Raw genomic sequence first — 230,686 nt, forward strand, 5'->3', positions numbered from 1 at the left:
CTCAATTGTATTCTCACTGATTTTTTAAACTACGTCGCTGACACTTTTTGCGGCGAGGTGTATTTTGACCAACCGATAAGGAGTGGAAGTGGTCCCTTATTTACTCACTATTTTATGCGTGCTGGTGGCTGGCGCTATTCATTGGGCATTTCCAAAAACCTTTTGGAAATCTACGTTAATGTCCACCGCTGTCATTTTGCTATTTTCTATTGCCGCTTTATTTATCTTCAAAGCATCCGGCATGCTAATGACTGAGACGGGTGAAGATCCTGACTTTTCCGGTAAATTACTGATGATTACTGCGTTGATGTCTTTCTTCGGGCTGCTTATTTCTATTTTTGTCGGCTGGTTTCTGCGCGTAGTAAGAGCCTAGTAAGCGCGTAATAACAAATATTAAGCGAGGTGCAAGGCTAAGATTATCTTAACTTGCACCGTTATCGAGCATAAAACGTATCACACGTAGTACTGGTTACAGGTGTTGGCTCAAAAACCCATCTCCCTTAAATTCCACTTTAACAAATATTCTATTAAAAACAGACACTTAAGAAAACCTATTCAAGAAAGGTACGTTAAGGCATAGGCATTGCTTTTATAAACTATTCAATTAGTCCGCTAAATCCATAACGTATCATGCAAACAGACCATGAAATAACGTCCCCTACGCATTATAGCGATGCCACTAAGCGCTTCTTGCTCGCCGCCAAACGCGCCGAGATTACGGTGCTTGAGCAGCTATCCAGCAACTGCCGTATTGTTATTTCGGTTCGTAATATGGTGCATGCTCTGCAGCGCGAACGTGGTGCCACCAACATTTATTTAGCGTCTAAAGGTGATAGGTTTGCAGGGCAGCGCGCCACTCATATTGAAGCAAGCTGTGAAGCAGAATCGATGTTACGCAGTCAACTCAAGTCACTGTATTTAACCGATAGCCATGACACCGCTAACCCTCGTTTGTTAAGCAGTATTACCTTAGCGCTGCAAGGCATTGATTACCTGCCAGTACTTCGTGAACAAGCGAAAAATTTAACCTTGTCCCCGCTAGATTCCACTCGCGCCTATTGCCGCTTAGTCGCTGGGCTACTGACTGTTATTTTTGAAGCCGCTGACATTGCGAGCGACCCAGTGATAACCCGCCTTTTAGTTGCACTTTTCAACTTTATGCAGGGTAAAGAATATGCGGGGCAAGAACGCGCATGGGGCGCTATTGGCTTTGCAGAGACGCACTTTGATAAGCGATTATGCGATAAACTCAGTGCCCTTCAACACGCCCAGCAGCATCACTTTACCGTGTTTAATGAATTCGCCCGTTCTTGTCATAAAGACGCTTACGAGCTTTTAGATGGCAGCCCTGCTGCACACGATATTAATCAATTACGTAAAATGATTGCACAACTTGCTGATGGTAGCCCCATTGCAGCTGAAATTAGTGAAGTGTGGTTCGATGTGGCCACGCGGCGTATTGATGCCATGCAAGAAATTGAAAATAAACTCACCGACAGCTTAACTAAAGAAGCGCAAACTAAAGTCAGTAATGCGCATCATGAAATGAAAAACCATCAACGGTTGATTGAAAGCTTTACCGATGAACATGCGCAAGATGGTTCACCCCTTACTATGCTGTTTGACCCTAGCATGCCTGGTTTGGTGGAAGACAGTGATCTGGGGCTGCTACAGCATGATACAACTGGCTCGGGTAACAACGCAGATATTAGTGAGCAGACACAAACCCTGTCTGCGCATCGCTCATTTTACGATTTGTTGCGAGGGCAAGCCCAGTATATTGAAGATATGAGTCGTGAGTTAGAAGAAGCGAAACGCGCGATTACCGAACACAAGTTAGTAGATAGAGCTAAACTCATTCTTATGCAGCAATTTCAATTAAATGAAAATGATGCATATCGAAAGCTTCAAAAACAAGCCATGAATGAACATAAAAAGCTTACCGACATTGCTGCTACTGTTGTTGAAATATCAAATAGAGCGAACCAACGCTGAACCTAAAGTAAGTTGCGGCCACGTTACCAGCCAATTTTTCGTTTTCACTCGTTGGGTAAACACGTCATCTCTAGGGTGGCGAGGGTTTATTGAAATCCTACCGGCAAAATTACTTGAAAGCCCATAGGGCGCAAGCATATCAAACTTATCACTCCCCTCTTTTGGGCAAAGCCTGATGGCGACACAGGTTTCTTTTTCCACCCAATAACTAATGGCTTCTTCGCAATCTCTATAAGCGTTATGACCATGGTTCAGATGCATACGCGCCTGATTCTTCACTTGCCAGTGGGCTGATGGCACTTGCGAAGTTAACGCTTTTTCTATATTGAGCTCGGTGTCTTTTGAGGTATCTGATGGGTTGAAGTAAATAACATCGATATCGTTTAACGGCGTAGCTTTCTTATAGCCATGGAGCTCATCCCATATGGCATTACGTAGAAATCCCGCCGCTAAATACCCTTGGGGCAGGTTTAGCGCTTTGAGCGCAGTCAAACACTGCATGCGGTAGAGATCAGCGGTTAGCACACGGCTAACCGCTGATCGGGCTTTGCTTTCTATACTGGCCATGTTGGCTGTGCTAGCTGCGCTTTCGTTACTGCCTTTACTTTTGGGGTTCGTCATCATTGAAGCCGTTTACTTGAGCAGACTAATTTCATAAGGCTAATTTCATAAGACTAATTTCATAAGACTAATTTCATAAGATTAATGAAAAGGCCAACATTGAAAAGCTAGCAAGAGAAAGCTAGGCGTTATTTCGAATGCTCAGAACGAATGCGCAGATTCCTTTGCCATTTGATCACATAGAAACTAAATGCGGCTATCGCCCCCCCTCCCAACCATCCTGCTATTACGTCGGTCGGCCAATGCACGCCTAATTGCACTCGACTCAGGCCAATCATAAATACCAATAGTGTAGTCAGAGAATATACCCAAACTTTTAACTTAACTTTTGTGATAGAAAAACAAAACAGCCTAGCAATACAGAAGTAAACAAGGGTAGACATCATGGCATGAGCAGAAGGGAAGCTTTGCGTCAATACGGTAACTTGATGGCCAGACAGCGGCGGTCTAGGGCGGTCTATACCGGCTTTAAGGACAAAGGTAATGACCAAACCTGCTGCTACCGCTATTAGTAGCGTAAATGCTTTTTTAGGATGCCCGGTCAATTTCAACCAACCGGCAACGGCAAGTGAAAAAAAGATAAGTACTTCATTACTGCCAAGTGCGGTGAAGTTTTCAAAGAAGCGTTGAACCACCCCCGGCATATTGTCCCACACCAACATTTCAATGACGGCTTGGTCGAAAGGCGCTAATACTTCCATGGTGGCAAATAGCATTAGCAGCAAAAAGCCACCACCTAATAACACCACTTGCACCGTGGGTGTTTTTACTATTTGCAAATACGCATTGACCGAACTTTTTACTTCCATGTTACGTAGCGCTCCTATTGGGGCTATAGAAAATTAAAATGAATACTTAATTAAGGAATGAAACGAATAAATACGCGTTAAGACTTGCTGCCACCTAAACACGCTGGAGATGTTAGTGCTTCGCCACCTCGTGCTACCCACTCTGTTGGGGTATAAGTGTGTAATGCTAGCGCATGTACAGGCCCTTTCAAGGCTTCATCGACCAACGTATTAATTTCACGATGACGAGCAATTAAACGTTTGCCTTCAAAGGCCTCAGTCACCACGGTTACTTTGAAATGACTTTGTGCACCGTCAGGTACATTGTGCATAAAGCTCTCGTCTTCTACCTTTAATAAAACAGGTGAAAGTGCGCTGGTAATGGTCGATTCAATAAATTCTTTAACATTCATATGAAAACTACTTGGTTGAAATTAAATGCCGGAAAGTAAGGTTAATTCTACCACCGATATCTTTAGTCGTCTTAGCAATACCGTGCAGATAATGCGATTGAGTGGTTTCACCCATAACCAACAGACTACCGTGCTCTAATAGTTGGGTATAACGCGCGCCGGTTTCTTTGTGTTTGAACACAAAAGGCCGAGATTCGCCAAAAGTTACCGACGCCACCACCGGGTTTGGCCCAAGTTCTGGCTCATCATCAGCATGCATACTCATACTGTCTTGACCATGTCGATACCAGTTTGCCAGCACACTGTTAAAAGGAATATGACAAACCTCGATACATTTATCCCGAATAGCTGCCAGCTCTTGAGTCCAAGGTTGCGGTGCAAGCTTAATACCTGAATATTTATAAAAACACTCAGGATCACCATGCCAAGCCTGTAATCTAGGCACGTCTAGGCGCTTTCCATACATGCGGATAGTATCTTGTCGCCATGGCAATGTGCTTTCAAACACACCTTGATAGTCATTCGCTTGCTCTGAGCTAAGCCATTGCGGATAATAGCGCACCTCAGCTTCTGGCAACGGTAGCGTAATGGGTGAGTTTTTCGCTGCTTTTGCGTCAGTAAAAAGTGGTAATTGCATAACCCCCCGATAACTTTAGACAAGAAAATAATGAATACAGAATTTTCAATGGCAGAGCGCCAGTTTACCTTAATACGCTACCCTGAAAAACATCAGCACAAAAGCCTACAAGCGTGGGACAGTGCCGATGAGCTGCTTATTGAGCATGTTGAAGCACACCTTGATGCGTCATCTACCTTGGGCCCCATCCTCATTTTTAATGACGACTTTGGTACCCTTGGCTGTTGGTTTACGCAGTATAATCCTATTTGGATTTCAGATTCGTATATTAGCGTGCGATCATTACAAGAAAACCTCAGGCGTAACCATTTAAAACCGGTTATGAATGAGGAAGGCGCGCTAACGTCACCCGTGACAAGTTTAACCAGTGTTGAAAGCCTTACTTTCATGCCAGAGCGTGCCCCAAGCGTAATTATGCTGAAAGTGCCGCGCACGCTGGCTTTACTTGAACAACAGCTTATCGATATTAAGCGATATGCAGCGCCTGGTACGCATATTGTGGCGGCGGGTAAAATAAAAGCTGTGACCAAGTCGGTATCTGCCTTATTCGAGAAAATCATTGGCCCAGCTAAAACCTCCTTAGCAAAGAAGAAGTCGCGATTGGTTTTTAGTACTCTTGATGAAAGTATTGCTCCTATTCCCTCGCCTTACCCTGAAACATGGGAATGCAAGGGCGCCACAGGCCAAACCTTCGTATTAAAAAACCACGCAAATGTATTTTCTCGCCAGTCGTTAGATATTGGTGCCCGTCTTATGCTTGAGCACATGACGGTAAGCGCTAATGAAACCGTGGTCGATTTAGGCTGCGGCAATGGCGTGTTAGGCGTTAACGCCTTAGCTTTGGCCGGCGACTGCAAAGTTATATTCATTGATGAGTCTTTTATGGCTGTGGAAAGTGCACGATTAAATGTTCTTGAGAATTTCCCAGACAAAATTGATCAATGTGAGTTTATTGCCAGTAACTGCCTTGAAAGCTTGCTAGAAAAGCAACAATCACCTTGGGTAACCAAGATATTGTGTAACCCGCCTTTCCATCAACAAAATGCCATTACCGACCATATTGCCTGGCAAATGTTTAACGACTCAAAACACGCCTTGGTAAAAGGTGGGCAATTGGTGGTGGTTGGAAACAGACACCTTGAACATCACGTTAAACTTAAACGCATGTTTGGTGGTTCAGACGTGCTGGCAAGCGACAAAAAATTTGTTATTTTGGGTACCGCTAAACGATAAGGAATGCACATGTTAAAACCGCTTATAACGGCCTTACTTTTCTCAGCTCTCGTTTTTACGTCTGCAGCAATTAGCCCTAATGCATTGGCGGCTAAAAAAGACGATGGCTCACAAATTCAGCCTGATAACTATTACCCTAGAGTAAAAATTGAAACCTCTATGGGCGATATTGTGGTTGAATTAGACCGCCGACGTGCGCCGATTACTGTGAATAACTTTTTGCGTTATGTAGACAAGCGCAGTTATGAAAACACTATTTTCCATCGCATTGTGCCAGGGTTTGTGGTGCAAGGCGGAGGCTATACCACCGATTTTGAGGGTAAGTCTAATTATCCAGAAATATTTAACGAGTCGGGCAACGGGCTTACCAACGATTTGCACACCATCGCTATGGCTCGGCAAGATGATCCACATACCGCAAATCGTCAGTTTTTCTTCAACGTGAATGACAACGAAACATTAAACCCAGGTCGAGACTGGGGCTATGCGGTTTTTGGCATGATTGTAGAAGGTGAAGATATTGTTGATGCGATGTCTGAAGTAGAAACTGAATACTCGTTAGTGCTTAACACCAATAATGTCCCCATTGAGCCTATTATCATTAAAAAGGTTACCGTACTTCCGCCGTTCTAACGGCTAGCGTAATCACTGTTTCGCCAGAACAGGGTTTGAACCGGTGTGGACTTATCAATAAAGTAAGGGCCACGTTTTTCAAACCCTAGCTGGTGTAACAGATGTTGAGAGCGCGTGTTATTGGGGTGGGTAGAAGCGGTAATGAAATGCATATCTTCTTCCATCTCTACCCAATCAATAACCGCTTTAGCGGCTTCTAACGCTATCCCCTGTCTACGGGCATTCGGTAGCAGCGCAAAACCTAAATCAGGGCACTTGAAAACATAGCGATTAATCAGCCCACACACACCATAAGGCGCGTTGGTTTTCTTATTTCTTATTGCCAGTAAGCCGTATTCCCACTCGTTAATTTGCGCATTAACCCGGTCAATATAATCAGCAGCATCTTCAACACTTGCCACACCACGATTACCAATGAACTGCTTCCATAGCGGGTCTTGGTGCATTTCCACAATCCACAGTTTATCGGCTTGTGTTAGCGGGCTTAATGCCAACCTTTCAGTTAGTAACAACATGAATGAGTATGCCTTTGAGTGGATTGCTTTGCCTTATTTAACAGCGTATCTATTTGCGCTAAATGTTGCTTTGAAATAGCGGCAGCTCTTGGGTAAATCGGGTTTGCTCTGTCGTTAATTCTAGGGTGTTCCCAGCCATGAGTATGCTCAATAAAAGCGTTAGCTTCACTTACCCCACCATGCTCTAAACAGCCCACAAGACAGGTATCGATATAAGATTGTGAAACTGGGAAGTCGGTACTGGCATGATGACAAAGTAAGGTTTCGCACAACCAAAGTTGGTGTTGGCTTAACGCCTCGCGAAGCGCAGGGGTGAAAGAGGATTGATAACACAAGGAGGAACTTACATGTTCAATTGCACTAACTGGTACTTCCACAAATCGATAATTCTTTTCTCGCGCACGCAATGAAGGGTTTATCTCAGCGGGAATAAGCTGTGCATTTAATTGAGATGTTTTGTCGGCAACGGCGCCTACATAGGTTTGTTTTTCTTGCAGACTACGAGTAACCCATGCGCGTTTAAAACCTGAAACACGCACGGGTAAACCTTGAGTATAAATACCTGAGTGACGCTCCCTGGAATCTCGACTTAGTAAACTGCCGTAACCTAGCACAATATGCTTACTTTGTTGGTTAGCTAAGGTAGCTAACCAACTGTCTTTTACTGTGCTTTCTACTGAGCTTTTTGCCGTATTTTTTACCGAGCTTTTTGCCGTATTTTCTAATAAGCAATTTGCTGCTTTTAAGTCTACCAAGCGCACCCCGTTTTCGCTGCGATATTAGAACAGCGCACGTACTCCTAGTGTAAGGTTACGGCCAGGTAGTGGCGCTTGATCTTTCAAAAATGATGTATGAACGCGAGCTTCTTCATCTGTTAGATTGTTTCCTTTTGCATAAACAATCCACTCAACGCCTTGGCCGCCAAATTCGTACTGAACACTGGCATCTAACAAGGTGTAACCATCGGTTTGTGTTTCATAAGACGCTACGTCGTCTTGGTCATCATACCAAGTTACGCCTACATCAGCACTTATGCCATTGCTCACATAACTGATGTTACCACCAAATCGCATAGGTGGTGTACGAGGAAGGTTATCATCATCAATTTCTGCGTTAATGTAATCGCTAAATACCGTCACGCGTACTTGCGCATTTACATCGTAATAGGCTTCAGCTTCTAAGCCCCAAATATCCGCATCGGCTTGTTGGAAGTAATAGATAGGTGTGCCTTCTTCTTCATGGCCTTCCTCTTCTTCTTCCTCATGATCTTCGTGCTCTTCGGTTATTGCCAATAACCCAGTATTTGTTTGATAAATATAATCATCCGCTTGGTTATAGAACAATGAAACTGTATAGCCCCAATCGCCAGTGAATTTACGGAAAGTAACATCGATATTGGTGCTAACTTCTTTTTCTACGTCTTTTAAGTCTTCTTCAATATGACCGTCTTCATCTAAATCGAAAAGCAAACCTAGCTCGTAGCTTTGTGTGGCTAAATGCTGGCCTGCAGAGAACAACTCTTGTTGGCTAGGCGCACGCTCACTACGTGAAAGTGTAGTGGCGATTGAGCGCCCTTCTGCATATTCCCAGTTTAAGCCTGCAGATAAAGACGTGCTAGTGAAGTCATACTTGTTGAAGCTATAAGAAGTCGCTTGCTCTTCGTGTTCTTCGTGATCCTCTTCTTCTTCGTGCTCATCTTCATCAGCATGCGTCACCTCAAGAGATAATTCGCTGTCGTCGGCATCGTATTCAGTGTATTCAACACGACCACCTAGTTCGAAGGTCACGTCTCCCACTACTTTTTGTTCTACAAGGTAGACCGCATAGTTTGAAGAGGTATTTGCAGGGGTAAAGGCTTCTTCCCCTTCAGCTTCATAGTCGCTGTGTTGGAACTGGACACCTAGCACACCATGCCAGCCATCCACTTCTTCATGTGAAATTGAAGCGCGAATATCACTAGATTTATTAGTGAAAATAGTGCCTTGCTCGCCATCTTCAATTTCAACGTGTTCGTAATCGGTATAAGCCGCTGCAAACTTCGCATTGGTTAACCCTCTGATAGGTGAATGCCATTCGCCTGCCGCTTGATAACGAGTCATGTCTACGTCAATCAATACGCCTTCTTCTTCGTGCAGCTCTTCATCATGATCTTCGTCGTCATGATCTTCATCATCGTGGTCTTCTTCATGCTCATGACTGTGACCAGGCACGCCATAACGGTTATCAAGTTGCTCTACCGCAAAGCCAAAGTAACCTTCTTCACCAATGTAAGACAAGCCAGCCGTAATATCGCTGATTTCCATCGCGGTGCTTTCTAACACGCCGTATGCTTCATCTTCATCAGGTTCTACTGAAGCATAACCAGGAATATCCGTGTCATCTGTGTTACGAGAATAGCCATCGATGTGCCATGCAAAGTTACCGCTGCCACCAGTTACATCGCCGCGAGCAAATTTACCGTTATCTACTGTGCTGTAGCTTACTTCGGCTTCACCTTCAACGCCGTCCATTTGGTGTTGCACAATACGCTTATCAACGATGTTAACCACACCGCCAATGGCGCCGCTACCATATTGCAAAGTGGCAGGGCCGCGAAGTACTTCTACTTGTGTGGCACTTGCCAAGTTACTGGTTACATTGTGGTCAGGACCAACACGAGATACATCAGAAACATCTAATCCATTTTGAACAATTTTAACCCGTGGGCCATCGTTACCACGAATAATTGGGCTACTTGAGACTGGACCAAAATACGTGCTTTGTACCCCAGGAGTATTCTTTAACGTTTCACCTAATGTCGGCGCTTCAATACGTCTAAGGCGCTCTGCGCCAATAACAGTAACGGGCGTAACAGACTCAAGTACTGAAGATTGTAATGCGGTAGCCGTAACAACAATATTTTCAACAGACGAAGGGGTAAGTGAAAAATCAACGGTTTTATCACCGACGATTTCACCAAGGTCATTGTCACCATGAATATATTGGCTTGAAAATACGTGAAGATGCACATGAGTTTGCTTAACATCGCTAAAACGGTACACACCGTTTTCATCGGTGGTAACGACTCGGCGAGTACCTTCAATGCTAACCTCGGCACCTTCAACGGGTTGACCTGACACATCGGTAACTTTACCGCTGATAACAGTCGCAAAGGATGGAGACGACAGTAGACCTGCTATCGTAAGACTTAGCAGTGAACGCATTTTCATAACGGTTTCCCTAACAATTTCTTTATTTGTTTAACCATTTACATGGCTATTTTTGTGATGTTATAACATTTTGTGGGTTGAGCCGTTTATTGTCAATGGCAACTTATCTACGATTTAACTTCATTCACCGAGGACACAGGTTAAAGTAGTACTTTGATTAGAGACAGTCGCCGTCATGCTTAACGGTGAGAATAGACTGAAGTGTGGGGCAAGGCACTGGGTAGAAAATAGCGTAAAGAGTGAAACTTACGCCCTACTCACTGGAAAGTTAAGCACCTCTTGAATATGCGACGCCCCTATTTTAAGCATTAATAACCGATCTATACCTAGCGCTACACCTGCGCAGTGTGGCAAGCCGCTTTTCAGTGCTGACAGAAATCGTGTATCTATAGGCTTTACAGATTGGCCATTATTGCGACGCTTCTCATTGTCTTGCTCGAAACGTTGCTCTTGTTCTGAAGCATCGCTGAGTTCATGAAAGCCGTTCGCGAGCTCCGCCCCTTTAAAATACACTTCAAATCTGTCGGCAGTGCGTGAGTCTTCTGTATTGATACGGGCAAGCGATGCTTGTGAAGCAGGAAACCCAAATACAAAACACGGGCGTTCTTGGCCTATAGCTGGCTCAATCGCCATTGCAAAAAGCAGTTGTAGCTTACTGTCTTTATCAAGTTGTTCCGGGCTTGAAATATTTATATTGCAGTCAGCCATTTTAGCCAAAAGCATTTCATCCGTAGCGGTTAGTGGGTCAATCTCTAAACGAGATTTAAACACATTTTGATAACTAACCAACTCTCCAGAATCCGTCCCTAAAGTTTCCATTAACAATGCATCAACCTCTTGCATTAAGGCGTGATGGTCGAATCCAGGACGATACCATTCAAGCATAGTGAACTCAGGATTATGCCAGCGCCCTTCCCCTTCATGCCTAAATGCTTTGCAGATTTGATAAATAGCACCACTTTGGTCGCACAAAAGGCGTTTCATAGCGAACTCTGGGGATGTCTGCAGGTATAAGTCTACGGGCTTGCCATCATGTGAATGATTGAACCTAGTATAAAATGCATCAAGATGTTCATCGGTTACCGTACCGCTGGACAACAAAGGGGTTTCTACTTCTAGCACATCACGTGTATAGAAAAAATGCCTTATGCTGCGAAGTAAGTGGGCTCGCGCAATTCGAGAATCATGTGATGAGGTAGGTTGCCAGTCGTTCATGAAAAGGTGTGTGTTTACTTATTGAAAAGGGTGGTGATAAATACGATAAAAAGCGTTGGGATTATCAACTCTTAACCTTACGAGATTCGCGCTTGCGATGCTTATGCTTACAAAGCCTAAGCTCAAGATTCTTGGGCTTAATCTGGCAAATAACGCTTGAAAATGCGTAACGATAAGCGAGTTACCGATGCCAAATACAGCATCGGCTAACTTCAGCTTTTCTACCTACTTTTTACTTACTTTTACCTATTTTTACTTCTGCGCACGAGACGCATACTCACCAGAGCGAGTATCTACTTTAATCACTTCGCCTGTTTGCACAAACAAAGGAACACGTACTACTGCGCCCGTTGTTAGCGTAGCTGGCTTACCACCTGTACCCGCAGTATCGCCTTTAAGGCCTGGGTCAGTTTCAGTAATTTCAAGTTCAACGAAGTTTGGTGGCGTTACTGTAATTGGCGTACCGTTCCACAAGGTAATAACGCATACATCGTTTTCGACTAACCACTTAACGCTATCACCCACCGCTTTTTCGTCGGCAGCGATTTGTTCGAATGTTTCGTTGTTCATAAAGTGGTAGAATTCGCCATCGGTGTACAAGTATGCAAGCTCAGTGTCCAAAACATCTGCGCCTTCTACTGACTCACCAGAGCGGAAAGTTTTTTCTAAAACTTTGCCTGAAATAAGTTTACGAATTTTAACGCGGTTGAATGCCTGACCCTTGCCCGGCTTCACGTATTCGTTTTCTAAAATGTTACAAGGTTCACCGTCCAGCATGATTTTCAGGCCGGCTTTGAACTCGTTAGTGCTGTAATTAGCCATAATTCCTCTGTCTAAACATAAGGTACAAAAAATTTCGTGGAACAAATAATACCTAAAAAAGCGATTTCTGTAGAGCATAACTGGCAAAAAGAATTAGCTAATAGCTTTACCAGCCCTGAAAAGCTGTTGTCTTTTTTAGATTTACCTACCAAAGACTACGAACAAGACAGTAAAGCACGACGCCTTTTTCCTATGCGTGTTCCACGACACTTTGCTTCGCTAATGGAAAAAGGAAACCCAATGGATCCACTTTTTCTGCAAGTGATGCCCCTTAAAGAAGAGTTTAGTATTGAACCGGGTTACACGAAAGACCCATTAGATGAACACGATACTGCGAGCAAAGGCTTGTTACACAAGTACGACTCACGAGTGTTACTCATGGTTCGCACTGGGTGCGCCGTTAACTGCCGCTATTGTTTTCGCAGGCACTTCCCTTATGCCGATAACGCAGTGAATAAAGCCCAGTGGCAAGAGGCAATAGATTACATTACTGGCAACCCTGCCATTAACGAAGTGATTTTTTCAGGCGGCGACCCGCTAATGGCAAAAGATGATCACCTAGCCGCATTGGCAAAAGAAATCGCCGCAATCCCTCATATTAAAAGACTTCGCATACACACCCGTTTACCGGTTGTATTGCCCGAGCGCCTCGATAACGCTTTTTTTGACTGGTTTACTCAGCTGTCTATTCAAAAAATACTCGTGTTACACGTCAATCATGCTAATGAAGTATCAACAGCGTTGAAAACTAGGCTGGAGAAATTGCGTAGTCAGGGCGTTACCCTGTTAAACCAATCGGTGTTGCTAAAAGATGTGAATGACTCGGCCGATGCGTTGTGTGAATTAAGTGAGCGGTTATTTGATGCGGGGGTTCTGCCCTACTATTTACATGTACTCGATAAAGTACAAGGGGCAAGTCACTTCTATGTAAGCGATGATAAGGCAAGACAGATTATGCAAGAAGCGATAAAGCGCCTACCAGGTTTCCTTGTGCCTAAACTCGTTAGAGAGATAGGCGCTCAGCCTGGCAAAACGCCTATCGACTTACATTTACATCCCTAAACCTTAAGCGAAAGTGTTTATATTTCCGCCTACAGCAGGATTAGAAGATGTTGATTTTGGTACGTCAGCTGAATTTTCTAAAAGCTGAAGCGCCGCTTTTCCTTCTTGCTCTTGTTGACCCTTGGCCAACTTAAGCGAAGCGAGTTCAAGTGACGCACCGGACGTTCCAGAGGCACTAGCACCTTGTAGATCCATACCGTTTTCCTTTGTTGCTTGAAGCAAAGTAAAAAAATAGGCAAAATTGCCCACCTTCGAAGTTATCGGCTAAAGATGCTGAAACTTTAATCTAATTTTACACTGCTTTTTTCAGGCGCTTTTTATGAGACGTCTTTTATAGGCTTCTTTGTATAGGAAAAGATATGCAAGCTATTCACCAACAACTTCAAGATACTATCCAGACCCTTTATCGTAAGGCGGTGGATGCAGATCAAGCATTGGATCGTTTGCAAAAAGACAGTCAAGGCAAGTTCGCCGCCATATTTGCTGAAGATAGCCCGTTCACCACACAAGCAAAACGCTTCGGCCCTTATGTGGAAGAGATTGCAGTAGATTGGCAAGCATTGAAAGACATGACAGAAGAAGAAGCGAAGGCAGCTTTGCCGTCTTTGATTAAAAAGATTGAATTGGCACTTACCACGGTGTCTCAATTTCAGCAGTCTTTGGCAAGTAAATAGACGCGCTTTTTAACCTACAAATACCATTAAACTATAAAAATCCATGCTACCTTTATTCGCAATTTAGGTAGCATGGCTACGTTTAGATTTTGGCTCAGGGAGCTAGCGCAAGCTATTAGTGTTCCCCTACCTCGCCCGCTTCAATTTGATTGATTAAGTTCCCTTCAGCATGGGCCTTTTGATACATAGGCACTTGTTTGATTAGGCGCTTAATCTCAGCCACTTCGTTTAAATAGGCGTCGCTGTCTACTTGCCCATACTTTTCCGTAAATGCTTGCTTACTCAACCCTTCAGGGAAGGTTTTTATCGCAGGGACAATGTCGTTATCAGATTGAATTCGTGCCACCGCGTTTTGCGTACTTTCGGCATGCTCAGGCATGGTCGCCACTCGGGCAAATTGTGAGCCCGACATATCGGCACCTAAATCAACAAAACTGTAGCCTGAACCACCTGCACCTCTGTCCATTAACTCTTTGAACTCACCAATCGCCCAGGACATATCTTGCTCGGCAAGTAATTCAAGGGCAGCGGAAATAATGAAATGCCGGGCCAAATCGTTACGCTCCAATAAAATAGCGGGGGCGCGAGGCTTCAGTGCTTTTGTTGGGTTGGGCTGTAAGTCACCCACTAAGCTACCAATACGATAGTGCCCCACATACGCTGCAAGCGCCAAAATAACCGCTTTATTATGTAGTGCTGCCTCTTGTGGAGAATTGCTTTGCTCTCTTGCGCGAGCCATGCCTTCCCGTAAATACTCAATAAGAGGCACTGGCTGCTTTGATAAGGCTAAATCTCGCCCTGAAATATAACGCAAGTAATAAGCGGCAAGGGTTTGAAGCTCGGTTTCTTCTTCAACGCCCATATTATTAGACACAACGGTAAGCTCTTCTAATAACGAGGCCAGTGGGGCAGTATGTAAAGACACCTCACCACGGCGCATGGTCACTTTTTCAACTCGGGTCAGGGCAATAGTGGCAATTTCAGACTTAGTCCAATAATTTATACCCTTTTCAGCAAACGAGAGCATGAGAGGCCCAGACAACGACAAATCCCCCACACTAATATAATCAATTTGCAGGCTATCGCCGGGTAAAATCAGTGCTGATACATTGAAATATAAATCAACGCTACTGGGTGAAAAGGTAAAGGTAATTGTACTGCCTACTTCGGTTACGTTGACTACGCCACTAAAATTAGGCACGGCCCGCTGCAACACCCCGACTAAGCTTTCAATCTGGGTTTCGGTTAGATGAATAACATGATTAGCACTACGCTCGGTGAACGCATTTTGTAACTGAGACAATAAGTCGTTAACGCTGTCTGCGCCATCCAATTGGTTTGGTGCACTGGCTACCACTAACGGCGAGCGCTGAACTACAGCTACGCTTACCCCTATCAATACGACAAAGGTAACCACGAATAAAGTCACCACGACACCAAGAATCCAACGACCCACACTTCTCATGATTTAATCACTTCCCAAACACCATGAATACATACCACCACGACCTTACCTAAACGCTACGTTGTGAAGAATAGAAATAGTAGCTAAATCTAGTGGTTATGACTAGCGACCTGTGATCTCTTGTTCCACCCATAATTGTAAGCTTTCGTAACGAGAGGTGGCCTCGGTGAAATCATGGGTAGCTGATTGAGTAGCAGGAACAACCACACACGCTAATTCAGCAGACAACGCTGACTGCATGCCAGTATACGTATCTTCTATGGCAATACACTTGCCAGGCGATACTCCCAACTTCTTCATCGCTAGCTGGTAGCAATCGGGCGCAGGCTTACTGTGGGTAACATCTTCTACCGCCACCACACAGGAAATGTATTGTGCTAGGCCATAACTAGTCAGTGTTTTTTCAACTGATAATGTACTTCCCCCGGTCACTATCCCTAGGGTGTACCCTGCTTCTGCACACGCTTTGATAGTTTCAGCAGCATAGGGCATAAGGGGGAAAGCTTGCTGTAAGAGATATTCTTCAATTTTGTCGTGTTTCTTTTTGGCCAGCAATTCGGGCTTTGCATCTAAAGAAAAATGCTTAACTACATCTTCGGCATTTTGTTTAACGGGTATGCCCGCCATTACCTTGCAGTAAAACTCGTCGGTTAATTCAGCCCCGTAGCTGGCGACTATTTCTTGCCAAAGAGTGAAGTGGACGTGCTCTGAATTAATTAAGGTACCATCGTGATCAAACAATAGCGTGGTAGTGTTTTTGGAAACGGAAGAGTTTGCCATCGATTCACCTCGAATATGAGCAAGTATTAAAACGAATTTTTTATTACTTGCATGAATGCTTATTGGAAAATGTACAGGTTATTGTACTGGAAAAAAAGAACCTCCAATCAGGAGGCCCTAGATAGATGGTCGGGCACAATGCCTAACGTGTTAGCGTTCGAATTAACGATGCACGCAGCTTTTTGGAAAACAAAATATCTCGTTTAGTCCACGGTAAGCTTTGCTCACCATCAACTTCGCTCCACCGCTCAAATGACGCACGTGGCGATAGCATGCCTTGTTCGTTAATATCTTTTTCCGGCTTACCAGCCCAGTGCGTTATTTGCGCTTCAGGCTGTCTGAAAATATATAATCGCGCTTTGGCCAATTCATAGTTCATACGAATTAGCATCACGCCTCTCACGTTTTCTGAGTCTAATGCCTCTAACCCTGAGTACTGGCGAATATCTTGGGTGTGCAGAATGACATCAGAAGTGTCTGACTGAAAGGCTTTATCGATACGTTTTAGTAGGCTAATGTCGTAGCCATTGTCATTACTAATAAACCATTTTCCATTAATGAAAATGGCAGACCCACATGCGGTGAAATCTCGCTTTACGTCTTCTAGAAAATCTTGCGTTGCTTCGGCATCTTTCAGGCGAAGCTTATGCGTAATAGCCCCAACCTTCTCATCCAATGAGGTGAGTAATTGCAGGCGCTTTTTCGATTTGTGCGTGGAATACACCATAGAGAAATACTTCACCAGCATTTCCGCTTGATGGCGCAGCTGCGCATCAATGTGCGATTCAGTGCTGTTGTGACAGGACACTATGCCCCACAACTTACCAGTTTGAATGATAGGAATAGAAAACGATGTAGCCACGCCCATGTTTTGCATATATTCGCCATGAATAGGCGACACACTGCGTAAATCCGAATACGTTAAGTTTAGCGGTTGTTCTGCTTGATTCAAAAAGTCAGCTGGCGGTGTAGCACTGCTAGCAATATATCGCGACGGATTTTCATAATACATCTGGCGGGCAATAGCTGGTATGTCCGATGCAGGAAATTTTAACCCAATATACTTTGGCGCGCCTTCAATCACTTTTTCTGCTACCACTTCACCGCTCCAAAGTTCATTAAAGCGATAAAGCAATATACGTTCACAGGGCAAGAACTCATCAAGGGTTGAGATAAGCTGATCCCAAAAATCCTCATCTTCCCAATGCTGTTCAATGGTAGGAAGAATGGCCGATCTTAATTGCAAATACTGACGCTGGGAGACATTAGCAATGCTTGATTCTATCTCAATTAAAATCCCTTCTTCACTACGATGGCTTCTGAAGTTCAGTACATCATCATTGAAGGGTTCGTTAAAGGCATAAGCTCTGTCGCCAGCCGTTGAACCTAAGTTATAAAGTATACTTAACGGTAGCCAGTCGAGTGATTTTACCGGCCTGCCTACCAGCTCTGAGGGCGAGAGGTGAATAAGACTGGCCAAATTACTGCTAGCCGCGGTGACCTGTAGAGATTCACTATCGATAAAAAAGGCGCCCCCAAATTGCTGAACCTTGCCACTTAAGTGCAAGGCTTCTTTTTCGCAATTTTCAACTAAGGTGTCAATCTCAGTATCGTGTTTATTACGGGTAATCGTATCAGGGTTCATAATCTTATTAGCTAATTTGTTTATTAAGCTCTGAGCAAGTAAGCATAGGCGAAAGAACAAGACCCTGTACTACATCGCACCCGATATCCCGTAAGTATTCGAGCTGCTGTTGAGTTTCAACTTTATCCGCGATGATTTTAAGACCTAGTGCTTTACCTGCATTAACCAAAGCTTGGATGAGTTTATTAGTGTCATTGCTATCGCTAGCGTCGGCCATTAATCGGCTGGGAAGCTTAATTTCACTTGCACCGCTTCGTTGAAGCTGAGAGATAGCACTACTGTAAAGGCCATAGTCATCGATACAGATCACACTGCCCATTGACGCCAATGTCTTCAACCGATGGTAAATTCGCTCTTCACCACTTTCAATATCTTTTTCTGAAACTTCAAATTTAAATAGACCAGCGGTGAGTTCATAACGCTCAAGTACTGCCACAAAGTTTTTAATAAAATCGGATGTGAGCAACTGTGCCCCAGATAAATTAATTGCTATGGCGGGCAGTTTGTTACCAAGCTGTATATATTGAGCAATTTCTCGCGCAACCAACTCAACCGCATGAAAGCCGATGGTTTCTATGAGCTTTCCACGCTCGGCAATATTAATGAATGACTCAGCACTGAGTACTTCACCATCACTATTTTTATAGCGCAGTAATGCCTCGGCGCCAATTATGGCATTCGAAGTAGACTCGAACTGCGGTTGGTATACCATTGAAAACTGTTTACCATCTAGCGCCACTTTAAGCTGTTTTTCAACTTCTAAACGAGCCAATGCCTGCTCTTTCATCTTCGCGGTAAAGTATTGATATTGATTGCGACCAGAAGATTTCGCTAAATACATGGCTTCATCTGCGTGCTGCAAGAGTATTTCTGAGCTGATCCCATCTGCAGGGTAAACGGCGATACCAATGCTCGCAGATACGGAAATAGAATGGGTAGACACATCAAATTCGTTTTGAACCTGACTGATAATACGCTTTGCAATATCATCAATTTCGTCGATATGAGAAGCCGATACTAAGGCTACAAACTCATCACCGCCAATTCGCGCCAACATATCTGTGTCTCGAATACATTGTTGCAGTCGCTTAGTAACCTGCTTAAGTAGCAAGTCGCCCACTTTATGACCTAAGTTATCATTAACTGGCTTGAAGTTATCTAGGTCAACAAAGAGTACACCGCACAGTTGCTTGCTGCGCTTCGCCCCATTTACCATTAATTCAAGGCGTTCAAGCAATACCGTCCTATTGGGTAAACCCGTTAATTCATCATGAGTAGCAAGGTACTCAATACGGCGCTGCATATTTTTTATTTCGTCAATATTACTGTAAGACGCTACGTAATTAACAATATCGCCATTAGCGCCTTTTACTGCATTAACTGTTAGCCACATTTTTACATGGCTACCATCTTTCACTTTGTTTATGACCTCACCTTGCCAAAACCCTCGTTCAATCAACGAGGCCTTCATTGCAGCAAAGAAATCTTTAGAGTGCTCTCCTGATTCCAGCAACTTAGGTGTTTTTCCGGTTAACTCCTGCTGAGAAAAACCCGTTAGCTCTGCAAATGTTTCATTGGTGGTAAGAATGCGCTGATTGGCATCGGTAACCAGGATAGCTTCACTGGTCCGCTCAAATATCTTGCCAGCTAAACGCAACTGTTCATTGGCATGTAGCTCTTTTGAAATATCTGTTGCTTGGGTACAAATTGACTTAATAGTGCCTTCTGCATCAAAAATAGGGAATCGCACACTTTTGATAATAACTTTACCAGCCCGCAAGGAGAACTCATCAAGGGTTTCTACCGGGGATAAAGCACGCATGGTGTCTAAGTCTTTTTCACGGAACTGGCGGGCAGTATCTCGCTCAAAAATTTGAAGGTCGGTTTTACCAATCACATCTTGCGCGGTTACGCCAAAGACTTCTTCAAACCGAGAGTTCACAAACTCATATCTACCCGCATTATCTTTTAATGCAATTAACGCCAACGAGTTGTTCATTATCGATAATAGTTGCTCTTGGCTTTTTTCGATTCGCTCGTGGGCAATGACCAATTCTGAATTATCAATAATCACTAATATGGCCCCAGTGATGCGGTCTCGATTATCTAAAATTGGCGTGATAAAAATGTTGTAAGTTTCTTGGCTCGATGGCTTGATCACCATGCTCGTTTTTACACCATTACGCAGGGTTTTACTTAAGCGCTTTTCAATGTCTTCAAAATAGTCAGGAAAATTAAGCGAGTACATTGGCTTTTTAAACGAGCCATTATTCAAGTGAAAACGGCGATTGGCAGCGTCATTCGTTCGGTTTAAGCAGGTATCGGTATCAAACACCAAGATAGGGAAATCTAACGTGTTATAAACGCTCATTAACTCACTGTTTATGGCACCTAAATCAGCAGACTTACGCATGCTTTCTTCATTTACGCTAATGAGTTCTTCGTTAGTGGCTTGCAACTCTTCGTTGGTGGCTTCAAGTTCTTCGTTATTCGCTTGTAGCTCTTCGTTAGCGGCTTGCACTTCTTCATTAAGTGCCTGCATTTCTTCTGCAGAGGCAGCCATTTCCTCGGTAAGCGTTTGTAGTTGCTCACGCGCTGCAATCAGTTCGGCAACATCAGCTTCATTGGTTGCCGTCGGTTCTTTGGGCTCGGCATCAATAATAGCGTCGTCTTCGTAAAAATTAACTAAGTAGTGCTGAGGACTTTGGTTTTCTAGCGGCAACACCCTTAACTTCCACAGTAGGCTGTCATCATCAGCGAGGCGCTTAGCTCGGCTTGTGACTATTTCACCAGTACGACTGGCCTTATTCACACAAGAAATTAAGTCTGCGGCGAAAGGCGCAGCAATGAGTTTCGATAAATTAAGATCGGGCACCCCGGATGGAAACGTAATAAAGCGTCGTAAATTGCCATGTGAGTGCAAAATGGCAAACCTTTCACTGATGAGTAAACTTGGCCCAAAGCTATCTAGCACAGAGCGAGTGAAAATATTTTCGTAGCTGTTAGTGATAGCCGTTTTCGTTTTAGTTATATCTACATGGCTTTTTAGCATTTTCGGCAGTGCGGGAGGCTTAGACGCCTCGCTTACTTTAAAAATTCTACTGCGCCTATCAAGGGCAACAAACATATCTTCTGTAGAGCCAATCGATTCAGACTTACCTAAAAAGAGAATACCTTCTTTGGTTAGCGAATAACGAAACAGTGATAATACCCGCTGCTGTAAATCGCTATTAAAGTAGATAAGTACATTTCTAAACGACACCATATCAAGGTGTAAAAATGGCGGATCTCGCGTGATATCCTGACGAGAAAAGGTGATTACATCACGCAGTAATTTTTGCGGATAATACGCATTGTCAGCATACCGAAAGTATTTGTCGGTTAAATCGGATGAAAGGCTTGCAATGGCCTGAACAGAATAAGCCCCTTTGCGGGCAACTGAGAGTGCATGTTCGTCGATATCAGTCGCAAAAATCTGTAAGTTGGCATCAATGCCCTGCTTCTCAATAGCTTCAAGAAATAAGATGGCTAATGAGTATGCCTCTTCCCCAGTGGCACATCCTGCTACCCATAACCGAATAGCATCGCCGCTGTTTTTATTCTCTACAATGCTCTGTATGTGCGTTTTGATAGCGTTAAAGGCAGTGTGATCTCTAAAAAAATCGGTAACTGAAATTAAAAGCTCTTTCGACAATGCTATAACTTCATCGGCGTTATTGTCTAAATAGGTCAAGTAAGAGGGCAAATCTTCAGTTTGTGTGGCAATTAAACGGCGATTCACCCTGCGCAACAAGGTAGATTGTTTATAAAAACTGAAGTCTATTTTTGTAGCGGTTCTTATTTTTCCGTAGAGCTCACTCATTAATTCACTTCGAGTGTCTTCCTGCACCGCTAAGAAATTTCGCGCGATGTTTTGCGAAATATGTGCAATTTCTTGCCCCATTTCTTGGGGTTCAAGAATTGAATCCACAGCCACATTTTCAAGCGCCGCTTTGGGCATGCCATCATATTTTGCTGAGGCAGGGTCTTGTACAAAGGCAAATCCACCGACACCTTTGATGGCCTTAAGCCCTCTGGCACCATCGCCACCAGTACCAGATAAGATAACGCCAATGGCGTGATCGCCAATTTCGTCAGCTAGTGATTCAAACAAGAGGTTTACCGAAGGCTTAGGCGAAAGCTCATCCGGGGATTTATCGAGGTGTAAATACCCCTCTTTGTATTTGAGGTGGAAGCCCGGTGGGCCTACATAAATGGTGTTCGCTTTAATTTTACAATGCGGTGTAGCCTCGACCACAGGGTATTCAGTTTCTCGCGCCAATATTTCTGTCATTTGGCTTTTATGGGTAGGCGATAAATGCTGAGCAATAATAAAAGACGCATTAATAGCTTTTGGTAATTCGCTTACCAAGTTAATCAATGCTTCTATTCCGCCCGCTGAAGAGCCTACGCCAACAATAAAAGGAGCTATCTCAGGTTTAGTCACCCGCGATGACGGTAAGGATTCCATACTACATTTAGCTCCATTTGAGTTAACTGAGTGCCAATGCGAACATTCAGTATTTGCGGCATCTTCACCGCATCTAATACGCTTACTATACCAGTAATTAGCACTGTAAAAATATACTAAAGTCTAATCTTATTACGTTAAATAAAACGCGTTACGTGCCTAAAAGGTTCAAAACGCCCGTACTTGACGTTGAAAACTAACGCAAAGATCACGGCATTTTGCTGGTTTTATATAACGACTTCATCGGCGTTACTTGATAACTATTTCATCAAACTAAGTCTAGTTGCAAAATTGAGTCGACAATTAGGCAAGTAATAGGTTTATAGGTGGCTAAAAAGTAGGCGAGTAATAGTTAGTAACAGTAAAGAGTCCGAGGATAAAGCTCATAAATGGTAACTAAACACATATTTATGGACTGTCATCATGAAGTGATAAGTAAACGGATAGGTAAATCGCGAAAGGTATTGCATAGGGTCAAAGCCATATCGATATCGATATGGCTAACAACGATGATGGTTACAGGTCAACTTCTGCCATATTGCCTTTGCTTTCAAGCCAGACTTTTCTGTCCCCAGAACGCTTTTTAGCTAACAGCATGTCCATTAACTCAAGCATTTCTGCAGAGTCTTCTATGGTAAGTTGCACTAACCTACGGGTGTTCGGGTCCATGGTCGTTTCACGAAGTTGTAAAGGGTTCATTTCACCTAGCCCTTTAAAGCGCTGAACGTTTACTTTGCCGCGCTTTTTCTCTGCCTCTATGCGATCCAATATGCCTTTTTTCTCGCCTTCATCTAGCGCATAGAAAACTTCCTTGCCCACATCGATACGAAATAGCGGCGGCATGGCTACATAAACATGACCTTGGTCGACTAACGTTCTAAAGTGCTTCACAAACAATGCACACAACAAAGTAGCGATGTGCAGTCCGTCGGAATCGGCATCCGCCAATATACAAATTTTACCGTAACGAAGGCCAGACAAATCCGTAGAGTCTGGGTCTATCCCTAACGCTACTGATATATCGTGAATTTCTTGTGACGCTAATACCTGTGAAGAGTCTACTTCCCAGCTATTTAGAATTTTACCGCGAAGCGGCATGATAGCTTGGAATTCTCGGTCTCTAGCTTGCTTGGCAGAACCACCTGCTGAATCCCCTTCCACTAAGAAAAGCTCAGAGTAGGAAATATCCTGAGACGAACAATCGGTTAACTTACCTGGCAGTGCTGGCCCTTGGGTTACCTTTTTACGCGCCACTTTTTTGTTTTGACGTAAACGGCGCTGTGCATTGTTAATGCACATATCTGCCAGAGCTTCAGCCACTTCAGTATGTTGGTTTAACCATAAGCTAAACGCGTCTTTAACTACCCCTGACACAAACGCAGACGCTTGGCGTGACGATAAGCGCTCTTTAGTTTGCCCTGCAAATTGTGGGTCTTGCATTTTGGTAGACAAAATATAAGCACATCGGTCCCAGATATCATCAGGAGACAGCTTTACGCCACGAGGCATTAAGTTTCTAAATTCACAAAACTCACGCATAGACTCTAACAAGCCTTGGCGCATACCATTCACATGAGTACCGCCTTGGGCAGTAGGAATAAGGTTAACATAACTTTCGGTAGTTAATTCACCGCCTTCTGGTAGCCACATTACCGCCCAATCAGCCCCTTCAGTGTTGCCTTTGAAGCTACCTACAAAAGGCACATCAGTAGGAAGTGTTTCGTACTCTTGTACCGCTTGATATAAGTAATCTTGCAAACCGTCTTCGTAGTACCACTCTTGCGAGTCTTTAGCGATTTTATTGTCAAAACGAATACGTAAGCCTGGGCTTAGTACTGCTTTTGCACGAAGGTTATGAATAAGACGGCTGGCTGAAAATTTAGCTGAATCGAAATATTGCGGGTCGGGCCAAAAATGTACTCGCGTACCCGTATTGCGTTTGCCGCAGGTGTCTATCACCGCGAGCTCTTCAATTTTATCGCCATTGGCAAAGGCAATTTGATACACGTTACTGTCGCGGCGAATAGTCACTTCTACCCGAGTAGAGAGGGCATTAACTACTGAAATACCCACCCCGTGTAATCCCCCTGAAAACGCATAGTTTTTGTTAGAGAATTTTCCCCCTGCATGCAGCTTACTTAAAATAAGTTCTACACCAGAGATTTTCTCTTCAGGGTGAATATCCACCGGCATACCACGGCCATCATCAATGACTTCAAGAGATTGGTCTTCATGCAAGATAACTTTAATGTTGGAAGCATGACCTGCTAGGGCTTCATCCACACTGTTATCAATAACTTCTTGGCCCAAATGGTTGGGTCGAGTGGTATCGGTATACATGCCTGGGCGGCGCTTAACCGGGTCGAGACCGTTTAAGACTTCAATTGCATCAGAGTTATATTGATTTGACATAGTTATGGTTATTATTTAAGCCAGCAACAAGGGTTAACGTACGCAGAAGACAACTGCAACGCAAGATAAATTGATGTTACCAAGGCTTGCCTACCCTCGCAATGAAAAGGCGAAAGTCAGCAAGCTTGGTTAAAACGATGTGCCGTTAATACTAATGAATAATTACGAATAGTCGCGCAACAATGAGAAGCGAGTAGCCCCCAAAAAAATTAGCGGCCTGAACTAGCGGTGTAAATTAGCAGCCTAAATTAGCAGCACAACTTAGCTAACGGCTTTTAGTCTTTAAGCAGAAAATCTGCAATGGCGGGCAAGTGATCTTCAAAGCCAATAAAGCTGTGATCGCCGCCTTCCTCTACCACTAGCGTACTCATTGCGTATTTGGTTTCTGCTAAACGGTAATCTAAAGTTTCATCCTCAGTTTGCAATAACACCTTGTACGCTGGTGCATACTGCAATTCTTTAGCGTCTAGCTTTTCTATCACTTCAATATCGCTTTCAACGATATTAAACACTTCGCCCGTATACGGGTTGGTATGTTCTCCAATAAAACCTTGCAGTAATTCATAAGGTTTTACCGCAGGGTTAATCAATACCGCTTTTCCCGAGAACTTTTCAATTAAAAAAGTAGATAAATAACCGCCCATTGAACTACCAATAACGCGCAGGCCATCTTCAATTAGCGCAGGTGTGCTTTCTATCAGTGCCAGCAACTGGCTTTCTACTTGGCTCGGGTAATTCGAAAGCGCGGGAATATGCAATGTTACATCGGGGTGATGCTGCTCAAAATACGCTTTGGTAGCCTGCGCTTTTACAGACTGTGGTGAACTTAAAAAGCCATGAAGGTATAACACGTGTTTCATGTTGTTTTTATTCTCTTTATGTCGCAGGTTAACGTTCCATCACCGCGTAACCTAATTAATTGATAACCTGGCTGCTCGTCACTTAACGCAAATTCAGGTGCCATTTCCCACTGCCAACAACTTGCGGGGCAACCCATCACTGGTACTTTATTCTTGGTACCTAGCGTGTAACGAAGGGGCGAATGTACATGGCCATGAATAATGGCCGCTAATGGAATGCCTTCCTCTACCCAGTTTAAAAACTCACCGGCGTTTGCCAAGTCGTGTTTATCCATCCAGCTTTCTGATGGCGAGGCATGGTGGTGCATGGCAAGTAAATGATGGCGATGTGAATGTTCAGATACTTGTTTGGCTATAGCCTTAAGCTCAAGAATATCTACTTGCCCTCTCGCGCCTTCAAAACGTGTATCTACGCCGTGAATTTGCCAGTCGCCTAATTCAACTGGCGCGCCAGCAACAAGATGGTGAGCAGATAATGTATTAAAATGAGGGTTATTATCATGATTGCCGGCAATCACATAAACTGGTGCCTTGGCGTAGTTTTCTATTAACGCGGTAAAGTGCTGATAGCTTGTTAGAGAGTCATCGCCACTTATATCACCGGTAACGATAATCGTGCTGATATTGGCGCTGTGCTGGAAAGCCTCAACCAATATCTGTTTTAGGCTGTGATAGGGATTAATCGCTCCATAACCTTGGCGAGTGGTATCACCAAATAAATGGCAGTCGCTAATATGCAGCAGGGTACTCACGCTAGCGACGTTACCTTAGGACGCAGTTTGCGGCAAAAATCTAACCATTCAGCAAGAAAGATATTCACCATTTGCTTTTCATTGCGTTGGCGCATTTTTAAATTAGGGTATTCGTACGAAGGTTGAAGCGCGCCCGTATTTTGGCTACTTATTACTTCGGCCATTCTGGCATCATGGTACAAACGCACCGTCATTGATGGTGTTAAATAGCTGGGCATATCGTTGGACGTTTGTTTAAGGCTTAATGTACTGGTGTATCGAGCAGACTCAATAATCTTAATTTCGTAGGTAAGCGTGTCGCCCACAGTAAATACGTAGTTAAGTTCCTCTGTATCACAATCGGGCAGAATACGAAGAATGTGCGCGTAGTTTAACTCGCACAATGCCTGCATTGTGGGTAGATGAGGGACGTATTTTCTGTGGGTACGTTGTGTCACGATATCTTCCATTGCTCCATTAGCGTGGATTTGTTCATAAAGAACCATTGTAGCGCAATTACTGCGGCAGCGTTGTCTATATGGCCGTTTTCCAGCCATTCAAGGGCAGTTTGCTCAGCCACTCTATGTACTTTGATATCTTCCGACTCTGTCTCTAATCCGTGAATGCCGTGAGCTTTTTCTGCATTGGTTTTGGCAATAAAAATATGAATACGCTCGGTGGTGCCCCCAGGGCTAGATAAATAACTCATTGCTTTGGTGAGATTTTCAAGCTCAATACCGGCCTCTTCCATCGACTCTCTATGGCATACATCTACTTCTGTTTCACCTTCATCAATCATGCCTGCAATTATTTCTATCAGCCAAGGGGTTGAAGATGTCGCTAATGCCCCTATTCTAAACTGCTCAATAAGAACAAATTCCTTCAAAATAGGATCGTAGGGCAATACGCCTACAGCATGACCGCGTTCAAATAGCTCTCGTTTCACTGTACCGCTTTGGGTGCCGTCGAAGCATTTGTGCGTAAACAGATATTCTTGCATGGTGAAAAAACCACGATAAACCGGTTTTACACTCGTAATTTCAACGTCGTTTGAGGTAAATGAAAGGATTTTCTTGCTCATTTGCAGACACTTTTGGTTCGAAACGATTTATCATGCATAGTACATAGACATACCACTTTTGTATACGCGCCCTAACCGCGGACGAAAGCATAAAAAGTTAATACCGAATTTTCTGAGATAAATGTGATTACTTGCCAATGAACTAGGTTGGATCACATATTCTGTTACAGTTAAAGCAACACTGTTACGACTGTACTGTTTCGGTTTACGAATAAAATTTATACACTTCACATATTATTTATAATTATTAGCAGTCACTTAGACTCATCTAGACATAACAGGAAGACGTAAGCATGAATCGAAAACTTCTGTCGCTCGCAATCGGTTTCTCAGTAACAACCGGTGCGCTTGCCGATGATCTGACGCAAGTGTATCAACAAGCACTTGCCAATGACCCTTTGGTAAATCAAGCGAAAGCGCAGCGTGATGCTGCATTTGAAGGGATCAGCATTAGTCGTGCAAACCTTCTTCCTCAAATCTCTGGATCTATGTCTTATACCACCTCTACCACAGAGAATGCACAAACATTAGGTACAAACGCAGAAGACCTACAAGTTGTCACTTTTGAGACAGACAATGACAGTATCGATTACGGTATTTCGTTATCTATGTCGTTGTACGATCATGCAAACTGGATTGGCTTAGATCGCGCCGAAAAGGTTGCAGAACAAAGCGATGCGCAATTAGCTGCTAGCATGCAAGATTTAATCGTGCGTACGGTTACCGCTTACTTTGATGTATTACGAGCCCGAGATAGTGTTGAATTTGTTAACGCAGAAAAACGTGCCATTGAACGTCAGTTAGAGCAAACCCGTCAGCGCTTTGAAGTAGGGCTTACTGCTATTACTGATGTGCACGAAGCACAAGCTAACTACGACAGCACTGTCGCTCAAGAGATTCAGGCTGAAAACCAACTAGAATTCGCTCTTGAAGCATTACGTGTGATCACCGGCAAGTACCACGACCGCTTGTTTGGCTTAGATAAAGAAACGTTTTCTGCCACTATGCCAGTGCCTGCAAAAGTCGATAACTGGCTAGAAACGGCGCAAGATAAAAACTTAGCATTGTTGGTTGACCGTTTAGCGATGGATATTGCTAAAGAAGATATCGCTGCTGCCCGTTCAGGCCACTTACCTACCCTTGATTTGTCGGCAAGCCTGGGGCGCTCGAAAAATGACGTAGATTCTCAGTTTATTCAGTACGAGACGCCTTACCTTGATAGCGAGTCAATTGGCCTTTCAGTGTCAATCCCAATTTACTCTGGCCATCGTGTAAGTTCGCAAACTGACCAAGCGAAATACCTTTACGTATCAGCCAGTCAAGCTGCTGAACAAACGTACCGTGAAACGGTTCAGTCTATTCGTAGCTCGTTTAATAACGTAAAAGCATCAATATCAACCATTCGCGCCCTTGAGCAGTCTGTGGTTTCTGCAAACAGTGCATTGAAAGCAACTGAAGCGGGTTTTGATGTAGGTACACGTACTATTGTTGATGTACTCGATAGCACCCGTAATTTGTTCGATGCACGTAACAACTTATCGGGCGCGCGCTACGACTTTATCCAATCGGTTGTTACCTTGAAGCAAGCTGCAGGTACCTTAACCGGTGAAGATGTGGCTATTATCAACCGTGGCTTAAAGCCAATGGAAGACGCTGAATAGTCATCGACAACACAAACTGAGAAAATAATCTGGCGATACAACCAGTGTTATTAAAGAAGGCGGCATTAGCCGCCTTCTTTGTAAATGATGTAAAGTCAGAACATGATGTCAGGCACTTTGAGCCAGTAATATGCCGGTGATACAATTTTACTTGCAACAAGCACAATGCATCGTCCATGATGTTGCCCCTTTTTTATTATCCCTAAATAAGCCTATTCATCGTAAATGATTGGTAGCGCTTATTTGTTTGTAATGTGAGCAAAGAAAAACATGCAAGCTTCTGAGTTACAAAGTCGATTTGAACGCATTCGCGCTAATAAATGGTTTGAAGCCTTTGTGGTTAGCGTTATCGTCATTTCAGCGTTATTAGTAGGCGCTAAAACCTATGAACTGCCCGCTGGATTTGGCAGTGTTACCCTGCTACTTGATTGGTTTATCAGCGCTTTTTTCTTAACTGAAATCACTATTCGTTTTTTAGGCGAACGCCGAAAGCGAAATTTTTTCAAAAGCTTCTGGAATGTATTCGATACCGTCATTGTTATTATCAGCCTTATACCTGCCGATGATACTGAACTTGCCTTGATAGCACGACTAGTAAGGGTGTTTAGGGTGCTGCGGATGATCTCCATCATTCCTGAACTGCGCATACTCTTAGTGTCGCTGGTAAAAGCGTTACCTCAACTGGGCTACGTAATGTTGCTCATGTTTATCATTTTCTATATTTACGCTGCCGTGGGCAGTACATTGTTTGGCGATATTAACCCTGTCCTTTGGGGCGACATTACCATCTCATTGCTTACCTTATTCAGGGTGATGACCTTTGAAGATTGGACCGATGTTATGTACGAAACCATGGAGGTTTATCCGCTAAGCTGGGTGTATTACTTAACCTTTATCTTCTTTACTGCATTCGCCTTTTTAAACATGGTGATTGGTATTGTGGTGAACGTGATGGAGCGTGAAAATGAAAAAGCTAGGGAAGAGAAGGAAGCCTTGTTAAGAGCTGAATTAGAAGCCGAAGGCCATAGTGAACCTACATTACAAGACGTAATGGCAGAGCTTACCGCGATTAAGGCCAAACTCGAAAAACAATAATTCGCAACAGTAAATAACAGACAATAAAAAAGCGCCTAGGGAAGATTGAAGTGGCAACCTAGGCGCTTTTTTTTGTATTCACTTAGCTGTTAATGTCGCTATTATTTTAATTAAATCAATAGCTAATAGCTTCTAAGTAACGAATAACTTTTTATAACTTGTAGCTAGTTTTAAGCGTTTCTATACGCTGAAGTGATACTTCTTTTTCAAACTCTCTACTGGCTAAGCGACGCTTAGCTAACGCTTGTTTATCCATCTGCAATAATAGCTCTACGTGATTAAGATATACCTCATCATTTAAGATAGGCCGAGTTGCAATATCTGAATACAGTTTAAGGGCGGCTTCTTTATCGCCTTTAGCAATCAGTATTTGCGCCAGCGTATCTACTGAGTCAGCATTTTCAGGTTGCAAAGACACGGCCTTTTTCGCCATGGTTTCAGCTTTATTTAGGTTTCCATTTTGAAAACTCAAAAACGCTAAGTTATTCAACACTACAAAGTTATCTGGGGTTTTAGTCAAAATAGTTTCATAGGTCGCTATGGCAGTTTCTTTATCGCTACCAATTTGGCGTTCAGCTAACAGCATGGCACTGCGTACATCGTTTGGCGTGTTATCCACATGCTTTTCAAGAAATGATAAAGCTTCGGCTTGTTTACCTGTCATTTCAAGAATAGCCACCATTAGCAAAGCCATGTCTGAGTTTGGCGTAGCTTCATAAGCCACCTCTGCATGTTCTAATGCTTGTTCTGGTTGCTTATCGATAACATACAGTCGTGCAAGAATACCGCGTACAAATGGCAGAGCTTGTACCTCATCAGAGGTGCCATTAATAACCTCCCATGCCGGTTTGCTTTGCCCCATCATGGCGTGGAAATACGCTTTTAAAAGGCTAATCTGTGCATCAGGACGTTTCGCTAATACTTTTTCAGTAAGCGCCAAACCGTCGCGGTAGTTATTCTCTGAATCAAGGATAAGCAACATGCCCAGTACCGCATTTTTATCTTGCGGGTAAAACGCGACCCAACGCTCAAACAACGCTTTGGCTTTTCCAACTTCGTTGGCACGAATTAGCCCTTGGCCTTTTAAATTCCAAAACGCCATTGGGGTGCTTTCATCACCTTCCACAGAGGCTAGCAAGTTATTGTTCTTGGCGACTTCACCCATTCGCGAATAAATACGGGCTAATAATAAACGCAAATCGATATCAGTTGATCGCGTTGCAAGTTGCTTCTCTAAGTAATCAACCACTACCCCATCATTATTTTCTCGCGCTTCTAGGGCATACCACATGGTCAACGCCTGCACGTCAGAAGGGTTGTCTTTTATATGAGACTTAACAAGCGTAACAGCGTCAGCAAACTGCTTCTGCGCAATCAGCAATTTCACCTTGGCATAAGCCACTTCTTTATTGGCACCCTCTAGCTTCTGAGCGCTATTTAGTAAGTCGGTTGCTGTAGTAAAGTCTTCCTCTACAATCGCAATGCTGGCTAGGTACACCAACGGCAAAGCCTCGTTTGGCGCTTGATCACGCCATTCGCTGGCAGCCACTTTTGCCTTTTCAAGTTCACCAGTAGCGATGTATGCGCGCAGCAAGGTATTTTGAGACACTGTCGATTCTGGCGCTCGTTGTACTGCTTCTTCAATGTTAACCAAACCGGATACATCGTTTAATGAAAGTTGCAGTACGCCTAAACGAGCAAGATCTTCTGGCGAGGTATCAACAACCGCTTCGGTTTTTTCTACCATTTGCTTGGCACCAAGCACGTTACCTTCACGAAGTAATTGATACCCCGCTTTTGAAAATAACGCTGCGTCTGTGGTCGCGCCGCCTTCCACTCGGTTTAACACGGCAAGAGCTTCGTCGTTTTCACCCAGTTGCAACATGCTGTCTGCCAGCATTCTTAAGCCTGGGTGATTTTCAGGTAATCTTGATGCCACCATAGTTAGGTGTCGTTGGGCAGCTTCAAAATCTTGAATTTGATACGCGCTGAAACCGGCAACCAATCGCACCACTTGATCATTACGACCGTTTTGTACTGCTGTCTCTAAATGCGCTAACGCTTTTGCATGATTACCATTGGCCGATTCAATTATGCCTTTAAACGTATTTAACAGTGGGTGTGCTTCATTCAGCGTTAACAGCTCATCCACCACCGGCTCAGCACGTTCTAAATCACGCTGCTCTATTAGCAAAGCAGCGTAAGCGAACTTACTGGTCACGTCTTTTGGATAGGCTTTGGTGTAATCTTCATAAACACCAATGGCTTCTGGTTGTTTTTGTTCTAGTAGGTAAAGACGGGCAAGCTGCAATAAAACATCTTTGTTACTTGGCGCTTGCTTTCGCAGTATTTCAGTAGCCGTAAGTGCCTGCGCGTAGTCTTCACTAAGCACATGTTGGTAGCTTTCAATTAAGCCCTTATACACAGATTGCGTATCAAGGGTTAGTAAATCGTCTAGCAGTGCTTCAGCCTCTGCCAGTTTTTCTAACTGCACTAAAGCTTGAAGCTTATAAAAGCCGACTTCGGCAGATTCTACGGCAGTCATGCCCTCTGCACGATAATCCACTTCTCCTAAAGCATTTTCTGCACCCGACTGTTGATAAGCAACAGAGAGCAAGGGAATGACTTCGCTGGCGGGGTGGCCTAGCTCTAACGCTTTATTTAATTCTTTTTCGGCTGATACGTAATTATCATTTTGAAGGTATAATTTACCTAACTCAAAGCGAGGTACCGCTGCATTGGGGTCCATCTGAATGGCATTTTTATATTCAACAATTGCAGCAGCATTATTTTGATTTAGAGCATAAGCTCGTGCGTCTTCGAGGTGAGCGTCTATCGATTTGTCGCCGCATCCTACTAAAAGGCTGCTCAAAATAAGAACTGCGATGGAAGATCGCTTAAAAATCTGCTGTGGGTATTTCTTATTCATTGTCGTTCCTTTGCCCTACATCATTTGAATTTCGAGGTATACCCGAAGTTTACACGACCAATTGTGCATTTTTTCGTCATTATTGTGCAATTTCGTGGCAACCTGACCATTATTCGAATATAATAACGTTTTTTGCAATACCGCGAGCACACTCCGACGTTTGAAGGCGTCCTACAGTATGCCGCACCCTCCTTACTTAAAGCATCAGGACCCTTAATGACAACAACTGTCGACATGACATTTAAAGATCTAAAACTACCAGAACCTATCTTACAAGCCCTTGAAAAAGTTGGCTACGAGAAACCGTCACCTATTCAAGCCGAGAGTATTCCATTACTGCTTGAAGGTCACGACTTACTCGGTCAGGCCCAGACAGGGACAGGAAAAACCGCAGCGTTTGCCCTTCCAATGTTGGCAAATATCGATCCTGAGCAACGTAAGCCGCAATTACTGGTACTAGCACCTACTCGCGAATTAGCGATTCAGGTAGCAGAAGCGTTCCAAGTGTACGCTAGTTTCAGCCATAAAATTAAAGTACTGCCTGTTTACGGCGGTCAATCTTACGACAACCAAATTCGCCAGCTTAAGCGCGGCGTTCAAGTTGTGGTAGGTACACCAGGTCGTGTAATCGATCATATCAAACGTAAAACGTTGGATTTAAGCGAACTTAAATTCCTCGTACTTGATGAAGCCGACGAAATGCTACGCATGGGCTTCATTGATGACGTTGAGCTTATTTTGAGCCACGCGCCAGCTGAACGCCAAACGGCGTTGTTCTCGGCTACTATGCCTGGTCCAATTAAGAAGATTACTCAGCGTTATCTTAAAGATCCTAAGCACGTAAAAATTGCGTCTAAGGTAAGTACTGCAAGTACTATCCGTCAACGTTACTGCCAAGTCGCGCCTCATCATAAGCTTGAGGCACTTACGCGTATCATGGAAGTAGAGCGTTTTGACGGCATGATTATTTTCGTGCGTACTAAAACAGCGACTGTTGAACTTGCTGATAAACTTTCTGCACGTGGATACGATGTTGAACCGCTAAATGGTGATATTCCTCAGAACGCTCGTGAGCGTACTGTTGATAAGCTTAAGCAAGGTAACATTGATATCTTAGTAGCAACTGATGTTGTTGCACGTGGTCTTGATGTTGAACGTGTTAGTCACGTAGTTAACTACGACGTACCTTACGATAGTGAATCTTATGTTCACCGTATTGGTCGTACTGGCCGTGCTGGACGTCAAGGTGATGCAATCCTTTTCATCTCTCATCGTGAAAAGCGTATGCTTTTCTCTATTGAGAAGACGACTAAGCAGCCAATTGAAGCAATGCCAATTCCTTCAATTAGCGAAATCAACGAGACCCGTTTAAGCCGTTTCAAGCAATCTGTTATTGAAGCTACGCAAGATGACAGCATTGAAACGCTTATTCCATTGGTTGAGATGATTAAAGAAGAAGCTGAAGCTTCTCCTGAAGTGCTTATGGCAGCATTACTTAAGATTGCCCAAGGTGATGAGCCGCTTATTCTTAAAGAAAGCGACCGCCCTGATCTTCACAGCAAACCACCTCGTGATAGCCGTGAACCTCGTGGCGACCGCAGAGATGGCCGCGGCGACGGTCGTGAGCGTAAGCCTAGAGCGCCTCGCACTGGTCGTAAGCCAGAAGCAGGTATGCAGCGCTTCCGTATCGATGTAGGTCATACACACGGTGCTAAGCCGGGTAATATCGTTGGCGCAATCGCAAACGAAGGTAACATGGATTCTAAGCACATTGGTGCTATCGAAATTTATGATAACTTCAGTACTGTTGATTTGCCTGAAGGTATGCCAAAAGAGACTAAAGATAAACTTCAAGGTACTCGCGTAGCGGGTCAACGTTTATCTATTCGCGAATGGTCTGATACACCACCAGCGAAGCGTGAGCGTGGCGACAACCGTGGTGAAAACCGCAGCCGTGATAACCGCGCACGTCGCAAGTCGTAAGATCGAAATAAAAGCAACTTCCGCCTTTATATAACGTTGTGGAATATAAAGGCTGATTTCGTTGTTTCTAATTAAAAAGAATTAGCGCAAAATAGCGTTAGTTCTTTTTTTTATGTGCCCTTTGATGGATTACTTTCCCCTATTTTTAGATGCTCGCTCTCTTCGCTGCTTAATTGTTGGCGCTGGAGAAGTAGCCGCCCGCAAACTTGAGCTCATCATGAAGACCCCAGCTCACATCACTGTGGTGGCGCCTTGGGCATGCGATACGGTAAAACGTTTGGCACAAAACGAAAAAGTAACCCTGATTGAGCGAGAATTTATCGATAGCGATTTAGCCGACAAAGACATGGTTTTTATTGCCACTGATAAATCAGAAACCAATCAAGCTATTCACGATTTAGCTCGCGAACAAAAAGTGCTAGTAAACGTGGTAGATAACACACCACTTTGCCAATTCATTACCCCTTCTATCGTAGACCGTTCACCTATTATTATTGCCATGAGTAGCGGCGGCGTAGCGCCCGTACTATTGCGCTATTTGCGGCAAAAGCTGGAAACCGTGCTACCTGCTAATTTAAGTAAACTGGGCGCGTTCTCTGAGAAATTCAGAGAAAAAGTAAAGCAAGCCTTAAATGGTGTTACTGCAAGGCGTTACTTTTGGGAAGACGTATTAGACGGTGATATTGCTGAGATGGTCGAAAAAGGCCAAGACAGTAAAGCCGATGCAGCTTTTGAGACCGCGCTAACGGCAGCGGCTGAAAACAATCAAGTGCAAGGCCAAGTTTATTTGGTAGGCGCAGGTCCTGGCGATCCAGACTTACTCACCTTTCGCGCATTGCGCTTAATGCAAAAAGCCGATGTGGTAGTTTACGATAGATTAGTGTCACCACAAATTTTAGAACTCGTTCGCCGCGATGCCGAAAAAATTTATGTGGGTAAAGCAAAGAGCAACCATAGCTTGCCGCAAGATGACATAAACCAATTGATGGTTGATGAAGCGAAAAAAGGTAACCGTGTAGTGCGCTTAAAAGGCGGAGACCCGTTTATTTTTGGCCGTGGCGGGGAAGAGATTCAAACTCTTATTCAGCACGGTATTGAGTTTCAAGTTGTGCCCGGTATTACCGCGGCCAATGGCGCATCTAGTTATGCAGGCATTCCATTAACCCATAGAGATCACGCCCAATCAGTGGTGTTTGCTACAGGTCACTTAAAAGACGGTACCATCGATTTAAATTGGCAATCACTCGCACACGCTAATCAAACGATTGTGTTTTATATGGGGTTAACGGGTTTACCCATTATTTGCGAAAAGCTAATTGAAAATGGTCTTACCGCAGATACCCCTATTGCACTTATCCAATCGGCCACTACTGAAAATCAGGTAGTGGTAACAGGCACGCTTAGCGATATTACACAAAACCCAGCTACATCTGCGTTAAAGCCCCCTACACTCATTATCGTAGGTACAGTAGTAAATTTGCATAACCAGCTCAATTGGTTTGGTGACTAACTTCCCCATGTGAGCAGGCGTTGGTTTTAACTAATTTGTTGCAATTTACCCCTGTGTACGCATACTGAATTAATCAGCTAAGCGGCATGTCGGCATTTATACATTGGTAATCACACCAAAGCGAAGGTTTCAATTTGTAGGGCATGTAAGCCGTCTTTGCAGGCAAACGGCGATGTTTGTCATAGGCTTATCTACTCGGCTATTTAAGCCGTTAGCGCTCTGGTTAGCCTTTCCGCTTGCCTTTTCACTGGCACCGCCACTAGCCCTGCCGCTTAGGATCGCACTTTTTCTTCTTTGTTTTGCCCCTATCGCTACTTACGCATCGCAACTCTCTTTCGACAAAACCGTGACGCCTGATGATATTCAGTTCAAATATCGATGGCTAGATAGCGAAGGTATGGAACAAACCATTGCATTCTCTTTGCCCAATAGCGCGTTAAAGGTAGCGCCTACCACACAAGCCAACTATAAATCTGAAATAGCCCAGCGTTACGTTACTGTGTCGTTATTGAAAGAGGCAAAGAAAGTCGACCCGCGCGAAGCCGTTGTGTCAGTTACCCATGAAAATGACGCCGTTAATATTAAGGTAAAATCAACCAAGCCAAATAAAGCTGACCAAATATTATCTCAACTAAAAGACGTGCAACGAACCGCTTATTCTGACTACCTTGATAAGCATTATTACACCCGATTCACCACGCTTTTTAATCAACAAGCGGTAAAGCCGGACCACCTTCGCTACGTTGCACAAACGTTTGAATCGCTTAGGCCTATATCGGAAGCATTTTATGACAAAATAGGTCGTATCGAAAACAACCGCGCTTATTTACAGCTTTTACTCAGCTGGGTTCAAAGCATTCCTTACGACACGCTGGAAGATAGAGTTGCTAGTAACGGCTCAGGGTTTGCGCCGCCTCTAGGGTTACTGATGCAAAACAGAGGCGACTGCGACAGTAAGGCGGTGCTGACGGGCGCTTTGGTACGTGCCTTTCTTCCTTCTACCAACATCATTATGGTTTTTCTTCCCCATCATGCGTTACTAGGGGTGGCGATAAACGCCACTTCCGAAGACGAGAAGTTAGACGTTGAGGGTAAGACTTACGTGCTTTTTGACCCAACCGGCCCAGCCCTTATCCCCTTTGGCGACATTTCAGAAGATACGAAACGCTACATCTCTACGGGCCGCTATCAAGTGGAGCATATTGACTGATAGTGCTCTAACAATATTAACCCTTTCTGTGCCTTATCGTAAACATTACCGCTATAAACACAGGCTTTGATGTTGATAGCTATAAAGTGGGCTTATTAAAATAATCTAACGCTTTAGCATCATCCATTTTCTGAGCGAAGTTAATTCCCAACTGCCGCAACTGCGGATCATACCGATAACGGCTTAACGCCTCTTTTAACTCTCGTAAGGCTTTGTCAGTTTGCCCTAAGCTATCTAAAGCTAGAAAGTAGACGTAAATGTATTGCACATTGTCGGGAGCTAATTTAACAGCTTTCCTAAATGCTTCTATTGAATCTAATTTTCTTTGCGAACGAATTAAGTACATGCCACGAGCATAATATAATACAGCTGAGCTAGGGTTAGCTTTCAGCCCTGCATTAAGTGTTAGTTCTTCGTCTTTAGCTAGCGCCGCTTGACGATAAACATCAGCTAAGTTGACATAATTAGGTACATAGTAAGGGTCTACTTCGATACCATGTTGCAAGCTATTCAACGCCTCTTGTATACGTCCAATTCGTAAATAAACCATACTCTGATTAAGCGCTGACTCCCCGCGCCACATAGACACTTCGTTAGACATCAATAATAGCGCCAATGCTTTTTTAAAAGAAGCTTGGTAGTTCAATCTAGCATCCAGTAAATGATTAGCAGCCCCAAGACGTACCGCCTTAAAGCGATCATCTAATAACGTTTGATAAGATTTCAACCGCTCAGGAATAGGCAACAAGTTTCCAATTCCAGCTACCGCCAAACGAATAAGTTCATGTTCTGAATGCACCCAGCCTTTAATATCGTCATCAGAGAGTTGCTCAACACTGTAAGGCAGCATCGCGATTGCGCTAGCGCGTACAATAATACTAAGTTTATTATTGTCAATTAGCGCGAAGTGTTGGGCAATCGGTAAAGTACCATTATGCATTAAAGCGACAAAATCATCTGGTGTCGACTTAGGGGGGGCAATGCCTTCGCGACGCTTATTTATAATATCTGCAGACCAGCTGGAAGATTGTGATGTATGACAACTATTACACACATTTGGTGTTTCGAACTTAGTGCTTAACTCAGGCTGCGGCACTTTAAAACTATGATCCCTACGAGCATCGACTCCCATAAAAGTTGTTTGTGGCATATGACAGCTTACGCATTGCCCTGCGAATGAATTTAGGTCGTGGCGAATGTGAGATTGTTTCTGATATACCTCGCTGTTGTGGCATTGTAAACATAACCCGTTACCCTGAACTTTTATTTTCATAGTATGTTTGTCGTGGCAATCCAAGCAATTCACTCCCGCGGTATACATTTTACTTTGTAGGAATGAGCCATAAACATAGACCTCTTCTTTGACTTGCCCATCTGCGTGATACATCGTCGGCGTCAACAGCGAGGGCACAAACTGGTCTAAAAAGGCAGCATTCGGATCTATGCCATCAGTGATGGGGGTGCGTAATGAATGGCAGGCGAAGCAGGTCTCCATGAAACGATTGTCTCTAGGCTCTCCATGCCATGAAGCAATTTTATCCCCGTCGTCCAGTAACCACTCACCCAAAGCTTTTTGATCATCTGATGATAGAGGAAATTGACCAGTTGAGAGCTTATGTGAAGAGCTATTTTTGGATAAAGACGAAGATGATGCGGCGGTTTCGGTGTGATTATTCATTTTACCGTGACAAGACTGACACCCCACATTTATGTTGTGCCACCTAGTATCGAACTGATTCGTTTCAACAGAATAGTTGCGGGTTAAACCATCTGAATGACAATCTGCGCACATACCGTTCCAATTTTGCAACGGTTGACGCCAATGTAAGCGGTCTGCGGGTTGAATATCTTCCTGAGAATTCAGGGGGTACCACTGTTGGCCTCCTTCTGATTCAGGCCGAGAGTCCCACGCAAAAGGGAATACTTGAAGCTTTCCGTCACCAACTTCGATTAAATATTGTTGTAAGGGATAGTGCCCAAAAGTATATTTTACTGGGTAATCCGTTGTGTTTTCGGCTTCTGTAAAATTTATCCAGAACTCTTCGCCTTTTTGGTAGAAGCGCGCCACCTGCGTATGGTGTTCTGCTTCTACACCCGAAAAATCACCCAATACTGTCTTTGATACTGCCACATCCATGGCTTTCGCATGATCAGATTCTTGCCAGTTGGAAACTGCTTTATGATGACAACTGACACAGTTTGTATTTCCCATTACCTTAAAAGGTAAAATTAAAAATAGACTCGCCATTAGTAGGCTAGTAAACGTTAAATACTTCATTAAAATTTCACTAAAATACCATATCCGACATCTTACTTACTCAAGGCCAATATTTAGATTAATTTTAAAAAAACTTACGACCCAACCTTGTCCTAGTCGCTTTAGCAATCAGCTTATCGACTATGAAACATATGGCCCCCGCTACAATGTAGGTGTGAGAGGTAAGTTTTAAGCATAATATAAGCGGTGTCGCGCTGTTTAATACCACGCAAAAATGACGGTTGTTCTACGCTTATCAATAATTTTGCCTTGGGGAAATATCCCCCCCAAGGCAAACTATTATTAGCAAGCTACCACACTAAAGATTCTCTTCTGCAAAGCTGGCTAAACGGCTTCGCACTACCCCATCTAAGTTTAGTGTCGCACTACCGGAAAAGTCTTTGAACTTCTCTACCAAGTAAGTAAGACCTGAAGTTACGGCACTTAAGTAATTACTGTCGATTTGGGCCAAGTTTCCGCCCACAATAATTTTAGTCCCCTCGCCGCATCGGGTGATAATGGTTTTAAGCTGTGACGCAGTTAAGTTCTGAGACTCATCCAAAATAACAATAGAATTTTGAATGCTTCGCCCGCGCATAAAGTTAACCGACTTATACTGGATATTGGCTTTTTCCATGATGTAATTCATAGAGCCTTTCACATTCTCATCGTGCTTATGTAGCACCTCTAAAGAGTCTGTAATGGCCGCCAACCACGGCAGCATTTTCTCTTCTTCCGTACCCGGCAAGAAGCCTATCGATTCGGCTATTTCTGGCGTGCTACGTGTCACGATTATCTTATCGTACATGTTACGCTCTACCACCATTTCAAGGGCGGCGGCTAGGGCCAATAGGGTTTTACCACTCCCAGCAGGACCAGTAAGGATCACCAAGTCGATGTGTGGGTCAAGTAACGCATGAAGCGCCATAGCTTGGCCGATATTCTTAGGCGTTATTCCCCACGCATGGCGGCCCATTAAGCGCTCATAGCCTAAATCGAGCACTTCAAGAGAGTCACCGTTAATCGCTTCAACGAGTCCAGCAAAGTCGTTGCTTTCATCAAGTAAAAACTCATTGATGTAAGCTTCTGGCAGCATGGCTTTGGGAATGGTGTGAATGGTATCGCGGCCTTCAGTGCGACTATCTACACTTTTAACCTTGTCCCAGAAATTGCCCTCAAACCGATGAAAACCCCGAGAGAGGTATTTAATATCACTGATAAGTTGGTCGGTGCGGTAATCCTCTACATGAGCAAGACCTGCCCCTTTGGCTTTGAGGCGCATGTTGAGGTCTTTGGTGACCAACACCACTTGTTGCGGTGCATTTGCCTTTTGTAAATGCAGAGCCACGTTAATGATGCGGTTGTCATTCTCATTACTGGTGAACACTTGCTGCGATTGCGCCATGCCCAAATCAGTATAAATAGACAACGAACCTGTGGGCGCTGTTTCACCTGCACCCATTCCCACCATAGACACACCCGCCACCATATTGTCAGGTGACGCATCGTGCAATAAGTCTTCCATTGCACGAATAGATACTCGCGCATCTCGGGCAACGTCTTTCTTACTGTCTTTGATGTAATCTAGTTCTTCAAGCACTGTCATTGGTACAACGACATCGTGTTCTTTAAAGGAGAGAAATGCGTGAGGTTCGTGCAGCAGAATATTGGTATCGAGGACGTATATTTTTGTATCAGTGGAATTTTTTCTTGGCATCCTTTACTCCGGTAAATAAGGCCAGGCACACACAACAAATTAGCGTGCTAGGAACAGTTCCGCTGAAGGAGAAGAAGTTGTCGCTCGAACAGGACTTCCACTCCTTGTCGCGTCGACCGAAAAGTGGCAGTTACCTAAACACCGCCACTTCACACGCTTGCCCAACAAACAATCACAAGCGCTAAATCCACCATAATCCAGATTTTCATTATTAGCACTGTTTTTCTGCTAAATTTTTTTTCTTCTGTTTTTTCCTTCCTCCTCCAACCACATTTTCCAACCCAAGATTAAAACGCACAAATGGGCTAGTATTAATGACTTATTAATACACAATGCGTACAATACCGCCCCCGCAAAAAAGGTTGGTGATTTATGAGTTCAGGAAATCCGTTTTCCATTGGTCAGCGTTGGTTAAGTAATACTGAAACCGAATTAGGTTTAGGCGCTGTTATTAGTGTTGATTTTCGCTCAGTTGAGGTGTTTTTCCCTGCTACGGGAGAGGCGCGAATGTATACAAAGCAAGAAGCCCCCCTTACCCGTTTAGTGTTCGATATTGGCGAAACCATAAAAAGCCAAGACGGCTGGCAAATGACAATTTCTGAAATTGAAGAAAGCCAAGGCGTTTGCATTTACTTCGGTATCCGCGAAGACACCAAAGCACAGGTACGCCTATCTGAAACCTTGCTTGATCACCATATTCGATTAAACCAACCTGAAAAGCGTTTGTTCAGCGAGCAACTTGACCACCCTAAGTGGTTCGACTTACGCCTTAATGCGCTGAACCACCAATACGATTATTTACGCTCAAGCACTTTGGGCTTAGCGGGAGCTCGTATCTCGCTCATTCCCCACCAGCTGCATATTGCCTCTGAAGTGGGTGGACGCCACGCACCACGTGTTTTACTTGCCGATGAAGTTGGCTTAGGTAAAACCATTGAAGCCGCGCTTATTATTCACCAGCAACTGCGCACGGGGCGCGCTCAGCGAGTACTCATTTTAGTACCAGATTCATTGGTACATCAGTGGTTGGTTGAAATGCTGCGCAGAATTAATCTGCCTTTCGCTATTTTTGATGAAAGCCGCTGCGAAGCTTTAGATGATGATGGGGAAACCAACCCCTTTGATAACGACCAGTTAGTGCTATGTAGCATCGACTTTTTGAGTCAAAGTGAAAAACGTCAGCAACAAATTCAAGCGGCATCGTGGGATTTAATGGTGGTTGATGAAGCCCATCACCTTGCGTGGTCTGCCGATGCCCCTTCTGCTGAATATACTTGCGTGGAAGCGTTAGCCAATGAAACCCCAGGGGTATTGTTATTAACCGCAACACCAGATCAACTTGGCCATGAAAGCCACTTTGCCCGCTTGCGATTACTCGACCCTGCTCGCTTCCATAGTTACGAAGCATTTTTAACCGAAGAGTCGCGTTACAGTCAGCTTGCCGACGCGGTAGCCCCGTTACTTTCAGACACCACACCGGACGAAAAGCAGCGCACTAAGCTAACCGACTTCGCCCCGGATGTGATGGAAAATGCAGGTGATTTAGCACAACCTGAAGCACGCCGCGAATTAGTACATCAGCTTATTGATTGCCACGGCACTGGCAGAATGCTGTTTAGAAACCGCAGAGCCAATATCGAAGGCTTCCCTGACCGCGTATTGCTTGGCTACCAACTCGAACTGCCAGAGGCATATCAAAGTGCGGTAACCGGTGGTGATTTAACCCATGCGTTATATCCTGAGCGTATGCCAAGCGTTGTGAATAGCTGGATGGATGAAGATCCTCGGGTTGGTTGGTTACTTGATTTTATGCAGTCGGTAAAACCAGAAAAGATATTACTGATTTGTGCCAGTGCGCGCACCGCGCAAGAACTTGGTGAAGTCATTCGCACTCAAACCGGTGTACGTCATAGTGTGTTCCACGAAGGCATGACCATTGTTGAGCGAGACAAAGCCGCTCATTATTTCTCTGATGAAGAAGACGGCGCACAAATATTACTGTGTAGCGAAATTGGTAGTGAAGGTCGAAACTTCCAGTTTGCCCATCACTTGGTGTTATTCGATTTACCAGTAACACCCGACTTACTTGAACAACGTATTGGACGCTTAGATCGTATCGGTCAAACGCAAACCGTTGAAATTCACGTGCCTTATCTGAAAAACACCGCTCAGCATGTGTTGGTGGATTGGTATCATGAAGGACTGAATGCATTCGAGAAAACCTGCCCGACTGGCTCAGGTGTGTTTGACGACGTAAAAGCCTTATTGATTGGCGCGTGCTTGCACCCTCACGATCTTCATACTCGTGATGAACTTATTAACTTAAGTACCACGTTAAATAGTCAGTTAGTGGCGCAGTTAGAAGCGGGTCGTGACCGTTTATTAGAGCTTAATGCGTCTGGTGAAGGCCGCGTTGAACAGTTACTTGAAGACATCATATTGCTTGATAACTCGCAAGATTTATCGCGTTTTATGGGTCGTTTGTTTGATGCTATTGGCGTTCAGCAGGAAGAAAAAGGCAGCGATTGCTTTATTCTCATGCCAACCGAATCTATGGTTAGCCAATTACCGGGTCTTGATCCTGAAGGCATGACGGTAACCTATAAACGTCGCGTTGCTACCACCTTAGAAAATGTGCAATTTTTAAGTTGGGATCACCCCCTTGTACATACCGCTATCGATTTAGTACTTAGTGATGTGCACGGTAAGAGCAGCATTGGCTTTATTGCCGATCCTGACCTTCCCAAGGGCGCTTACTGGTTAGAGGCCTTGTTTGTGTTAGATGCCAACGCCCCTAAAGCACTTCAGCTTGGTCGTTTCTTACCACAAACGCCACTGCGTATTTGTTTAGATGCACAAGGTAATCAGGTTGACTTAACGTTTGAAGTTAAACGCAAAGTGAATCGAAAGATTTCGCATCAATTGATTAAAGCACTGCATCAACCGCTTACCTTAGCAATTGAGAACAGCCGGAAACTGGCGCATCAACAAGCGAATCAAAAGCTACACGATGCACTGCAAGACATGCATAAAACCCTAAACAGTGAAATTCAGCGCTTAGTCGACTTACAAAAGCGTAACCCGTCAGTGCGTGACAGTGAAATTGAGTTTATTGAAAATCAAATGAACGCGTTAGACAAAGTAATACAAGGTGCTGACGTGCAGTTTGATGCCCTTCGTTTAGTGGTGAATAACCCTTAATGGCTAATCCAGCGTTTGTTTATAACCCGCCCGTACAGCCCTATTTAACCATTCTCTACCAAGATGATGACATCTTGGTAGCGAATAAGCCCAGCGGCCTGTTAAGTGTGCCAGGTAAGGCACAAGAACATAAAGACTCGCTTATTAGCAGAGTAAATACCGTGTTCCCCACTGCCACTGTGGTGCACAGGCTAGATATGGCGACATCGGGCATTATGGTGATGGCGCTCAATAAAGAAAGCCATCGGCATATTTCAAAGCAATTTGAACTACGCAAAACCAAGAAGCGCTATTTTGCTCGTGTTTTCGGCCACGTGAAAAGTAACAAGGGGGAAGTGAACTTACCCCTTATTTGTGATTGGCCTAATCGCCCAAAGCAAATGGTTGATTATGAGCGAGGCAAAAAAGCCCTAACCCACTATGAAGTGGTAGACGTAACGCCAAGAGCATCGCGTATCACCATTAATTCAGCCACTAGCGCTAATACTCCCCCTGATATAAGCCCCGGCTTTAGCACTACGAGTGAGCAAAGCGAAACGTTAGTGGCCTTGTACCCGGTTACAGGGCGCTCCCACCAACTCCGTGTGCACATGCTTGAGTTAGGTTACCCTATCTTAGGTGATAGGCTTTATGCGCATCCACAAGCCCTAGGTATGGCCGAACGTTTACAGCTGCATGCAGAAAGCTTGAGCTTTGCGCATCCTTCGTCTGAAGATTGGCTAACGTTCCAAACGCCTATTCCGTTTACTGGTTATACACACTACTCCCCCGCCCCACTATCTATCGATTGAAATTCTGGGCTATAGATTGAGACTTTGTGGCACTTCTTACCTATCTGTTTCACCTGCTTTCATTAAAGCGGTTAATTAACCCAGCGCTAAAAAATACTCTTGGTTCGAACTGAAGTTTTCAAAGGTTTAGCCGATAATTAAAGTGTTGAATGCTTTATTGGTACGCCATGTTACATTTATTTCGTTTTCTCGTGGTGGGTTGCAGCTTTATGTTTTCGATGGGATATTTTGTGCCTGGTGCGCAAGCCCAAAGCTTGTATGAGGATATCACCCACGCTTTTTTACCCGACGACATTACCTATGTAATGGCTGGGGAAATCCGCGTGCCTATTTTTGAGAGCTCTTCAGCATTGCCTATCTCTCGCGGTGCGGCCATTATTTTAGCTGATGCCTCGCCCACCGGACTCTCCATTGGGGATGCACGTCAATTAGCCAGCTTACTCAATGAAAAAGGTTGGCATGTGGTGGTTAGCCCAGTTTCATTGACGCTAGAGGAAGACCCTGACCTACCCGTCGATGAGGCTATTCACCCGAAAGCTGACAGTCGGCTTCAACGACAAAATTACGTATCGTCCAGCCAGCATCTAACCATCTTAATCAATGCGCTTAATACTCACCTTGAAAGTCATCAAGGGTTTAGAATGAACATTGCCTATGGAATGCAGGCTGCACAATTGCTGGATTTAGGTTCTAAAGGCATTATTCCCTCACCAGACACTTTAGTCGCCATCACCCCCTTTTGGCCGAATGACGACATAAACCGCGCTGTACCAGAATTTATTGCAGGCACTGAATTTCCGGTGTTAGACTTATCGATTAACGGCACCAATCCATGGGCGTTGCAAACGCAAGCAAAACGAAAGCAACTTGCCACCACTTCCCTTAAGCTTCACTACAGACAACAGTCTCTATTCACGCAAAATTCAACCTTTGGTCTAATGGACAATGAGAATAGCGCTAAAATTCAGCTAATTGCTGGCAGCGTTCTTGGATGGGCTCAACATTTAGGCTGGTAATTAGAATCTAAACCAATTAGTCTAATTTACAGTTTAAAACAGTAACCTATCTCATTTGCCTTGGGTTTTACAAGGTATCACTGGGTGTTCTGAACTATAATTCTTTTTAATCTTTAATAACGGCGGCTGTGTGTCTATGACTGTTCAAACATTCGTAAACAAAAAGGCCAAGCAGCTGTGTTTTTATCTGAGGTCATTTTGGCAAGGAGAGCTTCCAGTCGAGGAGATTGAGCTATTCTTTTGGGATAGTATGGAAGAGTGGGGCCAGATAGAGTACACATTTACCCAACCTTACACCTATAAGGAACGGGTCTTTTGGCATTTGCTCCATCAAGTCCATTTTTGGCAAGAAGATAAGTTACGTTCAGATAAATATCTTGTCGATGAGTTAATGAACTGTGTATTGTTTTTAGAAGGCAAAGGGCACTGCCCCATCGATTGTGTTGGTATACGCCCCTAGCAACTTTCTTTATTTATCAATTTATTAGTGATTCAACCCTTTATCGTTCGTTTTCATTGAAACTGAAGCGTGATCATGGCTCAATACGAATGGATCACGCTTTGGCCATGGAACGCATTTGTTAGACTCTCTCAAAACTTATCAAGACAGACGTTACCTTAGTATTTTTCTATTTGGCATTACCAGTGGTTTTCCATGGATTATGATTGGTTCGGTGCTTTCAGCGTGGTTAAAAGATGAAGGCCTATCTCGGTCTGCCATTGGCTTGTTTGGTGCTATCTTTGCGGTCTATTCCTTCAATTTTCTTTGGTCTCCTTTAATTGACCGCGTAAAACCTCGCTTTCTTGGCCAGCGTCGAGGCTGGATTTTCATCATGCAAGGCGGCATTGCCCTGTGTTGTGCGTTGATGACACAACTCTCTGCTAATAGTCATTTGTTTTACTTAGCATTGGTGGGCTTACTCATTGCTATCTTTTCATCAACTCAAGATATTGCGATAGATGGCTATCGAATTGATGTCATTGAAGAAAATGACAACGACGGTTTGTCGGCAGCATCATCTGTAGCCACCGCTGGTTGGTGGACGGGTTATGGTGGACTTGGAGCCATCCCATTTTTTATTGCAGACAACAGCAGCTGGTATTGGCCTGATATTTACGGCTTACTCGCCCTTTTTATGCTTGTACTTATGGTCACCACGGTGTTTGCCAAAGAGCCTGACATAGATCGTGACTTACTGCGTAGCCAAGTGGTGGGGAGCCCAACACAGGGCAGTGCCGGAGAAGGCTCTTCTAAAATAGCGTTTTGGTTTAAACAAACCTTAGTGGCCCCTTTTTCAGAATTTTTCTCCCGTAATGGCGTCAAGCTCGCCCTCTCTTTTTTGCTGTTTATATTCTTGTTTAAAATTGGAGAAGCCTTCTTAGGAAGAATGAGTATCGTTTTTTACAAAGAAATTGGTTTTTCAAATAGTGATATAGGCACTTACTCAAAGCTGCTCAATTGGTGGGTGACCATTATCTTTTCTCTGATAGGTGGGCTAGTCAACATTCGCTACGGCATTTACAAGGGGTTAATGACCGCCGGTATTGCTATGGCGGCTTCTAACCTTATGTTTTCCCTTATTGCTACCACTGGGCCTGATGTTACACTTCTGGCCGCTGCGGTTATTATCGACGGCTTTACGGCTGCTTGGAGCACCGTGGCCATGGTCGCTTTTATTTCTCTGTTGTGTAATCGCGCTTTCAGTGCCACCCAATACGCCCTTATGGCATCGCTAAGTGTAGCGGGGAGAACCTTAGTGGCATCCAGTAGTGGTTTCGTGGTTGATTTCCTTGACGGTAATTGGAGCCAGTTCTTTGTTATTACAGCACTTATGGTTATTCCCAGCTTGCTGTTCTTACACAATATTCGACACAAAATCACTCATTTGGAAAAATCTAAAACTTCTGAGCAATAACGTTGCAATAACTCATTTCCCATCTAAAGTTAAACTACAGTGCATATAAGCAATGATGAGGAAATGAGTTCGTAAAAGGATAGCCTAAATTAGCCATACAATAAGCGTTCACTTGGCTTCAAGATAGCTGATTAAAATACAGTAGTAGGCTTGGCGACAGCCCAATGGCTAAGTGAAAAATCAGTAACGGCTAAGAAAAAACCAAGAATAGGCCAATAGTAGGCGTAGTAGCATGGAGTCGCTATGAGCAAGAATGAAGTACCATTAAACGAAGCAACGCATCGGAATTTATACATCGCGACAGGGTTTGCCGTAGTAATATTGTGTTTTTTCGCCTACCTATACCACTTTTTACACACCCACTATACGTTGTCGCAATCGCTAAATGCGAGCAACTCACTGCATCATGCACTCATTGAAATAGAAAACCGTATTGAGACACTTGCTAAGCCACAACCTTCAGATGAAATAGCCACTATCCAGAGGGAGTTAATGCCCCTTGCCGTTGAAGCAAAGTATCACTTTCAACATGCTTTTTTAACTGACGATGCGCATTTCGATGACTTTAATACCCAGGCACTCAGTTTAGATGCCTATATCAGCGAACAACAAAGAAGCACTTCACTTTCACTTCCCGAGCAGGTTAAAGTTACTTTGTATTTGCTCCGTACGATTGTTGATTTACCCCCTAGTGAAGTAGCGGGTTATCTATCCCCCCCGCTTCAGCTTTCGCCACTTATTAGAGATATTCGGCTTCAAGAACAAATTACCTTAAATCGGTTAAGCCACAGTGCTCAAAACCTCAAAGTAAGCTTGTTTGTGATTACCGCCTTGTTAGCACTTTCTCTTATGGCGCTGTGGCTATATGTTTTCTCAAAAATTAACCAAAATAGAACTCGTCTGCTTAAGAAAGAAGCGCATACCTCTTCGAAACATCAAGAATCTGAAGGCTTACTTGAGAATGAAAAGCGCGACTTCCTGAACTTAATGAGCCACGAGTTTAGAGGGCCAATTAGTGCCATTATTACTGCACTAGAACTTATTCCTAACATGAAGCAGCAGCAAGGAAAGCTTATTCAACAAGCGGAACAATCATGCTACCGGCTATTGAACTTAACCAATAACTTGCTCGATATTTTATCGATTGGTAGCGAACAAGATAAACACATTGGCCGGGTTGACCTTATCAGTTTGCTCGACGAATGTATTGCCCCTTACTCCGTTCAGGTTAGAGGGAAAAAAGTCGAATTTACGATGCATTGCAACCATAGCGTTCCCCACTTTATTGAAGGGGATGCCACAAACTTATCTAAAGTCATCCGCAACACGTTAGACAATGCCGTTAAGTTCACACCCAATGGCATTATTGATGTAAATGTCACCACCTTGGTGAAAAACAAAAAGGTTTGCTTGGTCATAAAAGTGAGAGACTCAGGACTCGGCATTGCAGATGACATAAAGCCTAAAATTTTTGAACGCTTTTTTCGTGGCGAACAGCCGCTAGATCATCGGTTTCCAGGTGCTGGTATCGGGCTTACCGTAGTGCAAAAAAGCATTGATCAACTAGGTGGAAGCCTCTCGTTTACCAGCCAAGAGGGCATTGGTACTGAATTTGTTGCCAATATTCCTATTACGCCTTTATCCGATATCGAAACACCCAAAATTAATACTAGCACTGCGCGCTTCGCTATTGTTGATGATTTAGAAATTTCTCGACTGCATATACAAAACATTATTACTAGCGAAGGGTTTTCCGCCCGTTGTTTTGCTTCAGGTTCAGACCTACTAAGCTTGCATGATGAGTTACTACAATACACCGCCATTTTCGCCGACCTCTACATGCCTGGCATCGATGGTTTAGAGCTTACACGAACACTGCATGCTATTTACGGAAAACGTACACCACCTATTGTGGTGTTATCGGCTACACCAGATATTGCCAATGTTATTGCAAACAGTCAGCTTGAAGTATGGCAATCGTTTGTTAAGCCGGTTGATAAAAACCGTATTGTGGATACACTCCATCATTTGGCGCAACCGAACAAATCAGCTTACCAAACAGTGAATCATGCCAAAGTGTTGGTGGTAGAAGATGAGCCTATCAATGCCCAAATGCTGGAAAACATGCTGATATGCATGGGTCACTCACCTAAAACTGTCACCACTGGCAACGATGCCATCATTCAAGCCAGTGAAGAGTCTTACGACGCTATTTTGTTAGATATTAATTTACCTGATATTAGCGGATTAGAGGTGGCAAAAATTATTAAAGAGAAAAAGCCAAACATTCCCATCGTTGCCATTACGGCTAACGCACATAAAGACGACAGAAAAGCCTCTGAACTTGCTGGTATTCGCTACCACTTAGTTAAACCTGTTACCTTTCAAGAGTTGAAAAATACCTTAGGATTAACTCTGTTGAAGTTATAGAGAGTAAACGCAGAGTTGGTGTAATAAGCGCACTACCAACTCTGTTTGAAGCTACCGAAAAAGACTATGCATGTAGTTGCATTGCAAATAGTTGCTTACACTCCGGCTAGCGCGCTAATACAGTATTTGTTCCGCCCACTTTCTTTAGCTTCGTAAAGCGCTTGGTCGGCTTTTTCAAGCCAAGCCATAGAGCTTTTACTATGAGGGTCGAATTCAGCTAAACCCAAACTCACCGTAAAAGTAATTTCTTCACCATCGTGCTCTACCACCAAACGTTCCGCTAAACGACGAATACGCTCAGCCACTATAACGGCCTTTTCAACGGGTGAGTCGGTAAGAATAACGGCAAATTCTTCGCCGCCATATCGACCTGCTAAATCAGTTTCCCGGACGCAGCGCGTGATAAGAGCGGACAGCATCTGAATCACTTTATCGCCTGCTTGGTGACCATAAGTATCGTTCACTTTTTTAAAGTGATCGATGTCTAACATCATTGCGGTACTCGCCTTTTCTTGGCGCTTGGCTAACTTATAAGATTGCTCAAAACGCTCCTGCCAGTATCGACGATTAAACAGCCCCGTTAAGCCATCAATTCGGCTGGCTGTTTTTAGCTCTTCATTCAGCCTTTCCATACCAATTTTGCTAAGTGCTTGGTCTGTTACGTCATAAACGACGATACAGAACTTCTCAACATCACCGGTTTCAGAAATTAGTGGAAACATGGTCACGTTCTGATACATGAAACTGGCTTGGCAGGTAATAGGTCTATTGCCGCCAAATTTAAATAAGTATTGGCGCTGTTCCCAAATAATAAATACTGGGCTTTTTAAGTTAAAGACCGGTCCTGATTTAAGCCTCAGCCAATTTTCATCAATCTCTGAAAAATGGGTAAATAAGGAGGTACCTTTAATATCGTGGGGTAGAATTGAAGAGTGGTTCTCCATGAATTTATTCCACGCTTCCACTACGAAATCTCGGTTTAGTACAACAATACCCACTTCGATGGAGTCGAGCAGTTCAGCGGGTAAATTTCCACCTGCAGCCAGTGAAATCATTATGAAGCCTCCTTTTCTACATCCACTAAACGCCCATAAATATGGTTCATCGCTTCATCGGGAAACAGGAGTAATAAATCGAATGCAATATCTCTGGCTTTAATGGCGTAACCAATTTCGATTGCCATTACCTTGCCCCACTTCTTAACATTGTCGTTAAGTAACGCAGCTAGCCCTTGATGTCGACCGAGTAATACAGGAAGCGTATGACTAAATGACACGTTTAGTTGTTCAGACAGTCCATTTAGGCATGCACCGATTAAAATATTCGACACATCCATTAATGCTTCAAGCTCTAAGCTGCCCGTAGACTGATGGGCATTATATTTTAGTAACTCAACAATGTTTTGCGAATTAGTATCGTTGAAGATAACCAGCGCTTCACCGCGAATTCCAGCACTGACAAAACCTTTCGACACTGCTGAAACACAGTCGTTGCGATTTATCTCGGCGATGGCCATCGACAGTTCATTACTTTCTAGCAAATTAACATTGGGAATAGGCAGGTCGACAAACTCGCCCATAAGTTGTGCTAGGCTTTCACCAGCTCGGCCCATAGCGATATTCACCATTTCTCGATAAGCATCTAGCTTATCGTCCAACGATGATGCATCGGTGTCTCTTGCAACCGCTTCTCGCTGTATTGCTGTAGAAACGCCACTATAGATACCGTAAGAAGATAGAATGTTAGTGAGCTTTTCGTTATCAATAGGTTTACGAATAAAATCGATAGCACCTAAAGCCAACATTCGATCTCGCGCTTGTGCTTGTACATCCCCTGACACCACGATAACTAAGCAAGGTAAGTCTTCTTTGCGAATGGCTTCCATGGTTTCATAGCCGTCCATGACGGGCATATTCAGGTCAAGAAAGACCACATCGCCTTTACCAGCACGGATAACCTCAAGGGCTTCTTGTCCATTACCGGCAAATGAAATCTCTACGTCCCAACTATCTGGGATACTGCGCGCCATCTGACGTCGCGCAAAGCCTGAATCATCACATATAAGAATAGGTGTAGACACAAAACCTCCTTATATTGCGACGGGTGCTTTTATGTGAGGGTGAGACTGGTAGCCTTTAAGCGTAAAGTCCTCAAATGAAAAATCAAAAATGTCTTTCACGCTTTCGTTTAATTCCATAACGGGCGGCGCAAAAGGCTCTCGGCTTAATTGCAGGTCAACTTGCTCTAGATGATTACTGTATAAATGCGCATCACCCAATGTCAGAATGAAATCACCCGGCGCTAGGTCACATACTTGGGCGATCATCATAGTGAGTAAGGCATAGCTAGCAATATTAAAAGGAATACCTAAGAAAATATCACCGCTGCGCTGATATAGCTGACAACTCAATTTGCCATCAAGCACATAGAATTGAAACATGGTATGACACGGTGGCAATGCTTGCTTACCCATACTCGCATTTTCACTTGGCGAATATTGTGTATCTGGCAATACAGACGGATTCCATGCACTGACAATAAGACGGCGAGAATCTGGATTGGTCTTGATTTGGTCAATCACATCGGCTATCTGATCGATAGTTGTACCATCGCCATTGTCCCAACTGCGCCACTGCTTACCGTAGACAGGGCCTAATTCGCCCTCTTCTGTTGCCCAACCATCCCAAATGCTCACGCCATTTTCTTTCAAATAAGCGATGTTACTTTCGCCTTTCAAGAACCATAGCAGCTCGTGAATAATAGATTTAAGGTGGCATTTTTTAGTGGTAACTAACGGAAAGCCTTGTTGTAAATCAAACCGCATTTGATAGCCAAATACACTTAACGTACCGGTTCCAGTGCGGTCTTCCTTTTTTACACCTGTATCACGTACATGGCGCATCAATGCGAGATATTCTTTCATCTTTCTTCTTATTTATTGTTTAATTTGTTGCTGTTGGCGGGTGTAGGCGCGCACTAATAGCCCTATGCCTAATGCAATCATAGGTAAACATAATAGCTGCCCTTGGCTTAGCCCCATTTGGTATAAACCAATGTGAGCATCTGGCTCTCTAAAGTACTCCACGATAAAACGGAAACTCCCATAGCCAAGTAAAAAGACACCACTTACCGCGCCAACCGGTCGAGGTTTAGCAGAATAAAGCCATAAAATAACAAACAATAATACGCCTTCCAAGGCAAATTCATATAACTGGGAAGGATGGCGAGGCACATTACCGGCACTTGGGAAAATGATTGCCCAAGGCACATCAGTGGTACGGCCCCATAATTCAGCGTTAAGGAAGTTTCCAATGCGTCCTGCGCCCAAGCCAATGGGCACTAAGGGAGCCACGAAATCACCTAAACGTAAAAACGTGGTTTTCATTCGCTTAGCCTGCCACATTAAGGCCACTAATACGCCAACAAGTCCGCCATGGAACGACATACCTCCGGCCCATATTTTAAACAGGTAGAGGGGATTTTCTAGAAACATGCCAAACTGATAGAAGAACACATAGCCAATGCGACCACCTAAAATCACACCAACAAAGCTCCAGAACAATAAATCACTTAGTTGATCTCGCGTCCATTCAGTACGAGACAAACGCTTCTGCGCTAGCAAATATGCGGCAATAAAACCAACGAGGTACATCATGCCGTACCAACGGACACTTAATGGCCCGAGGCTAAAAATAATAGGGTCTATACTGGGAAAAACCAAATAACTGCTTTCAGCCATACGCTTAATTAATTCCTACAAACATTTTGATACTTACCAACACTAACAAACACGCTAGCATTGCTTTTAAAACTCGAGTATTAACCCGCTGGCCCAGCTTTGCGCCAATACCTGCGGTAAATATTGATGTGGTGACAATACCTGCTGTGGCGGGCAAATATACGTAACCTAAACTCCACTGTGGCATACCTGCTTGCTGCCACCCTGCAGCAACAAAACTGGCGGTGCCAAATATTGCGATTAACAAGCCACTAAATGCCGCGCAACCAATCGCCAATCTTATATTAATTCTGAACCAGACTAAGGCTGGCACTAACAAAGCGCCACCACCAATACCCATCAGAGCGCTAATTAAACCTGTGCCACAACCTACGCAACTTAGCACCCATGGTGACGCTTCGCTGTCTGATGTTTTCTGCTTACCGAATATCATTTGTGCGGCAATAATAATAACCAGAACCGCAAAGATATCTTTTAATAGCGCACCGGAAATATGACTGGCAATTTGCGCCCCTAAGATAGCACCTATTGCTATACCAAACCCAGTATAAAGCACTGTTGGTTTATGGATATTACCTAAGCGATAGTGTGCGAACGCAGACGACATGCCCGTAAAAATAATGGTAGAAAGTGAGGTAGCTATGGCCACCGGCATCACAGTCTCAACGGTCATACCAGCAAAGTGAATCAGTAAGTAGGAGAGTACAGGAACGATGATAAGACCACCACCTATACCTAACATTCCTGCTAATAACCCGACGATCACGCCAAGGACTAAGCAGCTCACAAAAATGATGGTTAACGGTTCCATTCAAAATCCTTTATCACACAGCAGAATCTAGCATTTACACTGCTAGCGCCATGCCTATTTTACGCACCCGCCCGTATTAACCCACCTAAGCCTTTTGTCTCTAAATATTCGTTTAAATGACCGAATACTTGTTCATGGCTTTGCGACGTTAACGCGAGAGAAAGAAGCTGTTTGCTTTCCGCCAGCGAAACCTTACGAATAAGCCAATTAATTTTTCGAATATTGAACGCATTCATACTTAAACGACGATACCCCATGCCCATTAATAAAATAGCACCTGCCGGTTCACCGGCAATCTCGCCGCAGATGGTCACAGGGATTTGGTTCTCGTTTGATTGCTGCACAATGTCGTAGAGTGCAGCTAATACCGCTGGATGGTAGCTGTTGTACAGCCCTGCCACACGGGTGTTGTTTCTGTCTACCGCCAACAAGTATTGGGTTAAATCGTTACTGCCCACCGAGAAGAAATCTACGTGTTTCGCAAGCTGCGGCAGTTGATACAATACCGAGGGTACTTCTAACATGATACCTAACTTAGGTCGCTGAAGTACTTCACCCGACTCACAAACCTCGTCACATATCTCAAAGTAGGCTTGGTTAACTAAGCGCTTGGCTTCTTGCACTTCTGCCACCGTAGATATCATGGGTAGCATAATGCGTAGGTTTTTAAGCCCAATACTGGCTCTTAGCATGGCCCGTACTTGTACCAAGAATATCTCAGGGTGATCGAGTGTTAATCGTATGCCCCGCCACCCTAAGAACGGGTTCTCTTCATTGATGGGAAAATAGGGTAGTGGCTTATCGCCCCCCACATCAAGGGTACGCATGGTAATCGGCAAATCGGGTGCCGACTCTAAGATTTGGCGATAAAGCTCGACTTGCTCTTGCTCAGAAGGAAAACGCTCCCGTAGCATAAAGGGAATTTCAGTACGGTACAGACCAATACCCGAGCCAATATGGCCAGCATTAAGCTCGGCTTCAGCAGACAAACCCGCATTGATATATAGCGACATGCGACAGCCATCTACGCTTTCACAAGGCTGCCCGGCTTCGGCGTCTATGCGCTCGGTTATTGCCGACTCTTCTTCAATAAGCTGAATAAATTCAGTTTTAATGTTCCGCTCGGGGGAAACAATTACCTCACCTGCATAACCATCGAGTAAAAGCTCTTTACCCTCAAGCAGTGCAGGAGACACATTCTGACACCCCATCACCGCAGGCACCCCCATTGCCCTTGCTAGAATAGCGGCATGAGAGTTGTTCGACCCACGGATAGAGATGATGCCTTTGAGCTTTTCTCTTGGAAACTCTGCCAGCATGGTTGCCGATACTTCATCGGCCACCAAAATACTGTCTTCGGTGGCGAGTTTTTCGACCAGCTTTTGTCCTTGGCCTTCGGTAAGAATATTAGCCAGAATACGGTCTGAAAGGTCGACGATATCGATGGCACGCTCTTGCATGTAAGGGTCGTCCATCGCGCGAAAACGTGCGGCGTAATTTTCGACTACCATCTTAAGTGACGACGCAGCATCCCACCCTTGCCTAATTTTCTCTTCTACCTCGCGGCCTAAACTATTGGCATCAAGCAAATGGTGATAAAGCTGAAAGATGGATTTAACGTCATCAGGAATATCGTCATCTAAACTTTTCGATAATCCATCTACGTGTTGGCGCGTGACTTCCACGCCTTTGCGGTAGGTTTGGATTTCGTCGTTTGGATTTTTACTGCGTTTAACAACCCAGTTTTTTAAATTAAGTGACTTATCAGGGGAAAAGCCTTTACCGATAGCTAAGCCGGGCGAACCCGCAATACCAGAGACATTTTTTTGCAGTGCAATACTGTTCACATTGGCGGTATTGTTTAGTGCCCCGCGCATGTCAGCATTGGTAATTTCAAGCGCAAGCTGTGCTGCTAAGGTAACTAAGAAAGCTTCTTCGTCTTCACTGAAGCGGCGCATTTCGCTTTGCTGCAGGGTAATTACCCCCAACACTTTACGCTGGTGAATAATGGGCGTACCCAAAAAAGCGTTGTAGTTTTCTTCTTTAACTTCAGGATAGTGTTTGAATCGAGGATGATGCTGGGCGTTAACAATGTTGAGCGGTTCTTCACGCTGACCGACTAAGCCAATTAAGCCTTCAGAAAAGCCAATATGAACTTGCTCTACTGCATCAGGGTGCAGACCGTCGGTAGCCTTTAAAATAAAGGTTTGTTTCTCGTAATCGGCTAGATATATGGAGCATGAGTCGACATCTAGCGTTTGTTTAACGCGAGATGCCAGGCGAAACAAGGCAGTATCTAGCGCAGGAATTTGATTCATTTCCTGCACGATACGTTTAAGCGTGGTTAACATTGCGCCTTTGTGACCCTGAGTGTCCAATCGCTACTCCCTATACTTTGCTCGTTCGCCTAGCCTCGCCTGCGCTTTTTACCGCGCTTTTGCGACGACGTATTATGGCGCTGTTGTGGACGCTGTTGAGCAGCCATTACAACAGGGGAAAATTCCTTCATAACCCGACGGTAGACGTCTCGCTTGAACGACACGACATTTCTAATTGGATACCAATAGCTCACCCAACGCCAATCATCAAATTCTGGGTGCCCTGTTTTCAATACATTCACGTCCCGCTCATTACAGTCAAGCTGCAGCAGGAACCACTTTTGTTTTTGGCCTATACAGACCGGATTACTTCCCTGACGAATTAATCGCTTAGGAAGCTTATATCTAAGCCAGTTACGTGTAACACTTAAAATGGTGACATCTTTCGGTGTCAGTCCCACTTCTTCGTGCAGCTCGCGGTACATAGCTTGTTCGGCAGATTCCCCTTCATCAATTCCGCCTTGAGGGAACTGCCATGAATGTTGACCATAACGCCTTGCCCAAAATATTTGACCCATTTTGTTGCAAATCACTATGCCCACATTCGCACGGAATCCATCGGCATCTATCACATAGACTCCCGGGCACACTATACTTTTATATCTCTGCATTCTTCCATAATATATACACCATTCAAAGCATTAATCGAAATTCATGCTTTCCTTATAGAAAATTACTGAGCTGAACTATGCGTCCACCCGAGTCTCCACCTGAAAATTCAACTGCGTTATTAGCACGCTGTGACGCCATTGCGGGCTTAACCTTGGGAGAATTAGCCCACATGGCTGACGTTGCCATACCAGAAAATTTACAGCGTCATAAAGGCTGGCCAGGTATGTTGATTGAACGTTGGTTAGGGGCCAGTGCCGGATCTAAACCTCAGCAAGACTTCCCAGAGCTGGGTATTGAACTTAAAACTATTCCCATCGATGCCAATTTTATGCCCCTTGAAACCACCTATGTTTGCTATGCCCCCTTGTTGATGCAGCCAGGGTTAACGTGGGAAACAAGCAATGTACGCAACAAAATTCAACAAGTGCTGTGGTTACCTATTGAGGGAGACAGGCGCATTCCATTGGCGCAGCGCAGAGTCGCCAGTGCGTTTTATTGGCAGCCGAGTGCACTAGAAGATGCGATATTAAAACAAGACTGGGAAGAGCTTACAGAGCAAATACTGACAGGGCATGTAGAATCAATCACTTCTCGACAAGGCGAGGCGTTGCACCTTCGCCCTAAGGCTGCCAGCGGCAAAGTATTAACTGATGCCTTAGGTCCGCAAGGCGAGCGAATCAAAACGCGCCCTCGTGGGTTCTACTTGCGTAAAACCTTTACCCAGCAGGTGCTTTATAACGCGTTTAGCTAACTTTACGTTTAGCATGGTGATGTCGGTTGGATAAATAGAGGCTGTTAAACTAGCGTGTCTCTTGAGAGCTGCGGAAATGCTTTACCAACACATCGCCTAAAAACTTTTCAGAATTAAGACCTAAGCGTTTTGCCACTTTCGCTATTTTGGCATCACTTCGCAGCAGTACATTTTTGGCGTAGTCCAGCCGGTACTGATACACAAAGCCGCGAAAGTTTTTCTTAAGTTCTAAGTGCAAGGCAATCGCTAACGTGGTGGGTTCGACTCCTGCCTCATCGCTAAAGTCTTTCAATGTTAGCCCAAGCTTCTTGTAGTTTTTACCATCAATCATGGTGCGCTTAGCTTGACCAATGACCGCTCGCAATTCAGCTGGCTTTACCGCGCCTTCATCCAGCCGCTCGTAATCTAAAGGCGACGGTGACGTTACCCTAGGAAAAGTAAGGCTAAATAGCACCACAAGCAGAGAAACGCCGAGGGCCGTATGATGTAGGCTTTCCCAAAAAGGCACGGTAAAAAAGCCAAAGGTGGCAGCAGTCACCAGCAAAATACTGGCAAACGCCACAACAACCGTATTTGCCATGACGCTGGCAAGTCTTGGTACGCGAAACTCTTGAACATCAACCGCCTGTTCGGGTAAATGCCTATGATACATTTGAATGTGTTCAGTGATGAGAATACCAATGAGCAACACGCAGAACCCCGTTGTTAACGAGGCTAAATAAGCTGGCCATAGCATTAATGGCTCGCCACTCGGAGAGGCTTCTAGCCACAATAGCTTGTCTTCGGTGGGGATAAGCAAAATAGTTAATTGCAGCACGGCCATTACCCAAAAAGGCACCCACAATCGAGAACGTTTAGACGGGTAAGCTAATAACATGGGTTTAACCATTCTATAGCTACACGTCATTAGCAGTACCGCAAATACGTCTGACAACCCATACAGAGGCGCCAGTTGGGTTAACTGCCATAACCGCATCCACTCATCTAACATGAAAACAGGCCAGCACAGAATGGCAGCCGCTAGCCAACGCCCTTGAGGTATGCGCTGACGATAATAAACAAACCTGGCTACCACAATAAAATAGAAAAACAGCGCCGCATAAAGGGCGTAGTCATACACTATATCTGCTTTCACCTTACTACATCCTTGTTCGCGATTTACTTGGCAACATTACCAGTAAATATCTCGTTCTAATGCCACAGCGCGGGTTCGCTCCATCACTTTTACGAGCACGGTCAGCTTGCTGCTTGTCCACTTGCTAAGTTCGTCTTGCGTTTCTAATTCGGAATCTTGTACGGCTTGGCGAAGCATTAACAGCGCATTGAGTTCCTCAATACCGGTTAACAAATCTAACCAAGGCGCTCTAAAGTTACCCCGCTCTTCTAAAAACAAATCCCCAAGTAGAAAACCGCTCCACAAAGTTTGTCGAAGTACTACCTCTACTAAGGTGTAGTTGGCGGGGCCCATGGCTTTATTGGCTGGCATACTTTGCTGCACCGTTTGCCATCCCTGAGATAACCACCCTTTGGCATGATCTAAAACCAGCAAATCATACCCTGTGGCTTCTCTACGCCATGGTTTTGCGTTAATTAAGTCGATAGCTTGCAGTTTAATATCGGTCGCCATGCTGTCGAAAAATAAACTGGCGGGGTCATGGGCGTGCAACAGCCCTGCTTTACGCCCCTGCAAATAACTGACAATAGCAGGGTGTTTGCTTAAGGTTTTGTGAAACAGGCTCTTTTTAGATAATAAATACCGTAAGCTTTGTAGATCGTCTTGCCAGGCCCATTGCTGCGCATAAGCTATGAGCTTTTTATGTAACGCAAGCATTTCTGGGCATTGTAGTACGGGTAAATACAAAGACACGCTTTGTAACAGCAAGCGCACACTCTTGGCCACTTCTGCTAGGGTTTTAATAGAGGCACTTTCAATAAACACATGCTCATGGTGCTGCCAATGAGCTAAAGCCAATTGAAGTGCACTTGAAAAGGCTTCTTCGGTAGACGATTTTGGATTTAGCGGCAAAAAGTCTGGCAAGGGTTTTACTTTGGCGTTAAAACCGTGCAGAAGCTGATACCCTTGCGCCGCTTTAGACACATCACTTAGCCTCACATCCATGCAACTGTTAATGTGAGTGGCCAATATAAATAGGCTATCTAGATCGCCGCTTTGAAGCTCAAGTTCAATCTCATTAATCGGTGAACTCGCTTTATCAGTGGCGGCTTCACCACAATCAAGTACTACCTCTACGCGACTCTTCTCTACCTCTACAATATAAGCATGGCGAGTAAAGTGGGTACTAAATTGCTTTTCCAATTTGCTGTTCATGCTGGAAATATTCCAGCTAGAAGGCCACACTGAGGTATCAAACAGGGTTAAGTCGGGTTCAGGTGCATTGAGATCAATGTTGTATTCTGCACGCTGATGTAACCCACCACTGACTTTCCCATTAGTTTTTAAGGTTTGCTCGTAGCTGCCATTATTGCCGCGTACACGAAAACCCATCTTACTTTCTTGAAAATCGTGATTTACCGTATCGTAATAATCGTTTTCAAGCCGAAGTTCGGTGTGGGAAATGAGGATGATATTATTTTTTTCGAAAAGAGGGAGTACGCGGTCTTTAAATGCTTGATGCGCACCATCTTGAGTAACAAATTTTAGTTCAATTTCAGACATATTTGCGCAGTGGCACACGTGATAATGATGCAACCTTACCTGTGTCCAAACTAATTCGCAATGACACTGTTAACTGGTTGCGATGAAATTAACCAGTAGACAAAAGTGGAACAAACTTGCCTTTATCGCGGTCAACCAATACCATCTCCATGTTTTAGACGAGTATTTGGACTACCTATGATTCGAAAGTGGTTAGCAGTTGCCCTTTTTGCATGCTCTTGCCAAGCGCTGGCTCTTCAAGAGAGCGATACGCTAGAAGCGTCGTCGTCGCACTATATTCGCGATGATTTATTTATCTTTTTACACACGGGCCCAGGCCGAAACTACCGTATTCTAGGGTCTGTAGAGGCAGGCACACCGATTACTGTGCTAGACCGTGATGCTGATGCAGAGTTCACGCAAGTGACCGATGATGAAGGTCGTAAGGGGTGGGTTGAATCAAAGTATGTGACTACAGAGATGTCACAAGCTGAAAAACTACCTATGTTAAGTGAGCAGTTAGCACAAAGCCAAACCAGCTTACAAACTACCCAACGCGAGAATGCGAACCTGCGCCAGCAGCTTAATGATGCGCGCCAGCAAATTACGCAACTCACAACGGATACTGAACAACAAAGCAACGATATTAAACGCTTAAGTGCGCAAGTAGAAAGTGCAGATAAAGATGAACTGGTCACCTGGTTCACCCGTGGCGGCATTGTTGCCGGCGCAGGTATTTTATTGGGCGTACTTCTGACTTATATGCCGAAAAAGCGTAATCGCAGTAAAGAGTGGATGTAATTACCGATACTGTTGTATCGATAAGGTAAAATTGTCGATGTTAAAAAAAGCGGCTTGTTAGCCGCTTTTTTTATATCTAGGTATATAAAATGGCTCTCACGACTGCACTTCGGTATCTTCAGGTTCATTAAGAGTAAGTGTAACGTGATAACCATTTACGACCGCACCGGCCTGGAACTGCCATCCCAACCGTTCTGTTAATTTAGTAATTAGCTTAAGTCCCAACCCGTAACCATTATCCTCAACGTTAGATAGTGACGAAGCCTCTGCGTCATTCTCGTTTAGGTTCTGGCTGTATTTTAACTCATGGTTCTCGATGGTTAAGGTAGTGTCATTTAGTGAAATAGACACTACACCACTGTCGGTATGTTGAAAGGCATTTCGGATAACATTTCCAATAATTATTCTACTCGCCGTGTCGGGCAGATACAGTGTCGTACTTAGCACATTCACATCGACGGTGACGGTTTTTCCTTTTAATAAGTATCTCAAGTCATCACAAAGTTGATCAACCATGGTAGCAATGTCCACGGGATGATGAGGCAAAGGTTGACTGTCTTCGCGTGCTAACCACAATAAAGTTTCGGTTAAATCGGTCATTGTTTTAGAGGCGTTATCAATCCGCATTAAGGCATTTGTTCCTTTACTGCCAATTGTATGTGATTGATGTTGTAGTTGCTCTTTTTCTAAAACACGCTGTAGCAATTCCGTGCTGCTTCGAATAACCGCAATGGGAGTACGCAACTCATGACTGGCGTGATTAACAAAAGTACGCTCTCGCTCTAGGGTTTGTTTCACGCTTTGCAGGCTGTTGTGTATCAGTGACGCAAGCGCGTTGAGCTCTTTGTAGCGAAACCTTGGGATAGGTGCATCAAGTTGCTTTTCATCTAGCGCCGCCGCCCAATCCTGAAGCATTTCTACGGGCTTGGTCACGCTTCGCATGATAAGCAACAATACGATTGCGAACACGCCCAGTGCACCTACTCCAATAATGATACTTACCAGTTCATGGCTTAACCACACCGGCCGACGACCACGTCCTTTGGGCTCGCCAAACACTTGAGAAATATACCTTACCTCGCCGCTTTCAAGTGGCACCATCACCAAAAATCGTGCGGCGTATGGGCGCGTAAAAAACCAATCACGCTTTAAATCTTTAACTAAAACAAAAGGTATAAGCTCATCTTGCTTGAATGACGCAAGAATTTCTTCTGGTTGTTGGTCAAATTCGGTACTGATGTAGAAATTCAAAACACGCTGTGGCGACTTACCAACTAATTCGGTGTTGCTTGCCATCCTTACCATGGTACCGCGTAACATACCGTCCATACCTTGAAAAAAGCGTTCAGAGGAAAACATTGAAAACAAGGTAATCAGCACACTCCCCACGGCAAGCAAGGTCCACAACACATAGCGACGTAAACTCAGGTGTAAGCCTTTAACCATATCAGCCGTCCTCAGTGAGGTAAAAACCACTGTTTGGCTTACTTAGCACCGAAATAGAGGCATTCACCTGTTCTAAACTTTTTCGTAAATGATGCATGTGCACTTTAAGCACATTACTTTCCGGCGCGCTATCTTTCCAAGCTGCTTCAATAAGCCGTTCTCGGCTAACCACTTCCCCTTTGGCTAACAACAGTTTTTTAAGCAGTGCATAGGTGATAGGGCTAAGTTTAATAAGGTTGCCATTTGCATGAGCCTCTTGCGTATTCATGTTAAGTGTCACATTACCCATAGCGGTTTGATTTACCTGCGCAGATCGCCGACCTGCTAGAGCAGTTACCCTTGCGACGAGTTCAGCCATGGCAAAAGGCTTAATTAAATAATCGTCAGCGCCTTTTTTAAAACCAGTGAGCTTATCTTCAAGCTGGTCACGCGCTGTCAGCATAATAACCGGCGTGTCGTTACCATCGTTGCGCATACGCTCGCAAACGCTAAAACCATCTAAACGCGGCAAGTTGATATCAAGCACGAGTACGTCGTATTGATACTGATTAATGAATTGCAACGCAGCCACCCCATTGCTGGCGTGATCGCACTGCATATCCTCTAACTCCAAGTAGTCTAGGACGTTGCCAGCCAATCCAATATCATCTTCAACTAACAACACCCGATTCATTGTTTTCACCTAAGTTTAACCCGTCACTTGCATGGCAGCGTCTTTGGTTTTCTTGCCTAGCTTCGCTACATCTTCATAAATTAACAGCAATGCCGGAATTAATACTAGTGTAATGGCGGTAGCAAACAAAATTCCATAGCCTAACGATGCTGCTGCAGGTATTAAAAACTGTGCTTGAATAGAGGTTTCGCCCAATATGGGATACAGACCTAAAAAGGTCGTTATTGAGGTCAGCAAAACGGCGCGAAGGCGGCTAGAACATGCCTCTACTACCGCTTCTTGCACACGCATACCCGCTTCTTTTAACGCATTGTATCGCGATACCAGCAATAAGCTATCATTCACCACTACACCGCTTAATGCCAAAATTCCGTTTAGTGACAGTATGCTCAGCATCAAGCCATTACTCCAATGTCCTAACACCGCGCCAACAATACCAAACGGAATAGCCGTCATAATAATAAGCGGCTGAATGTAAGACTTAAGCGGAATAGCAAGCAAGGCATAAATAGAGATGAGCGCCAATATAAACACACTTTCCATTGAGCTTTGTGTTTCTTCTTGCTGCTCTGCTTCACCGGCAAAATGTAACGACAAATCTTGATATTGACGAGACAAAGTAGGGACAAAACTTTCGTTTAAGAGGTTGACTAATTCGGTAGCGGTTATCACATCGCTATCTACTGATGCACTAACGGTTAACGCCCTAAGCCCGTCTATACGTACCACCTGCTTTTGTTGCACATCAGGGGTCATGGTCGCAATTACACTTAATGGGACAACCGTGCCATCGTCTAAACGAACCCGCGTATTCATAACATCAGAGGGGTCCATGCGGTCTTCTTCAGGATAACGCACACGCACTTTCACTTCATTTTTGTTGCGTAAATAGCGCTGTACTATTTCACCGCCAAAGGCTTTTAATAACTGTTGCGATAAACTTTGTGTGTCCATGCCCATGGCACGGCCTTCTGGGGTCAGTTCGAAGCGCATCATGGCTTCACCAGGGGTGAGAGAGCTTTCAACACCAAATACCCCATCAATGTCAGCCAGCGCTTCTTGGAAGGCCATATTGGCAGCGGTAAGTGTTGCATCATCAATGCTTTTCAACTCTACTTTAAACGCATCCACCATTTCGCGACGGGCTTGAATTTTTAGTTTTTTCACGGCTTCTAAATTGCCACTTAGTGCAGTCCAGCGTGCTGCCAATTCGTCAAGGGTGTATGGCTGAGCCTCGGCCAATGAAATAATAATAGTGCCACTTTGATCGCCATTAGCCGTCACTTGCAGGCTTTTTAAACCGCTCTCATCAGCGCCCTTTTCTTCCACTAGCTGCTTATCTGCCTCTAGCGCGGCATTTTCTAAACGCAATAAATTACGTTCGGTTTGACCAAAACTTGCATCGCTAAAAAGCGCCATATTGGCCGATACGGTATCCCCTTGCATGCTAGGGAAAAATCCGACTCGCACTACACCGGTAAGCGGCAAACTCATGACCACAATAAACAGTGTTATAAATAACAATACCGCGGCATAGCGATACGCAATTGTCGCACTCAACGCAGGCTGATAGAGCTTCTCATTAAACCAATTTAGTCCTCTATCGGCACCGTTTTGTACTTTGCCCCACCACCCAGCAATGCCTTTTTTAGGTGTTTTCTTCGTCGGTAAATGGGCTAAGTGCGACGGTAAAATTAATTTAGATTCCACGACCGACAATAAAAGGCAAAGGGTGACGATAGTACCAAACTGCGAATAAAGCGTGCCTAAGCCGCCTGATACGTTCGACAAGGCGAAAAAGGTTGCTACCGTGGTCAGTACCCCAAAGATGGTAGGCACAGCCACTTTACGTGTGCCTTCAATAGTATTGGCTAAGGTGTCGCCGTACCGTTGCCGAGTGGAATACACACTCTCACCCACCACGACTGCATCATCCACCACAATACCTAACGCCATAATAAAGCCGAAGGTTGTCATTTCGTTTAACGTCATGCCGGTGTAAGAGTCGGTCATGAAATACAGCGTGCCAAAGAAAATAAACGGCAAACCTGCCGCTACCCAAAACGCGACCCGCAGATTAAGAAATATCGCTAGGGTAATAAACACCAGCACAATACCCATTAGGGCGTTACTGGTAAGTAAGTCTAAGCGTTCAGTAATAAGCGTGCTTCTGTCATACCAGGTTTCAAGCTCTACACCTTCGGGAAGCACACCTCTTTCATGCCAGTCATCTACCACGGCATGCGCTTGTACCACCATGTCGGTGACATCACCGTATTTGTCCATTAATATTTGTAAGCCATACCCATTTTGGCCATTGTATCTAGCCAATGAGTAGCTATCGTCGGCGAACGTGTCGGTTACTTCAGCAACATCACCCACCGTTAACACTGCACCACCTGCACTAGTAACAAGGGGAATTTTGGCAAAGTCTGCAGCATAATAAGCTTGCTCAGACGCTTTTAAGCGAATGACTTTTTCTTCGTTACGTAAACTGGTGGTTAATGCTGTAGATGATTCTTCGTTAATACGAGAAGCAACATCAGATAAGGTTAAACCGTAAGCTTGCAGCTTCGCCTCATCAATTTCTATCGACATCATGGGGTCGACAAAACTTCCCGCTTTTACATCACGAATGTCGTCTTTGGCTAACAAGTCACGCTCTAATTGCTCGCCTAAATACTGTAGCTGTGCATGCGTTGCATCACCGTAAAGCTGTACCCAAATCACATGCTCTTCACGGGTGGCCTTATCGATAATGGCGTTTTCGGCGTCAGAAGGTAAATTTGATATGCTATCGACTTCTGTTTTTACATCATTAAACAGTACATCTAAGTCGTAATTGGTTTCTTTTTCTACCTGAACACTGGCGCCGTTCGAGTTAGACGTTGAAGTAATACGCTTGATACCTGGGACCGCTTCCAAGGCGTTTTCAATTTTAATCGCAATGCCTTCTTCGGCTTGCTCTGCATCACCACTATCATAAACCATAGAGATAGTGACAAACCTTGGCTCCATACTGGGAAAGGCTTCTTTTCTAATATCGCCGTATGACACCATACCAAGCACGATAAGACCGACCATCAACAAGTTTGCTGCCACTGAATTTTGCGCAAACCATGCAATTATGCCTTTGTGACTATTCATCGGCGCTTTCCTCAACAACAGGCGTTACTGGGGTGTTCACAAGGTAATTGCTAAGTGGACGTGCCACAATTTGTGCCTGCGTGCTGCCAACTAGCGGTTCAATGTAAGCGTATCCTTCATACTCAAACAATACGGTCGGGGTAAATTTATTCAGTACATTTCTTTCTGGCTCAACAAACCATACTTCTTGCTTTTGCGATATGGCTGACGACGGGACTTTCCATACGTTATCTAGCGCTCTACCCTCAATATCAGCGACTAAGAATGTACCGAAATACAGTGGACTCGCTAGGGTTAACGGATTCTCAACTACCGCAATAGCTCTACGTTGACGCGTATCTTCATCTTGATGAAGCTCAATTCGTTCGATACTGGCTTGCCATTGATGGGCACCTGTTGTGTCGATTAGCGTGACCTTCCAACCGGGCTTTTCACCCACTGTCGCATCTGGCAGTTGCGCCCATTGGCTGGGTGAAAGTGGAATAGATATTTCGGCTAAATTAGCAGAATACAAGCTGGCAACTTCTGTCCCCACCTGTACATAACTTCCTGGCTGAATGCTGCGGCTGACTACTAGCGCATCAAAAGGTGCAGTTATGTTAGTAAACGCTAAATCACGCTTTGCTGCTTTTACATTTTGCTGTGCTTCGCGCAGCGCTGCTTGAGCTGATTTTAGCTGTGGTGCACGTAGCACTAATTCAGATTCAGGTTCACCGGATAAGCCTGAACGTATCCATTCATCTTGCGCTTGTACCCCCTGAAGGCGCTCTTCTTCAAGTGCCACATAGGCCGCTTCATACGTCGCTTCGGCTGACGCTAATGCTTGTTGATAATCGGTATCGTCTACATAGGCCAACACCTCCCCTTGCGACAACAACGCTCCGGTCTCAAATTGTGATGACAACCGTGTAATTTGACCACTCACTTGCGCTGATAAGGTCAATACATGAGTGGCGCTGGCTTGCCCATAGCCTTTTACCTTTGCGTGATAGCTAGCTGGCGTGACATTAACCACACCCACTTCTGCAATATCTACTGCACTGCTGCGACTCGATACAGTTTGCTGAGCTTGAAGAGTATTCTGCGAACCTTTCGCTGGCCTTTCACTTTCGCCTTGATTTTCAAGACGCGCAGTTGTGCGATCACCCGTAGGTGCGCCGCCCTCTCGGTTAGCAGTCTTAGTGCGCTCGCCACCACGCTCTTCACTTTGAACAACTTGGCCACCACCACCATATCTTGGGCCCTTACCGCGTTTTCCACCTATGCTAGGGCCCTCATCGCCCATTTGACTCATGGTAAAAACGACAGCAATAACAATGGTCATTGCTGCTGCGAAGGTAACGATAACTTTTTTCTTATTCATTGTGATACTCCAAGGCCTAGGGCAAGGCCTAAATCAATACGATTACTTAGCTGAGAATATTGAAGCTCGACGCGCTGCGCCTGCAAATTGAAAGTGGTGTCGTAAACTGACAACAAATCTAAAATATCTACCAATCCTTGGCGGTATTGGCCGGAAAAAGTATCCGCACTACTTAGCGCTTTCTGATAGGCAATATCGATGTAGTGCTGACGTTGTGTAAACGCTTTCTCGTTATCCAAAGCATCTTGTACTTCTTGAACACTGTTTAAGAGTGTTTCACGGTATTGCCACCAGCTATTTAACGCGGTTAACTCGGCATCATCAATTTGTGCTCTTAGTGCGCCGCCTTGGAACAAAGGAGCGGTAATTTGACCCAATAAGCTCCACAACGGATTTGTTAATAACGACTGAGACGGTGTAGTGCCATTGTCGGTGAGAGCAGCAGATAGGCTAATGCTGGGCAACAACGCTTTATAAGCCACTTTCACGTTCGCTTCACTGGCCTTTATATTGTAATACGCGGCTTGTAAATCTGGACGTCGGGCAAGATCTTGTTCTGGTAAGTTGATTAAAGGCTCCAGCACTTCTGGAAACTCAGTCACTGAAGGGAAATCAGACAAGTACTGATCTTGACGGCCTAGCAAGACCGCCAAAGTGCGCTTTGCGGTACTTATACTGTTTTCATAAAGCGCGATTGAGGCTCGGGTTGTTGCGCTGCTAGTTTGCGCATTGTCTAAGTCATCTAACGTACCTAACCCAGTGCGATAGCGTGTTAAAATAATACCTTCACTATTTTCGTAAACGCTTAAGCGCTCATGTTCAATGGCAAGAAGTTGTTGCTGGGTAATAATATCTAAGTAGCTTCGAATAACACTGGCCACTAACGCATCACGGGATGACTGGTAAGCGGCGCGAGCGCTGGATGCATCAAAACTGGCGGCCGTTACGCTATCACTGATTTTTTGCCACAGGTCTAACTCCCAACTGACGGTAACGCCTGCCGAGTAATTTTCATCACTGTTTTCGGTTTTACTTCCTGAAAAATTTGCATCCACATTAAGGTTATCTGCAGCCTCTGCCGAAGCAATGGCGACCTGCGCTTTTCGCAGTGTAATCAGGGTTTGTTGCAAGTTGGCGTTGTTTTTAAGTGCTTCATCAATGTAACTTTGTAACCCCTCCACAGCAACTAAATCGGTTAATGCCGTGGCTGAAACAGCTTCATCTGATTGTGCTTGCCAGATTATGCCGTCTCCCGTCATCTCAGAAGCCGTCTCGCTTAACGAAGGGTCTTGGTGACTAGCACAAGCGCTCAACCCCGTGAGTACAATTGCCATAAGTGGTATGAATGAAGTTTTACGTAACCCGATCATTGAAATTCGATTATTGCCTACCATGAATTTAGCATGTCATAACGAGGGTTAAGGCAGGGTTAACGGTCTTAATTTTGTTTGAATTGTTTTATCGCGCGCAAATAAGCGAATCCCTAATGCACTATGAAACAACATAAAAAAAGCCAGTCACAAGGACTGGCTTTTCAGCGTTACCGATTACTATAAGGCAAGTTACTTTGTACTAAATTACTTTGTGGTATTACTCATCGTCTTCCACTAACGTCATAAGAGATGTATTCCCTCCCGACGCCGTAGTATCGATACTAATGGTTTTTTCCGTCATTAAACGCTGAATCAACTTATCGTTATATTCTGCGGTGATCACTGGCAAGATAGCCCCTTCACGTGATGACAACATTGCGGTAATACGCGCAGTACGTTCTGTGCTTGAATCAACAACCACACCCGCTAAGTCTTCATCCATTAACAAGGCATCAAAGTGACCTAATCGCGCTACTTGGAATACCCCTTTAGGTGCGCCAGTAGACTCAAACTTGTTTTGAATTTCGATGGCTTCTTCGTAGAAGATTTCAGATACAACAGACACAACCGTGTTACCTGTGGCAAGCGCAGTCACAATAGAAAGCATCCAGTACTCAAACGATACATCTTTATCTGCGAAACATACCAAGGTGCCTCTAGGCTCAAGATAAAGTTTGTTAGATTCACCTGTAGGACCAGGAAGTTCTGTGGGTTTCGCTAACTTACGCTCAACACTGGTTAACTGCTGACGGGCAGTGGCTAAGGTGCGGTTTAAATCGTCGGCTAGGTCGTCAACAATGTCGACCTTAGCAATTTTAGCCAGTAACTGACGCACCATGGAAATACGATCATTTAAGGCCATATGACGCCACTGGGCTTCAACATCCTTAGCTTGATCCATCACCACATGGGCACGTTCGGCAATTTTATCATCACCCATTAGCGCATTATCAGTACCATCTACATCGTCTATTAACGTGGGTTTTGGTGTAGCACGTTCCATCATTAAGCGAGGCAAGTAGTTTGGCCCACCCGCTTTTGGCCCCGTACCTGATAACCCGCGACCACCAAATGGTTGTACACCAACAATAGCGCCAATCATGTTGCGGTTAATATACACATTACCTGCACGGCTCTTCGCAGCAAGTTCGTACGCACGTTCTTCAATACGCGAATGAATACCCATGGTTAGGCCGTAACCCGTACCATTGATTTGCTCTAGAACGTTGTCTAACTCTTTCGATTTAAAGCGTACTAAATGCACTACTGGGCCAAAGACTTCTTTTTCCAGTACATCTAAGTTATCAATTTGATAAAGCGTAGGTGGGAAGAAAGTGCCGTTTTCAGTACCTTCCGGCAGCTCGTTTCGATAAAGCAGTTTTCCTTTTCCTTCCATAAAGTCGACATGATCGGTAAGGCTCTTCAGTGCTTTTTCGTCAATCACTGGGCCCACGTCAGTTGCTAACAGGGTTGGGTCGCCAATGGTTAGTTCTTTCATGGCTCCGGTTAACATGCTGATGAGATCGTCTGCAATTTCCTCTTGCACGAATAATACGCGAAGGGCTGAACAGCGTTGCCCCGCACTTTGGAAGCCTGAATGAATAACATCATCAACCACCTGCTCTGGCAGGGCAGTTGAGTCCACAATCATGCAGTTTTGCCCGCCGGTTTCGGCAATGAGCGGTACTTGCTCGCCACCACGGTTGGCAAGTTCTTGCGAGATTAGCGTGCCCGTTTGGGTTGAACCGGTAAACATCACTGCTTTAATACGTTCGTCAGAAAGTAAGGTTTCGCCCACTTCTTTACCTGGTGCAATAATAAGTTTTAGCGCGTCTTCAGGTAAGCCTACCGACTGCATAATATCTACAGCACGTTTAGCCACCATACTGGTTTGTTCAGCAGGTTTAGCAACAACCGTATTTCCAGTAACCAGTGCTGCTGATACCTGACCTAAAAATATTGCTAGCGGGAAGTTCCACGGGCTAATACACAGCACCACACCGCGAGGTAACAAGCGCTTATCTTCTGCCAAATCTTGAGCACGGGCTGCGTAGTAACGACAAAAGTCGACCGCTTCACGTACTTCATCGATGCTGTCTTGCGCTACTTTACCCGCTTCACGCATACAGATAGCAATCAACTCTGCCATGTGGCGCTCTAGGGCATCGGCTGAACGATTAAGAATTTCAGCACGTTCTGACACATCGCGCTTAGACCACGCGTCGAAGCCCGCATCTGCATCATCTAGTGCTTTGCGCATATCATCAGGTTGTGCGTAATAATGGTAACCCACCACATCGTTGTGATTCATTGGATTACGAACCGCCGTTGCCCCTTCCGGTACACCGTCAGTCACGCTGTAATATTCTTGCCAGCGCTCAAGTTCATGCTGAAGTGCACTAACCGCATTCACATCGGTTAAATCTAACCCTCGAGAGTTGTCACGTTCAGGGGCATATAAGCCACGAGGGGTTTTAATTAATTTGTTGAAACGAACTTTAAGACGCTGAGTTTTTTCAACTGGGTCTTCAAGTAATGACTCAACCGGTTTTTCGTCATCCACAATCGCGTTAACAAATGAAGAGTTAGCTCCATTTTCTAGCAAACGGCGTACAAGATAAGCCAATAAGTCTTCGTGTTCGCCTACCGGCGCATAAACACGGCACTGAATTTTCTCTTCCGTCACTACTTTGTCATACAACGTATCACCCATGCCGTGTAAGCACTGGAACTCAAACCCTTCTTTATCATCGCCTGCAAGTTCAATAATTACTGATGCAGAGTAGGCGTTGTGAGTAGCAAACTGCGGGTACAAGGTATCGCGGTATTCTAATAAGCGGTTAGCACAAGCATGGTAAGACACATCAGTAGATGACTTACGGGTAAACACAGGGAACTCTTCTAAGCCCGCTTGTTGGGTAAGCTTAATTTCCGTATCCCAGTAAGCGCCTTTTACCAATCGCACCATTAACGAACGGCCAACTTCTAATGAAAGCACGCGTAAATGTTCAATTACATGAATAGCACGTTTTTGATAGGCTTGAACCGCAAGACCAAAGCCTGTCCAGCCATTTAAATCTTCATCACGGAATACCGCTTCAATAATATCGAGGGAAAGCTCTAAACGGTCGGCTTCTTCAGCGTCAACCGTTAAACCAATATCGTATTCTTTGGCCAGCATACACAAAGCTTTTAAGCGCGGCGGAATATCACGCATTGCGCGTTCTCTGTGTAAGAACTCAAAACGTGGATGTATTGCCGACAACTTAACTGAAATACCCGGCGAACGCTTAGGCCCACGGCCGTTAGCCGCTTTACCAATCACTTCAATAGCTTTAACGTAAGCATCGTAGTAGCGATCTGCATCTTCCATTGTACGGGCGCCTTCACCCAACATGTCGTAGGAATATACATAGCCTTTGGTTTCTTTTTCCTTCGCACGCTCTACCGCATCTTTTATGGTTTCACCCATAACGAACTGACGACCCATTACGCGCATGGCAATATTCATTGCGCGGCGAATAACCGGCTCACCTAAACGCCCCAAAGTTTTCTTCAACAGGCCAAACTGTTCCTTCTTACGCTTATCGGCATAATTCACCATATTACCGGTAAACAATAAGCCCCATGCCGAAGCGTTCACGAATAAAGAATCTGAATTGCCAAGGTGTGGTGTCCACTGCCCTTTAGATAATTTGTCGCGAATAAGTTCGTCTTGCGTATCGCCATCGGGAACACGTAGTAAGGCTTCGGCTAAACACATCAGTACCACACCTTCAGAGGTGGATAATGAATACTCATTTAGCAATGCATCTACACCACCATGACCTTCTTGGTCGCGACGAATCTGTAATACCATTTTACGAGCGCGTTCCCACGCACGGCTTCTGGCACGAGGATTTACCTCAGCAATTGGTAAAATTTGATCCACAGCCACAGACTCACTAATTCGATAGTAGTCACGAATGCGCTGGCGTAGGGGAGATGTAGTATGAAGTGTGTCGTTAATGAGCATTGCAACCCTTTATTCGAAAAGCTGTAGAAAATGGTTCCGGTAACGGAATACAAGAATAACGTTACATGGAAAAAATGAATTAACAAGTAAAGCCTAGCTTTACTTGATGCGCCCCACCTAAAGTGTGCCGCGCTTGCGAATCTAAGTATTTAAACTTCGATCTTCTCAATGAAGATCACGATATCGCCGAAATTGCGCGGATACTAGCATAATTGCCTGTTTCGCCAAGCCCTGGCTGTCAACTTTTTGCACCACTGTGATAGGGCGTCTAAGAACGCGGGTGAATAACATTTCTTAAGTATTTTTATATAAGGTGGTGCTTCAGGAAATGTTAATTAAATGTTTAAAAATTCATGCATCGAGGTCAACATCTCCAATATAAGGTCTACACTAGATAATATAAAAAGTGGAGGTTTACGCTGATGTGGTTACGCAATTTTAGTTTAATTCAAAGGCTCAGTATCATTGTTGCGCTTACGGCGTTGCTATTTTTGGTGCTAACCGGTGCGGTATTAAACCAGCACTACAAGGCACTGAAAGAAAAGTCCTATAAAGAAAATCAACACCTCGTAGAAGTTGTTCATACCTTGCTTGCAAGCTTTGAATCCTTGGAAGGGGTAGACGAAGACGCCGCTAAACAGATGGCGCTGACCGCGGTTAGCCGACTTAGGTACGATGAGAGCAACTATTTTTGGATTCAAGATGCCACCCCCGCGATGGTCATGCACCCCATCAAACCATCGCTTAACGGGCAAGATTTACGCAGCTTTAAAGACGGCAACGGTAAAGCATTTTTTGTGGAAATGGCGCAAAAGATAAAGTCTACAGGCAGTGGCTTTGTTGATTACGTATGGCCGCTTCCGGGAGAAGAAACGCCGGTCGACAAAATTTCGTATGTTAAAGAGTTCAAACCATGGGGCTGGACTGTAGGTTCAGGCATCTACTTATCTACCCTTGAAGCTGAATACGCCCACTTACGTAATTTGCTTATCGTTATTTGTATTATTAGCGTGCTACTGGTGGTAGCGCTTATCTTCTACATTGGCGGCAGTATTGTTAAGCCAGTTCAGGAAGTCACAGAACGCATGAAAGATATTGCCATGGGAGATGGGGATTTAACCCGTTCACTTCCTGAGTCGGGCCAAGATGAAATAACGCGACTTGCTCGCTACTTTAATGAATATACCAATAAAATGCGCCAATCATTGTTAGGTATACGCGAAAATATCACCGCCCTTACCCAGCAGGCCGTACTGGTTGAAAGCGTGAGCCAAGACAGCAACGGTCAGGCGCAAAGCCAAAATGAAAATATGATGCAAGTTGCCGTGGCCATGGAACAAATGACCACCCAAATCCAGCAAGTGAGCGAAAATGCAGATACGGCTGAAACCAGCACCAGCGGCGCACGAGCCAATGTAGAACAAGGCAGCAGCGTAGTAGAAAGTACCGTAAGTGATATTCGCTCATTAACGTCGAATATTGAGAGCGTGAGCCATGTGGTTACCGAGCTTGCTGAACAAACCAACAGTATTGGCGCAGTACTAGACGTTATTCGTGGCATTGCCGATCAGACTAACTTACTTGCACTTAACGCTGCGATTGAGGCTGCTCGAGCCGGAGAACAAGGGAGAGGGTTTGCCGTGGTGGCCGATGAAGTGCGCACCCTAGCCAGTCGCACAGGCCAAAGTACTGATGAAATTCAAGCTATGATTGAAAAGCTACAGAGCAATGCAAAAGCCGCCGTAGACGCCGTGCAAGTGAGTCAAAGTGCTTCAGCAAGTACGGTGGACAATGCCACTAAAGCGAACGAAAGCTTAAAAGAAGCCGACCGGCTTATGAATGAGATTTCAGGTATGAGTAGCCAAATAGCCCGGGCAACAGAACAGCAGGCTGAAGCCGCGAATGAGGCCAATATTCGTATCAACGCTTTGTCTGGTGCAGCTGATAGCAGTTTAAAAACGGCAGAAAAATTGGCTAGTGCCAGTCAGGCTCTCAAAGCAAGCTGTGTGGCTATAAAAGAAATTGCCAGCAAATTTAAACTTTAGTGAACCAAATTAGTCGTAAAAAGGAAGGTATTCACAGGTTTATACTACTTCCTGCGTATGGAAGTATTTAAAGCGGTGCTTTAGACTGGTTATCTACATCGTTAGATAACCAGCTAAACGTCGTTTACAAGGAGTGATATATGAGCAGTGATAGTAAAGGGATCCCAATCAAATATTGGGTATTGGGCTTTTTTGTTCTACTTATCTTAGTGTATGTTCTATTTGCTAATACCATTATTAAAGCCGTACTAGAGTCGAAATTAGGCGAGTCTTATGGCGCAGAAGTCAACATTGCCGAATTTGATCACTCTTTATACCCTACCACTGTCACCCTTAAAGGCATTGGCTTAACCAACGCCACTAAGCCTTCGCATAATCAAGTGTTAGTTGGCGAAGCAAATGCTGACGTTGCCCTTATGCCGCTGTTGTCTAATCAAGTTGTGGTAAACAACCTCAATTTACTTGATGTGCAATTTGACCAAGTTCGAGAGCATGAAGGTGAAGTTTATCGGGTGCCAGAAAGCTCACTGTCTTACGATGAAATTAAAGCAAAAGCCAAAGAAGCCGTGCCTTCTGTTGACGAAATGCTTGCTCGTAACCCCCTTAAAACTACCGCCGCCGTTGCCGAAGCAAAAGAAGCCTACGCCACCTACTCAGAAGGCTTAAAGCAAGATTATGAAAACTTGCCTGATAAAGAACGCATCGACTATTACAAAACCCAAGTTGCTGCGCTTAAAGAAACGAATTACAAAGATCCTCAAGCCCTTATTCAAGCTAAATCGTCGTTAGATAAGTTAAAAGAAGAGATGAGTGCAGATCGTGCGCTTATTAGCAGTTTTACCGACAAAGCGTCGAATGCTAAGAGTGCATTAAGCCAATCGGTAAAAGCCTTAAAAGAAGCCCCCAGTGAAGACTATGCGTTACTTAAAGGGGTGATTGCGGGCGATGAAGCTGCACTATCTCAGGTGACTTATTTCGTATTTGGCGACAAAGCCGCTGAATACACCGAGTACTTGATGTCTGCCATGCAAATTGTGATGCCACTACTGCAAGGCGGAGATACGCCCGAAGAACCTGCAGCCGACATGCCTTCTATTTTGGTGAAGCAAGCTAACGTGTCTGTACTTTGGCAAAACGAGTCGATAAGCAGTTCGTGGCAGAACATTACCAACACCCACAGTGTGTTTGGTGACCCAACAACCTTTACCATTGAAGCGGCTGGCGACATGCTGCAGCAATTTACCTCAAGCGGTGAATTCTGGATTGATGAAAGTGGCGTAGATGCCAGCCAAGTTTGGGAGCTAGCTGGGGTGAATATGTCGAATATTCCAGTAAGCGGTAATGAAACCCTTAACGCGGTGATGAAAACTGCACTCATGGCCACCACAGGCTCAATGGAAGTGGTTGATAATCAGTTAAGCGGTAACGGTAAAGTTAACTTACAAGAGCTAGTGATGGAAGCCACAGGTACCAGCGACGTAACAAGCGCTATTGCCTCTGCACTGCAATCGTTAAGCAGTTTATCGATGACCATGCTACTTGATGGCACCTTAGCTAACCCAGGGTTTAACATTAAGTCAGATTTAGACAACAAACTGGCCCAAGCCGCGATTTCTCAACTCACCGCATCTCAGCAAGATAAGCTTGATGAACTTAATACCAAGCTGAATGCGATGGTTGCCAGTGAACAAGATGCTCTTTCTGGTGAGTTGGTTGATATTAATTCAATGCTAAGTGCAGCGCAGGGTGATAGCAGTGCCTTACAAGAATTACTGCAAAGCCAGCTAAGCAGTGTGGTTGAAGAACAAAAGAATAAACTGTTCGACAAACTAAAAGGTAAATTAGGTCAAGGTGAATAAAGCACCTTTGATTCCTAAGCCCTTCGCGGCATAATAGGTAATAACGTAAAGGGCAGTTTACTGCCCTTTTTAAATTTTCCTCCGCTTACCAGTTTTCAGGTGATTTTGTGTGGCAAGATAAATGGCTTCCTATTGTACTCATCACCCTATTAGGGTTGTTGCAGTATCGGCTATGGTTTGGAAAAAACAGTATTCCTGACTACCTAAGTCGAGAGCAGGAAGTGAAAACTCAAGCGCAGCAAAACGCAAACCTTGCACAGCGAAATGCCCTATTAAACGCAGACATCACCGACCTAAAAGTAGGTCTAGAAGCCATTGAAGAGCGCGCTCGCAATGAACTAGGCCTGATTAAGCAAGGGGAAACTTTTTACCGGATTTTACCGCCAGAAACTAAGTGAGTAACATGACATCCTCCTCTGTGGTTGCGGTTATTCCCGCAGCTGGAATTGGCAGCCGAATGCAGGCTGATCGCCCAAAGCAGTATTTAACCCTTCAAGGAAAAACAATTCTTGAACACACCGTTGAAATACTTCTTAACCATCACGCCATTGATTACCTTGTTATAGCCATTAGTCCTCACGATACTTATTTCCCATCGCTTGCCATTGCCAATAACCCTAAGGTGAAAGTGGTAGAGGGTGGCAATGAACGGGCTGATTCTGTGCTAAATGCTGTAAACACCTTGCCAGACAATACTTGGGCGTTAGTGCATGATGCCGCGCGCCCTTGCGTAAGTACCAATGACATTACTCAACTACTGACGGTGATGGATAATGAACAGGTCGCAGGTGGCATCTTAGCCTCTCGGGTTAGAGATACTATGAAACGAGGCGCTGCCAGCCAAGGGGCTGATATCAATTTCCCCACTGTGCTTCATACTGAAAGCAGAGAAAATTTATGGCATGCCCTTACGCCTCAGTTGTTTCCTACAGCGGTGCTTAAAAGCGCGCTGCAAGATGGCCTAGCTGCAGGCGCAACCATTACCGATGAAGCATCAGCCATAGAATACAGCGGCCGTAAGGTTGCACTTATTGATAGCGACCCAGCGAATATTAAAATAACCCACCCTGGGGACTTACCCTTGGCAGATTTTTACTTACATCAACGACAGAAGGCACAAGCAGAATGCGAATAGGACACGGTTTCGACGTTCATAAATTTGGTGGCGACGGCCCCATTGTTATTGGTGGTGTAAACATTGACTATGAACAAGGCTTAGTCGCCCATTCTGATGGCGACGTATTACTACATGCCTTATGCGACGCATTACTTGGCGCTGCGGCTTTAGGTGATATAGGCAAGCATTTTCCGGATACTGATGATGCCTATTTAGGTGCCGATAGCCGTGTACTGCTTAGGCATGTTATGCACGAAGTAAATGAAAAAGGCTATACCTTAGGCAACGCTGATATGACCATAGTGGCGCAAGCCCCAAAAATGGCACCGCATATTCAAGCCATGCGAGAAATCATAGCCGAAGACTGTCATTGCGAGCTTGATGCTATCAACGTGAAAGCTACCACGACAGAAAAATTAGGATATACAGGCAGAAAGGAAGGCATTGCTGCTCACGCGGTAGTGCTACTGGAAAAGATATGAAACCATTACATACCCAACATTGGAATTACTATTACGGTAAACCCGTTTCTACCGGCTTATTTAAGTTTCAAGCCGATGACTTTCAAGTGGTTGAGGATTTAGGCTACGAGCCCTGCGGTGAAGGCGAGCACCAGTTTGTCTTTGTTGAAAAAATTAATACCAATACTGCATTTGTTGCCGAGCAACTTGCTCGCTACACCAAACTACCTCTTCGCCAAGTGACGTATGCAGGTAGGAAAGACAAATATGCCCTCACCCGTCAGTGGTTCGGTTTACATGCACCAGGGCAAGCTGATTTCGACTTCAGCGATTTTGAGCTAGAAGGTGTACGGGTTATTAAGCAAACTCGCCACAATAGAAAACTTCGTACAGGCCAATTAAAAGGCAATGCCTTCACCATTACGCTGCGTCAAGTTGTGCATCCAGAAGCTATTGAAGAACGCCTTCTGGAAATCGCCAAACATGGTGTGCCGAATTATTATGGCGAACAGCGATTTGGCGTGATGCGGGTGAACGAGCAAGGCGAAGTTCAACGCGGTGGTAACCTTGCTATGGCTGAACGGATGATAAACGGTGAAACCATTCGCCACCGCAATAAGCGCTCTATGGCACTGTCAGCCTTGCGTAGCTGGTTATTTAATGAGGTCATTTCTATTCGTTTAGAAAACGAGACCTTCGATAAGGTACTTACCGGTGACGCACTGGTATTAACCGGCTCAAACAGCTTCTTTATTGACGATGATAAACAGCAAGACAGTCAGCAACGTTATGAAGATAAAGATGTATGTCCTTCGGCACCGCTATGGGGCAAGGGAGATTTAATCACCACGTCAGAAGCAAACGCCACCGAAGAGCAGGTTGCATCGAGTCACCCTGAAGTTATCGACTTTTTAGGGCAATGTGGCTTCGAGCAAGAACGTCGTGCTATAAAAATATGGCCATCGCAACTTGAATGGCAAAGTAAGGGTGATACATTAACGCTATCGTTTTCATTGCCTAGCGGTTGTTTTGCTACATCCGTACTTAGGGAATGTGTTGAAACCGTTTCCCCCATTCACAGTATTTAGTTGAGATTGCATGAAGATCCTAATGAGTAATGACGATGGTGTGTTTGCAAAAGGCTTGGCTGTTTTGCACGAGACCATTGCCAGCGAGCACGATATTACTGTTATCGCCCCCGATCGTAACTGTAGCGGCGCAAGTAACGCCCTTTCGTTACATCAACCCCTTCGCATTCAACGAATGGACAGTGGCTTTTATTCTGTTAATGGTACCCCTTCAGATTGTGTACACTTGGGTATCAGCCGAATTTTAAAAGATGACCCCGAACTGGTGGTATCTGGTATTAATCATGGTGCTAATTTAGGCGATGATGTCGTTTATTCTGGTACGGTAGCCGCGGCGACAGAGGGCAGATATATGGGCTTGCCTGCCATTGCCGTGTCGCTTGCCAGTAAGAAAGGTGAGAATTTTGAAACGGCAGCGCGGGTAGTGCTAGATATTATCCGTAAACTTCAATCTCATCCTTTACCTGCAAATCAAATTTTGAACGTAAATGTTCCTGATATACCCTATGATGAGCTTAAAGGTATAGAAGTTACCAGACAGGGTCGCCGACATCGTGCTGAACCTATGTTTGAAGATAAAGACCCGTTTGGTCAAACCATCTATTGGTACGGTCCAGCAGGTTCAGAACAAGATGCAGGCCCAGGTACAGACTTTCACGCAGTGGCAAACGGATATTGCTCCGTGACTCCACTTAGCGTTGATATGACTGCCTACCAGAGCTTAGACAATATGAAAGAATGGTTAGCCAAGTAATCCAATAGTGCGCAGCCGATAATAAGGATAACAAGCACCACCATGAGAGCCTCCAGAAAAGGGGATGCGCTAGCACAGCTGCTTTATGACGAAGGAATCCGTTCGCAGCCGGTGCTCAATGCCATTGCAGGTACACCCCGGGAAACATTCTTACCTGATGCGCTTAAGCATAAAGCCTATCAGAATACAGCGTTGCCTATCGGGCAGGGACAAACTATTTCGCAACCTTATATTGTTGCGAAAATGACTGAACTGCTGCTAGATAGTCCGAATAAGCCTGAAAAAGTCTTAGAGATTGGTACAGGCTCTGGTTACCAGACCGCTATTCTTGCACAGCTTTTTTCGGCTGTATTCAGCGTAGAACGAATCAAATCGCTACAGTTTCATGCTAAAAGACGGATGAACCAACTCGATTTACATAATATTGCCATGAAGCATGGTGATGGGTGGAAAGGGTGGGCATCTAAAGGTCCTTACGATGCCATTATTGTGACGGCTGCGGCCAGTAGTTTACCGCAAGATTTATGCGATCAATTAAAAGAAGGAGGCCGCCTGATCATTCCCGTAGGAAATGAACAGCAGTCTCTGTTGTGTATCGACAGGATAGAAGGCGAATTAAAAACCACCACCATAGAAGCGGTGCGTTTTGTTCCCTTAGTAGCAGGAGAGCTATTGTGAAATTGTTTGAGCCAATGTATGACATGGCACTTCGATGGGCTAGACACCGCCATGCGGTAAAATATCTAGGGGGGCTAAGCTTTGCTGAGTCAGTATTTTTCCCTATTCCGCCCGATGTCATGCTTGCGCCCATGTCGCTGTCTCAACCCGACAAAGCGTGGCGCTTTGCGCTAATTACTACACTTGCATCAATTTTTGGGGGCATAGCTGGTTATTGGCTAGGTTATTTTGCATTTGATGCTTGGCTATCGCCTATTATCGAAAGTTGGGGTTATACCCACAAGATAGAAACTGCCACGCAGTGGTTTACCGACTACGGCGTATGGGTGGTGTTTGTTGCGGGCTTCTCCCCTATTCCCTATAAAGTCTTCACCACTAGCGCTGGCTTTCTACAAATGGCCTTCTTTCCCTTTCTTATTGCCTCTGCTGTGGGCCGTGGCGCAAGGTTCTTCTTGGTCGCAGGGCTTATGCGTTGGGGCGGTGCTCCTATGGAAGCTAAGCTTCGTCAGTATGTAGAAATATTGGGTTGGGGAGTTGTGTTACTGGCCGTTGCCGCATACCTCATCTTGCGGTAATAGCGCAGCGATGTCATACCGCATCATTCTAATTAGTGTTGTGCTACTGCTACTCCAAAGTTGCAGTAGCCGAACCGCCCCTGCCCCTGTTGTTTTATTAAATAGTCAAGCAGATCAAGAGTCTGGTGGGTTTACATCAGATACTTATAAAGTGCAACCGGGCGATACCCTTTTCGGCATTGCTTGGTACACCGGCAATGACTATCGGGATATCGCGAAATTTAACAGCTTATCAGCGCCTTATCGCATTTTCCCCGGTCAAGAATTACGCATTTCTCCCCCGCCCAAAATGGTAAAAATTGCGCCGAAATCTAAGCCGCAGACCATTCGGTCAGCAGATCCGACCACGACCTCAGTAGACAAAAGTTTGATTGACCCCCCTATATCACAGGGGTATGGTGAAGGTGAAAAAGTTGTTAAGCGACAAAACGTTACGAGCGTCAAGAGGCCGTCAGAAAGCGTCAAAATAACGACACCCAACCATTTTCCTGACAAGGTAAAAAAGTGGGTTTGGCCAACGAAGGGCAAGGTTGTTGAAACGTTCAGTAAATCGGAGTCGGGCAATAAAGGAATTGATATCGCTGCCGCTAAAGGTACATCGATACACGCGGCAGCAGATGGAAAAGTTGTTTATTCAGGAAGCGCCTTAAGAGGCTACGGTAAATTGGTCATCATCAAACATACCGACACCTTTTTAAGTGCCTACGCATACAACGACACCATTATCGTCAAAGAACGAGACTGGGTGTCTGCGGGGCAGAAAATCGCCACCATGGGTGACAGCGGAACAAATTCGGTAAAACTTCATTTTGAAGTTAGGTATCGCGGAAAGTCTTTAGATCCACTGCGTTATCTGCCAGCTACACGACCATAATAATAATAAATAACAATAAGAAACGAATAAAGGAGAAACGTCGAAAGGTAAACCTTGAAGCAGGAGATTCATTGTGGGTCATATAAATAAAAGCCTAGAATCAAATACGAAAGATGACTTAAACGTCATTGATATGCCAGCCGATCTGAAAACAGATAAAACAATATCTGATGACACTGACACCGATTCAGAAGAATTAGTGTTAAGCCAAGACGACCAACCAAAAAATCTAGATGCCACACAGTTATATCTAGGTGAAATCGGCTTCTCGCCTCTGCTCAGTGCAGAAGAAGAAGTATTTTTCGCCAGAAAGGCTCTACGTGGATGTGAAGCCTCACGCAAGCGCATGATTGTTAGTAATTTACGCCTGGTTGTGAAAATAGCGCGTCGATATAACAACCGCGGTCTTGCCCTGTTAGATCTAATCGAAGAAGGGAATCTAGGACTTATACGTGCTGTTGAAAAGTTCGATCCCGAACGGGGTTTTCGATTTTCAACGTACGCAACGTGGTGGATAAGACAAACCATTGAACGCGCAATTATGAACCAAACGCGCACTATTCGCTTGCCAATCCACGTCGTTAAAGAACTTAATGTATATTTACGCGCAGCTCGTGAGTTATCTCAGAAACTTGACCACGAACCTACTGCCGAAGAAATCGCCCTTGCCTTAGACAAACCTGTCGAAGATGTGACCAAGATGCTGCGACTTAATGAACGTATTACGTCGGTAGATACCCCAATTGGTGGCGAAAACGATAAAGCGTTGTTAGATATTCTAGCCGATGAAAAAGAATTCGGCCCTGAAGAGAACTTGCAAGACTCAGACATCAAATCAAATATTGTTGGCTGGTTGGAAGAACTCAATCCTAAACAACGTGAAGTATTGGCAAGACGCTTTGGATTAATGGGTTATGAGCCCTCAACGCTTGAAGATGTGGGTGCTGAAATTGGTCTTACTCGTGAACGAGTTCGTCAAATTCAAGTAGAAGCGCTACGTCGATTGCGAGACATTCTAGGCCACCAAGGTCTATCGTTAGAGAATTTATTTAATCAAATGAATTAATAGCGAAGTGATATGACACCATGCCGAGGCGCAGTTTGCCCTCGGCATTTTTATTTGTAGTACTACCCTCTAACCAAGCTCACGAATGTGTAGTTATGTGGGTTTTTCTCATCGGCGGTATGCGCTTCCCGGCTTATCTCTTCCCAATGATCTTGGGCTTCATAATCAGGAAACTGTGTATCACCTTCCACCGCTAGTTCGATAAATGTTAGGTGCAAAGTATCAGCCTTTTTCAAAAACGCCTGATAAATTGTCCCACCGCCAATAATCATCACCTCGTCCGACTGACTCTCTAGCGCCGAAGCATGCTCTATAGCCGCTTCAGGTGACGATACTACAGTTGCATCTGGCAAACTGTAAGCACTGTTTGTAGTGATGACAATGTTTGGTCTTCCCGGTAAAGCGCGGCCAATTGACTCATAGGTTTTACGCCCCATAATGACAGGCTTGCCCATGGTTACTTGCTTAAAATGTTTTAAATCTGCTGGCAAATGCCAGGGCATGTCGTTATCTGCACCGATAACGCGATTATTAGCCATTGCGGCAATCATGGCAATTTTCATACTAATTTTAACCAATGCGTTGTTATTTTGCCTATGATAACTGATTAGGCCTATGGCGATAACTCTTGCGTTAGTAACAATCCAATATTCCTCACCTTTCTGGCTAAACTGTTCTTCTCATAACGCCATGCCCATTGTGTTTACCTATCTTGTTTCTGTTCACTGTTAGTTGATTGACTTAAATTACACATGCAAATAATAACAATTATCATTTGCATTTATGTTTTATATCGACTAGGGTGTATTCAGGAGGGCAAGCAAATGCAAATAACTTACTTGTGTGCAAAACACGAAGATTGGATTTACAGCAACCCGAAGCAAGCGCTTCACTTTATGGCCAGAGACGAGATGCAGGGCACGCTTTTACTGCATTGCGGCCAATACACAGAAGCCATTCCTTATTTAGGCTGCGCTTTTGATATTGCGGTTATTCTTTTAGAAGTAGATGGAGGCGAGAATGAAGCGATGAAAAGCAAAGTTAAGAGCCTAGCTGGATTACTTGAAGAAACCTATTACCACTTGAAATTGCCAGAGTATCGAAACGCTATTTTAGATAGAGCTAGCTCCGTCTTACACGCCACAGAATCGGCAATGTTGTCAGCTTTTTTGCTTAAATCTGTGCATCAATAAGTTGAAAATACTATGCATACTTATCTTGCAGCAAATCATAAACGCAACGTTAAGCAGCACGACACTAGTGACTTTAAAGCATTATTAGGTCAATGGGAGCGGCAAGTTCTTAATGCCAATAACGCATTTTCAAATAGGCAATGGCTCTCGACACTTGCGTTGTACAACCAAGCTATAGCGCTTGCCAACCAGTTAATAGCGATATCACCCTACCGCAAAGAAGCCACATTTTCGTTATTGGTGAGCTTTCACAATCTTTCCGACACCTACTTGCAGTACGCCAGTGAGGCGCCGTCTGAAGAAAGAATGGCTATTTATCACATGTCACTTGCTACTTTATCTGAAGTACAAACACGCTTTGATACGCAAGCAATGCTGTTGCCTGATAACACTGATGTGCTGCGCGCTAGGCGAATTGCACATCAACAGCGATGGTTATTATTAAAACAGCATCCCGAGTTGGAGAATGCGCTAAATAATCCCCCCACTATCGACAATTCATTCACTGTCTTTGCTGCTACCGCAGGCAAAGTTAGTCATTAACTGATTCTATTTTCAATTAACTAGGAGTTCATATGAAAAATACGATAAACAATGTCATTTACGCCGTCGCGTCTGTGGCTGTGACCTCTTCCCCCGCCTTTGCACATGCTGGACACGATCATAACCACTGGAGCAGCCAGTTCATGCACGGGCTTTTCTATTTGTCACTTGCTGCGGTAGGTGCTGCATGCTTATTCGCAGGCTACAAGGCCTATTCTCGCAAACAATCTTCATCTAAATAGGGAAGTTATCATGCTAAACAGCTTACTTACGACGCTTCACCGTAGAAACCCCTTAACTACCGCGAGCGCTCACTGCGATATTCCATGTAAAATCTACGATCCTATTTCAGCCCAACTCGCTGCATTAAGTGTTATTCGTTTTGTTGATTTACTGAATGAGTTAAGTGAAAAAGAAAACCTTTCGTTTGCTGATCATGCCCAGTTCAGTCGCCTAATTAGCGAAAAAGAGACCCATGCAGAAAAAGTAAAACATGAAGTCAGGGTTATTTGGGGTGATTACTTCAAAGCGCCTCAATTTGAGAAATACCCAGATACTAACGAATTGGTCCACAATATTATGCTTACCGGATCGGCGTGTAAGCAGCATGTTTCACGCGAGAAAGCAGAAGCACTACTCACATTGGTGAATGAGTTCGCTGAAAGTTTCTGGGCCACTAAAGGTGTTGAAACTAAGACAGCCACGTGCCCTTATCCGCCTGCGGAACAAGTGGTATACCCTAAACTTTAATCATGCTTCGATTATTAGCGATTGAAGGAAACAGTATGCAACCCATGCTGTTTGCTGGCGACTTTATTTTAACCTGCAAGTGGCCAAAAGCGTGGCTGCAAATTGGCCATGTGGTGGTAGTTAAAAGCGATAAATATGGTGTAATTGTAAAGCGCATTACCAAAGTATGCGCTATTAAAGGCGTTATGCTGCAAGGTGATAATGCACTAGAAAGTGTGAGCACGTTGGCAATGGGCTGGATAAAGCCAAGCGACATTATTGGAAAGGTTATATTTACTTCGTCTTCGAGAAATCAGAAGCTTTTAACAAAAAACCGCTAGTTTTGGCAAACTAGCGGTTTTAATGTTGTTCAATTAGCGACGGTACTCGACTTCAACATCGTAGTCATCATCGTCCCAATCTTCATCATCGTCTAAGTCATCACTTAAATCGTCTTCGAAGTCGTCGCCTAAATCGGCGTCTTGTGCTTCTAACGTATTACGATGATAAGTATCCCACTTAAACTCAACGTCTTTCGTTTCTTCTTCTTCGATAACTTCGGTGGGAAGCGTTTCGATGAAGTTCATAATTTCTCGACAAAGCGGTTCTAAGCCAATTTTCTGGAAAGCAGATATCTGATAAATCGGGCCTTCCCAGCCAAGTTGTGCGGCAATTTCTTTACAGCGCTCGTCGGCTTCTTCTTCGAGCATCAAATCAACTTTGTTAAACACTAACCAGCGAGGCTTACTTGCAAGTTTAGGGTTGTACTTTTCAAGTTCTTCAACAATAGCTTTAGCATTTCCAGCTGGATCGCTTTCATCCACTGGCATAATGTCTACAACATGAAGCAGTATACGACAACGCTCTAAATGCTTAAGGAAACGAATTCCTAAACCTGCACCGTCAGCTGCACCTTCAATAAGCCCGGGAATGTCGGCTACTACGAAGCTGCGCTGCGCGTCTTGACGTACTACACCTAGGTTTGGCACTAGTGTAGTAAACGGGTAATCAGCCACTTTAGGTTTAGCGGCAGATACAGAACGGATAAAGGTAGATTTACCTGCATTCGGCATACCTAGCAAACCCACATCGGCCAGAAGCATTAATTCGAGTTTTAAATTACGAATTTCGCCTGGTGTACCATTGGTCTTATGACGTGGTGCACGGTTAGTACTGCTTTTGAAACGCGCATTACCTAAACCGTGAAATCCGCCTTGTGCCACTTTAAGCTGTTGCCCGTGACGAGTAAGGTCGCCAAGTACTTCACCGGTATCGCTATCGGTAGCGCGGGTTCCTACAGGAACACTTACGGTTAAATCTTTACCGCCACGGCCAATACAGTTAGCGCCTTGACCATTTTGGCCGCGCTCTGCACGGTGAAAACGCTCGAAACGATAGTCGATCAATGTATTCAGGTTTTCATCGGCAAGAAGAAAAACACTACCGCCGTCGCCCCCGTCGCCACCATCAGGGCCACCTTTGGGAACATATTTTTCCCGTCTAAAGCCAATTACGCCGTTGCCGCCGTCACCGGCTTCAACACGAATTTCAGCTTCATCTACAAATTTCATTTATCACTCCGGGCATGGTTGCCGTAGGGGTTATTTACACTCAGTATTTAACTACTAAGTTTACACCAAATTGTTATGTACTGCCCGAATACTAAAGCTCGGGTTTCCATAAAACAAAAAACCCCGCAAGCGCGGGGTTTTTCTAAGCCTGTTCGGCGAGTAGCTAAGGCGCTTACTCTGCTACGATGCTTACAAATTTACGGTTGTTCGGTCCTTTAACATCAAACTGAACTTTACCGCTTTTTAATGCAAACAACGTGTGGTCTTTACCGATACCCATGTTGTCACCAGCGTGGAAACGAGTACCACGTTGACGAACAATGATGTTACCAGCAAGAACAGATTCTCCACCAAAGCGTTTAACACCTAGGCGTTTACTCTCTGAATCACGACCGTTTTTGGTACTACCACCAGCTTTTTTATGTGCCATGTGTTCGTGCTCCTATTAAGCGTTAATGCCAGTAATTTTCACTTCCGTGAACCACTGACGGTGACCCATCTGCTTACGTGAATGCTTACGACGACGGAACTTAACGATTTTAATTTTATCGCCACGACCGTGTGTAACCACCTCAGCAGTCACCTTACCACCAGCAACGTTTGGTGTGCCGATTTTTACATCGTCACCATTGCTGACCATTAAAACTTTGTCGAATTCAACCGTGTCACCTGGGGCAACTTCGATTTTTTCTAGACGAACGGTTTGGCCTTCGGCCACACGGTGTTGTTTACCGCCACTTTGGAAAACCGCGTACATAGTTAACTCCGCTCTGCGTCACTGACGCAATCAATTCAAAAAACAGGGCGCGAATTGTACGTGAAACATCCGCAAATCACAACCCCGATTCTGATAAAAGTAGATTATTTTTCCAACATGGGTGAATTTTTGCGTGAATTCACCCAAAAATGCACGATGTCACACTTAGAAAACAACACTAAGTGAATGACAAACGGTAAAATTGAAGATGATAACCGCCAAATTCGATAAGCATTTATTGCTAAAAAAGCATGGAATGCGATATCTGTAGATGGAAAATCGAATACGATCCAATCGTGCCGATCTGATCATGAAAAACGCACCTAAAACGCGCTTTTTAATCACAATGATCAAAACGATCGAATAACAGATCCGAGATTGTAGCATTTTGATCTAGCCTGCGCAGCTAGCAAAAAGAATTTTTCTGAAAATACACATTTCAGGTCGATATTAACCGATAGCGCCTATAATAGAACATATCATTACGATGAAAGTAACGATAAGTGGTCCGTGAATTACCGTTAAATGTAATAACCGTCGTTTTTTAAAAACAAATCGGCTGTTAATCGGTTCAATTCTGTCACCAATATGTTTAATTCGGTGGGCAATACGTTGAATTGGGTGGATAGTGCCGCGCATTCAGGTACAATCAGCCCCTATAATTGCCTAAGAAATAAATAAGTTTTTACGCCCATGCCGATGGATATAAATCAAATACGCGCGCTATCAAATGATGATATGCAAGCGGTTAACCAATTGATTCAACAGCAAGTCGACTCTGATGTTGCGCTTATTAATCAATTGGGATTCTACATTGTTAACAGTGGCGGTAAGCGCCTTCGCCCATTACTTACCGTGCTAAGTGCACGTGCAATGGGAATTGAAAATGCAGACCATCACACCCTCGCCGCTATTGTTGAATTTATACATACAGCGACCTTGTTGCACGATGATGTGGTTGATGAATCGACCATGCGACGCGGACGTGAAACCGCTAACGCCGTATTTGGCAATCAAGCATCGGTTTTGGTAGGTGATTTCTTATATACCCGCTCATTTCAGATGATGGTAAGTTTGAAACGCATGCGTGTGATGGACATTTTATCTGAAGCGACCAACCAAATTGCTGAGGGTGAAGTATTGCAGCTAATGAACTGCAATGATGCCTCTACCACAGAAGCACGCTATTTCGACGTAATTTACGGTAAAACCGCTCGTTTGTTTGAAGCGGCTACGCAACTGTCGGCGGTATTAACCGACCAACCAGAAAACGTAGAGCATGCCATGCAAGAATACGGCAAGCACTTAGGGACCGCCTTTCAGTTAGCCGATGATATTCTAGATTACATGGCCGACAGTGATGAAATGGGTAAGAACGCGGGCGATGATTTAGCGGAAGGAAAGCCAACACTACCTTTGCTATACGCAATGTGGAATACCGACAGTGAAGAAGATAAAGCGCTTATTCGCGATGCGATAGAGCAAAGCAACGGTTTACCTCACCTCACTCGTATTCAAAAAATCATGGAAAGCACTGGGGCATTAGATTACACCCGTTCGTGTGCCAACAACGAAGTGAAAATGGCTATTGATAGTTTGTCTATTATTCCAGATTCACCTTATAAAGAGGCATTGATTGCCCTTGCTCATATTTCGGTAGAACGCACTAGCTAGTGCGTTCGTTAGCCCCCTTCAAGCATCGCGCCCACCAGCCCCACCAAGAAGCCGAGTATAGCGCCTAGTGGCGGTAACCAATGGTTTTCCATACGAATACCTGGGGCGATGTCTTGAAATACAGAATACAAAATTCCCCCCGCAGCAAATAGCATAATGCCACTCATGATGACGGGAAAATCTGCCAAATAATAAAACCCTATCACACTCATGAGCGGCCCAAGCAAGCTCATTAGTACAAAAATCCAAATAAGCTTAGTGCTGCGGTTTTTATTCGTTGGGGTCATTTCACGATAAGCATTGAACCCTTCCGGTAAATTCTGTACCGCAATTAACACACCTAACAACATAGTACCGCCACCTAATGCAGCAGTGGTGCCTAGTGCCACAGACTCTGGCACAAAATCACTTAACATGGCGGCAAGTTGGCTGCCTGCGGTTTTCTTCTTAGCCAAATAGATATCCAACGCCATGAAGGCAAGTGCCCCGCCGATAAAGCAGCTACACGCCATTAGTACCGATACGTCTTCAATACCCTCAGGCACTAATACTAAAGCAACCGCTGAAATTAATGCGCCAGCGCCCAACGCAAGAATACCGTGTCGTAATTCTTGTTCTAACCACTTAGGGCGCAAACCTTTCATCTTAGATAATAGCGCACCAGCTGGCATGGCTAGCCCAGCTAACGTGGCCACAATAATCAAATTTACAATATCGGGGTCTTGCATGTTGGCTCCCTCTGCCTTGAGTTGTTCCGTTACTTGGCCTAACACTACTGGCAAAATGCTCAATATCCATAAAAAAAGACAGCTCGAAATTGGCTGTCTTTTTTTGCTTAGCGCATCTATAAATTTTTAAGCCTTACGCTATTAATCATAGAGTAATGCGCCGCGATGAGATCATTTTAAATTGAGGTCTCGGGTCATGTTCTCATTTTTGTCGCGGTGCACAATGATATTGTCTTCAATGCGTATTCCGCCGAATGGGCGGTAAGTATCTACAGTATCCCAGTTGATGTATTTCGACGCTGGGGTTGCTTTTAAATCTCGTAACAAGCTGTCGATAAAGTACAAACCAGGCTCAATAGTAAATACCTGACGCGCTTCAATCATGCGCGTACAGCGTAAGAATGGATGATCTTCAGGGGCAGGTTTAGGTATACCTCTGTCGTCATTGACCAAACCACCTACATCATGCACTTGTAGCCCTAAGAAGTGCCCAATGCCATGTGGGAAAAAGGTTCGTGTAATGCCCTGCTCTACAATATCTGCCGCAGGAAGATTCACAATGCCAGTGTCTTGTAGAATTTGGGCGATACCCGCATGGGCTAGCAAATGAATATCGGTATAAGCCACACTTGGCTTTAAAGAATCAACCAAAGTTAGCGTTACTTTATCAACGGCCTGAATAAGATCGGAAAACAACGTTGAGTTTTGGCTGTAAGTACGCGTGATATCGGCAGCATAGCCGTGATAATTCGCGCCTGCATCAATCAAGAATGAACGCGACTGCTTAGGCGCAGTGGTATCGCATTGCATGTAGTGCAAAATGGCTGCATGTTCGTTCAGCGCAATAATACTGGTGTAAGGCACATCGTTATCGCCTTGGCGGCACGCTGCGCTGTACGCTAAATTAATATCGAATTCGCTTTTACCTTCAATAAAGGCTTGCTCTGCCGCTTTATGCCCCGCTACCGCTAGCTTGTTTGCTTCACGCATACATTCTAGTTCGTAATCGGTTTTATACGCCCGCTGGTAATGCAAATAATGCAGCACTCTATCTGGGTTTACGTTCTCAAACCCTAGCGCTTTGGCTACTTCAATGTATTCGCCAATATAAGCAAAACCGCGCTTATCGTAAGGCAGGTGCTTTTCAACAGCGTCGGCTTGTTGAAGCAGAATGATGTTAAAGCTGTCGGTCCAAAAATCTTGTGGCTCTGGCGGTACTTTGTGCCAAAAATCTTCAGGGCGGTAAAAAATAAGGGTGGGCTTATCTTCACCATTAACCACTAACCAGCAATTGGGGTTATCGATAACCGGCACCCATGCTTTAAATTGTGGGTTTACCTTAAACGGATAATGGTTGTCGTCTAAGAACAAGCGCTTGCCTTGCCCTGAATGGATGACTAACCCTTCTAGCCCTTCACGCTGAAGTGCTTCGCGAGTGCGAGATTGAAGTTCCTCGATATGTTGCTGATAGCTTGCCTGATGTTTTGACATAACACCTCATTTAAGTTTTTTGATTTGCATGGCTAATTGGTCTTCTTCAATTAGCAAGGGGTTACCAGCCATTTCAATTGCGCTGGTACCAAGCTAGCGTCGCTACTACGCGAGAAGAGAAAAATATTAGCCATTGTCGTTAAGTGCGCTTGCTCTTACGTGCGCTTATGTTTAAGGCAAAGAGTGTACCACGATAGCCGCTCGGCTTTCACCGAGCGGCTTGTATAACTAGTTATTCATCGGCGCTAGCGAGGCGCCAATTGCAAGGTTCCCGTTACAGGATGGGTGCTCACTGCACTTGAAGAAGGAATAACATCTCGAGTAAGCTGCGGAAACACATTTTTATTTTCCCCCAACTGATGCTCGTAAATATACTGATAAGCCAACACCGCTTTCACATAACTACGGGTTTCTTTGTAAGGAATATTCTCAATCCAAATATCCACTGGCAACGCTTCGCCGGCAGGTAACCATTCCAACACTTTACGCCAACCAGCGTTATACGATGCCGACACCAATACCGGATTATTATCTAGCTTATCGCCTAAATAACGCAAATATTGCACGCCGTAGTCGAGGTTATTCTCAACTTGAAACAAGGTATTTCGACTCACTTTCTCTTTAGCCAAATACTGCGCTGTACCTGGCATAAGTTGCATTAAGCCTGCCGCGCCCACCGGCGATACCGCATCTACCATGAACGAACTTTCACGACGGGCAATTGCCATAGCAAACGCTTTTGATACGTCGTAGGTTTCACTCTTTTCACTGAACTGTGACTCGAACGCCAAGGGGAAGCGACGTTCAACATCGTCCCAATAACCACTTTTAGCGAAACTGATGATGGCTTGGTCGTATATCCCCCACTCGTAAGCCAACACACCGGCGTCTGTTACTTGTGAGTCGGGTAAATTCGACAATAAATAGCGCCACTCTCGACGCGCTTCGGTTGAACGTTCTAAACGGTAAAACTCCATCGCTCGTTGGGTAGCTGGGGTATTGGCAATGGCTTGCACCGCACTTTGTACCCGAGGCGCTGGCGTATGAGACAAATTTGGCTGGCTATTAATACGGGCACTGGCCATAAAGCCATAATAATTGCGCTCATTGGCTAGCTGCTGATACATCACCGTGGCCTGCATCACATTCCCTAGTTCTTCGAGGGCGCGCGCTTTCCAGTACCGGTAGTTTTCTTCTTGCTGAAGTTCAGGGCTGGCGGCATCGATGACATCCACTACACGCTGCCATTGCTTGGCGCGAAGCAAAAACGACACATGCCATAATTTCACATCATCGCTAGCACCTGCGATATCGGCCTTATCTAACCATTCATGGGCTTCAGGCAAAAAGTCGAGCGTGGCACTTAGCGCGATAGCACGCTGTATAATATGTAGTTCAGGCACGGAAAAAATGTTTTTCGGGGCATAAGTATTGTATGCCTTCATCGCCGCTCTAGGGTTTCTCCACGCCAGCTTTTCAATTCCCCAGGTTAGAATTTCAGCTTCGTTATGCTTGTGCTTCATAGGAAACAGACGAGTTCGATTAACTAAACTTACATCACGTGATACCGATGACCACGCATCAGCTAAATACTGATGACTGGTGGGCAATTGGCGTTTTAAATAAGGAATAATACGGCGGTTATCTTCTTTCGCTGCAATGGCTATACGCTTAACTACTTTGTCTGGCGTCATGAGGCCATTACTTCGCCACTTTGCAAATAATGGGTCGCATTCATCGGGCTGTGATTGACCGCTATACCAAAGTGGGTCTACATCGGTTAGCACAGGTTTAGGATCGTCGGTACGTTTTAACTTGTAACCTAACGCTTGGCAGGTAAGTTTGGCCCCCATGCCATTTCGATAGCTGTCTAAAAACGCATTTTCGTGACCACGAGAGGCTAGGTAATTTAACCAGCGATAGCGCAAACCATAACTAACCGGTTGCCCCGCGTAATCCTCTAAGAATTGTTCTACTTCACGCTGGGTTTTAAGCGACATGGTGCGTTCTAATCGCAAACGAAGTAGGTACGGATAAAGAGGGTAATTCGCCAACCCGTAAATTTCTGCGTCTAAATCTTCTAAACGTCTTTTCGGTAATGTACGCAGGCTCTTTTCTAACATTAAGAAACGAGCTCGCTCATCGGCGTAGATGTCATCAGGGAATAGCGGAGAAACTTGCGCATGACTGAGTTGAAAGCAGCTTGAAATAGCTACCAATGTGAAAACGTGAAACGACTTGTGCATAGGTAACCGCTTGAAGAGCGTTACCGCTGTTGAAAGAAAACTTACACCTACTTTATTCGACACAATGTGAACTCCTACCCCTTGTTGCATTCAAACACACCAGAGTTGGTGTAATTATAGAACGATGCTTGCTTGAAAGCCGATAAATTATCGGCGTGGCTCCATGCCACAGAAGTAAAAAAGTGCCAGCGCTGTTAGTTATACCTTACAAACATTAATGCCATGATTGTAGATTATTCTTATGCTGGATTGGCGCTTTGCGTCAATAGTGCCCATTATACAAACACTATTATTGAAATCGAGCTTGATTTTCAATGAATGGCCACCATTTTTAACAATTGAAACACTCGTTTGAATTTTTCATTGATATTTTGTTTAAGTTTAGTTAAAAAGCTAGCCACCCTAATGCATTAGTGTTGTGGTACGACCAGAATGTATGATTGGTTTATACGCTTATAGCGAATGGTTAGATTGCTTCACTAATATCCCGGCCAACGCCGAAGGAGATGATAATGATATACACAGGCAAGAGTCTATCCGTCAGTCTGTTAGATGACGGCTTTGCTGAACTGGTATTTGATGCCGAAGGTTCAGTAAACAAGTTCGATCGCCAAACCGTGACCGAGCTTGATGAAGCAACCCAAGCACTGCTTAAAGAAAGCGGTGTTAAAGGCTTAGTAGTACGCAGCGCAAAATCTGCATTTATTGTAGGTGCTGATATCACCGAATTTACCGGCTTATTCGCGATGGATGAAGCCGAAGTACTAAACTGGGTAGCAAACACATCTCAAGTGTTTGACCGCTTCGAAGATTTGCCTTTCCCTACCGTTGCTGCCATTAACGGTTTCGCACTGGGCGGCGGCTGTGAAATGACACTAGCCTGTGACCTTCGCGTTGCAGATACAACAGCTTCTATTGGCCTACCAGAAGTTAAACTAGGCATAATGCCTGGCTTTGGTGGCACAGTACGTTTACCTCGTTTGATTGGTGCTGATAACGCACTAGAGTGGATGACTACGGGTAAAGATCGCAAAGGCGCGAAAGCCCTTGCTGAAGGCGCCGTTGACGCCGTAGTTGCACCTGAGTCATTACGTGACAGCGCGCTTTCTATGCTGAAAGATGCAGTAGATGGTAAGTTTAAATGGGAAGCACGTCGTGCTCAGAAAAAAGCCCCATTACAACTGAACAAAAACGAAGCCATGATGAGCTTTTCTACGGCGCAAGCTATGGTATTTGCCCAAGCAGGCAAACACTACCCTGCTCCGCACAAAATGGTAGAAACCGTTCAAAAAGCCGCTGGCCTTGACCGCGACGGCGCACTTAAGCTTGAGAACGAAGGCTTTGTAGCCCTAACTAAAACCGATGCAGCGCAAGCGCAAATTGGTATTTTCCTAGCCGACCAGCTAGTAAAAGGCAAAGGTAAGAAACAAGCTAAAGCTGCCACAAAAGATGTAAAACTTAATGCCGTACTGGGTGCAGGTATTATGGGTGGCGGTATTGCGTATCAAAGTGCTGTTAAAGGCATGCCAGTGATAATGAAAGACATTAACACTGATGCACTAGACCTAGGCTTAAACGAAGCCGCCAATATTCTTGGTAAAGGTATGCAGCGCGGTAAAGTTGATGCCAAAACCATGGCAAAAACCCTTAACGCTATTACGCCTACCCTTGACTACAACACGCTTAAAGACGCAGACCTTGTGATTGAAGCGGTTGTTGAAAACCCGAAAGTAAAAGGCATAGTGCTTAAAGAAGTAGAAGACGTAGTGGCCGATGACGCTATCATCTGTTCTAACACCTCTACTATTTCAATTAACCAACTAGCGAAAAGCTTAGACAAGCCAGAACGCTTCTGTGGTATGCACTTCTTTAACCCAGTACACCGCATGCCATTGGTAGAAATTATTCGTGGTGAAAACACCTCGGAAGACACTATCAATGCCGTAGTGGCAACCACACTTCGCATGGGTAAAACCCCTATCGTAGTTAACGATTGCCCAGGGTTCTTAGTGAACCGCGTATTGTTCCCTTACTTTGCAGGCTTTAGTAAGTTGCTAATAGATGGCGCTGATTTTGTTGCCGTTGATAAAGTAATGGAGAAACAGTTCGGCTGGCCAATGGGCCCTGCTTACCTAATGGATGTTGTTGGTATTGATACTGGCGACCATGCTGCAGACGTTATGGCTGCGGGTATTCCAGAGCGTATGGCACGTATTGGCGACGACCCAGTAACTGTGCTTTATAAAGAAAAACGCTTAGGCCAGAAAAATGGCAAAGGCTTTTATAACTACGGTAAAGACAAGCGCGGCAAGCCTACCAAAGTGGCCGCTGAAGAAGCGTATAGCTTGCTTGCTCCTATTACTGCCGATACCAAAGACTTCGACGCGCAAGATATTATTGCACGCTTGATGATCCCTATGGCTAACGAAGCAATTCGTTGCCTAGAAGAAGGCATTGTAGGTACTGCAGCTGAAGCAGATATGGCCTTACTTTACGGTTTAGGCTTCCCTCCATTCCGCGGTGGTGTATTCCGCTGGATTGAAACAATGGGATTAGCGAACTTTGTCGAACTAGCCGACAAATACGCCAGTCTTGGCCCGATTTACCAAATTTCAGATGGCGTTCGCAAGATGGCCGCTGAAGGTAAATCTTACTTCGCTTAATTCCCAAGGAGACTAATAATGAAAGAAGTCGTAGTTATCGATTGTGTTCGTACCCCTATGGGACGCTCGAAAGCCGGTGTATTTAGAAATGTTCGTGCAGAGACGATGTCTGCCGCGCTAATGACCGCGTTACTTGAGCGCAACCCTGGTGTTGATCCAGCAGAAATTGAAGACATTATTTGGGGCTGTGTACAGCAAACCAAAGAACAAGGTTTCAACATTGCGCGTAATGCCCAGTTGCTAACCCAAATTCCACGTACCACAGGTGCAGTAACCGTTAACCGTTTATGCGGTTCTTCGATGCAAGCATTGCATGACGCTACTAGCGGTATTATGAGCGGCCGTGGCGATATATACATGATTGGTGGTGTTGAGCACATGGGCCATGTACCCATGAACTACAACATCGACTTTCATCCAGGCCTAGCTAAGTACACCGCAAAAGCATCAGGCATGATGGGCATGACCGCCGAGCTACTTGGCCGTCAAAATGGTATTAGCCGTGAAATGCAAGACGCCTTTGGTGCACGTTCGCATCAACTAGCACATAAAGCGCACCTTGAAGGCCGCTGGGCTAACGAGATTGTGCCTATTGAAGGTCACGATGCCAACGGTACGCTTAAACTGATTGATTATGATGAAGTTATTCGCCCAGAAAGCACCGCTGAAAGCATGGCGCAACTTCGCCCTGTATTCGACCCAATAAATGGAACCGTTACTGCGGGTACGTCTTCAGCGTTGTCTGACGGTGCGTCTGCCATGTTGCTTATGTCTGCCGATAAAGCGAAAGCACTAGGTTTAACACCTCGCGCTAAAATTCGTTCAATGGCAGTGGCGGGTTGTGATGCCGCGATTATGGGTTACGGCCCAGTACCGGCAACCCAAAAAGCACTTAAACGTGCAGGCCTTAGCATGGACGACATTCAACTTGCTGAGTTCAACGAAGCCTTTGCAGCCCAAGCACTCTCGTGCATTAAGCAACTAGGCTGGATGGATAATCTTGATGACAAGATTAACCTTAACGGCGGCGCTATTTCACTAGGCCACCCACTAGGTTGTTCTGGTTCACGTATTTCAGGTACCTTGATTAACCTGATGGAATCGCAAGATGTAGAGCTAGGCTTAGCTACCATGTGTATTGGTTTAGGCCAAGGTATAGCTACTGTATTTGAACGTGTTTAATTAGTTAAATACGTTTTGTTGAAAGGGCCTTCGGGCCCTTTTTTGTTAATTAGCTTTAACGTTTAATGCTTTTAAAAAAATACTATTTTAAAACACGGGAAAGCGGGCTAACTACCCCCTGCGCGCCCTGTTGCAATACATGCGTGTAAATTTGGGTGGTTTTCACATCAGAATGACCAAGCTGCGTTTGCACCGTGCGGATGTCGGCCCCCGACTGTAAAAGGTGAGTAGCAAACGAATGCCGTAAGGTATGCGGCGTAACCTTCTTTTTAAGCCCGCATGCATTGGCAGTATTTCTTATTGCTTTTTGTATGCTTGATTCATCAATATGATGTCGACGCACTTTTTTATTCTCGGGATCAACCGATAAACGGGAAGAGGGAAAAAGATAATGCCAGCCTAGCTCTTTAGGCGCATTTTGATATTTTACACGTAAACGATGAGGTAAATATACCCCCTGATAATTAGGGTTATCTAAATCAGCGATGAGGTAATTTTCAACCATACTTATTTGCCGAGTAAGCCCAGGCTTGAGCTCTGCGGCTAACGTAACAACACGATGCTTTCCACCTTTTCCATCCCAAATTCGAATAGCGTTATAATCGAAATCGATGTCTTTCACCCGTAACCGAACCGCTTCCATTAAACGCAAACCGCTTCCATACAGCAATGAAATAGGTAACTTTAAATGAGCGGGAAGTTGAGTAAAAAGCGAGACTACTTCGTCTTGCGTAAGCACAACAGGCAGCTTGGCCTGCCTGCGGCTTGCAACGAAATCAAGATTTAAAGAAAGCGGTTTTTCTAGAATGTCTCGATATAGAAATGCCAACGCATTGAGTGCACTCGCCTGCGTGGCTGGCGCCACATTCTTTATATTCACTAAGTGAGATAGAAACAACTCTACCTCTTTATCGCCCATCTCGGCAGGATGCTTAGTATTGTGAAAGCGTATATAACTAATAATCCACCCGCTATAAAGCTGGATAGAGCGCTTGGCATAACGGCGATTTCGCATGTGTTGAATCACCATTTGCATAAACATCGACTTCATTTTTACTTCTCATATTTAACTGTAATTACATACAGCATTACGATTTTTTGATACGACGTAAAATAAAAAGGAAGAATTCCGTACTTAAGTACAGTGTTTTCAGATACAAAGTGTAGGATATTGATATAAGTTAACTTACGTGCGAAAGTTGAAACATTATTAGCGTGATATATGGAAATTTTCCGCCTTGCATAAAGGATTTTTTCCGTACACTAAATTGTTATATTGCTAAATGAATTCAGTGTGTTTTCAGCTTTGGAGAATAAATGAAAAAGGGACTTACAGATATATTTGAAGTTGATTCAGTAGCAAAGACTCTAGCCCTTTGTGTGCTTACTATTGGCGCATATTTAATATATAAGCTTTATCAATTCTCAAACAGTATTAATCAAAAGACCGAACACAGAATACCCAATGTTTTCATTGTAATAACCATTTTCTTATTCACTATATCTTTAGGTAGTTTAATTTATGGCTTAGTTAACCTGAATGAGCCTACTATTTTAAGAAGCTCAATTGGTATTCATGTTGTCTCAAGTATTTTCGACGTTACTTGGATAATTATGGTACGTAATCGTATTAATTTAATCGCGGGCTCTAATCGTGGTGATAAGCTTTGGTTAAACCCTTTTATTACGTCAATATTTCATGTGATTTATATGCAGTATAAAATAAATCAAGGGTTGGCAACGTCGCAATATAACAAACAAATTATGGCAGGGACGCACAAACAACGTGCGCCCCATATTTGAAGCGTTAGAAGGCGCCAGCCTAAACCTCGTTTGGCTTAATACAAATCTCAATGCAACTACCCTCACCTGCTTTCACCAACATCGCTCTGGCTTTTGGTGGTTTTAACTTCGCCGCATTGACTTCAAAGGTCGCGCAATAGGCGATTTTCCGCCAAGTTCTTATTCTAGGCCAGCAAGCGCCATTGCGTTTACCAATTCAAATGGCGGCTTGCTTCAGCTAAATCACCTACATCACTGCACTGGCATTTTGCTTGTTTGCTTTAGCAATCAATCGTATGCTGACTTCATTAGTTTTTAATAAAGCCAAAGGAATAGGCTCTGCTTCTAACAAAGCGCTTAAGCCTCTCCCTTCGGTCGCTGGGACGCCTATACGCGGGGCGGCTTCGCCAATTATGCCCCACGTATCTGCGCCCCTTAGCTTAAAGTTAGAAGGCGCCAGCCTAAACCTCGTTTGACTCAATACAAATCTCAATGCAACTACCCTCACCTGCTTTCACCAGCATCGCTCTGGCTTTTGGTGGTTTTAACTTCGCCGCATTAACTTCGAAGGTCGCGCAATAGGCGCTTTACCGCCAAGTTATTGTTCTAGGCCAGCAAGCGCCATTGCATTTGGTAATTCATAGAACGGCTTGCTTCAGCTAAATCACCTACATCACTGCACTGGCATTTTGCTTGTTTGTGTTAACAATCAATCGTATGCTGGCTTAATTAGTTTTTAATAAGACCAAAGGAACAGGCTCTGCTTCTAACAAAGCGCTTAAGCCACTCCCTCCGGTCGCTGGGACGCCTATACGCGGGGCGGCTTCGCCATTATGCCCCACGCATCTGCGCCCCTTAGCTTAAAGTTAGAAGGCGTCAGCCTAAACTACGTTTGGCTTTATAAAAATATCAGTTCAATCGCCCTCACCTGCTGTTTCCAACATCGCCCAAGCATTGGTAGTTTTAATATCACCGCGCTTACTTTAAAGGTCGCGCAATAGGCGATTAATCGCCAAGTTCTTACTTCCTGCCAGCATGCGCCATTGCGTTTGTTAGCTCAAAAGGCGGTTTGTTTCCTTCAAATCACCAACATCACATCGTTGGCATTTCGCTTGTTTGTGTTAACAATCAATCGTATGCTGACTTTATTAGTTTTTAATTAGGCCAAAGGAACAGGCTCTGCTTCTAACAAAGCGCTTAAGCCTCTCCCTTCGGTCGCTGGGACGCCTATACGCGGGGCGGCTTCGCCATTATGCCCCACGCATCTGCGCCCCTTAGCTTAAAGTTATGCGGGGCTTACACTTGTATAAACCCAAAGTCATTTGGCTGGGTTTATCCTCAATTGTAACAAGGTATTTGTATTGTCTTGAAATAACTCCTTTTTTGTTTTCTATTTGCATGTGTTGAAGTCATACTTTTAGGAAATTATATGTTCGAATGGAATGGCGATAGAAAACAGCTTCTATCAGTGTTATGGATTTTTCTCTCAGTTAACTATATCTACTGCGACATATTTTCTCTTCACCACGCAGAGACGCTCAAAGGGTTTATTGCCGGCGAAATCGGAGGTATGAAGCTTACGGAAGAGTTTTTGCTTTCCTTTGCGTTTATCATGCAAATCCCCATGGCAATGATAGTTTTGTCACGGGTTTTGGTGTTTCGTATTAACAAGTATCTCAATATTGTTGCAGCTTTAATAACTGGCTCAATACAAAGCTACACCCTTTATATGGGCGGCACCCTTCACTATGTGTTTTTTAGTATTATAGAAATAAGTACCGCTATACTCATACTTTATCTAGCGGTCACGTGGCGCGAAGCGGATGCAGTTAAGAACCGCACCGCATAACAAAAAAATCAAGTTCGCCCGCTGCGCGGGCTGGGACGCATACACGCAGGGCGGCTTCGCCATTATGCCCTGCGCGCCTGCGCCCCTTATTTAAAAGTTATGCCCTTCTGGAAAACGAATGTCTTCGAAAAGCAATTTCATATTAATGGCTGAATACAATAAATGGATGAACGCTTCTATCTATTCTGCTGCGTCGAATTTAAGCTCAGTGGAACTTGCCAAGGATAGAGGGGCTTTCTTTGGATCTATCATCGGTACACTCAATCATATCGTGGTGGCAGATATAATTTGGCTTAAACGTTTTGCCACTCATCCCAAAGCTTTTACAGCATTAGATTCGTTAGCATCGAAGCCTAAACCTGAAAAACTAGACACACTTCTGTTCTCAGAACTCGCCCTGCTTAAACAAGAAAGGGTAAATCTGGATAATACAATCTTGAATTTTGTTAATCAGCTTTCCGAGGGCGTTTTAGCAAGTGACCTAAACTATCAAAATATGGGAGGCGTCTCGTATTCAAAATGCTTCGCACATCTATTGCTGCATTTCTTTAATCATCAAACTCATCATCGTGGACAGGTGTCTACACTGTTGTCACAACTTGGTGTAGATTTAGGCGTCACGGATTTGCTAGTTAAAATACCCAATGCGTAAAGGGCATAACAAAAAAATTAAGTCACTCACTTCGTTCGCTGGGACGCAAACACGCGGGGCGGCTTCGCCATTATGCCCCACATGTCTGCGCCCCTTATTTAAAAGTTAGGCGTCATTTACTAACAGCATTAAAAAGTAAGTTCAGCAGTGACATTTCAGCATCAAGGTTGTTTCACTAGGTTGTCTTCGTGGCTAGCTTTCTCAGTTGTTTAAATGACTTTAGCAACGCGGATTTTATCAACACAGCAACGCCAACAGTCAACACTACAAGTTGTCTAAACTCGCTCTTTTATCCAGCAATGTCCTTAACATCTGGCATTTCGCACAGGGTTGTTTTATCTTAATTTCAATAATTTAAATAAGTGGCCTTATCGGCTAGTGGTGGCAGCAAAGCTGCGTACTTTCCTTTGTACGCCTAACAAAACGCTGTTGGCACTCCCTTCGGTCGCTGGGACGCTAACACGTGGGCTGGCTCGCTTCGCTCGGATTTTAGCCCACGTGCTAGCGCCCCAAAGCTTAGCGTTATGCGATAAGGATATCGATTTGAATTTTTTGGTAGTTATAGCAAGCTCTAGGTCTGATGGTAATACTGCAAAGTTATCCCATGTTATTGCAGATAGTCTTCAAGCCCAGACCGTTGATCTTCAAAAGTTATCAATTTCATATTTTGATTACGAAAATCGCAATAAATCTGATGACTTTATTCCGTTAATTGAACGCATAGTGTCATCAGACTTTGTTGTATTCGCTACGCCTGTATACTGGTATTCCATGTCGGCACAGATGAAAACCTTCTTTGACCGTATTACTGATTTGCTAACAGTAAACAGAGAACTAGGGCGAAAGCTGCGGGGTATGCCAATATCGGTAGTTGCTACAGGTACAGATGCGGAATTGCCTTCTAGTTTCAAAAGCCAATTCGAGCTAATCTCTGGCTACCTAGGGCTGGTCTATCACGAACCTCTCTATTGTTGCTGTCCGGATGAATTCAGCCTTCAGCAACACCAGCAGGCAATCCAAGGTTATCTTAACAAAATCGCATAACAAACTGCTGTAGTCGCTCGCGGGCTCGCTGGGACGCAAACACATGGGCTGCGTCGCTTCGCTCCTAAATTTTAGCCCATGTGTCTCCGCCCCTAAGCAGGGCGTTAGGCGTCATTTACTTACAGCTTAAAAAAGGGGGTCAATCGTGACATTCCAGCATAAAGGCTGTTTCACTAGGTTGTCTTTGCGGCTAGCTTTTCGGTAGTTTCAACGGCTTTAGCAACGCGCTTTTCATCAACACCGCAACGCCAACATTCAACATCACTAGCTTTCTAAACTCGCTCATTTATCCAGCAATGTCGTTAACATCTGGCATTTCGCACAGGGTTGTTTTATCTTAAATTTAATAATTTAAACATGCGGTCTAATTGGCTAGTGGTGGCAGCAGAGCTGCGTACTTTCAGTTGTACGCCTAACAAAACGCTGTTGGCACTCCCTTCGGTCGCTGGGACGCTAACACGGGGCCGCTTCGCGATTATAGCCCCATGTTAGCGCCCCAAAGCTTAAAGTTAGGTGATAAGTGGAGAGTCTAAGAACAAGCCTTTTTTTATGTGGCGCTTTCTCTTATTTGTATTTTTTATATAAATACGTCAATGCACTCGACCTAGTTTGCAAAGAGTTGAAGTCGCAAGACAATTTAAAGGTTTTTGGTATAACGGTAGAGCCGACAAAGTTAATTTTACTTGCAACTCCCAAGCTGACTGCTACGTTGATAAGTCGCTCGTATATGAAAGGTCGTCAAAGTGATTCGAGTTTTGTGTGCGCTCATAATTTGGCAAGAAAATACTTTTTAGCTATGGCTTTCTCTGCGCTTTCTTCGTTTTTATTGGTAGTTTTGCTCAAGGATGTTTGAGATGTCACCTAACAACTCAATAAACTCGCTCACTACGTTCGCTGGGACGCATACACGCAGGGCGGCTTCGCCATTATGCCCCACGCGCCTGCGCCCGTTATTGAAAAGTTATATTTTTCAAGGAAGACAATGAGATCAACGCTTTTATTAGTCATCGTTTTTTCTGTTCAAGCGTATGCATCAAGAGTTATTGACGCCACGAGTCTTACTACCAACCTAGCTGATAATTTAGGTTTTGATGTCATAAAAACTAAGGATAAATTTGGTTTAACTATTGAGCTGAAAGGTCCTAGTGAACTCGATGGTTCTTGTAAGCCTCTTGCGGCTGGTCATTTTGTTATTAAAAATGACGAAGAAGTATCAGCTTTTATTGGTAGTGCTCACCCCAGTGAACCCCAATCTACTAGTTTTATTGCCGACGCAAATAACACTGAGTTGGTTGCTTTTATTGATTACCAGTGTGAAAGCACGTCCAAAAGGTATACTGTTTCTAGTAATGAATAAGCACAAATATAACAACTCAATAAACTCGCTCACTACGTTCACTGGGACGCATACACGCAGGGCGGCTTCGCCATTATGCCCTACGTGCCTGCGCCCGTTATTGAAAAGTTAGGTGCTTCAATGGCATTCAAACCACCTTTCCATGAACAAATACTAGAACTCGCTTTGACTATGACCAACGAGCCTTCAACAAAAGTTTACTGGGAAGCACATAATAAGCTTAGAGTCATTTGCGAAACTCACAAGAACTCAGCTCTAGATCACCCGTTTCAGTGGGAAACTCTTGCTGACTTCACTGTGGATAGTGAAGTGAAATTAGCTGTGTATTTAAAGGCTCTTGAATTAGCGCAAAAGTACAACCTGCTTTCATACGTTGTATCGGTTGCTACAGAGATCTCGGAATTATACTTGGAGCAAAATGACAATGACCATGCAATGATTTATTCTAAAATCGCAAAGACTGCCACTCTACAGATGGAAGTATAAAAAGTTGATTAAAGGTTGGTTTAGGCACGCACCTAACAAAAAAATCAAGTCACTCACTTCGTTCGCTGGGACGCATACATGAGGGGCGGCTTCGCCATTATGCCCCACATGCCTGCGCCCCTTATTTAAAAGTTAAATGCCTATGAGTATCAGAACAACACTTTTAATTTTTTTCTGTTTGTTTAGCTCGAAAATAATTGCGAACGGTTGTGAAAGTTCAGTTGCTACGAAAGACTTCACATCAATTCTTTCAAACTGTGTCACAAAGAATGATCCGAACCAACGCAACCAACTGGCGATTTTGCAGAAGAATGTAATTCACCAATTTGGTTCGTTGGATAGCAAGCCAGAGTTTATTCAAAGTTTGTATGAGCAAGCCAAACAAGGAAATAAACGAGCTCAGCATACTTATGGACTTATTTGTTATTTTTTCTACACGCCAACATATCAGGAATGGAAAGGTATACCACCAAATACAAGCTTTACCGCAAATAATACCGAGTATCGTCAATTCCAATTAGAAAGAGAAAGTATTTCAAATGAATGCAAGGAATGGATCACGAAGTCAGGTCTTCAAACAAAATGGTAAAGGATGTTTTAAGAAGGCATTTAACAAGGCGCTTAACTCGTTCCCTTCGGTCACTGGGACACAAACACGCGGCGGCTTCGCCATTTTCGCCGCATGTTTGCGCCCGTTAGCTTAGCGTTAGGTGCTTCAGGGTAGGCTCTATTGATTTCAGTTTTCTTAATCTCTTTAGCTATTTGGGTTGTCTTTTTTCTAATAGCAGCCAAGGTCAATAAACGGCTCTCGACATTGGGGAACGTATTATTTTATTTAGCCTCTTTTGTCTTATTTATACTTTATGGCTACTATTTTGAAGCATCGGAATATGGCAGGGTGAATAGGCAACGTGAACTTATTATCACACTAGTAATTGTTTATTCATTGCCAATTTTTATTACTGGTTGCATTGTCAAGCTCGTGGACCGACACTGCAGCAGTCTTAGTTATTTCATAGGTGCTGTCTTGGCTGCATTAATCAGTTTGGTTTGGCCGTTTTTCTCTTTGGTTACATCGTGCGAAATTGGCTCAGACTGCATTTAGTATTTCTAGACTCTCTGATACGGAGGCTTAATCAGTACGCACCTAACAAACAACTGTAGCCGTTCGCTGGCGCTCACTGGGACAATAACAAGCAGGCTCAGTCGCTCCGCTCCAAGTTTAGCCTGCGTGTTATTGCCCCTAAGTTGGGCGGTTAGTTGCCTAGGGAGATTGTCTTTGATACCGGAGTATTGGAAAAATTTCATCATTAAAAATGAATTAGTGGGCGAATACTGTGAAATTCCAGAATCCGCTGATTTGTCAGAGTTAGATGGTGGTAACCTTAAGCTACTCGATGAATATCAAATTCTAAATGAGGCTAACGAGTTTTATCCTGGAATCGCAGTAAAGAAATTTGGGTACATTCCTGTTGCTAGTTGCTCACTAGGTTCCGGTGATCCATATTTCATAAACATAAATGATGGCGTTAATGGAAACTTGTATAGAATTTATCACGATGCTGAAATGATTGATGATGAATCTTACAATATGGATGAAGCCGCTAATGTAGTACTAGCTGATTACGCAGATTTACTGAAATACCTCTGCAAAAACGGCAACTAACAAACGCCTCAACAAAGGACGCAAGATGCTTGGCTTGCGTCACTTCGTTCCTAATTTTAGCCAAGCATCTTGCGCCTGTTAGGCGGGCGTTGGTATGACTCCCCTTGTCAATAAAAACCGAGTGTCTCCCTGACATTTTTTCGGTCCATAATTAGCTGTGTTCTTACTCATATTAAATGAGCTAACGCACCGGATGAGGCAGTAATGTCGTCGGTTGTCATGGCGAGTGTCGCCCCAGTGGTATTAATGGATTATTCACCTTTCAGTGAACAGCGCCTACCTTACTCACTCCGCCGTATCCCGGTGACCGCTCAGCCTTTCTCATCAGTCTATGCTCGTGGGTCAATAACCGTTAAGTTATTGCCATCATAACGCCCTCGTAGGTTGTGCCACATTCCGCGGCCTGATCCGAATGCGTTAGCTCAAACTCGCTTATCATGCAGGTACTCTGCTCAATCTCAATTTTGGATTAACTGGCGTAAGCACCACTTCTTTAGCGATAGCCCATATGTAGGCTGCCATCTCTCTGGCTATTGCGGTGATAATGAGATTGTAATACTTACCTTTTTTACTCATTCGCTGGTAGCGTTTGCACAGACGAAGCTGTGCTTTCCACGCAATATCGACGATGTCTTTGGGTAGCCCTTCTTGGCGAATTTGAATATCCGTCGAGATATTGGCTGGATAGCGATAACTATGTGCGCCCTCAATGAGTAAGCGCCTAGCTCTACCATTCCCACATTTGGTTATTGCGCCTAAGTGCCGTTTTCCACCAGAGGAATGTTCGCTGGGTACCAAGCCTAAATAAGCCATGAGCTTTCTAGGATGGTCGAAGCGGTGTAAATCTCCAAGTTCAGCAACAACCCCAACCGCCACTAGCAGCCTCACACCACGCATGGCTTGGATCGCTTTAACGACAGGATAATAACGCCACTGGTGTACATGATGGGTTAGCTCATTATCCAGCCTTTCTAAGCGGCGGATCCGCTCTTCAATAGTCTGCAACTGTTCCTGCAATACGATTTGCTGCGCCGGATGAGGTAATATCAGTTCAGTCAGCCACCGCAGATGTTTCTTCGACCAATTAGCAGTGCCTTCATACCGAATATTGTTTCTCAGCAGCAGCGCTTTGAGTTGGTATTTGGCTTCTTTTAAATCTTTCATCGCAAGCTCTCGAGCGCGGGATAAATCTCTTACCGCTCCATCTTCAGGCTCAGGAACATAGATAGGTGTAAGATCTTCCGACTTTAGTAACTTCACTAATTTAAGTGCATCACGGCGGTCAGTCTTAATCCGTTCACCAGGCTTTTTGGGTATAAGGGACGGCGCTACAACATAGCAACAATGCCCTAAACTTGTGATAAGTCGGTAGATCCAATATCCACATGGCCCTGCTTCATACACCACATGAATTGTCGCGCCCGGATACTTCGATTCAAACTGACGGATAAGCTTTTTGACGCTGACTTTTGAAGAAGGAATGCGGCCATAGTGCACCGCACTTACTCCACGCTGCTCTTCACAATAAGCTACTTCGTGAAATTCTTTGTGAGTATCTAATCCTAAAAAAACTATGCTATGTTTGTTCATGCTAGCCTCCAAATGATTTAGTCTTAAGCAAACTAATAATGGACTCCGGCCGGCGCTCCGGTGGCTGAAAAGTTAACCCACGAAAATGCGGAGGCTAGCATTTCTCAGGGAGTCATTGTGTCTATGCACCTAGGAGACATCGATAGTGATTTCACACATTACGTTAGGAACTAACGATCTCAATAAAGCTATTGGGTTTTATGACCAAATTCTCGGTCTAATCGCTGCAAAACAAGTAGCAAAAACCGAAGACGTTGTGTTTTATGCATTTCCAGGCTCTGATACAAAGTTATCCATTACTAAACCACACAATGAAAACCCTGCGACATTCGGTAATGGAACCATGTTGGCACTCAAAGTTAACAGTAATGAACTTGTTAAAGAGATCTATCAGTTAGCAATCAGCCTAGGCTCGATTAGCGAAGGAAAGCCTGGCCCGCGAAATGATAATGCTTATTTTGCTTCTTACATTCGGGATTTGGATAATAATAAAATCGCGGTTTTTCATAGAGATGACAGTATAAGTGCATAACAAACGCATAAACACTCGCTTCGCTCGCGGGGGACAAATACACGTAGGCACCCCTCGCTCTGCTCGGTATTTTAGCCTACGTATATTTGCCCGTTATGTGCCAAAAGGAATTTGAATGCGCAAGAATAGTCAACTAATAATCGCTGGCAGTTTAAGCATCTTGGCTGCATTACTTCATATTAGTTGTATTTTCGGCGGTCCTGACTGGTATCTCTTTTTTGGTGCTGGTCAACGAATGGCTCAGCTCGCTGCTCAGGGCGACCCGTATCCCACAATTGCCACTTTGGTTATTGCTTCAATTCTTACCGGCTGGGGCTTATATGCTTTTTCTGGTGCAGGCATCATCGTTAAATTACCACTACTAAAAACCTGTTTAGCGTTAATCACTGCCATCTATTTGTTGCGTGGCATCGCAGGTTTAGTTGGTCCATTTCTAACCTCAGACCCTGTGGTACATCAAAATTCAATAACATTTTGGTTAGTAAGCTCAATTGTATGCTGTATTTATGGTACGTTTTATTTATTGGGCACAGTAAAGTTATGGCGGCAGTAGAAAGTGTGCTGGCACATAACAAAAAAATTAAGTCACTCACTTCGTTCGCTGGGACGCATACATGCGGGGCGGCTTCGCCATTATGCCCCACATGCCTGCGCCCCTTATTTAAAAGTTATGCGCTCAAAAAATTACGCTAGCAATCCGTAACCCCTGAGGTTACAATGGAACCATGATTAAGAGTTTTATACATAAAGGCCTTCAGAAGTTTTACGCTAAAGGAACCACTTCAGGAATTCAGAAAAAGCACGAAAAAAAGCTTCGTCTTATTCTGTCGAATCTCGATCAAGCCGAAACACCTGATGACATGGATTTACCCGGCCTTCATATGCACAAACTCAAAGGTAACAGAAATGATATTTGGTCTGTCCGGGTAAGTGGAAACTGGAGAGTTACATACCGCTTTGTTGGACGAGATGTTGAAATCGTTAATTACGAGGATTATCACTAATGAATATGCATAACCCTGCGCACCCCGGTGAGATACTCAAAGATCTTGTTATTGATGCTCTAGAACTGACCATTACTGACGTAGCGCAACATTTAGATGTGAGCCGTAAAACATTATCGAAAGTTCTTAATGGTAAAGGGGCTATCACCCCAGAGATGGCTCTTCGTCTTGAACTCGTTTTCGGTAAGCCGTCTGCGGCCCATTGGCTTCGTTTGCAAAATGCTTTTGATTTGTGGCAAACAAGACAACATCAAAGCTCTTTGCATGTCTCACCGTATAATATGGCTGCGGTGTAAAACGCGCATAACAAAAAAATCAAGTTCGCCCGCTGCGCGGGCTGGGACGCAAACATAAGGGTCTGAAACTCTTTTTCGAAAAAGGGAAAACCTCAGGCATACAAACTAAGCATGCGAAAAAGCTTCGTATGCAGTTAGCAGCTATTCATACCGCACAAGATATTGATGACATTAATCTACCTGGTTTTTCTCTCCATCAACTCAAGGGAGAAAGATCTAACATTTGGTCAATATCAGTAAACGGTAATTGGAGAGTAACTTTCGAGTTCACGGATGGTAATGCTTACATCTTAAATTACGAGGATTATCACTAATGAATATGCATAACCCACCACATCCAGGTGAATTTATTGAGTCCATTTACATGGAGCCACATGGTATAAGTTGCAGATCACTAGCTACCCATCTTGGTGTTGCAGCTTCAACACTAAATCGTGTTGTAAAGGGCAAAAGTGCAGTAACGCCAGAAATGGCCTTAAGGCTATCAAAAGTATTGGGGCGCAGCCCTGAAAGTTGGCTTAGCATGCAAGACAATTATGAGCTTTGGCAAGCGAAAAAGAAAATTAACTTGGATAATGTAGAGCCAATAGATCTGCATGCAGCCTAACAAAAAAATTAAGCTCGCCCGCTGCGCGGCCTGGGACGCAAACATGTGGCTGTTTCGCTTCGCTCAGATTTTAGCCCACATGCCTGCGCCCCTTATCTAGAAGTTATATTCAAAAAGGAATTTTATGAAATCTTTATTTTTTACACTTTCTATTTTACTTATTGCTGGCTGCGCCAGTGTAGATGAAAACTTGGTATTGAATGGAAAGTCTGCTGCTTCACTCGAAAACGATATAAACACCATCGTAGAATCTCTACCAAACAGGAAAAAACATGAGTTCATGATTGCTCTGCTATCTATACAGATGGATGTAACTCAAAGCCCATTGGCTTTTTTGGGTAACCCAGATGGCAACGCCGTAAATTACGAATTACTATCCCAGCACTTAGATGGCCTAAATTACAAGCAGGTGCTAGAGCTTGCATCTAAATCAAAAGCTTCGGTCGAAGTCTTAACAAATTGAATATAACAACTCAATCAACACTCTCACTACGTTCGCTGGGACAAAAATACGTAGGCTCTCAGCGCTTCGCTTGGTAATGTAACCAAAATATATTTGCCCGTTGTGTGGGTAAGACCAACGTTCAAATTGTAGACAAAAGATAAGGAGTTCTTTTTTAACATGAGTATTTGGCAAATTATTATTTTTATTGTGCTTTTCAGTCTAACGCTTCTACCAGTAATAATTGCGTTAACATCAAAAAAAGCCAAAGGGGTACACAAATTAGGTTGGTCTCTCGTTTCACTACTCTTTTCATGGCTAGGCTTTTTAGTTTATTACTTTTTTGTTGTCAGAGGTTTGAGTGAGCGCAACGTATAAAAAACCAATTAACCCACTTACTGTGTCCGTTACGGGAAAGTTTGGCACTATTTGGATTGAGGGCTTTTAAGCAAAACAAGCTGTTAAACAAGGCAGTCAAAATTGTTACGGCCTTCGGCCTCCATGGGGCCCCTTGTCAGTGCGTCGTTTTTTGCTGGCATTAGACATACGGAATTATCATGCACAGTACATTGTCACTTTCACAATACGTTAAAAAGCGAAATGGTCTTCCTTTGGGTGCAAGTCACTCTATGAGGAATATGCTTTCACGTTCTTTCGGTGCAAAATCTTTCCCCATTTTTTGGCACTATTGGAACCCAATTTGGAGCTATTATTTATCCCGCAATGTCATGCGACCGCTAGCCACTTATCTCCCTATTTCCCTTTCTATTCTTATCACATTTTTAGTTAGTGGTGCGCTTCATGATTTGGCGGTCTCGGTTGTAAAGTGGAAAACCATTGTATTTTTTACGCCGTGGTTTGGATTAATGGGCTTAATAGTTATAGCGTCACAAAAAGCAGGAGTATCGTATGGGCATCTTGCTTGGTTTGTTCGGGCATCAATCAATGCGTCTTTCATTTTTGTTTCGCTAGGGGTCACTTACTTTGTGGAGGCTATACTGTTGTGGATATAGATATTTCTTGGGGTGGCTATTATGCAAGCATCAGTGATGATAATGGTGAGATAACGTTGTTTCGGCTATTAGATTTCAATAGGGATGATTACCATATTGCAATTTATCAGGAGAAATTTCAGTCTATCCCGTCGCTGAATGAAGTTGAAGATTTGTCACCATTTATTCGCCACGTTCCATTAGATAGTAGATCATTACTGAACAACAAAAAAACTCTCTTAATTGGAAACCGTCATTTATCGAAATCAGATCTGGCTGGATATTTGATTTACCTAGAAAGCTTTGAAGTTCCTAGTGAAGATTTAGAGCTGTTAATCCAATCGATTCAGGAGTACAGCCAGGAGCCACCTCTTCAGTTAAGGCTAACTTTGGTTGAAGAAGAACTTCAAATTAGCAGAATTGAGTAGCAACGTGGAACTGCCTACCAAGCCAACAATTTGGGGAAATGGTTCATATGAGCCTTCAGCTAAATGCCCTAATTGCGGATTGATAATGTATCTTGGAAACCAATGCCCGCACTGCCATCATTGGCTATCTGATTTTGAAAAGCTTGAACACCACTATTTTTGGAAAAAACAAAAGAAATCTGCAATGCTAAAAGGCAGTGTACTATTTCCTGTTTTGCTTTTATTGTTGTACGTTGTTTTTACGCTAATTTTAGATTAAAGGCTGCTAGCACTTAATACCCCATGTATTTGTGCCCGTGAGTAGATGGCTATTTGCCAATACTTTTATATATTCAAACAAGGATGCTTCATGAATATCAGTGTAAATTTTATGTCTATCGTTTTATTAATTTTCACCATCGCACCAACTATCCTAGCTGTATTTCTAGCTCGAAAACAAAATCGCTCAATGTGGATTGCCGGATTAGTCACTTTCTTTCTTGGTCTGTTCACATGGATAGGTAGCTGGGTTTATCTTGGTCTCATGAATCTTATGAGCCCCAAGCAGGCTGTGACTGAGTAAAACTGTAAAATTTGGTAAGTTATTATCTAACTTACATTTCCTATTTCAAACGGACGCTATAATTCAGGAAGGAACCATTATGAAACCACTTTTAATATGCGGATTTTCGTTATTGTTTTTATGCTCTTGTGGAAGTAGTAGCGATTCGCCTTCAGTTGATATTGAAGAAGTTAAGTCTCTTCTTTTAGAAAATCAAAGTAAGTGGGATTCAGCTGCAATTATGGATTACTCATTTACTTACAGCCGCTCACCTGGAGACTGTCCAATGGCTGACGAATTACCTGCTATCGATATTTATGTAGAAGATAACATTGCCGTGTCCGCTTACTATAGTGGTACCAGCGAACTAGCAGATATAGAATTCGCTGTTACTATCAATGAGATATTCTCTGAATTTTTGAATATGGCAAATGAACAGCCCGTTAAATTCAGTAACGCCAAAGACAGTAATGCAATGCCCGACTTCGATATTGATTATGGTTTCCCACAGGCTGTGTACATTGATAAGAGCAAAGATACGTGTGATGCAACGTCTTATAGAATTTTAGATTTCTCGTAAATGCAATAAGTACTTAGCAATCCTAGGATTTAAATGGTTACCCTACGAAACTTCAATGACAATGATATTAATAGACTATTACACATCTTAAATGACGAAGCGGTTACCGAGTTCCTTTCTACTAAAATCCCTTACCCTTATACAAGTGCAGATGCTGCCTGGTGGGTTAATGAAGGCAGTCAATCTGGCATCATCAAAGCCATTTCTTACGATAATGTGTTGGTAGGGTGCGTTGGGGTTAATCGAGGGCAGTTTGAATATGAGCGCTCTGGTGAGATTGGCTACTGGCTTGATAAGCAGTATTGGCGTAAAGGCATAACCGCAGAGGCTATTCGACAAATGACAGATTTTGTCTTTGCCCATACCAATATTGTAAGAATTTTCGGCGCTGTGTTTGCGGGTAACCATGCCTCTATGCAACTGCTTTTGAAATCAGGCTTTAACGAAGAAGCTATACTGAAAAAGGCCATTTATAAAAATGAGCGCTTTTACGACAAGCATGTTTTTGCGAAGTTACTGATAAGTGAACCATCCCCTATCGAACAAACCTAGCACCGGTGTGTCTTTGCCGTTATACCGGTAACAATTTGGCAACAACAATATGGGCTAATCTGGCGTAGTGATGGTATAAATAGAGGTTATGTCATTGCGAAGACTGTTGTACTCGCAACTACCTGAAAAGATTAAGGGGCTAGAATGGATTTTTTACTCAATATTTTACTGTCAGTTGGGTTTGTTATTTTTATCATTTTTATTGTTGGTCTTATGGCCGCTAAAAAAATGAATTCGAAAGAATAATAACGGAGGATCACTCCCCCGTTATTGCTGCTATTTATTGTTAGGTACCACACTTAAAATGGTGCAAAGTTATCTAGTGCTTGAGAGGGTACTGTCCATCTTTCACGGGCATCAACATTAACGCCTTTCACACCTTGTGGAGGCATTTGCCCACGATTGCCATACAACCAGAGTACGAAATTAGTTCGCTCGCCACTGGTGATAGGCTGTGCCGTATGCGGTACGTTCCCACGGTGGAGCATAGCGCTACCAGGCTTGAACGTTAATGGGTTTACTTTACCCGCCTTCACATCATAAAAGTCTACTGTCGAGCCTGTAAATGTTTCTCCCGGTACATTTAAGTTAATATTCAGCGTTACCGCTGATGCATCGGTATGCGGTCTGATCGACGTGTCTGTATTTGGCTGATAGTGAATAGAAAAGCCAAAGGTTTGTGTGTCGTACCCCATAATTTCAGGAAACAGTAAACGAGCAATTGGGCGCATGTATGTGTCTAGCATCATGCGATAAAACGCTTGAAAACTTGGCGCAGCCAAATACCCTTCCGAGCGCTCATCTAACATGGCACCACGACGGTTTAACACTATACCGTAGGGTGGTCTTAACGCTATTTCTGCATCCCATACTTTTTCCAAATAGGCGCGTAGTTCAACCAAACGTTCAGGATCAAAGAATTGGAATTGATACACATCAGGCGATACCTCTTCCAAAAGTGCTTTTACTTCTGTTTCTTTTTCGGGATTTTCCCACGCTTGCATTACTGCGTTACGTAACTTGGCATCTAGCAAGGAGTCATCAAGGGTGAATAAGTTTTCTTTTTCACTTGCTTCCCACTCTTTCCACGCATTGCTCAGCAGCTGGTTGTTCGTATTCCAAAACTGTTGAACGGATGGTGCACGATGAAGCATGGCTTCGCGCGTTGGTAAATCTAAAGCACGTGCATGCTGTAATTGAGTAAACGTCATAATAAATTATCTCCAATGGCAAATGGGGGACTAGCGTTCTTCTTCAAAACGATTTCAAAACCGACATCAAACCGGATTCCCAAACCTATGCCTATAATCTATTACACCTGATTCAGTTAATAAATGCGGCTATTATGGAAACAGAATTAAGATTTGGAAGATAATTGCAAAGGAATATTCACTGAGATGATTTGCGATTTGCGCTTCAGTACCTCACTATTATTCCCACCACGGGCGTTGTCGGCTCAGCCGGATAGTTTTGTGAAAGGGGCGTACAAATGAAGTTTCTTATTTTCTTAGGCACGGTACGGGATAGCACACCACCTAGACCTGCTCGCCTTGGTGAACGTGTGGCAAAGGCGGTAATGGCCTGCTTACAGCTTCGTTACGACGAGCATGACGTAGAATTAATAGACCCGTTAAATTACCCTCTAGATGCCGTGTTTAAGCCCCATTTTGCTTTTGCAAAGGGTAAAGCGCCTGTGGAGCTAAATACATTGGCTGAAAAAATTGCTAATTGTGATGGTTATGTCATGGTTAGCCCCGAGTACAATCATTCCATGAGCCCTGCCCTTTCGAATCTACTAAATCATTTTGGTAGTTCGTTATTTGCTTATAAGCCAAGCGCTATTGTTACCTATTCCGCTGGGCAATGGGGGGGTATGCGAGCGGCGGTTGGCATGCGTACTTATCTTTCTGAGTTAGGTTGCTTGCCAGTATCGGCTATGATTCATATTCCTAAGGCGCAGGAAGTATTCGAAGCAAACGGAGAGATGTGTTCGGGGGAAGACCAATCATCGTGGTTTGATTATTTTTCTCGTACTTTACATCAATTGATGTGGTGGGCAGAAGCGGCCAAGCGCCATAGTGAAGACATTAACCCTCATAAGGTGATTAAAAACTTCAAAACCGCACCGTCAGAGCGCAATGCGCCTAAAGGTAAAGAGCGCAATGCGCCTTAAATTCAAAACGGGAATTGGAGCCAATTACCCAGCCCTTGAGTTGATGTGCTTTAAATTTGATTTACTACCGTGAATACCGCGAAGTAACACGAAACCTATCTACATCGCTTTAGCTTTGCTGTATAACAAGCCTCTTCTTACCTTGTCGAGCGCGCAGGAAACAAAATGAAAATATTAATACGTAATTTAGACAGACAAACTACACAAGAAGAGCTTGCTAGCTTATTTAAAACCTTCGGTTCTGTGCAGTCTTGCACGATTGTTGTTGATGAAAAAAGCGGTGCCTCTAAAGGGTTTGGTTTTGTAGAAATGCCAAAGCCAGGCGAAGCTAAAGCTGCCATTAAGTCGTTGAACAACCATGCGTTAGGCGATGCGAATATTCGTGTTAAAAAAGCAGAAGATAAACCTGAAACAAAGTAAACCGTAGCAGTGTAAAATCCACCAGCATGGCATCTCATTACAACTGGGATCTATAGCAAGCTGGGGCATATAAAGAAGTGAAGGTGTGTATGAATATAGAAATCATAAAAGCAGATTATTTTGACGACGCTCATAAAGAAGCTATTCCTTATTTGCTAAATGAATATGCGAAAGATCCTATGGGGGGTGCTGAGGCACTTTCTAAATACACCTACGACAATTTAGTCGATAAACTATCTACATTACCCCATGCCTTTAGCATTCTCGCTTTTGTTGGCGGCAAGCCTGCTGGGCTAATAAATTGCTTTGAAGCGTTTTCTACCTTTGCCTGCAAACCGCTTATTAATACTCACGATATCGCTGTGCTGCCCGAGTTCCGTGGTTTAGGACTTAGCCAAAAGATGTTAGATAAAGTCGAGGAAATAGCGCTTGAGAAAGGCTGCTGCAAAATTACGCTAGAAGTATTAAGTAACAACACTGTAGCAAAATCGGCCTATGAAAAGTTTGGCTTTACTAGCTATGAACTGGCAGAGGGCGAAGGCCACGCGTTGTTTTGGCAAAAGAAGCTAGGATAGCCTTTTAGTGGAAAACGCACTTTTAATTGTTACAACCCTGGTAGTTGGCCTTTTATGCGCCGCAGCACTTATCTTGGGCGCCATAGACTTATTTGCTAGGGCGTCTGAAAAAGGGGTGAAAGGAATTGTTATTTATGTGCTTTGTTGGTTGTTTCTTAGCCCTATTATTGCGCTAGTGTCATTGCTGGCAGGTTTTTACGTGCTATATCAAATAGTAGTGCTTATCTTCACAAAACGCGCGTCATCGTAACTTGGCGCGTCAAGCTCAGCCCTAGCAAAACCTAAGTTCCAGCCTAGCCCCATTTCCACCATACAAATAACAGTAAAAATCCAAACAAATACACTAAACCCACATAGCTCAGTAATGTAACCCACCAGCTGGCTTTTGCATCTTCATGCAATGCTGCGCTTTTAACTAAACGGTGATTTAGCCAGGCAAACATAGGGGTAGTTACAAAGGCCAATGTCATCGCAAACCCTAGCATAGCGAGTAACGCAGATTTGAAAAACAATACGATACTAAAACTGATGGCTGCCATTGCCAGTAGCACAGGAACAAATACTGCATCACGCGCCATCTTCTTTGGTAATACTAATGAAATAGCTTCGGCAATCACGCGGGCATAACCATCGTAAACCGTTAATGCTGATCCAAAAATACAAAGAAAGGCTACGATGGCAATAAGCCAGTGAGCCCAGTCGCCAATGGTGTTGGCATAAAGGCTGACCAATTGCTGTGAAAAGCCTATTCCTCCCGTTGCAAGCGTTTCGCCACTTCCGTGTAATACCAATGCGCCTAAACCTAGGAAAAGCAGGGCTAAAATAGTGGTCACCGCATAACCTAAGTTAAAGTCGAACAATGCATTTTTTGGCGTGACAGCTTGGGTTTTACATTGGCGTTTTAACCACAACGACGTGATGCTAGATATTTCTATTGGCGCGGGCATCCACCCCATGGTGACCACCAAAAAACCTACGGTAGCTAGCGTCCACGGAGAGGGAGACTCAAAGCTGGCTGGCGTAGGCTCTATATTTATAACCGCCGCACAAAAAGCGGCGATGGTTGCTAAAACCAGCACTCCCATAATGGCTTTTGCCACACCCTCAAGCGCTTCAAAGTGCCCTGCCAGTAAGATAAATAAAATGGCACCGAGAATAGCCGCAGAGGCGATAGCAATAGATATATTGAAAGGGAGAAAATAAGAAAGCAAGCTTGCTGCAAAAAGCAGTAGCGCTGCTGCGTTCACCACAGATGCTAAAGCATTTAAACACAGCGCAACAATAAGGTAGCCCTTACCCATTTGATGATAGCCGTATTGCAGGGTTTGCTTAGTGCTGATGGTATAACTAACACCGGCGCGGAAAAAGGGGTACTTAAGCACATTAACCGCAAGAATAAGTACTACTAACTGCCAACCGAATTTCGCGCCAGCTTGCGTTGATGCAACAAGATGGCTTCCGCCAACAGCGGCTGTGGCCATTAATACGCCTGGACCAAGTAACTGCACCATGCGAATGAAGCGTTGATATTGTGTGAGTGAAATACTGTGACTCAATCCCTTTCCTTTAATCACAAACTGCTAGAAGCGGTTACGGAGTATACCTATTCCCGTCACAAAATTGCGAGCTTCCAACAGTATTAGATTAAAATGAATAAGAATTAGAACTTATAAAGCGCGCCGGTAAATACAAATTGGCTATCATCTGGGTAATCGCCGCGCTCGAAGCCATCACCTTTAAGCAAATAAGCCGCACCAACGGCAACCCTTAACGAAGGTAGTATCTGCCAGCGCCATCTTGCTTCTACCTGATGCCCAATAAAGTTATCGACAGATTCTGGTGCTTTTTGATACCACATGGCCTTGTAGCTCACCATGATGTTGTGTTCTTTCGTGGGTTTGGTCACACTTCTTGCCCCTACCGTATACAAGTTTCTTCTGGGCATTGCTTGGTAAACATCTGTTGGGCCAAAATCGAAACGCCTAACACCATACAGGCTATCAAAGTCTGAAATGGTGTTATCTGAACTATCATTATCGCCGCTAATTGCATCTATTTCGCCACGTAAGAATGTATGATGGGTAATTTTCTTGCCCACGTTCGCATGAAGTAGCCAGCTTTCTACGTCTAATTCTGTCGTGTCGCTTGCACTTGCCGTTTGATGTGATGTGCCGGTTTGTCCAATGACTTCAATATTCGCTTTCCAGGTATCAGCAAAGAGTTTTGTGTAATCAACCGAAAGTGTGTACAAATCGCGATTTTTCGTGGCAAGCTTTGCTGAGTCTTCTTCTTTTAACCAGTAACTCTGTAGCTTCACGTTTTTATCAGGTGATGTAATATATAAACCGAAAAACTCACGCTCACTGTAACTTTTGTCAAAAGCGCGTTCTGCATCAGCAACTGCACCGCTGTCGCTAGGGAGTCGGCTGACCGGCAGTAAGTAAAAACCTCGAATGTTCCAATCGCTAACTTGGTAATCGACCAATACGCCATCGAAAGCATTTTTTGTATTGCGGTACACGCCTTGGCCTATAAGCCTGCGACTACCGTGATCGAAGGTAACTCGCCCTGCCGTGATCCCTTTTAAGTATTTGCTATCTTGGGGCGTGTAGCGCGCGAAAAACTGTAAAGGCTCTAAGGTATTCACCTGTGATGATTTCAACGTAGGGTCGTTATCATCTAACCATACACGGGAATCGGCTAATTCAAGGGTGACATTGAATACATCCCAATTAGCTTCCGTTTTAAGTAGCACACGAGATGACACACGCCGATTCACTTGGTCTCGCGTTTCGCTTGAAGCCGGGAATATAGGGTTATTTAGATGTTCATAACGAAGACGCCATGAACCGCTTACATCGAAGTTAAGGTCGCTTGCAAACGAAGGAGCTACCGTAGCGCCTATCGCGCAAAACGCGATTGATAATTTTACAAGACCAGCATTAACACATTCTATTGTTGCGCTTTTTGACCAACCTAATTTCATTTCTATACCTCTTTTGTCCAAAGACGTCACCCGCTCTCACGAAACGAAGTATAGAAGGTTGTCGGAAAAATGCTTTATCTCTTTGGTCTATGTATTTGTGATGTGATAACTATTTAAAAGTCTAAATGCAAAGCAATAAAAACTAGACTACCCTTTGCACAGTTGTTCAATAACTAGACTTGCAATTACTAAGCTAGGGAAAATACGCCATGTTGAATTTTGATAATTTATCTGTCAGGCAGAAGTTTGCAGTACCGTTGAGCTTTGTTGCCATTTTAGTACTGGTTGTAAGCACAATAAGTATCAATAACAGTCGATATTTGGCACACAATACTGAGACACTTTCTACGGTCTACACCCAATCAATCAGTATCGCCCTGAATGCTGATCGAGATTTATATCAAGCCCACTCAGCGCTGTTAGAACTTATGCTTAATCGCTCTATGAATTCAGCATCTATCAGTGATCACCTTGCCGACTACGAAGAAAATGCTGAGCAAGCAAAAGCGAGAATGATTGAGGTAAAAAGTTTAATAAAAGATTACCCTGAAATGCTCAGCGTCACGCGAGACTTCACCCAAGATTATCAAAACTGGATAGCGTTAAACCAAACGGTCATAGAGCAAATTGAAAATGGGAATATATCAACGGCGGCCCAACGTTATCGCACCGAGGGCATGGAATTATTCGAAACGCTGCGTGGAAACTATGACCGTATCGGTGAAGCGGTTAAAACACAATCTGATGAAGTCACTCAACAAAGCTTAGATTCAAATGCGCTCCAGACTTGGTTTCTCATTATTGCTATCGTGCTTGCGGTGCTTGCTTGTATAGGAAGTATTATTGTAGGCCCACGGCTTGTTACCCGACGCATTCAAATTCTGAAAAATATGCTGGTTTCTATTAGCGAGGGCGAAGGTGATTTAACCCAACGTTTAAACACTGATGGGAACGATGAAATTACTGATGTAGCCGTAGCTTTTAATCATTTCATGAATAACCTACAACGACTTATCACCATGGTGAAAGCAGATGCGCAATCGTTAGCCGACGCACAATATTCACTAATTAGTGCAGCCGATGCGACAAACACTATTTCGGGTCAGCAGAGCGAAAACCTAGATCAAATTGCGACTGCGGTTACCGAATTGAGTCATGCACTTCGTGAGGTCGCCAATAGTACGCAAGGCTCACTATCAGAAACGCAATTGGCAAACGATGAAGCTCTTGCTTCCCAAGATGCGGTAACACAATCTACTGAAAGCATTTCACTGATGTCAGGAACCATTAGCAAAGCCAGACATGTTATTGAAGAATTAGCGAAGGAAACGACAAAAATATCTTCTTTGTTAGGGGTTATTCGTGATATTGCAGATCAAACTAATTTGCTAGCACTAAACGCTGCGATTGAGGCAGCCCGTGCCGGAGAGCAAGGCAGAGGGTTTGCTGTTGTGGCAGATGAAGTGCGCTCTTTAGCAAACAGAACTCAACAAGCAACAGGCGATATTAATACTATGCTGATTAACCTTAACAAGGGCGTAGATGAGGCGGTGGACTCAATAAACAGTGGTGCAGCACAGGTTACTGATGTGGTGGATTTATCCTCAGCACTTTCTGAGCGATTACTTAAAGTGGTAGAGGCCGTGAGTGGCGCTAATGACGGCATCTATCAAATAGCCTCGGCTACTGAACAGCAGAGTCAGGTAGTTGATAGCGTAAACGAAAATATTTCTTCACTGAATACCCTTACTCAAAAAGCAGTACAGACTGTTTCTAGGTCTAGCGAAGCCAGTGAGAATGTTAATAAAGTATCCAATAGCTTAGGACAAAATGTAGGACGTTTTACGGTATAGACGCAGCTTAGGGCTGTTTCTCTACCCATTCACGTATAATGAAAAAGGAGAGCATGCTCTCCTTTTTAACGCCTTTGTGCCTACCCTGTAGCGGTTAGCGCCTAGAAGTAAATGTTTACCCGTTAACGTCTATCGAAGTTAACTGGCTTTTTGGGATCTTGATAAAAGCCATCTTTTAATAACCGTTTGAAACGGGTTAACTTTCCATCCAGTCTCAACTCTTCTAAACCCTTATTAAAAAGCTCAATAAGTAACCTGTCGTCATTTCTTCCTTTCGCAACCAATAAGTGCGTTGTTACGGTGGAAATAAACGGATCGATAGGCTTGACGGCCTGACGCTGTTCATCTGAGAAGTCGCGTTGAAGCAAGTACCAACCCGTTAAATCATCAATGGGAAACAAATCAATTTCCCCGCTCACTAAGGCTTCAAGGTTCTCTTTATCGGTAGCGTAGGTGGTTACCGATGGGGTATTTTCAATATAAGTGGCCAACTCGTTATTGTACAAATAGCCTTCTGTCACCCCCATTTTTTTATCTTTCAGTTCGTCGAAACTTGACCATGACGCTATGTCAGACTTCCTATTAACGTAAAAAACCAGGCTTTCCGCTGTGATTGGGTCGCTATGCCAGAATTTTTCACCACGCGCGCGCACGAAGTTACCGTAAGACAGCGCATCAAATTCACCATTCAATGTGGCTTCTACGGCTTCATCCCACGGCATTGATACAAACTCAACCACCACACCTGTCTCTAAAAAAGCCTGTGAAATAATGTGGTTAATATACCCTTTATGCTCCATTTCAGATGAGGTGTAAGGCGCATATTCTGTGGTAGCAATTTTAATTTTTAACCAAGCATGCCCCCAACTTTGCAGTGGGACTAACGCCAATAGTAATGTGAAAATAGCCAATAAACGCATAATCTTACCTTAGAAATAGATACCTAAATTAATATTCAATCTGTGTGTTGTTTCTTGGCGACCACCTAGGTCTAAGCCCACGCCTGGACCACCAGAAAACCACATGTTTTTCCCTTGAATACTATCTACATATACAAATAATTTGTCCCAGCCAAAACTACAACCGTTTATCCACTGCGATGAATCACGGCCTGATGCTTCATCACCCTGCGCCACGCTGTACTCGGTGTAACATGTTAGCGAGTCAATACGAGTAAATTTATAAGGTACCGAATACACCAAATTCGCGGAGTACGTCGACCCATCGGCTGCCGCTAAGAATGGAAACGTAAACGCAGAAAGCGAAATTCTATCTGTGGCTTGGCCTTCCGGTGCAGCTAAGTCGTACTCATAATCAATGTATTGTAGTTCTACTTTAAAATCACCTTGCTGGTGGCGCACGTGAACCGCATAAGCCGTCATGTCGCCATCTTCTAACGTATCTAAGTTTAAGATATCGCCATATTGATAAGACACACCAATGTCGGTGGTACTTCTTGGCAGTAGTTTCGCTGTATAGTTTGCACGTAAGTTGTATTGGCCATCTTCTTGGTTACGAAACTCACCATCATCAGCCACATCGAATGAGTAACGGCCAAATTCAGCGGCATCGTTATATTCATCATTCATGAAGTAAGCAGCTTGAAAGTCCCAATTGCCGTAATCGTGATTTATCTTAATACCGGCTTCATAATCATCTTCAAAGCCTAGGTAGTAATTAACCGAAAACCAAAAGTTGTTTGAACCAAAGGGCTGCAAGCCAAAAGGGGTTTGTGTTATACCGGCGGTGATGTCGGTGGATTCATCCCAATGGTAGGTAAGTTCGGCAAAGCGAATAGTGTCGAAATCGGTATTCTCGTACCATCGGTATTCTGCTTTGTAGCTAAACTGATCTGACTCGCCAGCGACACCTAATTTGATAGACTCAAATTCGAATCCGTCTCTTATTTCAGGGAGTTGCCAATCTTGATGGCCATAGTTAACTCTTACGTGGCCACTAAGTGTAAAAGGGAGCTCATCTGCCTGCACTGCTAAAGAGTTGCTGCCTAGTAGCGCGGCTAAGGAAAGTAGTGGAAGTTGTCTGTTCATTCCTTGTCCTAATGTCAATTTGCTCACAATCTGGACCACTCCGTCTTGGAGACCCTCGTTGTGATATATATTCCTTCAGTACAAATTATATAGAGTGAACCTTACAAAAAGATCATTGTCGTACACGAAATATGTAAAGTAAGATTGTCGATGAAGCACATTTCATTTGCGTTAAATAGTGGGTAAAATTCCACAAAATTTACGTAAAACAAGATTCTATGCAGCATCACATTTCAGCTATTACCTTCCTTGTAGACAATTACGATAGCGCTATTGCCTATTTCACCCAAACCCTTAATTTTGCTCTTACCGAAGACAGAGATAAAGGGGAAGGATCGCGGTTTGTATTAGTCACACCGAAAGGCAGTGCAACGTCGCTTTTGTTATCTAAAGCTAAATCGGACGAAGATAAAGCGATGATTGGAAAGCAAGCTGGAGGTAAAGTTTTTATGATTTTACATACCGATGACTTTTGGCGCGATCATCAGTCAATGTGTGATAAAGGCGTTGAATTTTTAGAAACGCCGCGCGAAGAAGCCTACGGTACGGTAGCTATTTTTAAAGATTTTTATGGCAATAAGTGGGATTTACTAGAACCTGCGCCTGCCAACCTTAATTAGGTGTAATTACACCCCTTGGAGATTTGTTTTGTCCCCCATGAAGCGTTCAATCATTACCGACATTGTGGCTATATTGGCCATTGCGATATTAATTGCGACGGCGTTTTATGGGCTTGAAGCCAGAAAAGAAGTTATCTATTTATGTGATAACTTCACGCCAGGGGTATCGAAAAATAGTGTTGAACGACAATTAAATACCACTGATTTATTAGTATGGGATACCGAATTTTTAGCGGTTGGTAGCCGCATAGTGGCCTATAGCCCACTAAACTTCGGTTACATGCACTGCCGCGTTGAGTTCAACAGACAAGACATTGTGGTGTTTTCAGTGGTGGAATAGCCCACTTTTCGCTCACAAATGGTGCAGCATTTACAAGCCAGCAACTTATTGTTTACCCTGCAGTTAAAAGTCGTAAAGCTGCGCGTACCATTAGATTTTAAGTTCAGCATGTTATCTAACCACAACCCTGTATACCCTAGCAGCGTAAACGTATAATTACAGCGTGTCTTATCAACTAAGAATCGCCACTTATGCAAAACTCCAATCACAGTGTTATCGAAGATATCTTTGCATTAGTTAGTGCCGGATTGTTCGTGGCATTTGGTGTATTTCTGTTCCAATCGCAAGATTTGATGGTAGGTGGCGCTGCGGGTATCGCATTGCTGGGAACTTACGCGATTGATATGGACTTCGGTGTTCTATTCTTCCTAATCAACTTGCCCTTTTATACCCTTGCATGGACTCGCATCAGTAAGCGCTTCACGCTGAATACGTTTATTTCTGTGACCACGGTGTCTATTCTGACTGAGCAGATCCCAGCCTTCGTCGACATTTCTAGTATTAACCCTATTTTTGCTGCCATTTTAGGTGGCTTGCTTATTGGTGTAGGCATGCTGATCATGTTCAGACACAGCTCTAGCTTAGGCGGTTTAGGAATTTTAGCGTTCTATTTGCAATCTCGATTTAATATTCGCGCCGGTACGTTTCAACTTACGGTAGATAGCGTTATTTTGCTTTGCGGGCTTTTCTTTATTCCATGGCATCTAGTGCTTATATCAATTCTAGCCGCGTTCTGCTTGAATATGGTCATTTCGTTAAACCATCGTCCAGAGCGTTATATCCCTGCGAAAAAAGAGAGTGTAAAGTCACCTGAAAAAAAGGGGCCTAGCGTGCAGTCGTGTGCAACAGTAAACACTAATCTACACGCGCAAAACAACTAATCTGTTCATGTTTCGCCTGCACTAAACGTAAAAAACCCGGCCATATTAATGCCGGGTTTTTATATTATTTCTAACGTAACGCTTTGTATCCTTGTCGCTACCCTACTGCTTTTTTCTGCACAGGCTTAAACGGTCGACTTACTAGTCCTCGATTCACCCTAGGGCGAGAAAACGAAGTACGCATACAAACCTCACTTACGTGATATACCCATTACAGTCGAAGATGAAATATTCATCTCAATCCTGAAAGTGGGAGACTAGTATAGGCACAAGCAGGTGAGAAACACCTCATTGTTTCGGTGAATAGTCATTCATCAGCGCATTTACGAGAATGTAAAATACTGTAAATACTAGCGATATTTCACAATCCTAGGTACCCGAGCCGATACTCGGGTTAACAATTCGTAATCTATGCTTCCTGCAGCACCTGCCACCTCATTAATAGGTACATTCTCACCCCAAAGCTCTACCCTATCGCCAATATTGACGTTTGAAATATGAGTAACATCGATGGTGATCATATCCATAGAGACTCGACCTGCCAGACTTGCACGCTGGCCGTTCACCGCAACCGGCGTACCGTTAGGGGAATGTCTTGGGTAACCATCTGCATAGCCAATTCCTACCGTAGCAATGCGGCTATCTTTTTGCGCAACCCAGTTTTGACCATAACCAACTGACTCCCCTTTTGGCACGTCGCGTAGGGCAATAATACTAGAACGTAACGTCATGGTAGGGGCTAATGCCACATTGGCCGTATTAGGCTGGCCGCCGTAAACAGCAATGCCTAAGCGATTCCAATCGCCACGACTTTGTGGCCATTCAATGGTGGCCGGAGAATTAGCAATACTAACAGGTAGCCCTAATTGGCTAACCACCTGACTGAACGCACTTAGCTGCTGTTGAGTGAAGTCGTTACTGGTGTCGTCTGCACAAGATAAGTGTGTGACAAGCACAGTGTCTTTGGTAATAAGCGGCGCGTATTGCTCTACAATGCTTGGTAGCGCGTTAAGGGCAAAACCAAGTCGATGCATGCCACTGTCGGCTTTTAGCCAAATAGTGGGCCGACGGTCTTCGGGACACGCTAACATCCATTCTAATTGCGCTTTATTGTGCATCACTAAAATACATCCATGGGCTGCAGCCATAGCGCATTCTTTAGCTTGGTGTGCACCTTCTAACACTACGATAGGCGCGGTAATCCCCGCCTCTCTAAGTGCAATAGCTTCTTCAATAATCGCTACAGCAAACCGAGGGGATACATGCTGTAGAATACGCGAAACGTTAACTGCACCGTGCCCATAAGCATCTGCTTTTACCACCGCCATAGAACGGCTTGTTGGGGCTAATTCTGCTAATAGTTTAAAGTTACTTAAAATAGCATCAGCGTGAATAATGGCTTGGGTTTGACGGCTCACAGTAAACGAGTAATCCTTTGTATTTGCTTAGGCGCAGAGTGTATCACGAGTTGAATGAATTCGAATTCTCACTATACAAATTTATGAACGCAACGTACGAACAATTCTTCTATTACCTAAAGCACTGAGCTTTACATCTTGTAGGTGTACGACTAGTGGGTTTATGACTTGTTTGTTTGCGCTATAGGTTCGCCACATTATAATGCGTTGTAAATATGTGTAATTTGCTCTTTCTCAATCGTGCAGCAACGAAATGCTAGCCAAGAATTCAAGCATGAATGTATTTATGCTTGAACTTATATATAGCAAATTAACTCCCCTTGTCTTTCGTAAGGTATCACCATGCAGCCCACCGATTCATCACGCAGTATTCATCACCTGGCTAAAGATTTAGAACGGGTAGTGTCTGAAGGGCGAAACCCCAATACTGTAGATATTGATACCCTTTCAACAGAAGGGATGTTGGCACGAATTAATCACGAAGACGCCAAAGTAGCACCAAGTGTAGCAACAGAAATTCCTGTCATCGCCAAAGTGGTAGACGCCGCGGCACAAAGCATCGCAAAAGGCGGACGACTTATTTATATAGGCGCTGGTACCAGTGGCAGGCTAGGTATTTTAGATGCAGCTGAATGCAGGCCGACTTTCAGTGTGCCAGATGGTGTTGTAGTAGGCATTATTGCTGGCGGCGAACGTGCGGTTTTACATGCGGTTGAAGGGGCTGAAGATAATCGAGAAGCCGGCAAGCAAGACGTTATTAATATTACGCTTAGTCAACACGACACGCTGGTTGGGTTGTCGGCAAGCGGGCGCACACCTTACGTCTCAGGCGCCCTTGCTTATGCGCAATCTATTGGTGCGACGACAGCGGCTATTGCCTGTAGCCCTAGCTCAGCCATATTTGAACATGCCGATGTTGTCATTTGCCCAGTGGTTGGCCCTGAGGCTCTTACTGGTTCAACAAGAATGAAATCAGGCACTGCGCAAAAACTGGTACTTAACATGATTAGCACCGCCACCATGATCAAGCTGGGCAAAACCTTTGAAAACTTAATGGTGGATGTAAACGCGACCAACGAAAAGCTTAAGGCTCGCGCCCTTCGCATTGTGATGCAAGCCACCGAGTGTAACGAACATGATGCAGCTGACGCGCTAAAAGCGTCGAACAACAATGCAAAGCTGGCTATTTTAATGGTACTAACAGGGGCCAGTGCCGACGACGCGGCAAAACAATTGGTGGCAAGCAATGGCTATTTGCGTCACGCTGTAAAACAACCGCTTTAAAAAGGCCACGTTCATACATGCCTATCAAGTCGCTACTTACATTCGTTTTACTACTAAGCGCTGCTATTACTCTTAGTATGTCAGGCCATGCGCAAACAGTTACTCATGCCCAAACAGTTGCTAGGGCCAAAACCCATGATAAGGCTGAAGTTGCAGAAAGTAGGTTACAAGTAGGCGCGGCGCAATTTAATGAATACCTGCCCTTACTTGAAGGTAAGCGAGTTTCACTGGTGGTAAACCAAAGCTCTATCATCAAAAGCTCGATTGTAAAAAGCTCTACTATAACTAACAGTTCGCCGGAGTCTACCCACTTAGTCGACGCGCTGCTAAATCGTGATATCAATGTGGTGAGTATTATGTCACCCGAGCATGGCTTTCGCGGCAAAGCGGGAGCGGGTGAAAAAATAGATAACGATGTTGATGTTAAAACTGGCCTGCCTATTCACTCCCTTTACGGTAAAACGAAAAAGCCGACGGCCGACATGTTAGCCAACATCGATATTCTGGTGTTCGACATTCAAGATGTAGGCGTGCGCTTTTATACGTATTTAAGTACTTTACACTACGTACTAGAGACCGCTGCCCAGGCACACATTCCGGTAATAGTTTTAGATAGACCCAATCCTAACGGTGCCTTCACTGATGGCCCTATTTTACAGCCGGATTATGCTTCGTTTGTAGGCATGCACGCCATTCCTGTATTGCACGGTATGACCTTAGGTGAGCTAGCGCTAATGATAGTGGGTGAACAATGGATTACGACCGATGCCATTGATGCCATTGAAGGGAAGCAGCTAGCGCAGCAGCATCAATTTAAGCCGCAGGCGTTTCAGCCCGAGCCGCAGGCGTTTCAGCCCGAGCCGCAGGCGCTTTTAACGGTTATTCCCGTGGCAAATTACCATAAACAAATGCCTTACTCTTTGCCTGTTGCCCCCAGTCCAAATTTACCCAATGATGCTGCTATTGCCTTATATCCCACTCTTTGCTTTTTTGAGGGCACGGACGTAAGCGTTGGTAGAGGCACTAATCTTCCTTTTCAACTTATTGGCCACCCTGTTGTAGCGCTTGGCGATGAAAATATAGACGTTGCTACGAATCAAGCCGCCCCCTCGCCTAAACACAATAACACCACCCTGAAGGCTTCGTTTATGACAGAAGCCTCCTTTTCAGGGTTAGATATTGATGTATTGCTTAACGCTTATGCCCAGTTTAACGAACAAGACATTACTTTTTTCACTCGCCCAGATTTTTTCGATAAATTAGCCGGTACGGATTCATTACGACAGGCCATTATCGCGGGGAAAACTAGCACTCAAATACAAGCTAGTTGGGCAGAAGGCTTAGCCGTATTTAAACAGCTTCGCTCCCCCTATTTACTTTACCCGTTAACGGCTTCTGAATTGCCTAACGACGTAAAAGCCCGTGTTAAAATCATCAATATGAAAGCAGCCACGTACCATGAATAGCACTAACACGATGGGAAACGCCGAGACTAAGCAGGCGGTGGATAACGCAGCTAATAATTTTGATGCTTTTTTAATGGGTATCGGTGAATGGTTAGCACCTGATAATATTATTAGCGACAAACCTAGGCTAATTGCCCTTGCTACTGATGCCAGCTTTTACACTAAGATACCCAAGCTAGTGATTAAAGTACCCAGTATTCAGGCTATGTGCCGCATATTGGCAATGGCGAATCGCTTAAGTATCGCCCTGACATTTCGCGCGGCAGGCACCAGTTTATCTGGTCAAGCAATTACCGACTCCGTATTGGTCATGCTGACGCCAGATTGGCAGCAGTTTGAGGTAATAGATAACGGCGAGGCAATATCGTTAGCGCCGGGTATCATTGGCGCGAAGGCGAATCGAATATTGGCAGGCTATGGCCGGAAAATTGGACCAGATCCGGCTTCCATTAATGCCTGCAAGGTCGGCGGTATTGCAGCGAATAATGCGTCGGGCATGTGCTGTGGGGTAAAGAACAATTCGTATCACACCCTACGCCACATTCACATATTATTGCCTGACGGTAGTGAAGTGAATACGGCTGATGCGCAAAGCGTTGCCGCGTTCGAGCAAAGCCACAGTGCTTTGTTAGCTTCCCTTGCTGCCCTTCGCAACACGCTATTAAAAAATTCGGCATTGACTGAAAAAGTACGCTATCAGTATCGCCTTAAAAATACCATGGGCTACGGCCTCAATGCCTTACTTGATTACGAAAACCCGCTAGATATTTTTACTCACCTAATGATTGGTTCAGAAGGTACGTTGGGCTTCATTGCCAACATTACCTACAACACAGTGCTTTTGCCTCGGGCGCGAGAAACCGGTTTATATCTATTTAAAGATTTTAAAGCAGCATGTGCGGTTATTCCTGCGCTAAAAGCCTGCGATGTAGATGCGGTAGAGTTAATGGATGCCAGAGCATTGCGCGCAGTAGCGCCACTGTTAGATGAAGTAGTAGGAAGCAAAGGTAATCACAATGCTAGCAATCATAATATTAGTAACCTAGATGCTGTTGCCCTACTCATTGATGTGGGCGCACCTTCACAGGCTGAACTTAATTCTACGCTTAAGACAGTACGCAACATTTTAATCCTGCCAGCATCGGGGTTAAGCAAAGAAAATGAGCCCACCTCTAACCAAAATCAGAAGCACGGACAGCCTCTGCAAGATTTTACTGCAGAGCCCCGCATCATTGAAAAACTGTGGAATATTCGAAAAGGGTTATTTCCAGCGGTAGGAGCAGTAAGACCTACTGGCACCACGGTCATTATCGAAGACGTGGCTTTTCCACTTGAAAGCTTGGCCGATGGGTTAAATGCGTTAGTCGACTTATTCGAAAAGCACGATTACCACGACGGCATTATTTTTGGTCATGCACTCGATGGCAATGTGCACTTTGTGTTTAGCCAAGGGTTCAATACCCCAGATGAAGTCAGCCGCTACCGGGCCTTTATGGCAGACATAAGCGTGCTAGTGACACAGCGCTTTGCGGGTAGTTTAAAAGCCGAGCATGGTACGGGGCGTAATATGGCACCGTTTCTTACTGCACAGTGGGGTGATGAAGGCGTGGCGTTAATGCGCTCGTTAAAAGACATTATCGACCCTAAAGGTATTTTAAACCCAGGCGTTATTTTAAATGACGATCCTCAAGCGCATATTACCCACTTAAAACCGATGCCAGCAGTGCAAGACACTGTTGATGCCTGTATTGAGTGCGGCTTTTGCGAACCTCAGTGCCCCTCACTTAATTATACCTTGTCGCCCCGTCAACGTATTGCACTTAAGCGGCGACAAACGTCTTTGACAGAACCTGAAGTTATTACTGAAATTAGCGAAGCGTTTTCACATTTAGCCGTAGATAGCTGCGCGGCAACTGGGTTATGTGCAAGTGCTTGTCCGGTAGGCATTGATACTGGGCAGTGGATAAAGCAAATACGTGGCCAGCGCGCTAATGGTCGTGCTACCCAATTAGTGAGTGACCTTGCTGCTAAACATACTGATAAGGCGTTATCAATTGCTCGCTTTACACTAAATACCGGTCATAAAGTAAAAGGCGTGATTGGCGAAAAGGCGTTCAATCGTATTACAGACGCACTTCATTTACCGCAGCTTTACAATAGTATTCCTAAAGCTTCGCAGTATAAAAGCAATTCCTTGCAAGATCATACTAACACCTTGCAAGAGCATAAGGGGGCAGAGCTTAATGCCTTAACCCATGCTAATGGACAAGCGTCTGACGTTGATAAAGTAGCTGAAATAGAAGCTGGATACCCACTTGAAGTACCCCCTAATTTAGGGCGGCCAGACTGCTCTGAGAATGAGCATGAGGGAGAACGCGAGAAAGCTCATGAGAAAGCGCTTTCCAATGTACTTTCTCAAGCGGCATCTCAAGCGTCATTGAAGGTGGTTTACATGGTAAGTTGCCCAAGCAAAGTTTTCAGTGGTAACGCTAATGAAAAAAGCGTCATCCAGGCTGTGATTTCTTTGTGTAAAAAGGCCAATGTCGACGTGGTATTTTCCAGCGCAAATGGCCTTTGTTGCGGTCAACCTTGGGACAGTGAAGGTAAAGCGAGCACCGCAAGCGATAAACTCACGGCATGGAAACAAGAAGCTTATACACTTTCAGAGCAAGGGCGTTGGCCGGTCATCATTGACAACAGCGCTTGTGCTTACAACGTAACATCAAAAAGCATTAAGAACTCACAGCCTAATAATGTAGAAACATTCGAAGTAAGCGAGTATTTACTTCACCACATTTCACGTCGTGTAAGGGTGGTTAAAACTGATGCCCCTATAATGCTACACATAGGGTGTTCAAGTACTAAGCTAGATGCAGGCGTTGCTATTAACGCTTTGGCGAACCTTTGCACTTCAAACGTTATTATTCCTTCTGACATTACCTGTTGCGGCTTTGCGGGGACTAAAGGCTTTACTACTCCAAGGCTGAATGAAAGTGCACTGGCACCACTTGCCAGTCAGGTGCCTAAAGATTGTTATAGAGGAGTGTCGAATAGTGCGACTTGTGCTATTGGGTTAAGCCAGCACAGTGGAGTGGTCTATTCACACATTGCGGTGCTGCTCGACGAGATCAGCCAGCCGCTTCTCTAACGTCGCTTTGTGTGTTTTCAATTGTTCTTTTTCATCACCCTCTGCGGTTTCAAGTTGCGTACTGATCGCCGCAATTTGCTCGGCTAGACCTTCTCGATTTTTCTCATGCTGTTCAGCTTCTTCTGCTTTATCAAAAATTATTGCTTCGGGATGATTTTCCTCTTCGTCCTGAGAAGCAGCAGCCCCTTTTGATGAGCCAGGTTGCCGAGGAATCATTTGCAGCCCTTCAGGTTGAGGTCGCTGATTCATGAAAGTGGGTGATACAATTTCAATACCCGTATTGTGCAAAGCATCAAGTACCGATTTATGTAGTCGAGAGCGTGCACTTAGCATACTTTTGACTTCTTTGAGCAAGCCAGCAACTCGGTAGCTTACTGAGAAATCACCTAAGAATATCACCTGAACAAAAGGGTCCTCTAATTCAGCATTGGCCGCCGCAGTGAGTAAGTGCTTCTCAACCTCCGAATAATGAACGTCGTAACCTAAACTTAAGTCAACCGAGATAATCGCCCCCGATGCACGGGTTACTCTTACTGGCGTGTTCACCATTAATGTGTTCGAAAAAGCAATTAGCTCTCGGGTTTCTGTTTGAATTTCGGTATCTAGCAAGCCCATCTCAGCTACCCTTCCGCTGTAATCTTCTACGCGAATAAAGTCGCCAACTTTAAAGGGTTTGTTAACCCGTAATACCAATCCAGCCATCAGATTTCCCACCATGGTGGTAGATGAAAATGCGATGACACCCGATAGTAAAACACCAATTAACGCGATGACCTGATTGCGTGTACTCTCGTTCACCGGAAGTGCCATGGAGATGGCCACCAAACCTACAATAGTAAGTACTAACAAAGTTACTTGGCGTGGCAATTTTTGCTCACTGGTTAGGTGAGATTGCCGCGCAAGTAGCACGTAATGAAGCGCACCTAAACCCACCACCACCAGCACAATTGCTAGTACTAATGGAATAAAAGGAATCAGAAAAGCGACTACTACATCCACACTGAAACTCCGTTTTTTCTTATAACCAAGTCACATCTAACTTAGTTTTTGCTTCAGCCCGCTAACAATGCCGGCTGTCAATTACTTAATTTAATCTAACAACGTCAATTACTTGCATGCACGGCTAAATTCACTGAGTGCCTTCTATTTGTTCGGCTCTATGACACAAACACTATTTAGAAGCGCCCTTCCACTGAACCGGCACATAATCATTGGGTCTGTTCAGGCCTAATAAGGTTTCTACCAAAGCATCAAAAATTGGGCTGTATACCTCACTATCTACGTTGTAACTGAATGTAGCAATAGCGATATCGGTGTGTGGCTGCATTTCTTTAGCTATATAGGGCATACGAAGGGGCACTAAAACTGTGCTAAGCCCTTGTTTTTTCGCTTGTTGCAACGCTGATTTAATAAAACTATGTACATCGCCTAGTGGCGTCCTGGCAGCCAGCGCTTCTTCGCTATCGAAGCCTTTCATTTCATAAACGGCATGTTGCGGAGAGATGTCCCCCACTATAAGTAGGTCGGCGTGCTTTAATGCATATTCAAAGGTTGCTTTGTTTGGAAGCTTGGTAAGCGGCAAACATGCCATTCCTACTTTTGGCGCAATACTAGATAAGCTTTTTTCAAGCGCTAAACATCTGAGCGCATCGGGCATTATTGCCAACCATGTTTTCTGTGTAACAGGGAGTTTTTTAGCGCCAAAAAGGGTGGTAATTGCCGCTTTAGAAAGCGCTTTCTCGAGTTGAATATTTCTTGTTTTCTTCGCTTTATTATCTACGTCAGAAACCCACCAAGAAAGCGCTTTCTCCGAGTAGCTATTTAGGTTAAATTCAGCCTTTAGTAACGCAATGCGTTGCAAGGAAGTCGCAAGCTGTATTGAGGGTATTTCGCCACTGCTTATTCGCTCACTTACCTTACCCATTAATGCAGCAAACATTTTAATATCTTGCGGGGTTCTAATGGTGAAAGGCATCAGGGCAATGTCGGCACCCGCTTGATAAGCTTTGATCATGGCATCTTCGGGAGAGAAGTATTTAGCAATGCCCGCCATATCCAATGCATCGGTAACGACTACCCCTTTATAACCCAATTCATTTCGCAATACGTCATGGAGTATTTTACGGGACAAGGTTGCAGGAATTGTCATCACCCTACCCAGTTTGTCTTTTACAGTTGTGCTATCCAATGATGGGTATTGGATATGCGCACTCATCAACATACCTGGTGGGTTACCACCGCTGATAATTCGGCTGAACGGCAATAGGTCACCTTTTAGCGCTTGCGCTTTTGAATGCTTAACGTTGGGCAAACCCGTGTGACTGTCCGTTTGTGTATCGCCATGGCCAGGAAAATGTTTAATCGCACTTATTACACCGCTTGATTGCAACCCATCTACAAACGATTGCCCTAGTACCGCAACATCGCTAGGCGTTCCGCCAAAACTACGTACATTAATAACTGGGTTTTTAGGCTCGCTGTTAATATCTACCGACGGGGCGAAATTGGTATTTATTCCTAAGGAACTTAAGCTACTGCCAATGCCTTTCGCTACGTTTTCAGCAAAAGCTGTGCCGTGCTGATAATAGCTTGCCCCTATTGCTAAGTTTCCAGGGAAAGGCGTGAGCATAGCAGAGGGTAAGCGAGCAACTCGTCCCCCTTCTTGATCTACTGCAATAAATAGCGGTGGCAACTTCGCTTTCGCCATAGCCTGTTGCATGGCGTAATTCAGCTCTATTAACTGCTTGTTGGTTTTAATGTTTTCAGAAAACAAAATAACGCCCCCAATATTGTGGGTGACGAGTAAGTCTTTAAGCGCATCGGGTAGCGTGGTTACCGACTTTTTGCATGCTTTTGAGCTAGTACCATCATCGCAGTAGAAACGAAAATCGAGAATTATTTTCTGTCCAACGGATTGCTTTATTTGTTCGTGTTGGCTGAGTTGATTCGCATAAACGCTAGGTAGCATGAGCATGCATAGACTAAGCAGGAACGTGTAATGTAAAAATTTGACGAGTAATGGAAAAAGGCGCAAACAGGATCCTAGTAGTTTTTATTAATAGTTTAAACAGTGACATTCTTTGTAGCTATACCAATAGCTCCATCAGTAGCTATACCAGTATCATTGCCAGTAGTTGTGCTAATAGCGTTGTTAGTAGTATTAGCAACAACTGTTATTTTATTTGCCGTTGACAGGGTAAGTACAACGATGCGTTACGCTTTGATACGCATATTAATTGCCATGGTATCAAAAACCAATGCATACAGAATAAATACGTGTCATTCTGTGGAATTAACCGTGTGCTCTGCGGTACGCTTATCGCTATTGCTCATGTTAATGCACATGAATTGTTATTCAACGTGCCGTTTATTAGCAAGTCGTTCGTTTCACGTTCACAAACAGCGTCGTTTAAATTTAGTGTCAACGTTTAAGCTCAGATATTCGCTTTTAAGCGAATGGCAGTATTTCACAATAATAAAGTATGGAAAGTAGTATGGATTGGGTATCAATTATCCCCCCATTGGTTGCGATCATTGTCGTATTCTGGAAAAAAGAAGTTATATTGGCATTGCTGTTAGCGGTGCTGTGCTCTGAAGCACTTATTTTGTTAACGGCAAGTCCTGCCACCAGCTTTCTTGCGCCAATCAATGCTATAGAACGCGTAGTCGATACCGCTTCCAGCCCTGGTAATACCCGAGTCATTCTATTTTCTGTATTAGTGGGCGCACTGCTGGCGTTTATTCGCGACTCTGGCGGTGTAACAGCTACCGTTAACTACTTAGTAGGCAAAGGCGTTGCCAAGAATAAGAAACAGGTTGGCAGCCTTACTATGTTTACCGGTATCGCGGTATTTATAGAATCGAATTTAAGTGTGCTAACGGCAGGTATTTTTGCCCGAGGGTTATTCGACCGCTTCGGCATGAGCCGCGCTCGCTTAGCGTATATTATCGACTCCACCAGCGCACCAGTATGCATACTCATTTTACTCAATGGTTGGGGGGCTTTCATTTTAAGCTTGCTCGACACTTACGAGCTGCCAGCATCTTCAGCCTCAATATTATGGGGCAGTGTATTTTTTAACTTTTACGCTATTTTTACCTTGCTGATTGTGGCTTACACCATAGCCGCAGACAAAGTGCACGGCCCATTGGCAGTGGAAGAGAAAACCCTATCGAAAACAGACATTCCCCAACAAACAGAAACGGCTACCAAAGCGCGTTATATGTTAGTGCCATTACTTACTATGGTATTAAGCATGGTGGGCTTTATGTTTTGGACGGGTAACGGCACTTTATCTGAAGGCAGTGGCAGTAAATCTGTGCTTTATGCCACGGCACTTGCCACCGCTATTGCTTATGGCCTTTTACTTTGGCACAAACGCTTCACACATAAAGAAGCGGTGGAAATCGGCTTTAAAGGCATGGGGGAACTGCTTCCCCTTGTCACCATTGTGCTGCTGTCTCTTACCTTAGGGAATAGTTTAAAAGACTTAGGCACAGGTGTATTTGTGGCAGGTGTGGTGGGTGAATACCTTCCCCTTGTTTTCATCGTACCTATGCTGTTTATTGCAGGGGCGGTAATGTCGTTTACCACAGGCACCTCATGGGGCACCTTTGCTATTCTTATTCCTATTGGCGTGCCGTTAATTCAAACCCTTGGATTACCGCCTTCATTAGTGGTTGCGGCTATTTTAGGCGGCGGTATTTTTGGCGATCACTGTTCGCCTATTTCCGATACCACTGCCGTGTCGTCATTAGCCGCAGGCTGTGATGTATTAACCCATGTAAAAACCCAGTTCCCTTACGCGCTTGTGGCCGGCGGGTTAACTTTGGTGGGTTATCTTATTGCCAGCATTATTATGATTGGCTAGCGCTAAGTCTATTTTCACAGTTCTAATAATAATTTTTATCAAAAGTTTTCAATTTTAAGGAGTTAGGCGGTGTTGAAGAAAACGTTTTTTCTGTTCTCATTTGTAATTCTGACAGCGTGTAGTCAAACAGGCGTTGAAGTAACGCAAACTCAACAGCAAGCCGTCGCGATGCCCGATACCTTTAGTGCCGACGCCGCGTATGCTGTTTTAGAAGACGGCGGAAATGCAGTAGATGCTGCTATTACTGCGCAGTTTGTGCTGGCAGTGACTTTACCTGAAGCAGGTAATGTGGGCGGCGGAGGCTTTATGACCATTGCGTTTGAAGGCAGCACTGACTTTCTTGATTACCGCGAAATGGCACCGTCTGATGCACATCGAGATATGTACTTAGATGACGAGGGGGATGTAAAACCTTACGAATCACTCTTTGGCGCCAAAGCAGCAGGTATTCCGGGTACGGTTGCTGGCATGTGGGCTGCACATCAAAAATACGGCAGCTTACCGTGGAGCCGTCTTGTGGCGCCTGCAGTTGAACTGGCTGAAAATGGCTTTTTAGTACCAGAAAAGCTTGCCAGTAACATTACCCGCTATTTAGCTCGTACCCGCAAGCAAGGCTTAAACAGCAACTTTGCTAGTTACTTTGAACACGCCAAAGCCAATACAATGTTCAAGCAACCTGAATTAGCCAGTACGTTAAAAGCGATTCAACAGCATGGCCAAGATGGATTTTACCAAGGCGAGGTTGCCAAGAAAATTGTTTCCTTTATGCAAGAAAACGGTGGGCTAATTAACCACAGTGACCTAGCGGCTTATAAAGCGGTATGGCGTAAACCTCTTGAACTTAATTGGCAAGGCTACACCCTAGTGACAGCACCACCACCAAGCTCAGGCGGCGTAGCTGTGGCGCAGTGGATTGGTATGCTAGAAAGCTACGGCAGCAATCATACTCTGCCAGAACATAACAGCGCCGAATACCTGCATGTTATGTCTGAAATTGGTAAACGCGTATTTGCTGATAGAGCGGAATATCTTGGCGATCCTGACTTTGTTGAAGTACCGGTTGCTGAGCTTGTTGCCCCTGACTATATCAAGGCTCGCGCATCGCTTATTCAACCCAATAGTATTTCAGATACGCCAAGTGTTAAACCTGGCCTAAAAGAAAGCGAAGATACCACCCACTTTTCTATTATGGATAAATGGGGCAACGCGATTGCTAATACCACCACCATTAACCTTACTTTTGGTAGTGGCGTGGTAGTGGCTGGGGCGGGCTTCTTACTTAACGATGAGATGGATGATTTTAGTGCTAAGCCTGGCGTACCTAATTTCTTTGGTGCTGTTGGCGGAGAAGCTAATGCCATTTCGCCTTATAAGCGCATGTTATCTTCAATGACTCCTACCCTAGTAAAACAGGGTGGTGATGTTGTTTTGGCAACCGGTTCACCCGGTGGCACAACCATTATTTCGTCGGTAGCACAGTCGTTGTTAAACGCATTATTGTTCGATTTTGATGCCACAAAATCTGCTAACGCGCCTCGTTTTCACCACCAATTGCTACCTAAAGATACCATTCGTGTCCATCCTGGGTTTGATGAGGCAACATTGACTGAATTAACTGATATGGGTTACACCATAGATGCCCGCCGCTTTGGTGATGTGCACTTAATTAAGCGTACAGCGCAAGGTGTAGAAGCCGCTTCCGAAGCAAGTGGACGCGGTAAAAGCATAGTATCTGCACGTTAGGCACTGTTAGATCATAAGAAAGGAATAGCCATGTATAAGCTATGTCGCACTGTCCATAATTGGCTGGGGCTTATACTGGCGATTCAAATTACCCTTTGGTTCGCCAGTGGTCTGGTGATGGCGTGGCTACCTATTGAAGATGTTCGCGGGGCGCACCTTCGCCATACCGTTCAAGCAAATTGGCAACACGCGACTCAATCTCCACAATCTGTTCTTGCTTCTCATAGTGCTGACGCCACATTAGCGTTAAGCCAGCGGTTGATTGTGAATGAAGATAAACCTCGTGCAATACCTGTCTATACAGTCTCTGAAGTAGTATCTGAAAGCTTTGCTCAGCAGAACACCACTGTTCGCTACAATGCCGTAAATGGGACCATTTTGGCACCACTAAGCGAAACACAAATTCAAAAAGCCGCTAATGTTCAATACGCGGGTACAGGCACCTTGAGTGAAATAGATTTTATTTCCACGTTACCTCAAGAAGTGCAGCAGCTTCCCTCGCCTATCTGGCAAGTGCAATTTAATGATACTGAAAACACACGGCTTTATATCGATCCAAACACTGGTAGCGTACTTCGTGTAAGAACAGACACTTGGCGGTTATTCGATTTTATGTGGATGCTGCATATCATGGATTATGAAGATCGCAGCGATTTTAATCATCCACTTTTGATTGGCTTTTCCGCCAGCGCATTACTTTTCACGCTGACGGGAATCGTGATGTTATGGCAACGCTTTCGACCAAAAAAACCTTTACGATTAAATAGAAGTTAATCAGTTGCAAATAGCTGTTCGATAGAGGCAAAAGCTTTGAACTCCAGTGCATTACCACAGTAGTCCATGAAAAACATAGTAGCTTGCTCGCCCGGCAGCCCCTTAAACCGAATATAAGGTTCAATAACAAATTGAACATCAGCCGCGGTCATTTTGTCAGCCAACGCCTGCCACTGCGGCATATCAAGCACTACGCCAAAATGCGGCACGGGTACGGCATGGCTATCTACCCCATTATGGGAAGGCGCTGACGGCATTTTGTCAACACAATGTGTCACCAACTGATGACCGAAAAAATTCCAATCAATCCATTGGCTGTCACTGCGGCCTTTTTCACAGCCTAACAGTTTTCCATAAAAGGCTTCTGCATTAGCAAGATTACTCACCGGTATTGCTAAATGAAACGGCTGCGCCATACGTTAAGTCCTATAAGAATTTTTTCAGTAACGATAATTTGAATTTAGAAAACGGTGCATAGCGTACGGGTGCATCCAACGCGAAAGCGCGTTTCATCACTGTTTTTAAATGACTAAAGGTATCGAACCCGGCTTGGCCATGGTAGCTCCCCATGCCGCTATTACCCACGCCGCCAAAGGGAAGTTCGGGGTTAGTCATAAATATCATTGTATCGTTAGTGCACACACTGCCAGAGCTGGTTTTTTCAATAATACTATTAAGTACTTTATCACTATCGCTAAAGGCATATAGGGCTAGAGGTTTAGGCCTGTCGTTAATGAAACCGATGGCTTCATCGATAGAGCTCACGGGCACTATGGGTAAAATAGGACCGAAAATCTCTTCTTGCATGATGGCACTGTCTTTCGCAGGGTCGAGCACCAATGTGGGGGTCATGGCAGGTCGTGCTTCATTAATATCACCACCGTAAACCACATTAACCCCATCGAGGTAGCCTTGAAGGCGATGCAAATGGCGGGTATTGATGATATTGCCGTAATCTTTCGACGAAAAAGGGTTTTTACCAAATTGGGATTTAAGCTCTTTTTTAATAGCCTCTATTAGCTTTTGCTCAAAGCCTTTCACCACGAGCACGTAGTCGGGCGCGATACAGGTTTGCCCTGCATTCATCCACTTGCCCCATACAATTCGACGCGCAGTAATTTTCAAGTTGGTACTGCTATCAACAATACAGGGGCTTTTACCGCCCAGTTCTAGTGTAACAGGGGTTAAATGCCTAGCGGCCGCAGACATGACAATTTTACCAACCGCTTCGCCGCCAGTGTAGAAAATATGATCCCATTTACACGCAAGTAGTGCCGATGATTCTTCCTTCCCGCCCTCGATTACCTCTACGCACGAGGTATCCATATATTGGGGAATAAGTTTTGCCACAATCGTTGAGGTTTCAACAGATAATTCGGATGGTTTTAACACCGCACAGTTACCTGCCGCTAATGCGGCAATGTAAGGCGCTAGCAACAACTGAAGTGGGTAATTCCACGCGCCTATAATAAGCACTGTACCCAAAGGTTCTGGTTGCTGAAAGCTCTTACCCGGCCATGCAATAAGCGGAGTTGATACCTTACGAGGCTGCATCCATTTATTTAAATGTTTAAGGGTGTGCTTAATGTCCGATAGCAGAAAGCCATGTTCGGCCACGTAGGCTTCACTTTCGCTTTTGCCTAAATCTTGATGGAGTGCCTGTAAGATCTCTTTTTCGTTTTCAATCAACAGGCGCTTTAGGGCGTCTAATTGACTCTTACGCCATTCTAATGAACGGGTTTTGCCAGATCTAAAACTAGTTTGAAGCGAAGCTACCGTATCGAGAAAGCAAAAACCGGGTTCTACGGCGTGAAGCGTTGGTTGATTAGACATAATACATTCCACCTGCATGTGAAGACTGTTGACCTGCTGGTTTTTAAATTCAAAACCAGTCGCAACCGAATAAGCCAATATTCATGTTATAGTAATGAGGGCAATAAACCACAACCCAATTATTTTGTTAATTAATGTTTAATTATTACCTCAATCTCAGTTTATTGCCTACACAAAAAAGCCCGGTACTTAAAATAAGTACCGGGCTTTCAAATAGCCTAACTAGACGGGGCTAATTTACGCGTCGTATGGGTTGCGTAAAACAATCGTCTCGTTACGATCAGGGCCGGTAGACACGATATCTACAGGAACACCAGTAATATGCTCAAGGCGCTGAATATAATTTTTAGCAGCTTGTGGTAAGCCTTCAAACGTCGTAACACCGTACGTGTTGTCGCTCCAACCTGGCATTTCTTCATACACTGGGGTCACTTTATCGTAACCGTCAGCCGCCATAGGAGGAACATCTTTCACGTTACCGTCTGCATCTTTATAACCGATACAAATTTGTAGAGACTCTAAGCCATCAAGTACATCTAATTTGGTTAAGCAAAAACCGGTAATCGAGTTAATCTGTACGGCACGTTTCATTGCTACAGCATCAAACCAACCAGTACGGCGTTTACGGCCTGTAGTTGCACCAAACTCGTGACCTTTAACGCCTAAATGATTACCCACTTCGCAATCAAGCTCAGTAGGGAATGGGCCAGAACCTACACGTGTTGTGTACGCTTTAACAATACCCAATACATAATCTAGCTTTAACGGGCCAAAACCAGCGCCGGTGGCTACGCCGCCAACTGTGGTATTAGAAGATGTTACATAAGGATACGTACCGTGATCGATATCAAGCAATGTACCTTGCGCACCTTCGAACATAATTGGCAAACCCGCTTTATGGGCTTTATCTAGTTCGTCAGTTACATCAACCACCATCGCTTTAAGAATATCAGCAACGGCCAGGGCACCTTTTAAGGTTTCATCGAAATCGACGGCTTCTTCACCATAGTATTTAGTCAATGTGAAGTTGTGTACATCAAGTACTTCTTTGAGCTTAGCCGCAAAGTCTTCTGCATTGAATAAATCGCCTACGCGTAAACCACGGCGAGCCACTTTATCTTCGTAAGCGGGTCCAATACCACGACCGGTAGTACCAATCGCTTTAGCACCACGGGCTTTTTCACGCGCTACATCTAAAGCAATGTGATAAGGAAGAATAAGCGGGCATGCTTCACTGATTTTCAGTCGCTCACGTACCGGAACGCCACGCTCTTCAAGCATAGTCATTTCAGTCATTAATGCGTCTGGGCTAAGTACTACGCCGTTACCAATAATACAGGTAACGTTGTCACGCAGGATGCCTGATGGGATTAAGTGAAGAACGGTCTTTTCACCGTCGATTACTAGAGTATGACCTGCATTGTGACCGCCTTGATAGCGAACCACATATTTTGCTCGATCAGTAAGTAGATCTACTACTTTGCCTTTACCCTCGTCACCCCATTGAGTGCCGAGTACCACAACGTTCTTTGCCATGAATCATATTGTGTAAGAAAATTAGGCGGGGATTCTATCAAAATTTTATACCCTTTATCATCTGTTTTATGCGCAAAAATGCGCCAGTTATTGGAAATTCATGGTCAATTTCAGTCTGTAACTCGCTAAGCATTTGTATACCCTAACTATTTTTAGTTACGCATTTAAACTTATTGTGACAAGTAAAAAAGACAAACCACACCGATGACAACCAATACACCACCGGTTTGACGCAACTGATTGGTCTGCATCTGACTTATTTGCAATAAGTATAAGCGCCAGCGCGTAGGGAATAACAAAGGGCCTATGCCTTCTACAATAAGCACTATTGCTAGCGCGGGCCAAAGCCAGTCCATTTTATACCTCACTGTTTTATCTAAATTATTTTCGTATATCTGCGCCATATATTTTAAAGTCTAGTAGCAGCTAGTGGCGCTTAAAGTAATCACGTAAGCATAGTAATGGCTCATTAGGGATTAACACATACATAAATACCCTATTTTGTTAACCTAATGGTTATTCGAGTATTTTATATTCAACCTACTGAAATTTTTCACTTTTTTTAACCCAAAATAGTGCAAAAAATCTATCATCTGCTATACGTAGAGTATTGCACTTAATCACACGGAAACAAATTCATGCGTTTTCCCAAATATGGAAATTATGCGTTAGATATCTCTGGGAATGTATTGGAAGTGTTTGCTACGGGTGCGTGGAATTTAAAAACCGCAGAAGCCTTTACTGAAGAAATGCATGACCTAGTGAGCAGGTTCGATGACAAACCTTGGGCAGCTTTGCTAGATGGCCGAAGGTGGGTGTTATCGACACCAGATACACAACAAATCATCGTTGACGCTATAAAATTTAGCATTACTAAAGGGCTAAAACGCTCTGCCTATGTGTTAGATACAGGCATGGTTAAGCGGGCGCAATTAGAATATACCCACCCAGCCAAAGAGCGCTCGTTTGATTTAAACGGTTATGAAAGAAACTACTTTCAACATTATTTTGCAGCGCTTAATTGGCTAGACAAGGAAGGCTTTTCACCTATAGCGAAAACGTAAGGGCGTATCAGTGCCCTTAAATTTAATTGCTAGTACAACAAGCTATACACTTTACGTCGATACTCAGATTTAAGCGCATCACCATCGGTTAACGCATTAATCATATCCAGCATGATTTTACGTGCATCCCCAAACCCTAGCTCTTTTTTAAGTACGCTGAGCAGCAAGGATAACGCTTCTTCCGATTTATTAGCTTGGTGTAGTTGCACAGCCAAATCTACTTTGAGTTGTAAATCATCGGGGTTAGCCGCTACCGACGCCTGCAATTGGCGAATTTCAGGTGTATCAGCTGCCTGTTCAGCAAGCTCGATTTTACCGTTAAGGGTATTATAGCGCGCATCTTGATCGACTAACTTTATCTCTTCTAACAAGGCTTTAGCCTGTGTTAGCGACCCAGTCTCAATGTAGCAATCAATGACCATATATTTGGCATTGATATTATCAGGGCTCATCTCTAAGACTTGCTTCGCATTCGATAAGCCTTCTACGTAATCGCCTCTTTGAATGGCTTGTCCTGCTGCTGCAAGAAAATCATCTTCAGGATTAGGCAGGTACTTGGCTAGCATCTCACGAATTTGTGCTTCAGGTTGCACGCCCGCAAAGCCATCTACAGGTTGGCCGTTTTGAACCACCATTACAGTAGGCAAACTACGAATGCCAAATTGACCTGCAACTTCTTGCTGCGTTTCACAATCTACTTTGGCAAGAATAAGGTGCTGTGCATACTCTCCTGCTATCTTTTCTAAGATAGGCAGTAGATCTTTACATGGCTCACACCAGTCTGCCCAAAAATCAATAAGCACCAGCTTTTCTTGTGATGCTTCTAAGATAACTTGCTGAAAATTCTCAACAGTAATATCAACGATAGTTGCCGCATTGTTCGCAACAAGATTGTCCATAAAGTGGGCCTTTTAAAACATTTATTTTCTGACAATGAATATGGGGTAACTCATAGCAAAAAACAACCGCTACAAAAAATCGGCAACAATGTCGTATTCACGACATACTTACCTACGCTCGCGTGTTAATTTGTTGTTAATTTACGCATTACGACACTCACTGGAGGGCTACGCCATGGCTACCGAGTCAAACGTTCAAACTCAATTTCAATCTTTTAGCGAGTTTTACCCTTATTATCTTGCGGAACATGCCAATCTAACCTGCAGAAAATTACACTTTATTGGTTCATGGTTAGTGTTAGGTGTCATCGCCAGTAGCATATTGACGGGCAACTTGGCCTTGTTATGGCTGATCCCAGTAGTAGGCTACGGCTTTGCGTGGGTGGGACATTTCTTTTATGAGAAAAATAGACCTGCGACTTTTCGCCATCCGCTCTATAGCTTACTGGGTGACTGGGTGATGTTTAAGGACATCTTAATAGGTAAAGTCAGTCTTAGGGCTTAAATCCTATCAATTCTAATACTTGTCGGGTTAAAAGAAACAAAAAAAGCCAGACGCCCCCTGTGAAGTAACCCCAGTGAAGTGTCCCGCAGTACGCTGGCTTTTTGAATTTTAAAATCTAGTCGATTTCAACACACTAGAAATAAGGCTGTTCCAACCATTTACTTGGCGGGGGTAAGTTTCAACACTTTACCGTTAGTGGCATCGGTTAGCAGATAAATAGCGCCGTTAGGCCCCACTTCTACATCACGAATACGGGCTTGGTTATCACGCACATATTCATGCTGCTCCCCTGGCTTACCGCCATCCATTTCGATACGTCGTAAATGAGTGAACTTTAACGAGCCTACCAACAAATCTCCGTTCCACTGTGGAAACAAATCACCTTGGTAGAACGCCATACCGCTTGGGGCAATAGAAGGGTCCCAGTAAAGTACTGGCTGCTCCATACCATCCATGTGGGTTTTATCACTGATAATGTCGCCGCTGTAATCAATACCATAGGTAATGATAGGCCAACCGTAGTTGGCACCTTTAGACAGCAAGTTAACTTCATCACCGCCTTTTGGCCCGTGCTCCATTGCCCATACTTCACCGGTTTCTGGGTGAATAGTAATGCCTTGAACATTTCGGTGGCCGTAGCTGTAGATTTCAGGAGCTTTACCGTCAGCAAAAGGATTATCGCTAGGCACACTGCCATCGCGGTTAATGCGCACAATAGTACCGAAATGGTTATCGGTATTTTGTGCTTCCTTCATGTATTTATAACGGTCACCCAAAGTGATAAACAGTTGTTTGTTGGCATCAAACGCTAAGCGACAACCAAAGTGAAAGCCGTTATCAATTAGTGGCGCGGCACTAAAAATAGTTTCCACATTTGCCAGCGCGTTACCGTTTAGCGTGGCTTTAGCAACGCTACTGCTGCTTCCACCTTCACCAGGTTGGCTGAAACAAAAATAAACTGTGTTGTTAGTTTCAAATTCAGGATCGATAGTTATATCTAACATACCACCCTGATTGTTCGCTTCTACCTTAGGCACATTTGACAAGCGTGGCGATAGTTTCCCAGATTGACTTAGGCGCCTAATGCCGCCCTCACGTTCGGTAACCAACATGTCGCCATTAGGTAGGAAGGTCATTCCCCAAGGGTGAACTAACCCTTGTGCTAATTCAGTAACAACAAGATTTTCATTTGTGGGAGTTTTAGCGTCTGCTTGTTGCGAAAACGCTGGCTGAGTTGCCCCAGCCAGCGTTAGTGTACAAACAGACAACACATTTATTATAGTGCGTGTCATAATTTTTCCGCCGTGAAGTATATTCCGGCTTATTTTGCCAACATTGCGCGAAGCATCCAAGCAGACTTTTCGTGAACACGCATACGATCGCCAATTAGTGCTGCAGAAGACTCATCGTCCGCGTCTTGCGCTAACTTAAGTGAATCACGTGATGTTTTAACCACTTGCTCATGACCGTGAGTCAGCAATGCCACCATTTCTGATGCTTCAGGTACACCTTCTACTTCATCAATTGCGCTTAGTTCAGCAAACGACTTGTACGTACCCGGAGCAGCAACACCTAATGTACGAATACGTTCTGCGATTTCATCTACAGCTTCTGCAAGCTCTGTGTATTGCTCTTCAAACATCAAATGTAGTTGTCTAAACTGTGGACCTTCTACATTCCAATGGAAGTTATGGGTTTGTAGGTAAAGCGTGTAAGAATCTGCTAATAGTTTTTTAAGGCCTTCAGCCACTGCATTACGATCTTCTTCTGAAATGCCGATATCAATCTTGCTCATATCTCTCTCCTTGGGTTAGCAACCAATTCACTAATTTAGAATGGGGAATACCATTTAAATCTTACCTTAATGATACTCTAAGAATATTGATTTGGATTATAATTTTAACGATTGTAGACATCTAGTTTGACGATTTACTTCAATGATGATGCTGATGGCCGGCATCTTTACCCATTCCTTTAACCGGTAATTCTACGGTGTAATCAGCGGCGTTATCGAAAGACAAGGTCAATGACACACTACTTCCTTCAATTAGCCCTTTTTCTAATCCCAACAACATCACGTGATAACCGCCAGGCGCAAAGGAAAGCGACTCATTTGACGCAATGTCTATACCTTCTTTTACTTCTCGCATACGCATCATGTCATCGCTCATTTCGGTAGTGTGAATTTGCGCGTCCTTGGCAATATCACCGCTCACCTTTACACCCGTTAATTTAGCCGAAGTGTCGCTTTCATTATGCAAAGTGAAGTAAAGGGCTGCAGATTGTGCCATGGGGAACGTGGCGCGAGCGTAACCGTCGCTAATAGAAATAGGGTGCGTAGCTTGAACGCTGCACGCGGTCAGCGCAAACATAAACAAGGCAAGTAACTTAAAGGATAATGAGTGAGTATTAGGTGTCATACCGCCGCTTCCAAAATAAAAATTGGCTGCTAGTGTACGGTAGGTTTATTTAATAAAGAAGAAAATATAGAAAATCTGGAAATGTATCTCGAAAGGGAAAAAACGATAACAAGGAAGTTAACTTAGAAAGCACCAGATAAAAAAGCGGTGTGAAGGCTTTAGTGCGAAAGAATGGTGCCGACTGCCGGAATCGAACTGGCGACCTACTGATTACAAGTCAGTTGCTCTACCAACTGAGCTAAGTCGGCACACTTTTCACACCCGCTGGGTTAACAGCGGATGCGTATAATAGCCACAATTAAAAGGTTGTCAACCTTTTAAACGTTTTGCCTCGCCAATCAGTTTAGGAAAGTACTCTAACGGCAGATATTGGCTCAAATCGTGTAATTTTTCGCCCAGTTTTGTGTAGCTGTCAGTGGTGACATTGATATGACCCATCTTGCGCTTTTCACGCACCGATTTTCCATACCAGTGCAAATGACTGCCATCAATACTCAAAAGTTCTCTTGAAAAACTACTGCAGCCAATAATATTTATCATTGCGCTTGGGCCAATAGCCGATGTGTCACCTAAAGGTAAACCACAAATTGCGCGAAGATGATTTTCAAATTGGCTGGTTACTGCACCCGATTGACTCCAATGACCAGAATTATGCACTCTAGGCGCAAGTTCATTAACTAAGAGTTCATCACCACATTGAAACAATTCAACCGCTAACACGCCGACATAGTCCATGCCTTCAGCCAGTTTCACAAAAATATCGTGAGCTTTTGCTTGAAGCACATCGTCAACATGGGTAGCTGGGGCAACCGACACATGAAGTTGGCCTTGATAATGTAAGTTTTCAGCAAGCGGGTATGTACGCACATCACCTTGCTTATTACGTACGCCAATTAAAGAAAGCTCACGCTCAAAAGGCACCATCTTCTCTACTACAAGTGGCACTTTCTCTAAATTTAAAGTCGCTAAGGCTCGTTTAAGCTCTGGTAGCTCATCTTTATTGGCTAATCGCCACTGACCATAGCCATCGTAGCCATCACGACTGGATTTTAGAATAAGCTTATCACCCAACGCTTCAATGCATTCATCAAGCTGGTCTAGGTGGGTAACGATTCGATGCGCACTGTTAGCAACCTTCATGCCCTCAAGCAATGCTTTCTCTCGCACTCTATCAGCGCCAACCAAAATACTTTCAATACTGGGCATTAACTTGCCCGTTTTAGTGGCTTCTTCTAGTAAGTGCTCGGGCACATGCTCAAATTCTACCGTAAGTGCATCAGCACCTTCTAAGGCTTGATCTAAAGAAGTGTCGAGGGGGGTTTTACTTACTGGGTGCACGACAGTATCGTTGTTTACGTCGACAGCCTGCACTTCAATGCCAAGCGGACTGCCCGCCAAATACATCATTTGCGCCAATTGGCCTGCACCGTAAACGACTACTCTCATTCGTCAAGCTCCAAAGTGTTGCTTGAAGCCAACACCGTCTCAGTTTGCTGCTTTCGAAAAGCAATAACCGCATCGCGCACGTTAGTATCTTGCAGTGCCACTACTTGCGCCGCGAGCAGGCCTGCATTGGCTGCACCCGCTTCGCCGATGGCTAATGTGCCAACCGCAACGCCTTTTGGCATTTGTACAATTGATAACAGGGAATCAAGACCGCTTAATGCTTTAGATTTTACTGGGCAACCGAATACTGGCAAGTGCGTGTGCGCAGCAATCATTCCCGGTAAGTGCGCTGCACCACCTGCACCAGCAATAATGGCACTAAAGCCTTCGTCTGCTGCGCCTTCGGCAAATTCAACTAATAAGTTTGGCGTTCTGTGTGCTGACACCACTTTTGCGTCGAATTCAACACCAAACGACTTCAGCATTTTTGCTGCTTGTTGCATGGTAGGCCAGTCTGAGGTTGAGCCCATAACTATTGCGACTTTTGCCATCTAGAAATCCTCTGAGATAGGTAAATTGGATAACCGGAAAAGCCCGCGATTGTAGCCTAAATCGCCAGCAAATCCCACATATTAGCCGCAAGTGATCTAGCAAGGCCTTCATTTTCGTAAAACCTCTATATAATTACAAATGGTTAATCCTTCCAGTGCCACTTGGTATTCTTTATGACTACCTCTTTTCACTCGGCTGGTTGTAGGCCTTCATATGGCTAAGGTAAACGGAGGTATCGATAATGTCGAAAGCGCATCAAACAGACGTAATTGATGAAGTGATTGAAGAAGTGCAAGACGTAGTATCAGATTTTCTTAATCGGGAAGCTGCCCCTGGCATTTTACTGATGATTGCTACTGTACTGGCGCTTATCATTGCCAACTCCCCTCTTGATCACCTCTACGACCAATTAATTAGCCTTCCAGTACAAATTTCTGCAGGTACATGGGCAATTGATAAACCCTTATTGTTATGGATTAACGATGGCTTTATGGCCGTTTTCTTCTTTCATGTTGGGTTAGAGCTAAAGCGTGAAATATGCGAAGGCGAGCTATCTAACCCCAAAGACATTGTTTTACCTGCCACCGCTGCAATTGGCGGCATGCTGTTACCGGCCCTCATTTACGTAGGCATTAACTGGGACAACCCTGTGGCAATTGCCGGTTGGGCAATTCCAGCGGCAACCGATATAGCTTTTGCGTTAGGTATTTTGGCGTTATTAGGAAGCCGAGTACCCACTAGCCTTAAGATTTTCTTAGTCACCTTGGCCATTATTGATGATATTGGCGCTATTGTGATCATTGCGCTTTTCTATACCAACCACATTACGATGGGAGCACTGTTGGTGGCAGCGGCGTGCTTGCTGTTGTTGTGGCAAATGAACAGGCGCAATGTGGTGGATATTCCTGCTTATATGATGGTGGGCATTATTTTATGGGTGGCCATGCTCAAGTCTGGGGTGCATGCCACGTTGGCAGGCGTGATATTAGCGGCCTTTATTCCTATGCGAGACAGTAAGGATGAAACCTACTCTCCGGTTACGCGCTTAGAGCATAGCCTAAATAGCACGGTGAGCTTCGCCATTTTACCTCTGTTTGCTTTCGCTAATGCAGGGATAAGCTTCGGTAATATTAGCCCCGAGGGTATTTTTCACCCTGTGACCTTTGGCATATTTTTAGGCTTAGTTCTCGGGAAGCAAATTGGCGTATTTGGTTTTTGTTATTTGATGGTGAAGCTCAAGCTAGCAACCTTGCCTGACGATCTTAATTTAAAACACATTTACGGTTGTGCACTGCTGTGTGGTGTGGGCTTTACCATGAGCTTGTTTATTGGTGGTTTAGCTTTTGAAGAAACGGGTATTAATCAGATTTTTGACGAGCGAGTAGGTATTTTGGCCGGCTCCGTTGTATCGGCAACCTTGGGTTACATCGTATTGTTTATGGTAGGCAACAAACCGGTTAACAACAAAGGCAAAGTTGCCTCAAACGCGAGCAAGTTCACGGGCAATACTGTCGATTAACACCTGCTTTCTAATGGGTTTACTTAAATGTGCATTCATACCGGCAGCTAGACATGCCGCCTTATCATCTGCATAAGCATTTGCTGTTAATGCAATAATGATGACCTTGTCTTTATTTTTAGCTTGTTGGCGAATGTGTTTCGAGGCTGTAAGCCCGTCCATGACGGGCATTTGGTAATCCATCAAAATAACATCAAACGCATGACGAGTTGCGGCTTCTATCGCTTCCATACCATTTTTAGCCCTAAAGCGTTTAACGCCAACAGAGCCAAGCATATCCATTACAATATCGGCATTTACATCGTTGTCTTCAGCAAGCAATACGCGTAACGTACTTGGTAAAGACTGGGCTTTTACATTGGATGAAGCTGCTTGCGTATCGCCTTTCTCACACGGAAAACTAAAACAAAAGGTGGTTCCTGTACCTTCATTACTGTCTACTGAAATACTACCACCAAGTAGCTCTACTAACCCTTTGGTAATAGCTAAGCCCAATCCAGTCCCACCATAGTCACGGGTTATCGAGGCATCTGCCTGTTCAAATTGATCGAATATACTCTCTATTTTTTCCGCTGGTATGCCAATGCCTGAATCAGTAACCGAACAAGAGAGCTTGCCGTCTGTGTACTTGGCCTCAATTAAAATGACGCCTTGGTGAGTAAACTTAATCGCATTACTGACTAAGTTATTAATGATTTGACTTAGCTTGCCCCCGTCGGTAATAACCGCTTTTGGCACATTTTCATCAATATTAACATTAATCGAAATTCCCTTCTTACTTGTACTTCGCTCGTATAGCACACTACATGCATCGATGGTTTGCCTAACGGAGACACTACGCTTATCTAGCAACATTTTACCAGATTCAATTTTCGACCAATCTAAAATGCTATCAAGGATCATTAATAGGTGGCTGGCAGAGGTGGATATTGTTTCCGTTCTATGGCGTGCCCCGTCAGGTAGGGGTAACTCCATCATTAATTCACACGATCCAATTATGCCATTCATTGGGGTTCGTATTTCATGGCTCATATTGGCTAAAAACTGGGTTTTGGCTACGCTCGCCGCTTTTGCTTCATCAAGCGCCGTAGCCAAGTGTCGCGTTTTCTCTTCTATCTTATTTTCTAAGCTATGGTTGAAATCAGCAAGCTCTACATTTAACGCTTGTTCTTTAGACCGGGCAAATTCAAGGGCTTTAAACGCGTCAACTAAGCGCCCTTCTAAGCTGCTGAACTCATCATTAAGTGAAGCGAGCTCCTGTATATGCAATGTACTCCCCGCCAAGGTCGGCTCTCTACGCACTTCTGAAGGGGTGAAATTAGCGATATAACGTATTAGTCTACGAATGGGAGACTCAATCATTCGTGCCACCACAGAGCCCATAAACGTGCCAAATACAGACAAGACAAGTAACAACAATAAATCAGTCAACAAATACTCACTCATTACTGACAACAAACGTCGATAATCGTAGTAATAGCTAACGTGCCAATTTGCGGTAGGCAGCTGACCTTCTAGCCTCAGCCATTGCTTGTTAAGCGGCCCGTCTTCAATTTTTATATCGCACTCACCATCGCATAAATACGTAGGCGCTTTGTTCAGTGGTTTTAAGCCTAACGCTTCTGACGCGTAAATAACCTCACCTTTAGCATCTTCGAGTAAAAGCGAAAATCCATCGAGGTTAAGGGCATCTACTGTAGAGAAGCTTCGAAGGGATAATGAGCCCTCCACGATACCAATAGGCACGCCATATTCATTAATAATAGGTGAAGACATGGCAACAATGGCATCGTTTCCAAAGCCTTTGCCTTGGAAAACATCGGAAAGGTACGGCCCGCCCGTTTCCATTGCCTGATAAAAATAAGGACGGTAAGCCACATTGGCAGCCCCAACGGCCTGCGCTTTATTTAGCAGCCCGGGTGGATAAGAGTGGGTGATATTTCCATTTTCGTCGGCCACTAAAAATGTGATGAATTCGGGGTAGTGCGCAGCTAAAACTGACAGCTGATTGCTGCTAGCCTCTTCCAATTTCTCAATGGCATAGGGCGTGGATAGTGATTGCGAGGCAACAGCTATCGCTTTTTGGTGCTGCCCAATAAAATCGGACAACTGTTGTTCTAATACCGCAACACGTTGATGCATGTAGCGAACAATTTGCGCTTCTTGATCGTCTTGATAAAGCGCTACAGATAAATACACCACCGCCATGGAAGCAGCAAAAAAACAACCTGAGAAAAAATAACTGAACAGAAAATGCAGTGAGACTTTTTCCTGCGACCCCGTATTGGTGTGTTTAAGCCCTTTATTCGCTAGAAAGACAAAGTGCCCAGAAATAAGCCCAAACACGCCGCTTACCCACGTAACAAGCACTCCAGAAAACATCATTGTAGGCTGGTCGGCTTCGTAAAGTGCGTGCTCTAACAATAGAATGGGTAGGAAAATAAGCGACCAAAACCCAGCACCAACTTTAATTACTCGGCTCAGGGATTTTTTATACCCAAATAAGCTTACTACGATAGGCAGTAAAGACAGGCTTTCTTTACCCACGATACTGCCATGAGTAAGCCATAAAGGGACGCAAATAATTAACGCAATAGGAATGGCGACGAAAGGGGGGAACCGTAGTGCCGCGTATACACCAACCCCTACACCGAATACAGCGATACCGCTGCTATCAAATGGCGCAGGTACTGCATTTAAAGCACTACCTACAACCACTACAAATAACAGGTGTAATACCAGAGCTAAAGACCACCGATGTTTATCGTACAACAACGCCCCCCTCTGGCATCACCATGATTAATGTTGCGCCATGTAATCTAACGTAAAGTTAGTCAGTAGTTTCACACCTAATTTCATACCCGAATCGTCTACGTAAAATTCAGGAGTATGGTGAGCAGGGCTATCTTGCTCGGAAACATCCAGCGGCTTACCACCGACCCAAACGTACAAACCTGGTACTTTTTCTTGGAAAAAGGAAAAGTCTTCCGCACCGGTAACCGGCTTTGAAACGATGGCATTTTCAGCCCCTGCGGTACGTTGCATGGTTGGAACCATAGCTTGCGTAAGCGCGGGGTCGTTATAAGTAATGGGATAGTAGTAATCTAAAGGAAGCGTTAGCTCGGCTTTGGCGCCCATGCTCTCGGCGATAGCATTCACTTTACGCGGAAGCGACTCGTAAATATGTTCACGGGCTGCTTTATTAAGTGTACGAATGGTGCCTACCATCTCTACTTCGTTGGGAATAATGTTAGAGCGATTTCCGCCGTGAATTGAACCAATAGATACCACTGCGGCATCATCAATAAGCTTAAGCTCACGACTTACAATAGTTTGGATAGACATGATCATTTGTGCCGCTGTTACCACTGGGTCCACACTTTTCCAAGGGTATGCGCCATGGGCTTGCTTACCGTGAATAACAATTTTAAACGGATCTACCGCAGCCATGGTTCCACCCGAGTTATATCGCACAGTACCTACATCAGTGCTCGAACTAATGTGTAACCCGAAGATAACGTCTACATCAGGGTTTTTAAGTACCCCTTCTTTGACCATGACTTCAGCACCACCGGTCTCACCAGCAGGTGCACCTTCTTCAGCCGGTTGAAAGATGAACTTCACTTTACCTTTAAGTTCGCCTTTAATGCTGGTCAGTATTTTTGCCGCCCCCATTAACATGGCCATGTGCGTATCGTGTCCACACGCATGCATAACAGGCACTTCTTGTCCGTTGTATTCACCCATTTGGGTAGAGCGGTAGGATAAATCACCCTGCTCTTTAACCGGTAAACCGTCCATATCTGCACGAAGCGCAACCACGGGGCCTGGTTTTCCGCTATCGAGTATCGCCACTACACCCGTGCTGGCTACGCCGGTTTCAACTTCTAGGCCTAGCGATGTTAGGTAGTCTGCGACGTATTTTGCGGTGTTGAATTCACGATTAGAAAGTTCAGGGAATTCGTGAAAGTGGTGGCGCCATTCAATAACGTCTGGCTCTACTTCACTAGCCAATGCATCAACATCAACTTGTGCAAAGGCAAAAGTGGCACAACTTGCCATAGCGAGCGAGATTAACTTTCGATACATAACATCTATTCCGTTGTAGAGTAAAACGCCAGAATAAACTATCTGGTAGCTAAAAAATACGAGTACCAATTGCGGTGTGACTTCCAAAAATAACCTATTCAAAGGCCAGTGAAAATTAGACAGAAGTATAATAAGAATTATTTCGATTAAGTGGGTAGTAAAATTCGGGCACAAAAAAAGCGCCCTAAGGCGCTTTTTCGATAAAAACGTTTTAGCTCTTTTGACGCTTCATGGCGTTGAAGAACTCATCGTTAGTCTTAGTCATAGCGAGCTTATTAATAAGGAACTCTATGGCATCAATCTCTGACATTTCGTGCACAATTTTACGTAAGATCCACATTTTCTGTAGTTCTTCTTGTGACGTTAATAGCTCTTCACGACGGGTGCCTGAACGGTTGAAGTCGATAGCTGGGAATACACGTTTTTCCGCAATTTTGCGATGCAAGTGCAATTCCATGTTACCGGTACCTTTAAACTCTTCATAGATAACTTCATCCATTTTAGAGCCAGTATCGATAAGCGCTGTAGCAATAATCGTTAAGCTACCACCCTCTTCAACGTTACGTGCAGCACCAAAGAAACGCTTAGGTTTATGCAGTGCGTTGGCATCAACACCACCGGTAAGTACTTTACCTGATGATGGGATAACCGTGTTGTAAGCACGTGCTAAACGAGTAATTGAATCAAGTAAGATAACCACATCTTTCTTGTGCTCAACTAAGCGTTTCGCTTTTTCGATAACCATTTCAGCTACCTGAACGTGACGGCTTGCAGGTTCATCGAACGTTGAAGCGACCACTTCACCTTGTACCAGGCGATGCATTTCCGTTACTTCTTCTGGACGTTCGTCGATAAGCAATACCATCAATTCAGCTTCAGGGTGATTCGCTGCAATAGATTGCGCGATATTCTGAAGTAAAAGGGTTTTACCTGCTTTAGGTGGTGCAACGATAAGACCACGTTGCCCTTTACCAATTGGTGAGGCTAGGTCTAATACACGCGCCGTAATATCTTCTGTTGAACCATTACCACGTTCCATACGCATACGAGATGCAGCATGTAGAGGAGTAAGGTTTTCGAAGAGGATTTTATTACGGGAGTTTTCAGGCTTGTCGAAGTTTACTTCGCGGATTTTTAACAGGGCAAAATATCGCTCACTGTCTTTTGGCGGGCGGATTTTACCAGAAATGGTATCGCCCGTTCGCAAGTTAAATCGGCGAATTTGGCTTGGCGATACGTAAATATCATCAGGCCCTGCTAAATACGAAGAGTCTGCTGAACGCAAGAAACCAAAACCGTCCTGTAAAATTTCCAGAACCCCGTCACCGAAAATATCTTCGCCGCCTTTAGCATGCGATTTCAGTATCGAGAATATGATGTCTTGTTTTCTAGCGCGAGCCATGTTTTCCAGGCCCATTTCTTCGGACATGGCGACTAATTCGCTAATCGGTTTGTTCTTTAATTCTGTTAAATTCATACTGGTGGGTCTTTGTGCTTGGGGTTTGCTTACAGGACTGGTAGTCACTCTGTTCTAATTTTTGATTTGATTATGCCTGAATAGAGGCTAAGCAGAATGCTGCTCGGGTGAGCGCTTAAGAAAAGTTAGCACTAAAATTAATCAACGTCCAGCGTTTTACTCGCCAATTGTTAAATAACTTGTATTCACGCTGTTATAGGCGTTGCCACTGCTTATTTTCATGGGTAAATAAAAAACCGGTAGCTAAAACCACCGGTTTTTTCTGTACTGCTATCTTTCTAAAGGTTTTCGTTTAAGAACTCAGCTAGCTGAGTTTTAGATAACGCACCCACTTTCGTTGCTGCTACGTTACCGTTTTTGAAAAGTAGTAATGTAGGAATACCACGAATACCATATTTAGGTGGAGTTTCGTTATTTTCATCGACATTCAACTTGCCAACTGTTAACTTGCCTTCAAACTCGTTCGCAACTTCTTCTAAGATTGGCGCGATCATTTTACAGGGGCCACACCACTCGGCCCAAAAGTCAACCAGTACAGGACCTTCAGCATTGATAACATCTGCTTCGAATTTATCGTCAGATAACTGGATAATTTTGTCGCTCATTCTTTTCTCCATTTTTGGTCGGTCGCTGATTTGTTTCAGCTCTACCATAAGTGTTATATAGAAACCGTTTTTAATGCAAGCACTGATAAGCTATAAGCTATGCCTACTCACTTAACTGATACTCATTTTTCCGACCTGCCGATTAATAGCAAGGTTGTTGACGCCTTAACGGCGGCAAATTTCAATAATTGTACACCAATACAGGCGTTATCTCTGCCTCCGTTACTTGAAGGCTTAGATATTGCCGGACAAGCTCAAACGGGTACAGGTAAAACTATTGCCTTCTTGGTTGCTACTTTTCATTATTTGCTAAGCAAAGCAGATAATGACGAGAACAGCAAATCAAAAGGCCCTCGAGCCATAATAATGGCACCAACGAGGGAGTTAGCCGTTCAGATTTTCAACGATGCCAAACTGCTCAGTGAGCATACCGGTTTATCGCTTGGATTGATTTATGGGGGCGAAGGTTACCAAAGTCAACGGGAAACCCTAGAAGAAGGGGTAGATATCATTATTGGTACGACAGGACGCATTCTGGATTATTACAAACAGAACGTGTTTACCTTGAATAATATTCAAGTTGCCGTACTTGATGAAGCCGACCGTATGTTCGATTTAGGCTTTATTAAAGATATCCGCTTTTTGTTCCGTCGCTTGCCGCCTGCTACAGAACGTCTAAGTATGCTGTTTTCAGCTACACTTAGTTATCGCGTTCAAGAACTCGCTTACGAACACATGAACAACCCGACTCACGTTCAAGTTGCGCCAGAGCAAACAACAGCGACTCGGGTATCGCAAGAGCTGTTCTATCCTTCTGATGATGACAAGATGCTACTGCTTCTTTCATTATTTGAAGAAGAATGGCCAGATAAAGCCATTGTGTTTGCTAATACCAAATACAGCTGTGAGCGCGTGACCGACTGGCTTACTGCCGATGGTCATCGTGTGGGCTTGTTAAGCGGTGATGTACCACAGAAAAAACGCTTGGGTATATTGGAAGACTTTACCAAAGGTAAGCTAGATATTTTAGTGGCTACGGATGTTGCCGCACGTGGCTTACATATTGATTCTGTCACCCATGTGTTTAACTACGATTTACCTGATGATGCAGAAGACTATGTTCACCGTATTGGTCGAACCGGTCGTGCTGGTCAAAGCGGTATTGCGATTAGTTTTGCATGTGAAAAATATGCATTGAATTTACCTGCTATTGAGCAGTATATTCAACACGCAATCCCTGTGACTGACTACGATGCTAGTGCCTTACTTGATGACGTGAATGCGCCTAAAGCTAGACGCAGACGCACGCCAAACACGAGAAACTCGTCTCGACGTGGTAATGGTAAAGGTCGTGGTAACAGCGGTGGAAGTAGAGGTAAACCGTCTAATCGCGGAAACAGTAACTAACATTCGAGACAATATGCAGGCAGAACTTCAGCACGACTCTGAAAGCTATGGCGAGTATTACGCCGCTGTAGACTTAGGCTCTAATAGCTTTCACATGGTCATTGTTCACGTTGTTAATGGTAGTGTTCAGATCATTGGCAAAGTGAAACAGAAAGTACGTTTAGCGGCAGGGTTGGATGACGACTTTGCACTAGATGAAATGAGCATGGAACGTGGTTGGCAATGCCTGCAAACCTTTTCCGAACGGTTACAAGATATTCCCCACTCAAATATTAAGGTAGTGGCTACCGCTACCTTACGTCTTGCTACTAATGCCCAAGTGTTTATTGGGAAAGCCGAAGAAATTCTTAAGCACAAGCTCAACGTGATAAGCGGTGAGGAAGAAGCACGTCAGATTTATCTTGGCGTAGCCTATACCTCGGCGAATCAAGGTAATAGCTTAGTTATAGATATCGGCGGTGCCAGTACTGAAATTGTTATTGGTAACGACATGCAACCCATCCACTTAAAAAGCTTGGATATGGGATGCGTCACCTTTATGGAACGCTATTTCGAGGGCGGTAAGATTACCGCTGAAAACTTCGAAAATGCTAAACACGCGGCGAAAGCGTTACTTTCCCCAGTTGCAGACGCCTTTCTTTGTTTTGATTGGGAAAATTGCTTAGGTGCCTCTGGCACGCCGCAGGCCATTACTGAAATATTGGTGGCACAGGGCATTAGCGACTCAATACGCCTTGATTACCTTCATCACCTAGAAAAACAATGTGTTGAATGCGGTGAAATTAGCCAGCTTAACATTGAAGGTTTAGAAGAAAATCGCAAGGCTATTTTTCCTTCCGGCTTAGCCATTTTAATTAGCTTGTTCGAAGCGTTAGCCATTCAAAATATGAATATTTCTGGCGGCGCGCTTCGCGAAGGACTTATTTACGGCATGTTAGATAACATGCAGGAAAATGACCGTCGCGACCAAACGCTTAACCAAACGATGGCGCGTTACCATATCGATAAAGCCCAAGCGAATTCAGTGAAAAGCGTAGCAATCCAGCTGTGCTCGCAGTTATGTTCACAACAAAATATCTGTCATTTAGATACCGAAGCTATTTTAGGTGCAGCTGCACTACTCCATGAGACCGGCTTGCATATAGAGTATAAAAAGCATCATGAGCATGGCGCTTATATTCTATCTTTTATTGATTTGCCTGGCTTCACACGCTTACAGCGGGCGGCTATTCGCGACCTTGTAGCCCATCATCGGTTAACCATTCCAACTGAAGCGTTTAGCAATTACCATGAAGACTCTCAGCCTATGCTGTTAGGTTTACTGAGGCTATTGCGTATTTCTGTGGTGCTGTGTTTGCGAAGACAAAACAAGCATATTCCCCATGTAGATTTAGTCTGCGACGGTGATAAATGGGAAGTCTCCTTCCCTGATGGCTGGCTGAAAGCTCACCCGTTGATTAACGCGGAATTAGCCAACGAAAGCTGGCTACAGCACAAAGCGGGCTGGGAACTTATCTGTAAATAATCAGTGCAGCTTAAAATAAAAAATAAAAAAATGGGATGCGACCTTAGGTAGCATCCCATTTTTGTTTTTACCAACTGGCCTGTTGTCCTATGCGCTTACTCTTTGATTTTCTATCCGCTTCTCTCTTTGCTTTTATGGTCGCTGCGCTAGTCGCCAGCTAAAAGCGCGGCTGCTTTGGGAGCAAAATAAGTAAGAATACCGTCTGCACCAGCACGCTTGAAAGCCAGTAAAGACTCTAGAATTACCGCCTCTTCATTTAACCAACCATTCGCAAATGCTGCTTGATGCATGGCATATTCGCCACTGACTTGATAAGCAAAGGTAGGTACCTTTAGCTCGTCTTTACAACGACGAACAATATCTAAATAGGGCATACCAGGCTTCACCATTACCATATCAGCGCCTTCTTGCACGTCTAAGGCTATTTCGTGTATGGCTTCATCGCTGTTTGCAGGGTCCATTTGATAGGTTTTCTTGTTACCGCCTTTTATATTCGCTGAAGAGCCGACAGCGTCGCGAAATGGCCCGTAATAGGCAGAGGCATACTTGGCTGAATACGCCATAATGCAGGTATTAATAAATCCCTCCCGCTCAAGTGCATCACGAATAACGCCAATGCGCCCATCCATCATGTCAGAAGGTGCAACAATATCTGCGCCTGCTTCGGCATGTGACAATGCTTGCTTGACCAACACATCGATGGTCACATCATTCATCACGTATCCGGCCTCATCCACCAAGCCATCTTGTCCGTGAGACGTAAAAGGATCTAATGCAATATCTGACATTAACATCACATCTGGAAACTGAGCTTTTAATGCACGCATAGCCGTTTGTGCTAAGCCATCCGGGTTAAACGCTTCTTTAGCACACTCGGTTTTAAGTGACATGGGTGTAACGGGAAAAAGGGCTAGCGTACGAATACCAAGGGCTATCCACTTTGCCGTTTCTTCTAATAGTAAATCGATAGATAAACGCTCTACTCCTGGCATTGAAGGCACTTCTTCGCGCTGGCCGGTGCCAGGAAGCACGAATACAGGGTAAATAAGGTCGTTGGTTGTAAGACGTTGCTCGGCAACTAAATCTCGCAGTGCGTCTTTTGCACGTAGGCGTCGCATACGGCGAGCCGGGAAGGAAGCATTCATAAGTTATCCTGAAAACGGTTTGAAAAGTACTTTATTTCGTCCTGATTCTTTCGCAGCATATAGCTGCTCATCCGCTAACCGAAGTAGCGCCTCAGCATGTTCTTCGTCCGTGATAATGCTGGTGGTTAACCCTGCACTAATGGTTAGGTGTATTGCCTCTCCCTCAAACATGAGAGGAGAATTTTCGATACGTTCGCGTATTGCCTCAACAACATGCAAGGCACCTTCGCTGTCGGTATTCGGCAGAATAAGTGCAAATTCTTCCCCGCCTATTCGACATAAATCATCGGATAAACGAAGCAACATACTTTGCATAATGCCCGTTATATGAATTAAACAGGCATCTCCGCCAGCATGACCGTATTTATCATTAATACGTTTAAAGTGGTCCACATCGATTACCGCAATAGACAAAGGCGTGTGCTCGCGTCGGCTTCGTCGGCCTTCTGATTTTAACTTTTTATCAAAGTGACGACGATTATTAATTCCGGTAAGTGGATCGATTGCCGTTAGGCGTTCTAGTTCTTGGTTAACTTCTGACAGTTCACGCAAAGTAATTTCAAGCTCTAACGTTCGTTCTTCAACTTTGTATTCTAAATCATCTTGGTAACGCTGTTGCACTTCTAGAAGATCTTCTTTTGCCTTACTCGCCTGTTTTTCTTGTTCAAGGGCAAATGCTTGCGTGGAAATGAGTTCATCGTAACTGTGACTATAATTAATTGCCAAAATAAGGGCTAAAATCACCGTTTCGACGGTACCAGCGATAATAAGCAAATAGCTCGTAGAAATGCCTAGATTGATTATATTCACGCTATCTAAGCTAACAATGAAGCCACTTAACAATAAAAATAACCACGCTACAGAGAAGTATCGGGCTATAGGCACGCCTTTAAATGATAACCAACCACCTGTGAACATGGCCACAAACACGATTATCGACAACATGACTAAGTAGAGCTTTATGGCAAAGGGGTAAGGCAATATTGTACTTGTGAAAATACAGGCTCCAAATGCCCACGCAGCTACCTTTGAGATTTTATCGACCACAGGGCTAAATTCGGCAATAGGCAGTAAATGCCGCGAAAACAGTACAGCAAATAAAATCGTCGCATTACCAAAAATGAGTACCGCCTTACCCTGAAGCCACGCCTGCTCGGGCCATAAATAGGCGTAGCCCAATCCCTGCAATGAGGCGAGAGTTAAGCCCAAGCTCAGTGCATAGCCGGTGTAGAATAAAAACGAGCGGTTCTTAGTAGTAAAAAATAAGAAGATATTGCTTATGACCATCGCACATAAGAAACCGAAAAACAGCCCTAATGCTAGGTTCTGGCTTGCTGCATATTCTATAAATTCTTTTTCTTCCCACACCGCGATAGGCATGCGAATAGTGCCGCTAGATTCAACGCGAACCACTACGGTTTGCGGTTTAGCACTTAAGGGCAAAGAAAATAGCGGGGTGTTATTCGCGATGGGGCGTACATTGAATGCGAGGTTATCTCCCGCTTGGTAACGCACAACGGGCGAACTTGCTAGCGGCGGGTAAACTGCAACATCAACATTATCGAGCAAGGCATAGTCAATCTCGAAAAGGTAACGTACCGCGCGAGACTTATCAGGCGTAACAACAAAAGAGAACCAATGTACGTCACTGCTCATCCCTAAATTTACCGGCGACACCGCTGGCGTCCAAGTTTTTTGGGCTTTATCAGCGGCGTTATTAGCGGTTTTGTCAAGAACGGTTTCAAAAGTTAACCGCCCCTCGGGATCGTTAATAAAGGCTAACTGGGAAACCCGGCTATTTGTGGTCCGCTCTGGTACGACACTTAGTGCAACAAACGCAAAAATCGATACCGCAACAACGGTGATAACGAAGAGATAAAGATCGTAATTGCGAACCTCTTGACGATTTATGAGCATTACCATTAATCACTGATACAAAATAAACGACAAGTATTAGCATAACTGCTATCTCGTAATTTATCAGGGGCAACCTGCATTAGCTCGCTAATTTGTTCACCAATATGAGGCAATAGCGCAGGCTCATTGTTACGTTTTCTTGGGCGTAAGGTTTTGGGGAATAAGTAAGGGGCATCCGTTTCTAAAATGATACGGTCTAATGGAATGGTGGGTATGGCGTTACGAAGGGCTTCTCCGCGCTTTTCATCACATGCCCAGCCGGTAATACCAATATACAGCCCCATATCTAAATAGGTGTTTAGCTGCGTTGCATCACCCGTAAAACAGTGCGCAATACCGCCGTTAAGCGAAGGCAGCACCTTTTGCAGGCAAGACACTTGTTGTTCAAACGCATCTCGCTCATGAAGATACACTGGCAAGTTCAATTCTACCGCCAACGCGAGTTGGGCTTCGAACACTTTGATTTGAACATCTGGAGGAGAAAAGTTGCGATTAAAATCGAGCCCACACTCCCCTACAGCTACGACGCCAGCGTCATTAGCCATGCTTCTTAAACGAGCGTAGTCACTTTCAACCACATCTTTCGCGTTATGGGGGTGTATGCCTAAGGTATAGCTACAAATTTGCGGAAACTGCTGATGAAGTGCAGCTGCCGCATCCCACTCATTAGGGTGAGTGGTAATAATACACAGCCTGGAAACACCGGCGTCCACTGCATTTGAAATAATCTCTTGAGGATCAAATCTGCGATCTAATAGATTAACGCCAGCGTCAAACCAAGGCATATTATTTTACACGTTTTACTTTCATACGTGTGTTCAGCCCTTCTTTTTTCAAATAGAAAGCACCTAACACTCCACGCTCAATAAGTACGGTTTCACCTTTTTTTACTTTCAACGTGGTATCAATTGTTTGCTGCCAAACCGTGCCGTTATCGAAGGTGATAATGAACTTGCCCCGTGCCGTTTTCGTCAGCTTAGTTATCGTGCCTGCAAATGTGTTAGCTAAGGTTTCAGTTTTGACTTTGTGCTCTAAACCAAACTGTTCGTCTTTAGGCGCAGGGGTTTGGCTTACCGGTGCTTCACGGCGGCGTTCAGAAGCCACGGCAGGCGTACTGTTAGGCATTGCAATGGGTATTCCTGCCTGCGCACCTGAGAGGCGATTTACTTGCTTTTCTACGCGGTCGTAACACACTAAACGTTGAAGGCTATTTTTGGTTTCGCTACATTTGGCGAGCGCTTCGCCTACGGTTTCTGCCTGTGCTAAAAAGGCACTAGAAGAGAGCATACTTACTAACAGTAATAATGCACGTTTGTTCATGGTAAATCCTTTGTTTTGCTTAATTGTTATTCGATTTCAGTGCCAGTTTCTTCGTCGCTATCTCGGCGGCCTTTACCCGCATACAAACTACCTACAACGACGCCTATTTCAAACAATATCCACATAGGAATGGCTAACAGTGTTTGAGAAATAATATCCGGCGGCGTAAGTAACATGCCCACCACGAACGCACCAACGACTACATAGGGGCGTTTTGCTCGAAGTGATTTTGCGTCGGTTACCCCAGTCCAGCACAGTAAGATAATGGCAATGGGAATTTCAAATGAGACCCCAAAAGCAAAGAAGAGTTTCAATACAAAATTAAGATAACTAGAGATGTCAGTACTGACCGTAACACCTTCTGGTGCCACACTATTAAAGAACGCAAACGCGATAGGAAATACCACAAAATACGCAAAGGCCATACCCGCATAGAACAACAAAGTACTTGAGAGTAAAAGCGGTGCAACGAGCTTTTTCTCGTTGCGATATAGCCCAGGCGCTACAAAGCCCCATACTTGATAAAGTACGTAAGGAATAGCGATAAAGAATGACAACACCAGCGTAAGTTTAAACGGTGCGAAAAAAGGTGAGGCAACATCGGTGGCAATCATGCTAGCGTTTTCTGGCATAGAATCAAGCAACGGCAACGCGAGCCATTGATAGAGATCTTGCGAAAAGTACGCCAAACACAAAAAGACCACCAGCACACTTAACAGTGCTTTTAGAATGCGGCTACGAAGCTCAATTAAATGAGATATTAAATTGTTTGCGTCAGACATTTACTGTTTTTTATATGGTTCCTGAACCGACTCAGCCGCTTTTTTAAGCTCATCAACACTTTGTTCAAGCTCTGGCGAGAGATCTTTCAAGCCTTGCTGCTCAGCTTTCTTCAGGTTTTCGTGTAATTCGTGCACGCGCAACTGATGCTCAACTTCTTGCTTAAAGCCCGTTGCTGTATTTCGCACACTTCGAATAGTGTTAATGGTGGACCGCATGGCACCTGGCAAACGTTCTGGACCGAGTATCAACAAGGCCATCACACCAATTACCAATAGCTCCCAAAAGCCAATGTCAAACATCAGGATTTTTCTTTAACGTCGCTCTGCGTTTTAGTTGAAACAGTATCAGCGGTATCATTGTCTTCTACCTGCTTCTTCTGCTCGAAATCGGCATCTTGTTCGCTATCAGTTACTGCTTTTTTAAAGCCTTTGATTGCGCCACCTAAATCGGTGCCAATCCCTTTCAAACGTTTAGTGCCAAAAAGTAAAACTACAATTACTAAGATAATAAGTAACTGCCAGATTCCAATACCGCCCATAAAAATAATCTCCGATACAACAGTTAGGACAGTATGCCACCCAAAGCGCTAGCTTTCACGTGAATATTTGCGTGGATGAATAATCGTTGACGTTTATTATCACAACACGCATCCTGATGGTAATTAATTGATACGGATATCATTTCACCGAGTAATCGATAGAGGGAGTTTGGGTTGTTATGTTGTGTTTAGCTGTGTCGTTGTGTTTATTACTTACTAACCAAAGTGATAACCAGCCTATTCTTACCCGCGAGGTGGTGAATAATGCGCAAAACAATGTTGAATCTCATCAACCTATGCAATGGTTTGATGTGTGGCAACGCAGCTTCACCGACTCTATGGATTTTACTGTTAGTAAGTTTGATGGCTTATTCTCAGATGGTTCGCAAGTTAAAGAGAAGGCCAAAGCAGAAGGCCGAATTCAGCTTAGCTGGGAACCTAGAACCCGAGATATCGCAGAAACCGATCTTAGGTTTCGTATTCGTGTTTCACTCCCCCACCTCGAAAACCGTGTAGATTTACTTTTAAGTGATAATGAAGACGAAACCCAAAGTGACACCATAAAAGCGGCTCGTTCTCCTTCATTAGGAAGGCAAGACAATACGACCATTTCACTGCGATTTCGCCCCGACATAAACTCTCACTATTCATTTCGTATAGGTGCAGGCAGGCGTGACCAACTGTATGTAAAGGCTCGCTACCGCGATGCCTATGCGTTTAATTCCCATTGGGCCATGCTTTACGATACTGAAATATATCAATACACACGGGATCAATTTGGCGCAGAGCTGGGCACCTCTATCCAGCATGTCAGTCGCAGCAATATTGTCACTCGGCTAAATAACCGTTTTTATTTTCGTGACAATAGTAACGACTGGTTGTGGCGACACGAGTTACAACACTTGTACCCTATCAACAACAACAATGCCTTAGTTTACAGCCTTATGGTGGAAGGGTTGAACAAACCTACCTATCAAGTAGAAGAGGTATACACAGGGCTACGTTGGCGTAGTAACCCAATTAGAGAATGGCTTTATTTCGAGGTAGAACCATTCGTACTCTGGCTTCGAAGTGAAGATTTCTCGCCGTCTTACGGTATGGCGCTGCGTTTAGAGGCCTACTACGGAAAAGGCGAGTAACTCTCGTTACTCGCCTTTAGTACATTATCAATAATCTTACTTAGTGATTGCCTGTTACGGGCGTAATGCGCGCTCGCCTCGTGCTAAACCACACACGCCAGTGCGCGATGATTCAATCACTTCAGCACATTGAGCCATGGTGGCCGCAAAAGCATCTAGTTTGTCTGTAGTACCCGTAATTTCAATGGTGTAATTATTCGCATGAACATCTAAAATGCGTCCACGGAAAATATCACTATTGCGCTTTACTTCAGCACGTACTGATTCAGTGCGAGTAGCCACTTTAATTAGCATCAACTCGCGCTCAATATGCGTGCCTTCAGTAAGGTCTACCACTTTAAGCACATCAATAAGCTTATTCACTTGCTTAGTAATCTGCTCAATCACTTTATCATCACCATGAGTAATGATGGTAAGACGCGACAAGCTGCCATCGTCAGTAGGTGCTACACATAACGAGTCTACGTTGTAGCCGCGCTGTGAGAAAACACCCACAATACGTGATAACGCGCCAGGGGCGTTTTCCATTAATACTGAAATAATACGTTTCATCAGGTTCGCTCCGTCTTACTTAAGCGCATATCATCCATAGCGCCAAACTTAATTTGCATTGGATACACGTGCTCGTTTTGGTCTACCGCAATGTCCATAAACACGAGGCGATCTGTAAGACTGAAACATTTCTCCATAGCTGCATCTAATTCGTCTAATTTATCTACTTTGATACCTACATGGCCATAAGACTCAGCAAGTTTCACGAAGTCTGGCATAGAGTCCATGTATGAATGCGAGTGACGACCTTTGTAAATCATATCTTGCCACTGACGAACCATACCTAGCGCTCGGTTGTTCAAAGTAATGATTTTAATCGGCAGGTTGTACTGCAAACAGGTAGACAACTCTTGAATATTCATTTGAATACTACCGTCGCCCGTTACCACGACAGAAGTAGACTCAGGATGTGCAAACTGCACGCCCATAGCTGCTGGTAAACCAAAGCCCATGGTGCCTAAGCCTCCTGAGTTGATCCACTGGCGAGGCTTATCAAACGGGTAATACAAGGCCGCAAACATTTGATGCTGGCCTACGTCGGAGCTAACATAAGCTTCACCATTGGTGTGCTTATAAATAGACTGGATAACTTGCTGTGGCTTGATTACCGTATCGCCTTGCTCGTAGTTCAAACATTCACGAGAGCGCCATTGAGTAATTTGTTGCCACCAATCGGCTAGCTTTTCTTTTTGACCAGATAGGTCTTTATTAACAAGCTGTTCTAAAATTTGGTCGAGTACTTTATCGACTGAGCCAACCACCGGAATATGTGCATTGATGGTTTTAGAGATAGACGCAGGGTCGATATCTACGTGAATAATATCGGCATGCGGGCAGAATTTATCTACGTTATTGGTAACGCGGTCATCAAAACGTGCCCCTAAGGCAATAATGCAATCGGCATTATGCATGGTTTTGTTTGCTTCAAGTGTGCCATGCATACCGAGCATACCTACGAACTGTTCATGTGTACCTGGCATGGCGCCTAAGCCCATAAGCGTACACGTCACAGGCGCATTTAACTTCTCAGCTAGTTCGATAACACGTGATGACGCTTCAGACGTAACTGCACCGCCACCAACGTAAAGTACTGGACGTTCGGCTTTCATCAATGAAGCGACTGCTTTTTTGATTTGCTTAGTATGCCCTCGCTCGGTTGGGTTATACGAGCGCATGGTTACATCTGTGGGAAACACATAAGGGTGATCTTCAGCAACATTAACAATGTCTTTAGGTAAATCGACTACCACTGGGCCAGGGCGACCAGTATTTGCAATGTAGTACGCTTTCGCAATCGCTTCTGGAATATCTACCGCACGCTTCACTAAGAAGCTGTGTTTTACGATTGGGCGAGAACACCCTACCATGTCGGTTTCTTGGAAAGCGTCTTCACCGATATGCTTTGAAGGAACTTGGCCAGACAATACTACCATTGGAATTGAATCCATATAAGCCGTAGCAATACCAGTAATGGTATTGGTTGCACCAGGGCCTGAGGTGACGAGGACTGTGCCGGTTTTGCCAGTTGAACGTGCATAACCATCCGCCATATGAGCGGCTGCCTGTTCATGACGTACGAGGACATGTTCGACATCTTCTTGCGCATATAAAGCGTCATAAATGTCTAGTACGGCACCACCGGGGTAGCCGAACACATGTGTTACTCCTACATCTTTTAGCGCTTCTACCACCATGGCAGCGCCCGACATCATTTTCACAGTACTATCTCCTGTATCGGTTTGGTGTATTGTCAGCGAATGTTGACGATGAGCGGACTATAACGAAGGACGTAGGAAGATAAAACAGCAAACCGTACAAAAGTGAGACATATATCCCAATATTCAAGATAAATAGGATAAATCTTTCGTTATGGTGAAATTAATGGCGATTATTAGGATGAATTTCACAAGAAATTAACAACTAATCGTCATCAATGTCTATTTCAAGGCCGTTGTTATCATCTATTCCCATATTATCGTCTGCATCTTCTGTTACAGCACGCTTAGAACCATAAATACTGGCCGCTTTTGGCCGGTTGATTCGGGTTTGATATTTGACCCACGCTTTAGCTTGAGGTGTTTGCGGCTCACATTGCCCCAGTGCAGCATTGAGATAATTTATTTCAATGTCTGAACTAGGTTCAATCTTGCCATCGACTAAGGCTGCAAACAAACTACCATGGGCTTGCAATAACTTGCTTTCAGAAATTGAAAAATCACCGGAGCGTGCAAAACCATAAGGGTAATGCTTTTTATCAGCAAACGGACGGTTGATCAGTTTCTCTCTGGATAACGTTGTCATATGACCCCCTATCTCAGCCTTTCTAGCTATTATAATACTCCGCATCGTGCGCCGATGAGGAACCATTAACCGCGCGACTGTGCCGCTTGGCTCATTACACTGATAATTAGATAGTTGGGATCAACAATGCTGTCAAACAGGAAAACGTGATAAAAGAAATACTTAATAAAACTGTAAAATGCACCGATAGCGATGCGCGTTACATAAGCAACGCACACTTAGTACTAACGCGCATTCTGATTAAGGTATGTAGAGCAAATACTACTTTCTAGTTTTCGGTACCCAAGCCCAAACCATTTCACACAGAACCGGTTCAATGCCCTGGGCATCCGTTACTTTAACGGCTACCGTCACTTCACCTTTTTCTTGTGTTTGCATTAATACTATTTGTTCATCTGTAAGGTGGGCAACAGCATGCATGTCGCCTTGCGCGCGCTTCACATATTTAAAATTCATTTCTTTGATAAGCGGTAATTTGTCACCAGGTAGGTTAACCCCAACAACAAAGCCCGTTGACGATTCTGCCAACAACGCCATTGCCGCAGCATGCACGCTGCCAATATGGTTTTGCGCCTTCTTATAATTTTTCTGGCGGAAAGTCACTGACTTCAAATCGGTTTCCAGAATATCTATGCTGACCGTGCCCGTTAATTTCACTTTATAGCGGAACATCCACGTCAGCATACGCTGGCGTAGCCATGTTGGATAGGTATTGGCTTTTTTCGCAAAGCTGCGAAGTGGGTTTGGTACGGACATAGTTTTCTCTTCACTTACACTTTCTGGTTTGACCAGTTAGAGTAGGCGCAGCGTCTTCATCTTGCAAGCATTTTTAACAATAGCCCAACAACTTTTGAAGCTCGGTTGTGTGGGTTTCATAATGCTTCCACCTGCCGATAGAGCGCGTATTGATAGGCTCTCTTACTTGTACTTTACTGGCGGTTGAAACCGGCAAGGTATTTTTGTCTACATCGATGCATTGCGCTTCCCATGACAAATTGCAATAAGCGAGCAGCGAAGCCACTTCTTTTTGTGGGTCATTTACCAATGCTTCATACGACTGTAGCCTGATGTTCTCAGGAAACGCTTGTTGAAATGCATGCACCCAGTCACGAAACCCATTATACATCTGCCCTATTGTATTCAAGCTATAGGCGTAAGCGTAATAAGGGCTGTTTATTGAAAATAATTGGCGATAATTGCCCACACATGTATCCATGGGATCTCGCATTAAGCACACAATTTTCGCATTAGGTAGTGCTTGTCGAATTAGATTGATATAGAAAAAGTTGAACGGGAGTTTATCCACCAGCCGCTCTCCTTTGTTGCGCAAATACTGGGTTCGCTCCATATAAAGTTGGCCGATACTTTTTTTATCAATCTGTTGTGCAGCTTGAAGCGTGGCTAAATCGAGAACATGCGGCGAAGCGGTTTTCGTCAAACTTTTCACGGCCACCCCAAAGTCTTGTAATTCACCACCTGACGCGACCTCGCTGTGGTGACTCAATATACGCTCAACTAAGGTCGTGCCTGAACGTGGCATGCCAATAACAAAAATGGGAGCATCACTTTGCTCGCCGTCACTACTGTTTGAATGTGAGCGTGTAATATCGTGCTTTAAATACTGAAACAATTGCGAAAAGCTGGCTAACGAATCTTCACTGGCTTTTGCTTGTGGGGCTTTCGCGTGTTTTAACGCGAAAAAAGCCTTATCGTAATCTCCTAACCCTTCATACTCTTTTGCCAGTGCATGCCCAATATGTAATCTGCCCTCAATGTTATTGCTCGCGCTATCTGCAGCAGCCAGTAACTGAGCGATATGATTGCTATTGGCCGTCGCTTTACCTAAATCTGACAACGCGAAATGCGCCTGATAAAAGTGTGGAGCCAGTTTTATAGCGACTTCAAAATGCTTTCTTGCCGTATCAAATTGCCCGACAAATTTATTGCTGACCGCAAAATTATAATGATACTGAGGGTTCGATGAATCGATAGAAAGTGCCTTGTCAAAATACGCCAATGCTTTTTCATGCAGACCAACGCGGCTAAGTGCTACTCCAACCGTATCTAAATCGAGTGCTCTAGTAAGGCTAGCAGGTTCTGCCTTTGCACTTGCATCAAGTGCTTTGTGCATATCACCTCGCAATGCAAAACACTTCGCTAAATAGGCAAAACTAACAGCCCGTGCTTCAAGCGCATTAGATTTTTCGAGTAACTTAATTGCCTTATTTATTTGTCCTAACTCAATATGAATCACACCTAAAAGAAAATAAGCGTGAGGGTGATCACCAAAGCGCTGGATGACATCCACGCAACATTGGTGTGCACGTTGAAAATCTCGTTGATTTAAAAATCGAACTGCGTTTTCAAATAACTGATTGGGTGTATTCATTTAAACTCTTAAAAAATAAAAAAGGCACCGATTAAAGTGCCTTTATTTATACCACTCGCGATGGTGGTGTTACATACCAAATTGATAGTTGAATTTCAGTCCAACGGTACGTGGCGTTAACAAGTAATGCCCGTAGTTACGTTGGATATCGGTTCCATTTGGTTGAAGCGTGCTATCAAAAGCGCCTAATCCAATATCGCCAACATTCCGTCTGGTTGATGTGAATGCATATTTATCAAACAAGTTGTCGATGTAAAAGGTGACTGACCAATCTTCGTCGGAAATACGCGCATTAAGATTACTTACCGCGTAGCCAGGTAACGCTTCGCCATCTTGACGTAAACCCACTGTGGTATAAATGTCACTTTGCGCAGTAATACCGTAGTTAACGTCCAGCATTTTATCGTCAAAAATTTCTTGGCTATACGTTATACCAAGAGAAAATTGATGTTCTGCAGAACCTGGTAGCCTATCGCCATCTTTACCGTCGAAGTAATCTTGAAGCTCCGTTCCTTGCTCATCAATCACCCCAAATAGAAAAGGCGCATCGGCGGTAAGTTCCGCTTTTGTATAAGCGTAGGTAGCATAAGCTCTGATATTATCACTCAATAAGGTGCGCAATGAGAGCTCAACCCCTTTCGAAGCCGCACCTTCTGCGTTAACGGTAATAGGTTGTTGGCCATTAACCGTAGCGCCCGATACTTGCGGATCTGCCCAGTCTACATAAAACAAGGCGGTGTTAACTTGTAGCTTGTTACTAAAGTAACTGGTTTTCACACCGGCTTCATAGTTAGTTGTTGTGTCAGCCTCATAAAGTTGCTCTTCAGGCTCAGCACAAATAATCTGATTATTAAGCTCATCAATGTTATCTGGACAAGCTGCTACACTGTTGGCGCCACCAATGCGGAAACCTTCACTGATGGTCACGTAACCCATTGTGTCCGACGTAAACTGGTAGCTCGTATTGAATTTAAGTAGTGTACCGCTATCGTCTGCGGATTCTTCACCATAGTCTAAGACGATAGAATCAGAATCTCGTCCCTCAAATACCGAGTAGTAAAGAGGTAAGTCTACCGCAGAGCGACTAAAGACTTCATATTCGTAGGCGCGAAGACCCAAGGTGATATCCCACTTATCGGTGAGCTCATAAGTAAGTTCACCAAATAATGCTTTCTCCGTTACCTCTGAATGATCTACAGAGTAATACTCAAGGTCGTCTGGTCGATAATTACCGCCCACTTCCCACACATCTATAGCATATTCGTCAAAGTTAGGAGTGTATTCTTTACTACTTCCGTCACTATCAACGTCATAGTAAAAGCCGCCTACAATCCAAGATAATGGCCCACTACCTTGAGAAACTAACCGTACTTCTTGCGTAAAGATCTCACGTTCTTCCACTTCTTCCGTGTAGGCAGAAAATGCGGGGAACTCTTCGTAGCTATAATCTAAGCGAATAAGCAGATCAGTTTGGTCACGTTGTCCATTTGCTTCAAATTTTGAGAAGCCCGTAGCAGTAACAAGCTCTGCAAATCCTAAGTCTGCTTTAACCTCTAAGCTTAATAATGAATCTTCCCTTTCTCGAGGCTCTTCATAGCGATAAGCTGATTCGTACTTGCCGACAATATCACTTAACGGGTTTTCGTCAGATAAAGCGTCATAATGCGTGATTGAACGGCCTTCAACGTCTTGCTTTTGATAGAAGTAAGTCAGGGTTGCATCAATGTCGTCGGTGGGCACCCAGCGCACTGCAACACGACCAGTGAGTGTATCTTCACCGTTTGCATCTTTTACTTGCTCAATATTGTCGCTCACTGCGTCACTGTCTGACCAGTCAGGATTGGGAAGCGACACACCACCGTCTTTAACGACATAGTTATAATCGAGATAGCCTGGGTTGTTGAGGTAATTTAATGATGCTCTTATTCCCAACTCACCCTCAATAATAGGTGCGTTGAAAACAAAGCTACCTTCCCCACCAAGAGAATCACTTTCATTAATACTGAAAACATCGGCAGTGACTTCCCCAGAAGCAAAATCAAGATCGACCGCTTTTGGAATGTAACGAATTGCCCCACCTAATGTGCCAGCACCATACAAGGTCCCTTGTGGACCAATAAGCACCTCTACACGATCCACATCGAGTAAACGCATATTTAAAAACAGAGGGATATCGCCAAAGTAGGTTGCTACGGTGCCGCCGTCTGAACTTGGACCCGAAGAGTTGGTATTTAACCCTCTCACAATAATAGGTGAGTCATCACGACCACCTTGGTCGGTGACGGTTAAACCTGGTACCCAGCGTGCCACTGAGTCTAAATCTTCGATATTTTGCTGAGCCAACACGTCCGATGTTATGGCGGAGATATTAATTGGAACTTCCTGCAGAGAACCACTTCGGCGGGTTGCAGTAACTTCAATTTTTTCTACTTGTTTTTCATCTACAGTAACTTCTTGGGCGACAACCGCACTGCTGGTTAAAGCAGTAAATACAGCGCCGGCAACCAAAGAGTACCCGAAGGTGCTGCCTTGATAGTGCATGCTTATGTTTTCTCCTGGCGTGGCTTCTATCTAATACCCATTTGTTTTCTTATTGGGCACGTACATCAGTATTTTCAGCATGACTCGTAGCAGAATCTATGCCGTAAAAGGCGCGCATTCTAAAGCAAAAACACATTAATACTTAATATTTTTTGAATAAATATGCTCTAATATCGCGCATGCATGCACTATTTTGAAATAAAGCTACTGATAGCCGCATTTCATGCAAGCTTAATCATTGATAATTATGCATTTTTACCCAGCATCACCAATTTAGTGAAATTACGCCCCAAAAAAGTGCGAAAACTCAAGAATAAAAACCCATTCAAAATTTAGGGTCTTTTTATACGTATATTAGTAGGAAATTTACATTCAACTGCGCTTTAGTGAGCGTACTTACGCGCTTTTATCAGCAATTTACGCTCAAATGAACAAGCTTAATTTAATTAGTGGTGCAATTTCAGGATTAGAGACGCGTCGAATTTTAGGCATTACTGCGTAGGAAATGGAATTGGTAACTGGTCGACACTCGGTCGCCGAGAACCGGTCGCGGCCACACAGGGGGCGCATTACCATAGCAGGCTAATTTAAATTAATTACTAAGATATGAAAATTTGGAGCGGAAAACGAGATTTGTAACTGGCCGACACTCGGTCGCCGGGAACCGGTCGCGGGCCCACAGGGGTCGCTTTATTCAATCTGATATGATGCTAACGTAATTTGAAGTATAAAATTTGGAGCGGAAAACGGGGTTTGTAACTGGCCGACACTCGGTCGCCGAGAACCGGTCGCGGCCCCACAGGGGGCGCACTAATCAGAGTGATTAATGTTTTATTCGTTCAGAGTATAAAAATTTGGAGCGGGAAACGAGATTCGAACTCGCGACCCCGACCTTGGCAAGGTCGTGCTCTACCAACTGAGCTATTCCCGCATAGAGTCGATGCTGTTGCATCTGATGATACTCACTACCATTTGGATTGTGATAGGAGTTTTTTTGGAGCGGGAAACGAGATTTGTAACTCGCCGGGAACCGGTCGTGACCCGTGGGGTCGCGCTTTCACACTCTAAGTGTAAATCTTTCGATTCACACTAAATTTTTTTGGAGCGGGAAACGAGATTCGAACTCGCGACCCCGACCTTGGCAAGGTCGTGCTCTACCAACTGAGCTATTCCCGCATACAAAAAAAGGCACTTCGTTTTGAAGTGGTGCGCATTGTACAAAAATATTTTTATTTGGCAACCATTAATTGGATTTTTTTGTACAAACGCACCTTTACCGCTTAAATCGTGAACACTTTCTCACGATAGTAGCGCATTTCTTCAATAGACTCGCGAATATCATCAAGGGCAAGATGAACACCCTTTTTATCAAATCCGTCTAATACTTCAGGCTTCCATCGCTTAATCAGCTCTTTTACGCTGCTCACATCGATACTGCGATAGTGAAAGTATTCTTCTAGCTCTGGCATGTACTTCACCATAAAGCGTCTATCTTGACCTATAGTGTTACCACACAAAGGCGATTTACCTGCATCAACATAGTCAGCTAAAAACGCCATCGTTTGGCGAGCGGCTTCAGCTTCATTTATCGTACTCGCACGACAACGCGCTGTAAGCCCAGTTTCACCGTGTACTCGCGTACACCACTCATCCATACTATCGAGCACGTCATCAGGCTGATGCACTGCAATAACAGGGCCTTCAGCTAGCACATTTAGCTGTGCATCTGTGACTATGGTGGCAATTTCCATTACCACACAAGTCTCTGGATCGAGCCCTGTCATCTCCATATCAATCCACACTAAATTACTGTCGTGCTTTGTCATCGGCTTCCTCTTAGTACTGAGGCATGGCAACCATGCCCTACAAACGTTATTATAAGTGCAGTATACGTGAACTAGAAAAGAATCGTGGCGAAAAAACCAAAACTTACACACAGACAGAAACGCCAAGTCGCAGCCAATAGAAGTAAACGGTTGCAAGATAAGCATGGTGGCAATAAGCAATCATCGCTAGATGAAAGCCAATTGATAAGCGGCGTTGTGACCGGTCGCTTTGGTAAACATGCCGATGTTGAAGACGCCGAGGGCAATGTGTCACGGTGTCATATCCGCCGTACCGTTGATTCTGTGGTATGTGGCGATAAAGTACTTTTCAGTAAAGGCGACGATGCCGACTCTGGTAGTGTACGTGGTGTTATTGAAATTGTTAACGACCGCCATTCAGTGCTTACCCGCCCCGATTTTTACGATGGTATAAAGCCCATCGCCGCTAATATCGATAAAATTATTGTGGTAAGCGCTACCCTGCCTTCATTATCTACGCACATTATCGACCGCTATTTAGTAGCCTGTGAAGATATTGGTATTACGCCCTTTATTGTTTTAAACAAAGTAGAGCTCCTTTCACAAAGTGAAAGAGAAACCATTAATGAGCAATTAAAGGTTTATACCGACTTAGGTTATGACGTGCTTTTCACCAGTTGTAAGACCGGTGAGGGTATTGATGAGCTTAATGCCTACCTTGATAACAATGTTAGTGTTTTCGTAGGGCAATCGGGTGTAGGAAAATCCAGCTTAATCAACCAAGTTTTGCCTGGTGCCGACATTCTCACCGGTGAAGTATCAGATAACTCAGGCTTAGGCCAACACACCACGACCGCAGCCAAGCTTCTGCATTTACCGGCTGGCGGTGATTTAATTGACTCTCCAGGGGTTCGTGAATTCGGCTTGTGGCACATTCCCACCGAACGAATTACGTGGGGTTTTATTGAATTCAGAGATTACTTAGGCGGGTGTAAATTCCGTGACTGTAAACACCTTAACGATCCTGGCTGTATTCTTCGGGAAGCGGTTGATGAAGGAAAGATTAATGCCGAGCGTTTTGCTAGCTACCACAAAATATTAACTACCATGGACGAGCAGCGTCCGAGCCACAGTCAACCACCTGGCGCATAAGGCTCAAATTTACGCTTTGTTTGGCTTGTTGAAACAGAATATAGACACAACTTCAACAAGCCCACCCCATCTGGCTTATTCCAAGTTTGTAGCATACATAATCTTAAAGTTGCTTACGCGCATATAAGTTAGGGTACAATTAACCTGTCTTTTTAATGGAGAGCTTTCGTGCTGGACTGGCTTAAAATAAACTTACAATACATTACCCCTAAACATTTGTTGTCACGCCTAGTAGGCAAATTAGCGGCAGCAGAGCTTGGTGGTTTCACTACGTTTCTTATCAAGCTTTTCATCAAGCAATATAATGTTGATATGAGCGAGGCCTTACATTCAGATCCTGCCCATTATCGCAGTTTCAATGCCTTCTTCACTCGCCCATTGAAACCAGAAGTTCGCACTGTTGACCCACGAGAAGAGGTGTTAATTCAAGCGGTCGATGGCACGGTAAGTCAATTTGGCGACATTGAAGCTGACAGTATATTTCAAGCTAAAGGGCACGATTTTAGCCTTACCAGCCTATTAGGCGGAAAGCCAGATTTAGCGGCGCCGTTTAAAGACGGAAAATTTGCCACCATTTATTTAGCCCCACGAGACTACCATCGCATTCATATGCCGGTAGAGGGTACGCTGACCGACATGGTGTATGTGCCTGGTGAGTTATTCTCAGTAAACCCACTTACCGCTCAAAACATCCCAAGCTTGTTTGCCCGCAACGAGCGTGTTGTCGCGTTATTTGATACCCCTGTAGGCAAAATGGCGATGGTATTGGTTGGTGCTACGATTGTGGCCAGTATAGAAACCGTTTGGGCAGGCACTGTATCGCCACCTACCGGTAAAAATGTTCAACACTGGGCTTACGAAAAAGATACCGAAGCGAGCGTACACCTTGAGAAGGGCGATGAGCTAGGTCGCTTTAAGTTGGGCTCGACCATTGTGGTATGTTTTGAAAAAGACATGATTGATTTTGATGCATTAGCACCTGGGCAAGTAACCCGTTTAGGTGAACCTATGGCTTTTGTTGCGAACGCTTCAGTCAATACTGATGCAAGCGCTGATTTAGGCACGCAAGCGACAACAAGCTAGTTTATGAATGCAGTAAAACGAAGCTTGATATCACTACACTTTACCGTTGTTCTATTGGGCGGTACCGCACTTTTTTCACACTTAGTGCCCCTCAGTGCCAGTGATATCACGCTAATGCGCTCGGTATTTGCCTGTATCGCATTGTTCCTCTTCCTTAAGTTTTCTAGCGAAAACTTGACGCTGGCAAGTCGTAAAGATTATCTGATAGCGATAGGGCTAGGTATTTTGATGGCCCTTCATTGGGTAACCTACTTTGCGGCGATGCAATACTCTAGTGTTTCGGTAGGTATGATTGCGCTATTCACTTTCCCGGTGATTACCGTACTGATAGAGCCATTCTTTGAAAAAGTAAGCTTGGTATGGCAAGACATAGTATCTGCGCTAACGGTTATTGCAGGTGTATATTTTATTGTGCCTGAAACGTCGCTGGATAATGACATTACCTTAGGCGTACTTATTGGCGTAGGCTCTGCGGTGCTTTATGCGTTCAGAAACCTTATTCACCGAAAACACTTCAAACAATACAGTGGCGCTAAAGCCATGGCGTGGCAAACTTTAGTCATTGCTATTTTTTTGCTTCCTACTGGTAGTAATGAAATTGCAGATGCCCCGATGAGTGCATGGTTAATGCTACTGTTATTAGGGACTGTCTTTACCGCGTTGCCACACGCTTTAATTGCAGCAAGTTTACGTCATTTGCGAGCAAAGACCTTTTCACTTATTGCCTGTATGCAGCCTTTCTACGGGGTTATTCTTGCCGTATTACTGTTAGATGAAAACCCCAGTGGCAGCACACTATTGGGCGGCATTCTTATTACTTCTGCCTCTATTTACGAAACGCTCAATACCCATAAACTGCATGGCAAGTCCGACAAGGACAGTGACTAAATGCTTATTATTGCCCACAGAGGTGCGAGTACGCTTGCACCTGAAAACACTCTTAAAGCATTCATACTAGCCTTCAAGCAACAATCAGATGGAATAGAGTTCGACACCTACCAGCATGATGATGCCATTGTGGTGTTTCATGATAAAACCCTAGGGCGCACTACAAACGGTTCAGGGTTGTTATTACAAACCCCACTGGCAGAGTTAAAGCAGCTAGACGCCGGAGAAGGTGAAGTTATCCCTACCTTGGAAGAGGTGCTAACTACCTTGCCTGATGGAGCGCTTTGCAATATTGAAGTAAAACACTTACATAATGCCGAAACCTGGGTGCAAGATGTAAAACAGGCCGTGGAAGATGCACAAATAAATCCGAATACGTTGCTTGTTTCTTCGTTTAATCATCATTGGTTAGCCGCGATAAGTGCATTATGGCCACAGGTGGCTATTGGCGCATTAACCGCTACCTACGCGCTTGATGCTACGCACTGCGCCCGCCAGCTTAAAGCGAAATCTATTAACATTGCATTAGATGTGGTGAATGCTGATTTTGTGAATACGGCGAAACAGGCAGGATTGGATGTGTATGTTTATACGGTGGATGAACCTGAAGATATGCTTCAGTTGAAGCTGTGGGGTGTAACCGGTATTTTTACCAACGTACCCAACATAGCAAAACGAGTTCTTAATTAAGACGCTAACACTTTGGGTTTTTGGTTTATAGCAATTTACGTCAGAAAATTAACGTAGAATTTAAACTATTCTATTTCGGTAGATAAGTGATTAGAAAATACCGTTTCTTTACAGCACTTACATTGACGACACAAACGCATGTTAATCCAATGCCCTGCCACAATAAGTAAAGCACCCACAGCAATGGTGAACGGCTCGTAGGCTTCACCAAACATATTCTTGTTCCAGTAAATTGCACCACCGGTAAACAGTAACGCCAACGGATAATAACGACCGTGATAGCGAGTGGCCCCGCCGATAAGTGCAACCGCACCAATAATTAACGAAATAGTTAATATGGTTCGTTCAAACCAAATTTGTGCAAAAAACGAAGAGCCAATAAGGGGTAATAAAGGCACAACAACAGGCAGCGCTAGGCAATGCAACGCACACAAGCTCGACACCCAAATGCCAAGTCTGTCTAATTTTGTTGGATTGTCTTCTACCGGATTCATTTACTGTACCTTTGTAACATCAAAAACTTTAAAACTCGTCACTGTACACGCTTTAGTTATAACAATAGCTGCACGCGCACTGTAACCGCAGAGTAACTCTGCCAGAGACGTTATAATATAACATTTTAAGGGGAATGCGAAACTTTCCCCTATGATATTTTCAATCTTTAACAGAACAAATTGCCATAAGTGAAGATTCAAGTTGGTAAATAGCTGATTATTAACAGGTAAAATATCGACGTGCTGATCACGGAAAAAGCAGAAAAGGAAAAAGTAGTGCTTATTGCTTCAATGAAACTAACAAGGGCTATTCATTGGGCGCGGAGACTATTCATTGGGCGCGGCCGCTTGAGCCTCTGACAGCGGTTTTCGATAGGCTTCTTTTGCCAAGGTGCTATTAGAGACACCATTGGAGGTATTAGCCACTCCCTCGAAGTAATCATTTACCGACGCCAAAGCAATTCCCTCGTTAGCGAGGTTAGGCAAAGTGTGTGCTAAAAAGGTAATGGTTTCTGGATAGGGGTGTGCAATAACCACAACGGTGCCATTTCGTTTAGCTAATCGTTTTGTGTATTCGAACTGCTTATTAAGTGATGCTACCGAGCGATCATTATCCAGGAACACCTGCCGGCTCGCGTTAGGCACCCCCACTCTATCTGCTACTTGTTGCGCTGTGGTATTTACACTCGTTCTACTATCGACAAAGAAAAGCCCTTGGCGCTTTATCTCTTCCATAATGGTTTGCATGGCGGGTTCTTTAACCGTAAATGCACTGCCCATGTGATTATTAACCCCCACCGCATTTGGCACACTTTTAAGTGCAGCTCTTAGCGTATGAGTAATGGCAGCAGGATACATATCGGTGGATAAACCTAAGGGGCCCATGGCTTTGCCACTGGTTGATTGCATTGGCATGTGTAACATGACCGCACGGCCTTGCTGCTCGGCTTTACGTGAAATAGTTTGTGCAAGAGGGGTTTGCGGTAAGATGGAAAAGGTAACTTCACTAGGAAGCGCAAAGGCCGCCATATCTGATTTTCTGTATCCCAGATCATCAAGAATTATAATAACGCGAGGCTTTACAGGGATAGTCGCTGACCCAGCAGCATGACTCGTAAAACTCGTCATTATTATTAACGATAAAATACACAGACGCCAAAGCACCTTCATCTACGTTTATTCACTTCCATTATTGATTTTATTATTTCCGCGCGCACTGCTGGTACTAACAACTAGGCTAAACCAAATAAGAGCCAAGCCAGATAAAAAGTGTGGCTGCATCTTGGTTACACTGAACCAGCATTAATGCAGCATACCAATTTACAAAAAGGAAACAAGCACTGCTAAGCCGTTCTTAGTGTGTAAAGGTTGCGTAAAGAGTGACCAGGTCGCTCAATTTCAGCTTTAATAGTCGATAAGGTTACAACGTATACTATTTATTGTGGGGTAATTATGATTTCTTCTGTAAACAGCTCAGCCATGCAAGCAGGCATGCCACCTCGCCCTGAAGGCCAAGCACTTAGCGATACTCAAAAAGAATCTGTAAGCGATATTTTGTCATCTTACGACCCAGAAAACTTATCAAGCGAAGATGCTGCTTCCATTGTAGAACAATTCAAAGAGGCAGGTATCGAGCCTAGTAAATCTTTGAATAGCGCGTTAAGCAGTGCAGGTTTTGAAGGTAAAAATATTGCTGAATTAGCGGGTATGGGCAAACCACCGCCTCCTCCACCACCACAACAAGAAGCATCGAACTTACCAGACAATTCCACATTTTCAATAACGGTATAATCCGTTCGAGCATAGGGTTTAACTTTTCGCACTGGGCTTTTGAATAAGCTCTGGACTCACTTTGCGTAGCATTTTTACCGTACATTAAAAGATGAGGTTGAATCAGTGCGATAAGTGAAACCAAGCTATTGTAGTTGCGAAGTCAATTAAACCAAGCGGTGGGGTTTAGCGCTTTTCCCTTATGACGTATTTCAAAATACAAATTAGGGTAATCTTGTCCGCCGCTTCTTCCTACCAAAGCAATACTTTCACCAGAAAGAATATCGTCGCCAGCTTGTTTCAACAACGCTTGGTTGTGCCCGTAAACACTCATATAACCATCGCCATGGTCGACAATGGCCACTAAACCAAACCCGCGAAGCCAGTCAGCATAAAGTACCTTGCCCGATGCCACGCTTTTTACCGCCTCGCCTTCAGAACCATCAATAATAATACCTTTCCAGCGCACTTGCCCTTGCCTACGGTTGCCAAAGAGTTTACGAATGTGACCTTCAACAGGCACTAGCAACTTGCCCTTTAATTTGGCCAACCCATCAAGCGATACCTTGGCTCGAGCCGCAGCGCGCTCGGCAGCAATACGGGCGGCTTCAATAGCGTCTAGTAACGCTTTTTCATTTGCCTGCATGGTGGCAATTCGTCCGCTTTCACTGGCGATGGTTTTATTAAGTTTGGCTAACGTTTGCTTTCTATCGTCTTGGCGAGTTAACAATACCCCGCGCTGACTTTCTTGTGTCTTGCGAAGGGCGAGCAGAGATTCCGCTTTTTCAGCCAGTTCTTCGGTTACCGCTTCAAGGCGAGCTACGTTGTCTCTGAATCGAGTGATTTCTTGCTGACGGGCTTTGGCTAAATACTGATAGTACGTAATGACCCGTTCGAAATTACGGGCATCTTCTTGATAGAACAGCATTTTAGCGTAGTCGTAATGCCCTGCCATAAAGGCACTTTTCAACTGACTTGAAAGTAAGGACTGTTGCTGGCGAATGGCTTCTTTTAAGCCTTCTTGCTCTTCAACAAGCGCTTCTTCTTCCGCTAACACACTATTTAATTGCTGTTTGTTTTGCGCCAAGGCTTTCGCCACTTTCGCTATTTCAAGCTCTGAGCGCTTGAGTACTTGCTCAAGTTCATGTGCGCTAGCTTTGTTATTTTCTAAAACCTGCTGACGCGCTCTTAATTCAACTTGCAATTCTGCCAGCTTCTCTTGGCTAACATCTTGCGCAGCCGCGGTAAATGAGACTATGCCCAAGCCGAATATGGCAGCCAGAAAACATACAATTGAGCAAAAGCGTTGAGTAAACATAAAAAGGTAATAGCAGCCTTTGGCGGTGTATTGGTGGTAAAAACAGATTGCAGAATTTGCCTACAATCATGGTGATAGTTAGCGTATCAGTGTATCTGAGGGCTAGATTAAATCCCAGTGCAATTTGGTTGTAATATCAAGCAGCTATTGTACCGCACACAATTACCATACACGCTTGTCTATTGCAGGGTGGTTTCTCGCCCGTTTTTCTATATACTTTGCACTCTTTTCATGGTCTGTAGACAAGGTTTGAAGTAATGGATCAGCTAATAGCGTTTGCCAGCGATAATATTGTACTTGCTGGTGTATGGGTTGCTTTGGTGGGCATGTTGGTGTTTAGCTACATTTCAACGTTTACCTCTTCAATCAAAGAAGTAAATACACACGAAGCCACTTTATTAATGAATAAAGACGATGCGGTTGTCTTCGATACTCGTGCGGCTAAAGACTTTAAAGCGGGGCACATTTTAGGTGCTAAGCAAATAAAACCAGAAGAATTGCGCGAGAAAAACTTCGCTAAGCTTGAAAACAGCAAAGATAAACCCATTATCGTTGTATGCGCCATGGGCAATCAAGCTCGTGGTACAGCTGGTGCGATGTCAAAAGCGGGTTTCACTAATGTGAAAGTGCTTAAAGGCGGCATGAACGCGTGGCAAAGTGCAAGTTTACCGATTTCAAAATAATAGGTGATCATAGTGAGTAAAGTAGAGATTTACACCAAGGGCCATTGCCCATACTGCCATCGTGCTAAAGCACTTCTCGCACAGAAAGGTGTTGAGTTTCAAGAGTACCCTATTGATGTTCAGCCAGAATTGCGTGACGTAATGATTGAGCGCGCCAATGGCGGTTGGACAGTGCCTCAAATTTTCATCGACGATAAGCACGTAGGTGGCTGTGATGAAATGATGGCACTAGAAGCACAGCAAAAACTAAATCCTATGCTTGGGTTAGCATAACGCGTCAGCGCGTAAGCAACGCAATACATTAAAGTAAAACGACAATTAAACAGGAAATATCATGGCTGACGATAATCAGACTACCAATGGCGCCGCAGCAGGCGACCAAGCGCAAGCCCCTCAATTCAACATTCAGCGTATCTTCACTAAAGATATCTCTTTTGAATCGCCAAATGCGCCGGCTATTTTTACTAAAGAGTGGAAGCCAGAAATTAAGCTAGATATTGACACCAGCACAAACAAGCTAGACGAAAACGTTTACGAAGTTGTGTTGTCAGTAACCGTTACCGCTACCCTTGGCGAAGAAACTGCCTTCTTGTGTGAAGTTCAGCAAGCCGGTATTTTTGCTATTGGCGAAATGCCAGATCAGAACAAAGCGCATACGCTAGGTTCATTCTGCCCGAACATGCTTTTCCCGTATGCTCGTGAAACAATTTCAAACCTTGTTAACCGTGGAACTTTCCCTCCACTGAACTTAGCGCCAGTTAATTTCGACGCTATCTTCGCTGCTTACGTTCAAAAGCGTGCACAGCAAGCACAAGGCGAAGCGCCTAAGATGGACGCGTAAGCACCATTATGATGAACCCGAATTCGGTTTCAGTACTAGGGGCGGGGTCTTATGGCACCGCCCTTGCTTTTTGTTTAGCCAGAAACGACAACCCTACCTTGTTGTGGGGCCGCGACGAAAAGCACATGGAGGCACTGGCTTCAAGCAGAGAAAACGCTCGCTATTTGCCAGGCGCTACCTTTCCTGATGCGCTTAATGTAGATGCCAATTTAGAAACGGTTATTGCCGCTAGCCAAGATATTCTTGTCGTCGTGCCAAGCCATGGCTTTGCTGCAATGCTTCAAAGCATTAAGCCTTTGTTGCAGCCTACCCATAGAATAATCTGGGCAACCAAAGGGCTTGAACCTAAGACAGGTCGATTGCTGCGAGAAGTGGCAGAAGAAATTCTGGGAACGGCTTATCCGCTAGCCGTGTTATCAGGCCCCACGTTTGCGAAAGAAATGGTGGCTGGCTTGCCTACGGCTATCTCGTTATCATCCACTGACGAAACCTTTGCTGACGAATTTGCTGCTAAGCTGCATTGTGCGAAATCGTTTAGGGTATACAAAAACCCTGACTTCACCGGCGTACAATTAGGCGGTGCAGTGAAAAACGTGATTGCCATAGGCGCTGGGTTAGCCGATGGGTTAGGTTTTGGGGCCAATGCCCGTACGGCATTAATTACGCGTGGTCTTGCTGAACTTACCCGCCTTGGCGTGAAGCTTGGCGCGCAGCCAGAAACCTTTATGGGCATGGCTGGCCTTGGTGACTTAGTACTAACCTGTACTGACAATCAATCACGTAATCGTCGATTTGGCTTAGCCTTAGGGCAAGGTAAATCTGTCGACACGGCGATTGAAGAAATTGGGCAAGTGGTAGAAGGCTATCGCAACACAGAAGAAGTGCATGTGTTATCGCATAAAGTAGGTGTTGAAATGCCGATTTGCGAGCAGATTTACGCAGTACTTTATCACGGTAAATCGCCCAAAGAGGCCGCATTAACCTTACTCGGTCGCGATCTCAAAAACGAAGGCTAGTTTGTCTTGCTAAACCGCTTAAAAAAACGCGCAGCTTCAAATACTGCGCGTTTTTTTATGTCTAGCGTGCGCCGTCGTAACCTAACTGACGCCAGCTTTCATACACAAACACCGATACCGCATTCGATAAATTCATACTTCTGCTGTCGGGTAGCATGGGAATACGTACTCGCTGTTCAGGCGGAAGCGCATTAATCACATCGTCGGGTAAGCCTCTGGTCTCTGGCCCAAACAATAAGGCATCGCCTTTTTTATATTGTGCATCGCTGTGAAATGCTTTGCCTTTGGTAGTACAAGCAAAGATTCGGCTCGGTTTTTCACTTTCAATGTAAGCATCTAGCGAAGCATGGCGCTTAACGTGTGCAAATTCATGGTAATCCAGCCCAGCCCTACGTACACGCTTATCGTCCCACTCAAACCCAAGAGGCTCAATTAAATGCAACATGAAGCCGCTATTGGCGCATAGGCGGATAATATTTCCGGTATTGGGGGGAATTTCTGGCTGATAAAGTACGATGTCTAACATGCTGGCTCACTGTCGAAATGCTAAATTGCCACGATTTTAAATGGCGATAACGAATGGGCGCTCATGCCCATTCGCGCTATTTTACGCGCTTAGAAAATCAAATACAGTAGAAAGTGCAGCGTCACGAATATCGTCTGATTCGGTAAGTACTTCGTGATACGCCACAGGAATAATTTCTACCTCAGCATTGGGGAATTTAGCCGCCACGCGACGTTGGCGTTTATTCTCAATAATACTGTCGCCATCTGCACTTAAGATTAACGAGCGCGTAGTAATATCGGCCGCATTGAGTTCAATGGTATTCATCGCGGCTTGCGCTGCTCGTAACCATTCAGTTGTCACGCCACCAAGTTGAATTTGGCGTTCTTCATCATAAAGTTGACGGAATAAGCTGTAGCGACTTTTACTATGCGTAAGCTTATTTAGGGCATAAGGAAATGCAATATAAGGCGTTTGCCCGAAGAAATAACCCGACTCACGCTTTTTCATTTTATTAATACTAAGCCCTACATTTATAAGGCTATTAGCCAACCAATTGGGTAGCGCCGGTTTGATACCAAACATGGGGGATGCAAGTACGGCTTTGTCGAACAAATTAGGGTCTTTTAATAGGGCTAGTGCGCCAATTGCGCCGCCCATAGAATGGCAAAGTAACTGCAACTCGCCCTGTTGGCGTGGAATTACAATATCATTCACGAAGGTAATTAAATCATCCACATAATCGGCGAAATCCGCCACGTATCCATGTTGAGGATCGTGAGTCATACGGCCCGATAACCCTTGACCGCGGTGATCAAGAATGAACACTGCAAAGCCATTTTGGTACAAATCGAAAATGAGCTCTTTGTATTTTAAGTAAGACTCGATACGCCCAGAACTTATCACCACCGTGGACCTGGGGTTTTCAGGTATGCACCATGCGTAGCGCACATCAATGTTATCTTTACCAACAAATTCGCCAAGGGTGACAGAAGTTTGCCAAAAAGGATTTATTGCAGTGGCAAACGTTGAAGCTAAGTCTTGCTCTGACGTAAACGTCCAGCTCATAGAGGCATATCCTAATAGAATCGTGAGGCAGTGAACGCGTGAACGCAACACGGCAATGTGGAGCTATGCGCGTTGAGTGTCTTCTAACTTACGAGGGAAGGATAGTGTGACGCTTAGGCCACCTTCTTCTCTTGTCACTGCTTTTATTGCGCCATGATGCAATTCTACGGCAGCTTTTGCAATGGATAAGCCCAGGCCTACCCCGCCAGAAGCTCTTTCTCGGGCTAGGGTTGCACGATAAAAAGGAGCAAATACCCGTTCGCACTCTTCACTTGATAAACCTTCACCATCGTCGCAAATGGTCACTGCCCACTCGGTTTCAGTCACCGTAAACTCAACCGTTGTTAAGTATGTGCTGTGGCGGATGGCGTTACGTAATACGTTCTCTACCGCACGGCAAAGTAAAACTTGGTCTACCAATACAGTCAGCTTGGGTATTTCGTCTATATCGAGGGCTTTATTACTATTCGCGGCTTCAAACTGCCCATCGGTAAAAATGTCGCGAAACAACAGAGATAAAGAATAGGAAGAGAAGGTGGTCACCCCGTTTTCAGCGCGACTTAGTTCCAACAATTGCGTGACTAGGGCTTCCATACGCTCAGCTTCTCGTTCAATACGAGCTAGTGACGCAGGGTCAACATTTTGCTGATGCGCCAAGCCAAGAGCCATTTGCAAGCGTGCAAGGGGAGAACGTAGTTCGTGGGATATATCCGCCAGTAAGCGCTTTTGGGCGCTCCACATTTTTTCCAGCTGATTAGCCATTGAATTGAAATCTCTACCCAACTGACCTAGCTCATCTTGGCGCTTATCCGTGTTATCAATACGCGTGTCCCAATCGCCATTTGATAGTAAGCGAGCAGACTTTTGAATGCGTAGAATTGGACGGGTAAGCGATTTTGCGAATAACCATGACAATAGAAACGTAGTTACAATGGCAATACAGAGAAACAACATAAAAGGAGGGGATTTTTCGCCAAGCGGTTCAAATTTCGCAAAAAACAGTGCAAATCGTTTTCCATCTCGTTCAAAGAACACAGGCCCAGTTATCTTTAAGGCGCCACGATTCAGCGTAATAGGTACTTTTTGATCGACAATACGCTGAATATCTTTTCTATCCTCTTCGCGTAAGGGAGGACCACCTGAGGCTATCACACGCCCCGACTCTACATGAACTGCGATGGCTCGACCTCTTAAAGCGCGAGCACTTCTATCAATTGCCACTCTCAATGGCCCACGCATCGCATTGTCACTGTTAATACCATCAAGGACACGTTCTAGTTGGTCGAGTTCTTTTACAGAAGGCGTATTGACCTCAAGCTCTTCAAAGAAAAAGCGACTCCCCCACCCTGCTAGTACAGCGGTAAAAATAAAGGTTGCCCAAAACCATAAAAACAAACGCCCCATAATGGCGCGGGCTGGGTTTAATTTGCGTAGAAACGTCATTGACCAGATAGCAACATGTAACCCACACCACGAATAGTTTTAATTTTTTCGATAGTGCTAATAGCGGCTATTTTTTTACGTAAGTTACTCACATGCATATCGATACTTCTATCAAACGCTTGAAGCGATTTACCTAAAACCTTCAAACTAATTTCTTCTTTTGTTACTCGGCTTCCTGGGTTTAGCATTAGTAACCGGAGGATAGAAAACTCTGTACTGGTTAAGGTCATTTCAACCTCACCCACTTTAGCAACTTGACTACTGCTACTTAAAAATAGCTCGTTCACAATCAAGTCTTGCTCAATGGTACCACCGCTGTTGGTCAATGCCAGTCTTCGAAATATGGCTTTAATTCGCGCCACCAGCTCTCTATGATTAAATGGCTTTGGCAAGTAATCGTCAGCACCTAGCTCTAACCCTAGAATGCGGTCGTAGTCGTCGCCGCGGGCTGTCAACATAAGTACAGGAGTAGCATGACTCACTCTTAGCTTCTTAAGTACATCGAAGCCGTCCATTTTAGGCATCATGACATCAAGCAGAATGAGATCATAATGACCACCAGCCGTCGCTTCCGCCAACCCTGCCTGTCCGTCATTACTGACCTGAATTTGATACCCCATACTTGATAGATAGGTGGCTAGCATGTCAGTTAGTTCATTATCATCATCGATAATAAGAATAGACTGTAAATGAAACTCTGAACTCATGTTTTTGAAACCTACGACGGCTTGATTCATCTTTCGGATACCCAAGTATAATGCATAGAGGAATGACAACGGTTAAATACTGCACGCTGTGCTTTAAAGCTAGAAAACACAATGAGCGGCTACCTAGCCATTCCCACACACAAACGATGGAAATGATAAACTTTGTGACCGATAGAATCTGCGTATGGTTCAAACTTTACACAAGCTTTACACTGCATTGACTGCTTTTGCCCGCAGAGCGAGTAAGCTTCTGGAGTGCGAATACAAAGGAGACGCCCGTGAAATCAATTCTCATTGCTGGGTTATTAGCTACCACTTTTACCCTAGCCCATAACGCTAGTGCGGCCCCCAATGGCCCCAAAATGCGAGATCATGCTCCTGGGATGGAAATGATCAAAACGTTAAGCCGCCTTTCTCTCTCTTCAGAGCAAATGAATGAGGTGAAAAACCTTGTAACCGCGTTTAAGGCCAATCACGAACGGCCAGACGCTCCCCCAAAGAAACCAGAAATGTCCGGTTTCGCCAGCCTGTCGGAAAGTGAAATTCGTAGTTTTGTTGAAACCAGAATGCTGAAACAACACGAGCAGCATTTTGCTATTGCCGAACTTCGCAGTCAGATTTATCGCCTGCTTTCAGAGTCGCAACGCAATATGCTAACCGAGTTTGATGCTAAACGGGAAACTAAGCGAGAAGCAGCCCACGGTCTGAAAAGGGGGGCTAATAGAGGTGCTGACAGAAGTGCTATGCGAGGCCAGCCACCAAGAGGCCCTCGCCTACCGTTTGAAGAACTGCAACTGACTGACGAGCAGCTAACATCACTAGAAACCTTAAACGCCACTTTTCGTGAAACCCGCTTTCAACACAAAGTGACAATGGATGCACTCAAAGACGCTCGAAAAGCTCTTGTAAGAAGTGGCAATTTTTCTGAATCTGCGTGGGATGCTCTTTATGCTGAATATAAAGATGATCTCGTTAACGCAGCAATAGAAGACATTACTCATAAACAAGCCACGTATGCTGTACTGACCGACGCCCAGCAAGTCGAGATGCAGCAAAAGCGCGAAAACATGGACGCGCTTCGCCGTTTGTTTAGCGATAACTAACCCTATTGCCTAGAAACAGATAACAACATGGAACGTAAGCAAAGACGCAAACTTTTAGTTTGCGTCTTTTTTTTGTACGGGCGAAACAATGTCGTATAAGTGAACCGCCGATTCAGCGCCTTCAACCTTCAGCACACTCACTTCATCACCTAAATGGGTAATGGCAAATTGCCCATTTTCTACAGGTAACATAACGCTCTTAGTGGGTGATAAAAGCACCGGTAATGACTGCTGTTTATACAACTGAAAGCTGTCACCTTCGCGAATACCTTGGGCAATACCTAAATCGACAATCAACTGCTGATTACTCGTATTAACCACTCGCGCAAAAGTGGGCTCGCAGGTAATGGCGGCAGAGATATCGGTTACCGCTGCATTTACTGTATTTAGTACCATTCGCCCGTACTCACTGCGCCAAAACAAGCTGTTGTTAGTATCAACTTGATAGCTATTTTCAAACCCCCAGTCTGCCTCACTGTGATAACTGTCGTTATAAATAATGCGTTGCCTGAAGGTATCTAGCACAAAGACTTGAAGGGTAAAGTTGCGTCTAACCGCCACCTCGTCACTGTCAAAAAAAGATTCACTTTGTGCTATCTGCTCAAACAAGCTGACGTCTTTTATATAGCCGAAGAGTGCGAATTGCTGACCATAGGTATCACGTAAGTAGGTAGATTTTTGTTGCAACTCTACTCCTGATAGCGCTTCGGCAGACCACATATCGGCGTTTGTCATGGCCTGTGATATTTGCATAACGTTAGGCGTATCTGCAGTATTTTTCAGTTGCTGCGCGAATCTTTGCGTAATGTGTTTACCAATATTATAAATACCGCCTGTGGCCGCCTGTCGTGAATCGAGTAAGGCAAAGTGGGTCACCAGCAAACGCTTTTGAAAACGATTGGGTTCGCAGTCAAATAAAGGGGTTAAATTAACATTCACCACTACCGATAGCACATTGTCTTGAACGCTTTCGCTAATGATTTCAACCCGCTGTATTCGACCCGCGGTACGAAGCTCGGCTTTACTGCTAAGTATTAACCCATTAATTAAAACATCTTCGGCGGCAATAACACTTCCGCTCTTATACGACGCATCGGCAATCGCATTTTTAATCACCGTAGGGCGTACAGAATCTAAGTCTGCACCGGTAAAATTGAGACTAGCTTCACCTTGTACCCAAACGGCCATGGCTGCGCCGTGCCACATGGTTATTACTGCTATACCCAGACGAAAATAGCCTTTCATGCTTTTCACCTACTAACCGAATATTGCGAACAATTTGTCTATTACAGAGCGCTCTTGGTTCTCTTGCAAATCTCCGGTGCCGCTATATTCAATAAGTGCATTACCCACTTTTGAAGACACCACCGTATTGCTTTCATCCACATCTTGCTTGCGTACTTCACCTGAAAAACGAATATATTCTTTCCCTTTATTCATGGTTATCCATTTTTCCCCGGTGACCAGCAGGTTTCCCGCTGGTGTAATCGCGGTAACGTAAACCGTTATACTTCCTTGCAGTGAATTTGACTGGCTTGATTGGGCCGAACTGGTAAATTCGCTGTCTTGCTCATGGTCTACTTCAAGATCATCACCTTCAATTTGAATTCCCCCTACCCGCACAGTTAAAGGTTCTATATCAAAGGTGCTGTTCTTATCTTGGTTGTAATCGAGTGACTTCTCAGACTGGGTGGTTTCATCCAGCTTTATCAAAATCATATCGCCAACTTTGTACTGGCTATGACGCTGATATAACCCCATGGCCAACTCTGGATTAAATAAAGAGCCGCTAGGAATACGAACTTGTTCAACAGAATAAGCCCGCGGCGGGGCATAAGTAGGATCGCCTGGTGCAGGTTCATCAGAGGTGGGCGAGATAGCGCGTTGCTCTACTTTTGGATTGGTTGGACTGCTTGCCACCACTTCTTCTTCTTGTGAAACCGTTTGGGCGCAACCGGTCATTGTAAAGATAAGGGCAAGAAACACTTTCTGGCATCGATTTTTCATAATGTGCTCTGAAGGAAATAAAAAATAATGTTGTTTAAGTGCCATCCATGACCCGAACAGGAGCAAGTTTAAACGAATAATTTCAACACGAAATACGTTCTTTAGTAACTTTGCAAAACCTTTACAAAACAATGATATGCCTGCGGGTATGGGGGAGTTATGGCCATTGAAACATCTACACAAGGCACAATAAATTCGTTGCTTTCAGCAGTGCCGTCAGCGGGGGGAAATTCCACCTCCACTACGGCAGAGGAAGCGGCAACAACTAGCCAGTCTTTGCCGTCTATGTTTGCCGCTTTGTTGTCAAATGAAGAAGCCAGCAATGACGAAACGTCAAGTTCACAAAGCAGTACTAGCACAAGTCAATTTGATACCAGCTTGTTATCGAACCTCGTCACTGATGACGCCATTAGCCTAATGCAAAATCAATTGCTTGGTGCCCTGCAAAATAATGTTTTCGCGGCGCTGACTGCCTCAGCATCAACGTCTTCAGCTGACACCGCGGCTCAGGCATCAAGCAGCACTTCGACTTCAACAGCCGATTCAACTGCGGTTGAAGCAGCAAGTACAGAAACCGACCTGCCAACAACCTCGAGGTTCGATAGCATGATGACATCAGCATTTGGTGAGGATGGATTGGGGCTGCAAGACGGTTTTGACACACTCAATATTGTAAACCATTTACCGATTGTATCTGATATTTATGAGGCGACGACATCAAGCCATATTGCAGCGGCTTCCAGTATGGCAGGCAGCTTCTTATATGGTGGTCTCGGTGGATTACTTTATAACGCCGTCGACCTCACTGTAGAGGGACTTACCGGTAAAAGTATCTCAAATAATTTATGGGACGCCGGTAAACAAATAATCAATGGCAATGCAGCCACCGAAAGCACCGGAGAAAATAGCTTAATGGTAGATGAGGCCGATGGCGAGACGTCATCAACTGCCGCTAGTGACGTTTATGAATTTGTACGTCGACAAGTTGGTGGCTAAATGAAAACGCGAAAGCGGTAAGCGAAATCGATAAGCGGCGGCTAGCGCCGCCACGCTTAGAAGTTAGGCTTAATGGGTTTGTATTCAGACGACAAGAAGAGCGGTGACGTTACCATTAAATCAGCGGTGGCTGGCGTACATGCCACTGGCACATTCCACACTGAACACAATCGCAATAGTGCGCGAACATCAGGGTCGTGAGGAGCTGCGTTTAACGGATCCCAAAAGAAAAACAGCGCATCGAGTCTGTTTTCAGCGATTAATGCACCAATTTGCTGATCGCCGCCAAGTGGACCACTTTTAAACCGTTTTACTTCTAATCCAGTTTCATCACTGATTAGCCCACCTGTAGTGCCAGTTGCCACTAGGTCACACTGCTTCATTATTTCGATGTGATTATTCACCCATGCTAGTAATTCGGGCTTTTTATGATCGTGAGCCACCAGCGCAACGGTAAGTTTACTCATACTTAGAAATTCCAACTGTCGTTTGTTTAACCATGGTTAATCCGTATCATCGCCGATTTATGCGATAATTAGTATAAATATTCAGTTTTATACACTCAATTGTCAACATTATGTCATATCTCAGTGGCTACTATAGATAAAACTCCTACCCAGCTATTTAATACGAGATCTATGGCACCAAAAACTTAAAATATTTATACATTTTTATTGCATAAATATTCCATATAAGTAAACTAGGCGACGGTTAAGGCATCAAACCCATTTTTAGGGTTGATACAGACACAGGAAGCACCGATGACACAACCAACTCTCGTTCGTGGTAGTAATACTGGGAACGTCAATGAGTTAACCTCTCCCCTGGATAGCTGCACATTGCATTGCTTGCGACGACGAATGTCTGCGAATATGCTTTTTCGGTAGCACACTTTTTACCTTTGTAATGTGGTAGCGGTTAGGCAAGGAATTACGCCAAATCAGTTTACAAAGGTAAAAAGTGATTTTTTTCTCCATTTATTGAATTTCTCATTATGTATAACGTATCGATTATTGGTGCCAGTGGTTACACCGGCGCACAGCTAGTTCAATTAGTTCATCAACATCCTGCTTTGTCGCTTGATGGGACTTATGTCTCAGAAAATAGTGCCGATGCAGGCAAAAACATTGCGGCACTTCATGGCAACCTAGCCCACCTCAACTATACGTTGACGCCTATTAGCAATGACATATTAGTAGAGTTGGCAACCAAAATGGACTTTGTGCTGTTGGCGACTCCTCATGAAGCTAGTCACGATTGGATGGAAACCTTGTCTGCGGGCAAAGCGAAAATACTAGATTTATCTGGTGCGTTTAGAATTAAAGATACCCAAGTCTTTGAGCAGTTTTATGGCTTCCCTCATACCGCGAAGGCGAGTTTGCAAGAGGCGGTATATGGGCTAGCTGAATGGTACGAAGATGATATTGCACAAGCAGATATTATTGCCGTACCTGGCTGCTACCCTACTGCCAGTTTATCCGCGCTGAAACCTTTGGCTGCTAATGGCTTACTGGATAACGCGGTTCGCCCTGTGATCAATGCGGTATCGGGTGTATCCGGTGCGGGTAGAAAAGCCAGCCTAACGTCAAGTTTCTATGAAGTAAGCTTGCAAGCTTATGGCGTACTTGGCCATCGTCATACACCAGAAATTGAAGCTTATTTAGCAACCCCGGTTATATTTACCCCTCATTTAGGTAACTTCAAACGGGGCATACTTGCGACGGTTACGGTTAAACTAAATAAAGGCGTGACCAGCGCTCAATTAGATGCCGCCTTTACCGAAGCTTATACTAATGCGCCTTTAGTAAGATTACGTTCAAGTTTTCCAAAGATTGACGATGTGGCGCATACGCCTTTTGTTGATTTACACTGGAAGCTTGATGAAACATCTGGTTATGCAGTAGTGACGGCAGCTATCGACAATGTCATGAAAGGGGCTGCATCACAGGCCATTCAATGCCTTAATATTATGACTGCCCAGCCGGTTGAAACAGGACTCGTGCAATAATGAACAGTTCACCCGTTGTAATTAAAGTGGGTGGCGCGTTATTAGATGACGCTGCCGCTATGCAAAAGCTATTTTTAAGTATTAAACAAGTCAGCGAATCACGCCCTGTTGCCGTGGTTCACGGTGGCGGCCCTTTGGTTGAAACCCTAATGGCAAGCTTAGGCTTGGCAAGCACCAAAATTGATGGCCTTCGAGTAACCCCTGATGAACATATGCCGTATATCTGTGGTGCGTTAGCGGGCGCAGCAAACAAACAATTATGTGCTGCGGCGATTGCCTCAGGATTAACGCCCGTCGGCCTTTCTTTACTTGATGGCAATATGGTAGTGTGCCAACCGATGGCTGAGAAGTATGGCGCTGTAGGTATTCCTTCAACTGCCGATGCCTCTTTCCTTAAGAGTGCGCTAGCGCAAGCCACATTACCGATAATAAGCTCAATTGGCAGCAGCCCTGAAGGTCGCTTGTTGAACATCAACGCCGACCAAGCCGCGACAGTGGTTGCCGAACTGCTTGACGCTGAATTGCTGTTGTTATCGAACGTTGATGGGGTACTTGATGCTGATAAGCAACTGATAGAAGTGCTTAATCAAGACTCTATTGCCGAGCTTGCACAAGCTGGGGTCATTACTGATGGTATGAAAGTTAAGGTAGACGCCGCGCTGCAATCTGCCAATACCCTTGGACTCCCGGTTTACATTGCTAGCTGGGCGGCTGACATTACTGACATTTTAAATAAGAATACGGGCACGCAGGTATTACCTTCATTGCAAGCACCGGAACGTGGCGTACTAGGAGACGCATTATGAAACAAGACCTACTGACTTTTTCCAATTGGACACCCGAAGCAATGCATAAGTTGTTGAATTTGGCTGTTGAAATTAAACAATCACCTTCAAGCTACAGCAATGTATTAGCCGGAAAATCGGTAGTCGCCTTGTTTGAAAAGCCATCTTTACGTACCCGTGTCAGCTTCGATATTGGCATTAACCGCTTAGGCGGCCACATGGTGTATCTTGATAGTCAAGGTGGAAAACTTGCTGGCCGTGAAGACGCGGTTGATATGGCTGCAAACTTGGCCTGTTGGGCTGATGCGATAGTGGCCCGAGTTTTTTCTCACAAGACCTTAGAGCAGTTTTCTACTGCCTCTAAAGTACCTGTCGTTAATGCACTGTGCGATAAGTATCACCCTTGTCAGGCATTGGCAGACTACCTTACCGTATTTGAACGCTTTGGTAAGACCCAAGGCATTACCATGGCGTACATTGGTGATGGCAATAACGTCACTCACTCTTTGTTAATTGCAGGTGCGTTAATAGGCTGCAATCAGGTGGTAGTTACTCCTGAAGGTCACGAATGTGATGCCGAGATTGTCGCGCACGCCAAAAAGCTTGCCGAACAAACTGGCGCGACCATTGTTGAAAGCCATGACGTTAGCGCTGCAAATGGCGCCGATGTGATCTACGCTGATACCTGGTTGTCGATGGGTGATGAAACGCCTTTGGCTGATATTAAAGCGAAATTTATGCCTTATCAGGTTAACGAGGCGCTGATGGAATCTACTGGTGCAAGCTATGTAATGCACTGCCAACCAGCACACCGCGACCTAGAAATTACAGGTTCGTTGATTGATAGCGACAAGTCGTTATTGATGCAACAAGCCGAAAATAGAATGCATGGCCAAAACGCCATTCTCACTCAATTATTAAGTGCCTAAGAGGACTCTTTTAGATGCAAAACGTAAAGAAAATCGTACTCGCCTATTCAGGCGGCCTTGACACTTCAGCCATCATTCCATGGCTTAAAGAAAACTACGACTGTGAAGTTGTTGCCTTTGCGGCCGATGTTGGCCAAGGCGATGAAGAGCTTGAAGGCTTACACGAGAAAGCCATTGCTTCTGGTGCTAGCGAATGTCACATCGTTGACTTGAAAGAAGAGTTCGTACGCGAATACATCTACCCTACCATTAAAACCGGTGCGGTATACGAAGGTGAATACCTACTTGGTACGTCGATGGCGCGCCCTGTTATTGCTAAAGCGCAGGTAGAAATCGCCCTTAAAGTAGGTGCAGATGCACTTTGTCACGGTTGTACCGGTAAAGGTAACGACCAAGTACGTTTTGAAAGTACGTTTGCGGCCCTTGCTCCACAGCTTACTGTAATTGCGCCATGGCGTGAGTGGGACATGGTATCTCGTGAAGACTTATTGGCCTACTTGGCTGAACGCAATATCGAAACCACAGCCTCTGCTACCAAAATTTACAGCCGCGATGCAAACGCATGGCATATTTCTCACGAAGGTGGGGAATTAGAAGATCCATGGCAGGAGCCTACCAAGCAAATCTGGACCATGACAGTTGATCCAGAAGATGCGCCAGATGCGCCAGAGCGCGTGACGCTTTCATTTAACGAAGGTGAACTTACTCACGTTGACGGTGAAGCTTTATCGCCTTACCAAGCATTGGTTAAGCTAAACACAGTTGCCGCAGCACATGGTGTTGGCCGTATCGATATTGTTGAAAACCGTTTGGTTGGCATGAAGTCTCGTGGTTGTTATGAAACACCAGGAGGCACGGTAATGCTTAAAGCATACAAAGCCCTTGAAACTATGGTGCTTGATAAAGCTGCGCTTAAATACCGCGAGCAAATTGGCCTTGAGTTCTCTCACGTAATGTACGACGGCCGTTGGTTCACAGCCTTAAACGATGCCTTACTAGCAGGCGCAGAATCTTTCGCTAAGAAAGTGACTGGCGACATCGTAGTGAAGCTTTATAAAGGTCAGGCGACCGTTACTCAACGTCGTTCACCGAACAGCCTATACTCTGAAGATTTTGCTACCTTTGGTGCAGATGATGTTTACGACCAAAAACATGCTGAAGGCTTTATTCGTCTGTTCAGTCTTTCAAGTCGTATTTCTGCATTGAAAAACCAGGGTTAAGGAGTAACACATGGCATTGTGGGGTGGTCGATTCGAATCAGGCGCTAGTAGCATGTTCAAGCAGGTTAACGATTCGTTGCCGTTTGACCAAGTGATGGCAAGCCAAGATATTCAAGGCTCTATTAGCTGGTCTCGTGCACTGCAAAAAGCAGGTGTGCTAACCACAGACGAACAAGCACAACTTGAAGGTGCACTCAGCGACTTAAAAGCGAAAGCTGACGCGGGTGAATTAGACTTCAACGCTTCTAGCGAAGAAGACATTCATAGTTTTGTTGAGTCGGCGCTTATTGAGCAGCTTGGTGATATTGGTCGTAAGTTACATACGGGTAGAAGCCGTAACGATCAGGTAGCCACCGATTTCCGTTTGTGGGTACGTGAGCATATCGCTTCACTTCGTAGTGATGTTGTAGCCGTTATTCGCTCACTCCTTAATGCCGCAAGTCGTCACCAGGAAGCCATTATTCCTGGTTACACCCACTTGCAACGTGCTCAGCCTATTCACTTTGCGCACTGGTGCTTAGCGTATGTTGAAATGTTTAAGCGCGACTTAAGCCGTCTAGACGATTTAAAAGTACGCATGAACCAGTGTCCGCTTGGCTCTGGTGCATTGGCTGGTACAACTTACCCGGTTGACCGTCACGCTATTGCCGAAGAACTGGGATTTGATTCTCCGTGCTTAAACAGCCTAGATGCGGTTTCGGACAGAGACTTCGTATTAGAACTTCTGTTTGTTGCGAGCACCAGCATGATGCATTTGTCTCGCGTGGCTGAAGACATGATTTTTTATAACTCTGGTGAAGCGGGCTTCTTGCAGCTTGGCGATAGCGTAACCTCAGGTTCGTCGTTAATGCCGCAAAAGAAAAACCCGGATGCACTTGAGCTTATGCGTGGTAAATGTGGCCGTGTATTCGGTTCACTTCAAGCCTTGCTTGTAACCATGAAGGGCCTTCCTCTTGCGTACAACAAAGATATGCAAGAAGACAAAGAAGGCGCTATTGATACAGTAAACCAATGGCATATATGCTTGTGTATTGCTACCGAGGTGCTTGATTCATTGCAGCTTAATGAAGACCGTTGCCGCGAAGCTGCCACACAAGGTTTTGCTAACGCCACTGAACTTGCCGACTACTTAGTAGGTAAAGGTATTCCGTTTAGAACGGGTCATGATATTGCCGGTAAAGTGGTACTAGAAGCTATTGAAGCAGGTTGCGCGATTGAAGACTTACCTTTGGCAAGCTTACAAGCGGTATGCGATAAAATTGAAGATGATGTTTATACCGTATTGCAATTAGAGTATGGCGTGAACCAACGCAACATTTTAGGTGGCACTAGCAAAGAAACAGTGACAAAAGCACTGTATCAAGAGCTAGAAAACCTCGACAAGCAAGGGTAATAACATGGTGCTTGCCCATCATGACGGCGTTAAGCTTTTTAGAAGCTCACTGCCGTATATCAATGCTCATCAAGGGAAAACCTTTGTTTTGATGTTCGGTGGCGAAGCCATTGAACATCCTAACTTCCCCAACATTATTCATGACATTGCCCTGCTGAACACCTTAGGGGTTCGCGTGGTGGTGGTACATGGTGCGCGCCCTCAAATTGATCAGCGTGTTGCCCTTCGCACCATTGAAGGTCGGTTCGAAAATGGCGTGCGTATTACTGATAAGCAAACCCTAGAGTGCGTGAAAGATGCCGCAGGCTCTGTGCGCTCACAGGTAGAAGCCTTACTTACCATGGGGCTACCCAATTCACCGATGCACGGCGCACAAATTCGCGTGTGCTCAGGTAATTTAGTGGTGGCTAAGCCTATGGGCGTACGCAACGGTATTGATTTTGAAAATACCGGTATGGTGCGTCGTATAGATACCACAGGTATTAATGACCATTTAAACGATGGCTCTATAGTACTGCTCTCCCCTATGGGATATTCCGCTACGGGGGAAGTCTTTAACCTTTCCCATGAAGATGTAGCCACCCAAGCGGCCATTGCCCTTAAAGCTGACAAGCTTATTGTTTTCTCTAACTTCGACGGTATTTACAATAGCGAAGATAAGTTACTTCGCACCATTGAACGCCCTCAGTTAGAACAACTTATTTTAAGCGGTAATATTACTACCGAAGATACGGTGTTAAAGGCGCTGACTACCAGTGTCGCAGCTGGCGTGCCAAGAGCTCATTGCATAAGCTACGAAAAGGACGGTGCACTACTCCAAGAACTTTTCACTCGTGACGGTACAGGTTCATTAGTAATGGAACATCATTACGAACAACTACGTGCCGCAACTATCGATGATGTGGGCGGTATTTTAAAGCTCATCAAACCGCTAGAAGAAAGCGGCGTGTTGGTAAAACGCTCCCGTGAACGGCTGGAAAGTGAAATTAACCAGTTTATTGTGATTGTTCGCGACGGTATGATAATCGCGTGTGCGGCGCTTTATCTTTACCCTGAGGATGGCTGCGCTGAATTAGCCTGTGTGGCTACCCACCCTGATTATCGCGGTAAAAATCGTGGTGAGCGCATCTTAGATGAAGTTAAAATTCGTGCCCGCGAAGCAGATATCAATCGTGTGTTTGTACTGACTACGGTAACTGCACACTGGTTCTTAGAGCAAGGTTTTGAACATGCTGATATCAGTGCCCTACCGGAAGTAAAAAAAGAGCTCTATAATTTTCAGCGTAACTCTAAAGTGTTCACTCTAAACATATAATAATGGTATAGCGCGCTAACATTGAAGCGCGCACAACCCATTAACAAAAAAGAGAAATTTGTTAATAATTATCAGTAATTTAAAACAATACTCTCGACAAACAGCTAAGGCTGAGATAACGTTGATGACAGAATAATTACTCGGTTATATGTAGTGTTTAATCGTTGCAGTACTTTACTTAAACGTTATCTCCTTCTAGATACAGAGCATGTTCGCGCCCCCGACGCTGACACTTGGAAGCTCAGTGTGCTACGAATTATCCTTCTTATTGGGGTTACGTTAACCTCAGCCATCGTACTGCATTCCTCTTATGCCGCCTATCAAGAGGGTATGTATTACGTTTTGTATCTCACGATTGGCTTTTCAGCGTTACTTTACGCCACGTTGGGGCTTCGTAAAGGTCAAATAAAACTCGCGTCAGCCAGCCTTACTCTCACCATTGTACTAGCAGGGTTGTGCATACTTTTCTTCACGATTGATATTACCTCAGCGCGCTACGGCTTGTTATTTTTCTTCACGCTTCCCATTATTTTACGACTATTTTACGGCAATAAAGCGGCCATGATCGGCATGCTTTTAAACCTCATTCCTTTTGCTATTTTAATAAATAACAAGCCAATCGCTCCACTTTTCGGCATCGACATCACCTTACCCGATACTCACACCTATTTGAGTTCGTTAATATTTATGTTTTTTAACTTTTGCCTTCCTATGGCCGTGATTCGAGTGATGACGTCATTAGAAAGTCAGTCATCTTTGAATTTGAAGCAAAAGAAAAAGATGGAAAAGCTGGTAAGTCGTTATCAGGAAATTTTTAATAACGGCGGCACCCCTTCCCTTTTTTGTGATCAGCAAGGGAAAATATTGCAGGCCAATAAAAGCGCCCGAAAACTTATTAATCAATTACCAGAGCCCTGCTACTATGTTCATCAACTGTTTGAGCTTAATGAGCCAATAAGTGCCGGTCATCGACACAAAACACATCTATCGGGCAATCCTCTCGCTACTTTTGAACTCCAATCAGCCAGCCTTCAGCTTCACAAAAAACAATTAATCCATTGCTTCGACGTATCTGAAGCTACGGAACATGGCCGCAAGTTCGACGCATTTAAACGTCAACATTTTGAAAAGCACTATTACGATGAACTCACTGGCCTGCGAAACCATCATTATTGGAATTGCAGTGTTAATCAACCCGTTCCCGCAAATACACAAGCGGTAATGCTCAAGCTTGCGAATTTGCGGGACATTAATTTGCAGTATGGTTACACGCAAGGTGACAAAGCAATGGCCCAATGTGCAGCGCAAATACAAAGTGCATTGCCCGCATCAGCCTGCGTGTATCGTTTACCTGGCGCTAGGTTTCTCGTTTCATGCCAACACGACTTGCACAAATCGAAAGACTTTAATACTTGGCTTCGCGACACACTTCCTAGCCTCATTCAGATTGATGACAACCTGGAAACAATCTCTCAACCTTTGAATTGGCTTGGCGGTTTCGTGCATGTTGACACTCCCCAAATGCCCTCTCAGATTACCGAGTCTTGTGCTATTGCCTTAAGCCAAGCCGGTAGTAATAGAGATTTCAGCCAGTTCGATAGCAATGTAATAAAACTTATTCGCAAGGACACGCAGCACAGAGACAAAGTGAAGCGATTACTCGACAATCGCTGTTTAGCGTTATGGCTACAACCTCAAGTTTCCATTGATAATGCAATAGTGGGCTTTGAAGTGCTGGCTCGGCTTAAAGATGATGATGAGGGTAAAATACTTCACCCTTACCAATTTCTTCCTGTTATTGAAAAGAATAATTGGCATATTCTCTTTACTCAAAAGGTGCTTGATAACACCATTGAGCTTATAGAAAATTGGCCCACCAGTATTCCACCTGTTCCTGTGGCTATAAACTTGTCGGGCCCTGAACTACTCAGTGACTTATTTTATGAAAAATTACTGCGCCGCTATTCAGAGAGCCCTTTTTTACAAGAACGCTTGAAGCTTGAATTAACGGAAACCTCTGTATTGGCAAGTCATCAAGAGACAAAACGCAGACTAACTTCATTGGCCAATGTGGGCGCGACTATCATTATTGATGACTTCGGTACTGGCCACGCATCGTTGTCGCAACTTATTGATATGTCAGCATCTGTGCTAAAAATAGACAGAGAATTTGTCGATCGCATTGATTGCTCAGATCGCCACCGTAAAATAGTGCAGATGACGCTAGATTTAGCCAAAAGCCTTGAAATGAAAACCATTGCTGAAGGGGTAGAAACCCAAGCGCAACTTAACCTGCTTATTGATATGGGCTTCACCCTTTTTCAAGGTTATTTGTACGGTAAACCAGCCCCACTTGAAGCCTGGCAGGGAATGGACAAAGCTATTATCGTCGGAAAAGCTGCGCTTCAATAACCGTCTATAACAAATTTAAATACCTATTCTCTTGCATTTTTAACCGGCTATCGCTTTACTGGTAAGACCAGAGGAACGGGAACGTCGAATGCCTAAAGATATCAGTGTTACCTGTGAAGACAGTACTCACTTAACCGCAACACGCTATATGCCCAATCATTCTATTAAAGGCGCAGTCATGATAGCGCCCGCTACGGGTATCAAACGCCAGTTCTACGCAGCGTTTGCTAGCTACCTTTGTGAACAGGGTTTTGGTGTGATCACATTCGACAACCGTGGTATTGCAGAATCGTTAAAAGGTAAGGTTAGACACAGTAAAGCGTCATTAGTGTCCTGGGGGCAGCAAGATATGCCCGCAGTTTTAGAAACCTTAAAAATGCACTTCCCCAAGACTCAATACTTTTTAGTCGGTCATAGTGCGGGCGGGCAACTTTTAGGTCTAATGCCAAACGTGAATGACCTTACTGCATTTTGTAACTTTGGTAGCTCATCGGGTAGTTTGCGTAATATGCCCAAAAGCTATTTGTTAAAAGCTCACTTCTTTATGAATTTTTATATTCCCGTGAACAATCTACTTTTCGGACACACAAAGTCGCATTTAGTGGGCATGGGTGAGCCTTTGCCTAAAGGGGTTAGCAGGCAGTGGCAAAAATGGTGCAATGGCCAAGGTTATGTGAAGGAAGCCTTTGGAAAAGAAGTTTTACAGCACTGGTATAACGATATTTGTTTACCATCTAGATGGTTATTAGCCAGCGATGATGACATAGCTAACCTGTCAAATGTTAAAGATATGATTAGTGTTTTCCCTGAGCTAGAGGCCGAAATTCGCTTACTCAAACCTCATGAACATAATCTTGAAGAGATTGGCCACATGAAATTTTTCTCACGGAGATCTCAGTCACTGTGGCCCGAAGTAAGTGATTTTCTTATATCTCACCTTAACGCTTAATTTCTGTCAGCAAAGCTTCGGCCTGTGGGCGAGTATCAAAATATTCTTCGACGGTAAGTAACGCCGTTAGTATTCGCTCGGCCTCATCAGCTTTACCCAAGTGATAAAGCGTATAGGCTAAATGGTATTTCAGCGATGGGGATATAGCATTCCTAGCCGACGCCTCTCTTAGAATTGGTAAACTTTCGTTGTAACGGCCTTTAAGCGTTAAACTCCAACCGTAGGAATGCAAGACATCTGCATTGTTAGGCGCAAGTTCATAGGCTTTTTTTGCATAAGCGAAGCTTTGGTCGGTATCAGTGGAGAAATGTAAAACAGCTAGCCGGTTTAACATGGCATATCGGCTATTATCATCAACAAGACTAAGTAGCTGTTGATAATGACCAATAGCCTGGTTTTTATCGCCATAGTAGTAGTGATATTGAGCGAGTAAATTACGGGGAAAATAACGCGTTGGTTCTTGCTTTACTATGCTATTTAAGCGCACCACCAGGTGGTTAAAACTTTGCTTTTGAACGCTAATGGAATACAGTTTAGCCAAGGCTAAATCGAAACTTGCATCAAGTGCCAATACGTTTTCAAAATGCTTATAGGCTGTGTCTAGTTGCCCTTGCGCTTGTGCTAATTCGCCCTGCTTAAACTTAACTAGCGGATCATTCGGGAAGTCATTTTCAAGCATTTCCAGAGAGGCTGCAGCATCTTTCAATTCCCCAGAAACAAGCATTAACTTCACCAGCTGTAAATGAATATTTTTATCATCAGGTACTAGTTCGTGGATACTTTGCATCACCTGCAACGCCTTGGCTTGCTCACCTAATGCTGTCCAAAGTGCGACTTGCGCAAGTCGAGTATTGATAGAAAGCGACGGAATAACATCCATTTTCTTAAGGGTAGTCAGCGCTTGTTGTTTATCGCTTACTTTTACAAAAAAACCTGCTAGTTGTACTAACGCGATTTGATTCCCAGGCTCGCTAGCCAAAAGCTTTCTTAGCAATTCTATCGCACTGTTGTAGTCGCCTATTTGCGCATAAGCCGCTACTGCAGAAAAGGTAACGTTCGACGGCGTAGACGCACCATTAGATACTAATATTTTACGAAAGCCTGAAATGGCAGCCTGAACGTTACCCATTTGGAAATCAATTTTGGCCAACTGAAAAGCAACTTGTAAGTGCTCAGGACGCAAAGCAGATAGGGAAAGTAATATTTCTCTGGCTTCATCTAACTCATTACGTTGAAGCAACAAGGTCGCCTGATTATAGCGTGCTGCGAACAACCTAGGTGATTGTAAAAGAACCCTATCAAGAACCTCTTGTGCTTTTTCGTATTGTTTATCAATAATAAGCTGAGCTGCGTACATATTTTGAATCGACACATCACTGGGAAAGCGAGCTGAGAGCAACGTAATTGCTTCACCAGCCAACGCCGAATTTCCGTTATTAAGATGATGTAGCGCGTAGGTCATCAGCACTTGCCGATTTTCAGGATAACGTGCCTTTAAACTAGATAGCTGTGCATTGCTTTGCGCAACTTTGCCTCGACTTAAGGCAACTCGCACGGCATACAAAGCGACATTAACGTTATTTGGGTACGCCGCTTCCAACTTATTCAATAGGTTTACCGCTGCAAAATTTTGCTTGTTCTCGAGAAAAAGTGTTCCCAGCATTAGCGCTTGATCAATATTGTTATCTATTAAGGTTTCTGCGTGAGGTTGCAAAGCAGACATCGCTGATTTTTTATCTCCAAGCGCTATATTAGTGCTTGCTAGCAGTATCGCCGTTTGTACATCTTCCTCTGTATGCTTCGCATAACTACGAAAATTATCGCGGGCTGTTTCGTAATTCTTCTGCATTAACGCCACCATGCCCCGCAGGTAATAAAGTGCGGGTTCAGTGTGTAACATTACTTCATCTACATTCGCTAGTTGAGTAGCAATTTGCTCTAACTGAGGCCTGATAACCGCTAACGATTCAACTTGACTGGTTAACCAACTATTGACGAACAATACGTATAGATCGCCCTCTGTTTGTAACAACAGATCTTCAGTAATTAAAAGTGCCGCATCAAAGTCAGAAGAAGAAATGTAAGCATCGATTAAACTACGTGCCATGGTTGGATTATTGGGAGACAACAAGAAAGCTTTACTGTAAAACGCTTGGGCTTGGGCATACTCCCGGCGCTCTTTTGCCAATTGCCCCTTTAGCCACCACGTTTGCGCTTGAGTATCACTTTGCCCCATCGACATCGCCAATAGGGGCTCAGCTTCCTCAAAGCGACGCTCAAGTATAGCCAACAACGCTAATCCGTTAAGGCCTTTTGGGTGGTCAGCCACACGCGATAAGATTTGTTCATATTCGTATTTAGCACACAACATTCGAGACTGCTGTATACATGCCTTAGCGCGAATTGTATGCCAGTTTATTTGCGCTTCAACATGAAAGGTTGAATCAAAATCAAGAGCAAGGATACGTTCACTCTCGCCTAAGCGAAGTAGTACCTCGCCCCAAGGCTCGAAGATAAGTCGAGCATCACCCCCTGCGTTATAGGCGGTTTGAAATGCAGCATCTGCTTGGGCAAACATGCCGTTCACTTGATACAACTGTGCTAATAAGATTTGTGCGGGTAAATAGTCTGGTTCAGCTTGAAGTGCACTTTTTACATGAATAAATGCTTCTTTGTATTCCTTTAGGTAGAAAGAAGCTTTCCCTTTTTCATAATCCTCGTTATTGGCTGAATATACCGAGAAAGATAGAGAGAGACACACAAAGAAAACAAGCGCACACCGTGCGCTTGTAGTTATAAATATCTGGGGAAAAGTATAAGTCATCAAGTCACATGCTCTGCTATAGGCAGTCGCTGAAGACACTTAGTAGCGGCGTACTCTTCTAAAGCTTAAGAATAACAAGAACAACGCCAATACTGCAATGGTAGGCGGCTCTGGGACAGTCACTACCGGAGGCGCTGAAGGTGTTTCGTAATTAAAGACATAATTATGAAATTCACGAGCGCCTGTATATGAAACCGCGGCGAAAGAGCCATCAAACGACGCACCACCACGGGTGGTCGCTAAAGGGGCTAACACTGAACCTTTAACAGCTAAACTATTAAAATCTATACTTTCTGCGTCGTAGAAGTTCCACAGAACATTTGAAAATGCTTCGCTACCGTTGAAACCATTGTTCAGGTTTACACCACCACCCACTACGATGTCATTCGCAATAGCATCACTTGCAGAAACATTGATGATAACGGTTTCTGCATCGCCCCAGTTCAGCGATAAATTACTATTTTGTGCAAAGATATCGCCAGCGGATACATTAAAGATTGCAACGCTGTCTGTGCCTATATAGTTAAATATGCCATTACTGTATGTGCCATTTGCGCTAAGGCTGGCAAAGTACGCTGAATCGGCGTGCAGCGAGGCCGCTACCTCATCAATACTGAGATCAGCATTATAAATCGCTTCGCCATCACTACCGTCATTCAGTTCTACATGCGACACATTAAGCGCGCCACCGTAAACTAAATTATTGTCATTTAAAACGCGAATTTGATTGGCATTGACGTCACCCATAATGGTAACAGCATCGATGGCAGTGTTTGTATTCGCCAGCCGACTACCGAACTCAACCGCATGACCATTAGCGTTTAAGTCACCACCGATAAGCACTTGGCCCTGCACATCACCACCTTGAAAATTGTAATCTTCTAACAAGATGAGGTTGTAAGTACCCAACGTACTTGAAGTAGACTCTGAGGCGCTCACTGAAGCTACAAACGTAAACAACGATATCACTAATACGACTAAGCGAAACATCACGTACTGCCTTATATTTGCATGAGGTTCAAACAAGTTCATCAACTTAAGAAATCAAGTTAAAACTTGCGTATTCCGCAATATAAGCAAGATTCACACCATTAAAATAAAGCCATGATTTAATTGATATTTATACAATAAGGGAAGATGCCAACTATAAGCTATGTAAAAAAAACTGACGCCCGACAATTTCTTTACACTTTGTTAACTAGTGGCACCATGTTGGTGCATAGGTATTTTAGACATCTTCCCTGAATCGCGATGCGGCCAATCCTATCTAATAGGGATGAAGGTAAAAAATATTACGGTATAAATATCAAACCTTCGTGAGGAGAAACATCACCGTGACAAATCGCGGCAAAGTTTTCCATTAATGACACAATATTTTTATGCTCTTTTACCGACAGCCATGAAGAAGTCCACTGCATGGCTTCTTTTACAAAAGCCCCACTTTGTGATTGAAATTTACTTGCACCTAGCTCAGCCATTCTGGTTTGAATGTGCGCAGGTGCAAAGAAGAATTCATCGCTATTACCAGAGGCGTCTTCGGTATTTTCAGCGCCATCCCCTGTGCCCGCATCTTGCCAATGGGTTAATCCCACTTGCACATAGCGCATGAGATCATCACCAAGCCTAACCTTAAGCCGCTGCTTAACCTCACTGTTGCCCGACATATCTACCACAATACTGGCTTTACTGGCGATGTCATCTAGCTTGTCATAACAAACCACTTGATTGTAGACATCTAGTCCCTCAACAAACGCTTGGCTTTTGTTAGAGGTCACACCCACCACGTGATAGTCATCTTTTTTAAGGGCATAGGCCAACCCTAAACTGGTTTTGCTTGATGCGCTTAATACAATCACTTGTCTCGGTTTAGGCGCGTTGTACTGGTCTATTAAATCCCATAAACAATAGGATGTGATGTATAAAGGCCACAGTAGCATTTGCAGGTTTTCACGGTGTGACTGGGTTTTATCGCCGCCACTTTCTAACGGGCGATACAGGTTATATCCCTGCGGTAATGCTTTTCTATGGGCGCTGGTATCAATCAAATTTCCTTGAGCAAAAGCAACGGCGTCCATATGCAGATGAGTGGCAGGCGGGAAATACCCAAAATAGCGGCTGCCTACGTCCACCCCCTCTACGCTAGATGCTGACACCTTACCTATCCCCCACACAGGAATAACCCCCCACTTATCGCTGACGTTGTTCTCATGGGATTTGTTAGTAGCAGCGTTGTCGGCAGTGTTTTTGTCGGCAAGGGCTTTGTCAGAAAACGCTGGAAAAAACTGCCAATATCCAAGCTTTTCACCCATCATGAAATAAGTGAGATTGTTGGCGGTAAAGGCAAAACGCTCTACTTCAAAGGTTACTCCTTTTTTCGATAGCCCTTCTTTGGATGATGTTTCTTTTAATAGTGTTTGATTTAATCGCCCTTGATTAGAAAGTTTGGCGTCTTCTGTCGCGACTATACGGTGTTGGCTTAAGTCTTGTTTATCAACTTGAAACTGCTGCATAACCTTGTTCCTTTTTCTTAGTGTTAGAGTTTGCCACTGGCTTTTAGCATATGCATGTACTCCATGAGTTTCCCCATAGCAGGTTGCGACGCGGCTTTTAGGCGCCCTAACACTTGTAGTTTCGGCATATCGTCTTTGGCCACACCATGAACAATTTTGGAAAAACCATCGAGTCGACAATTGTGGATCCATGCTCGAAGCTCAGGCGCCTCACCCCAAATATGCATATTTCGCAGCATGGCTGCTGTCATAGGTATCCAGTCAATATCACGATTGGGCAAAGGGACTACTTGCGTCAGTTTTTGTTTGGTAGCTTCATCTTCATAGACTGCCTCAACATGCGCAATTAGCGCCGCACTGAATACTGGTTGGTAAGCTCGCACGGTTTGCGGTGTAATAGTATTGCCCTCAAAAACAGGCTTTATCTCTAAATTGGTAAGTGCTGACGCCGAACAGTCAACCACCAATGCATCTTCTGGCATTGCCCACTCAGTATCCTCGAACGAAAGCGCCTCTTTTGCCACATGAGTCACTCTGCCATGGCGAATAATATTGGGTAGGGTTTGCAGTGCCGCCAGTTCGGCTTCGCTTACCGTTGCGCCATGGAACATAGCAGGCCTGATGTCTTTATCTATACGCAGCATCACGCCCTTTTCCTCTAACTTATCGAACATGTCATCGATAGAGGTCGACTGAGCAATAGCTTCCATTTGGTTCGCTTGCGCACCAATGGTATCGAAGAAAAAGTCATCGAGTGGCTGGGTGTTTTTGCGATTAAGCAGCCATGCATCCCGCGATACCACCCAATGAATGTTTTCAGGGTTTACAAAATTGCTAAGCAACCATAAACAAGTGTCGATCCCCGTTTTACCACCGCCTATGACCACATAGTTTTTATGCCCGCGTACACGTTGGGTTAAGGTGTTTACTGGCGTAAAATCAACATTTTCATCAAGGGTAAAGCTAGGCTTGTGGGTAATAGGAATACTGGTTTTTAAGTAGGTCGCATCCACGGTTTTTTTATTCACGGTAACCTCGTAGGTTTTACCGCCCGTTATATTAGTAAACTTACCATCGCCTTCGTATTGGCTGAGGGGAAAATACTGAACGCGACCTGAGGGTAAAAAGGTCTCTTGCATGACTGCATCAAAGTAGGCACTCACCTCAGCACCAGAGGCTAATCCCATTAACCCTTCGTTCATTCCTGTTTTATCAATGACGCCGCGATTTAGCTCTCGTGAACAAACACCATAGAAAGCAGAAGGCTGATGTAGGGTGACAAAAGGATAGGCTAAGTTCCAATGGCCACCAGGCTTAGCGTATTTATCAACAATGATGATGCTGGCATCAGTTTCACTGAGTAGCACATCGGCAAATGCCATGCCTACCGCCCCACTTCCCACAATCAAATAATCGCAAGTTAATTGTTCTGCTTTCATATACTATGTCCTTTATGTATGAACCGGCCTGCACGCGGGTTTATAAAATATAATCAGGTTAAACGACAATCTAATGGAACGATTGAATATAACAGTGTTATATTCAATATATATAACGCCGTTATATTGCGCAACATGTAAATTCAATGTAAATGAAAAAAGATACTCGTCAGAAAATTTTAGATGCAGCTTCCACCTTGTTTTTAAAAGGGGGCACCCACGCATTAAGCGTACGTGCCATCGCGGAGGGCGCTGGTATGTCTACCATTGGCATTTATAGCCATTTCAAAGGGAAGCAAGGTATTCTCGATGCCTTGTATATTGAAGGCTTTACCCTTGTCGATGACATGATGAAGCAGTCAGGGGGTAATACCCCATCAGATCGGTTACTTAATGCCTGCGAACGTGTACTGCAATTCTCTGAGGCTCATGCAGCGCATTACAATCTGATATTTGGATCTAATCTGAAAGATTATACTCCCAGTGAAGATGCCATTGCGGCGGGGGAAAAGGCATTTATTACGTTAACGAAAGTGGTAGCTGCGATAATTAAAAAAGAGATTGCTGTAGAAGAGCGTCAAGATATGGCCATGCAAATTTGGGCGTTATGTCATGGTTATATAAGTTTAAACCAACATGAAATTCGCAATAGAATTAATTGGGTAGACTGGAAAGCGCGGGCATTGAATGCAATTCGCCTGCACGTATACGCTTTGGTTGCTACGCACAACAGTCATTGCTAAAGACGCTTGTTAAAGTCGCTTGAAGAAGTCACTTATAATAAGAATACAAAGCAGCAACACATTAACCGGCCTATCACGAACATGCTCGTGATAAGTGACAAGTTATGTGTTGCTGACTCATGGTACGGTTCGAGGCTTATTTCGCTTCGTTTAGCGCATCATCGATGTCTTTCGCGCTATGCCTATCTTTAAGCTGCGCATCGCCCCACGTACGATTAACAATTACGCCGCGCTGTACTGCCGGGCGAGCCTCAATTTCTGTTGCCCAACGCAGAACATGTTTGTAGTCGTTAACTTGCAAGAAGGTGGCTGCGTCATACAGGTTTCCAAGTACTAAGTTGCCATACCATGGCCAAATAGCCATATCAGCAATACTGTACTCCTCACCCGCAAAATAGGTATTTTTGGCGAGGTGTTTGTCTAGTACATCTAGCTCACGTTTTACTTCCATGGTAAATCGGTTAATGGGGTATTCCATTGGGTAAGGTGCATAACTGTAGAAGTGACCAAAGCCGCCGCCTAAGTAAGGCGCTGAACCTACTTGCCAGAATAACCAATTAAAACATTCTACTTTTGCAGCAGGATCGTTAGGAATAAATACATCAAACTTTTCCGCTAAATAGTGCAGTATCGAACCCGATTCAAATAGCTTTGTTTCAGGTGTAGTCGATGTATCTACCATGGCAGGAATTTTAGAATTCGGGTTTACATCAACGAAGCCAGATGAAAATTGATCACCTTCGCCGATGTTAACCAACCATGCATCGTAATCGGCGTCTGTAATACCTGCAGCTAAAAGCTCTTCCAACATGATAGTCACTTTCTGACCGTTGGGAGTAGCCAAAGAATAAAGCTGAAGTGGGTGCTGGCCTACAGAGCGTTCTTGCTCATGAGTGGCACCCGATACAGGGCGATTGATACTAGCCCATTTGTTACCGTCATCTTCATTTTGGCTCCATACTTTTGGAGGCGTATAAGTATTACTGTCAGACATATCAGATCCTTTTCTATCGCGTTAGCATGATTATAAATTTGATGTGTGTACTGAATATGGAATTACAAGGGATAGGATGAATGATATACGACCAAGCGCTTATCGCTGGGATAATTCGCAAATAAGCAGATTAAAATCGTTTTAACACGTATTTTAAACTGCCCCTGCGTGAATAAAAGGCGCGCAATCCATTGCCCGCAAACTGAGTGGTTATTAGGTGCGTGCTATTAAATAGCGTATTCGCTATAACGAGCATCACCAGTAACCGAATTCTTTTCTAACAAGTGCTAATTGCTGCTTGAGAAAGCCTAGTCTTGTTCCAAAGAGGACAGTGCATCAAGCAACATGCATGTATTGAAATCGTTCGACATGAGCTCGTTTGACATAAGCTCATTAGCAAAAATGGTTTTAGTGAAATTCCTTACTACTGCAAACATACGCTTCCTCCCTGTGGGTATTGCTTTGAGACACAATACCGATGCTGCTATTGCTGTGGTCTCGATTAAGAGTAAGCAGCATTTGTGCCAGCACAACAAATTAGTAAATATCAGTAACTTATTGGAAACCATTCGTTAAGTGAGATAAAGGGCACTGAGAAAATGTTGCACTCTCGCAACACTTTATTACTGACTAGAGAAACATCCGAAGCTTGAAGTAAAAACCTGGACTTAAAATATGAAGTAAAAGAGTTAGTGTATTTGAACTAGCAAAACCTGACAGAAGGGATAAAAAAAGCAGCCCTAGGGCTGCTTTCGTAGACTTTTATTAACTACTTACACGCACATTAGTTTAAATGCTAACGCGCTTGTAAGGTCTGTATTCAGCTTTCCAGAAATTCCGTTCAATATGGTCATTCAACGCATCGTCTGACATCTCAAGGGCTAGCCCTTGTGCCATGGCAACCTTACCCACTTCAAAGGCTATTTTACGGCTAAGCTCAGCAATAGCAACCAATGGCGGCAACAAGGAACCTTCGCCAGTGTTTACCAGCGGCGACGCATCAGCAAGTGCATTACTTGCAGCCATCAGCATTTCATCACTGATTAATTTTGCTTTTGCAGCAACGACACCAAGACCTATACCAGGGAAAATATACGAGTTATTACACTGGGCAATGGTAAAAACTTTACCTTTATACTCAACGGGCTTGAACGGGCTTCCCGTTGCAATAACCACTTCGCCATCAGTCCATTCAATAACCTGTTCAGGTCGCGCTTCAACCTGGCGAGACGGGTTACTTAATGGAAAGATAATAGGTAATTCACAGTTTTGCTTCATGGCACGAACCACCTGCTCGGTGAACAAACCAGGTTGCCCCGATACACCAATAAGAATATCTGGCTTGGCACAGTGCATAACATCAAGTAGCGATGCGTAATCACCGCTAAAGGTCCAACTTTCAAGGTCGACTAACTGTTGATTTAGCTTTTGCTGGAAGTCACGTAATCCTTCCATACCTTCGGTCACTAGGCCGAAGCGGTCTACCATGAAGACTTGTTTACGCGCTTGCGCATCGCTAATACCTTCATGCACCATTTGTTGAATAAGCATTTCAGCAATACCGCAACCGGCTGAACCTGCCCCAACAAACACCACTTTCATGTCTGATAGCTTTTGTTGCTTCATGCGACATGCTGCTAAAATGGTACCTAATGTGACCGCAGCAGTACCTTGAATATCGTCGTTAAAGCAGCACACTTGATTGCGATAGCGGTTTAGCAACGGCATCGCGTTAGGCTGTGCGAAATCTTCAAACTGAATCATCACTTCAGGCCAGCGACGTTTTACTGCCTGAATGAACATATCGACAAATTCGTCGTAGTCTTCTTGGCCAATACGAGGATGACGTGCCCCCATGTACATAGGGTCGTTAAGTAACTTCTCGTTGTTCGTTCCTACATCAAGCATAACCGGCAAGGTATAAGCTGGGCTAATACCACCACAGGCGGTATAAAGCGAAAGCTTACCGATTGGAATACCCATGCCACCAATACCTTGGTCACCAAGACCAAGAATTCGCTCGCCGTCTGTGACAACAATGACTTTCACTTTGCGCTTAGTGGCATTGCGAACAATATCATCTATTTGATGGCGCTCTTCCCACGAGACAAACAACCCGCGCGAACTACGATAAATGTCCGAGAATTGCTCACAGGCATCCCCCACTGTTGGGGTGTATATAATTGGCATCATCTCATCAATATGCTTTTGAATAAGACGATAAAACAAGGTTTCGTTGTTATCTTGAATAGCGCGTAAATAAATATGCTTGTTCAGTACTTCATCGAAGCTACTGTATTGCATGTATGCACGCTCTACTTGCTCTTCAATACTTTCGTAACGAGGCGGAACTAAGCCTGTTAGATTAAATGCGGCACGTTCTCTGGAAGTAAAGGCACTGCCTTTATTTAATAGGGGCGTTTCCAGCAGCGAGGGGCCAGCATGAGGAATATAAAGATATCGATTTGAATCTTCTGACATGGGTAATCCGGTTGTATTTACAGGCAATCACTTAGCTGCAACCTGATGAGCGCGCTCTTGCACGCTCTTTATTAAAATATTTCTTCAGGCTCAGGCGTAGTCGTTTTATTCTGCGAGGCAGGGTCTACCACTTCATCATCAAGAACATATGAGGTAGGTTCGGTGCCTTGCAAGAAATATTCAAACAGTGTCGTATGGTCTGTCCTTCGGGTCAACTTCCCACTGGTACGATCAATGCGAACGCGAACTATTTTTTCAGGCACAGGAATAGGTGAATGTGGCTTTTCTGCCAATGCATATTCCATAAACCTTATCCATGCCGGACCTGCCGCTTTAGCTCCATCTTCGGTGCCAATTAACGCATTACCAATCCAATTGAATTTTTCAGGGTTGCGATTAACTAAGTTTTGATTGCGTGTAGCACGACCAAGTTGTCTGCCCATGTTATCGAAACCAACCCAAGCAGTGGCGACAATGTCTTTTTGGAAACCACTGAACCAGGTATCTCTTGAATCGTTCGTAGTACCGGTTTTACCGGCAATATCGGTGCGCTGAAGAATATTCCGTGCGCGCCAACCTGTACCTAGCCAGTACGTTTTCTTACTCCAGTTCCCGTTAGCACGCACACCGGTACGCATCATCTCACCCACCAAAAAAGCATTTTGTGCGGTAATAACCTGCGGTGCGCTTTGCTTTTCAGTTACATCACTTTCAGCTAGCAACACATCTTTATTAAGCTGGGCTTCGAGTAAGGCTTCCACATCAACTTCGTCACTGTCCAAACCGCTTTCTAAATCACTTTCTGGATAGCTTTCAGGTGCATGAGCTTTGGTGCAGTTGTCGCATGCCCACACAGGGTTGGCTTGCCACAATACTTGATTATGTTCGTCCAGCACTTTAGCGATAAAGTGAGGGTTTACTAAGTAGCCGCCATTAGCAATAACTGACATACCACGAACCACTTCTAGCGGTGTATGAGAGCTAGATCCTAACGACACGGTTTCATCTAACGGGATATCGTCAGGATCAAAACCAAAGCGGGTAAGATAGTCGGCCGCTTTACGAAGCCCAACACCCCGCAATAGACGAACTGACACCACGTTCTTCGATTTGCCTAAGGCTTTACGCATACGAATAGGACCGTCGTATTCTGCGGGTGAATTCTGGGGACGCCAAGCAACACCCGTCGCCGCATTCCATTGGTTGATTGGAGCATCATTAATAATAGAAGCAAGGGTGTAGCCGCTGTCTATCGCCGCAGAATAAATAAATGGCTTAATGTTTGAACCTACTTGCCGTTTCGCCTGTGTGGCACGATTAAACTGGCTTTGATAAAAACTATAACCGCCAACGACCGCTTCAACTGCACCATTTTTAGGATTAAGCGCAATAAACGCTCCACTTACTTCAGGTAATTGCGCGATACGCCATGCATCATCTTGCTCACGGATGTATATAACCGCCCCCGGCTGGGTGATATCTGAGGCCGTTTCAGGTTCACTACCTTGCCTAAAGTCAGTGATATATCGCCTTGCCCAATCTAGTCCTTCCCACGTGATCGTGCGCTTCTCGCCATTTACATCAAGCACATCAATAGATTGCTCTGCAGTTGAGAGTACAACTGCAGGTACGAGAGGCTTGATATAAGGCACTTGAGAGAGTGCAGAAAGCATCTCGCGCTCGCTCCAATCACTGGCAAGTAATTTATTACTAACATCGGTTTTTAAAGAAAGCTGCGGCACTGGCTCATCTTGGCTGTCGGGCGAAGGAGTGTCCCATAAATAACCAAGCGGCCCTTTATAACCATGGCGCTCATCGTAATCGTGCAGATTTCTTACCACCGCTCGTTGAGCAGCAAGTTGCAAGTCGGAACCTGCGGTCGCGTAAACTTGATAGCCACCGGTTTCAGCTTCATCTTTACCGTAAATGTCGACCATTTCGTTATAGATGATGTCGGCCAAATATGGTGCATCTACTTCAATTTCAGCACCATGCTTACGCGCAGTTATCGGCGCGCTTGCCGCACGGTCAAAGTCTGCTTTAGAAATGTACTCTTCATCAAGCATACGCAGCAACACCACGCGGCGGCGACCTGCAGATGCTTCAGGATCGGTGATAGGATTTAGTGCTGAAGGCGCTTTGGGGAGGCCAGCAATGGTGGCAAGTTGTGCCAAAGTAAGTTCATTAAGAGATTTGCCGTAATATACTTGGGCGGCGGCACCGAAGCCAAACGAACGATGGCCTAGCTCGACTTTATTTAAGTAGAGTTCAAGGATCTCTTCTTTACTGAGTTCCTGCTCCATATGCCAAGCGATAAATATTTCTTTTACCTTACGAATATATGTCTTTTCTCGACTCAAAAAGAAGCCTCGAGCAAGCTGCATCGTCAATGTGCTCGCACCTTGCCGTTTTTCACCCGTAAGAATTAAACTCAGCGCTGCACGGGCGATACCGATAGGGTCAATACCATGATGTTCGAAGAAGCGACTGTCTTCGGTGGCCAAAATCGCGTGAATTAATTGCTCAGGTACTTCCTCAAGTTTTACGGGGATCCGCCGTTTAACGCCATATTGGGAAATTAATTTTCCATCATGGGTGTATATCTGCATGGGCGTTTGGAGTCTAACGTCCTTAAGTACAGTAACGCTTGGTAGGTTAGGTTTGATATAAAAGTAAATACCAACAAGCGCCACACAACCAATAAGGCCAGAGATGACAAAAAATAATAATAACGGTTTAATGTACTTCACAATTTAAGGATACCAAGGCATTTTTGCGAAAATGACGTATATTTTCATACGTATGTGTTATCAATAGAACCATACGCACAATAAAAACTGAGTAATATTGTACTTTAGAGCAATTACCATTGAAACTGGACACTTGTAAATGAAATCGCTGTTCAAGAAAAAGATGCCTCCCATTGTGGGTTTAGACATAGGCACACGTCAAATAAAAGCGGTATGGCTAGAACATTCAGTCAATGGCTACATGCTTCAAGGTTATGCATGTGAATCTATCAATAAAGTTGCTTTTTCAGAGCGCGATATTAAAGATTACGAGGCGGTAAGTTTAGCACTTAAAAAAGTGCGTAACAGCTTAAAAACTAAAATAAAGCAAGCTAATGTCGCGGTAGCGGGTACATCGGTAATCAGTAAAATCGTTTATATGGAACCCGACCAAAACGATTACGAACTGGAAAGCCAGATAGAAATTGAAGCCGATAGCCTCATTCCTTTTCCCCTTGAAGAGGTTTATTTAGATTTCGAAGAGCTTGGCCCCAGTGAAACCCATTCTGGCAAGGTCAATGTTCTATTAACCGCTGCTCATAAAGATTTAGTAGATAGCCGTTTACTGCTGTCTCGCGAAGCCGATTTCGAACCTAAAATTGTTGATGTGGAAAATTACGCGATTGGGAATGCCATCGACTTTTTCTACAATGGAAAAGTAGAAGATGAAGCCGTTTGTGCCATTAATGTAGGTGCCTCATTGCTTCAAGTTAGCGTGGTACGTAACGCCACTGTGATCTACACAAAAGAACACGCATTTGGGCTAAATAACTTAGTCAACGATATTAGCGCTATTCAAATGATTGAGCGTGAAGAAGCCGAACGTCTATTAATGGATGATTCATCATCTAACAGTTGGGTAGATGAAGTATTACCTATCTTTGCCGCTAATTTACAACAGAACATCAATCGTGCATTGCAAATGTATATGACGACATTTCATGTTGACCGCCCCGCAAAAATTTTACTTTGTGGCGGCGCGGCCACTATCCAACCTTTAGTAGACATATTACGTCAAGACTTAGGCCTACAAGTTGATGTATTCGACCCCTTTTTGGGCATGACCATGAACCCTAAGTTAGATTCACAGCGGTTACGCCGTATCGCCCCACAGCTCACTATTGCTGCAGGCCTTGCTAGCCGGAGTTTCACATCATGGCACATGTAAACTTACTTCCTTGGCGCGAACAACAACGCCAACATCAAAAGCAGCAGTATCTAATGGGCCTGGTTGCCGTTGCCGCTATTGTGGGGTTAATTTTTTGGTTTATCGGTCAAGCTATCGACCAACAAATTAATCATCAGAATTCAAGAAACCAGTTTCTTGAGCGAGAGATTGGCTTATTAGATGCGCAAATTGCAGATATAAAAAATATTAAAGAAAGCAAAAATGCGATTGAACAGCGCATGGCCCTTATTGAGCAATTACAGGCTAGTCGAAATGTCGCGGCCATAATATTTGATGAGCTTGCTAAAATCGTACCCGTGGGCGTGACCTTCCAATCTATGAAGCGCATAGGTAATCAATTACAAATTGAAGGTATCAGCGATTCAAATAACCGACTTTCTGATTTCATGCGCTCATTAGATAATTCAGATGTTTTTGTTGGAGCTGAATTGTCTTCTATAAAAGCAGACACCAATGCCTCTCGCGCAATTAGCACCTTCACGCTTACCTTCATGGTTAGCGATTCGGTATCACCGTTGGAACAAGATGCTGAAGGGGAGACAAACTAATGAAATTTGATGTCGAAAAGCTCAAAGAACTCAATGAATTAGATTTTGAACAAATTGCTATTTGGCCCAATGAAATACGTATAGTGGTGGCTGCCTTTGTGGCAATCGTAATTGGTGCACTTAGCTATTATCTACTTATAAACCCTAAGCTCCCTATTCTAGATGCTGCGGAATTAAAAGAACAAGAGCTGAAGCTGCAATACGAAGCCAAGTACCGCATTGCGGTAAATAAAGAAGCGTATCGAGAGCAGCTCGCACAGCTAGAAAATGACTTTTCTTCCATGCTGAAAAGCTTACCTACCAGCAATGAAACCCCTGGCTTGCTAGACGATATAACTTATGTAGGCACCTCATCAGGACTTACCTTCAAGTTATTGAACTGGCAACAAGAGGTACCTAAAGAGTTCTACACCGAACTGCCTATTGAAATTGAAGTCAGTGGCGGCTATCACCATTTTGGAGAGTTCGTTTCTAAGGTGGCTGGGCTTCCTCGTATTGTTACCTTGCATGACTTTGATATTTTACGGGAAAGTAATGGGCTTACCTTGCAATTACAAGCGAAAACCTACCGCTCAGAAAACAGTACCGGTATAAGCGGGGGATCTCAGTGATGCGCTATTATTTAGTTCTTGCTACTGTTGCCCTAATAACCGCTTGCTCGCCAAAACTTGATGACTTGCAGGCGTATACGCAAAGTGTGAGCGAAAATGCGGTTCACAATATTGAACCCTACCCTGAGTTTGCTACACCTAAAACCTTTGAATATTCGGCGAGCGAGTTGCCTAGCCCTTTTGATTCGCCTAAAGAAAACACGCCACCACTGACACAAACTCGACAACAAAACTGTTTTCAACCTGACTTTGAACGCACAAAACAGAAACTGGAAAGGTATGGCTTAGACTCATTAGGGTTGACCGGAAACTTTAAAAGCCAAGGCGTTGAATGGGCGCTAGTTACCAGTAATGACGGTATTCTACATAAAGCCAAAATTGGCAGCCGCATCGGTTTATTTTACGGTAAAATCACTGGAATTAATCCAAACTCACTAACAATAGAACAGCTTATACCTGATGGCGCAGGTTGCTGGCAGAAAAAAGAGATAACGTTGAGCAAAACCTCAACGTCAGGAGAGAAAAAATAATGGCTGAGCGTTACCTATTTAACAAATCTTTAAATCGTAGAAGTTCTCGCTGGCCTTGGTTGCTTGGCTTTGCTGCTATATGTACGGTATTGATGGTTTATGTTGCGCCCGCCAAAGCGTTAGAACCCGTATTGTTCGACCCAAGTAACGACACTCCCTCAACCCGAATTACCGGTATCGATTTTACCCGAGAAGCGAATAATATTGGTGTTACATTAGTCACCTTTGAAGGAGCTTCACCTACACCGCAACTCGTTGAGTCTCAAGGAAAGGTTACCATTACATTCGCTGATAGCGTGTTAGATGACAGTCAGCTCGTTGAATTAAATGTGACAGAGTTCTCCACGCCTGTATCAACCATTGAAACCTTTCAAGATAAAAAAGGTACGCGCATAGAGATTCTTTATAGCGATACCGTGACAGCTCGCCACGCGATAGACAATAACGTCATTCGCATCAAAATTGAGCCGATGAGCTTGTCGCAACAAGAAGAATTAGAAAACAAAAAAACCTATACAGGCGACCCTATCTCGCTAGACTTTCAAGATGTACCTGTACGTCAAGTGTTGCAAATTATCGCGCAAGTTAATGGCTTTAACTTAGTGACCACAGACACAGTGACTGGAAATGTCACTATTAGCCTATCAGGTGTACCTTGGGATCAAGCCCTTGATATGATTTTGCGTGTTAAAGGATTAGATAAACGCTTAGAGGGTAACATTCTGTTGATTGCGCCAACTGAAGAGCTTACCGCCAGAGAAACCCAAGCATTACAGTCAAAGAAGCAGGTGTCTGATTTAGCCCCGCTTAGTACAGTCAACATCTCGGTAAATTACGCTAAGGCAGCTAACCTGGCGACGATTTTGAAATCTTCAGAAGGCGGCATTTTGTCTGAGCGCGGGACAGTTACCGTGGATGAACGTACCAACACTATGCTTATTCGAGATACGTTACCTTCTATTGATGAAGCAAGAAAAATGATTGATGCGCTGGATATTCCAGTTAAACAAGTATTAATTGAAAGCAGAATGGTGACCGTACTTGATAATGTGGATGAAGAGCTAGGTGTTCGCTGGGGCTTAAGCGATAGGGAAAGTGACAGTGGTGTTTCAGGGAGTATTGAAGGAGCTGAAACTATTGCAGGCGGCTCTATTCCGAGTATTGATGACAGACTAAACGTAAACCTTCCGGTTTCGGGTGCAACGGGCACTATTGGCTTTCAAATCGCAAGTTTGGTTGATGGCACCATATTAGATTTAGAGCTATCTGCGCTTGAGTCTGAAAACAAAGGTGAGATTATCGCTAGCCCACGTATTACCGTGGCGAACCAACAAGAAGCCTACATTGAACAAGGAACCGAAATACCTTATGTTCAAGCCACCTCAAGTGGCGCAACGTCGGTTGAATTCAAAAAAGCGGTACTGTCGCTTCGCGTAACACCGCAAATTACGCCAGATAATCGCATTATTTTGGATTTGGTGGTTACACAAGATACCCGTGGTGAAACAGTGTCTACTTCTACCGGTGATGCCGTTGCTATTGATACGCAAGAAATCAAAACTCAGGTCTTGGTAGAGAACGGCGAAACCATCGTATTAGGCGGAATTTTCCAGCAAACGAGTACCGATAACGTGTCAAAAGTGCCATTATTTGGTGACCTGCCGTTTTTAGGTGTGCTGTTTCGCAATACATCGGAGTTTCAAGAGAAGCGTGAGCTACTTATATTTGTAACACCGAAAATAATAACAGAAAAACCGTAACAACCTATTATTCAAGGTAAAATGCGGGCTGATAGCAGTCCGCTTTTTGCGTTTTCAGGTACTGCAATACCCCTGTATTTACATTATAGTGCTAATTGTTTTCAACAATACTTGCAAGGGCTTGTTAGAAACTGAGATAATCGCGGTCTCGAAATTTTAGCGAGGTTAAAGGAGTAGTGCTTATTGGACATTAAATAAGCACGAGTCAATGGGTAGGCTGGTAAGGCAACAGTGCATGCCCCTAACATGATAAAGTTGTGATATAAGCAAATATGGCTGAAAAACGTAATATCTTTTTGGTTGGCCCAATGGGTGCTGGCAAAAGCACCATCGGTAGACACCTGGCAGACGAACTTCACCTGGATTTTTATGACTCCGATCAGGAAATAGAGCGCCGTTCTGGTGCTGATATCGCCTGGATCTTCGACCTTGAAGGCGAAGATGGATTCCGTGCGCGTGAAGAAAACATCATCAATGATTTAACAGACAAGCAGGGTATCGTGCTTGCCACTGGCGGCGGTTCAATTGTAACCAAAGCAGTTCGTAATCGTTTGTCTGCACGAGGCATTGTTGTTTACTTGCAAACTACGATTGATAAGCAAGTTGCTCGAACACAGCGCGATAAGCGTCGCCCTTTGCTTCAAAACGACGATCCGGAGCAAGTACTTCGCGATCTAGCAGATTTGCGTAATCCTCTTTACGAAGAAGTTGCAGATTATGTAGTTGATACTGATGACCAATCTGCTCGCGCAGTGGCAAATCAGATCATTAGTAAAATCGGTTTATAAATAAAATAATTAGGAGGTGCTACGCCCATGTCAACCTTAACTGTGGAACTTGGTGAACGTAGCTATCCTATACATATTGAGGCCGGGTTGCTCAAGCAGCCTGGCCTTTTTGTGCCTTATATAAAAGGTCCATTGGCGGTTATTGTCACCAATGAAACTGTTGCGCCATTATACCTTGAGACAGTGAAAGCGGCATGTGGTAGCAAGCAAATCGAAACCATTGTATTGCCTGACGGTGAACAATATAAAAACCTCGAGCAATTCGAGGTAGTCATGACCCGCTTGCTTGAACTCAACGCAGCTCGAGATACCACCCTTATTGCTTTAGGGGGTGGTGTTATTGGCGATTTATGTGGTTTTGTGGCTGCAACATATCAACGCGGCGTACCCTTTATTCAAGTGCCCACTACCCTACTTTCACAAGTAGACTCTTCTGTAGGTGGTAAAACTGCGGTTAATCACCCATTGGGCAAAAATATGATTGGTGCTTTTTATCAGCCAATCTTGGTCGCTATTGATACGCAATCACTGTCTACGCTACCTCCCCGTGAATTCTCTGCTGGTATGGCGGAAGTCATAAAATACGGCATCATATATGATGAAGCCTTTTTCTCTTGGCTTGAAGCGAATGAGCAAGCACTAAAACAGCTTGATGAATCAACCCTCAATGTTGCCATTAAACGCTGCTGTGAAATTAAAGCGGAAGTGGTTGCTAAAGATGAACGTGAAGGCGGCCTGAGAGCTATTTTAAACTTAGGTCACACCTTTGGCCACGCCATTGAAGCTGAACAGGGTTATGGTAACTGGTTACATGGCGAAGCCGTGTCAGCTGGTACTATAATTGCTTGTGTAGCTGCAGAGCAGTTAGGTTGGTTTACAGCGCCAGAAACTCGTCGCGTACGTTCACTCTTTGAGGCATTTTCACTTCCAGTGGAAGGGCCTAGTACAATGAGCAAAGCAGATTATGTAAAGCATATGAAGCGCGACAAAAAAGTAGAAGCCGGTAATATTCGTTTTGTGCTTCCTAAGAATATGGGCAATGCAGTTGTCACTAAAGACGTCACTGACGATATTCTTACTGAGATTCTACGCTAGCCATATACTGGCAAACCTAACTAACACCAACATTCGTTTTCTTTGCTAGCCCTTTACACAGGTATTGGGCTTTATGGGGTTATTGCGCATGCACAGTGAATTGCATGAACGTCTTGAGTATTTAGTTAATTATTCCTCTCAACTGGTTTTTGTCAGTGGCGACTCTATTGCAGAGCAACAGCAAACTCTTGAAGCTTTCGTTTACCAGCAACATGACGATACTGAGATAGCGTATTTAACCGCTGAATCTAATATGGAAATTTCTGACTACCGTGGTCAGTTATGCCGCCAGTTGTTAGGTCAAGTAGTAGGTAGTTTCGTACGCCCTCTTAATGAATTATTGTCTGCACTTAATAGCCATGAAGGGCCAGTACTCATTGCTATAACGCAAGCCGAGCACATGCCCGACAAACTGCTTCAAGAACTATGGGATTTGGTATTACAAAGCCGCTTTGCGGGTAACAAGCAACATTTGAACGTATTGCTATTTGCCACAACCAAGTGGGCTGAAAATGCCAAAAAGTGGCTCCCAGCCAAAAATACCGATACCCCATTACTTATTAGTAGCCAATCCATTTCTTCAAACCTTCAAGCTTCAAAACCTCAAGGTTCTGAACTAGATAGGATGATTTCCCAGCGCCGAGAAGCGTTTCAAGCTCACCTTGATAAACGAAATATTCCTGTCGAAGCCACCCCGTCTAATCCACTTACCTCTACGGGGTTCTATATAGCTATTGCTTTGGTATTTTTATTGACCTTTGGCGGATTGGTTACCTGGCAGTATGGCGATTCAATATCGTCATTATTTTCACCAATTGCACAACAACCTAAGCCTTCTGAGTCAAAGAATGTGGTACCAGGCTCTGCTTTTAGCAAAGTCGCAGATAATCAAGTTGAGCAGCCTATTGCGACAACTTCAGACCATGAAAGCAACGTAGAACTGGTGACAGACTGGAAAGGTGCAGTTTCCTCGCTTGATGGCGATGCATCTAGCGAAATAGTTGGCGAAGTAACAGACAGCGCTTTTGAACCTACTACGCTGGTTGCGAGCACACCAATGCAGAGCAGCAATCAAGAGCCTCAACAACAAGTAGTCTCGATTGAAGGGGCTGATAGCGCCCCTTCTTTAAACACGCCTGATAGCAGTGCGGCAAAGCCAGCTGCAAATGAAGCCCAGCAAACCGCCAAGGCTCAACAAGCCAGCGTGCAAGTGCAATCACAAAGTGATGATGGGGTAACCAGTGAAAGTGCTACTAGCACTACCGCAGAAATCTTAAAGCCTGACAT

General features: G+C 44.3%; 208 protein-coding genes and 3 tRNA genes (1 of these 211 cut by a window edge). 107 read left to right on the top strand and 104 right to left on the bottom strand.

Going from position 1 to position 230,686, the window contains the following annotated elements; genetic code table 11:
* Positions 1-88: 88 nt before the first annotated feature.
* Positions 89-373: a hypothetical protein gene (locus tag R1T43_RS17575; protein WP_057793943.1), complete on the top strand. Its 285-nt coding sequence runs from the start codon at positions 89-91 to the stop codon at positions 371-373.
* A gap of 257 nt (positions 374-630) precedes the next feature.
* Positions 631-1,995, top strand: coding sequence for a nitrate- and nitrite sensing domain-containing protein (locus R1T43_RS17580; protein ID WP_317350632.1), 1,365 nt, complete (start codon positions 631-633; stop codon positions 1,993-1,995).
* On the opposite strand, the gene R1T43_RS17585 is transcribed toward R1T43_RS17580, so the two are convergent.
* The 4 genes from R1T43_RS17585 to R1T43_RS17600 form a co-directional block, all read right to left on the bottom strand.
* Complete coding sequence (locus tag R1T43_RS17585; RefSeq protein ID WP_317350635.1) at positions 1,972-2,619, bottom strand: nucleotidyltransferase family protein; 648 nt, start codon at positions 2,617-2,619, stop codon at positions 1,972-1,974. The genes R1T43_RS17580 and R1T43_RS17585 overlap by 24 nt on opposite strands.
* 125 nt (positions 2,620-2,744) lie before the next feature.
* Positions 2,745-3,425, bottom strand: coding sequence for a phosphatase PAP2 family protein (locus R1T43_RS17590; RefSeq protein WP_317350637.1), 681 nt, complete (start codon positions 3,423-3,425; stop codon positions 2,745-2,747).
* 77 nt (positions 3,426-3,502) lie between these two features.
* Complete coding sequence (locus R1T43_RS17595) at positions 3,503-3,817, bottom strand: BolA family protein (RefSeq protein ID WP_211069931.1); 315 nt, start codon at positions 3,815-3,817, stop codon at positions 3,503-3,505.
* A 7-nt stretch (positions 3,818-3,824) separates the two neighbouring features.
* The gene (locus R1T43_RS17600) at positions 3,825-4,454 is read right to left on the bottom strand and encodes an alpha-ketoglutarate-dependent dioxygenase AlkB family protein (RefSeq protein WP_317350640.1); all 630 of its coding nucleotides are present in this window, start codon (positions 4,452-4,454) and stop codon (positions 3,825-3,827) included.
* Positions 4,455-4,484: 30 nt separating this feature from the next.
* Here R1T43_RS17600 and R1T43_RS17605 point away from each other — a divergent pair, with 30 nt between their 5' ends.
* Together R1T43_RS17605 and R1T43_RS17610 are read left to right on the top strand one after the other, a co-directional pair.
* The gene (locus tag R1T43_RS17605) at positions 4,485-5,687 is read left to right on the top strand and encodes a methyltransferase (RefSeq protein WP_317350642.1); all 1,203 of its coding nucleotides are present in this window, start codon (positions 4,485-4,487) and stop codon (positions 5,685-5,687) included.
* A gap of 9 nt (positions 5,688-5,696) precedes the next feature.
* Complete coding sequence (locus R1T43_RS17610) at positions 5,697-6,320, top strand: peptidylprolyl isomerase (protein WP_211069934.1); 624 nt, start codon at positions 5,697-5,699, stop codon at positions 6,318-6,320.
* Here the strand turns inward: R1T43_RS17610 and R1T43_RS17615 are convergent.
* The 5 genes from R1T43_RS17615 to efp all read right to left on the bottom strand — a co-directional run bounded on the left by R1T43_RS17615 (position 6,317) and on the right by efp (position 12,081).
* Entirely contained in the window at positions 6,317-6,835 is a 519-nt protein-coding gene (locus R1T43_RS17615) for a GNAT family N-acetyltransferase (protein WP_317350644.1), read from the bottom strand. The two genes, R1T43_RS17610 and R1T43_RS17615, sit on opposite strands and share 4 nt — an antisense overlap.
* On the bottom strand, positions 6,823-7,596 hold the full coding sequence (locus R1T43_RS17620; RefSeq protein ID WP_317350645.1) for a gamma-glutamylcyclotransferase family protein: 774 nt from the start codon (positions 7,594-7,596) through the stop codon (positions 6,823-6,825). Before R1T43_RS17620 ends, R1T43_RS17615 begins: the two co-directional genes overlap by 13 nt.
* An 18-nt stretch (positions 7,597-7,614) precedes the next feature.
* The gene (locus tag R1T43_RS17625) at positions 7,615-10,044 is read right to left on the bottom strand and encodes a TonB-dependent receptor (protein ID WP_317350646.1); all 2,430 of its coding nucleotides are present in this window, start codon (positions 10,042-10,044) and stop codon (positions 7,615-7,617) included.
* 246 nt (positions 10,045-10,290) lie between these two features.
* Positions 10,291-11,259 (bottom strand): elongation factor P--(R)-beta-lysine ligase, encoded by a 969-nt coding sequence (gene epmA / locus R1T43_RS17630; RefSeq protein ID WP_317350648.1) that lies wholly within the window; start codon positions 11,257-11,259, stop codon positions 10,291-10,293.
* 252 nt (positions 11,260-11,511) lie between these two features.
* Positions 11,512-12,081, bottom strand: a complete 570-nt coding sequence (gene efp / locus R1T43_RS17635) for an elongation factor P (protein WP_013785484.1) — start codon at positions 12,079-12,081, stop codon at positions 11,512-11,514.
* A gap of 36 nt (positions 12,082-12,117) precedes the next feature.
* Here efp and epmB point away from each other — a divergent pair, with 36 nt between their 5' ends.
* Positions 12,118-13,143, top strand: a complete 1,026-nt coding sequence (epmB, locus tag R1T43_RS17640) for an EF-P beta-lysylation protein EpmB (protein ID WP_211069939.1) — start codon at positions 12,118-12,120, stop codon at positions 13,141-13,143.
* A 3-nt stretch (positions 13,144-13,146) separates the two neighbouring features.
* Here the strand turns inward: epmB and R1T43_RS17645 are convergent, their stop codons facing one another.
* The gene (locus R1T43_RS17645; RefSeq protein ID WP_057793966.1) at positions 13,147-13,338 is read right to left on the bottom strand and encodes a hypothetical protein; all 192 of its coding nucleotides are present in this window, start codon (positions 13,336-13,338) and stop codon (positions 13,147-13,149) included.
* Between the two features lie 164 nt (positions 13,339-13,502).
* Here R1T43_RS17645 and R1T43_RS17650 point away from each other — a divergent pair, with 164 nt between their 5' ends.
* Entirely contained in the window at positions 13,503-13,817 is a 315-nt protein-coding gene (locus R1T43_RS17650) for a hypothetical protein (protein ID WP_211069940.1), read from the top strand.
* Positions 13,818-13,932: 115 nt separating this feature from the next.
* Here R1T43_RS17650 and R1T43_RS17655 read toward each other — a convergent pair whose 3' ends face one another.
* From R1T43_RS17655 to nudF, 9 genes are all read right to left on the bottom strand, one after another.
* On the bottom strand, positions 13,933-15,282 hold the full coding sequence (locus R1T43_RS17655; RefSeq protein WP_317350653.1) for a hypothetical protein: 1,350 nt from the start codon (positions 15,280-15,282) through the stop codon (positions 13,933-13,935).
* Positions 15,283-15,384: 102 nt separating this feature from the next.
* The gene (locus R1T43_RS17660; RefSeq protein ID WP_317350656.1) at positions 15,385-16,062 is read right to left on the bottom strand and encodes an HAD family phosphatase; all 678 of its coding nucleotides are present in this window, start codon (positions 16,060-16,062) and stop codon (positions 15,385-15,387) included.
* Positions 16,063-16,204: 142 nt separating this feature from the next.
* Positions 16,205-17,707 (bottom strand): GAF domain-containing protein, encoded by a 1,503-nt coding sequence (locus R1T43_RS17665; RefSeq protein ID WP_317350657.1) that lies wholly within the window; start codon positions 17,705-17,707, stop codon positions 16,205-16,207.
* Positions 17,708-17,714: 7 nt separating this feature from the next.
* A complete protein-coding gene (locus R1T43_RS17670) occupies positions 17,715-22,217 on the bottom strand; it encodes a chemotaxis protein CheB (protein WP_317350659.1) in 4,503 nt (1,500 codons plus the stop codon).
* A gap of 516 nt (positions 22,218-22,733) precedes the next feature.
* The gene (parE, locus tag R1T43_RS17675) at positions 22,734-24,629 is read right to left on the bottom strand and encodes a DNA topoisomerase IV subunit B (RefSeq protein WP_211069945.1); all 1,896 of its coding nucleotides are present in this window, start codon (positions 24,627-24,629) and stop codon (positions 22,734-22,736) included.
* Positions 24,630-24,904: 275 nt separating this feature from the next.
* On the bottom strand, positions 24,905-25,489 hold the full coding sequence (locus R1T43_RS17680) for a YqiA/YcfP family alpha/beta fold hydrolase (protein WP_317350661.1): 585 nt from the start codon (positions 25,487-25,489) through the stop codon (positions 24,905-24,907).
* On the bottom strand, positions 25,486-26,241 hold the full coding sequence (locus R1T43_RS17685; protein WP_317350662.1) for a metallophosphoesterase: 756 nt from the start codon (positions 26,239-26,241) through the stop codon (positions 25,486-25,488). The genes R1T43_RS17680 and R1T43_RS17685 overlap by 4 nt, the downstream gene beginning before the upstream one ends.
* Positions 26,238-26,633 carry a DUF1249 domain-containing protein gene (locus R1T43_RS17690; protein WP_211070041.1) on the bottom strand — a complete coding sequence of 132 codons (396 nt, stop codon included), beginning with the start codon at positions 26,631-26,633 and terminating at the stop codon, positions 26,238-26,240. The genes R1T43_RS17685 and R1T43_RS17690 overlap by 4 nt, the downstream gene beginning before the upstream one ends.
* 41 nt (positions 26,634-26,674) lie before the next feature.
* Positions 26,675-27,301, bottom strand: a complete 627-nt coding sequence (nudF, locus tag R1T43_RS17695; protein ID WP_211069948.1) for an ADP-ribose diphosphatase — start codon at positions 27,299-27,301, stop codon at positions 26,675-26,677.
* A 293-nt stretch (positions 27,302-27,594) separates the two neighbouring features.
* On the opposite strand from nudF, the gene tolC reads away from it, so the two are divergent.
* Positions 27,595-28,962, top strand: coding sequence for an outer membrane channel protein TolC (tolC, locus tag R1T43_RS17700; RefSeq protein ID WP_317350664.1), 1,368 nt, complete (start codon positions 27,595-27,597; stop codon positions 28,960-28,962).
* Positions 28,963-29,232: 270 nt separating this feature from the next.
* Entirely contained in the window at positions 29,233-30,057 is an 825-nt protein-coding gene (locus R1T43_RS17705) for an ion transporter (protein WP_211069950.1), read from the top strand.
* Positions 30,058-30,208: 151 nt separating this feature from the next.
* Here the strand turns inward: R1T43_RS17705 and prsT are convergent, their stop codons facing one another.
* Positions 30,209-32,986 (bottom strand): XrtA/PEP-CTERM system TPR-repeat protein PrsT, encoded by a 2,778-nt coding sequence (gene prsT / locus R1T43_RS17710; RefSeq protein WP_317350666.1) that lies wholly within the window; start codon positions 32,984-32,986, stop codon positions 30,209-30,211.
* Between the two features lie 216 nt (positions 32,987-33,202).
* On the opposite strand from prsT, the gene R1T43_RS17715 reads away from it, so the two are divergent.
* The 3 genes from R1T43_RS17715 (at position 33,203) to R1T43_RS17725 (ending at position 37,689) form a co-directional block, all read left to right on the top strand.
* Positions 33,203-34,969, top strand: a complete 1,767-nt coding sequence (locus R1T43_RS17715; RefSeq protein ID WP_317350669.1) for a DEAD/DEAH box helicase — start codon at positions 33,203-33,205, stop codon at positions 34,967-34,969.
* 124 nt (positions 34,970-35,093) lie between these two features.
* Positions 35,094-36,479 carry a siroheme synthase CysG gene (gene cysG / locus R1T43_RS17720; protein WP_317350671.1) on the top strand — a complete coding sequence of 462 codons (1,386 nt, stop codon included), beginning with the start codon at positions 35,094-35,096 and terminating at the stop codon, positions 36,477-36,479.
* A 172-nt stretch (positions 36,480-36,651) separates the two neighbouring features.
* On the top strand, positions 36,652-37,689 hold the full coding sequence (locus R1T43_RS17725; protein ID WP_317350673.1) for a hypothetical protein: 1,038 nt from the start codon (positions 36,652-36,654) through the stop codon (positions 37,687-37,689).
* A 79-nt stretch (positions 37,690-37,768) separates the two neighbouring features.
* Here the strand turns inward: R1T43_RS17725 and R1T43_RS17730 are convergent, their stop codons facing one another.
* Positions 37,769-39,967 carry a multiheme c-type cytochrome gene (locus tag R1T43_RS17730; protein ID WP_317350675.1) on the bottom strand — a complete coding sequence of 733 codons (2,199 nt, stop codon included), beginning with the start codon at positions 39,965-39,967 and terminating at the stop codon, positions 37,769-37,771.
* A gap of 298 nt (positions 39,968-40,265) precedes the next feature.
* Positions 40,266-41,663 carry a PhoH family protein gene (locus R1T43_RS17735; RefSeq protein ID WP_057794064.1) on the bottom strand — a complete coding sequence of 466 codons (1,398 nt, stop codon included), beginning with the start codon at positions 41,661-41,663 and terminating at the stop codon, positions 40,266-40,268.
* 372 nt (positions 41,664-42,035) lie between these two features.
* On the opposite strand from R1T43_RS17735, the gene rapA reads away from it, so the two are divergent.
* From rapA to R1T43_RS17765, 6 genes are all read left to right on the top strand, one after another.
* Positions 42,036-44,864 carry an RNA polymerase-associated protein RapA gene (gene rapA, locus R1T43_RS17740; protein WP_211069985.1) on the top strand — a complete coding sequence of 943 codons (2,829 nt, stop codon included), beginning with the start codon at positions 42,036-42,038 and terminating at the stop codon, positions 44,862-44,864.
* A complete protein-coding gene (locus tag R1T43_RS17745) occupies positions 44,864-45,655 on the top strand; it encodes a pseudouridine synthase (protein WP_317350679.1) in 792 nt (263 codons plus the stop codon). The genes rapA and R1T43_RS17745 overlap by 1 nt, the downstream gene beginning before the upstream one ends.
* A 167-nt stretch (positions 45,656-45,822) precedes the next feature.
* Positions 45,823-46,671 carry a DUF3530 family protein gene (locus tag R1T43_RS17750; RefSeq protein WP_211069987.1) on the top strand — a complete coding sequence of 283 codons (849 nt, stop codon included), beginning with the start codon at positions 45,823-45,825 and terminating at the stop codon, positions 46,669-46,671.
* Positions 46,672-46,807: 136 nt separating this feature from the next.
* Positions 46,808-47,131, top strand: a complete 324-nt coding sequence (locus R1T43_RS17755) for a hypothetical protein (RefSeq protein WP_013785507.1) — start codon at positions 46,808-46,810, stop codon at positions 47,129-47,131.
* Between the two features lie 118 nt (positions 47,132-47,249).
* A complete protein-coding gene (locus R1T43_RS17760; RefSeq protein WP_317350683.1) occupies positions 47,250-48,587 on the top strand; it encodes an AmpG family muropeptide MFS transporter in 1,338 nt (445 codons plus the stop codon).
* Between the two features lie 243 nt (positions 48,588-48,830).
* Positions 48,831-51,017: a response regulator gene (locus R1T43_RS17765; protein WP_317350685.1), complete on the top strand. Its 2,187-nt coding sequence runs from the start codon at positions 48,831-48,833 to the stop codon at positions 51,015-51,017.
* A gap of 95 nt (positions 51,018-51,112) precedes the next feature.
* Here the strand turns inward: R1T43_RS17765 and R1T43_RS17770 are convergent, their stop codons facing one another.
* Genes R1T43_RS17770 through rppH form a run of 7 tightly spaced genes read right to left on the bottom strand, consistent with a single transcriptional unit; the run spans position 51,113 to position 58,517 of the window.
* Entirely contained in the window at positions 51,113-52,072 is a 960-nt protein-coding gene (locus R1T43_RS17770; protein ID WP_317350687.1) for a diguanylate cyclase, read from the bottom strand.
* Complete coding sequence (locus R1T43_RS17775) at positions 52,072-53,097, bottom strand: response regulator (protein ID WP_317350690.1); 1,026 nt, start codon at positions 53,095-53,097, stop codon at positions 52,072-52,074. Before R1T43_RS17775 ends, R1T43_RS17770 begins: the two co-directional genes overlap by 1 nt.
* Positions 53,098-53,106: 9 nt before the next feature.
* Positions 53,107-53,940 carry a thymidylate synthase gene (locus R1T43_RS17780; protein WP_057794082.1) on the bottom strand — a complete coding sequence of 278 codons (834 nt, stop codon included), beginning with the start codon at positions 53,938-53,940 and terminating at the stop codon, positions 53,107-53,109.
* Between the two features lie 12 nt (positions 53,941-53,952).
* Positions 53,953-54,756 (bottom strand): prolipoprotein diacylglyceryl transferase, encoded by an 804-nt coding sequence (gene lgt / locus R1T43_RS17785; RefSeq protein ID WP_211069992.1) that lies wholly within the window; start codon positions 54,754-54,756, stop codon positions 53,953-53,955.
* A 4-nt stretch (positions 54,757-54,760) separates the two neighbouring features.
* Complete coding sequence (locus tag R1T43_RS17790; RefSeq protein WP_211069993.1) at positions 54,761-55,567, bottom strand: sulfite exporter TauE/SafE family protein; 807 nt, start codon at positions 55,565-55,567, stop codon at positions 54,761-54,763.
* 59 nt (positions 55,568-55,626) lie between these two features.
* Entirely contained in the window at positions 55,627-57,918 is a 2,292-nt protein-coding gene (gene ptsP, locus R1T43_RS17795; RefSeq protein WP_041452591.1) for a phosphoenolpyruvate--protein phosphotransferase, read from the bottom strand.
* A gap of 56 nt (positions 57,919-57,974) precedes the next feature.
* Positions 57,975-58,517 carry an RNA pyrophosphohydrolase gene (gene rppH / locus R1T43_RS17800; protein ID WP_041453052.1) on the bottom strand — a complete coding sequence of 181 codons (543 nt, stop codon included), beginning with the start codon at positions 58,515-58,517 and terminating at the stop codon, positions 57,975-57,977.
* A gap of 116 nt (positions 58,518-58,633) precedes the next feature.
* On the opposite strand from rppH, the gene mutH reads away from it, so the two are divergent.
* Positions 58,634-59,308, top strand: a complete 675-nt coding sequence (gene mutH / locus R1T43_RS17805; RefSeq protein ID WP_211069994.1) for a DNA mismatch repair endonuclease MutH — start codon at positions 58,634-58,636, stop codon at positions 59,306-59,308.
* Positions 59,309-59,357: 49 nt separating this feature from the next.
* On the opposite strand, the gene R1T43_RS17810 is transcribed toward mutH, so the two are convergent.
* Positions 59,358-60,443: a DNA mismatch repair protein gene (locus R1T43_RS17810; RefSeq protein WP_317350698.1), complete on the bottom strand. Its 1,086-nt coding sequence runs from the start codon at positions 60,441-60,443 to the stop codon at positions 59,358-59,360.
* Positions 60,444-60,479: 36 nt separating this feature from the next.
* Entirely contained in the window at positions 60,480-61,985 is a 1,506-nt protein-coding gene (locus tag R1T43_RS17815; RefSeq protein ID WP_317350700.1) for a CYTH domain-containing protein, read from the bottom strand.
* 177 nt (positions 61,986-62,162) lie between these two features.
* On the opposite strand from R1T43_RS17815, the gene R1T43_RS17820 reads away from it, so the two are divergent.
* Positions 62,163-62,765 (top strand): TIGR04211 family SH3 domain-containing protein, encoded by a 603-nt coding sequence (locus tag R1T43_RS17820; protein WP_231517836.1) that lies wholly within the window; start codon positions 62,163-62,165, stop codon positions 62,763-62,765.
* 96 nt (positions 62,766-62,861) lie between these two features.
* Here the strand turns inward: R1T43_RS17820 and R1T43_RS17825 are convergent, their stop codons facing one another.
* From R1T43_RS17825 to putA, 6 genes are all read right to left on the bottom strand, one after another.
* The gene (locus R1T43_RS17825) at positions 62,862-64,211 is read right to left on the bottom strand and encodes a HAMP domain-containing sensor histidine kinase (RefSeq protein WP_317350703.1); all 1,350 of its coding nucleotides are present in this window, start codon (positions 64,209-64,211) and stop codon (positions 62,862-62,864) included.
* A 1-nt stretch (position 64,212) separates the two neighbouring features.
* On the bottom strand, positions 64,213-64,884 hold the full coding sequence (locus R1T43_RS17830; RefSeq protein ID WP_211069999.1) for a response regulator transcription factor: 672 nt from the start codon (positions 64,882-64,884) through the stop codon (positions 64,213-64,215).
* A 15-nt stretch (positions 64,885-64,899) separates the two neighbouring features.
* Complete coding sequence (locus R1T43_RS17835; protein WP_317350705.1) at positions 64,900-68,031, bottom strand: efflux RND transporter permease subunit; 3,132 nt, start codon at positions 68,029-68,031, stop codon at positions 64,900-64,902.
* Positions 68,024-69,394 carry an efflux RND transporter periplasmic adaptor subunit gene (locus R1T43_RS17840; RefSeq protein ID WP_317350707.1) on the bottom strand — a complete coding sequence of 457 codons (1,371 nt, stop codon included), beginning with the start codon at positions 69,392-69,394 and terminating at the stop codon, positions 68,024-68,026. Before R1T43_RS17840 ends, R1T43_RS17835 begins: the two co-directional genes overlap by 8 nt.
* The gene (locus R1T43_RS17845) at positions 69,391-70,764 is read right to left on the bottom strand and encodes a TolC family protein (RefSeq protein WP_317350709.1); all 1,374 of its coding nucleotides are present in this window, start codon (positions 70,762-70,764) and stop codon (positions 69,391-69,393) included. The genes R1T43_RS17840 and R1T43_RS17845 overlap by 4 nt, the downstream gene beginning before the upstream one ends.
* A 220-nt stretch (positions 70,765-70,984) precedes the next feature.
* The gene (gene putA, locus R1T43_RS17850) at positions 70,985-74,782 is read right to left on the bottom strand and encodes a bifunctional proline dehydrogenase/L-glutamate gamma-semialdehyde dehydrogenase PutA (RefSeq protein ID WP_211070003.1); all 3,798 of its coding nucleotides are present in this window, start codon (positions 74,780-74,782) and stop codon (positions 70,985-70,987) included.
* Positions 74,783-75,204: 422 nt separating this feature from the next.
* On the opposite strand from putA, the gene R1T43_RS17855 reads away from it, so the two are divergent.
* The 11 genes from R1T43_RS17855 to rpoS all read left to right on the top strand — a co-directional run bounded on the left by R1T43_RS17855 (position 75,205) and on the right by rpoS (position 85,299).
* Entirely contained in the window at positions 75,205-76,827 is a 1,623-nt protein-coding gene (locus R1T43_RS17855) for a methyl-accepting chemotaxis protein (RefSeq protein WP_317350711.1), read from the top strand.
* 140 nt (positions 76,828-76,967) lie between these two features.
* Positions 76,968-78,686 (top strand): TIGR03545 family protein, encoded by a 1,719-nt coding sequence (locus tag R1T43_RS17860; RefSeq protein WP_317350713.1) that lies wholly within the window; start codon positions 76,968-76,970, stop codon positions 78,684-78,686.
* A 107-nt stretch (positions 78,687-78,793) separates the two neighbouring features.
* Positions 78,794-79,084: a cell division protein FtsB gene (gene ftsB / locus R1T43_RS17865; RefSeq protein WP_013785529.1), complete on the top strand. Its 291-nt coding sequence runs from the start codon at positions 78,794-78,796 to the stop codon at positions 79,082-79,084.
* A gap of 5 nt (positions 79,085-79,089) precedes the next feature.
* Positions 79,090-79,821, top strand: a complete 732-nt coding sequence (ispD, locus tag R1T43_RS17870; protein ID WP_317350716.1) for a 2-C-methyl-D-erythritol 4-phosphate cytidylyltransferase — start codon at positions 79,090-79,092, stop codon at positions 79,819-79,821.
* Positions 79,812-80,285: a 2-C-methyl-D-erythritol 2,4-cyclodiphosphate synthase gene (ispF, locus tag R1T43_RS17875; protein WP_317350718.1), complete on the top strand. Its 474-nt coding sequence runs from the start codon at positions 79,812-79,814 to the stop codon at positions 80,283-80,285. Before ispD ends, ispF begins: the two co-directional genes overlap by 10 nt.
* Positions 80,282-81,352 carry a tRNA pseudouridine(13) synthase TruD gene (gene truD / locus R1T43_RS17880; protein ID WP_317350720.1) on the top strand — a complete coding sequence of 357 codons (1,071 nt, stop codon included), beginning with the start codon at positions 80,282-80,284 and terminating at the stop codon, positions 81,350-81,352. The genes ispF and truD overlap by 4 nt, the downstream gene beginning before the upstream one ends.
* A 10-nt stretch (positions 81,353-81,362) precedes the next feature.
* Positions 81,363-82,106, top strand: a complete 744-nt coding sequence (gene surE / locus R1T43_RS17885) for a 5'/3'-nucleotidase SurE (RefSeq protein WP_057794115.1) — start codon at positions 81,363-81,365, stop codon at positions 82,104-82,106.
* A gap of 42 nt (positions 82,107-82,148) precedes the next feature.
* Entirely contained in the window at positions 82,149-82,784 is a 636-nt protein-coding gene (locus R1T43_RS17890) for a protein-L-isoaspartate(D-aspartate) O-methyltransferase (protein ID WP_211070009.1), read from the top strand.
* Positions 82,781-83,359 carry a YqaA family protein gene (locus tag R1T43_RS17895; protein WP_317350724.1) on the top strand — a complete coding sequence of 193 codons (579 nt, stop codon included), beginning with the start codon at positions 82,781-82,783 and terminating at the stop codon, positions 83,357-83,359. The genes R1T43_RS17890 and R1T43_RS17895 overlap by 4 nt, the downstream gene beginning before the upstream one ends.
* A 10-nt stretch (positions 83,360-83,369) precedes the next feature.
* Positions 83,370-84,233: a peptidoglycan DD-metalloendopeptidase family protein gene (locus tag R1T43_RS17900; protein WP_211070011.1), complete on the top strand. Its 864-nt coding sequence runs from the start codon at positions 83,370-83,372 to the stop codon at positions 84,231-84,233.
* A 73-nt stretch (positions 84,234-84,306) separates the two neighbouring features.
* Positions 84,307-85,299, top strand: coding sequence for an RNA polymerase sigma factor RpoS (gene rpoS, locus R1T43_RS17905; RefSeq protein ID WP_082604976.1), 993 nt, complete (start codon positions 84,307-84,309; stop codon positions 85,297-85,299).
* 62 nt (positions 85,300-85,361) lie between these two features.
* Here the strand turns inward: rpoS and folA are convergent, their stop codons facing one another.
* Entirely contained in the window at positions 85,362-85,850 is a 489-nt protein-coding gene (gene folA, locus R1T43_RS17910) for a type 3 dihydrofolate reductase (RefSeq protein WP_211070051.1), read from the bottom strand.
* A 273-nt stretch (positions 85,851-86,123) separates the two neighbouring features.
* Between folA and R1T43_RS17915 the strand changes: the two genes are divergently transcribed.
* The 5 genes from R1T43_RS17915 to R1T43_RS17935 are packed head-to-tail and all read left to right on the top strand — an operon-like array spanning position 86,124 to position 88,105.
* Positions 86,124-86,492 carry a hypothetical protein gene (locus tag R1T43_RS17915; RefSeq protein ID WP_211070012.1) on the top strand — a complete coding sequence of 123 codons (369 nt, stop codon included), beginning with the start codon at positions 86,124-86,126 and terminating at the stop codon, positions 86,490-86,492.
* A gap of 12 nt (positions 86,493-86,504) precedes the next feature.
* On the top strand, positions 86,505-87,035 hold the full coding sequence (locus R1T43_RS17920) for a hypothetical protein (protein WP_317350726.1): 531 nt from the start codon (positions 86,505-86,507) through the stop codon (positions 87,033-87,035).
* A gap of 32 nt (positions 87,036-87,067) precedes the next feature.
* Positions 87,068-87,277 carry a hypothetical protein gene (locus tag R1T43_RS17925; protein WP_317350727.1) on the top strand — a complete coding sequence of 70 codons (210 nt, stop codon included), beginning with the start codon at positions 87,068-87,070 and terminating at the stop codon, positions 87,275-87,277.
* A 10-nt stretch (positions 87,278-87,287) separates the two neighbouring features.
* A complete protein-coding gene (gene sodN, locus R1T43_RS17930) occupies positions 87,288-87,785 on the top strand; it encodes a superoxide dismutase, Ni (RefSeq protein WP_211070015.1) in 498 nt (165 codons plus the stop codon).
* Between the two features lie 35 nt (positions 87,786-87,820).
* A complete protein-coding gene (locus R1T43_RS17935; RefSeq protein ID WP_211070016.1) occupies positions 87,821-88,105 on the top strand; it encodes a S24/S26 family peptidase in 285 nt (94 codons plus the stop codon).
* Between the two features lie 33 nt (positions 88,106-88,138).
* On the opposite strand, the gene cgtA is transcribed toward R1T43_RS17935, so the two are convergent.
* The 3 genes from cgtA to rplU all read right to left on the bottom strand — a co-directional run bounded on the left by cgtA (position 88,139) and on the right by rplU (position 90,092).
* A complete protein-coding gene (cgtA, locus tag R1T43_RS17940) occupies positions 88,139-89,335 on the bottom strand; it encodes an Obg family GTPase CgtA (protein ID WP_317350729.1) in 1,197 nt (398 codons plus the stop codon).
* Between the two features lie 172 nt (positions 89,336-89,507).
* Positions 89,508-89,765 carry a 50S ribosomal protein L27 gene (rpmA, locus tag R1T43_RS17945; RefSeq protein ID WP_013785541.1) on the bottom strand — a complete coding sequence of 86 codons (258 nt, stop codon included), beginning with the start codon at positions 89,763-89,765 and terminating at the stop codon, positions 89,508-89,510.
* 15 nt (positions 89,766-89,780) lie between these two features.
* Complete coding sequence (gene rplU, locus R1T43_RS17950) at positions 89,781-90,092, bottom strand: 50S ribosomal protein L21 (protein ID WP_211070018.1); 312 nt, start codon at positions 90,090-90,092, stop codon at positions 89,781-89,783.
* Between the two features lie 699 nt (positions 90,093-90,791).
* Between rplU and ispB the strand changes: the two genes are divergently transcribed.
* On the top strand, positions 90,792-91,766 hold the full coding sequence (gene ispB, locus R1T43_RS17955; RefSeq protein ID WP_211070019.1) for an octaprenyl diphosphate synthase: 975 nt from the start codon (positions 90,792-90,794) through the stop codon (positions 91,764-91,766).
* Between the two features lie 8 nt (positions 91,767-91,774).
* Here ispB and R1T43_RS17960 read toward each other — a convergent pair whose 3' ends face one another.
* From R1T43_RS17960 to R1T43_RS17970, 3 genes are all read right to left on the bottom strand, one after another.
* Positions 91,775-92,494, bottom strand: a complete 720-nt coding sequence (locus tag R1T43_RS17960) for a ZIP family metal transporter (RefSeq protein ID WP_211070020.1) — start codon at positions 92,492-92,494, stop codon at positions 91,775-91,777.
* A gap of 171 nt (positions 92,495-92,665) precedes the next feature.
* The gene (gene pepQ / locus R1T43_RS17965) at positions 92,666-93,985 is read right to left on the bottom strand and encodes a Xaa-Pro dipeptidase (RefSeq protein WP_211070021.1); all 1,320 of its coding nucleotides are present in this window, start codon (positions 93,983-93,985) and stop codon (positions 92,666-92,668) included.
* Positions 93,986-94,230: 245 nt separating this feature from the next.
* On the bottom strand, positions 94,231-96,294 hold the full coding sequence (locus R1T43_RS17970) for a transglycosylase SLT domain-containing protein (protein ID WP_317350734.1): 2,064 nt from the start codon (positions 96,292-96,294) through the stop codon (positions 94,231-94,233).
* A gap of 449 nt (positions 96,295-96,743) precedes the next feature.
* On the opposite strand from R1T43_RS17970, the gene fadB reads away from it, so the two are divergent.
* On the top strand, positions 96,744-98,894 hold the full coding sequence (gene fadB, locus R1T43_RS17975; protein ID WP_211070023.1) for a fatty acid oxidation complex subunit alpha FadB: 2,151 nt from the start codon (positions 96,744-96,746) through the stop codon (positions 98,892-98,894).
* An 18-nt stretch (positions 98,895-98,912) separates the two neighbouring features.
* The gene (fadA, locus tag R1T43_RS17980) at positions 98,913-100,076 is read left to right on the top strand and encodes an acetyl-CoA C-acyltransferase FadA (RefSeq protein ID WP_317350737.1); all 1,164 of its coding nucleotides are present in this window, start codon (positions 98,913-98,915) and stop codon (positions 100,074-100,076) included.
* An 82-nt stretch (positions 100,077-100,158) separates the two neighbouring features.
* Here fadA and R1T43_RS17985 read toward each other — a convergent pair whose 3' ends face one another.
* The gene (locus R1T43_RS17985) at positions 100,159-101,127 is read right to left on the bottom strand and encodes an integron integrase (protein ID WP_317350739.1); all 969 of its coding nucleotides are present in this window, start codon (positions 101,125-101,127) and stop codon (positions 100,159-100,161) included.
* 266 nt (positions 101,128-101,393) lie between these two features.
* Here R1T43_RS17985 and R1T43_RS17990 point away from each other — a divergent pair, with 266 nt between their 5' ends.
* Positions 101,394-101,879, top strand: a complete 486-nt coding sequence (locus R1T43_RS17990) for a hypothetical protein (RefSeq protein ID WP_317350740.1) — start codon at positions 101,394-101,396, stop codon at positions 101,877-101,879.
* Positions 101,880-102,105: 226 nt separating this feature from the next.
* Here the strand turns inward: R1T43_RS17990 and R1T43_RS17995 are convergent, their stop codons facing one another.
* Complete coding sequence (locus R1T43_RS17995) at positions 102,106-102,351, bottom strand: hypothetical protein (RefSeq protein ID WP_317350742.1); 246 nt, start codon at positions 102,349-102,351, stop codon at positions 102,106-102,108.
* Positions 102,352-103,287: 936 nt separating this feature from the next.
* On the opposite strand from R1T43_RS17995, the gene R1T43_RS18000 reads away from it, so the two are divergent.
* The 8 genes from R1T43_RS18000 to R1T43_RS18035 all read left to right on the top strand — a co-directional run bounded on the left by R1T43_RS18000 (position 103,288) and on the right by R1T43_RS18035 (position 109,284).
* Complete coding sequence (locus R1T43_RS18000; RefSeq protein ID WP_214995623.1) at positions 103,288-103,707, top strand: DUF6326 family protein; 420 nt, start codon at positions 103,288-103,290, stop codon at positions 103,705-103,707.
* A 118-nt stretch (positions 103,708-103,825) separates the two neighbouring features.
* The gene (locus R1T43_RS18005; RefSeq protein WP_317350745.1) at positions 103,826-104,359 is read left to right on the top strand and encodes a DinB family protein; all 534 of its coding nucleotides are present in this window, start codon (positions 103,826-103,828) and stop codon (positions 104,357-104,359) included.
* Between the two features lie 543 nt (positions 104,360-104,902).
* Complete coding sequence (locus R1T43_RS18010) at positions 104,903-105,403, top strand: NAD(P)H-dependent oxidoreductase (protein ID WP_317350746.1); 501 nt, start codon at positions 104,903-104,905, stop codon at positions 105,401-105,403.
* Positions 105,404-106,385: 982 nt separating this feature from the next.
* Entirely contained in the window at positions 106,386-106,760 is a 375-nt protein-coding gene (locus tag R1T43_RS18015; protein ID WP_317350748.1) for a hypothetical protein, read from the top strand.
* Between the two features lie 75 nt (positions 106,761-106,835).
* The gene (locus R1T43_RS18020) at positions 106,836-107,246 is read left to right on the top strand and encodes a hypothetical protein (RefSeq protein ID WP_317350750.1); all 411 of its coding nucleotides are present in this window, start codon (positions 106,836-106,838) and stop codon (positions 107,244-107,246) included.
* A gap of 142 nt (positions 107,247-107,388) precedes the next feature.
* Entirely contained in the window at positions 107,389-107,835 is a 447-nt protein-coding gene (locus tag R1T43_RS18025) for a hypothetical protein (protein ID WP_317350752.1), read from the top strand.
* A gap of 684 nt (positions 107,836-108,519) precedes the next feature.
* On the top strand, positions 108,520-108,912 hold the full coding sequence (locus R1T43_RS18030; RefSeq protein ID WP_317348946.1) for a hypothetical protein: 393 nt from the start codon (positions 108,520-108,522) through the stop codon (positions 108,910-108,912).
* A gap of 204 nt (positions 108,913-109,116) precedes the next feature.
* Complete coding sequence (locus R1T43_RS18035; RefSeq protein ID WP_317350753.1) at positions 109,117-109,284, top strand: hypothetical protein; 168 nt, start codon at positions 109,117-109,119, stop codon at positions 109,282-109,284.
* 63 nt (positions 109,285-109,347) lie between these two features.
* Here the strand turns inward: R1T43_RS18035 and R1T43_RS18040 are convergent, their stop codons facing one another.
* Entirely contained in the window at positions 109,348-110,502 is a 1,155-nt protein-coding gene (locus tag R1T43_RS18040) for an IS110 family transposase (protein WP_317350756.1), read from the bottom strand.
* 145 nt (positions 110,503-110,647) lie between these two features.
* Between R1T43_RS18040 and R1T43_RS18045 the strand changes: the two genes are divergently transcribed.
* From R1T43_RS18045 to R1T43_RS18100, 12 genes are all read left to right on the top strand, one after another.
* Positions 110,648-111,034, top strand: a complete 387-nt coding sequence (locus R1T43_RS18045) for a VOC family protein (protein WP_317350757.1) — start codon at positions 110,648-110,650, stop codon at positions 111,032-111,034.
* Positions 111,035-111,149: 115 nt separating this feature from the next.
* Positions 111,150-111,587, top strand: a complete 438-nt coding sequence (locus tag R1T43_RS18050) for a hypothetical protein (protein WP_317350759.1) — start codon at positions 111,150-111,152, stop codon at positions 111,585-111,587.
* 172 nt (positions 111,588-111,759) lie between these two features.
* Entirely contained in the window at positions 111,760-112,038 is a 279-nt protein-coding gene (locus tag R1T43_RS18055) for a type II toxin-antitoxin system RelE/ParE family toxin (RefSeq protein WP_025256676.1), read from the top strand.
* A complete protein-coding gene (locus tag R1T43_RS18060; RefSeq protein WP_025256677.1) occupies positions 112,038-112,334 on the top strand; it encodes a HigA family addiction module antitoxin in 297 nt (98 codons plus the stop codon). The genes R1T43_RS18055 and R1T43_RS18060 overlap by 1 nt, the downstream gene beginning before the upstream one ends.
* 41 nt (positions 112,335-112,375) lie before the next feature.
* Positions 112,376-112,648: a type II toxin-antitoxin system RelE/ParE family toxin gene (locus R1T43_RS18065; protein ID WP_211069288.1), complete on the top strand. Its 273-nt coding sequence runs from the start codon at positions 112,376-112,378 to the stop codon at positions 112,646-112,648.
* Entirely contained in the window at positions 112,648-112,941 is a 294-nt protein-coding gene (locus R1T43_RS18070) for a HigA family addiction module antitoxin (RefSeq protein WP_211068901.1), read from the top strand. Before R1T43_RS18065 ends, R1T43_RS18070 begins: the two co-directional genes overlap by 1 nt.
* A gap of 124 nt (positions 112,942-113,065) precedes the next feature.
* Positions 113,066-113,404: a DUF6694 family lipoprotein gene (locus R1T43_RS18075; protein WP_211068902.1), complete on the top strand. Its 339-nt coding sequence runs from the start codon at positions 113,066-113,068 to the stop codon at positions 113,402-113,404.
* A gap of 536 nt (positions 113,405-113,940) precedes the next feature.
* Positions 113,941-114,396 carry an acyltransferase gene (locus R1T43_RS18080; RefSeq protein ID WP_317350769.1) on the top strand — a complete coding sequence of 152 codons (456 nt, stop codon included), beginning with the start codon at positions 113,941-113,943 and terminating at the stop codon, positions 114,394-114,396.
* Positions 114,387-114,803 carry a hypothetical protein gene (locus tag R1T43_RS18085; RefSeq protein WP_317350771.1) on the top strand — a complete coding sequence of 139 codons (417 nt, stop codon included), beginning with the start codon at positions 114,387-114,389 and terminating at the stop codon, positions 114,801-114,803. Before R1T43_RS18080 ends, R1T43_RS18085 begins: the two co-directional genes overlap by 10 nt.
* 349 nt (positions 114,804-115,152) lie before the next feature.
* Positions 115,153-115,365 carry a hypothetical protein gene (locus R1T43_RS18090; protein WP_211068905.1) on the top strand — a complete coding sequence of 71 codons (213 nt, stop codon included), beginning with the start codon at positions 115,153-115,155 and terminating at the stop codon, positions 115,363-115,365.
* A 79-nt stretch (positions 115,366-115,444) separates the two neighbouring features.
* Entirely contained in the window at positions 115,445-115,924 is a 480-nt protein-coding gene (locus R1T43_RS18095) for a DUF6174 domain-containing protein (RefSeq protein WP_211068906.1), read from the top strand.
* Positions 115,925-115,957: 33 nt separating this feature from the next.
* Positions 115,958-116,476, top strand: a complete 519-nt coding sequence (locus tag R1T43_RS18100; RefSeq protein WP_317350774.1) for a GNAT family protein — start codon at positions 115,958-115,960, stop codon at positions 116,474-116,476.
* Between the two features lie 299 nt (positions 116,477-116,775).
* On the opposite strand, the gene R1T43_RS18105 is transcribed toward R1T43_RS18100, so the two are convergent.
* Positions 116,776-117,687 (bottom strand): 2OG-Fe(II) oxygenase family protein, encoded by a 912-nt coding sequence (locus R1T43_RS18105; RefSeq protein ID WP_317350776.1) that lies wholly within the window; start codon positions 117,685-117,687, stop codon positions 116,776-116,778.
* A 278-nt stretch (positions 117,688-117,965) separates the two neighbouring features.
* On the opposite strand from R1T43_RS18105, the gene R1T43_RS18110 reads away from it, so the two are divergent.
* From R1T43_RS18110 to R1T43_RS18125, 4 genes are all read left to right on the top strand, one after another.
* Positions 117,966-118,649: an NAD(P)H-dependent oxidoreductase gene (locus R1T43_RS18110; protein ID WP_317350778.1), complete on the top strand. Its 684-nt coding sequence runs from the start codon at positions 117,966-117,968 to the stop codon at positions 118,647-118,649.
* A gap of 165 nt (positions 118,650-118,814) precedes the next feature.
* Positions 118,815-119,069 carry an RNA recognition motif domain-containing protein gene (locus R1T43_RS18115; protein ID WP_057794205.1) on the top strand — a complete coding sequence of 85 codons (255 nt, stop codon included), beginning with the start codon at positions 118,815-118,817 and terminating at the stop codon, positions 119,067-119,069.
* A gap of 89 nt (positions 119,070-119,158) precedes the next feature.
* Complete coding sequence (locus tag R1T43_RS18120; protein WP_317350780.1) at positions 119,159-119,644, top strand: GNAT family N-acetyltransferase; 486 nt, start codon at positions 119,159-119,161, stop codon at positions 119,642-119,644.
* Between the two features lie 7 nt (positions 119,645-119,651).
* Complete coding sequence (locus R1T43_RS18125) at positions 119,652-119,894, top strand: hypothetical protein (protein WP_317350782.1); 243 nt, start codon at positions 119,652-119,654, stop codon at positions 119,892-119,894.
* A 43-nt stretch (positions 119,895-119,937) separates the two neighbouring features.
* Here the strand turns inward: R1T43_RS18125 and R1T43_RS18130 are convergent, their stop codons facing one another.
* Together R1T43_RS18130 and R1T43_RS18135 are read right to left on the bottom strand one after the other, a co-directional pair.
* Positions 119,938-121,200 carry an NRAMP family divalent metal transporter gene (locus tag R1T43_RS18130; RefSeq protein WP_410548981.1) on the bottom strand — a complete coding sequence of 421 codons (1,263 nt, stop codon included), beginning with the start codon at positions 121,198-121,200 and terminating at the stop codon, positions 119,938-119,940.
* Positions 121,201-121,304: 104 nt separating this feature from the next.
* Positions 121,305-122,630 carry an alginate export family protein gene (locus tag R1T43_RS18135; RefSeq protein ID WP_317350784.1) on the bottom strand — a complete coding sequence of 442 codons (1,326 nt, stop codon included), beginning with the start codon at positions 122,628-122,630 and terminating at the stop codon, positions 121,305-121,307.
* Between the two features lie 209 nt (positions 122,631-122,839).
* On the opposite strand from R1T43_RS18135, the gene R1T43_RS18140 reads away from it, so the two are divergent.
* Positions 122,840-124,483 (top strand): methyl-accepting chemotaxis protein, encoded by a 1,644-nt coding sequence (locus R1T43_RS18140; protein ID WP_211068914.1) that lies wholly within the window; start codon positions 122,840-122,842, stop codon positions 124,481-124,483.
* A gap of 122 nt (positions 124,484-124,605) precedes the next feature.
* Here the strand turns inward: R1T43_RS18140 and R1T43_RS18145 are convergent, their stop codons facing one another.
* The gene (locus tag R1T43_RS18145) at positions 124,606-125,403 is read right to left on the bottom strand and encodes a substrate-binding periplasmic protein (RefSeq protein WP_317350787.1); all 798 of its coding nucleotides are present in this window, start codon (positions 125,401-125,403) and stop codon (positions 124,606-124,608) included.
* Between the two features lie 9 nt (positions 125,404-125,412).
* The gene (locus R1T43_RS18150) at positions 125,413-126,531 is read right to left on the bottom strand and encodes a hypothetical protein (protein WP_129736166.1); all 1,119 of its coding nucleotides are present in this window, start codon (positions 126,529-126,531) and stop codon (positions 125,413-125,415) included.
* Positions 126,532-126,749: 218 nt separating this feature from the next.
* Here R1T43_RS18150 and R1T43_RS18155 point away from each other — a divergent pair, with 218 nt between their 5' ends.
* From R1T43_RS18155 to R1T43_RS18165, 3 genes are all read left to right on the top strand, one after another.
* Positions 126,750-127,151: a VOC family protein gene (locus R1T43_RS18155; protein WP_317350791.1), complete on the top strand. Its 402-nt coding sequence runs from the start codon at positions 126,750-126,752 to the stop codon at positions 127,149-127,151.
* 37 nt (positions 127,152-127,188) lie between these two features.
* Positions 127,189-127,491, top strand: coding sequence for a hypothetical protein (locus R1T43_RS18160; RefSeq protein ID WP_247670499.1), 303 nt, complete (start codon positions 127,189-127,191; stop codon positions 127,489-127,491).
* 191 nt (positions 127,492-127,682) lie between these two features.
* Positions 127,683-128,372, top strand: coding sequence for a YitT family protein (locus R1T43_RS18165; RefSeq protein WP_317350792.1), 690 nt, complete (start codon positions 127,683-127,685; stop codon positions 128,370-128,372).
* Positions 128,373-128,722: 350 nt separating this feature from the next.
* Here the strand turns inward: R1T43_RS18165 and alr are convergent, their stop codons facing one another.
* Complete coding sequence (gene alr / locus R1T43_RS18170; protein WP_317350794.1) at positions 128,723-129,790, bottom strand: alanine racemase; 1,068 nt, start codon at positions 129,788-129,790, stop codon at positions 128,723-128,725.
* 342 nt (positions 129,791-130,132) lie between these two features.
* On the opposite strand from alr, the gene murQ reads away from it, so the two are divergent.
* From murQ to R1T43_RS18185, 3 genes are read left to right on the top strand one after another with little or no spacing between them, the layout of a single operon-like run.
* Positions 130,133-131,074: an N-acetylmuramic acid 6-phosphate etherase gene (murQ, locus tag R1T43_RS18175; protein ID WP_317350796.1), complete on the top strand. Its 942-nt coding sequence runs from the start codon at positions 130,133-130,135 to the stop codon at positions 131,072-131,074.
* A gap of 17 nt (positions 131,075-131,091) precedes the next feature.
* Complete coding sequence (locus R1T43_RS18180; protein ID WP_317350798.1) at positions 131,092-132,540, top strand: DUF1343 domain-containing protein; 1,449 nt, start codon at positions 131,092-131,094, stop codon at positions 132,538-132,540.
* Entirely contained in the window at positions 132,533-135,688 is a 3,156-nt protein-coding gene (locus R1T43_RS18185; protein WP_317350800.1) for an FAD-binding and (Fe-S)-binding domain-containing protein, read from the top strand. The genes R1T43_RS18180 and R1T43_RS18185 overlap by 8 nt, the downstream gene beginning before the upstream one ends.
* On the opposite strand, the gene R1T43_RS18190 is transcribed toward R1T43_RS18185, so the two are convergent.
* Both R1T43_RS18190 and R1T43_RS18195 read right to left on the bottom strand, forming a co-directional pair.
* The gene (locus R1T43_RS18190; protein ID WP_317350802.1) at positions 135,641-136,687 is read right to left on the bottom strand and encodes a mechanosensitive ion channel family protein; all 1,047 of its coding nucleotides are present in this window, start codon (positions 136,685-136,687) and stop codon (positions 135,641-135,643) included. The two genes, R1T43_RS18185 and R1T43_RS18190, sit on opposite strands and share 48 nt — an antisense overlap.
* Before the next feature lie 172 nt (positions 136,688-136,859).
* Complete coding sequence (locus R1T43_RS18195; RefSeq protein WP_317350804.1) at positions 136,860-138,656, bottom strand: glycoside hydrolase family 3 protein; 1,797 nt, start codon at positions 138,654-138,656, stop codon at positions 136,860-136,862.
* Positions 138,657-139,182: 526 nt separating this feature from the next.
* Between R1T43_RS18195 and R1T43_RS18200 the strand changes: the two genes are divergently transcribed.
* The 3 genes from R1T43_RS18200 to R1T43_RS18210 all read left to right on the top strand — a co-directional run bounded on the left by R1T43_RS18200 (position 139,183) and on the right by R1T43_RS18210 (position 143,076).
* Positions 139,183-140,559, top strand: coding sequence for a Na+/H+ antiporter NhaC family protein (locus tag R1T43_RS18200; protein ID WP_057794231.1), 1,377 nt, complete (start codon positions 139,183-139,185; stop codon positions 140,557-140,559).
* Positions 140,560-140,664: 105 nt separating this feature from the next.
* Entirely contained in the window at positions 140,665-142,302 is a 1,638-nt protein-coding gene (ggt, locus tag R1T43_RS18205) for a gamma-glutamyltransferase (protein ID WP_317355905.1), read from the top strand.
* Between the two features lie 30 nt (positions 142,303-142,332).
* Positions 142,333-143,076, top strand: a complete 744-nt coding sequence (locus R1T43_RS18210; protein ID WP_317350807.1) for a PepSY-associated TM helix domain-containing protein — start codon at positions 142,333-142,335, stop codon at positions 143,074-143,076.
* Here the strand turns inward: R1T43_RS18210 and R1T43_RS18215 are convergent.
* The 4 genes from R1T43_RS18215 to R1T43_RS18230 form a co-directional block, all read right to left on the bottom strand.
* Positions 143,073-143,492, bottom strand: coding sequence for a VOC family protein (locus R1T43_RS18215; protein ID WP_317350809.1), 420 nt, complete (start codon positions 143,490-143,492; stop codon positions 143,073-143,075). The genes R1T43_RS18210 and R1T43_RS18215 overlap by 4 nt on opposite strands.
* A gap of 10 nt (positions 143,493-143,502) precedes the next feature.
* Positions 143,503-144,909: an aldehyde dehydrogenase family protein gene (locus R1T43_RS18220; protein ID WP_317350810.1), complete on the bottom strand. Its 1,407-nt coding sequence runs from the start codon at positions 144,907-144,909 to the stop codon at positions 143,503-143,505.
* Between the two features lie 237 nt (positions 144,910-145,146).
* The gene (locus tag R1T43_RS18225; protein WP_211068929.1) at positions 145,147-146,445 is read right to left on the bottom strand and encodes an adenylosuccinate synthase; all 1,299 of its coding nucleotides are present in this window, start codon (positions 146,443-146,445) and stop codon (positions 145,147-145,149) included.
* 170 nt (positions 146,446-146,615) lie between these two features.
* Positions 146,616-146,801: a DUF2065 domain-containing protein gene (locus R1T43_RS18230; protein ID WP_057794241.1), complete on the bottom strand. Its 186-nt coding sequence runs from the start codon at positions 146,799-146,801 to the stop codon at positions 146,616-146,618.
* Positions 146,802-147,083: 282 nt separating this feature from the next.
* On the opposite strand from R1T43_RS18230, the gene R1T43_RS18235 reads away from it, so the two are divergent.
* Positions 147,084-147,509 (top strand): hypothetical protein, encoded by a 426-nt coding sequence (locus tag R1T43_RS18235; RefSeq protein ID WP_062085787.1) that lies wholly within the window; start codon positions 147,084-147,086, stop codon positions 147,507-147,509.
* 29 nt (positions 147,510-147,538) lie between these two features.
* Here the strand turns inward: R1T43_RS18235 and trxA (R1T43_RS18240) are convergent, their stop codons facing one another.
* The gene (gene trxA / locus R1T43_RS18240) at positions 147,539-148,408 is read right to left on the bottom strand and encodes a thioredoxin (protein ID WP_317350815.1); all 870 of its coding nucleotides are present in this window, start codon (positions 148,406-148,408) and stop codon (positions 147,539-147,541) included.
* A gap of 175 nt (positions 148,409-148,583) precedes the next feature.
* Between trxA (R1T43_RS18240) and R1T43_RS18245 the strand changes: the two genes are divergently transcribed.
* Positions 148,584-148,913: a DUF962 domain-containing protein gene (locus R1T43_RS18245; protein WP_317350817.1), complete on the top strand. Its 330-nt coding sequence runs from the start codon at positions 148,584-148,586 to the stop codon at positions 148,911-148,913.
* A 158-nt stretch (positions 148,914-149,071) separates the two neighbouring features.
* On the opposite strand, the gene R1T43_RS18250 is transcribed toward R1T43_RS18245, so the two are convergent.
* From R1T43_RS18250 to purE, 6 genes are all read right to left on the bottom strand, one after another.
* A complete protein-coding gene (locus tag R1T43_RS18250) occupies positions 149,072-150,205 on the bottom strand; it encodes a PQQ-dependent sugar dehydrogenase (RefSeq protein WP_317350819.1) in 1,134 nt (377 codons plus the stop codon).
* Between the two features lie 29 nt (positions 150,206-150,234).
* Positions 150,235-150,708 carry a Dps family protein gene (locus tag R1T43_RS18255; RefSeq protein WP_211068934.1) on the bottom strand — a complete coding sequence of 158 codons (474 nt, stop codon included), beginning with the start codon at positions 150,706-150,708 and terminating at the stop codon, positions 150,235-150,237.
* A 139-nt stretch (positions 150,709-150,847) separates the two neighbouring features.
* Positions 150,848-151,333, bottom strand: a complete 486-nt coding sequence (locus R1T43_RS18260) for a copper chaperone PCu(A)C (protein WP_317350822.1) — start codon at positions 151,331-151,333, stop codon at positions 150,848-150,850.
* Positions 151,334-151,505: 172 nt separating this feature from the next.
* Positions 151,506-151,581 (bottom strand) — tRNA-Thr (locus R1T43_RS18265).
* 61 nt (positions 151,582-151,642) lie between these two features.
* The gene (locus R1T43_RS18270) at positions 151,643-152,779 is read right to left on the bottom strand and encodes a 5-(carboxyamino)imidazole ribonucleotide synthase (protein ID WP_317350824.1); all 1,137 of its coding nucleotides are present in this window, start codon (positions 152,777-152,779) and stop codon (positions 151,643-151,645) included.
* Positions 152,776-153,270 (bottom strand): 5-(carboxyamino)imidazole ribonucleotide mutase, encoded by a 495-nt coding sequence (gene purE / locus R1T43_RS18275; RefSeq protein WP_013785601.1) that lies wholly within the window; start codon positions 153,268-153,270, stop codon positions 152,776-152,778. Before purE ends, R1T43_RS18270 begins: the two co-directional genes overlap by 4 nt.
* Positions 153,271-153,512: 242 nt before the next feature.
* Between purE and nhaA the strand changes: the two genes are divergently transcribed.
* Positions 153,513-154,790 (top strand): Na+/H+ antiporter NhaA, encoded by a 1,278-nt coding sequence (gene nhaA / locus R1T43_RS18280; protein WP_317350828.1) that lies wholly within the window; start codon positions 153,513-153,515, stop codon positions 154,788-154,790.
* Here nhaA and R1T43_RS18285 read toward each other — a convergent pair.
* The 4 genes from R1T43_RS18285 to trxA (R1T43_RS18300) all read right to left on the bottom strand — a co-directional run bounded on the left by R1T43_RS18285 (position 154,752) and on the right by trxA (R1T43_RS18300) (position 160,961).
* A complete protein-coding gene (locus tag R1T43_RS18285; protein ID WP_317350830.1) occupies positions 154,752-157,565 on the bottom strand; it encodes an ATP-binding protein in 2,814 nt (937 codons plus the stop codon). The genes nhaA and R1T43_RS18285 overlap by 39 nt on opposite strands.
* Before the next feature lie 24 nt (positions 157,566-157,589).
* Positions 157,590-158,879, bottom strand: a complete 1,290-nt coding sequence (locus R1T43_RS18290) for an amidohydrolase (protein WP_317350832.1) — start codon at positions 158,877-158,879, stop codon at positions 157,590-157,592.
* A gap of 211 nt (positions 158,880-159,090) precedes the next feature.
* Positions 159,091-160,356 carry a transcription termination factor Rho gene (gene rho / locus R1T43_RS18295; protein WP_211068940.1) on the bottom strand — a complete coding sequence of 422 codons (1,266 nt, stop codon included), beginning with the start codon at positions 160,354-160,356 and terminating at the stop codon, positions 159,091-159,093.
* Between the two features lie 278 nt (positions 160,357-160,634).
* Complete coding sequence (gene trxA / locus R1T43_RS18300) at positions 160,635-160,961, bottom strand: thioredoxin TrxA (RefSeq protein ID WP_013785606.1); 327 nt, start codon at positions 160,959-160,961, stop codon at positions 160,635-160,637.
* A gap of 99 nt (positions 160,962-161,060) precedes the next feature.
* On the opposite strand from trxA (R1T43_RS18300), the gene rhlB reads away from it, so the two are divergent.
* On the top strand, positions 161,061-162,368 hold the full coding sequence (rhlB, locus tag R1T43_RS18305; protein WP_317350836.1) for an ATP-dependent RNA helicase RhlB: 1,308 nt from the start codon (positions 161,061-161,063) through the stop codon (positions 162,366-162,368).
* A 13-nt stretch (positions 162,369-162,381) separates the two neighbouring features.
* Positions 162,382-163,893, top strand: a complete 1,512-nt coding sequence (locus R1T43_RS18310; protein ID WP_317355906.1) for a guanosine-5'-triphosphate,3'-diphosphate pyrophosphatase — start codon at positions 162,382-162,384, stop codon at positions 163,891-163,893.
* Positions 163,894-164,039: 146 nt separating this feature from the next.
* On the opposite strand, the gene hemB is transcribed toward R1T43_RS18310, so the two are convergent.
* The 7 genes from hemB to tatA are packed head-to-tail and all read right to left on the bottom strand — an operon-like array spanning position 164,040 to position 169,596.
* Positions 164,040-165,038, bottom strand: a complete 999-nt coding sequence (hemB, locus tag R1T43_RS18315) for a porphobilinogen synthase (RefSeq protein ID WP_317350838.1) — start codon at positions 165,036-165,038, stop codon at positions 164,040-164,042.
* A gap of 3 nt (positions 165,039-165,041) precedes the next feature.
* Positions 165,042-166,955: a diguanylate cyclase gene (locus tag R1T43_RS18320; RefSeq protein WP_317350840.1), complete on the bottom strand. Its 1,914-nt coding sequence runs from the start codon at positions 166,953-166,955 to the stop codon at positions 165,042-165,044.
* A 5-nt stretch (positions 166,956-166,960) separates the two neighbouring features.
* Positions 166,961-167,740 (bottom strand): TatD family hydrolase, encoded by a 780-nt coding sequence (locus R1T43_RS18325; protein ID WP_317350843.1) that lies wholly within the window; start codon positions 167,738-167,740, stop codon positions 166,961-166,963.
* 1 nt (position 167,741) lies between these two features.
* Complete coding sequence (locus R1T43_RS18330; RefSeq protein WP_317350844.1) at positions 167,742-168,275, bottom strand: hypothetical protein; 534 nt, start codon at positions 168,273-168,275, stop codon at positions 167,742-167,744.
* 26 nt (positions 168,276-168,301) lie between these two features.
* Complete coding sequence (gene tatC / locus R1T43_RS18335) at positions 168,302-169,057, bottom strand: twin-arginine translocase subunit TatC (protein WP_057794275.1); 756 nt, start codon at positions 169,055-169,057, stop codon at positions 168,302-168,304.
* Positions 169,058-169,357 carry a Sec-independent protein translocase protein TatB gene (tatB, locus tag R1T43_RS18340; RefSeq protein WP_013785614.1) on the bottom strand — a complete coding sequence of 100 codons (300 nt, stop codon included), beginning with the start codon at positions 169,355-169,357 and terminating at the stop codon, positions 169,058-169,060.
* A complete protein-coding gene (tatA, locus tag R1T43_RS18345; RefSeq protein WP_211068947.1) occupies positions 169,357-169,596 on the bottom strand; it encodes a Sec-independent protein translocase subunit TatA in 240 nt (79 codons plus the stop codon). The genes tatB and tatA overlap by 1 nt, the downstream gene beginning before the upstream one ends.
* Before the next feature lie 179 nt (positions 169,597-169,775).
* On the opposite strand from tatA, the gene R1T43_RS18350 reads away from it, so the two are divergent.
* Positions 169,776-170,735, top strand: a complete 960-nt coding sequence (locus R1T43_RS18350; RefSeq protein WP_317350847.1) for a hypothetical protein — start codon at positions 169,776-169,778, stop codon at positions 170,733-170,735.
* Between the two features lie 54 nt (positions 170,736-170,789).
* Here R1T43_RS18350 and ilvN read toward each other — a convergent pair whose 3' ends face one another.
* The 9 genes from ilvN to orn form a co-directional block, all read right to left on the bottom strand.
* Positions 170,790-171,287 (bottom strand): acetolactate synthase small subunit, encoded by a 498-nt coding sequence (ilvN, locus tag R1T43_RS18355; RefSeq protein WP_013785617.1) that lies wholly within the window; start codon positions 171,285-171,287, stop codon positions 170,790-170,792.
* A complete protein-coding gene (locus tag R1T43_RS18360; RefSeq protein ID WP_211068949.1) occupies positions 171,287-173,005 on the bottom strand; it encodes an acetolactate synthase 3 large subunit in 1,719 nt (572 codons plus the stop codon). Before R1T43_RS18360 ends, ilvN begins: the two co-directional genes overlap by 1 nt.
* 202 nt (positions 173,006-173,207) lie before the next feature.
* Complete coding sequence (gene maoP / locus R1T43_RS18365; RefSeq protein ID WP_317350849.1) at positions 173,208-173,588, bottom strand: DUF413 domain-containing protein; 381 nt, start codon at positions 173,586-173,588, stop codon at positions 173,208-173,210.
* A gap of 261 nt (positions 173,589-173,849) precedes the next feature.
* On the bottom strand, positions 173,850-174,344 hold the full coding sequence (locus R1T43_RS18370) for a DUF4442 domain-containing protein (protein ID WP_317350851.1): 495 nt from the start codon (positions 174,342-174,344) through the stop codon (positions 173,850-173,852).
* Between the two features lie 73 nt (positions 174,345-174,417).
* Positions 174,418-175,977, bottom strand: coding sequence for a sulfotransferase (locus R1T43_RS18375; RefSeq protein ID WP_317350853.1), 1,560 nt, complete (start codon positions 175,975-175,977; stop codon positions 174,418-174,420).
* Positions 175,978-176,046: 69 nt separating this feature from the next.
* Positions 176,047-178,518 (bottom strand): TonB-dependent receptor, encoded by a 2,472-nt coding sequence (locus tag R1T43_RS18380; RefSeq protein ID WP_317350854.1) that lies wholly within the window; start codon positions 178,516-178,518, stop codon positions 176,047-176,049.
* Positions 178,519-179,373: 855 nt separating this feature from the next.
* Positions 179,374-179,449 (bottom strand) — tRNA-Gly (locus R1T43_RS18385).
* A 169-nt stretch (positions 179,450-179,618) separates the two neighbouring features.
* Positions 179,619-179,694 (bottom strand) — tRNA-Gly (locus R1T43_RS18390).
* Between the two features lie 104 nt (positions 179,695-179,798).
* On the bottom strand, positions 179,799-180,344 hold the full coding sequence (orn, locus tag R1T43_RS18395) for an oligoribonuclease (protein WP_317350856.1): 546 nt from the start codon (positions 180,342-180,344) through the stop codon (positions 179,799-179,801).
* A gap of 84 nt (positions 180,345-180,428) precedes the next feature.
* Between orn and rsgA the strand changes: the two genes are divergently transcribed.
* From rsgA to R1T43_RS18415, 4 genes are all read left to right on the top strand, one after another.
* On the top strand, positions 180,429-181,475 hold the full coding sequence (gene rsgA, locus R1T43_RS18400; RefSeq protein ID WP_317350858.1) for a small ribosomal subunit biogenesis GTPase RsgA: 1,047 nt from the start codon (positions 180,429-180,431) through the stop codon (positions 181,473-181,475).
* Positions 181,476-181,643: 168 nt separating this feature from the next.
* Entirely contained in the window at positions 181,644-182,558 is a 915-nt protein-coding gene (gene asd, locus R1T43_RS18405) for an archaetidylserine decarboxylase (RefSeq protein ID WP_317350860.1), read from the top strand.
* Between the two features lie 3 nt (positions 182,559-182,561).
* Positions 182,562-183,446 (top strand): DMT family transporter, encoded by an 885-nt coding sequence (locus R1T43_RS18410; protein ID WP_317350862.1) that lies wholly within the window; start codon positions 182,562-182,564, stop codon positions 183,444-183,446.
* On the top strand, positions 183,447-184,136 hold the full coding sequence (locus R1T43_RS18415) for a glycerophosphodiester phosphodiesterase (RefSeq protein WP_317350864.1): 690 nt from the start codon (positions 183,447-183,449) through the stop codon (positions 184,134-184,136).
* A 65-nt stretch (positions 184,137-184,201) separates the two neighbouring features.
* Here the strand turns inward: R1T43_RS18415 and R1T43_RS18420 are convergent, their stop codons facing one another.
* Entirely contained in the window at positions 184,202-184,630 is a 429-nt protein-coding gene (locus R1T43_RS18420; protein WP_211068959.1) for a MerC domain-containing protein, read from the bottom strand.
* Between the two features lie 327 nt (positions 184,631-184,957).
* Positions 184,958-185,758: a divergent polysaccharide deacetylase family protein gene (locus R1T43_RS18425; protein WP_317350867.1), complete on the bottom strand. Its 801-nt coding sequence runs from the start codon at positions 185,756-185,758 to the stop codon at positions 184,958-184,960.
* Positions 185,759-186,082: 324 nt separating this feature from the next.
* Between R1T43_RS18425 and R1T43_RS18430 the strand changes: the two genes are divergently transcribed.
* Positions 186,083-186,421, top strand: coding sequence for a hypothetical protein (locus R1T43_RS18430; protein WP_317350869.1), 339 nt, complete (start codon positions 186,083-186,085; stop codon positions 186,419-186,421).
* Between the two features lie 142 nt (positions 186,422-186,563).
* Here the strand turns inward: R1T43_RS18430 and R1T43_RS18435 are convergent, their stop codons facing one another.
* Entirely contained in the window at positions 186,564-187,718 is a 1,155-nt protein-coding gene (locus R1T43_RS18435; RefSeq protein ID WP_317350871.1) for a murein hydrolase activator EnvC family protein, read from the bottom strand.
* Between the two features lie 257 nt (positions 187,719-187,975).
* Here R1T43_RS18435 and R1T43_RS18440 point away from each other — a divergent pair, with 257 nt between their 5' ends.
* The 4 genes from R1T43_RS18440 to gpsA all read left to right on the top strand — a co-directional run bounded on the left by R1T43_RS18440 (position 187,976) and on the right by gpsA (position 190,258).
* Complete coding sequence (locus tag R1T43_RS18440; protein ID WP_061996933.1) at positions 187,976-188,401, top strand: rhodanese-like domain-containing protein; 426 nt, start codon at positions 187,976-187,978, stop codon at positions 188,399-188,401.
* Between the two features lie 12 nt (positions 188,402-188,413).
* Positions 188,414-188,674 carry a glutaredoxin 3 gene (gene grxC, locus R1T43_RS18445; RefSeq protein WP_211068963.1) on the top strand — a complete coding sequence of 87 codons (261 nt, stop codon included), beginning with the start codon at positions 188,414-188,416 and terminating at the stop codon, positions 188,672-188,674.
* 61 nt (positions 188,675-188,735) lie between these two features.
* A complete protein-coding gene (secB, locus tag R1T43_RS18450; RefSeq protein WP_013785633.1) occupies positions 188,736-189,242 on the top strand; it encodes a protein-export chaperone SecB in 507 nt (168 codons plus the stop codon).
* A gap of 11 nt (positions 189,243-189,253) precedes the next feature.
* Positions 189,254-190,258 (top strand): NAD(P)H-dependent glycerol-3-phosphate dehydrogenase, encoded by a 1,005-nt coding sequence (gene gpsA / locus R1T43_RS18455; protein ID WP_317355907.1) that lies wholly within the window; start codon positions 189,254-189,256, stop codon positions 190,256-190,258.
* A 61-nt stretch (positions 190,259-190,319) separates the two neighbouring features.
* Here the strand turns inward: gpsA and trmL are convergent, their stop codons facing one another.
* The 4 genes from trmL to R1T43_RS18475 form a co-directional block, all read right to left on the bottom strand.
* Positions 190,320-190,784, bottom strand: coding sequence for a tRNA (uridine(34)/cytosine(34)/5-carboxymethylaminomethyluridine(34)-2'-O)-methyltransferase TrmL (gene trmL / locus R1T43_RS18460; RefSeq protein WP_211068964.1), 465 nt, complete (start codon positions 190,782-190,784; stop codon positions 190,320-190,322).
* 81 nt (positions 190,785-190,865) lie between these two features.
* Positions 190,866-191,831 (bottom strand): alpha/beta fold hydrolase, encoded by a 966-nt coding sequence (locus R1T43_RS18465; RefSeq protein ID WP_317350876.1) that lies wholly within the window; start codon positions 191,829-191,831, stop codon positions 190,866-190,868.
* 63 nt (positions 191,832-191,894) lie between these two features.
* On the bottom strand, positions 191,895-193,274 hold the full coding sequence (locus tag R1T43_RS18470) for an ATP-binding protein (RefSeq protein ID WP_211068966.1): 1,380 nt from the start codon (positions 193,272-193,274) through the stop codon (positions 191,895-191,897).
* Positions 193,271-194,011: a response regulator transcription factor gene (locus R1T43_RS18475; RefSeq protein ID WP_211068967.1), complete on the bottom strand. Its 741-nt coding sequence runs from the start codon at positions 194,009-194,011 to the stop codon at positions 193,271-193,273. Before R1T43_RS18475 ends, R1T43_RS18470 begins: the two co-directional genes overlap by 4 nt.
* A 248-nt stretch (positions 194,012-194,259) precedes the next feature.
* Here R1T43_RS18475 and R1T43_RS18480 point away from each other — a divergent pair, with 248 nt between their 5' ends.
* Positions 194,260-195,084, top strand: a complete 825-nt coding sequence (locus R1T43_RS18480; RefSeq protein WP_317350878.1) for a Spy/CpxP family protein refolding chaperone — start codon at positions 194,260-194,262, stop codon at positions 195,082-195,084.
* Positions 195,085-195,138: 54 nt separating this feature from the next.
* Here R1T43_RS18480 and R1T43_RS18485 read toward each other — a convergent pair whose 3' ends face one another.
* Positions 195,139-196,329: a flagella assembly protein FlgT middle domain-containing protein gene (locus tag R1T43_RS18485; protein ID WP_317350879.1), complete on the bottom strand. Its 1,191-nt coding sequence runs from the start codon at positions 196,327-196,329 to the stop codon at positions 195,139-195,141.
* A gap of 12 nt (positions 196,330-196,341) precedes the next feature.
* A complete protein-coding gene (locus tag R1T43_RS18490; protein ID WP_211068970.1) occupies positions 196,342-197,091 on the bottom strand; it encodes a flagellar basal body L-ring protein FlgH in 750 nt (249 codons plus the stop codon).
* A 159-nt stretch (positions 197,092-197,250) separates the two neighbouring features.
* Between R1T43_RS18490 and R1T43_RS18495 the strand changes: the two genes are divergently transcribed.
* A complete protein-coding gene (locus tag R1T43_RS18495; RefSeq protein WP_317350880.1) occupies positions 197,251-198,087 on the top strand; it encodes a hypothetical protein in 837 nt (278 codons plus the stop codon).
* A 56-nt stretch (positions 198,088-198,143) separates the two neighbouring features.
* Here the strand turns inward: R1T43_RS18495 and R1T43_RS18500 are convergent, their stop codons facing one another.
* Positions 198,144-198,554 carry a methylglyoxal synthase gene (locus tag R1T43_RS18500; RefSeq protein ID WP_057794324.1) on the bottom strand — a complete coding sequence of 137 codons (411 nt, stop codon included), beginning with the start codon at positions 198,552-198,554 and terminating at the stop codon, positions 198,144-198,146.
* A 527-nt stretch (positions 198,555-199,081) separates the two neighbouring features.
* Between R1T43_RS18500 and argC the strand changes: the two genes are divergently transcribed.
* The 8 genes from argC to R1T43_RS18540 all read left to right on the top strand — a co-directional run bounded on the left by argC (position 199,082) and on the right by R1T43_RS18540 (position 209,098).
* The gene (gene argC / locus R1T43_RS18505; protein WP_317350881.1) at positions 199,082-200,095 is read left to right on the top strand and encodes an N-acetyl-gamma-glutamyl-phosphate reductase; all 1,014 of its coding nucleotides are present in this window, start codon (positions 199,082-199,084) and stop codon (positions 200,093-200,095) included.
* Positions 200,095-200,901: an acetylglutamate kinase gene (argB, locus tag R1T43_RS18510; RefSeq protein WP_317350882.1), complete on the top strand. Its 807-nt coding sequence runs from the start codon at positions 200,095-200,097 to the stop codon at positions 200,899-200,901. Before argC ends, argB begins: the two co-directional genes overlap by 1 nt.
* The gene (locus tag R1T43_RS18515; RefSeq protein ID WP_317350883.1) at positions 200,898-201,809 is read left to right on the top strand and encodes an ornithine carbamoyltransferase; all 912 of its coding nucleotides are present in this window, start codon (positions 200,898-200,900) and stop codon (positions 201,807-201,809) included. Before argB ends, R1T43_RS18515 begins: the two co-directional genes overlap by 4 nt.
* A 14-nt stretch (positions 201,810-201,823) precedes the next feature.
* Complete coding sequence (locus R1T43_RS18520) at positions 201,824-203,029, top strand: argininosuccinate synthase (RefSeq protein ID WP_061093569.1); 1,206 nt, start codon at positions 201,824-201,826, stop codon at positions 203,027-203,029.
* Positions 203,030-203,039: 10 nt separating this feature from the next.
* Positions 203,040-204,422, top strand: a complete 1,383-nt coding sequence (argH, locus tag R1T43_RS18525; protein WP_061996926.1) for an argininosuccinate lyase — start codon at positions 203,040-203,042, stop codon at positions 204,420-204,422.
* 4 nt (positions 204,423-204,426) lie between these two features.
* Positions 204,427-205,737, top strand: a complete 1,311-nt coding sequence (gene argA, locus R1T43_RS18530; protein WP_211068976.1) for an amino-acid N-acetyltransferase — start codon at positions 204,427-204,429, stop codon at positions 205,735-205,737.
* Between the two features lie 246 nt (positions 205,738-205,983).
* Complete coding sequence (locus tag R1T43_RS18535) at positions 205,984-208,149, top strand: EAL domain-containing protein (RefSeq protein ID WP_317350887.1); 2,166 nt, start codon at positions 205,984-205,986, stop codon at positions 208,147-208,149.
* An 88-nt stretch (positions 208,150-208,237) separates the two neighbouring features.
* Positions 208,238-209,098 (top strand): alpha/beta fold hydrolase, encoded by an 861-nt coding sequence (locus tag R1T43_RS18540; RefSeq protein WP_317350889.1) that lies wholly within the window; start codon positions 208,238-208,240, stop codon positions 209,096-209,098.
* Here the strand turns inward: R1T43_RS18540 and R1T43_RS18545 are convergent.
* From R1T43_RS18545 to R1T43_RS18560, 4 genes are all read right to left on the bottom strand, one after another.
* The gene (locus R1T43_RS18545; protein ID WP_317350891.1) at positions 209,088-211,859 is read right to left on the bottom strand and encodes a tetratricopeptide repeat protein; all 2,772 of its coding nucleotides are present in this window, start codon (positions 211,857-211,859) and stop codon (positions 209,088-209,090) included. The two genes, R1T43_RS18540 and R1T43_RS18545, sit on opposite strands and share 11 nt — an antisense overlap.
* 102 nt (positions 211,860-211,961) lie before the next feature.
* Positions 211,962-212,912 carry a choice-of-anchor A family protein gene (locus R1T43_RS18550; RefSeq protein ID WP_317350893.1) on the bottom strand — a complete coding sequence of 317 codons (951 nt, stop codon included), beginning with the start codon at positions 212,910-212,912 and terminating at the stop codon, positions 211,962-211,964.
* Positions 212,913-213,214: 302 nt separating this feature from the next.
* The gene (locus R1T43_RS18555; RefSeq protein WP_317350895.1) at positions 213,215-214,432 is read right to left on the bottom strand and encodes a DUF2855 family protein; all 1,218 of its coding nucleotides are present in this window, start codon (positions 214,430-214,432) and stop codon (positions 213,215-213,217) included.
* Between the two features lie 23 nt (positions 214,433-214,455).
* Positions 214,456-215,871, bottom strand: a complete 1,416-nt coding sequence (locus R1T43_RS18560) for an NAD(P)/FAD-dependent oxidoreductase (RefSeq protein ID WP_317350897.1) — start codon at positions 215,869-215,871, stop codon at positions 214,456-214,458.
* A gap of 152 nt (positions 215,872-216,023) precedes the next feature.
* Between R1T43_RS18560 and R1T43_RS18565 the strand changes: the two genes are divergently transcribed.
* Complete coding sequence (locus tag R1T43_RS18565; protein ID WP_317350899.1) at positions 216,024-216,614, top strand: TetR/AcrR family transcriptional regulator; 591 nt, start codon at positions 216,024-216,026, stop codon at positions 216,612-216,614.
* A 136-nt stretch (positions 216,615-216,750) separates the two neighbouring features.
* Here the strand turns inward: R1T43_RS18565 and yghU are convergent, their stop codons facing one another.
* From yghU to R1T43_RS18585, 4 genes are all read right to left on the bottom strand, one after another.
* Positions 216,751-217,608 (bottom strand): glutathione-dependent disulfide-bond oxidoreductase, encoded by an 858-nt coding sequence (gene yghU / locus R1T43_RS18570; RefSeq protein WP_211068984.1) that lies wholly within the window; start codon positions 217,606-217,608, stop codon positions 216,751-216,753.
* A 308-nt stretch (positions 217,609-217,916) separates the two neighbouring features.
* The gene (locus R1T43_RS18575; protein WP_282100395.1) at positions 217,917-218,045 is read right to left on the bottom strand and encodes a hypothetical protein; all 129 of its coding nucleotides are present in this window, start codon (positions 218,043-218,045) and stop codon (positions 217,917-217,919) included.
* Positions 218,046-218,397: 352 nt separating this feature from the next.
* Entirely contained in the window at positions 218,398-220,089 is a 1,692-nt protein-coding gene (locus R1T43_RS18580; RefSeq protein ID WP_317350903.1) for an NAD-dependent malic enzyme, read from the bottom strand.
* A gap of 71 nt (positions 220,090-220,160) precedes the next feature.
* Complete coding sequence (locus R1T43_RS18585) at positions 220,161-222,839, bottom strand: penicillin-binding protein 1A (RefSeq protein WP_317350904.1); 2,679 nt, start codon at positions 222,837-222,839, stop codon at positions 220,161-220,163.
* A gap of 139 nt (positions 222,840-222,978) precedes the next feature.
* On the opposite strand from R1T43_RS18585, the gene pilM reads away from it, so the two are divergent.
* The 8 genes from pilM to R1T43_RS18625 form a co-directional block, all read left to right on the top strand.
* Complete coding sequence (gene pilM / locus R1T43_RS18590; RefSeq protein WP_317350906.1) at positions 222,979-224,046, top strand: type IV pilus assembly protein PilM; 1,068 nt, start codon at positions 222,979-222,981, stop codon at positions 224,044-224,046.
* On the top strand, positions 224,034-224,615 hold the full coding sequence (locus tag R1T43_RS18595; RefSeq protein ID WP_317350908.1) for a PilN domain-containing protein: 582 nt from the start codon (positions 224,034-224,036) through the stop codon (positions 224,613-224,615). The genes pilM and R1T43_RS18595 overlap by 13 nt, the downstream gene beginning before the upstream one ends.
* Entirely contained in the window at positions 224,615-225,226 is a 612-nt protein-coding gene (locus tag R1T43_RS18600; protein ID WP_211068989.1) for a type 4a pilus biogenesis protein PilO, read from the top strand. Before R1T43_RS18595 ends, R1T43_RS18600 begins: the two co-directional genes overlap by 1 nt.
* Entirely contained in the window at positions 225,226-225,756 is a 531-nt protein-coding gene (locus R1T43_RS18605) for a pilus assembly protein PilP (protein WP_317350910.1), read from the top strand. Before R1T43_RS18600 ends, R1T43_RS18605 begins: the two co-directional genes overlap by 1 nt.
* The gene (locus R1T43_RS18610; RefSeq protein ID WP_317350912.1) at positions 225,756-227,516 is read left to right on the top strand and encodes a type IV pilus secretin PilQ family protein; all 1,761 of its coding nucleotides are present in this window, start codon (positions 225,756-225,758) and stop codon (positions 227,514-227,516) included. The genes R1T43_RS18605 and R1T43_RS18610 overlap by 1 nt, the downstream gene beginning before the upstream one ends.
* Before the next feature lie 272 nt (positions 227,517-227,788).
* Entirely contained in the window at positions 227,789-228,304 is a 516-nt protein-coding gene (aroK, locus tag R1T43_RS18615) for a shikimate kinase AroK (protein WP_057794370.1), read from the top strand.
* 27 nt (positions 228,305-228,331) lie between these two features.
* Positions 228,332-229,399 carry a 3-dehydroquinate synthase gene (aroB, locus tag R1T43_RS18620; RefSeq protein WP_317350937.1) on the top strand — a complete coding sequence of 356 codons (1,068 nt, stop codon included), beginning with the start codon at positions 228,332-228,334 and terminating at the stop codon, positions 229,397-229,399.
* Between the two features lie 88 nt (positions 229,400-229,487).
* A protein-coding gene (locus tag R1T43_RS18625) for an SPOR domain-containing protein (RefSeq protein WP_317350939.1) crosses the window boundary here: on the top strand, positions 229,488-230,686 show its 5' portion. 283 nt of this gene lie beyond the right edge of the window; 1,199 of the gene's 1,482 nt are visible here — the first part of the coding sequence; the start codon lies at positions 229,488-229,490; its stop codon lies beyond the right edge, outside the window.

Source organism: Alteromonas sp. CI.11.F.A3, from assembly GCF_032925565.1.
In the GTDB taxonomy this organism is placed as follows: Bacteria; Pseudomonadota; Gammaproteobacteria; order Enterobacterales; family Alteromonadaceae; genus Alteromonas.

Bases quoted from the DNA above. Each gene is read 5' to 3' on its own strand.
- R1T43_RS18220 (WP_317350810.1), bottom strand. From the start codon at position 144,909: ATGTCTAATCAACCAACGCTTCACGCCGTAGAACCCGGTTTTTGCTTT.
- R1T43_RS17660 (WP_317350656.1), bottom strand. From the start codon at position 16,062: ATGGCAAACTCTTCCGTTTCCAAAAACACTACCACGCTATTGTTTGAT.
- R1T43_RS17835 (WP_317350705.1), bottom strand. From the start codon at position 68,031: ATGAATAGTCACAAAGGCATAATTGCATGGTTTGCGCAAAATTCAGTG.
- R1T43_RS18500 (WP_057794324.1), bottom strand. From the start codon at position 198,554: ATGAGTAAACTTACCGTTGCGCTGGTGGCTCACGATCATAAAAAGCCC.
- R1T43_RS18235 (WP_062085787.1), top strand. From the start codon at position 147,084: ATGCGTTTTCCCAAATATGGAAATTATGCGTTAGATATCTCTGGGAAT.
- R1T43_RS17935 (WP_211070016.1), top strand. From the start codon at position 87,821: ATGCAACCCATGCTGTTTGCTGGCGACTTTATTTTAACCTGCAAGTGG.
- maoP (WP_317350849.1), bottom strand. From the start codon at position 173,588: ATGACAACGTTATCCAGAGAGAAACTGATCAACCGTCCGTTTGCTGAT.
- R1T43_RS18565 (WP_317350899.1), top strand. From the start codon at position 216,024: ATGAAAAAAGATACTCGTCAGAAAATTTTAGATGCAGCTTCCACCTTG.
- R1T43_RS18255 (WP_211068934.1), bottom strand. From the start codon at position 150,708: ATGAGCAAGATTGATATCGGCATTTCAGAAGAAGATCGTAATGCAGTG.
- R1T43_RS18040 (WP_317350756.1), bottom strand. From the start codon at position 110,502: ATGAACAAACATAGCATAGTTTTTTTAGGATTAGATACTCACAAAGAA.
- R1T43_RS18435 (WP_317350871.1), bottom strand. From the start codon at position 187,718: ATGTTTACTCAACGCTTTTGCTCAATTGTATGTTTTCTGGCTGCCATA.
- R1T43_RS18210 (WP_317350807.1), top strand. From the start codon at position 142,333: ATGTATAAGCTATGTCGCACTGTCCATAATTGGCTGGGGCTTATACTG.
- R1T43_RS17595 (WP_211069931.1), bottom strand. From the start codon at position 3,817: ATGAATGTTAAAGAATTTATTGAATCGACCATTACCAGCGCACTTTCA.
- R1T43_RS18070 (WP_211068901.1), top strand. From the start codon at position 112,648: ATGAATATGCATAACCCACCACATCCAGGTGAATTTATTGAGTCCATT.
- R1T43_RS18380 (WP_317350854.1), bottom strand. From the start codon at position 178,518: ATGCACTATCAAGGCAGCACCTTCGGGTACTCTTTGGTTGCCGGCGCT.
- R1T43_RS18375 (WP_317350853.1), bottom strand. From the start codon at position 175,977: ATGAATACACCCAATCAGTTATTTGAAAACGCAGTTCGATTTTTAAAT.
- R1T43_RS18430 (WP_317350869.1), top strand. From the start codon at position 186,083: ATGATTTCTTCTGTAAACAGCTCAGCCATGCAAGCAGGCATGCCACCT.
- R1T43_RS18560 (WP_317350897.1), bottom strand. From the start codon at position 215,871: ATGAAAGCAGAACAATTAACTTGCGATTATTTGATTGTGGGAAGTGGG.
- R1T43_RS18215 (WP_317350809.1), bottom strand. From the start codon at position 143,492: ATGGCGCAGCCGTTTCATTTAGCAATACCGGTGAGTAATCTTGCTAAT.
- purE (WP_013785601.1), bottom strand. From the start codon at position 153,270: ATGGCAAAAGTCGCAATAGTTATGGGCTCAACCTCAGACTGGCCTACC.
- R1T43_RS18475 (WP_211068967.1), bottom strand. From the start codon at position 194,011: ATGAATCAAGCCGTCGTAGGTTTCAAAAACATGAGTTCAGAGTTTCAT.
- R1T43_RS18230 (WP_057794241.1), bottom strand. From the start codon at position 146,801: ATGGACTGGCTTTGGCCCGCGCTAGCAATAGTGCTTATTGTAGAAGGC.
- R1T43_RS18050 (WP_317350759.1), top strand. From the start codon at position 111,150: ATGCGCAAGAATAGTCAACTAATAATCGCTGGCAGTTTAAGCATCTTG.
- ispB (WP_211070019.1), top strand. From the start codon at position 90,792: ATGGATATAAATCAAATACGCGCGCTATCAAATGATGATATGCAAGCG.
- trmL (WP_211068964.1), bottom strand. From the start codon at position 190,784: ATGTTAGACATCGTACTTTATCAGCCAGAAATTCCCCCCAATACCGGA.
- sodN (WP_211070015.1), top strand. From the start codon at position 87,288: ATGCTAAACAGCTTACTTACGACGCTTCACCGTAGAAACCCCTTAACT.
- R1T43_RS18410 (WP_317350862.1), top strand. From the start codon at position 182,562: ATGAATGCAGTAAAACGAAGCTTGATATCACTACACTTTACCGTTGTT.
- aroB (WP_317350937.1), top strand. From the start codon at position 228,332: ATGTCAACCTTAACTGTGGAACTTGGTGAACGTAGCTATCCTATACAT.
- R1T43_RS18320 (WP_317350840.1), bottom strand. From the start codon at position 166,955: ATGCTCATAAATCGTCAAGAGGTTCGCAATTACGATCTTTATCTCTTC.
- R1T43_RS17745 (WP_317350679.1), top strand. From the start codon at position 44,864: ATGGCTAATCCAGCGTTTGTTTATAACCCGCCCGTACAGCCCTATTTA.
- R1T43_RS17645 (WP_057793966.1), bottom strand. From the start codon at position 13,338: ATGGATCTACAAGGTGCTAGTGCCTCTGGAACGTCCGGTGCGTCACTT.
- R1T43_RS18490 (WP_211068970.1), bottom strand. From the start codon at position 197,091: ATGAAAAATCGATGCCAGAAAGTGTTTCTTGCCCTTATCTTTACAATG.
- cgtA (WP_317350729.1), bottom strand. From the start codon at position 89,335: ATGAAATTTGTAGATGAAGCTGAAATTCGTGTTGAAGCCGGTGACGGC.
- R1T43_RS17750 (WP_211069987.1), top strand. From the start codon at position 45,823: ATGTTACATTTATTTCGTTTTCTCGTGGTGGGTTGCAGCTTTATGTTT.
- R1T43_RS18250 (WP_317350819.1), bottom strand. From the start codon at position 150,205: ATGACACGCACTATAATAAATGTGTTGTCTGTTTGTACACTAACGCTG.
- secB (WP_013785633.1), top strand. From the start codon at position 188,736: ATGGCTGACGATAATCAGACTACCAATGGCGCCGCAGCAGGCGACCAA.
- R1T43_RS18465 (WP_317350876.1), bottom strand. From the start codon at position 191,831: ATGAGCTGGACGTTTACGTCAGAGCAAGACTTAGCTTCAACGTTTGCC.
- R1T43_RS17670 (WP_317350659.1), bottom strand. From the start codon at position 22,217: ATGGAATCCTTACCGTCATCGCGGGTGACTAAACCTGAGATAGCTCCT.
- R1T43_RS18060 (WP_025256677.1), top strand. From the start codon at position 112,038: ATGAATATGCATAACCCTGCGCACCCCGGTGAGATACTCAAAGATCTT.
- R1T43_RS17580 (WP_317350632.1), top strand. From the start codon at position 631: ATGCAAACAGACCATGAAATAACGTCCCCTACGCATTATAGCGATGCC.
- R1T43_RS18055 (WP_025256676.1), top strand. From the start codon at position 111,760: ATGATTAAGAGTTTTATACATAAAGGCCTTCAGAAGTTTTACGCTAAA.
- R1T43_RS18370 (WP_317350851.1), bottom strand. From the start codon at position 174,344: ATGTCCGTACCAAACCCACTTCGCAGCTTTGCGAAAAAAGCCAATACC.
- R1T43_RS17590 (WP_317350637.1), bottom strand. From the start codon at position 3,425: ATGGAAGTAAAAAGTTCGGTCAATGCGTATTTGCAAATAGTAAAAACA.
- R1T43_RS18200 (WP_057794231.1), top strand. From the start codon at position 139,183: ATGGATTGGGTATCAATTATCCCCCCATTGGTTGCGATCATTGTCGTA.
- ilvN (WP_013785617.1), bottom strand. From the start codon at position 171,287: ATGAAACGTATTATTTCAGTATTAATGGAAAACGCCCCTGGCGCGTTA.
- R1T43_RS18015 (WP_317350748.1), top strand. From the start codon at position 106,386: ATGAGATCAACGCTTTTATTAGTCATCGTTTTTTCTGTTCAAGCGTAT.
- R1T43_RS18605 (WP_317350910.1), top strand. From the start codon at position 225,226: ATGCGCTATTATTTAGTTCTTGCTACTGTTGCCCTAATAACCGCTTGC.
- cysG (WP_317350671.1), top strand. From the start codon at position 35,094: ATGGATTACTTTCCCCTATTTTTAGATGCTCGCTCTCTTCGCTGCTTA.
- ispD (WP_317350716.1), top strand. From the start codon at position 79,090: ATGACATCCTCCTCTGTGGTTGCGGTTATTCCCGCAGCTGGAATTGGC.
- R1T43_RS18165 (WP_317350792.1), top strand. From the start codon at position 127,683: ATGCAAAACTCCAATCACAGTGTTATCGAAGATATCTTTGCATTAGTT.
- R1T43_RS18185 (WP_317350800.1), top strand. From the start codon at position 132,533: ATGAATAGCACTAACACGATGGGAAACGCCGAGACTAAGCAGGCGGTG.
- R1T43_RS17705 (WP_211069950.1), top strand. From the start codon at position 29,233: ATGCAAGCTTCTGAGTTACAAAGTCGATTTGAACGCATTCGCGCTAAT.
- tatA (WP_211068947.1), bottom strand. From the start codon at position 169,596: ATGGGCGGTATTGGAATCTGGCAGTTACTTATTATCTTAGTAATTGTA.
- R1T43_RS17920 (WP_317350726.1), top strand. From the start codon at position 86,505: ATGCATACTTATCTTGCAGCAAATCATAAACGCAACGTTAAGCAGCAC.
- R1T43_RS17820 (WP_231517836.1), top strand. From the start codon at position 62,163: ATGATTCGAAAGTGGTTAGCAGTTGCCCTTTTTGCATGCTCTTGCCAA.
- folA (WP_211070051.1), bottom strand. From the start codon at position 85,850: ATGATTGCCGCAATGGCTAATAATCGCGTTATCGGTGCAGATAACGAC.
- R1T43_RS18290 (WP_317350832.1), bottom strand. From the start codon at position 158,879: ATGTATCGAAAGTTAATCTCGCTCGCTATGGCAAGTTGTGCCACTTTT.
- R1T43_RS18090 (WP_211068905.1), top strand. From the start codon at position 115,153: ATGAATATCAGTGTAAATTTTATGTCTATCGTTTTATTAATTTTCACC.
- R1T43_RS17755 (WP_013785507.1), top strand. From the start codon at position 46,808: ATGACTGTTCAAACATTCGTAAACAAAAAGGCCAAGCAGCTGTGTTTT.
- R1T43_RS18025 (WP_317350752.1), top strand. From the start codon at position 107,389: ATGAGTATCAGAACAACACTTTTAATTTTTTTCTGTTTGTTTAGCTCG.
- R1T43_RS18425 (WP_317350867.1), bottom strand. From the start codon at position 185,758: ATGACGAGTTTTACGAGTCATGCTGCTGGGTCAGCGACTATCCCTGTA.
- surE (WP_057794115.1), top strand. From the start codon at position 81,363: ATGAAGATCCTAATGAGTAATGACGATGGTGTGTTTGCAAAAGGCTTG.
- R1T43_RS18260 (WP_317350822.1), bottom strand. From the start codon at position 151,333: ATGACACCTAATACTCACTCATTATCCTTTAAGTTACTTGCCTTGTTT.
- R1T43_RS18550 (WP_317350893.1), bottom strand. From the start codon at position 212,912: ATGTTTCGCTTAGTCGTATTAGTGATATCGTTGTTTACGTTTGTAGCT.
- R1T43_RS17990 (WP_317350740.1), top strand. From the start codon at position 101,394: ATGAAAAAGGGACTTACAGATATATTTGAAGTTGATTCAGTAGCAAAG.
- R1T43_RS18470 (WP_211068966.1), bottom strand. From the start codon at position 193,274: ATGACGTTTCTACGCAAATTAAACCCAGCCCGCGCCATTATGGGGCGT.
- fadB (WP_211070023.1), top strand. From the start codon at position 96,744: ATGATATACACAGGCAAGAGTCTATCCGTCAGTCTGTTAGATGACGGC.
- R1T43_RS18600 (WP_211068989.1), top strand. From the start codon at position 224,615: ATGAAATTTGATGTCGAAAAGCTCAAAGAACTCAATGAATTAGATTTT.
- R1T43_RS18520 (WP_061093569.1), top strand. From the start codon at position 201,824: ATGCAAAACGTAAAGAAAATCGTACTCGCCTATTCAGGCGGCCTTGAC.
- R1T43_RS17600 (WP_317350640.1), bottom strand. From the start codon at position 4,454: ATGCAATTACCACTTTTTACTGACGCAAAAGCAGCGAAAAACTCACCC.
- R1T43_RS18135 (WP_317350784.1), bottom strand. From the start codon at position 122,630: ATGAAATTAGGTTGGTCAAAAAGCGCAACAATAGAATGTGTTAATGCT.
- R1T43_RS17985 (WP_317350739.1), bottom strand. From the start codon at position 101,127: ATGAAGTCGATGTTTATGCAAATGGTGATTCAACACATGCGAAATCGC.
- R1T43_RS18575 (WP_282100395.1), bottom strand. From the start codon at position 218,045: ATGTTTGCAGTAGTAAGGAATTTCACTAAAACCATTTTTGCTAATGAG.
- R1T43_RS18440 (WP_061996933.1), top strand. From the start codon at position 187,976: ATGGATCAGCTAATAGCGTTTGCCAGCGATAATATTGTACTTGCTGGT.
- rapA (WP_211069985.1), top strand. From the start codon at position 42,036: ATGAGTTCAGGAAATCCGTTTTCCATTGGTCAGCGTTGGTTAAGTAAT.
- parE (WP_211069945.1), bottom strand. From the start codon at position 24,629: ATGTCAAATCAATATAACTCTGATGCAATTGAAGTCTTAAACGGTCTC.
- trxA (WP_317350815.1), bottom strand. From the start codon at position 148,408: ATGGACAATCTTGTTGCGAACAATGCGGCAACTATCGTTGATATTACT.
- R1T43_RS18000 (WP_214995623.1), top strand. From the start codon at position 103,288: ATGTTCGAATGGAATGGCGATAGAAAACAGCTTCTATCAGTGTTATGG.
- R1T43_RS18270 (WP_317350824.1), bottom strand. From the start codon at position 152,779: ATGAGAGTAGTCGTTTACGGTGCAGGCCAATTGGCGCAAATGATGTAT.
- R1T43_RS18595 (WP_317350908.1), top strand. From the start codon at position 224,034: ATGGCACATGTAAACTTACTTCCTTGGCGCGAACAACAACGCCAACAT.
- R1T43_RS17655 (WP_317350653.1), bottom strand. From the start codon at position 15,282: ATGAGAAGTGTGGGTCGTTGGATTCTTGGTGTCGTGGTGACTTTATTC.
- R1T43_RS17585 (WP_317350635.1), bottom strand. From the start codon at position 2,619: ATGATGACGAACCCCAAAAGTAAAGGCAGTAACGAAAGCGCAGCTAGC.
- R1T43_RS17890 (WP_211070009.1), top strand. From the start codon at position 82,149: ATGAGAGCCTCCAGAAAAGGGGATGCGCTAGCACAGCTGCTTTATGAC.
- R1T43_RS17815 (WP_317350700.1), bottom strand. From the start codon at position 61,985: ATGTCTGAAATTGAACTAAAATTTGTTACTCAAGATGGTGCGCATCAA.
- R1T43_RS17915 (WP_211070012.1), top strand. From the start codon at position 86,124: ATGCAAATAACTTACTTGTGTGCAAAACACGAAGATTGGATTTACAGC.
- R1T43_RS18330 (WP_317350844.1), bottom strand. From the start codon at position 168,275: ATGAACAAACGTGCATTATTACTGTTAGTAAGTATGCTCTCTTCTAGT.
- yghU (WP_211068984.1), bottom strand. From the start codon at position 217,608: ATGTCTGACAGTAATACTTATACGCCTCCAAAAGTATGGAGCCAAAAT.
- tolC (WP_317350664.1), top strand. From the start codon at position 27,595: ATGAATCGAAAACTTCTGTCGCTCGCAATCGGTTTCTCAGTAACAACC.
- nhaA (WP_317350828.1), top strand. From the start codon at position 153,513: ATGTCGAAAGCGCATCAAACAGACGTAATTGATGAAGTGATTGAAGAA.
- truD (WP_317350720.1), top strand. From the start codon at position 80,282: ATGAAACCATTACATACCCAACATTGGAATTACTATTACGGTAAACCC.
- R1T43_RS18325 (WP_317350843.1), bottom strand. From the start codon at position 167,740: ATGCCTTGGTTTGACGCTGGCGTTAATCTATTAGATCGCAGATTTGAT.
- epmA (WP_317350648.1), bottom strand. From the start codon at position 11,259: ATGAACGACTGGCAACCTACCTCATCACATGATTCTCGAATTGCGCGA.
- pepQ (WP_211070021.1), bottom strand. From the start codon at position 93,985: ATGTCAAAACATCAGGCAAGCTATCAGCAACATATCGAGGAACTTCAA.
- R1T43_RS18245 (WP_317350817.1), top strand. From the start codon at position 148,584: ATGGCTACCGAGTCAAACGTTCAAACTCAATTTCAATCTTTTAGCGAG.
- rho (WP_211068940.1), bottom strand. From the start codon at position 160,356: ATGAATTTAACAGAATTAAAGAACAAACCGATTAGCGAATTAGTCGCC.
- R1T43_RS17825 (WP_317350703.1), bottom strand. From the start codon at position 64,211: ATGGTTAAAGGCTTACACCTGAGTTTACGTCGCTATGTGTTGTGGACC.
- ispF (WP_317350718.1), top strand. From the start codon at position 79,812: ATGCGAATAGGACACGGTTTCGACGTTCATAAATTTGGTGGCGACGGC.
- tatC (WP_057794275.1), bottom strand. From the start codon at position 169,057: ATGTCTGACGCAAACAATTTAATATCTCATTTAATTGAGCTTCGTAGC.
- R1T43_RS18095 (WP_211068906.1), top strand. From the start codon at position 115,445: ATGAAACCACTTTTAATATGCGGATTTTCGTTATTGTTTTTATGCTCT.
- R1T43_RS17840 (WP_317350707.1), bottom strand. From the start codon at position 69,394: ATGAATAAGAAAAAAGTTATCGTTACCTTCGCAGCAGCAATGACCATT.
- R1T43_RS17900 (WP_211070011.1), top strand. From the start codon at position 83,370: ATGTCATACCGCATCATTCTAATTAGTGTTGTGCTACTGCTACTCCAA.
- lgt (WP_211069992.1), bottom strand. From the start codon at position 54,756: ATGGCTGAAAGCAGTTATTTGGTTTTTCCCAGTATAGACCCTATTATT.
- R1T43_RS18540 (WP_317350889.1), top strand. From the start codon at position 208,238: ATGCCTAAAGATATCAGTGTTACCTGTGAAGACAGTACTCACTTAACC.
- R1T43_RS18075 (WP_211068902.1), top strand. From the start codon at position 113,066: ATGAAATCTTTATTTTTTACACTTTCTATTTTACTTATTGCTGGCTGC.
- R1T43_RS17830 (WP_211069999.1), bottom strand. From the start codon at position 64,884: ATGAATCGGGTGTTGTTAGTTGAAGATGATATTGGATTGGCTGGCAAC.
- R1T43_RS17860 (WP_317350713.1), top strand. From the start codon at position 76,968: ATGAGCAGTGATAGTAAAGGGATCCCAATCAAATATTGGGTATTGGGC.
- rpmA (WP_013785541.1), bottom strand. From the start codon at position 89,765: ATGGCACATAAAAAAGCTGGTGGTAGTACCAAAAACGGTCGTGATTCA.
- R1T43_RS18115 (WP_057794205.1), top strand. From the start codon at position 118,815: ATGAAAATATTAATACGTAATTTAGACAGACAAACTACACAAGAAGAG.
- argH (WP_061996926.1), top strand. From the start codon at position 203,040: ATGGCATTGTGGGGTGGTCGATTCGAATCAGGCGCTAGTAGCATGTTC.
- R1T43_RS17650 (WP_211069940.1), top strand. From the start codon at position 13,503: ATGCAAGCTATTCACCAACAACTTCAAGATACTATCCAGACCCTTTAT.
- trxA (WP_013785606.1), bottom strand. From the start codon at position 160,961: ATGAGCGACAAAATTATCCAGTTATCTGACGATAAATTCGAAGCAGAT.
- argA (WP_211068976.1), top strand. From the start codon at position 204,427: ATGGTGCTTGCCCATCATGACGGCGTTAAGCTTTTTAGAAGCTCACTG.
- R1T43_RS17625 (WP_317350646.1), bottom strand. From the start codon at position 10,044: ATGAAAATGCGTTCACTGCTAAGTCTTACGATAGCAGGTCTACTGTCG.
- R1T43_RS18180 (WP_317350798.1), top strand. From the start codon at position 131,092: ATGCCTATCAAGTCGCTACTTACATTCGTTTTACTACTAAGCGCTGCT.
- rhlB (WP_317350836.1), top strand. From the start codon at position 161,061: ATGCCTACTCACTTAACTGATACTCATTTTTCCGACCTGCCGATTAAT.
- R1T43_RS18120 (WP_317350780.1), top strand. From the start codon at position 119,159: ATGAATATAGAAATCATAAAAGCAGATTATTTTGACGACGCTCATAAA.
- R1T43_RS18145 (WP_317350787.1), bottom strand. From the start codon at position 125,403: ATGCGTTTATTGGCTATTTTCACATTACTATTGGCGTTAGTCCCACTG.
- R1T43_RS17790 (WP_211069993.1), bottom strand. From the start codon at position 55,567: ATGGAACCGTTAACCATCATTTTTGTGAGCTGCTTAGTCCTTGGCGTG.
- R1T43_RS17845 (WP_317350709.1), bottom strand. From the start codon at position 70,764: ATGATCGGGTTACGTAAAACTTCATTCATACCACTTATGGCAATTGTA.
- fadA (WP_317350737.1), top strand. From the start codon at position 98,913: ATGAAAGAAGTCGTAGTTATCGATTGTGTTCGTACCCCTATGGGACGC.
- efp (WP_013785484.1), bottom strand. From the start codon at position 12,081: ATGGCTAATTACAGCACTAACGAGTTCAAAGCCGGCCTGAAAATCATG.
- R1T43_RS17680 (WP_317350661.1), bottom strand. From the start codon at position 25,489: ATGAAACACGTGTTATACCTTCATGGCTTTTTAAGTTCACCACAGTCT.
- argB (WP_317350882.1), top strand. From the start codon at position 200,095: ATGAACAGTTCACCCGTTGTAATTAAAGTGGGTGGCGCGTTATTAGAT.
- murQ (WP_317350796.1), top strand. From the start codon at position 130,133: ATGCAGCCCACCGATTCATCACGCAGTATTCATCACCTGGCTAAAGAT.
- R1T43_RS18005 (WP_317350745.1), top strand. From the start codon at position 103,826: ATGTCTTCGAAAAGCAATTTCATATTAATGGCTGAATACAATAAATGG.
- R1T43_RS17960 (WP_211070020.1), bottom strand. From the start codon at position 92,494: ATGCAAGACCCCGATATTGTAAATTTGATTATTGTGGCCACGTTAGCT.
- R1T43_RS18150 (WP_129736166.1), bottom strand. From the start codon at position 126,531: ATGAACAGACAACTTCCACTACTTTCCTTAGCCGCGCTACTAGGCAGC.
- R1T43_RS17730 (WP_317350675.1), bottom strand. From the start codon at position 39,967: ATGAAGTATTTAACGTTTACTAGCCTACTAATGGCGAGTCTATTTTTA.
- R1T43_RS18105 (WP_317350776.1), bottom strand. From the start codon at position 117,687: ATGACGTTTACTCAATTACAGCATGCACGTGCTTTAGATTTACCAACG.
- gpsA (WP_317355907.1), top strand. From the start codon at position 189,254: ATGAACCCGAATTCGGTTTCAGTACTAGGGGCGGGGTCTTATGGCACC.
- R1T43_RS17690 (WP_211070041.1), bottom strand. From the start codon at position 26,633: ATGCAGGCATTGTGCGAGTTAAACTACGCGCACATTCTTCGTATTCTG.
- orn (WP_317350856.1), bottom strand. From the start codon at position 180,344: ATGACAAAGCACGACAGTAATTTAGTGTGGATTGATATGGAGATGACA.
- R1T43_RS18495 (WP_317350880.1), top strand. From the start codon at position 197,251: ATGGCCATTGAAACATCTACACAAGGCACAATAAATTCGTTGCTTTCA.
- R1T43_RS18485 (WP_317350879.1), bottom strand. From the start codon at position 196,329: ATGAAAGGCTATTTTCGTCTGGGTATAGCAGTAATAACCATGTGGCAC.
- R1T43_RS18140 (WP_211068914.1), top strand. From the start codon at position 122,840: ATGTTGAATTTTGATAATTTATCTGTCAGGCAGAAGTTTGCAGTACCG.
- R1T43_RS18310 (WP_317355906.1), top strand. From the start codon at position 162,382: ATGCAGGCAGAACTTCAGCACGACTCTGAAAGCTATGGCGAGTATTAC.
- R1T43_RS18555 (WP_317350895.1), bottom strand. From the start codon at position 214,432: ATGCAGCAGTTTCAAGTTGATAAACAAGACTTAAGCCAACACCGTATA.
- putA (WP_211070003.1), bottom strand. From the start codon at position 74,782: ATGCTCATTAACGACACACTTCATACTACATCTCCCCTACGCCAGCGC.
- ptsP (WP_041452591.1), bottom strand. From the start codon at position 57,918: ATGTTAACCACGCTTAAACGTATCGTGCAGGAAATGAATCAAATTCCT.
- R1T43_RS17615 (WP_317350644.1), bottom strand. From the start codon at position 6,835: ATGTTGTTACTAACTGAAAGGTTGGCATTAAGCCCGCTAACACAAGCC.
- R1T43_RS18225 (WP_211068929.1), bottom strand. From the start codon at position 146,445: ATGGCAAAGAACGTTGTGGTACTCGGCACTCAATGGGGTGACGAGGGT.
- R1T43_RS17715 (WP_317350669.1), top strand. From the start codon at position 33,203: ATGACAACAACTGTCGACATGACATTTAAAGATCTAAAACTACCAGAA.
- R1T43_RS17725 (WP_317350673.1), top strand. From the start codon at position 36,652: ATGTTTGTCATAGGCTTATCTACTCGGCTATTTAAGCCGTTAGCGCTC.
- R1T43_RS17610 (WP_211069934.1), top strand. From the start codon at position 5,697: ATGTTAAAACCGCTTATAACGGCCTTACTTTTCTCAGCTCTCGTTTTT.
- R1T43_RS18155 (WP_317350791.1), top strand. From the start codon at position 126,750: ATGCAGCATCACATTTCAGCTATTACCTTCCTTGTAGACAATTACGAT.
- tatB (WP_013785614.1), bottom strand. From the start codon at position 169,357: ATGTTTGACATTGGCTTTTGGGAGCTATTGGTAATTGGTGTGATGGCC.
- argC (WP_317350881.1), top strand. From the start codon at position 199,082: ATGTATAACGTATCGATTATTGGTGCCAGTGGTTACACCGGCGCACAG.
- rplU (WP_211070018.1), bottom strand. From the start codon at position 90,092: ATGTACGCGGTTTTCCAAAGTGGCGGTAAACAACACCGTGTGGCCGAA.
- pilM (WP_317350906.1), top strand. From the start codon at position 222,979: ATGAAATCGCTGTTCAAGAAAAAGATGCCTCCCATTGTGGGTTTAGAC.
- R1T43_RS17735 (WP_057794064.1), bottom strand. From the start codon at position 41,663: ATGCCAAGAAAAAATTCCACTGATACAAAAATATACGTCCTCGATACC.
- prsT (WP_317350666.1), bottom strand. From the start codon at position 32,986: ATGAATAAGAAATACCCACAGCAGATTTTTAAGCGATCTTCCATCGCA.
- R1T43_RS18160 (WP_247670499.1), top strand. From the start codon at position 127,189: ATGAAGCGTTCAATCATTACCGACATTGTGGCTATATTGGCCATTGCG.
- R1T43_RS18415 (WP_317350864.1), top strand. From the start codon at position 183,447: ATGCTTATTATTGCCCACAGAGGTGCGAGTACGCTTGCACCTGAAAAC.
- nudF (WP_211069948.1), bottom strand. From the start codon at position 27,301: ATGAGCAAGAAAATCCTTTCATTTACCTCAAACGACGTTGAAATTACG.
- R1T43_RS18420 (WP_211068959.1), bottom strand. From the start codon at position 184,630: ATGAATCCGGTAGAAGACAATCCAACAAAATTAGACAGACTTGGCATT.
- R1T43_RS18080 (WP_317350769.1), top strand. From the start codon at position 113,941: ATGCACAGTACATTGTCACTTTCACAATACGTTAAAAAGCGAAATGGT.
- R1T43_RS18035 (WP_317350753.1), top strand. From the start codon at position 109,117: ATGTCGTCGGTTGTCATGGCGAGTGTCGCCCCAGTGGTATTAATGGAT.
- R1T43_RS18350 (WP_317350847.1), top strand. From the start codon at position 169,776: ATGTTGTGTTTAGCTGTGTCGTTGTGTTTATTACTTACTAACCAAAGT.
- aroK (WP_057794370.1), top strand. From the start codon at position 227,789: ATGGCTGAAAAACGTAATATCTTTTTGGTTGGCCCAATGGGTGCTGGC.
- R1T43_RS17605 (WP_317350642.1), top strand. From the start codon at position 4,485: ATGAATACAGAATTTTCAATGGCAGAGCGCCAGTTTACCTTAATACGC.
- R1T43_RS17780 (WP_057794082.1), bottom strand. From the start codon at position 53,940: ATGAAAGAATATCTCGCATTGATGCGCCATGTACGTGATACAGGTGTA.
- R1T43_RS17855 (WP_317350711.1), top strand. From the start codon at position 75,205: ATGTGGTTACGCAATTTTAGTTTAATTCAAAGGCTCAGTATCATTGTT.
- R1T43_RS18610 (WP_317350912.1), top strand. From the start codon at position 225,756: ATGGCTGAGCGTTACCTATTTAACAAATCTTTAAATCGTAGAAGTTCT.
- R1T43_RS17765 (WP_317350685.1), top strand. From the start codon at position 48,831: ATGAGCAAGAATGAAGTACCATTAAACGAAGCAACGCATCGGAATTTA.
- R1T43_RS18110 (WP_317350778.1), top strand. From the start codon at position 117,966: ATGAAGTTTCTTATTTTCTTAGGCACGGTACGGGATAGCACACCACCT.
- R1T43_RS18020 (WP_317350750.1), top strand. From the start codon at position 106,836: ATGCCCTACGTGCCTGCGCCCGTTATTGAAAAGTTAGGTGCTTCAATG.
- R1T43_RS18515 (WP_317350883.1), top strand. From the start codon at position 200,898: ATGAAACAAGACCTACTGACTTTTTCCAATTGGACACCCGAAGCAATG.
- R1T43_RS17665 (WP_317350657.1), bottom strand. From the start codon at position 17,707: ATGAACCCTGATACGATTACCCGTAATAAACACGATACTGAGATTGAC.
- R1T43_RS18580 (WP_317350903.1), bottom strand. From the start codon at position 220,089: ATGTCAGAAGATTCAAATCGATATCTTTATATTCCTCATGCTGGCCCC.
- hemB (WP_317350838.1), bottom strand. From the start codon at position 165,038: ATGAATGCTTCCTTCCCGGCTCGCCGTATGCGACGCCTACGTGCAAAA.
- mutH (WP_211069994.1), top strand. From the start codon at position 58,634: ATGCGTCCACCCGAGTCTCCACCTGAAAATTCAACTGCGTTATTAGCA.
- R1T43_RS18195 (WP_317350804.1), bottom strand. From the start codon at position 138,656: ATGCTACCTAGCGTTTATGCGAATCAACTCAGCCAACACGAACAAATA.
- R1T43_RS17770 (WP_317350687.1), bottom strand. From the start codon at position 52,072: ATGATTTCACTGGCTGCAGGTGGAAATTTACCCGCTGAACTGCTCGAC.
- R1T43_RS18100 (WP_317350774.1), top strand. From the start codon at position 115,958: ATGGTTACCCTACGAAACTTCAATGACAATGATATTAATAGACTATTA.
- R1T43_RS17925 (WP_317350727.1), top strand. From the start codon at position 87,068: ATGAAAAATACGATAAACAATGTCATTTACGCCGTCGCGTCTGTGGCT.